Source organism: Paenibacillus sp. IHBB 10380, from assembly GCF_000949425.1.
GTDB lineage: Bacteria > Bacillota > Bacilli > Paenibacillales > Paenibacillaceae > Paenibacillus_AQ.
In genome coordinates, this window is sequence record NZ_CP010976.1 from 57,672 (window position 1) to 288,357 (window position 230,686).

At 39.4% G+C, this 230,686-nt stretch carries 181 protein-coding genes, 1 tRNA gene, 16 pseudogenes, 2 CRISPR repeat arrays, 2 riboswitches and 1 other annotated feature (2 of these 203 only partly in view); of the genes and pseudogenes, 159 read left to right on the forward strand and 39 right to left on the reverse strand.

Going from position 1 to position 230,686, the window contains the following annotated elements; all coding sequences use genetic code 11:
• The 17 genes and pseudogenes from UB51_RS28610 to UB51_RS00335 form a co-directional block, all read left to right on the forward strand.
• Positions 1–951, forward strand: a pseudogene (locus tag UB51_RS28610) (serine hydrolase domain-containing protein) (it extends 107 nt beyond the left edge of the window).
• Between the two features lie 182 nt (positions 952–1,133).
• Positions 1,134–2,420, forward strand: a pseudogene (locus UB51_RS00270) (IS110 family transposase).
• 494 nt (positions 2,421–2,914) lie between these two features.
• On the forward strand, positions 2,915–3,163 hold the full coding sequence (locus UB51_RS29360; RefSeq protein WP_324607734.1) for an NUDIX domain-containing protein: 249 nt from the start codon (positions 2,915–2,917) through the stop codon (positions 3,161–3,163).
• Positions 3,156–3,278, forward strand: a complete 123-nt coding sequence (locus UB51_RS29365; RefSeq protein WP_324607736.1) for a hypothetical protein — start codon at positions 3,156–3,158, stop codon at positions 3,276–3,278. Before UB51_RS29360 ends, UB51_RS29365 begins: the two co-directional genes overlap by 8 nt.
• Before the next feature lie 1,817 nt (positions 3,279–5,095).
• Positions 5,096–5,345, forward strand: a pseudogene (locus UB51_RS29515) (transposase); the annotation flags it as partial.
• A 133-nt stretch (positions 5,346–5,478) separates the two neighbouring features.
• Positions 5,479–7,233, forward strand: a complete 1,755-nt coding sequence (locus UB51_RS00280; RefSeq protein WP_044875566.1) for a hypothetical protein — start codon at positions 5,479–5,481, stop codon at positions 7,231–7,233.
• 39 nt (positions 7,234–7,272) lie between these two features.
• Positions 7,273–7,785 (forward strand): adenylyl-sulfate kinase, encoded by a 513-nt coding sequence (locus tag UB51_RS00285; RefSeq protein WP_044875567.1) that lies wholly within the window; start codon positions 7,273–7,275, stop codon positions 7,783–7,785.
• A 48-nt stretch (positions 7,786–7,833) separates the two neighbouring features.
• Complete coding sequence (locus tag UB51_RS00290; RefSeq protein WP_044879794.1) at positions 7,834–8,595, forward strand: class I SAM-dependent methyltransferase; 762 nt, start codon at positions 7,834–7,836, stop codon at positions 8,593–8,595.
• Between the two features lie 16 nt (positions 8,596–8,611).
• Complete coding sequence (locus UB51_RS00295; RefSeq protein ID WP_044875568.1) at positions 8,612–10,921, forward strand: PEP/pyruvate-binding domain-containing protein; 2,310 nt, start codon at positions 8,612–8,614, stop codon at positions 10,919–10,921.
• Positions 10,918–11,541, forward strand: a complete 624-nt coding sequence (locus tag UB51_RS00300; RefSeq protein WP_044875569.1) for a gamma-glutamyl-gamma-aminobutyrate hydrolase family protein — start codon at positions 10,918–10,920, stop codon at positions 11,539–11,541. The genes UB51_RS00295 and UB51_RS00300 overlap by 4 nt, the downstream gene beginning before the upstream one ends.
• 10 nt (positions 11,542–11,551) lie before the next feature.
• Positions 11,552–12,310, forward strand: coding sequence for a phosphocholine cytidylyltransferase family protein (locus UB51_RS00305; protein WP_044875570.1), 759 nt, complete (start codon positions 11,552–11,554; stop codon positions 12,308–12,310).
• 25 nt (positions 12,311–12,335) lie between these two features.
• Positions 12,336–13,592: a nucleotide disphospho-sugar-binding domain-containing protein gene (locus UB51_RS00310; protein WP_160297213.1), complete on the forward strand. Its 1,257-nt coding sequence runs from the start codon at positions 12,336–12,338 to the stop codon at positions 13,590–13,592.
• A gap of 135 nt (positions 13,593–13,727) precedes the next feature.
• Positions 13,728–13,976, forward strand: coding sequence for an acyl carrier protein (locus UB51_RS00315; RefSeq protein WP_044875572.1), 249 nt, complete (start codon positions 13,728–13,730; stop codon positions 13,974–13,976).
• Positions 13,977–14,005: 29 nt separating this feature from the next.
• The gene (locus tag UB51_RS00320; protein WP_044875573.1) at positions 14,006–15,565 is read left to right on the forward strand and encodes a serine hydrolase domain-containing protein; all 1,560 of its coding nucleotides are present in this window, start codon (positions 14,006–14,008) and stop codon (positions 15,563–15,565) included.
• A gap of 53 nt (positions 15,566–15,618) precedes the next feature.
• On the forward strand, positions 15,619–16,854 hold the full coding sequence (locus UB51_RS00325; protein WP_044875574.1) for a PLP-dependent aminotransferase family protein: 1,236 nt from the start codon (positions 15,619–15,621) through the stop codon (positions 16,852–16,854).
• Positions 16,855–16,866: 12 nt separating this feature from the next.
• A complete protein-coding gene (locus UB51_RS00330) occupies positions 16,867–17,952 on the forward strand; it encodes an aminotransferase class III-fold pyridoxal phosphate-dependent enzyme (RefSeq protein ID WP_044875575.1) in 1,086 nt (361 codons plus the stop codon).
• 71 nt (positions 17,953–18,023) lie between these two features.
• On the forward strand, positions 18,024–18,806 hold the full coding sequence (locus UB51_RS00335) for a radical SAM/SPASM domain-containing protein (RefSeq protein ID WP_044875576.1): 783 nt from the start codon (positions 18,024–18,026) through the stop codon (positions 18,804–18,806).
• 8 nt (positions 18,807–18,814) lie between these two features.
• On the opposite strand, the pseudogene UB51_RS00340 reads toward UB51_RS00335, so the two are convergent.
• Positions 18,815–20,006 (reverse strand): annotated as a pseudogene (locus tag UB51_RS00340) (IS256 family transposase).
• Between the two features lie 176 nt (positions 20,007–20,182).
• Between UB51_RS00340 and UB51_RS00345 the strand changes: the two are divergent.
• The 10 genes from UB51_RS00345 (at position 20,183) to UB51_RS00390 (ending at position 44,654) form a co-directional block, all read left to right on the forward strand.
• A complete protein-coding gene (locus UB51_RS00345) occupies positions 20,183–27,124 on the forward strand; it encodes an HAD-IIIC family phosphatase (protein ID WP_044875577.1) in 6,942 nt (2,313 codons plus the stop codon).
• A gap of 2 nt (positions 27,125–27,126) precedes the next feature.
• On the forward strand, positions 27,127–31,617 hold the full coding sequence (locus tag UB51_RS26115) for a beta-ketoacyl synthase N-terminal-like domain-containing protein (RefSeq protein ID WP_052675710.1): 4,491 nt from the start codon (positions 27,127–27,129) through the stop codon (positions 31,615–31,617).
• Positions 31,614–35,870: a non-ribosomal peptide synthetase gene (locus UB51_RS00355; RefSeq protein WP_044875578.1), complete on the forward strand. Its 4,257-nt coding sequence runs from the start codon at positions 31,614–31,616 to the stop codon at positions 35,868–35,870. The genes UB51_RS26115 and UB51_RS00355 overlap by 4 nt, the downstream gene beginning before the upstream one ends.
• Positions 35,871–35,927: 57 nt before the next feature.
• A complete protein-coding gene (locus UB51_RS00360) occupies positions 35,928–37,157 on the forward strand; it encodes a glycosyltransferase (protein ID WP_044875579.1) in 1,230 nt (409 codons plus the stop codon).
• Complete coding sequence (locus UB51_RS00365; protein WP_082062950.1) at positions 37,154–37,891, forward strand: radical SAM/SPASM domain-containing protein; 738 nt, start codon at positions 37,154–37,156, stop codon at positions 37,889–37,891. The genes UB51_RS00360 and UB51_RS00365 overlap by 4 nt, the downstream gene beginning before the upstream one ends.
• Positions 37,892–37,910: 19 nt before the next feature.
• Positions 37,911–39,107 (forward strand): ACP S-malonyltransferase, encoded by a 1,197-nt coding sequence (locus UB51_RS00370; protein ID WP_044875581.1) that lies wholly within the window; start codon positions 37,911–37,913, stop codon positions 39,105–39,107.
• 65 nt (positions 39,108–39,172) lie between these two features.
• Entirely contained in the window at positions 39,173–40,780 is a 1,608-nt protein-coding gene (locus tag UB51_RS00375; protein ID WP_044875582.1) for an ABC transporter ATP-binding protein, read from the forward strand.
• Positions 40,781–40,833: 53 nt separating this feature from the next.
• A complete protein-coding gene (locus tag UB51_RS00380; protein ID WP_160297214.1) occupies positions 40,834–42,420 on the forward strand; it encodes an ABC transporter ATP-binding protein in 1,587 nt (528 codons plus the stop codon).
• Positions 42,421–42,878: 458 nt separating this feature from the next.
• Positions 42,879–43,217, forward strand: a complete 339-nt coding sequence (locus tag UB51_RS26120) for a thioesterase II family protein (protein ID WP_324607770.1) — start codon at positions 42,879–42,881, stop codon at positions 43,215–43,217.
• Positions 43,218–43,658: 441 nt separating this feature from the next.
• Positions 43,659–44,654 carry a hypothetical protein gene (locus UB51_RS00390; RefSeq protein ID WP_044875584.1) on the forward strand — a complete coding sequence of 332 codons (996 nt, stop codon included), beginning with the start codon at positions 43,659–43,661 and terminating at the stop codon, positions 44,652–44,654.
• Between the two features lie 81 nt (positions 44,655–44,735).
• On the opposite strand, the pseudogene UB51_RS28615 reads toward UB51_RS00390, so the two are convergent.
• Positions 44,736–44,967, reverse strand: a pseudogene (locus UB51_RS28615) (transposase); the annotation flags it as partial.
• Positions 44,968–45,306: 339 nt separating this feature from the next.
• Here UB51_RS28615 and UB51_RS28120 point away from each other — a divergent pair.
• The 3 genes and pseudogenes from UB51_RS28120 (at position 45,307) to UB51_RS00400 (ending at position 46,806) form a co-directional block, all read left to right on the forward strand.
• Positions 45,307–45,480, forward strand: a complete 174-nt coding sequence (locus tag UB51_RS28120; protein WP_160297215.1) for a hypothetical protein — start codon at positions 45,307–45,309, stop codon at positions 45,478–45,480.
• Positions 45,481–45,635: 155 nt separating this feature from the next.
• Positions 45,636–45,961 (forward strand): annotated as a pseudogene (locus UB51_RS28620) (group II intron reverse transcriptase/maturase); the annotation flags it as partial.
• Between the two features lie 98 nt (positions 45,962–46,059).
• Positions 46,060–46,806 carry a hypothetical protein gene (locus UB51_RS00400; protein WP_044875586.1) on the forward strand — a complete coding sequence of 249 codons (747 nt, stop codon included), beginning with the start codon at positions 46,060–46,062 and terminating at the stop codon, positions 46,804–46,806.
• A gap of 629 nt (positions 46,807–47,435) precedes the next feature.
• Here UB51_RS00400 and UB51_RS26735 read toward each other — a convergent pair.
• Both UB51_RS26735 and UB51_RS00410 read right to left on the reverse strand, forming a co-directional pair.
• A complete protein-coding gene (locus tag UB51_RS26735; protein ID WP_144406926.1) occupies positions 47,436–47,642 on the reverse strand; it encodes a hypothetical protein in 207 nt (68 codons plus the stop codon).
• A gap of 238 nt (positions 47,643–47,880) precedes the next feature.
• Positions 47,881–48,885, reverse strand: coding sequence for a hypothetical protein (locus UB51_RS00410; RefSeq protein WP_044875587.1), 1,005 nt, complete (start codon positions 48,883–48,885; stop codon positions 47,881–47,883).
• Between the two features lie 96 nt (positions 48,886–48,981).
• On the opposite strand from UB51_RS00410, the gene UB51_RS28625 reads away from it, so the two are divergent.
• Together UB51_RS28625 and UB51_RS29520 are read left to right on the forward strand one after the other, a co-directional pair.
• Positions 48,982–49,299, forward strand: coding sequence for a hypothetical protein (locus UB51_RS28625; protein WP_234405512.1), 318 nt, complete (start codon positions 48,982–48,984; stop codon positions 49,297–49,299).
• Positions 49,181–49,531: an IS3 family transposase gene (locus UB51_RS29520; protein ID WP_052675712.1), complete on the forward strand. Its 351-nt coding sequence runs from the start codon at positions 49,181–49,183 to the stop codon at positions 49,529–49,531. Before UB51_RS28625 ends, UB51_RS29520 begins: the two co-directional genes overlap by 119 nt.
• 83 nt (positions 49,532–49,614) lie before the next feature.
• On the opposite strand, the pseudogene UB51_RS28630 reads toward UB51_RS29520, so the two are convergent.
• Positions 49,615–50,068: pseudogene (locus UB51_RS28630) on the reverse strand (transposase); the annotation flags it as partial.
• A gap of 132 nt (positions 50,069–50,200) precedes the next feature.
• Positions 50,201–50,950 (reverse strand): annotated as a pseudogene (locus UB51_RS00425) (class I SAM-dependent methyltransferase).
• Positions 50,951–51,363: 413 nt separating this feature from the next.
• Between UB51_RS00425 and UB51_RS00435 the strand changes: the two are divergent.
• The 39 genes and pseudogenes from UB51_RS00435 to UB51_RS00600 all read left to right on the forward strand — a co-directional run.
• Positions 51,364–51,681: pseudogene (locus UB51_RS00435) on the forward strand (ATP-binding cassette domain-containing protein); the annotation flags it as partial.
• A gap of 454 nt (positions 51,682–52,135) precedes the next feature.
• The gene (locus UB51_RS26125) at positions 52,136–52,345 is read left to right on the forward strand and encodes an MBL fold metallo-hydrolase (protein ID WP_052675715.1); all 210 of its coding nucleotides are present in this window, start codon (positions 52,136–52,138) and stop codon (positions 52,343–52,345) included.
• 12 nt (positions 52,346–52,357) lie between these two features.
• Positions 52,358–52,858, forward strand: a pseudogene (locus tag UB51_RS00440) (MBL fold metallo-hydrolase); the annotation flags it as partial.
• A 629-nt stretch (positions 52,859–53,487) separates the two neighbouring features.
• Positions 53,488–53,691: an S-layer homology domain-containing protein gene (locus tag UB51_RS00445; protein ID WP_044875589.1), complete on the forward strand. Its 204-nt coding sequence runs from the start codon at positions 53,488–53,490 to the stop codon at positions 53,689–53,691.
• Positions 53,692–54,183: 492 nt separating this feature from the next.
• Positions 54,184–54,501, forward strand: coding sequence for a response regulator (locus UB51_RS29370; protein WP_324607737.1), 318 nt, complete (start codon positions 54,184–54,186; stop codon positions 54,499–54,501).
• Positions 54,502–54,530: 29 nt separating this feature from the next.
• Positions 54,531–54,875, forward strand: a complete 345-nt coding sequence (locus tag UB51_RS29375; RefSeq protein ID WP_324607738.1) for a winged helix-turn-helix domain-containing protein — start codon at positions 54,531–54,533, stop codon at positions 54,873–54,875.
• 479 nt (positions 54,876–55,354) lie between these two features.
• Entirely contained in the window at positions 55,355–57,325 is a 1,971-nt protein-coding gene (locus UB51_RS00455; RefSeq protein WP_044875590.1) for a serine hydrolase domain-containing protein, read from the forward strand.
• A gap of 56 nt (positions 57,326–57,381) precedes the next feature.
• On the forward strand, positions 57,382–58,056 hold the full coding sequence (locus tag UB51_RS00460; protein ID WP_044875591.1) for a response regulator transcription factor: 675 nt from the start codon (positions 57,382–57,384) through the stop codon (positions 58,054–58,056).
• Positions 58,053–59,405, forward strand: a complete 1,353-nt coding sequence (locus tag UB51_RS00465; protein ID WP_044875592.1) for an ATP-binding protein — start codon at positions 58,053–58,055, stop codon at positions 59,403–59,405. Before UB51_RS00460 ends, UB51_RS00465 begins: the two co-directional genes overlap by 4 nt.
• Before the next feature lie 324 nt (positions 59,406–59,729).
• Entirely contained in the window at positions 59,730–61,490 is a 1,761-nt protein-coding gene (locus tag UB51_RS00470; protein WP_445322350.1) for a LytS/YhcK type 5TM receptor domain-containing protein, read from the forward strand.
• Positions 61,490–62,230: a LytR/AlgR family response regulator transcription factor gene (locus tag UB51_RS00475; protein ID WP_044875594.1), complete on the forward strand. Its 741-nt coding sequence runs from the start codon at positions 61,490–61,492 to the stop codon at positions 62,228–62,230. Before UB51_RS00470 ends, UB51_RS00475 begins: the two co-directional genes overlap by 1 nt.
• A 173-nt stretch (positions 62,231–62,403) precedes the next feature.
• Positions 62,404–64,209, forward strand: a complete 1,806-nt coding sequence (gene cstA, locus UB51_RS00480) for a carbon starvation protein CstA (protein ID WP_044875595.1) — start codon at positions 62,404–62,406, stop codon at positions 64,207–64,209.
• 168 nt (positions 64,210–64,377) lie between these two features.
• Positions 64,378–64,938: a MarR family winged helix-turn-helix transcriptional regulator gene (locus UB51_RS00485; protein ID WP_044879797.1), complete on the forward strand. Its 561-nt coding sequence runs from the start codon at positions 64,378–64,380 to the stop codon at positions 64,936–64,938.
• A 118-nt stretch (positions 64,939–65,056) separates the two neighbouring features.
• The gene (locus UB51_RS00490; RefSeq protein ID WP_199924975.1) at positions 65,057–65,560 is read left to right on the forward strand and encodes a hypothetical protein; all 504 of its coding nucleotides are present in this window, start codon (positions 65,057–65,059) and stop codon (positions 65,558–65,560) included.
• 2 nt (positions 65,561–65,562) lie between these two features.
• Complete coding sequence (locus UB51_RS00495) at positions 65,563–66,429, forward strand: SDR family oxidoreductase (RefSeq protein ID WP_044875596.1); 867 nt, start codon at positions 65,563–65,565, stop codon at positions 66,427–66,429.
• A gap of 302 nt (positions 66,430–66,731) precedes the next feature.
• Positions 66,732–67,769: a helix-turn-helix domain-containing protein gene (locus tag UB51_RS00500; RefSeq protein WP_044875597.1), complete on the forward strand. Its 1,038-nt coding sequence runs from the start codon at positions 66,732–66,734 to the stop codon at positions 67,767–67,769.
• Positions 67,770–67,775: 6 nt separating this feature from the next.
• On the forward strand, positions 67,776–69,035 hold the full coding sequence (locus tag UB51_RS00505; protein ID WP_044875598.1) for an FAD-dependent oxidoreductase: 1,260 nt from the start codon (positions 67,776–67,778) through the stop codon (positions 69,033–69,035).
• A 383-nt stretch (positions 69,036–69,418) separates the two neighbouring features.
• Positions 69,419–70,333, forward strand: coding sequence for a DUF5692 family protein (locus UB51_RS00510; protein ID WP_044875599.1), 915 nt, complete (start codon positions 69,419–69,421; stop codon positions 70,331–70,333).
• A gap of 433 nt (positions 70,334–70,766) precedes the next feature.
• Positions 70,767–71,369, forward strand: a complete 603-nt coding sequence (locus UB51_RS00515; protein WP_044875600.1) for a hypothetical protein — start codon at positions 70,767–70,769, stop codon at positions 71,367–71,369.
• Positions 71,370–71,498: 129 nt separating this feature from the next.
• On the forward strand, positions 71,499–72,254 hold the full coding sequence (locus UB51_RS00520) for a hypothetical protein (RefSeq protein WP_044875601.1): 756 nt from the start codon (positions 71,499–71,501) through the stop codon (positions 72,252–72,254).
• Positions 72,255–72,296: 42 nt separating this feature from the next.
• The gene (locus tag UB51_RS29230) at positions 72,297–72,431 is read left to right on the forward strand and encodes a hypothetical protein (protein ID WP_267884720.1); all 135 of its coding nucleotides are present in this window, start codon (positions 72,297–72,299) and stop codon (positions 72,429–72,431) included.
• 126 nt (positions 72,432–72,557) lie between these two features.
• Complete coding sequence (locus tag UB51_RS00525) at positions 72,558–73,388, forward strand: AraC family transcriptional regulator (RefSeq protein WP_044875602.1); 831 nt, start codon at positions 72,558–72,560, stop codon at positions 73,386–73,388.
• Positions 73,389–73,698: 310 nt separating this feature from the next.
• A complete protein-coding gene (locus UB51_RS00530; protein ID WP_044879799.1) occupies positions 73,699–75,006 on the forward strand; it encodes an NtaA/DmoA family FMN-dependent monooxygenase in 1,308 nt (435 codons plus the stop codon).
• A 56-nt stretch (positions 75,007–75,062) separates the two neighbouring features.
• A complete protein-coding gene (locus UB51_RS00535; protein ID WP_044875603.1) occupies positions 75,063–76,070 on the forward strand; it encodes an ABC transporter substrate-binding protein in 1,008 nt (335 codons plus the stop codon).
• Positions 76,071–76,074: 4 nt separating this feature from the next.
• On the forward strand, positions 76,075–77,094 hold the full coding sequence (locus UB51_RS00540; protein WP_234405513.1) for a FecCD family ABC transporter permease: 1,020 nt from the start codon (positions 76,075–76,077) through the stop codon (positions 77,092–77,094).
• A complete protein-coding gene (locus UB51_RS00545) occupies positions 77,091–78,116 on the forward strand; it encodes a FecCD family ABC transporter permease (RefSeq protein WP_044875604.1) in 1,026 nt (341 codons plus the stop codon). The genes UB51_RS00540 and UB51_RS00545 overlap by 4 nt, the downstream gene beginning before the upstream one ends.
• 20 nt (positions 78,117–78,136) lie before the next feature.
• Positions 78,137–79,186, forward strand: a complete 1,050-nt coding sequence (locus tag UB51_RS00550; RefSeq protein ID WP_044875605.1) for an NAD(P)/FAD-dependent oxidoreductase — start codon at positions 78,137–78,139, stop codon at positions 79,184–79,186.
• 290 nt (positions 79,187–79,476) lie between these two features.
• Positions 79,477–80,130: a M48 family metallopeptidase gene (locus tag UB51_RS00555; RefSeq protein WP_052676094.1), complete on the forward strand. Its 654-nt coding sequence runs from the start codon at positions 79,477–79,479 to the stop codon at positions 80,128–80,130.
• A 232-nt stretch (positions 80,131–80,362) separates the two neighbouring features.
• Positions 80,363–80,710, forward strand: coding sequence for a hypothetical protein (locus tag UB51_RS00560; RefSeq protein ID WP_044875607.1), 348 nt, complete (start codon positions 80,363–80,365; stop codon positions 80,708–80,710).
• A 182-nt stretch (positions 80,711–80,892) separates the two neighbouring features.
• Positions 80,893–82,287, forward strand: coding sequence for an MATE family efflux transporter (locus tag UB51_RS00565; RefSeq protein WP_044875608.1), 1,395 nt, complete (start codon positions 80,893–80,895; stop codon positions 82,285–82,287).
• 40 nt (positions 82,288–82,327) lie between these two features.
• Positions 82,328–82,498 (forward strand): dihydrofolate reductase family protein, encoded by a 171-nt coding sequence (locus UB51_RS26750; RefSeq protein ID WP_082062958.1) that lies wholly within the window; start codon positions 82,328–82,330, stop codon positions 82,496–82,498.
• A 325-nt stretch (positions 82,499–82,823) separates the two neighbouring features.
• The gene (locus tag UB51_RS00570; protein WP_044875609.1) at positions 82,824–83,516 is read left to right on the forward strand and encodes a response regulator transcription factor; all 693 of its coding nucleotides are present in this window, start codon (positions 82,824–82,826) and stop codon (positions 83,514–83,516) included.
• Between the two features lies 1 nt (position 83,517).
• Positions 83,518–85,050, forward strand: a complete 1,533-nt coding sequence (locus UB51_RS00575; RefSeq protein WP_044875610.1) for a sensor histidine kinase — start codon at positions 83,518–83,520, stop codon at positions 85,048–85,050.
• 215 nt (positions 85,051–85,265) lie between these two features.
• Positions 85,266–86,471, forward strand: a complete 1,206-nt coding sequence (locus UB51_RS00580) for a hypothetical protein (protein WP_044875611.1) — start codon at positions 85,266–85,268, stop codon at positions 86,469–86,471.
• A gap of 27 nt (positions 86,472–86,498) precedes the next feature.
• Positions 86,499–87,200, forward strand: coding sequence for a stalk domain-containing protein (locus UB51_RS00585; protein ID WP_044875612.1), 702 nt, complete (start codon positions 86,499–86,501; stop codon positions 87,198–87,200).
• A 104-nt stretch (positions 87,201–87,304) separates the two neighbouring features.
• Positions 87,305–87,397 (forward strand): annotated as a pseudogene (locus UB51_RS28635) (GNAT family N-acetyltransferase); the annotation flags it as partial.
• Between the two features lie 76 nt (positions 87,398–87,473).
• A complete protein-coding gene (locus UB51_RS00590; RefSeq protein ID WP_044875613.1) occupies positions 87,474–87,686 on the forward strand; it encodes a hypothetical protein in 213 nt (70 codons plus the stop codon).
• Positions 87,687–87,907: 221 nt separating this feature from the next.
• Positions 87,908–88,384: an N-acetyltransferase gene (locus UB51_RS00595; protein ID WP_044875614.1), complete on the forward strand. Its 477-nt coding sequence runs from the start codon at positions 87,908–87,910 to the stop codon at positions 88,382–88,384.
• Positions 88,385–88,843: 459 nt separating this feature from the next.
• Positions 88,844–92,821 (forward strand): glycosyl hydrolase family 18 protein, encoded by a 3,978-nt coding sequence (locus UB51_RS00600; protein ID WP_044879801.1) that lies wholly within the window; start codon positions 88,844–88,846, stop codon positions 92,819–92,821.
• Between the two features lie 202 nt (positions 92,822–93,023).
• On the opposite strand, the gene UB51_RS00605 is transcribed toward UB51_RS00600, so the two are convergent.
• The 3 genes from UB51_RS00605 to UB51_RS00615 all read right to left on the reverse strand — a co-directional run bounded on the left by UB51_RS00605 (position 93,024) and on the right by UB51_RS00615 (position 96,225).
• On the reverse strand, positions 93,024–93,899 hold the full coding sequence (locus UB51_RS00605) for a carbohydrate ABC transporter permease (protein ID WP_044875615.1): 876 nt from the start codon (positions 93,897–93,899) through the stop codon (positions 93,024–93,026).
• Between the two features lie 23 nt (positions 93,900–93,922).
• Positions 93,923–94,780 carry a carbohydrate ABC transporter permease gene (locus tag UB51_RS00610; protein WP_044875616.1) on the reverse strand — a complete coding sequence of 286 codons (858 nt, stop codon included), beginning with the start codon at positions 94,778–94,780 and terminating at the stop codon, positions 93,923–93,925.
• 110 nt (positions 94,781–94,890) lie between these two features.
• A complete protein-coding gene (locus UB51_RS00615; RefSeq protein ID WP_044875617.1) occupies positions 94,891–96,225 on the reverse strand; it encodes an ABC transporter substrate-binding protein in 1,335 nt (444 codons plus the stop codon).
• A gap of 449 nt (positions 96,226–96,674) precedes the next feature.
• Between UB51_RS00615 and UB51_RS00620 the strand changes: the two genes are divergently transcribed.
• From UB51_RS00620 to UB51_RS00640, 5 genes are all read left to right on the forward strand, one after another.
• Positions 96,675–97,772, forward strand: a complete 1,098-nt coding sequence (locus UB51_RS00620) for a PRK06851 family protein (protein WP_044879802.1) — start codon at positions 96,675–96,677, stop codon at positions 97,770–97,772.
• 319 nt (positions 97,773–98,091) lie between these two features.
• A complete protein-coding gene (locus UB51_RS00625; RefSeq protein WP_044875618.1) occupies positions 98,092–98,592 on the forward strand; it encodes a PTS sugar transporter subunit IIA in 501 nt (166 codons plus the stop codon).
• Between the two features lie 33 nt (positions 98,593–98,625).
• The gene (locus tag UB51_RS00630) at positions 98,626–100,077 is read left to right on the forward strand and encodes a PTS transporter subunit EIIC (protein WP_044875619.1); all 1,452 of its coding nucleotides are present in this window, start codon (positions 98,626–98,628) and stop codon (positions 100,075–100,077) included.
• Between the two features lie 619 nt (positions 100,078–100,696).
• Positions 100,697–102,244: a glycosyltransferase family 2 protein gene (locus UB51_RS00635; RefSeq protein WP_044875620.1), complete on the forward strand. Its 1,548-nt coding sequence runs from the start codon at positions 100,697–100,699 to the stop codon at positions 102,242–102,244.
• Positions 102,241–103,488, forward strand: coding sequence for a hypothetical protein (locus UB51_RS00640; RefSeq protein WP_044875621.1), 1,248 nt, complete (start codon positions 102,241–102,243; stop codon positions 103,486–103,488). Before UB51_RS00635 ends, UB51_RS00640 begins: the two co-directional genes overlap by 4 nt.
• A gap of 153 nt (positions 103,489–103,641) precedes the next feature.
• Here the strand turns inward: UB51_RS00640 and tlp are convergent, their stop codons facing one another.
• The gene (tlp, locus tag UB51_RS00645) at positions 103,642–103,857 is read right to left on the reverse strand and encodes a small acid-soluble spore protein Tlp (RefSeq protein ID WP_044875622.1); all 216 of its coding nucleotides are present in this window, start codon (positions 103,855–103,857) and stop codon (positions 103,642–103,644) included.
• A gap of 224 nt (positions 103,858–104,081) precedes the next feature.
• On the opposite strand from tlp, the gene UB51_RS00650 reads away from it, so the two are divergent.
• Genes UB51_RS00650 through UB51_RS00660 form a run of 3 tightly spaced genes read left to right on the forward strand, consistent with a single transcriptional unit; the run spans position 104,082 to position 107,228 of the window.
• Positions 104,082–104,903, forward strand: coding sequence for a sugar phosphate isomerase/epimerase family protein (locus UB51_RS00650; RefSeq protein ID WP_044875623.1), 822 nt, complete (start codon positions 104,082–104,084; stop codon positions 104,901–104,903).
• The gene (locus UB51_RS00655; RefSeq protein ID WP_044875624.1) at positions 104,903–106,030 is read left to right on the forward strand and encodes a Gfo/Idh/MocA family protein; all 1,128 of its coding nucleotides are present in this window, start codon (positions 104,903–104,905) and stop codon (positions 106,028–106,030) included. The genes UB51_RS00650 and UB51_RS00655 overlap by 1 nt, the downstream gene beginning before the upstream one ends.
• Before the next feature lie 19 nt (positions 106,031–106,049).
• The gene (locus UB51_RS00660; protein WP_044875625.1) at positions 106,050–107,228 is read left to right on the forward strand and encodes an MFS transporter; all 1,179 of its coding nucleotides are present in this window, start codon (positions 106,050–106,052) and stop codon (positions 107,226–107,228) included.
• A gap of 218 nt (positions 107,229–107,446) precedes the next feature.
• On the opposite strand, the pseudogene UB51_RS00665 reads toward UB51_RS00660, so the two are convergent.
• A pseudogene (locus tag UB51_RS00665) lies at positions 107,447–108,805 on the reverse strand (family 14 glycosylhydrolase); the annotation flags it as partial.
• Positions 108,806–109,161: 356 nt separating this feature from the next.
• On the opposite strand from UB51_RS00665, the gene UB51_RS00670 reads away from it, so the two are divergent.
• The 18 genes and pseudogenes from UB51_RS00670 to UB51_RS00755 form a co-directional block, all read left to right on the forward strand.
• On the forward strand, positions 109,162–109,755 hold the full coding sequence (locus UB51_RS00670) for a TetR/AcrR family transcriptional regulator (RefSeq protein ID WP_044875626.1): 594 nt from the start codon (positions 109,162–109,164) through the stop codon (positions 109,753–109,755).
• A 114-nt stretch (positions 109,756–109,869) separates the two neighbouring features.
• Positions 109,870–111,093: an MFS transporter gene (locus tag UB51_RS00675; protein WP_044875627.1), complete on the forward strand. Its 1,224-nt coding sequence runs from the start codon at positions 109,870–109,872 to the stop codon at positions 111,091–111,093.
• A 197-nt stretch (positions 111,094–111,290) separates the two neighbouring features.
• On the forward strand, positions 111,291–113,171 hold the full coding sequence (htpG, locus tag UB51_RS00680) for a molecular chaperone HtpG (protein WP_044875628.1): 1,881 nt from the start codon (positions 111,291–111,293) through the stop codon (positions 113,169–113,171).
• Between the two features lie 228 nt (positions 113,172–113,399).
• Entirely contained in the window at positions 113,400–113,870 is a 471-nt protein-coding gene (locus UB51_RS00685) for a HEAT repeat domain-containing protein (protein WP_082063269.1), read from the forward strand.
• Positions 113,871–114,021: 151 nt separating this feature from the next.
• Positions 114,022–114,735: a response regulator transcription factor gene (locus tag UB51_RS00690; protein WP_044875629.1), complete on the forward strand. Its 714-nt coding sequence runs from the start codon at positions 114,022–114,024 to the stop codon at positions 114,733–114,735.
• Positions 114,736–114,758: 23 nt separating this feature from the next.
• Positions 114,759–116,189, forward strand: a complete 1,431-nt coding sequence (locus tag UB51_RS00695) for a sensor histidine kinase (RefSeq protein ID WP_044875630.1) — start codon at positions 114,759–114,761, stop codon at positions 116,187–116,189.
• A 96-nt stretch (positions 116,190–116,285) separates the two neighbouring features.
• Positions 116,286–117,044, forward strand: a complete 759-nt coding sequence (locus UB51_RS00700) for an ABC transporter ATP-binding protein (protein ID WP_044875631.1) — start codon at positions 116,286–116,288, stop codon at positions 117,042–117,044.
• Positions 117,045–117,050: 6 nt separating this feature from the next.
• On the forward strand, positions 117,051–119,480 hold the full coding sequence (locus UB51_RS00705; protein WP_044875632.1) for an ABC transporter permease: 2,430 nt from the start codon (positions 117,051–117,053) through the stop codon (positions 119,478–119,480).
• A 219-nt stretch (positions 119,481–119,699) separates the two neighbouring features.
• Complete coding sequence (locus UB51_RS00710) at positions 119,700–119,912, forward strand: DUF3934 family protein (protein WP_044875633.1); 213 nt, start codon at positions 119,700–119,702, stop codon at positions 119,910–119,912.
• 486 nt (positions 119,913–120,398) lie between these two features.
• A complete protein-coding gene (locus UB51_RS00715) occupies positions 120,399–121,778 on the forward strand; it encodes an extracellular solute-binding protein (protein ID WP_044875634.1) in 1,380 nt (459 codons plus the stop codon).
• A 99-nt stretch (positions 121,779–121,877) separates the two neighbouring features.
• Complete coding sequence (locus UB51_RS00720; protein WP_044875635.1) at positions 121,878–122,762, forward strand: carbohydrate ABC transporter permease; 885 nt, start codon at positions 121,878–121,880, stop codon at positions 122,760–122,762.
• Positions 122,762–123,592: a carbohydrate ABC transporter permease gene (locus UB51_RS00725; protein ID WP_199924976.1), complete on the forward strand. Its 831-nt coding sequence runs from the start codon at positions 122,762–122,764 to the stop codon at positions 123,590–123,592. Before UB51_RS00720 ends, UB51_RS00725 begins: the two co-directional genes overlap by 1 nt.
• A gap of 27 nt (positions 123,593–123,619) precedes the next feature.
• Positions 123,620–125,479: a cache domain-containing sensor histidine kinase gene (locus UB51_RS00730; RefSeq protein ID WP_044875636.1), complete on the forward strand. Its 1,860-nt coding sequence runs from the start codon at positions 123,620–123,622 to the stop codon at positions 125,477–125,479.
• The gene (locus tag UB51_RS00735; RefSeq protein ID WP_082062959.1) at positions 125,457–126,320 is read left to right on the forward strand and encodes a response regulator transcription factor; all 864 of its coding nucleotides are present in this window, start codon (positions 125,457–125,459) and stop codon (positions 126,318–126,320) included. Before UB51_RS00730 ends, UB51_RS00735 begins: the two co-directional genes overlap by 23 nt.
• A 319-nt stretch (positions 126,321–126,639) precedes the next feature.
• Positions 126,640–127,695, forward strand: coding sequence for a Delta(5) desaturase DesA (locus tag UB51_RS00740; protein ID WP_044875637.1), 1,056 nt, complete (start codon positions 126,640–126,642; stop codon positions 127,693–127,695).
• Between the two features lie 71 nt (positions 127,696–127,766).
• The gene (locus tag UB51_RS00745) at positions 127,767–128,903 is read left to right on the forward strand and encodes a sensor histidine kinase (protein ID WP_044875638.1); all 1,137 of its coding nucleotides are present in this window, start codon (positions 127,767–127,769) and stop codon (positions 128,901–128,903) included.
• The gene (locus tag UB51_RS00750) at positions 128,900–129,499 is read left to right on the forward strand and encodes a response regulator transcription factor (protein WP_044875639.1); all 600 of its coding nucleotides are present in this window, start codon (positions 128,900–128,902) and stop codon (positions 129,497–129,499) included. Before UB51_RS00745 ends, UB51_RS00750 begins: the two co-directional genes overlap by 4 nt.
• Before the next feature lie 227 nt (positions 129,500–129,726).
• Positions 129,727–129,984, forward strand: a pseudogene (locus tag UB51_RS00755) (SDR family oxidoreductase); the annotation flags it as partial.
• Positions 129,985–130,136: 152 nt separating this feature from the next.
• Here the strand turns inward: UB51_RS00755 and UB51_RS00760 are convergent.
• Both UB51_RS00760 and mscL read right to left on the reverse strand, forming a co-directional pair.
• Positions 130,137–131,252, reverse strand: a complete 1,116-nt coding sequence (locus tag UB51_RS00760; protein ID WP_044875641.1) for a hypothetical protein — start codon at positions 131,250–131,252, stop codon at positions 130,137–130,139.
• A gap of 210 nt (positions 131,253–131,462) precedes the next feature.
• Positions 131,463–131,849 carry a large conductance mechanosensitive channel protein MscL gene (gene mscL / locus UB51_RS00765; RefSeq protein WP_044875642.1) on the reverse strand — a complete coding sequence of 129 codons (387 nt, stop codon included), beginning with the start codon at positions 131,847–131,849 and terminating at the stop codon, positions 131,463–131,465.
• A gap of 644 nt (positions 131,850–132,493) precedes the next feature.
• On the opposite strand from mscL, the gene UB51_RS00770 reads away from it, so the two are divergent.
• The 3 genes from UB51_RS00770 (at position 132,494) to UB51_RS00780 (ending at position 136,603) form a co-directional block, all read left to right on the forward strand.
• Positions 132,494–134,236: an ABC transporter ATP-binding protein gene (locus UB51_RS00770; protein WP_044875643.1), complete on the forward strand. Its 1,743-nt coding sequence runs from the start codon at positions 132,494–132,496 to the stop codon at positions 134,234–134,236.
• A complete protein-coding gene (locus UB51_RS00775; protein WP_044875644.1) occupies positions 134,233–135,978 on the forward strand; it encodes an ABC transporter ATP-binding protein in 1,746 nt (581 codons plus the stop codon). The genes UB51_RS00770 and UB51_RS00775 overlap by 4 nt, the downstream gene beginning before the upstream one ends.
• A 130-nt stretch (positions 135,979–136,108) precedes the next feature.
• Entirely contained in the window at positions 136,109–136,603 is a 495-nt protein-coding gene (locus tag UB51_RS00780) for a CYTH domain-containing protein (RefSeq protein ID WP_044875645.1), read from the forward strand.
• Positions 136,604–136,911: 308 nt separating this feature from the next.
• On the opposite strand, the gene UB51_RS00785 is transcribed toward UB51_RS00780, so the two are convergent.
• From UB51_RS00785 to UB51_RS00805, 5 genes are read right to left on the reverse strand one after another with little or no spacing between them, the layout of a single operon-like run.
• Positions 136,912–138,000 (reverse strand): ABC transporter ATP-binding protein, encoded by a 1,089-nt coding sequence (locus tag UB51_RS00785; RefSeq protein WP_044875646.1) that lies wholly within the window; start codon positions 137,998–138,000, stop codon positions 136,912–136,914.
• Complete coding sequence (locus UB51_RS00790; RefSeq protein WP_044875647.1) at positions 137,990–139,675, reverse strand: ABC transporter permease; 1,686 nt, start codon at positions 139,673–139,675, stop codon at positions 137,990–137,992. Before UB51_RS00790 ends, UB51_RS00785 begins: the two co-directional genes overlap by 11 nt.
• Before the next feature lie 18 nt (positions 139,676–139,693).
• On the reverse strand, positions 139,694–140,740 hold the full coding sequence (locus tag UB51_RS00795) for an ABC transporter substrate-binding protein (protein WP_044875648.1): 1,047 nt from the start codon (positions 140,738–140,740) through the stop codon (positions 139,694–139,696).
• 21 nt (positions 140,741–140,761) lie between these two features.
• Positions 140,762–141,625 (reverse strand): Cof-type HAD-IIB family hydrolase, encoded by an 864-nt coding sequence (locus UB51_RS00800; protein ID WP_044875649.1) that lies wholly within the window; start codon positions 141,623–141,625, stop codon positions 140,762–140,764.
• A gap of 26 nt (positions 141,626–141,651) precedes the next feature.
• A complete protein-coding gene (locus UB51_RS00805) occupies positions 141,652–142,386 on the reverse strand; it encodes an MBL fold metallo-hydrolase (RefSeq protein WP_044875650.1) in 735 nt (244 codons plus the stop codon).
• Positions 142,387–142,614: 228 nt separating this feature from the next.
• Between UB51_RS00805 and UB51_RS00810 the strand changes: the two genes are divergently transcribed.
• From UB51_RS00810 to UB51_RS28640, 8 genes and pseudogenes are all read left to right on the forward strand, one after another.
• Complete coding sequence (locus UB51_RS00810) at positions 142,615–143,577, forward strand: sugar-binding transcriptional regulator (RefSeq protein ID WP_044875651.1); 963 nt, start codon at positions 142,615–142,617, stop codon at positions 143,575–143,577.
• Between the two features lie 346 nt (positions 143,578–143,923).
• On the forward strand, positions 143,924–144,568 hold the full coding sequence (locus tag UB51_RS00815; RefSeq protein ID WP_044875652.1) for a spore coat protein: 645 nt from the start codon (positions 143,924–143,926) through the stop codon (positions 144,566–144,568).
• A 237-nt stretch (positions 144,569–144,805) separates the two neighbouring features.
• Complete coding sequence (locus UB51_RS00820) at positions 144,806–145,753, forward strand: radical SAM protein (RefSeq protein WP_044875653.1); 948 nt, start codon at positions 144,806–144,808, stop codon at positions 145,751–145,753.
• Between the two features lie 268 nt (positions 145,754–146,021).
• Positions 146,022–146,276, forward strand: coding sequence for a hypothetical protein (locus tag UB51_RS00825; RefSeq protein ID WP_044875654.1), 255 nt, complete (start codon positions 146,022–146,024; stop codon positions 146,274–146,276).
• 75 nt (positions 146,277–146,351) lie between these two features.
• Positions 146,352–147,329 carry a phosphotransferase family protein gene (locus UB51_RS00830; protein ID WP_044875655.1) on the forward strand — a complete coding sequence of 326 codons (978 nt, stop codon included), beginning with the start codon at positions 146,352–146,354 and terminating at the stop codon, positions 147,327–147,329.
• Between the two features lie 87 nt (positions 147,330–147,416).
• On the forward strand, positions 147,417–147,914 hold the full coding sequence (locus tag UB51_RS00835; RefSeq protein WP_044875656.1) for a hypothetical protein: 498 nt from the start codon (positions 147,417–147,419) through the stop codon (positions 147,912–147,914).
• A gap of 259 nt (positions 147,915–148,173) precedes the next feature.
• Positions 148,174–148,446, forward strand: coding sequence for a hypothetical protein (locus UB51_RS00840; RefSeq protein ID WP_234405515.1), 273 nt, complete (start codon positions 148,174–148,176; stop codon positions 148,444–148,446).
• Positions 148,443–148,547 (forward strand): annotated as a pseudogene (locus UB51_RS28640) (3-ketoacyl-ACP reductase); the annotation flags it as partial. The gene UB51_RS00840 and the pseudogene UB51_RS28640, both read left to right, overlap by 4 nt.
• Positions 148,548–148,691: 144 nt before the next feature.
• Here the strand turns inward: UB51_RS28640 and UB51_RS00845 are convergent.
• Positions 148,692–149,963 (reverse strand): MFS transporter, encoded by a 1,272-nt coding sequence (locus UB51_RS00845; protein WP_044875658.1) that lies wholly within the window; start codon positions 149,961–149,963, stop codon positions 148,692–148,694.
• Between the two features lie 316 nt (positions 149,964–150,279).
• Between UB51_RS00845 and UB51_RS00850 the strand changes: the two genes are divergently transcribed.
• Together UB51_RS00850 and pdaA are read left to right on the forward strand one after the other, a co-directional pair.
• Positions 150,280–151,026, forward strand: a complete 747-nt coding sequence (locus tag UB51_RS00850; RefSeq protein ID WP_234405516.1) for a polysaccharide deacetylase family protein — start codon at positions 150,280–150,282, stop codon at positions 151,024–151,026.
• A gap of 68 nt (positions 151,027–151,094) precedes the next feature.
• Positions 151,095–151,850, forward strand: a complete 756-nt coding sequence (gene pdaA / locus UB51_RS00855; RefSeq protein ID WP_144407078.1) for a delta-lactam-biosynthetic de-N-acetylase — start codon at positions 151,095–151,097, stop codon at positions 151,848–151,850.
• Between the two features lie 134 nt (positions 151,851–151,984).
• On the opposite strand, the gene UB51_RS00860 is transcribed toward pdaA, so the two are convergent.
• Positions 151,985–153,097 carry a TolB family protein gene (locus UB51_RS00860; protein ID WP_044875660.1) on the reverse strand — a complete coding sequence of 371 codons (1,113 nt, stop codon included), beginning with the start codon at positions 153,095–153,097 and terminating at the stop codon, positions 151,985–151,987.
• Positions 153,098–153,280: 183 nt separating this feature from the next.
• Here UB51_RS00860 and thrC point away from each other — a divergent pair, with 183 nt between their 5' ends.
• On the forward strand, positions 153,281–154,675 hold the full coding sequence (gene thrC, locus UB51_RS00865; protein WP_044875661.1) for a threonine synthase: 1,395 nt from the start codon (positions 153,281–153,283) through the stop codon (positions 154,673–154,675).
• A gap of 130 nt (positions 154,676–154,805) precedes the next feature.
• On the opposite strand, the gene UB51_RS00870 is transcribed toward thrC, so the two are convergent.
• The gene (locus UB51_RS00870; protein ID WP_044875662.1) at positions 154,806–155,624 is read right to left on the reverse strand and encodes a class I SAM-dependent methyltransferase; all 819 of its coding nucleotides are present in this window, start codon (positions 155,622–155,624) and stop codon (positions 154,806–154,808) included.
• A 267-nt stretch (positions 155,625–155,891) separates the two neighbouring features.
• Here UB51_RS00870 and UB51_RS00875 point away from each other — a divergent pair, with 267 nt between their 5' ends.
• From UB51_RS00875 to UB51_RS00895, 5 genes are all read left to right on the forward strand, one after another.
• A complete protein-coding gene (locus tag UB51_RS00875) occupies positions 155,892–156,776 on the forward strand; it encodes an ABC transporter ATP-binding protein (RefSeq protein WP_044875663.1) in 885 nt (294 codons plus the stop codon).
• A gap of 1 nt (position 156,777) precedes the next feature.
• The gene (locus UB51_RS00880) at positions 156,778–157,479 is read left to right on the forward strand and encodes a hypothetical protein (protein WP_044875664.1); all 702 of its coding nucleotides are present in this window, start codon (positions 156,778–156,780) and stop codon (positions 157,477–157,479) included.
• A gap of 144 nt (positions 157,480–157,623) precedes the next feature.
• Entirely contained in the window at positions 157,624–158,664 is a 1,041-nt protein-coding gene (locus tag UB51_RS00885; RefSeq protein WP_044875665.1) for an ABC transporter substrate-binding protein, read from the forward strand.
• A gap of 38 nt (positions 158,665–158,702) precedes the next feature.
• A complete protein-coding gene (fhuB, locus tag UB51_RS00890) occupies positions 158,703–160,766 on the forward strand; it encodes a Fe(3+)-hydroxamate ABC transporter permease FhuB (protein ID WP_144406928.1) in 2,064 nt (687 codons plus the stop codon).
• Positions 160,767–160,947: 181 nt separating this feature from the next.
• Positions 160,948–161,421 carry a DinB family protein gene (locus UB51_RS00895; protein WP_044875666.1) on the forward strand — a complete coding sequence of 158 codons (474 nt, stop codon included), beginning with the start codon at positions 160,948–160,950 and terminating at the stop codon, positions 161,419–161,421.
• Positions 161,422–161,625: 204 nt separating this feature from the next.
• On the opposite strand, the gene UB51_RS00900 is transcribed toward UB51_RS00895, so the two are convergent.
• The 5 genes from UB51_RS00900 to UB51_RS00920 form a co-directional block, all read right to left on the reverse strand.
• On the reverse strand, positions 161,626–164,604 hold the full coding sequence (locus UB51_RS00900; RefSeq protein WP_324607771.1) for a hybrid sensor histidine kinase/response regulator: 2,979 nt from the start codon (positions 164,602–164,604) through the stop codon (positions 161,626–161,628).
• A 300-nt stretch (positions 164,605–164,904) separates the two neighbouring features.
• Entirely contained in the window at positions 164,905–165,411 is a 507-nt protein-coding gene (nrdG, locus tag UB51_RS00905) for an anaerobic ribonucleoside-triphosphate reductase activating protein (RefSeq protein ID WP_044875668.1), read from the reverse strand.
• A gap of 3 nt (positions 165,412–165,414) precedes the next feature.
• Positions 165,415–167,604, reverse strand: a complete 2,190-nt coding sequence (gene nrdD, locus UB51_RS00910) for an anaerobic ribonucleoside-triphosphate reductase (RefSeq protein ID WP_234405518.1) — start codon at positions 167,602–167,604, stop codon at positions 165,415–165,417.
• Between the two features lie 383 nt (positions 167,605–167,987).
• Positions 167,988–168,470, reverse strand: coding sequence for a hypothetical protein (locus UB51_RS00915; RefSeq protein WP_044875669.1), 483 nt, complete (start codon positions 168,468–168,470; stop codon positions 167,988–167,990).
• Positions 168,471–168,589: 119 nt separating this feature from the next.
• Positions 168,590–169,354 carry a MerR family transcriptional regulator gene (locus UB51_RS00920; protein ID WP_044875670.1) on the reverse strand — a complete coding sequence of 255 codons (765 nt, stop codon included), beginning with the start codon at positions 169,352–169,354 and terminating at the stop codon, positions 168,590–168,592.
• Between the two features lie 207 nt (positions 169,355–169,561).
• Between UB51_RS00920 and UB51_RS00925 the strand changes: the two genes are divergently transcribed.
• The 3 genes from UB51_RS00925 to UB51_RS00935 all read left to right on the forward strand — a co-directional run bounded on the left by UB51_RS00925 (position 169,562) and on the right by UB51_RS00935 (position 172,303).
• Positions 169,562–170,518, forward strand: a complete 957-nt coding sequence (locus UB51_RS00925) for a 3'-5' exoribonuclease YhaM family protein (protein WP_044875671.1) — start codon at positions 169,562–169,564, stop codon at positions 170,516–170,518.
• A 134-nt stretch (positions 170,519–170,652) separates the two neighbouring features.
• Positions 170,653–170,887: a binding site (T-box leader), on the forward strand.
• A gap of 40 nt (positions 170,888–170,927) precedes the next feature.
• Positions 170,928–172,010, forward strand: coding sequence for a bifunctional 3-deoxy-7-phosphoheptulonate synthase/chorismate mutase (locus tag UB51_RS00930; protein ID WP_044875672.1), 1,083 nt, complete (start codon positions 170,928–170,930; stop codon positions 172,008–172,010).
• Between the two features lie 86 nt (positions 172,011–172,096).
• Positions 172,097–172,303: an FMN-binding protein gene (locus tag UB51_RS00935; RefSeq protein WP_234405519.1), complete on the forward strand. Its 207-nt coding sequence runs from the start codon at positions 172,097–172,099 to the stop codon at positions 172,301–172,303.
• Between the two features lie 136 nt (positions 172,304–172,439).
• Here the strand turns inward: UB51_RS00935 and UB51_RS00940 are convergent.
• Positions 172,440–172,516: transfer RNA gene (locus UB51_RS00940), tRNA-Met, on the reverse strand.
• Between the two features lie 210 nt (positions 172,517–172,726).
• Between UB51_RS00940 and UB51_RS00945 the strand changes: the two genes are divergently transcribed.
• The 9 genes from UB51_RS00945 (at position 172,727) to UB51_RS00985 (ending at position 182,237) form a co-directional block, all read left to right on the forward strand.
• Entirely contained in the window at positions 172,727–173,479 is a 753-nt protein-coding gene (locus UB51_RS00945) for an ABC transporter ATP-binding protein (protein ID WP_082062965.1), read from the forward strand.
• Positions 173,476–174,237, forward strand: a complete 762-nt coding sequence (locus tag UB51_RS00950) for an ABC transporter permease (protein ID WP_044875674.1) — start codon at positions 173,476–173,478, stop codon at positions 174,235–174,237. The genes UB51_RS00945 and UB51_RS00950 overlap by 4 nt, the downstream gene beginning before the upstream one ends.
• Before the next feature lie 82 nt (positions 174,238–174,319).
• Positions 174,320–175,183: an AraC family transcriptional regulator gene (locus tag UB51_RS00955; protein ID WP_044875675.1), complete on the forward strand. Its 864-nt coding sequence runs from the start codon at positions 174,320–174,322 to the stop codon at positions 175,181–175,183.
• A gap of 484 nt (positions 175,184–175,667) precedes the next feature.
• Positions 175,668–176,420, forward strand: a complete 753-nt coding sequence (locus UB51_RS00960; protein ID WP_082062966.1) for a C40 family peptidase — start codon at positions 175,668–175,670, stop codon at positions 176,418–176,420.
• A gap of 698 nt (positions 176,421–177,118) precedes the next feature.
• Positions 177,119–178,231, forward strand: a complete 1,113-nt coding sequence (locus tag UB51_RS00965) for a slipin family protein (protein ID WP_044875676.1) — start codon at positions 177,119–177,121, stop codon at positions 178,229–178,231.
• A gap of 361 nt (positions 178,232–178,592) precedes the next feature.
• Positions 178,593–180,011, forward strand: coding sequence for an RtcB family protein (locus tag UB51_RS00970; RefSeq protein WP_044875677.1), 1,419 nt, complete (start codon positions 178,593–178,595; stop codon positions 180,009–180,011).
• A 218-nt stretch (positions 180,012–180,229) separates the two neighbouring features.
• Positions 180,230–180,676, forward strand: coding sequence for a hypothetical protein (locus UB51_RS00975; protein WP_234405520.1), 447 nt, complete (start codon positions 180,230–180,232; stop codon positions 180,674–180,676).
• A 261-nt stretch (positions 180,677–180,937) separates the two neighbouring features.
• Positions 180,938–181,483, forward strand: a complete 546-nt coding sequence (locus UB51_RS00980) for a PadR family transcriptional regulator (RefSeq protein WP_044875678.1) — start codon at positions 180,938–180,940, stop codon at positions 181,481–181,483.
• A complete protein-coding gene (locus UB51_RS00985; RefSeq protein ID WP_044875679.1) occupies positions 181,464–182,237 on the forward strand; it encodes a CPBP family intramembrane glutamic endopeptidase in 774 nt (257 codons plus the stop codon). Before UB51_RS00980 ends, UB51_RS00985 begins: the two co-directional genes overlap by 20 nt.
• A 120-nt stretch (positions 182,238–182,357) precedes the next feature.
• On the opposite strand, the gene UB51_RS26760 is transcribed toward UB51_RS00985, so the two are convergent.
• From UB51_RS26760 to UB51_RS01010, 5 genes are all read right to left on the reverse strand, one after another.
• Positions 182,358–182,732: a hypothetical protein gene (locus UB51_RS26760; RefSeq protein WP_082062968.1), complete on the reverse strand. Its 375-nt coding sequence runs from the start codon at positions 182,730–182,732 to the stop codon at positions 182,358–182,360.
• 247 nt (positions 182,733–182,979) lie between these two features.
• The gene (locus UB51_RS00995) at positions 182,980–183,360 is read right to left on the reverse strand and encodes a hypothetical protein (RefSeq protein ID WP_044875681.1); all 381 of its coding nucleotides are present in this window, start codon (positions 183,358–183,360) and stop codon (positions 182,980–182,982) included.
• 488 nt (positions 183,361–183,848) lie between these two features.
• Positions 183,849–184,223 carry a hypothetical protein gene (locus tag UB51_RS01000; protein ID WP_044875682.1) on the reverse strand — a complete coding sequence of 125 codons (375 nt, stop codon included), beginning with the start codon at positions 184,221–184,223 and terminating at the stop codon, positions 183,849–183,851.
• Between the two features lie 525 nt (positions 184,224–184,748).
• Positions 184,749–185,882: direct repeats of the CRISPR family, unit length 29 nt; unit sequence GTTTTATCTGAACGTAGTGGGATATAAAG.
• Between the two features lie 1,093 nt (positions 185,883–186,975).
• Complete coding sequence (locus UB51_RS01005) at positions 186,976–187,440, reverse strand: hypothetical protein (protein WP_044875683.1); 465 nt, start codon at positions 187,438–187,440, stop codon at positions 186,976–186,978.
• Between the two features lie 130 nt (positions 187,441–187,570).
• A complete protein-coding gene (locus tag UB51_RS01010) occupies positions 187,571–188,683 on the reverse strand; it encodes a C39 family peptidase (RefSeq protein ID WP_044875684.1) in 1,113 nt (370 codons plus the stop codon).
• A gap of 1,156 nt (positions 188,684–189,839) precedes the next feature.
• Here UB51_RS01010 and cas6 point away from each other — a divergent pair.
• From cas6 to UB51_RS01105, 19 genes and pseudogenes are all read left to right on the forward strand, one after another.
• Positions 189,840–190,568 (forward strand): CRISPR-associated endoribonuclease Cas6, encoded by a 729-nt coding sequence (cas6, locus tag UB51_RS01015; protein WP_044875685.1) that lies wholly within the window; start codon positions 189,840–189,842, stop codon positions 190,566–190,568.
• A gap of 6 nt (positions 190,569–190,574) precedes the next feature.
• Positions 190,575–192,563, forward strand: a complete 1,989-nt coding sequence (gene cas8a1, locus UB51_RS01020) for a type I-B CRISPR-associated protein Cas8b1/Cst1 (protein WP_044875686.1) — start codon at positions 190,575–190,577, stop codon at positions 192,561–192,563.
• Positions 192,560–193,471, forward strand: a complete 912-nt coding sequence (gene cas7i, locus UB51_RS01025) for a type I-B CRISPR-associated protein Cas7/Cst2/DevR (RefSeq protein ID WP_044875687.1) — start codon at positions 192,560–192,562, stop codon at positions 193,469–193,471. The genes cas8a1 and cas7i overlap by 4 nt, the downstream gene beginning before the upstream one ends.
• On the forward strand, positions 193,468–194,181 hold the full coding sequence (gene cas5b / locus UB51_RS01030) for a type I-B CRISPR-associated protein Cas5b (RefSeq protein ID WP_044875688.1): 714 nt from the start codon (positions 193,468–193,470) through the stop codon (positions 194,179–194,181). Before cas7i ends, cas5b begins: the two co-directional genes overlap by 4 nt.
• A gap of 101 nt (positions 194,182–194,282) precedes the next feature.
• Complete coding sequence (locus UB51_RS01035) at positions 194,283–196,541, forward strand: CRISPR-associated helicase/endonuclease Cas3 (protein ID WP_044875689.1); 2,259 nt, start codon at positions 194,283–194,285, stop codon at positions 196,539–196,541.
• A 33-nt stretch (positions 196,542–196,574) separates the two neighbouring features.
• Positions 196,575–197,075 (forward strand): CRISPR-associated protein Cas4, encoded by a 501-nt coding sequence (cas4, locus tag UB51_RS01040; protein ID WP_044875690.1) that lies wholly within the window; start codon positions 196,575–196,577, stop codon positions 197,073–197,075.
• Positions 197,072–198,061, forward strand: coding sequence for a type I-B CRISPR-associated endonuclease Cas1b (gene cas1b, locus UB51_RS01045; RefSeq protein WP_044875691.1), 990 nt, complete (start codon positions 197,072–197,074; stop codon positions 198,059–198,061). The genes cas4 and cas1b overlap by 4 nt, the downstream gene beginning before the upstream one ends.
• Before the next feature lie 2 nt (positions 198,062–198,063).
• Positions 198,064–198,324, forward strand: a complete 261-nt coding sequence (gene cas2 / locus UB51_RS01050) for a CRISPR-associated endonuclease Cas2 (RefSeq protein ID WP_044875692.1) — start codon at positions 198,064–198,066, stop codon at positions 198,322–198,324.
• Positions 198,325–198,510: 186 nt separating this feature from the next.
• Positions 198,511–199,841: direct repeats of the CRISPR family, unit length 29 nt; unit sequence GTTTTATCTGAACGTAGTGGGATATAAAG.
• A gap of 274 nt (positions 199,842–200,115) precedes the next feature.
• Positions 200,116–200,796, forward strand: coding sequence for a cupin domain-containing protein (locus tag UB51_RS01055; protein WP_044875693.1), 681 nt, complete (start codon positions 200,116–200,118; stop codon positions 200,794–200,796).
• A gap of 199 nt (positions 200,797–200,995) precedes the next feature.
• A complete protein-coding gene (locus tag UB51_RS01060) occupies positions 200,996–202,192 on the forward strand; it encodes an FtsW/RodA/SpoVE family cell cycle protein (RefSeq protein ID WP_044875694.1) in 1,197 nt (398 codons plus the stop codon).
• Positions 202,193–202,240: 48 nt separating this feature from the next.
• Positions 202,241–203,227: a Gfo/Idh/MocA family protein gene (locus tag UB51_RS01065; RefSeq protein ID WP_044875695.1), complete on the forward strand. Its 987-nt coding sequence runs from the start codon at positions 202,241–202,243 to the stop codon at positions 203,225–203,227.
• Positions 203,228–203,291: 64 nt separating this feature from the next.
• The gene (locus UB51_RS01070; RefSeq protein WP_044875696.1) at positions 203,292–203,816 is read left to right on the forward strand and encodes a hypothetical protein; all 525 of its coding nucleotides are present in this window, start codon (positions 203,292–203,294) and stop codon (positions 203,814–203,816) included.
• Positions 203,817–203,837: 21 nt separating this feature from the next.
• A pseudogene (locus UB51_RS01075) lies at positions 203,838–204,392 on the forward strand (DUF1273 domain-containing protein); the annotation flags it as partial.
• A 148-nt stretch (positions 204,393–204,540) separates the two neighbouring features.
• The gene (locus UB51_RS01080) at positions 204,541–205,188 is read left to right on the forward strand and encodes a response regulator transcription factor (RefSeq protein ID WP_044875698.1); all 648 of its coding nucleotides are present in this window, start codon (positions 204,541–204,543) and stop codon (positions 205,186–205,188) included.
• Complete coding sequence (locus UB51_RS01085) at positions 205,181–206,566, forward strand: sensor histidine kinase (RefSeq protein WP_044875699.1); 1,386 nt, start codon at positions 205,181–205,183, stop codon at positions 206,564–206,566. The genes UB51_RS01080 and UB51_RS01085 overlap by 8 nt, the downstream gene beginning before the upstream one ends.
• Before the next feature lie 362 nt (positions 206,567–206,928).
• Entirely contained in the window at positions 206,929–208,074 is a 1,146-nt protein-coding gene (locus UB51_RS01090) for a glycoside hydrolase family 5 protein (RefSeq protein WP_044879811.1), read from the forward strand.
• A 29-nt stretch (positions 208,075–208,103) separates the two neighbouring features.
• Entirely contained in the window at positions 208,104–208,925 is an 822-nt protein-coding gene (locus tag UB51_RS01095; RefSeq protein WP_082062971.1) for a metallophosphoesterase, read from the forward strand.
• 251 nt (positions 208,926–209,176) lie between these two features.
• On the forward strand, positions 209,177–210,052 hold the full coding sequence (locus UB51_RS01100; RefSeq protein WP_044879812.1) for a GNAT family N-acetyltransferase: 876 nt from the start codon (positions 209,177–209,179) through the stop codon (positions 210,050–210,052).
• Between the two features lie 79 nt (positions 210,053–210,131).
• Positions 210,132–211,133, forward strand: coding sequence for a phosphotransferase enzyme family protein (locus UB51_RS01105; RefSeq protein WP_044875701.1), 1,002 nt, complete (start codon positions 210,132–210,134; stop codon positions 211,131–211,133).
• Positions 211,134–211,295: 162 nt separating this feature from the next.
• Here UB51_RS01105 and UB51_RS01110 read toward each other — a convergent pair whose 3' ends face one another.
• From UB51_RS01110 to thiM, 4 genes are all read right to left on the reverse strand, one after another.
• Positions 211,296–212,078 carry a hypothetical protein gene (locus UB51_RS01110; RefSeq protein ID WP_044875702.1) on the reverse strand — a complete coding sequence of 261 codons (783 nt, stop codon included), beginning with the start codon at positions 212,076–212,078 and terminating at the stop codon, positions 211,296–211,298.
• 143 nt (positions 212,079–212,221) lie between these two features.
• A complete protein-coding gene (gene thiE / locus UB51_RS01115; protein ID WP_044875703.1) occupies positions 212,222–212,911 on the reverse strand; it encodes a thiamine phosphate synthase in 690 nt (229 codons plus the stop codon).
• Complete coding sequence (gene thiD, locus UB51_RS01120; protein ID WP_044875704.1) at positions 212,901–213,722, reverse strand: bifunctional hydroxymethylpyrimidine kinase/phosphomethylpyrimidine kinase; 822 nt, start codon at positions 213,720–213,722, stop codon at positions 212,901–212,903. Before thiD ends, thiE begins: the two co-directional genes overlap by 11 nt.
• A 47-nt stretch (positions 213,723–213,769) precedes the next feature.
• Entirely contained in the window at positions 213,770–214,570 is an 801-nt protein-coding gene (gene thiM, locus UB51_RS01125) for a hydroxyethylthiazole kinase (RefSeq protein WP_082062974.1), read from the reverse strand.
• 153 nt (positions 214,571–214,723) lie between these two features.
• A riboswitch (TPP riboswitch) is annotated at positions 214,724–214,827 on the reverse strand.
• 172 nt (positions 214,828–214,999) lie between these two features.
• Here thiM and UB51_RS01130 point away from each other — a divergent pair.
• Genes UB51_RS01130 through UB51_RS01140 form a run of 3 tightly spaced genes read left to right on the forward strand, consistent with a single transcriptional unit; the run spans position 215,000 to position 217,203 of the window.
• Positions 215,000–215,692, forward strand: a complete 693-nt coding sequence (locus UB51_RS01130) for a methionine ABC transporter ATP-binding protein (protein WP_052675718.1) — start codon at positions 215,000–215,002, stop codon at positions 215,690–215,692.
• Positions 215,685–216,347: a methionine ABC transporter permease gene (locus UB51_RS01135; RefSeq protein ID WP_044875706.1), complete on the forward strand. Its 663-nt coding sequence runs from the start codon at positions 215,685–215,687 to the stop codon at positions 216,345–216,347. The genes UB51_RS01130 and UB51_RS01135 overlap by 8 nt, the downstream gene beginning before the upstream one ends.
• Positions 216,348–216,366: 19 nt before the next feature.
• Positions 216,367–217,203: a MetQ/NlpA family ABC transporter substrate-binding protein gene (locus UB51_RS01140; protein ID WP_044875707.1), complete on the forward strand. Its 837-nt coding sequence runs from the start codon at positions 216,367–216,369 to the stop codon at positions 217,201–217,203.
• A 73-nt stretch (positions 217,204–217,276) separates the two neighbouring features.
• Here the strand turns inward: UB51_RS01140 and UB51_RS01145 are convergent, their stop codons facing one another.
• Together UB51_RS01145 and UB51_RS01150 are read right to left on the reverse strand one after the other, a co-directional pair.
• The gene (locus tag UB51_RS01145) at positions 217,277–218,143 is read right to left on the reverse strand and encodes a WYL domain-containing protein (protein WP_044875708.1); all 867 of its coding nucleotides are present in this window, start codon (positions 218,141–218,143) and stop codon (positions 217,277–217,279) included.
• On the reverse strand, positions 218,130–219,446 hold the full coding sequence (locus tag UB51_RS01150; protein WP_044875709.1) for a helix-turn-helix transcriptional regulator: 1,317 nt from the start codon (positions 219,444–219,446) through the stop codon (positions 218,130–218,132). The genes UB51_RS01145 and UB51_RS01150 overlap by 14 nt, the downstream gene beginning before the upstream one ends.
• A gap of 196 nt (positions 219,447–219,642) precedes the next feature.
• Between UB51_RS01150 and UB51_RS01155 the strand changes: the two genes are divergently transcribed.
• Positions 219,643–220,425 (forward strand): nucleotidyltransferase domain-containing protein, encoded by a 783-nt coding sequence (locus UB51_RS01155; RefSeq protein ID WP_044875710.1) that lies wholly within the window; start codon positions 219,643–219,645, stop codon positions 220,423–220,425.
• A gap of 86 nt (positions 220,426–220,511) precedes the next feature.
• On the opposite strand, the gene UB51_RS01160 is transcribed toward UB51_RS01155, so the two are convergent.
• A complete protein-coding gene (locus UB51_RS01160) occupies positions 220,512–220,748 on the reverse strand; it encodes a DUF6953 family protein (protein ID WP_044875711.1) in 237 nt (78 codons plus the stop codon).
• 255 nt (positions 220,749–221,003) lie between these two features.
• Here UB51_RS01160 and UB51_RS01165 point away from each other — a divergent pair, with 255 nt between their 5' ends.
• The 8 genes and pseudogenes from UB51_RS01165 to UB51_RS01200 all read left to right on the forward strand — a co-directional run.
• A complete protein-coding gene (locus UB51_RS01165) occupies positions 221,004–222,059 on the forward strand; it encodes a FecCD family ABC transporter permease (RefSeq protein WP_044875712.1) in 1,056 nt (351 codons plus the stop codon).
• Positions 222,060–223,100, forward strand: a complete 1,041-nt coding sequence (locus UB51_RS01170; RefSeq protein WP_044875713.1) for a FecCD family ABC transporter permease — start codon at positions 222,060–222,062, stop codon at positions 223,098–223,100. It begins immediately after the preceding gene.
• Between the two features lie 45 nt (positions 223,101–223,145).
• Complete coding sequence (locus UB51_RS01175; protein ID WP_044875714.1) at positions 223,146–224,867, forward strand: ABC transporter ATP-binding protein; 1,722 nt, start codon at positions 223,146–223,148, stop codon at positions 224,865–224,867.
• Positions 224,868–224,924: 57 nt separating this feature from the next.
• Entirely contained in the window at positions 224,925–225,956 is a 1,032-nt protein-coding gene (locus tag UB51_RS01180; RefSeq protein ID WP_044875715.1) for an NAD(P)/FAD-dependent oxidoreductase, read from the forward strand.
• A gap of 122 nt (positions 225,957–226,078) precedes the next feature.
• Positions 226,079–226,630 (forward strand): glutathione peroxidase, encoded by a 552-nt coding sequence (locus UB51_RS01185; protein WP_044875716.1) that lies wholly within the window; start codon positions 226,079–226,081, stop codon positions 226,628–226,630.
• Positions 226,631–226,898: 268 nt separating this feature from the next.
• A riboswitch (FMN riboswitch) is annotated at positions 226,899–227,056 on the forward strand.
• Between the two features lie 130 nt (positions 227,057–227,186).
• A complete protein-coding gene (locus tag UB51_RS01190) occupies positions 227,187–228,152 on the forward strand; it encodes a DMT family transporter (RefSeq protein WP_044875717.1) in 966 nt (321 codons plus the stop codon).
• Between the two features lie 319 nt (positions 228,153–228,471).
• Positions 228,472–228,801, forward strand: a complete 330-nt coding sequence (locus UB51_RS01195; protein ID WP_044875718.1) for an ArsR/SmtB family transcription factor — start codon at positions 228,472–228,474, stop codon at positions 228,799–228,801.
• A 147-nt stretch (positions 228,802–228,948) separates the two neighbouring features.
• A pseudogene (locus UB51_RS01200) lies at positions 228,949–230,686 on the forward strand (SulP family inorganic anion transporter); it runs 31 nt beyond the window's last position.

The window sequence follows — 230,686 nt, forward strand, 5'->3', positions numbered from 1 at the left end:
TAATAGTAAAAAGAAAAGTATGGTCCCTCCTGAGAATATGTTGTTTGAAATCGGATCCATAACCAAAGTTTTTACATCAATTCTTTTATTAGAAATGGAACAGGAAAAACTGCTTTCCTCGGATGACATGGTTGGTAAGTTTGTGCAGAACGCTGAAAACGATTATTTGAATAAAATTACCTTGAGAAGCCTTGCTACTCATACCTCTGGATTACCTATATTGGCAACCAACCACATTTTGGCTAAAAAAAGATCGAATCCTTATTCAATGTATACCGAGCAAGATTTAACTGCTTTTTTATCTAATGCTGACTACACGGATAGCATTGGTTCGTTTGAATATTCCAATATCGGTATGGCCATACTGGGAAACATTCTATGTAAGGTGTCAGGAAGCAAGTATGACGAACTGTTACGAGTCCATTAAAGATGAATGAGACAGCCGTTATGCTTGATTCAGAACAGGATGGCAGGTTTTTGAATGGACATGCTTCAACTGGGAAAAGAGTCCCTCATTGGGATCTTTCTATACATGAAGGAGCTGGGGGTATTAAGTCATCTGTTAGCGATTTGAGTTTATTTGTCCAAGCCAATCTAAATGATGATAATCCGATAGCCTCTACACTACAAAAAAGTCATCTCCCTATATGGATCGGAAATTCAAACCGTTATTTTGGCTGGGGTGAGGATAAACTTCTAGATAAAGGTATCCTCTGGCATAACGGGGGTTCAGCTGGTTTTAATAGTTATCTAGCTTTCAACAAGGAACTCCGTGTAGGAGTTGTATTGCTATCAAATTATTCTTTTTTCTCGAATTCTCTTATGGATTATTATTTTGCTCAATTAATAAAATGGATTACTAAAAAAGAACCTTCTCAAGGAACTATGATAGACTCTACAGGCAAAAAAATATTTGAAGCAGTCATATGTAGAGAAAAATCATTAAGCTAACGGGGAACTATAGTGGAATAGCGGTTGCTTCGGCAGCCGTTTTTTATTTGTTCAACTAACGGGCAGCATTCCTGAAATGAGTAAGAATGACGTTTGAACAATAAAAGACCTCTTGATATCATAAGAATTGTCCTAAGCTGGCCAGCAAAAGGGACGAATTCGAATATCAGGAGGCAGTTAATATGAATTATAACCAAAATGAGAAGATAGCTCAAATCACTTCTCAAACGCTAATAGTTGGCGTAGATATCGCTAAGTACAAGTACGTTGCACGCGCACAGGATTTTAGAGGGCAGGAGTTCAAGAAGGCTTTCCATTTTGAAAATACGAACTCAGATTTCAATCACTTTCTAGGTTGGATTCAACAACTAATGAAAGATCAAGGGATGGAAAAAGTGATCGTAGGAATGGAACCAACAGGTCACTACTGACTCAATCTAGCTCACTTTCTTAAAGATCAACGTATTCAATTTGTCGTAGTAAACCCGATGCATGTAAAGAAGAGCAAGGAGCTAGACGACAATTCACCTAAAAAAAATGATGTGAAAGATGATAGGGTAATTGCACAGTTAGTCAAAGATGGGAGATATGCTGTACCCAATATTCGACAGGGAGTGTACGCAGAACTTCGAGTGGCGAAAAAGATACGGGATCTTCTATCTGTTGACCTACAAGCGGTTCAAGGACAAATCCACAACTGGCTAGATCGCTTCTTCCCTGAGTTTCTTACCGTATTTAAAGACTGGGAAGGAAAGTCGGCATTACAGCTTTTAAGGCTAAATGTATTACCACATGAATTAAGCAAGATTTCCGATCATGAGATCTTAACGCATCTCAGAAAAGCTGTTAGCCGTGCGATTGGACTCAGTAGAATATCTGAACTCAAAGAAGCAGCAAGTCATTCGATTGGCATGCTTGAGGGTTCGACAATGGCTAAATTAGAGCTACGCACGTTAATAGATAAGTATGAACTCATAAATAATAGATTCGAAGAACTGGATTCAAATATAGATGGTTTACTTGAACAGATTCCAGGTGTTGAACAAATGTTAGCGATTACGGGTATTGGTAGAGATACGGTTGCAGGCTTCTTTTCAGAGGTAGGAGACCTCAGTTATTACTCTCATCCTAAGCAGATCATAAAATTAGCTGGGCTGAGTCTGAGGGAGAATACATCTGGAAAGCATAAGGGACAAACAAAGATTACAAAGAGAGGGAGAAAAGCACTCAGGGCGCTTCTCTTTCGAGTAGCCATGCGTTTAGTCGCTAAGAATAGTGCATTCAAGGCTTTACATCAATATTTTACAACACGGTCAAATAATCCTTTGAAGAAAATGCAGTCCCTGATCGCAATATGTAATAAGCTTATACGGATTCTGTTTACGATTGGCAAGAAGCAGTGTGAATTCAGTGAAGAGCATATGTTAAGGGATATTCCCCATATGGCAGAACTAACGAGAGTAGCTTAGGTTTCCTTTGAATTCTTGAAGTAAAGTAGCAGGTAACCACATTTGAAGCACGGATTAACGGATTAGTCAGTAAAACAACTATAATACGGACAAAGATCCTGTCGGGCAGCATAACTGACATCCACATCATGGTAAGGTTGGACGAAGGAATTTTAGAGCGAAGACTCTGTGAGAATTGGGAGGGTAGACCTCCATGAAATATGTGGACATCCATCAGTGCGACCATAACTACAACTATTGCCATTTTTTTGGATATGAGTGGTTAAGTATATAAGGATCGTTTTTTCCCCACGTATCTAAAATTATCCTTTAATTCATCCCTTTTCCAGTATTCAAATGCTCAAATACCAATGATGCTATGAAAACTTAAGAAAACAGGAGGAAATGTGAGATAATGCTTTCTTCATAGAGGGAGGTTAGTTCAATCGTTTCGTGAGTACCACAGGAACCATGTGGAATAAATATACAACTTTACCGTATTGGGAGGTCGTGAAATGGCGTTTCCGACACATATTGTATCCGCAGGCGGAGTTGTAGAAGATGGAAATGGAAATATCCAATTAGTAAAAGCCCATGGCGATGGTTGGGTGTATCCTAGTGGGATAACTGAAGTTGGAGAAAACCTGATTGATGGCGTAATTCGTGAAATCAAAGAGGAAAGTGGAATAGACGCCACTGTTAGCCATTTAATTAGTGTTGTTTCGAATACAGCGATACATAAGTGGTATGACGGGTGTGACTGATGTTCCTACGAAGGTCATGTTTGATTTCGTGTGCAAAGCTGCGGGTGGAGAGTTAGCTACTTCTGATGAAACGAGCGAGTGTAGTGGGTTCCAAAGTGAAATGTTCTGGATTTGATTACTTTACCCATAATCCGCATGCGTTATGAAGCTTATTTGAACTTTAACGGCAATGTGAATTAAATGGAGTACGTCACTGCGACAACGTCAGAATGTAATGTCAAGATTCAAAGGCGTGTTTAGTTGTACGAGGGCTCGTGTTTTAAAAATCTTTGCACTAATGGAAACGATAGCTCAATGAACCGCCTTTTCACCAAGGCGGTTTTCTTATGGTCAAATATCATGATTAGAATTTAACATAGCCTTTTCTTAAAGAACAAATTGATAAAAATTATGGTATTTACCTATATGTGAATCATAAATATATCAATCAATCTAAACTTAGTGTAGTACACGATCTGTTTATTTACGGGATCAATACTTTTGAAAAGAAGTTTTATGCTGCCGATAATTGTATTGATGGTTATTATAGTAACATTGAAATCTCCTTTCAGGAAATAATAGCTTCCGTCATTAACGATGATCACTCCGAGTATTCTATAAGAGATTCAGTCGAGCTTTTATCAAAGATAGAGGGTATAGTTTTTGTTTGCCTCAGTTTAAAAATGAAATAATAGACAGTTTACATTCACAATGCTCTGATCCAAGAAATGATGTGAAAGACTCAATGATATTTGGCTTGGAGGTGTATGACCGAGTTAATGAGCATATTAATGTAATATCCTCGGAATGCCTCACCATAGATCTTAGAGCGTTTCATGTTTTATGGGAGCACAAAAAACTTATGCAAGAACGAATAGCTTTTTTTTTTGACAAACGATTATGTAAAAGATAAAGACGAAAAATTAGTAAAGTAAATCGAATCTTGTTATTACTGAAAATTATAAAGAGGTCCATAAGTTAATTAGTTTAATTGGTCAAAAAAAAATGAAGAAATTTTCCTGCGAAGTTTATTAGATTCAATAGTTGCTATATAAAAGATTAAGTATATATTATCTCAAAATCATGATATTTTATCATAGATTTTAAAAAAATGAAAAGATCAATCTAAAATCCATTTAAAGACATCAATTTGAAGTTACAAAACTAATGTATTACCTCCTAATCCCGAACGACTCCAGTACGTCTCAAATAGGCGTACTATTTTTTAGAGACATAAAATTGCTTTCAGAAGTTTCTAACACCATACTATTTTGTAGCGTTTGTAATAATGTCATAGTGACAACTGTCATATGTTGGATGATGAAATATGTTGTATTATACAAAAAAGAGGTAATATATATATTTTGTTATTATTTACAATTATTTTTCAATATTTTAATATTTATCTTGTAGAATTATCTATGTATGTTTATGCGATAGTAGAGAATTTATCGAAATAGACATCATTAAGTATTCGTTAAACAACAAGAAAAAGCGCTTTATTTTTTAAGTAAGGCGAATGGAGAAAACCTTAATTTAAGCTTTTATTGAAAGTAGTGATTTTTTAATAAATACTTACTGTCTTCCCGTATTAAGGAAATAGAGAATTGGACTAAACTTATTCCAATCTCTGCTTTCGATTTGTATACGGAAGAACTCTCAGTTAGTTTTAGTGTGTTTAATACTTAATTTTCCTACAAACATTGATAGGTCTGCTACACATCTCTTGAAATACCAAAATGATTATTAAATGAAAAACAATACAAACATTTTCATCTGATGGATATTTAGGATCTCAAAGTTCGGTGTATAGGCTCTAGAATTACTTACAATTTATAAAAGTAGTATCTCGACAAAAAATCTTCAAATAATTCCTTATAAGTTTTAAATATTCAATGTATGCGAATCAATTATCTATAAAGCTCGAAAATATCTAAAAAGTAACAAATTACAATAGCCATCGACGGCTTTCACCGTTGGCTTCAGCAAGGCGAGAATTTGGATCGTGAAGCTATTCAACGTACCTTGAAGACCATTCGTCATTGGCAGAATGAAATTATCAATTACCATATTGCCGGTGGACGAATGCCACCGTAGAAGGCCGCCATAATCGCATTAAAGCCTATCAGCGGAGACACTATTTAATCGCAATCGCGTTTGCTACACAGCCGGCATTTTAGTCGAATGCAATTGCCATCGCTTATCTGGCAGAAAATATCAACCACTGATTTTTTTGTTGAGCCTAAAATTGACGAAGAAATTTGAAAAAAAATTCATCGAGTGATCTACTTATTATCAAAATGTTGAATTTATTAATGGTTTGAGGAGTACGAAATATGGATGTATATACTAGATATAGAGCGGCGATCTTAGAAATTAAAAATGGAAATAGTGATATCGGATTTCAATTATTGTTGAAACTATGTAACGATGAAGACGCCGGGAACATAGTTGTCAACATGTTAATAAAAGATTTTTACGAACCAAGCCTGAAAATGATGAAGAACAGATATGAATTAAACCGAAACCTGTTTTTAGAATATCCTTATTTCTTTCCTAAGGATGTTCCAGTATATGAGGAGCTGAGTTTTTATGCTTTTAAAGTTGATGAAAAAAAATCGTGTTTATTTGATAAATCTACTTTCACGCACAGATGGATCGAAACCAATTCTGAACGTGAGACTGCATATTTTTTTTCTGAAATTAAGGAACCGTTGCTTGTTGAAAACGAAACAAATGAGTTTAATTTTAGATTTTTAATGGATAATGTACGGATGAGCGAAGATGTTGCTATAGATAACCATATATACATGTATTATGAAAACCCTGATCTATTCTATGCCCTAATGCAATTGATTGATTTTTCTGCCTTGGTTAAAAACCATCAGTTCGTTTTCTTGCTTGGGCAAGAGGAACGTCTGAAATATCCTATTGACTTTAAAGAAGTATTCGGAATTGATTATAGCAGTATGACTCCGGTACCCGTCAGACTAGAGGAGTTAAAGCGGTTGTGTATATGGGCAAATCGTCCATATTCAGGTACAGCTCTATCTCTCGATGCATTGGGGAATAATTCCCAAGTGGAATATGCTTTTGAAAGCGATTTCCATATTCTCTCTACAATAAATGACAGGTTGATTACACAGGACCCTACCTTTGTAAAAATCCTCTTTAAAGTACATAAAACGTATACACTTGATCAAATAAAATCATTTGTTAATCAACAAGAGGTTTCAATTAAATTAGCGGATCTAGAAGAATTATTTTCTCAGGCAGAATCACACTTTAAAGACAAGCAGCATTTTAATGTCATTGAAATCTTTAAGGCTATTTTTCTACTTCGTTATTTGAGAAAGAAAAAAAACCCTAGGATAGTCCCTTTGATCCTGTTTGAGCCTCATTTGCTCAATTTCCATAAAGCATACAGCCATATCATGGAACAATTTCAATACTTAACAGTCCTGACTTGCGTCCGTGATCCTATACGTGCATTTTTGAGTGGATATGAGAGAAAAAATTTAGTGACAGAAAGATTGCTAAAATTTGTACTGAATTCTGAATATGGATATTCAGATATGGTCGATTCCAAATATTGCAACCACTACTTCGCCTTTAGATTTGAAGATCTAAAATTGTATCCATCGCAAATGCTGATGGCTGCTTGTGAATTGCTGAATATCCCTTTTGAAAAGGAAATGTTATTGGTGGAAACTCCTACGGTTGATAGTGAAGGCAAACTTATTACTGGTTTCGATCTGACACCTTTGACAAGAGATTTTAGCGATATGATTTCTGAATTTGACAACATACGTTTGAAAATATTCTATGGACGCATTTATAAGCATTATGGTTATGAGTCTTTCGATTTGCAAGAATATGTGTTAAAAGATGAACTAGTTATGGAGCTATTTGAAATTCCATTTCGTTTTGAGAAGTACCATCAAAACTTATATGGTCATTTGCCTGATGTCCCCAATGCTGTAACTTTAAGAAGTTGGATTTTTGATACTTTAAGATCTGGTTACTTGAAAAGTAAATATGATGAAGTACTCTTTCCACGGTTACTCTCTCCAGCAGAAAAGAAACATTGAAATTGAAAACTTATTCAGTTGGATAGGGGGAGTGACAGTATGGTTTATTGGTTAACAGGCTTACCAGGAGCTGGTAAAACTACTATCGGTATGGAGTTGCACGAACATATAAAAGTTGAACATCCTGGTGTTGTTTTTCTTGACGGGGATCTTCTCCGCGATGTTTTCGGGGGAATTATGGGCTATGGAGTTTCAGATCGATTATCATGTTCAATGATATACTCCAGGTTGTGCAAAATGCTGTCTGAACAGGGTCTAATAGTAATTTGCTGTACAGTTTCTATGTTCGATAGCGTTAGAGCATGGAATATGGAAAATATTTCGGGATATTTTGAAATATACATCAAAGCCTCCTTTTCCACTCTTCGTCAGAGGGACCAAAAAAAACTATATAGCGGGTTTGATTCTGGAATTCACTCTCAAATAATTGGACTTGATCAAGACATAGAGGAACCTAAAAATCCGAACATAGTTATACAAAATGATGGCGTCTATTCTGTGGAGGAATGCGTTGGAAGAATTTTATCGCAGGTACAACTAGGCTCTAAATGAGATTTTCATGTGACTAATTCTTTGAAAAATGATAAAGGACGTGTGTTCATGAAGGTTAATTGGGATTATACAGATTTGGCAGATGCTTATTTGAAAAGACCAGAATATGTGTCATCAGCTATTGACAGTATGCTACAGAAAGTAAAACTGTCTGAACCAGGTACGATATGTGATGTAGGGGCTGGAACTGCTCATCTTACACATATGCTGGCAAGCAAAGGACATACGGTTTACGCCGTTGAGCCTAACTCGAAAATGAGAGCACATGGAATGAAAAGGACTTGTAAGCTTTCCAATGTCTTATGGTTTGATGGAGTAGGGGAAGAGACTGGAATGGAAACTGGGAAATTTGCTTTGGTCACATTTGGTTCTTCGTTTAATGTGTGTGATCAAATAGCCGCACTCAGGGAGAGCTATCGCATCCTAAGGCCTAATGGTTTTTTTGCCTGTATGTGGAATCATCGTGGTTTGGACAATCCTTTACAACAGGAAATAGAATCAATAATTCAAAAATATATTATAAATTATAGCTATGGAAGCCGCAGAGAAGATCAGTCTGCTTTAATTGAGAGTTCAGGTCTTTTTAAATGCTTAGATTATATTGAAGAATCAGCAATAATGAGTATTCCAACGGAAGACTTCATTGAAGGTTGGAAATCTCACGGGACTCTATATAGGCAAGCTCAAGACAAGTTCCAAAATATTATAGATGAGATCAGAAATAGTGTTTTAAAACATGATGAGAATGGTTTTGTAAAAGTCCCTTATACTACCCGAATATGGGTCGCTTTGAGAAATGAAGTAGTTTGAACTGAGGTGCGAATCAATGCTGAATTTTTCCACAAAGGCCGAAACCTTAAAACAGGTAGAGGGGAAAGTTGTTAAAAGTAAGGTTTTGTCACAATATTGTTTTACAGTTCGGATGTTGGAAACACAGCCAGACTTTATTATCGACTCTATTAATTCGCAGTTTGCTAATCATTTACTGATCGTCCGTTCCTCTGCACTCACTGAAGATTCTATCAACAGTTCTCAAGCAGGAAAGTTTATGTCCGTTTTCAATGTCTCAACAGAAAATGTCATTGAAGCAGCCACAGAAGTTGCAGAAACATTTGTCGATGGTTGTTTGGAGAATCAGATATTTGTTCAGCCTATGCTGACTAATATCATTATGTCTGGTGTAATTTTCACGATAGATCCTAATACAGGTGGTAATTACTATGTAATTAACTATGATAATACCGGTTCCACTGATTTAATCACATCAGGCAAGGGAGTAGATACTAACATAAGTTATATCTTCCACCATAAGAAAAGCGGAGAAAAACGATTGGATAGGCTCGTTGAAGCTGCAGAAGAAATGGTAGAATTATTTAATCATAAAAGTATTGATATCGAATTCGCATTCAATCAAGACGAGGAATTATTTCTCCTACAAGCTCGCCCACTTGTGCTTAAAATACCAATTGCTGATTATGAAGAACAGCGTAAGGCATTAGAAAGGGTCGAATCGTTTATACAACGTGATATGAAAATAAAACCATATGTGAGCGGAAAACGGACAATTTATGGAGTAATGCCCGACTGGAATCCTGCTGAAATTATTGGAATACGGCCTAAAATGTTGGCTCAGACTTTATACCGTAGATTGGTTACAAATGGAGTATGGGCATACCAGCGAAATAATTATGGCTACAAAAATTTAAGAAGTTTTCCATTAATGGTAGATCTATGCGGCCTCCCGTATATCGACACCAGAACGAGCTTTAACTCGTTTATCCCAAAAGACACCGATGAACTGTTAAGTGGAAAACTGGTGGATTATTATCTTGATAGGCTAGCTGCAACTCCCGATAAGCATGACAAGATTGAATTTGATATCGTTTTATCTTGTTATACCTTTGACCTGCCTGATAAAATCCAAGCGTTAGGCGCTCATGGATTTACAAAGCTAGAGCAGAAAGCTCTCCAACATTCGCTGCACAAAATGACTAATAACATTATCAATATGAAAAACGGACTTTGGATCGAGGATAGCCAAAAGATTAATACACTTAAGGCGCGCCACAAGATAGTTATGGATAGCGATCTAGATTTGATATCCAAGATCTATTGGTTGTTAGAAGACTGTGCAAGATATGGAACATTACCTTTTGCAGGCCTCGCTCGGGCAGGGTTTATTGCGGTTTCGCTTCTTAATTCCCTTGTTTCTATAGGTGTACTTTCAGACCAGGATTGCAGAAACTATATCGCATCACTGGAGACTGTGAGTTCAAACTTAGGTAGTGATTGGAATAATTTATCATTTAGTGAATTTATTAAAGAGTATGGTCACTTGCGACCAGGGACATATGATATCACCTCTGAGCGATATGATATGATACCAGATTTTTATTTTGGTTCCCATAGGCAATCAGCTAGGGTGAAAGAAAAGCAATCATTCACACTTGAAATTGACCAATACTCAGCCATCCAAAAAGAAATGAATAAGCATGGTATAGAAGGCGATGTTCTTTCATTTTTCGGATTTATAAAAGCAAGCATAGAAGGACGTGAATACGCAAAATTCATTTTCAGCCGTAGCCTTTCTGATTGTTTGGAGTTAATAGCTAAATTAGGAAGTGAATATGGATTCTCACGGGAGGAAATAGCACACATGGACTGTAATATCATTGACCAATTATATTCTTCTGCTGATGATATTCATGCGGTAATTGCTAAATCTATTGCAATAGGTAAAGAAAAGTATGCGGAGAAGTTAAGTCTTACGATGCCCCCGGTCATTTTGTCATATGAAGATATTTACTCATTCTCCCTGCCTTCAGGTACACCTAACTTTGTTACTTTAAATGAAGTTTCAGGAGATGTTTGTTCTGATGATTTCAGAAGAGAGGCAATAAGTAACAAAATCTTACTGATTCCAGCTGCAGACCCGGGTTATGATTGGATTTTTTCATGTAACATATTAGGGTTTATTACTGCTTATGGTGGCGTGAATTCCCATATGGCTATTCGTTCGGGAGAACTAGGAATTCCTGCGGTTATTGGAGTAGGTGAAAAAATGTTTTTAAAATATCAGCAATCCAAAACTTTACATATCAATTGTGCGAACAAAAAGATTGAAATATTACAATGAAAAAACTAATTTGCATCAGTCAACGTGAAGATTACATACTTGATTATCAAGAAAGAAGGGATGCACTGGATCAAAGATGGGCGTTATTTTTGAAAGAAGTTGGTGGAATCCCTCTACCTCTTCCTAATGTACCCAATGTAGTTCAAGATATACTCTCAGCTGTAAAACCTGATGGGATACTTCTTACTGGAGGTAACACTTCATTAGTCAATGGTGGTGACCCTTCAGAACGAGATATAGTAGATTCATTGTTAATATCTTATGCCATTAACAATTCTATACCGATCATCGGTGTTTGTCTTGGAATGCAATCCTTGGTGATTTACTTTGGGGGGACATTAAAACCTATTGATGAACATGTTTCAAGTCGTCATATGGTTAATGGGATCATTAACAGAGAGGTAAATAGTTATCATAAGCTTGCTGTAGACACAATGCCGTCAGAATTAATTGCGCTCGCTAAGACGGAAGGCGGTGTTGTCGAGTGCATCGGTCATCAGTATCTTCCTATACTGGGGATCATGTGGCACCCTGAGAGGGAAAATCAATTTAATCCAAAAGATTTACTTCTTTTTAAAAATTTTTGGCATGGTCAAATATATAAAAATACTCCATATTGAAGGGATTAGCATGAAGGCAATTATTTTGGCAGCAGGCCGAGGCAGCCGTATGGGTGCAGTGACAGATAGCCAACCTAAATGCACTGTAAAGATTTTTGGCAAGACTTTATTGGATCATTGTCTAGAAACATTAGAGAAATCGGGAATTGAACGGTCGAATATCGGTATAGTTACTGGATACAGAAAAGAAATGATCTGTGCTGAAGGCGTTCATTTTTTTTATAATAATCTATGGGACCAGACCCAGATGTTATTTTCATTGACAATGGCTCATGAATGGCTATGTAGCGAACCATGTATCGTCACCTATTCGGATATCATATTTCATGAGAATGTAGTGGACAAACTGATTAACAGCAAAAGTGAGATAGCAATCAGTTCTTATTCAGGATATTTGGATCTGTGGAAAATGCGGTTCCAGAACCCTTTTGAAGATCTGGAGACTTTTCAGTACGAAAATGGAGAACTGATAGACATCGGAAGAAAACCGTCTACACAAGAAGAAGTTCAGGGCCAGTATATGGGAATGCTTTATTTTGAACCATCAGGTTGGAGAAAAGTAGAACAGACGATAAAGCATTCCTTACATAAGTCTATAGATAAGCTGGAGATAACGACTTTACTACAGCATATGATTCTTTTAGACCACGTGATTAAGGTAGTCGATACGGATGAGATGTGGCTGGAGTGTGACTCTTTTTCGGACTTGTGTTTATATGAGAAGCATTTTAGCAAGGGAATTAGTAATGCAACTCATTCGAATGGGTAGAACACTACGGAATGGAGCGATCAATTTGTCAAATATCATATTCTTTTCTATACCGCTTTTCGGTCATGTCAATTACGGACTGAAAATAGCGAAGCAGTTGGCAGTGGAAGGTCATCAGGTTTACTATTTTTCAGGAGTGAGCTTTAAAGATTTTATACGGAAAAAAGGAGTGCAATTTTGTCATTATTCTGATGGAATCGAAGCCTTATTCAATTTGCAAGATAGTACGTATAATAAAAAAAAAATGAGTGAAGGGCTTGATCCTGATATTGATTATCTAGAAGAGCTCTGGAAGCTTTCCAATCATTTGTTTGATATTACACGCATCATTTCAAAAATTGATTTGGAATATATAAAGACTTTAAATCCAGATCTAATTCTATATGACAATATTGCTATCTGGGGGAAATTAATTGCAGAAAGCTTAGGGATAAGGTGTATCTCATCAGGGACGCCATATTGTTATAGTCAGGAAATGATCACGAACTATCCTGAAGAGTTTGCCCGTTGTATCTTGAAAAAACCGAATATTAATGGGAATTCGATAAAATCATTACTTCGCATTTATGATAAGATGCTTCATCAACATTATCCAGAGTTTAAAGACTTCCATTTCACGATGAATTATAGCGGCAGTGGGGACTTAAATTTTATTTATACCTCACGAAGTTTTCAGCTTCATCCAGAATTAATAGATGAGTCAATAAATGCTTTTGTAGGCGTTATCATTGATGATGACGATCAAAAGGCTGATATTACTTCTTATCTTTCACAGTGTAAAAAGACAATTTATGTAGCACTAGGTACTATTTATAATAATAAAAATTTGTATAAAGCCTGTATTAATGCACTACGTGGGTATGAAGCAAATATTATTATGAGCATTGGAGATTCAAATGTTTTGGAGGATTTTATTGATGTACCATCTGAATGGCATATAGGAAACCACCTGCCGCAGATAAAACTACTTGAACATGTTGATGTATTTGTAACACATGGCGGTGTGAACAGTGTAAGAGAAGCGGCTCACTTTGGTGTACCTGTAGTGGTTATTCCACAGACAGGTGATCATTTTCTAGTCGCTGAAGATGTAAAGCGTACACAGATTGGTCGTGTTATTGATGGTGAATTTGACCCTACACAATTACTGAGTGCGATTGAGGACTGTTTGTATAATCCCTCTATTCAAAGAGCATGTGCAAGCATTTCAAAGGAAATGCAACAGTGTGGGGGACTGGATGATGTAGTCAGTAAGATCCAAGCATTAATTCATAATAATTAAAACAAAGGGGGTATTAGTTCTTAATGAGGTAAGAATATTATGTAAAAAGGCGTCACTAAGACAATAAGAAAAGCAAATACAAATTACATGAAACAGATTTGTTTTGTAGTCTATAAAAAAAGGAGACTAAATTACATGGAAAAGAATGAGATAGTTATTTTGGTTGCTAATCAGGTAAAAGAACTTCTTCAAAGTGAAGAACAGCAAATCACTTTGGAAACATCAATTCAAGAATTGGGATTGAATTCTATTGCGTTTATAAAATTGCTAGTGTTCTTGGAAGATGAATTCAACATTGAATTTGAAGACGATGATTTGCTGATAGAACAATATTCGACCTTTGAGGATATGGTTAACAAAATATGTGAAAAACAGAACGTTTGAGATAATTTCAATTGAGAAAGGGTAGGTCTGTGGAACTGAGTAAATCGTACAATAAGTTTTATTGGATATGCGAAAATAATTTTCGATACTTTAGAGATAAATACCCATTTGTTCAAATCAGTGCTGGTTTGATACATCAACATGTTATTTGGACAAGCGGGGATCATGAGCTGGGGACCGACAAGCTTTTAGCTGAACCTTTCCCCGTATATTCTGTTTCCAAACTTTATACCATGCTTTGTTTTTTTGCTGCCGAAAAAGAAAATCGTGTAGCATTAGAAGATCCAATTACAAAATATTTACCTCAATTTGAATTAAAATACGAAGATGTCAACTGTGCCTCTTCTATCACTTTCGAACATTTATTGTCCCATACTTCGGGATTACAACATGAAGCATCGGTAGGAAACAATTTCTTTATGAGCAATTCTGTCAATGAGCATATCGACAGTATTAACGAAAGTCAGCTTTTATTCTTTCCTGGAAAGAACTACAACTACTCTAATCTAAATTATGATTTAATTGGCTATATTCTTAGCCAGATTTATGGTATCTGTTTCGAAACGCTAATCTGCGATTTAGTGTTGGACAAATTAGAAATGACTGATACCTATTATCAAAATATAAATATATGTCAAAATCCTTCGTGGGGAATGGTTAGTTCGATCCAGGATTTGCTTAAAAGCCTACGTGCTTTTACTGATCAGGAATATTCCAAGAACTTCTTTAGAGCAGGAATTTTGGATAGAGTACAAAGAATTTTTAATGTTAAAGTTGGACAGTATTCCGGATTTGGTTTAGGAATGAAAATAATTCGAGTAGGAAATACCTTCATTGGTATACTAACTGGTATGTACTCGGATAACTTTATCGAAATAATGTGGTCCCAGAAGTATAAACTGGGTTTTGTATTATATTTTAGTAGATTTGATAAAAGAGTACTGAAAGAATTAGATGATTATGATGTTTTCTACAATCTGATATCAGAACTCGAGAACATTAGTTTTACGGGGAATGAATTATTTAATACTTCATACTATTATCCGTATATTTGTTTAGATAAGATAGGAAGCTATCTCTCTTGTGACAATCATATACTCTACATCAAAGAAACTGATAGTTGTTTGTTTTTAAACTGCTTTGGTGAGGATTGGATACCACTCCAATGTCTAGAAGAGAATAAGTTTGTTACAGTCGGAATAAAGGATGTTTTAGAAGTCCAATTCGAAATGGTAAATAATGATATTTGTGCTGTATATGTGAATGGTTATTCGTATTTTAATTACTTTTACCGTAATGATCCCCCTAATACGAATGATCCGAAGTATCAGGGGACGAAATACCTGAGGTTTTTAGGTAGATATTGTCTTGATATCTCCCGAACAAGTAGTAGAGAGGAACGCCAGAGAATATCTCTGTATAACAGGATTAGTAAAATTGAAGTAACATGTGAGCAGGGCTGGCTGTATCTCAACAAGAAATATAGACTTATCCATATACGGGACCACTTATTTAAAAAAGTGAATGGTGAACCTGTTTGTTTTGGAGAAAACTACGTTATTGTCGGAAATATACGCTATGACAGATGAAAAATGTATCTGCTACTCGTAGAGTACATGATGACGAAAGGGAGAATATAGTAGTGAGTGAAATACTAGAATTGATAATGAAAAATGAGTTAAAAAGCTATGATACTTTAAGACTTGTGGCCAGTGAAAATATACCGGATGTTGAAGAACGGCTTCCTTTTATGCTAGATTTGTTCTCCAGATATTCATTTAACAATACTGAAACTTGGAAATATCCAAGCTATTATCTAGATGAAATTGAAAATAACGTAGAATCTATGCTCAAGGACTATCTAGATTGTAAGTTTGTTAGTGTAAAACCGATTTCCGGTTTAAATGGCATGTTGTCAACAATCGCGGCTTTCAATGAACTTGGTGATCTAGTGCTATCTCTTGATCCAAAAGATGGAGGTCATCTTGAGACAAGCGGTATAATCAAAAAAATTGGCCTTGAATCAGAGTATCTACCTTTTGATAAAAAAAAATGGAAGATTGATGTAGAGAAATTGAAATCCTTCAAGGATTTAGAACGTGTCCAAATGGTATATATCGATTTGTGTATGGTAGCTTTTCCTCAACCAATAAGGGAACTGAAGGAAGTTTTACCGAAAAAAACGATCCTTGTATATGATGCTTCTCATGTATTCGGTCTAATTTTGGGGAATCAGTTTCAACAACCATTGTTAGAAGGAGCGGATATTATGTTGGCGAATACACATAAAACGTTCCCAGGCCCTCACAAAGCGGTTTTTGCAACTAATCGTAAATTATTGAAATGGCAGTTTGAACAGTCTAGTGGACACTTTGTTTCACATCACCATATGGCAGATGTTTCATGTCTTGGACTTGTCCTTGAAAAGGGAAAGGAATATTTCGAGATGTATGCATCTGAAACTGTCCGCAATGCCGGAAAACTAGCGGAAATTATGAATAAAAATGGTATACACGTGCAATTGGAGCATTTAAATTATACAGCATGTCACCAACTCTGGATCGAATGCGGTGATAAAAGTAGCGTTGATGAGGTTATCGATCTTTTAAGCGGGATTGACATAATAGTTAATGGTGCATTGATCCCTTCTCTTAACGGTGGATGGGGTATTCGAATTGGTGTTCAAGAGATAACTAAGCATCAAATTACGGATGAGGGTATAGAAATCGTAGGAGATATTCTAACTAGCGCAATAATAGAGAGAAAAATTTCAGATGAGTTAAAAATAAAGAAAGATCATCTTATGAAATTCTGTTTCGGAAAGATGATTGACAAGAATAAAGTTCAGAATATCATTCGTATTCTTACTGAGCGTTAAAGGAGGCATAGTATGGATATTAAACAGAATATTTATTTGGATGATTGGAATTGTGTATTCCGCAAGATTCCTGAAGAAATCACAAAGCGTTCTACAGATATACTGGCCAAAGGTATTAATTATAATGACTCATACGGTTACGAACTTTTAAAGCAGAACATTAAGGATGAATTACAGGATATCGGGGAATATGAGCTTTTGTGTTACATCAGCGGAAGCCAGGCAGTTGATCAAGCAGTTTTGATAAGTCAGCACCAGTATAAATGCACTAAATTATTTAAGATGAAAGAAGTTTATCATGGATTAGAAATTATGCATGTAGATAATGCAGACCGTTCATTTAAAGAACTTGAATTATGTTACTTTTCTATTGACGAAAAGGGAGAATTGATAGCAGATGGCCTGATGGAGGCATCTAACTGCATTATTTTGACAGAACCATTATATTTATTTGCCCAGTATGGCAGTCAGGCGTTTAACATCATGAAGAATATTCAACGAATTGCTGATCAAAACCATCATATACTAATTGTGGATGAGGTTCGGTCGGGAGTATGGAAATCGGGGACATTCTTGTTATCTGAACAATTTAATCATGTGACTCCGCATGTCATCTGTTTTTCAAAAGGGTTAGGATTAAGTATTTCAATATCAGCTGCATGTTTTAATAAGCAATTTTATAATAATACTCTACTGAAAAAAATGGACGTAATAAAATCAAATTTATCTTTAAGTGAATTGGCCATTCAGAGGGCAAATGATTTACTGGGATATAGCCGCAAAAATGAGATGTTCATTAATAATAAGACTGAGACAATCAACAGTTGGATAAAAAATGGTTACAGTTCCATTGATGCAAATGATGTGATAAAGCAGTTCCATACTTCAGGACTCATTCTTGTTTTGGTTTTTAATGAGAATTTATCAAAAATGAGAGTAAAAATGTTTCGGCAGATACTTCTTTCAAAGAAGATTATTGTTAGACATTGTGAAGATAGGTTACTTTATATCAATTTCCCTATAGATACAGAGGAAGCAGAAGTCATTATTACGTTTGATATTATGAAAGAGACTATCAAAGCGGTTAGTGGAGAGTAACAATTTGTAACCGCTTAATATAACTTTATAAAATATTTTTGTATATAGGATTTTAGGGGAGGATATAAAGAATGCTAGATCTATCAAAGACAACAATTTTATCTTTCGAAATCGGTGATGATTGTAATTTACAGAAATGCCATAAAGAATGTCCGATTAACGCTAGAACTTATCTCAAACAAGAAAAACATCTTACCGTTGAAAAAATAGTCGAAAGTATCAATCAGGCAAAAGATATGAATTTTAACGGTTTTGTAGCGTTCCATAACTACAATGAGCCATTGCTTCACAAAGATAAATTATTAGAAATAATTGAAAAAGCTCAACCTTGCAAGTATTTATTGTGGACAAACGGGTTACTGTTGAATAGAAATGTAGAAAAAAATGAATTTCTAAAAAAATTTGATTTTATCTGTATTACTTGTTATTTCAAGAAGGATATTTCGTTTTTTGAACAGATAAAGGAATTTCACGGAAATGTACACATTTTTGACTGGGAACTTGATGATCGTCTCGACGCCTACTCGAGAGATTATTTTAACGAAATAGGATGTAAAAGACCATTATTTGAATTACCCATTGATTATTACGGAAATGTACATCTATGCTGTTTTGATTGGAACAATACTTATGAAATTGGGAATATTAACGACACCTCTTTAACAGAAATTGTTAATTCAGATACTTACCAAAACATATTAGCAAGCACGAAAAAAAAGCTTTTAGACAGAACAACCTGCCCTGAAATTTGCAAAAACTGCAATCACCCTTGGATCTCTTATACCAAATATTACGATATTTATTATGGGCAGCGTCAAGAATTATGTGTAAATGAGAATAAACTGGTCTTGTAGAACTAGGGTTAGTCTTTGGTGGAGAACATATCTAGCAGTTCTGAACGAGCTTTATCAAAACCAATGTGACAACGGGTAGCAAAGCGTTGGTTATAGCTTTCAAACTGTGCAACCAAGAATTTTTCTAGTGCTTCTTCATGGGGGAATTGCTCCTTACGATTCGTGTATTTCTTAATCTGTTTGTTAAACGACTCGATTAAATTCGTCGAATAAATGCTTCTCCATATCGGCTTAGGAAAACTGTAAAACGTAAAGATATAGGGGTTTTCTCGTAGGGATTTAATGACCTTAGGATAAGCGGTTTTCCACTTGTCACAGAAGGCTTTTAGCGCTTCTTTACCAGCTTGTTCATCGTTCATCGTCGGATCGATAGACGGATTTGAAGTCCTCACAGACTTCTGCTCGATCTGAGACTCGAACTTTATGGGCAATATTACGAACTAAGTGAACACAGCATGTTTGGTACTTCGCATGCGGATAGATCTCCTGAATCGCATTCACAATGCCTGTGAGTCCATCGGAGATAAACAGAAGGATTTGTTCGGTACCACGCTCTTTCACGTCCTGGAGCAGTTCTTTCCAGATGTAAGCTGATTCGGTCGGTGCAACGGCGTACGTGAGTACTTCCTTGGTGCCATCCTCACGAATTCCTACGGCAATATAGACCGCTTCCTTAGATACGGTTTTACGCTTAACCGCGATATAGGTAGCATCGATATAGACGCACACATAGCGCTTCTCAAGTGGTCGTTTCATAAAAGCATCGACATGTTCGACCATTACTTTGGTCATGTTCGATACGGTTTGCGGCGTGTAGTGGTGACCATACATTTTCTCGATTAGGTCGGCAATCTCCGTCATCGTGACACCCTTTTGAAACATGTGAATAACGAAAGATTCTAGCGTGTCATTTGAGCGTTTATACGGTGCTACGGTCTGTTGCTTAAACTCTCCATTACGATCTCGAGGAATGTTTAACTGCAGGTCCCCATACTCGGTATGAAGCGTTCGACAGTAGCCACCGTTTCGAGAATTACCTGAATTTACGCCTATACGGTCATATTTTTCATAGTCTAGAAATGCAGTAAGCTCCGTCTCTAGCAGATGATTCATGGCAGCTTCTAAGTGATTACGAAAAACCTCCGTCACATCTTTTTTTGTGACTAGAGCTTGAACTAAATCTGTTGTAAAATGATTCATAGGGAAGACCTCTCTCTGTGAATTTTGTGTGGTAACTCAATTCTACAAGAAAAGGTCTTCCTTTTTCTATTTACACAAAATATTTTACGCTCTCTTATTATGAGAAACCATTCAGTAAGGTGTAATATACCATTTTAGTTTATTTTTTAAACAAACTTTCAAGAAAGGATACATATATGGATCAGAATATTGAACAATTGATGTTGCTGTCTGATGTGCAAAAAGGCTTACTATTTCGAACTCTTTCCGAAGAAACAAATGTGTATACGGAAATGTTGTGTCTTAAAATGGCAAAACACTTCGATGCATCACGTATAAGAGAATGTTGGGATATTGTCCTGAGAAAAAACAAAATGCTAAGAAGTGCAATAAAATGTGAGAACCTAAAGCAACCTGTTTTGATTGTATTCAAAACAAAAGAGCTTGAAATAAAGGAATATGACCAAGTTCAGTCGATTGAGGATTTGATAACAAAGGAAAGAGCTGCAGGCATTGATATTTCAAAGGAATCTTTTCGTGTTGTTTTATGTAAGGATCTGAATAATGAGCATTTCATGATATTAATTAGCCATCACATTTTTGTAGATGGGTGGAGTACTAGCCTAATCGTTTCTGATTTCTATAAGAGCTATTACGGAAAGGTCATCAATAAAGAAAGGGAGTATAAAGATTACTTGCAGTACCTAAAAAATAAAGATACTCAAATGTCCGAAGAGTTTTGGGACAAACAACTGTACAACTACAGTGGGGACATGTTTTTACCCTATCAGTCCACCGATCCAAGTCATAAAGTGATCGAAAAAAAGTTGGATGTGAACACGGAAAATAAAATAAAAAAATTTATTTATCAAAACTCTATCACACTTTCAACACTTTTTTATACGGCATGGTCCCTTTTTTTATCTCAGTATAATAAAGATAACATTGATTTTGGAGTAGCTAGTTCGGGAAGATTATGTGGTAACCAAAACTTTAATGATGTGATTGGCTTATTTATGACTGTATACCCTTTTCATATGAATAACCATAAAAAATACAGTATCTCTGAATGGATTAAGCGAGTTAAAGAAGTACATATAACTTCCCTAGAACATTCGGAGATGCCTTTTGCCAAAATCAAAGAAAAACAAGGTGGAAAGTTAAAAGAGTTTAATACGCTTCTTGTAGTAGAGAACTATCCGGTAGTTACAGAAATGGAGAAAGATATACAAGTATACCAAGTATCAGAGGACACACATTATGATTTAGTAATTCAGGTCCATGTATATGATAGTCTTTCCATAAAATACTTAACAAGCGGTCAGAACTCACTTAATCTTGAGCACATCTCAAATGAATTAGTAAAAATCATATCAAAATTGGTCTCTTCAGATATCAACGAAAAGATTGAAAACCTTTTTCCGTCAAAATATATTAATGTGATCAGCTATTCTCCATTCGAGCAGGCTTATTTAAGCGACTATATACAAGAATTTGGAAGAACCTTTCATATGAACTGTCAGATTACATATAAAGATATACATTTATTAGGGACCTCTATCGATGAAGAGAGGGGGAAAGTTATTAAAAACCTTTTTATAGGTTTAGAGTATATGGTACAACAACTCCATGATGTGGATATGGCAAGGCGTACGCTTTTACAATTTGCTGATCAACTTCAATCCAATATAGAAAAAAACCCGCATGAACCAATTATAATTAACAGTATGCAGGGATTGTATATATATATGCTCGATCCTGAAATAGAAGCGTTATGTAGCGAGTTTTATGATTTAATCTTTACTACAGTAAGTAGAGCTAGGAATGTCAAGTATATTGCTGCAAATCAAGCCATTGAAGTTACGCGCACTACAGAACTGTATGACCCTGTTTCTTTTCATGAAGCCAACATACCGTACAGTAGAGAACTATATAATGCTTTGGCTGCGGTATGTTTCAGAAATATACGAGCGTTATTTGGTGATGTTTTTAAAATTATTATATTAGATTGTGACAATACCCTTTGGAAAGGAATATGTGCAGAGGACGGATGGGAAAATGTGGAATTATCAGAAGACTTTGCACAATTCCAGCGTTTTTTGCTTCAAAAAAAATCTGAAGGTTTTTTGCTCGCGCTTTGCAGTAAAAATAACGAAGAAACTGTGTTAGAGCTATTTAAAAATCATCCGGACATGATATTAACATATTCGGATTTCATTGTAAAAAAAATAAACTGGCAAAGCAAGGCACAGAATATCAAAGAGATTTGTCAGTCACTGGATCTCAGTGAATCAAACGCTATATTTGTGGACGACAATATTACAGAATGTGCATCGGTAATCAATGAACTCCCACATGTACTGACACTCATGCTGCCCTGTGGAGAGGGCGGAATAATGAATTTTATGAGGAATATCTGGGCATTTGATAAATATCAGGTGACGGAAGAAGACAGAATGCGACACACGTTGTATGAAAACAAAAAAGACCGAGATGAGCTTTGGAACACAGTTACTGATGAAAAGAAGGTAATAGAAAAGCTAAGTCTTAATGTCTCGTTTTCTACATTGAACTCAGAAAATGTTGAACGTGTATCGCAACTTAGTTATCGCACCAATCAATTTAATATGAACGGTAATCGCCTCGATATTACAGATCTGTTTAACAGCGCAAAGCAGGAAGAATCATTTGTGATATATGCTAGCGATTGCTACGGTTATTATGGAATTGTCGGTTTTGTTTCTGTCTGTGAAGATAATGATCGCGCTGTGCTTACACATTTTTTTCTTAGCTGCAGGGCTTTAGGGCGCTACATTGAGCATAAAATTTTAAATGTCCTTTTGGATTATTTTAAGAACAAAGGTATTAACCGACTTGAACTCTTTTATAAAATTACTGATAGAAATAAATACTTTGGAGATTTTTTACAAAATACAGATTGGGAAATACTCGACAAAGAATCGGATATTCATTTTTCACGTCCAATCTCTAATAAAATGAAAACTGAATTTACAGACTTGATATCGTCAGATTGTATTGGTGGAGATGTCCAACCTATTTTTAAAAACAATAACGAACAGCTTCAGTTGAGGGAGACTCACCAAGGAGGCGATTTTTCTAGCCAGAGAATATGGATTTCAGATATCTATTTAAATGCGGTCAAAAGTTCCTTAACAGCCCAGTATCTTAAACCAATTATACTTGCGAATGAATTAATGACTGAGAATGGCTTTAAGACGACGGAAAGCGTGGATGCTTCGATCCTACAGAAACTTTCCAACATATGGAATGATGTCCTTGGGAACGAAGTTAGAGGGATATCAGAAGATTTTTTCAATAGTGGCGGAAGTTCTCTCAAAGCCATGGCTCTTGTTTCAAGAATAAACCAAGAATTACATGTGAAAATGAGTATTGTCGAAGTTATGAAATATCCTGTACTTAAGGATATGATGGTACTGGTCAAACAAAAGGCTCACACTGAAAACATGGTTATTTCCAAAACTTCACTCGGAAAATATGCCATTTCACCATTTGCTGAAAGGATTTATACCATGCACACCCTTGATGGCGGCATGCTGTTTAATATACCTTTCGCATTCAGAATTCAAGGTGACTTTCAGGTGGCACAATTGGAAAATTATATGCAAGAAATGGTGCGGAACCACAGGATTTTTAGAACTTCATACCAATTGATTGATGATATCCCAACGGCTGTTATTGCCGAATCTATCAATTTTCAGATTTCAATTATTCAATCTGATAAATCACCGGATGAACTCTGTTTAAATGAGTTACTCGAGCCATTTGATCTAAATCAAGCTCCGTTGTTTAGGGTAAAGGTAGTTCGAACGAATTTAAATAATGTAAATGTTGTTTTTGCAGAATTTCACCATCTTATTATGGATGGACAATCGTTTTCTATGTTTATAGAAGAGCTAAATGCATTCTATCAAGAAGTTCCAAGTCCAATCCATGAGGTTGATATAGACTATTTTGATTACGCTCATTGGTTTGAACAATTCAGTGAAAAGGGAATTGAGTCAAAACGGAAAGAATACTGGGAGGTAGAACTAAATGGAAGTAGCGGAAAACTAGACCTTCCATATGAAATTATCACCAACCGATACAGTAAGTATGCTGGGGACCAAATTCGTTTTACTATATCGGAGATGCTTTTCAGCCAAATTCGATTAGCTGCTATGGAGCATAAGGTAACACCATATACATTTATGCTGGCCGTGTACTTCTTGTTTCTCAGCAAATTAACTAACAGCACTGACCTAAACATTGGAACGCCTGTAAGTTTAAGAGATAATAAGCAGTCATTAAGAGTAATGGGAATGATGGTTAACACTATTGTTATAAGAGGTCGGATGGATATTAATGATACTTTTGGAGTCTTTCTACAAAAATTGAATAACAAGGTACTTAGTGGTGTGGATCATAAAGAATGCATGTACCACAGTGTCTTAAATACTCTACGACAGAATGATGAAGATATGGATACTCTTTTTGATACGATGTTCGTTTTCCATGATTATAATATTCCTGACCTGCATATTCCGGAATGTACCGTCGAATATGAACCTATCAATCAACGCTTTTCTCAAAGTAGCCTGATTTTTGAGGGTATCTGCATGGAACAAACGATAAGCTGCAACTTTACCTACGACAGCAATAGATTGAATAGGGAGAGTATCCTAAAATACAAAGATATGTTTTTGAAGGTACTTGTGGATATTCTCGAAAATCAAGACAAATCGTTGCAACAGTATCAGCTTATAAGCCCACATGAAATGCAAAGAATTAGAAGTTTTGAATTAACTGAATGTTGCAATCGACCTTTTACACCTCTTCATCGACTGTTTGAATTCCAAGCAGAAATTCGCCCTCTTGATACTTGCTTGCTTTATAATGAAACTTCTTTTAGTTATGAAAAGGTAAATTCAATGGCTAATGCACTAGCGATGAGTATTCTCTCAAGGATTGAGCCGCAAGATGTTGTGATGGTGATATGCGATAAGGCACCAGAAGTTGTCGTCTCTATGTTAGCGGTTATGAAAAGTGGAGGAATTTACCTGCCTGTTTTAAAGGATACGCCATTAAAGCGGATTCGAGAAATTGCTGAAACCTGCAAAGTCCGTCTTATCATATCGAATGAACCAGTATGGTGCGGTAATATACCGGTTATCGAACCTTCTCTAGACATTGGATTTATCGTCGGGAATCCAGATGTATGTATTAATGACGATGGGGCAGCATATATCATCTTCACCTCAGGCACGACGGGAAAGAGCAAAGGAGTGATCGTTCAGCACAGATCAATTACTAACGCTGTAATGAGCAGAGCAGAAGAGTTCCAATTTAATGAATTCGACATAGGGATACTACTAATGGGATATGCGTTCGATGGGTTTATGACAAGTTTCTTTTGCCCAATTTTATCCGGATCTTCACTTGTACTGTTAGATAATATTTTTGATGTAGATGCGATTGTTGATATGATCTTGAAACACAGTGTTACCCATTTCATCGCCACCCCCACTATGTATCAGGCAATGCTTGAAAATTCAAAGATGCTAAAGGCTGACACTCTCAGAACTGTTTCGCTTGCCGGTGAACAGATCCCGACGGCCTTGGTTGAGAGTAGTAGACAAAAGCTACCTATGACAGAAGTAGCTAATGAGTATGGGCCTTCCGAAAACAGTGTTCTGTCTACCTTAAAGAGAAATATAGCTTCTGATTGCATCACTATAGGGAAACCAATTAAGAATTGCCGCGTCAGGATTATCAATAATAAGGGCGAGTTATGTCCAATAGGGGTCTTTGGGGAGCTTTGTCTATCGGGTGCTGGTCTTGCTAATGGATATGTTAATGATAATTTATTAACCCAGGATAAATTTGTTCAGGGAATTAATGGGGATAATTTTCGCTGGTATAAATCAGGTGATTTGGCAAAATGGCTCGACAACGGTGAAATTGTATTGGGTGGACGGATAAATGAACAAACAAAAGTAAACGGCTATAGAGTTGATTTGCTTGAAATCCGGAATGCTATACTACGCATGCCGTTAGTCAAAGAGTGCTGTGTGCTGAATATAGATGATTCTTTCTTGAAGTGTTACTATACGGCAGATCGCATAATATCTAACTATGAATTTATGGAATGTTTAGGTGATTATCTACCGATGTACATGATCCCTCGTGTCTATGTAAGAGTAGCTAAAATTCCAATTAATCCAAACGGAAAGACAGACACTTCGAAGCTGGAAAATTATATTATCCAGAAAGAAACTATACAGCTTTCGGACGGGATATTGGCAGGTCAATTGCTTTCGTTGTTTAAAAGAGTGCTAAACAACGAAGAAGTTACGGAGAATGATAACTTTTTTGCCTATGGAGGGACATCACTGAAAGCGACATCTTTACAACGTTTTATTGATCAAACATTGCAGATTCCCATAAGTATCGTCGATATATTCACATATCCGACCGTAGCCTTGCTCAGCGAATGGATAACAAGCAAAAAAAATGCTGGCGGTCAAAAAGCCGTGTCTATTGAGAAGTCGGCAGCAAACACAGGAAAACTGTCATTTATGCAACAAAGAACGAAATTGTTAAGCGAATCCATCATAGATAATATCCGTTACCTGTCCGATGTTACTCATCTAGAATTTAGGTTTGTTTTTTATGCGGCGTTAATGTATGCAATTCATTCCTCTATGCTTTCCAGGGCGCAGATCTTCTATATTTATAATGAAGAAAGCACTGATATAAGCCTTGTTGAGTATGATTATGATGAGGATATGGAATTGGATGAATATTTTGCATTTGTTAGTTCCTCTATTCTGAAAAATCGAAACAAATCAGATGTTAATCTTAACGAATGGATAAACGGGAAGAGTGACCGTATTGTCATGACATTCGATCCTGTATATCTAGAGAGTGGAGAGGTGTGTACGTTACTTCTTTACACCAAAAAAATTGGAATCACACAACGACAATTAGTTGTTGAATACAATTCAACTGTTATAGACGATAATATAGCTCAGTCAGTTCTTGATTCCTTTACCGACTTTATTGAGACAGCTTGGTTTGAAATGTATAAGAGTAAGCCGGTGATGCAGGAGGGGATTTAAATATGAAATTATCAGAATTAAAAAAAACAACAAATCTGAAAAAAGATACTGATAATATCGGCACAAACCAAGGTATTTCTATTATTGGAATTGACTGCTCTATTGGAAATGCTCAATCCACACACGATTTTTGGAATCATCTAAAGAATAAAGTTGACTTCATTGGAGCAATTGATAGCCGCAGAGAAAAGATAACAAATGATATTTTATCACTAATGCAAGAAGACGGGAGTAACTCACATAAGCTTCAAATGTGCTATTTGAGGGATATCGACCAGTTTGATTATTCCTTCTTCGGTATAGCACCAAAAGAGGCCTCTATGATTGACCCGGCTCAAAAGCTTTTGCTGCAATCTGTTTACCGTTGCCTAGAAGATTCTAACGTTATAGTTGACAAGTATAGAGGAATGGATATTGGCGTATTTATAGGATATGACGATACCGATTTGGTCCGTTATAAAGACGTCATCTATAAATCAAACCCTGAAATGTACAATATGGCGATACCAGGAAATCATACAGCGATTATTTCTGGTAGGATTTCAGATTATTTTGATTTTAACGGGCCGACATATGTTGTGAACACGGCATGTTCGTCTTCCATGTCAGCACTACATCTCGCTAGTACAGCGTTAAAAAATGGGGAATGTAGCCTCGCCATTGTATGCTCAATAAATTTTACGCTTACTCCGGTGGAAAACAAGAACTTTATTTTAGGGATAGAGGCTTCCGACGGACGTACTAAGACTTTCAACGACAATTCTAATGGAACTGGAAAAGGCGAGGGGATTATCAGTTTATTACTCAAACCCTATAAGAAAGCTATTGAGGAGAGGGATGCGATCTACGCTGTCATCAAAGGTTCAGCTGTGGGCCATGACGGTAAATCTAGTAGCTTGACCTCTCCGAATGTTAATGCACAAGCAGACGTACTTCGTAAGGCGTGGGACAATGCACAGATTAATCCGCGAGAATTAACTTATATTGAAGCACATGGAACAGGAACCAAAATAGGTGACCCTATTGAGGTTGAAGCGATAAACCAAGCCGTTAGCTCCTATACTGATGAAAAAATGTTTTGCGCTATTGGTTCTGTCAAAAGCAATATAGGTCATCTTAATGGAGCTGCAGGTCTCGCAGGTATTCTAAAAACTGCTTTGTGCTTGTATCATAAAGAGCTTGTCCCAACACTACACTTCCATTTTCCGAACAGCAATATTGATTTCTTTAACACTCCACTGTATGTCTGCTGCGAAAATAAAAAGATTATTGAAGATGTAATGTATGCAGGTGTGAGTTCGTTTGGTTTAAGCGGAACAAACTGTCATGTTGTCATGAAAAACCATCATGAGCAGAGGCAAGAAAATATAATTATTAAAAACTCCTATGAGGTTTTGGCATTATCGGCAAAAACAGAAAATTCCCTGAGGAGCCTTGTGCGGGAATACAGTAAGTTTCTTGTGAATGCAAGTGAAGAGGATTTGTTTTCTATCTGTTACACCGCTAATACTTGTCGTCAGCATTATCCATTTAGGAAAATCTTTGTTGTTTCATCCATCAGGGAATTACGATGTCAAATGTTTGCTTACATTTATTCCTTGAAAACTCATAATGAAGACATATTTTTTTCTAACGTTAGTTATGACATTACACATATGGATCTGAAAGGCCTTCTTGTTAATAATAAGCTAATTGACTTGAACCGTATTTTGGCTTTATGCGATTTGTATATGGGAGGAGCAGAGATCAACTGGAATAGTTGTTATGCACCATATTCTTTCTCTACTGTACATATCCCGACATACCAATTTGAAAAAACTTCATGTTTTTGGAATAGTGAAACTTTATTGCCTTCATCTCGGCGCATCGGGGGGAGTTATTGTTATAAAGCCACCTGGGTTCCTGTTCAACAAGACTCACTTTCACACAGAGATTTAGCGGATACAGTGGTGATAATTTATTCATCTACAAATCTTTCATTAAGCCTAAGCCAAAGATTGATAAAAAAATTACGTTGCGATAACCGTAAAGTCATTACAGTCAAACTGGAAGAAAACATTTCAGGTAAGACTAGCATGGATTCTTTTATTTATTCATCGCAAGAGGAAAAATATACCGAGTTATTAGCCGAAATTGGTAGTAGTACAGATGTTTCGGTAATATTTTTGGCGACATTACAAGAGAAATTTGATTATTCACTTTATGAGAAGTACTTATCTAGTAATATTTATACGCTGAATGACATTTACCGAGCGTTCAACACATTAAAACAAAGACTTAGAGATTTTATATGTATAGGTGACTATGGTGATAATGTAACTGGAGACGAGGGTTATGTTAATCCATACAATGGGGCTTTATACGAATATATAAAAGGAATACAGGCTGAAAATATGTTGTTTCCTGAAACTTTCCGTAGCATCGATGTGTGTAATGATGTAACATTTGAACTTTTGTGTGAAGCAGTTGAAATAAAGGGAAGTGGGAAATATGCGCTGCGTAATGGGCGGATATTTATAGAGACTGTCGCTCGTAATAAGGAATTGGAAGAGGTACAGATGCTCCATGATGGCGACGTTTATGTAATTACTGGAGGGTTCAGCGAAAACGTCCTGCATCTGTGCAGAACGATTGCTGAGCGTGTCCAGGTTACCTTTTATCTGCTTAGTAGAAGTGTTGAGCAACATCTGGAAAAGAAGAATGTTAACTTAATCATTTCAAACATCAAAGAACTAGGCAGTACGGTTTTTTATAAAAACTGTAATGTTTCCTCTGCTAAAGAAGTTAATACGGTATTGAATACGATCCGCGGTGAAACCGGTCAGAATATTTCCGGAATCATTCATTGCGCCGGAGTAGAGTCGGTTGGAGTTCTCAGTAGAAAATCACGTTCTCAAATTCAAGCAGTGCTTGGTCCAAAAGTTATGGGGTGCGTGAATCTTCATCAAAGCACAAAGGCAGACAATCTTTCATTCTTTTTAATGTTTTCATCAATGTCCTCCTTTGTACCCACTCCCGGTCAAGCGGATTATGCATATGCGAACAAATTTATGGATATTTATAGCCAAATCATTGCGGGTGATGCGCGAAAAGTGCTGAGCATCAATTGGCCAGCTTTCAAAGATGCAGGTATGGCTGTTAGAAATATGGTGAATTTCGAAAGAATGGTCGTGCCTGCTTTATCATTTAAAGCTTTAGCTGACCTGTGTCTATTTGCTCTTGAACATGCGGAAGGACAAGTAATCGTTTCTAATTCAGTAATTAGTTTTGAACTGGATGAGAATAACCGTTTTAATGATTATGAAGTGACTTCTTCTAACGAGCTATCGGATTTCCCAGGGATGACAGCGCTTCAAAAAAGCATTGCCACAATCTGGAGCAAAGTATTAGGAATTCGTCAAATAGGCTTAGATGACGAATTCACTTCATTAGGTGGAAATTCAATTAGTGCTATTCAACTGGCTTTAGAAATAGAAAAAAAGTACAAAATAGTACTCGATGAAAATTTTCAATACTCCGTCATGAATATACGTCAGACAGCTGAGTTGATTGAACAAATGAGCGGGGAGAATAAAGTTGTTCTAAATGCTATTGAACCGTTCAATCAATTTCTTTTTATCAATTGTTTCTACTCTTCCTTGTTTTCCGTACTTTCATATTATAAAGTACCCGTCAGTAGTTTTATCTGTAAATATAAAGCCTATGCTGATTGGAATGACGGACGATTTGACATTAAATACAATGCTCCTAACGATTTTGAAGAGATTATGTCTTCACTAGGCCTGGCGGTCAATGTACAGAGAAAATTGCAGGACTGCTTTGAACCAACTATCACAAGTTTGCAAAATGGTCATCCAGTGATTTTGTCTGTTGATTGCTTTTATCTTCCTATCAGATCCGATATGTATCAGCGTATTCACTGTGAACATAGTCTACTTGTTATTGGTTATGAGAAAAGCAAGGAAATATTTTATGTACTGGAGCAAAAAAATGCCGAGAGCCTTTCCTATCAAAAGCAAGAAATTAAATTTGAAGATATGAAAGCAGCCTATAACGGTTATCAGAACAACTTCGGGACAAAATCTACTATTGAGTTTATGGAAGTATTTCCTCTTGAAGAAGATGAAATACGAAGTGTCGGTGCTGCTAAAACTGTTTTTGACGAAAGCTTTACAAGAACAAAAGAGATAATTGATTTGTCTTTACAATATATCAATTCAATTGATTCATTCGATATTTCTGAGAAAGAGCGAGACAGTAGATTTCTGCATATGCTTAACCAGTGTATTTCTTATATCCAAGCACAGTCCTATATTAATAACGAGTTGTACCAATCTGATGACTACGGTCTTCTCTTAGCCCAAATGAATGATTTATATCTCAGGTCCCGTGTGAAATTGGTTAAGAATAATCTTATTGGTGAAAGTGGAGAAAAAGTTCGCAGGAACATGCTTACTACAGGACTACCGAATAAGATACGGAGGTTGTCATGAATCGATTAACTTATTCACAAAAAGGAGTTTATAATGCCGAATGTCTCTATAACAATTCTCCGCTTTTTAATATCGGCGGATATATTCTTTTGTCTGATATGGTTGAATATCGCATTTTAGAAAAGGCAATCAACTATTTAGTCCAAGGACAGTCAGCTTTCAGGACAATGATAACCAAGACTGACTCTGGACCTTTTCAATATGTTGTCGATCCGGGATGCATAAACATTCCACATAAGGAATTTAACCCCAGTGAGTATTTCGATTATGTATCCGAGTTGTTTAAAAAGCCCTTCAACTTATATGAGTCCCCTCTGTTCTACTTTGAAATATGTGGAATTTCGGATGGAACTTCTATTCTAATTGTTAAATTACATCATATTATTTCTGACGGCTGGTCTATGGCAGTGATAGCACGTCAGATAAGTGAATATTATGATAAATGTTCTCAGGAATTACATCCAAGTATTAATGTTTTTGATTTCCAAAATGTTCTTAAACGGGAACAAGCATATATTGAATCAAGTCATTCTCTAAAAAGCTACGAATATTTACTTCAAAAGAGGGAGGAAATATCATCAATAGAAAAAGTATGCAAATCGTCAGTAAATACGAGAGGAGAACGGAAAACATTCATTCTCTCTAAGGAATTAATTGAATCCATGCATAAGTTCGCAAATGAAAATGGATACAGTATTAATCATTTATTTACAGCTGCCTTTTCCTTACTAATTCGATATTTTGACCAGAATGACAACGTGAATATTGGAGTACCGATTTACAATCGGCAAAATGCTAACGAGAAAAATACTGTGGGTATGTTTACCAACATGCTACTTCTCATTTTAAATATCTGTGACGAGATGACCATATCCGAATATCTGAAATTGGTAAAAAGCCAATTGAGGGCCGAAAGTAAACACGTTAAGTATCCTTACGAAAAATTCCAAGAGGATATAGGAAATGATTCCGGATACACATACGAATATTCGATAAACTTTTATAATATGGAGTTTGCCGAAATGTTTTGTGGAATTAAATCAACATATCACAACGTCTACTCCGGATGCCAGCAGTATAAGCTTCAGATGATCGTATACGGGTGGGAATCAGATAGCCGAATTAATGTTGCGTTTGATTATAGGCTGGATAGTTATGATGAGGCGATGATTAATGAAGTATTTTCAGTTTTAGAAAAAATATGTTTGTGCATTACAAGAAATGATGGGGAAATTGGAGATATAAACTATATCTCAGAAAAAGAAAAACACAAATTGATAAAGGTTTATGATCATACAGAGAAAATTCATAAAAATGGGATATTTTCCATGTTTATGAACAATGTAACTTCTAATCCTTCCACTATTGCGATTATAGATCAAGAAACCACATATACTTATCAGCAGCTTTATGAACTAATTATGAAATATGCCGCCGGTTTAAACGAGTTACAGGTCCGGCAGGGTGATATAGTCGTGCTAAATGCGTCGCACTCTGTTGAACTAGTAGCTACAATCTATGCAATAACGTATATAGGCGCGGTATTTGTACCACTTGACAAAGAATGGCCTGATGAACGAAAAAGTTACATCATTAATGAAGTGACTCCTAAATTAATTCTTACCGATGTGGAATTGAAAATATCAAATTACACAGTTGTGGATCTTTATGGAGAATTTAGTTGCGGAAATTGTACCAGCCTACCGAAGTTCTCTGATAAACAACGGAAAACTTTGTATATGATTTACACTTCGGGAACTACAGGGTCACCAAAGGGTGTAGTCGTCTCAAACACAGCAGTACTTAATTATCTCTTGTGGGCCGGACATGCATATTCTGTATCAAACATGGATACTTTTCCTTTGTATTCTACTTTGGCTTTTGACTTTACACTGACCTCACTATTTCTACCACTTTGTTTCGGGGCTGCTATAAAAATATATCAGGAAAGTAAACTATTATCGCACCCTATCTTTAGTATTGTTCAAGATAATATTGCCACTATCGTTAAAGTGACACCATCACATCTTAATTTGTTGAATAGCAGATCCTATTCAAACAGCAGTATTAGGGCGTTTATTGTAGGAGGCGAGAAACTTCTAGGAGAAACGGTGGAAAAATCTATTGGCTGCTTTAATCATCAAATACAATATTTTAACGAATATGGTCCTACAGAAGCTACAATCGGTTGTATGTACTATTCATATGATGGTATTACAGCGGATGGGGCAGTCCCGATAGGTAAACCAATTGATAATGTAAGTATTTATATCCTGGATAGGAAATGTAGAGCAGTCGGGAAGTATGTTACAGGAGAAATATATATATCAGGCAGATGTCTAGCCGAGGGTTACTATAACAATTTTACACAAACAGAAGAAAAATTTTTACCTGATCCTTTTTCTCCGGGTCAAATGATGTATAAAACAGGTGATATTGCAAAATATATGTCTGATAATACGATGGTATATCTTGGACGCATGGATAGTCAGGTGAAAATAAGAGGATACAGGGTCGAACTTGCTGAAATTTCCACAATTACTATGAGAAATGAAGCGATAATTGATTGTGTTGTCGATGTTGAAGAAGAGAATGGATCTATTATTCTAGTTTTATATACGGTTTGGAAAAATGGATATACTTACTCGGAATATAGTCTACGGGACTATCTCTCAAAATATCTTGCGAGTTATCTGACTCCAAGTGAAATTTATCAAGTAGATGAGTTACCTTTGACGACGAATGGTAAATTAGACTATCGGCGGTTGTGGGAAATACGGATAGAAAGGAATTACCAGAGCAAGCTAAATAAAGATTATTTTGAAGATTTATCACCAGACGAAGCAGTTCTACTAAAAGTAGTTTCTCAAGTGCTTAACACTACAGATTTATCTGTTTACGACAATTTTACCAGGCTTGGGGGAGACTCGATTAAAGCAATTATTACTGTTCAAAATCTGCAGAACTACCACTACACTGTCCAAGTGAATGACATACTTACTAGTACAGATTTGCGCGAATTGGCTGGAAAAATGCAGAAAGAGCAGTCCAAAATAAGGGGGAAGGATGCTTATTATGGACAGGTTCGACTATCTTCTGTTATTCGTAGATTTGTTGAGACGCAGAGTCTTATGAATAATACCAGCAGTCATTCGATAGTGATCGAACTAAACAACCAAATAAGTGTGGAGAAACTTCAAGATGTTTTTAATCGGATGCTAGCTATGCACCCAACCTTGACTATGAATCTCAGTGAGGACAAACAACATTTATACTACAACCCAAAACATCGTATGAATGAAATCTCCATTCTTAACCATGGCGGTTTATGCAACGAGGATAGGGAGTTTAACTTATACAATGATCTTCTGATACGTGTAGACAGGTTGAGTTTACAAACCTTCAGAATAATTATTCATCACCTTGTCATTGATTACGTTTCATGGAATATCCTTTTGCAAGATTTGCAGTACTTACTGAACTATGTAGATAAACTTGATCAAGCGATAGTTCTACCAGAAGCTGCAAGTTATGCAGATTACATTCTTCAGGAAAATGAGGAGTGTCAAGGGAAATTGTTCTCTAAATTATGTAATCAGAGTAGTAAAGAAAAATATATGTATTCCATTGAACAAAAAGGTTTGCGTGATAAATTGACACATTCCAGTGAAAACCATCATATATCGGTTGAGTCTCTCCTATACACTTTGTTTGCTAAACAATGTATGGAATCTTATGGGCTCGAGCGTATTTCGATTGAATTGGAAGGGCATGGTAGAGAACATGTTGGGGAAGGCTTGGAGCATGTTGTTGGATGGATGACACATTTTAACTATGTAAGCTTTACAAATAATATTGCCATTAACTTTCACGAGTCTTTACCTCCAGCTTTGGAATATTATGAGGATCTAAATCAAGTAGTTCGATTCAATTATCTCGGACAAATGAGGTCTCAGTACGATGCTTTTAAAATAAAGCAGCTTAAAGAGGAACTGCAAAGCTTTAAATATGATGATTTACTTGATTATTTTATGGAAGTGGACATGTTCTTCGAAAGTGATGACCAACTGTCAATTTGGATCACGACCAACACAGCAAAGTATAAAGAACCCTTGAACTTTATAAACGAGTATATGGAGGGCCTGAAATACTTACTTGACAACTCCTCCCAGGATATTAAAACAAATATTACGTATATTGATGAAGATATTGAGTTAGAGGATTTGGAGACCCTACTAGGGAAAAACATATGATGCATCAGCGAGAAAGGAAATTGTGAAAAGAATGTGTGTAATACAAGGTGAATTAGAATGTTCAATATTATGATTTTTTCATTTCCGTATTATGGACACACGAAGTGTTTGCTACATATTGCGGAATATCTTGTAAAACAGAGCCACAACGTTTTCTTTGACATCAGTGATGAATATAAAGTACAGGATTTTGTTGGTCTCCAATTTCTTGACTGCAGATTTACCTCTTTTAAACAAGCAAGTAAGAAAGTGGAATTAGAGGATTTGTACGCAATTTATTATTTTGCTGATGGAATTTTGACCTGTAACAATGAATACCTTGACCACATCGAGGATTATCGAAAATTGCAATTGGATCTAATTATATATGATTCTTTTGCTTTTTGGGGAAAACAAATAGCTCTTCAACTTGATATTCCTTATATATCCTCAGTCACTACACAGCCATTGCTGAAAGAATCTTTCCTTAAAGACAGTAACACTATTTTTGAAGGATATACTTCTGATAAGAGTGAGATTCAACAGTTAAACTTAAACACACTTCGCATGTGTGAAAAGGCAATACGGAAAAAATACAGTTTGGATTCCAGTTTTACACTTGTAGATCTACTCTGTTCTAAAGGAATGCGCAATATCGTTTATATTAATAGGGAATTCTGTAGCTATGAAGAAAATTTAGATGAATCCTACCATTTTATAGGCCCATTAATTAAGAAGGTAGGTGGAGCCTTGGAGAAGAAACAAGTGAATCAGAAAATAATTTACATCTCGTTTGGCACCATTATGGTTAAAAAGGAATTATTGTCTATATGTATAGATGCTTTAAAAGATAGGGATTTTCAAATTTATGTAAGCGCAGGGTCTGCCGCCGAATTATTAAGTGAAAAATATAAACAATTTGGGCATATACATGTTGCCGAAACTGTATGTCAGTTGGATATTTTAGAAAAAGCCGACCTCTTTATTACTCATGCTGGTCAAAACAGTATTATGGAATCTCTTTACTTTTCTGTGCCAATGCTGATGATCCCTCTTGCAAATGACGCATTTATTAATGCTCGGTGGGTTGAAAAAGAAAAATTGGGTTTTTTCTTAAAAGAGCGGGAGGCAAGCATAAAAACCGTTGGAGAAGCTGTGACTTCCCTTTACAGCAATGAAGTGATATTGAATCGAGTGCAAGCTGTCTCAATGAAAATGAAGGCAGCAATGCCGTACAATACTATCCATAAGTTGGTAGAAGAACTGTTGCATAAAAAAAAGTCTGAAAGTACTAAGGAGAGTGTATGAGTATGGTGTTTGATTTGTCTTTACTTCAATTATTATCGTTTGAAATTGGTACGGATTGCAACTTGAAATCGGCACATGATAACTGCCCTATTAACTATATCAAACGTCCAAAGAATAAACCGACGCTTACCGTTGAAAAAATATGTGAGGCGGTACATCATGCCAACGATTTAAAATTTGATGGATATGTAGCGTTTCACCATTATAATGAGCCGTTAATGTACATCAAACAAATCTCGCAAGTAATACAAAAATTGCCAAACAATCGTTTTCTGCTTTGGAGTAATGGACTTTTGATACCTCATATTGAAAGATTGGGGTATTCACTTGATATGTTCGATAAGATCATTTTGACATGCTATGACGAAAAGAATCGCGACCTTCTGAATAGAGTGAAAGACAGGCACCGAGATGTTGTAATCAATTCAGCCAAAATGGATGAACGTGTTGAGATATACGAAAGTAAATATGAGAATTTAGTTGCATGTAAAAAAGTTTTTTTAGAAATACCAATTGACCATTATGGAGAAGTGGCGTTGTGTACCCATGATTGGAAAAATACATACCGCTTAGGTAATATCATCGAGACATCACTATATGATGTAATAAGTAGCGAAAGATATCAAAATATGTTGGCTATGGCTAAAAAAATCAAATTGCAACCTGGAGCACCAGATATTTGCAGAAATTGCCAATTCTCTTATTTGACTTATAATCCTAAAGCAGAAGAGTAGAAGAAACAGAGGTGAAGATATGAATGTAGCGTATTGTTTTGATGGACAGGGAAAACAAAGTGAAAATATGTTTAAGGAACTAGTCAATTTATACCCTAGAGCGAATAAATGGTTAGCACGTGCAAATGAGGTTGTCGGTTACGATTTGAAAAACATACTTAGCAGTAAGGAGCATATAAATAGTTTTCGATATATGCCAATTGTTGTGTTTGTACTTAATCATCTCATCTATCAATATTATCAGGAATATTTAGAGTTTAAACCTTCTTATTTATTCGGTCATAGTTTAGGACATTATAATGCGTTAGTAAGTGCTGAAATTCTTTCTTTTGAGCAGGCTCTTTCATTGGTGGCGTTTCGTACTCAATTAGTTCAAAAAGCTGTTGAAGGTCATTCCTGTGGTATGTTACATGTGAAGTGTCCTTATTCCAACCTCAGCAGCCTTGAGGCACTATGTGAGACTTTAAGCGGTAGCAATCGGTATGTGGGAGTTTCCATTATAAACTCCCAAGAGGATATTATCATTTCATATGATAACTATACCCGTGAAGAGATATGCTCCTATCTTAAAGATTATAAAGCTGTTCCTATTGCTGTAGCAGCGCCTTATCATTCTCCAGCTTTAAATCCAGTATGTTCGGAATTCTACAGCTATGTTGATCGAGTTACATTCTTACCATCAAAAGTACCAATTATCTCAAATGTTACCGCACTGCCATTAGGACAGGAGAATATGAAGTATGATCTAGTTAGGCATTTGACAGAAAAGATTGATATGCGTAGATGTATGAATTATCCCTATAGTCAAGGTGTTAGGATGTATTTTCAGTTCAGCTCTACAAGGGTGCTTCCAGAACAGCTAAGCAAAAACTGTCCTAATTCAAGGTGTTACCAGATAATTAACTCTGATGACTTCGAAAAGTTTCGCAGTTACAATATAGAGTCATTGCAGCACAGAAGGCTGCTTCTATGTAAAGAAATGCTAGGCAGAACGGTGACGATGGCTGAAATCCCCACATTCGGAACTGAATTAAGCAATGAATTGCAGTTTTATATAAAGGAATTTCAGAACCTCCATGATGACAGTTTGATAGATATGCAAAAACTAAAACAAGTCACGTCCCTTTTCCAAATGGCGTTGTCCCATTTGAAAGGGAACACAGATAGTGTTATTAAAGAAATTTATCATAAATTTGGAATTCCTTTCCATAATTAGATGTAAGACATGCGAAAATCATTCAATCAAATCGTTAATATATGTTGGAAAGGTTAGGTGTAAGTGTGAGAAAGAATGAAAATAGATACAAATCAGCCCTACAGTTTTTGTGGAAGGTCATAAAACCTCATCAAAAATGGTTTATATTAGCGGCAGGTATCACATTGATTACAGTTGGATCAGGTCTTATGCTAGCAAAAACAACTCAGCTGTTAATAGATTATACAAGCTCAGGAAATAAGTGGATGATCCTGATTTCACTTCTAAAGTTTATTCTATTAATTATCGCCAATCTTGTGCTCTCATATATAAGCGGAATATGTGTATCAAGACTTGCGGCATTCGCTGGGAAAGATTTAAAGCAACACGCTTCTCATTTGTTACTTAACGCTGAGTATGGCGAGATGATCCAGTTAGAAACAGGTGATACGTTAAAAACTGTAAATTCAGACATTGGAACGGTTTGTTCCTTTATAGGTGGAGACCTTATCAGTATATTTTCGCAGTTTTCAATGGCTATAGGCGCTTTTATATACCTGCTTTTTATTAACCCGATACTGGCTCTGGTCACATTCATATACACGCCTATTGGAATATTCTTTACGCTATCATTAAATAAAAAAATGAATAAATTGTATCCTATTTGTGCCGATAGCGAAGGTCGAGCTTTATCCGTAGCAGAACAAATATTGTCCTCTATCCCAATAGTCAAGTCATTTTCCGCAGAAAAACTTATAAAAGAAAAGGTTAGACACGAATATGAAAAAGTCTATCAAGCGGATGTAAAGGTATCCATTTGGAATTCACTTATGCAAACAGCATGCTCTTCCACATCAATGATACCTAGGATTACATATTTGTTCTTCGCCGGATATATGGTGGTTGAAGGCAATCTCTCTATTGGTACCTTCATATCTGTTTTTGATCTATTGACCTTTATCATTGGCCCAACCGTATATTTTCCATTTCTTTTAAATGGATTGAATTACAGTATCGCCTCGATTAATCGAATAGTGAAAATGGAAAAGTTACACCAACAAAAGCCTGTAAAACAGATTTCGGATTACACTAATACCTTGCCTAGTGTAAGGCTTAATAATGTATCTTTTTCATACATGGACAATGCGCCTATCATTTCTAACATATCATTTGAGCATACAGGTCCAGGAATTGTAGCGGTTTGTGGTAAATCAGGAAGTGGTAAAACAACGCTATTGGATCTGCTTTCAGGATTATATGAGCCACAAACAGGAGAAATAGTTGTCAGTGGTGCAATTTCGGTCGTTTCACAGGATAGCTATTTATTTGCAGATACACTTTTAAACAATGTACGCCTCTCTAATCCTTTAGCATCGGACAAGGAAGTAGAAAATGCTATGAAGTTAGCAGGAGCAGATGTTTTTGTGTCTGAGCTATCGGCTGGTTTTGACACACTAGTAGGTGACGGAAATGCAGACTTTTCGGGCGGCCAAAAACAAAGAATTTCACTTGCACGGACAATTTTGTCAGATAGTAAGATCTGGTTATTGGATGAGCCTACAAGTGCACTTGATATTGAAACCGAATCAGTTATCCTTGAAACGATCAAAAAAGTGTCAAAAGATAAGTTGATTATCATAGCTGCCCACCGCCAGACGCTGATTGATATTGCTGAAAGGAAGATCGAATTATGAGGAACTTATTCAAAAACTTTAATATAATGACAATTGTACGTGTGGTATCACTTATGGATAATAAGAAACACAGATTTATGAATTTCATCTATTTATTTTGTTTAGTTGAGTTTTTTTGTACAGTATTGTATACGGTTGGCATTAAGGGTGTTTTTAATTCAACTGTAAATGGAGATATTAGAGCATTTTGGACTTCAATGGCGTTTATTATTGTTAATTATTTAATTTGGTGGATTTATGCTCCCATATCTACATATATAACTGAAAAAATAGCTAAAGCTACGTTGCGCGATTTTAAGACAGATTTGTGCGAACATAGTGTGCGTCTTCCAATGAAATATCATGATAGTAAATCCTCAGGTGATATATTATCGGCGCTTACAAATGATGTCCGTTGTCTTTCTGATATATACCATGGAACTATTTTTCAATTATTGCGCAGCGCATCTGGAGGAATTGGCGGTATCATCATTATGGTAGTCATTGACTGGCGGTTTGCCATTATAGTATTTGCGCTAGGTTCTTGTTCTGTACTGATCTCTTCCTATTTTTCAAAACGACTTGAAACGATTGGTACAGAGCAACAACAACGTTTGGCTAAAACAACTACGGACATGTACGAGCTTATAAGAGCAGCAAAAACCATAAGGATTTTTAATTTACAAAAAAGTAAAGAAACTGCTTTTGAGGAATCGGCAAAAGCAGAATCAGACATAAAGCTAAAAAGTGGAAAAATTAATGCAATAATGAAATCTGCACTAACCACAGTAGACATGGTATCCTATGTGGCGATAATTTTTGTAGGTGCGTTGTTTGTATATTATGATTTATCTGATTGGGGTACAGTTATTGCACTGATGGCACTTAAAGGAACAGCTGATATGTTATTTGTGGAATGTGTACAGTTTATTGCCGGTATGCAAGGAAACATTGCCGGAGTAAAACGTCTCTTTGAGATCATTGATACTCCAAAAGAAAGTATGAATGATTTAATTTATGAACAATCAGATACACAGTATCCACTTGTAATAAATCATTTATCATTTGGGTATGACGAAAAATCTACAGTCTTGTCAGACTTTAACCTCGTTTTAAAAAGAAATGGCCTTACCGCACTTCTGGGAGAAAGTGGGTCAGGAAAAAGTACAATAATGAAGTTAATTTTAGGTCTCTATACTCCTGATGCAGGGCAGATTTCCTTTAGTAGTAATGAAGAGACTTATACAAATATTAGGGATTATACGGCCTATGTTCCACAAGAACCATTCTTGTTTAGGGGGACGATTTTGGAAAATATACAGTTTGGAAACCTTCATGCAACTAAAGATAAAATTATCATGGCAGCCAAAATGGCGGGTGCAGATGAGTTTATTACTAACCTAAAGGATGGATATGACACTATTTTAGTTGATAATGGGAAAAGCTTATCTGGTGGGCAAAAGCAACGCATTGCAATTGCTCGTGCACTAGTAAAAGAAGCGCCTATACTATTATTGGATGAAATTACTTCAGCCCTTGATAAGGATACGGAAGAGCATATATTTAAGACAGTGAAACTTACAAGTCAAACAAGAGCAGTATTATTTATCACACATCGGCCGGATGTGGTAAATTGGGCAGATGATGTTATTTATTTGTAAGACAATAGTATTAGAATGAAATGAGTCAGTTAGAGAGAGCCCATGAGTGTACTGTTAGATTTACCTACCTCACCATTCACATAAGCTTAAACCATTTAATAGTTTACACTCAACTCTTATACTGATAGAGGCATAATTTATAGTTGTCATGCTCTAGCGTATTAATAAATCCAATGTTTGTTATATTGATAATTTTAAAATTAATGATCTAAAACTTAAATTTATGATTTTTTAATTGCTATATTTACACACTTAGGACTGGGAGGATATATATATGATAAATAGCACTTTAACAAGCATGTTTCATGAAATAAAAACGATTGAAGATAAAGGCATAACTTTCATTTACAGTGATACAAAAGAAGAATATATTCCATACCATTTTTTTATAGAAGGACGCTACAAGTCCTAAATCATATTCAAGAATTAGGATTAAAGCCGGGCGATGAACTATATTTATATCAGGATGCTCCTGCCCTACAGAAAGAGAAAATAATCAAATTCATTTACTACCAGATAAATTTTTTTATGAAAAAATAATTGATCTTGGAGGGACAAATGCGTTGGTTTTTGATAATGATGAACTCACAGCTCTCTTTGGACCTATTCTAAGAGCAGATTATAAAATAACAGAAGAGTATATCGCAAGTAATCATAGAAAATTAAAAAACGATTTGTTTATTTTATTCGGTAATAAAGATACAAGTAGTGAAGGGGCAAAACTAATAAATTGGAAAAAGGAAACTAATGGTCGTGTCATTTCGAAGAGTTTGAAGAAGGACATTTTTTTATTTTAGATCAAGAGTCTGAAGTGATGAATTAGTTAAATTCAACCTTAATGGCTTCAAAAAACACTATTTTGTGAAAGTTAGTATCTCTCTATCCTTCCCTTCTTAAGAATTATATTTTATAAATTGAAAAGGACGGAGACCAATTTAAGTAGATGAAATTTGGATAAATTCCCCCCCCTGTGTTTGGATTTATTGTCATAGGATCCTAGAATAAGTATATTAGATTAATAAGCTCCAGAGGATCTTCCGACCAGAAAGAGCACTCCACACATGATGACCAGAATGTCCCTAGGCTGTCAGGCTTAGGTCGCTGGAGATAATCGCAATCCACTCGATTTTTTAGAGTAATGACGGTTAAAGACGACCTTCATCGTCAGTTCCTATGGAATTGGGTTACAGAAGCAAAGTAGAAATTAAGCATAAAACATTTTTCGAGGAGAAGATATTATGAAAAAGCTGCTACCCTTTTTAGTGCCTCCTATTAGGACATTCAACTATCTAGCTTGTGATTTAGGAATAACGTCAACCATTGAAGAGGCAATACCATGGTATCATATGAATTATTTTCAATTATGTTGCCCTAAAACAGATTTAAACTTAGAAGACCATAAGCTAGTTTTTTCAGTATTAAGAAACCCTTTTTTAAGCAAAACTTATCTTTCAAAATCCTTTGTTGAAGATATTACTGATCCAATTCAGTTTATTATCGTTTCATTGAATCATGGATATTATGTGAATACATATATCAACGAATACTTCTTACCAAACCGGCATGCCTATTATTCAAAAAGCTTTTTACATGATATTCTAATAATAGGTTATGATGATGATGAAAAGATACTAAATGTAGTAGGTTATAACAGAGAAGGTCAATTTGTTCCCGAAAAGGTGTCTTATGATGATTTTCGCGATGCTTTTATATTTTGCTCTTCTATGAATAATACAGAGCAAAGAACATTCGGCTTAATAATTCCGGAAAAGGAAGATTTCCATTTTAATGTTTCATTTATATTAAATCAAATGGAAGACTTTTTAAATGGTAAGAATGATGCACAGTTTAAATACTTTGATATTCCAATTAACGAACAAGATGCCTATGGAAAAGATGTGTATGAATATATAATATCCTACATTAAGGCGAATACTACTTTTTGGGACATAAGAGTTTTTCGTTTGTTACTTGAACACAAAGTGGCTTTATTAGAACGAATAAATTTTTTGGAAAAAATGGGATATATAAAGAATATAGATGAACTTATTATTAGTAGCGAGAAACTGGTAAAGACAGCTAATATATTATTTAATAATACTCTAAAATTTAATATTACTAACGCTTTTGGAACTTATGAAAAGGATAAGTTGAGTGTACTCATTAAACAAATAGAACAACAAGAAGAGGACATTCTAAAAAACTTGATATTAAAGATCAAACAAATAATATAAGAGGCTGTTCAGGGGTTTGTCTAGGATCTGTCAAATCTTTTGTGTAACTATTTTAATAGTTCCTCCCCGAGGGGAGAAAAGTTATCTAAGATACTGCCAGATATGATCCGGAAAAAATACGAATAGTTGTAGGAGCATTTGTCCCCAATTATGTACACGCCCTTTCCATTTACGGGTAACATCATCGTAGCCAAGAAAAGCATTTTCAGTAAGGAATCGTCTGTAGGGAAGATGTTTTCCCTTTCGTTTCCTTGTGTAACTGACGGTGATAACTCTCAATGATGTTGGTCGTATAAATAATTTTACGGATCTCTGGATCTCTGCTGGGTATTTAAAAAAGTTTGCGAGTAGAGTAGTAGAGAGCCTTGCAAAACGAATACAGTTTTTGTGAAATTCGACCCAATGCCACGTAGGCGTTGGGTTTGTTGTAGTGCGCCCAGCATGGGCACTATTTCTAGGGTTAAAGTCCCGAGTGGTGAAGGCAGTAGTAGCCATTAGCTTAAGGCAAGCGTGTCCACCGTGAGGTGGAATCTGAAGGAAGCCGGCGGCAAATCTCTGGTCTGAGGAACACGAACTTCATATAAGGCTAACGTACGTTGGATGAGTTTGCTATACAAACCAAAGTCCATACTGTCGAGATGTACGAGAGTAAATGAAGCAGATAGATGGAGAGGAAGATAGCGTTCTTACCTGGGGAGATCTGTATGGCAAGCGAAGTGAACTTCGTAACCCTACTTGTGAGAGTAGGCTGAACTTACAGAAGTCAGCAGACGCCATAGTACGCAGGTTGTTGCAACGATCTGCGGAAGGGCTGAACATGAAATAGGAATTGAATAATTCAGCGTTCAAGGGTGAGCAATGCAGACAATCCGAAAGGACTTACTCGAAGGAAGAAGCGGTGAATCCGTGGGGGACTTGGCGAGGGTAGAGCTTACCGATGGCACAAAGAAAGAAAAAATTCACGCAAGGAGGAGTAAATGGATGATTCAGGAGTTACTATCACGGGGAAGCCTACTGTCAGCTTTAAAGCGTGTCTAAGCAAATAAATGAAGCCACGGCGTAGATGGCATGTCCGTAAAATCCTTACGAGAACACATTCTACAAAACTGGTTTCAAATTCGGCAAGCGATAGAGGTTGGAACCTATGAACCTAGCCCAGTCCGAAGGGTCGAAATCCCGAAACCCCGAAACCCGATGGCAAAGGTGTGAGGTTACTAGGAATTCCTACCGTATAAGACCGCCTCATCCAACAAGCGATTGCCCAAGTGTTGAATTCAGTGTTTGATCCACAATTACATTTGAATTCAAATGAATGTAATGTTTGTGTTTACTAGAACACAATTTTTCTGTCCAGAAGAGTGTAAAAGACCATAGAGTCAAAAAATTGAATATAGGGAGTCGTAGTATGTCTAATGTAAAGTTAAGCTGGCATTATCCTCTCATCGCATCTTATCCGAGACATGCATATCCTTTATCTATAATCACAGGTTTACCAAATTCCAAGCCGTGGATCTATACTTATTACGTTCCATTAGTATGTAAAAAAAATGTGGAAAATTACACTGGTATTTTTTTAGACTTTGGTTCCTTCAATTGGTTAGTAGAATATAATCCTTGGATTAATTCTCAGAATATTAAGAGAGAAATTTTAATGAAATGTCATTCAGATATCATAGGGTTCACAAAGAAATGTATTGATATGAATTACTATTTATTCATCCATCTCGATGAATTTTTCATCCCTAATACTGAACCTTTTCAAAAATGGAAAAGCCCACATGCTGTGATGATTTTAGGGTATAATCCTTTAAAAAGGACATTTAACATATCGAATTTTACTAAAAATAGAAAGTATGAACAAGATGAGATTTCATTTGAACATTATGTTGAATCTTTTCAAAAAATGGAAACTACTGAAGACTATATGGAAAATAATTATCTACTGCAAATCAATAATAATGTCTCCTACAATTATGATATCAATATTGTGATGGATATCATAAACGATTACATATCTTCAAAACGTACATCATATTCATATTATCGTTTGTCTGAAGCATTTAGCGATGATTATGTTTATGGGCTTGATATATACGATTATTTGAAAAATATTTCGATTTGTTATTATCTGACGTGGTCAAAATCGACATAAGAATTTTACATACTTTATGGGAACATAAAACATGTATGTTACAACATATTCAATATATGGGTAAGTAAAACTATATAAGACAGGTGGATAAATTTTATATGAATTATAGTGAAATTGAAAAAAATGTTTAATCCTTCTCAACTTATTATTAAAATTTGCATTAACAAAAAATACGGCTATTATTAAAAAAATAATCTCTTCCCTCGGAGATATTCGAACAAATGAAGAAAACGTGTTGAGATCTTTATTAAATGAACTTTATCGAGTTAAAAGTTTAAAGTGATCAGGCGGAGTTAGGATTAGTCTTACATAGCAGGGGACACGACTCTCACTATCCAATAGGAAGAAAATTTCATTGTTAAGATAACGCTGATTTTATAGATAATCTCGGTAAATCTAAATACCTGCCACAATCTTATCGATATCGGGATTTTCAGAATCAATTCCAATTTGATGGCGACAGGATCACAGCCTCTTGAATAAATGCGATGGTTAACTGACGATTTGAGACTTGGATCATTCGTCCTCGGGGTCCCCCCAGATCGCTCGGGCCTTTTTTCGCAACACCGGTAAGGCTGCCGCTTCAGCTAATGTGGCATCTTTTCTTTTTAATTCACGAGTTAGTGACTTCATCTCGCGTTCTTTGTCACGTAGTTCCTTTTGTGGTTTTGTAGCTTGTTCTGCAACGCCTCCGTTACTTGCACAAAAGCATCACGCCAGGCTTCCACTTGCTCTACAAACAGACCTTTCGTTCTACAGTACTCAGACAATTCGATCTCATTTAACGTGGCTGTCTCTACTAGAATGGAAAACTTATCTCGTGTGCTCCACCTCATTCTCTATTTTAACTACTGTACATTCTATTGAGAGGTACTACAACTATTGTGACAGAGGGGGGCTAGCCCGGAACTTAATTCATGATGAGATGAATAACGTATTTTCGTAAGTTCTATCAGATTCCCACTAACGCCTGTGCCCTCAAGTAACGTAAACAATCGTCGGTTGAATCTTTGATCGTTTAATTATGAAAATATAAATATCTTCATTTAATTTATATAGATCAAGACTTGGGAATTATGAAATTGATTCAATTATTTTTTCAATCGATTCCCTATCTGATATTCTTAATTGTTCTAATAAAATCGATACTTTATCATTATGTTTGTTATTGTGCATAGATTTTAAAAGCACATTTCTAATAATAAGTGCATCATGTTCTACCTTTTCAAAACAATCTATTAAATCAGAATGCGATTTAATGAAATTATTTTCAATTAAAAATTTCACACGCATCTTCATAAGTTTTTTGTGCTCATATAGAGCATGAATAGACCTTAAAGTTACACTCGGGATTATTTCTTCTTTGAGAACTTTTAAAAGGGTGTTGTATACACCCAATCCCCAAGTTCTATTATCATCCTTACTAAATGGACCTTCAAACTCTTTGTATCTATAAGAAGTGTCTTTCTCATATAAATAATCATGTAAATTATTCTTAAGATGCTCAACATCTAATGAGTATAGAGGATTAATAGGCTTCTCATTTATCTTTAACAGTTGTACATCTTTAAAGTCATTCAAGCCTGTACCTAAACTCTCTACAGCTAATTTCATAGAGTCAAAACCTATATCTTCATGAGTATAGTGGCTGTTAAAAAAATCTGCTGCATGAAACACTTTTCGATCAGAATCATATCCAAAAAGAAAGAGATCATGAGTTGAATGCTCTTTACTAGAGTAAGTAGGTATATAATAAGTATCTACACTTAAATAAATATAGTACCCCGAATTAATGCAATTAACAATAAAATCACAAGTGTCTATATTATTTGCTTTTAATAGATCTTTACTCATCGATTGCATCTCTAATAAAGGATAATAAACTCTATGCAAAGGTTCATAAGTATCTAAATAAGTATCATGATTTGTCTCACCGTTATAAGTTAAACAGAATATTTGTATATGATTATTGAAAAGCCACTCATTAAAATTATTATGTTTAGCAAGTATAGATGTAATATGCGCATGTTTAGGATAAGTTTGAATTGTAGGGTTAAACATCGGTAATTTATTTATCATTATATAACTCCCTTGGCATCTTTTTAATTGTACTTCGTTGGTAAATTATCTTCTATCCTTCGCTTCTGTTAATATGTTGGGAATTCGGCAGGCATATTGACGCCCTCAAGCAATGTTGATGTACAACTAACTATTTTCAAAGCACCCAAGATTCATGCGGTTGTCGATATCTCCGACGGGACACGCTTTTATTACCTGTCGGCAATTCAGGACTTGTTTAACAATGAGATCGTAGCTTGGCAAATATCCTCCTATCGTAACGGGTTGATAAGTGTACAAGAAAAAGAGACGTATATTGGAAGCCGTACTCCATTCGGATCAGGGCTTCCAATATACGTCTCAAGCGTACAACAAACGATTAGAAGCATTCAGCGTCAAAGGCAGCCACTCTCGCAAAGCAACCTGCCTGGATAACGCATGTATCGAATCCTTCTTTTCGCATCTCAAAACAGAGAAGTTGTATCTTCATCAGTGTAAGTCAGAAGCCGAGATACATCAAGCCGTTGAAGATTATATCTACTTTTATAACTATCAACGGTTTCAGGCTAAACTTGGCTGCATAGCTTTTTTCATCTGTCTACTTGACAGGGGTATGATCAATGAGCAAAATCAATTGTCGGCTTCTGTATTGGATAACCAAGTGTAAAAAAATACTTTTGTCTCAGCGACCATTCTGTCCCTCCCATTCTTGAACGTTGCTGTGGACTTGATGTTCATCGCGAAACCGGTGCTAGCATTGGCCTTAATGTGCCAACCGTCAATAAAGACGTTTTCTTCATCAATAAAACCATGCTTTATGATTTCAGCTACTACTCTTGTAAATATCTGCTCGAATAAGTCTGTACCCTCAAAACGCCGTGAATAGTTCTTACTGAATGTAGAAAAGTGCGGTATCTTTTCGGATAATCCATAACCTATATACCAACGATAGGCAGCATTTACTTCAACTTCTTTGATTGTCTGCCGCATGGAGCGAATACTGAATAATGTTAAGCTTTATCAATACTATGGGGTCTATACTCTCCTTGCCGAATGGTGAATAAAGGTCTATGACTAATTCATGAATAAAACCTAAATCTATCGCTTTTTCAATCTTTCTCACCAAATGTTTTTCCGGCACAAGGTTATCAAGACAAAGCATTTCTACTTGAAATTGATCTATCGAATTTTTTATCCCCATCATTGTATATCACCCATACCATTATAGTATAAATTAGGGTAATTTGGGGTTTTTACACGAAAACAGCGCATACAATTATTTCGTATGCGCTGTATATTTATGGTATAATGCGTGGAAAATGCTTATACTGTACTCTTATAGCTTTCTTGCCTTGATTACAAAAGTTAAAGGAAGCATCTTTGCTTTTTTTGCAAAATCGCTGTTATCGTCCCACGATTGCATAATTTCATCATCAGATTGCTCAATCATTTGCTCAATGACAAATCCCGCTTTTGCCAACGCATTCACATAGGTTGATAGTTTACGGTCCGATAATGCTAGCACACCTTCTCCGGCTAAATCAAGAGATACCGAATACCAAGATTCATCGAAATAACACTTGTTAAAAGCAAGCATATTATTTTCTGCAACAACACATTTGTGTATAGGATGAGACCAACTGAAAATAAATACGCCGTCTTTTTTTAGGTAAGAAGCGATCCGGCAAAAAGTACCCTCAAGGTCGGTGGTCCAGCCTATGGCATAAATCGAATAAACAAAGTCAAAATAATCCTCTGGTATGCCACATTCTTCTTCTATGGGAGAGCAGATCAATTTTGCTGAAAGACCGCACGACGTCAAATGTTGCGTTGCCTTTTCGATTTGTTTTTCTGATATATCCATACCCCATAGTTCAGATGCTTTGCGGTCCCCCTGATACTGCAAGGATTGACCGTTTCCACAGCCTATCTCCAGCATCTTTTTTCCTTAGACATCACCAAAAAGTTGGCATTTTTCTTCTGAGACAAATGCTCCATAAAAAGGAAGCACGATTGCTCCTAAAAAGTCATTACCTTTTGTATCCCAATAGAAGCTGTTTGTTTTATAAACTGCATTCTTGTCCATGCCGGCGCCCTCCCCCAATATAAATTTTCCGTACTTCATTATCCGACTACAGTTCATTATAACATGATTCATTCTTGATTAAAGGCATAAAAGAGCCATCAGCATATAGAATGTCGACGGTCTGAGGCCCCTACACTACTTGAAGTAGGGGCCTTTATTTATTTTAATCCATACTTTACGTTCTCCTTTTCCAAATGCTCTTTCCCCACCCTCAAGGATGTCACACACATGTTCTCGTATACCTTGTTTTAATAGAGAGTCAGTTAATGATCTATTTTTAAAGGTGTTTTCCAATGATCCGCTAACATATGATAGAAGTTCACCATTGTTACCTGCAACAATAACTTGTTCAGCATCAGCGTTTACGACAAGATTGGCATTATGAGTCGCTATAATGATTAGGCAAAACAACGACCATTCGAATGATTACCAACCTTGTATTTCCGACAACAGGTGATGTCTGGATTAATGGATTATCGATAAAGCAAAACCTTAAGACAGCCATCTCCAATGTCGGAAGCATTGTCGAGACTCTAACATTTTACCCACATTTGAGTGCTGTTCAAAGTTTGAAGCTCAGCGCTGCTTTCTTAAAAAAAGTCGGAATAGATCGAATTGAGGAAACGCTGGAGATTGTCGGTCTGTCGGATGTGAAGACACAGAAGGTTGGAACCTATTCGCTCGGAATGAAGCAGCGGTTGGGATTTGCCAATGCCATCTGTTCGCCTTAGGATTCCATCATGGTATAATAAATGATAAATTTTTGAGACGTGAACGTAAAGGCAGGTGTGTAAGCGTGGCAAGGAATATCTAAAGAAACTGATTAATACCATCCATGATCAGGACGCGGAGGAAGTGTATGATTTGTATCGGATTTTTTAAAAATGACTAACTTCAAAACGTTACGGAAGGAGATTATCTGGTTCTGACCACAACAGGAGATTTAGATGAGGGGCTGCTAAAAAATGAACGATATTTTGCCAAACTCTCGTTATTATAGACCTGTTTTCTATGTTTTCTATGTTTTCTATGTTTTCTATGTTTTCTATGTTTTTTATGTTTTTTAGATCGAAAATCCGTGATTTCAGAATGGATTTATGGGAAGGATTTTTGCAACAAAAATTATAATAATTTGGCAGAGAAACAAAACGAAAAAACATTGGATTAAGGAGAGAAAACTATATTATGGAACTGAAAAAAATAAATAAATGTATTTATTATTTGGAAAGTGTTAGAGAAACAGACCGGCCTGTTCTGGGGTATGTTTTAGGTGAGAACTTTTCAATTATGATTGATTGTGGAAATTCAGAGTCGCATATTGATGCATTTATAAAGCATTTGGATGATAACCATCTACCACATCTCAAATATGCGTTTATAACGCACTGGCATTAGGATCATACATTTGGTATGCATGCATTTGATGGAGAAACGATAGTATCTTCATTAACGAATGAAATGCTAAAGCGAATGAAACGGTGGAGGTGGGATGAAGAATCTGTTTTAAAGCGCTTAGAGACAAAAGAAGAAATAGAATTTTCCTATAACTGTATGAAAGAAGAATATGATAGCTTTGATAATATTACGGTTAGTACAGGAACCATTATCTTTGAAAATTCCTTAGCGTTGGACTTAGGGGGTACCACTTGCCAAATTATTAAGGTAGGTGGACCGCATGAAGAAGATTCATGCGTTGTTTATTTAAAAGAAGCGGGAATTTTATTTGCAGGTGATGCACACAGTGGTGATTATTACCATGAAGAAGGTAAGATTGATCCAATAAAAATGAAGGAATATATTGCATTTTTAGAAAACATTTCATTTACTACTTATATTCCGGGGCATGGCGCTCCTATGAACAAGGAGCAAGTAATTCAAGTATTGAGTCAATTTTGCGCTGAGGAGTAGGTGTAGCCTCGGGCGAACACAATTATAGTATGGCTATAGCGGAACTCAACATGACAAATCAATCGGTGCAAAGCTAAATCCGTCCGACCACCCAAGCGTCAGCATATTGTAGCCACGAGCGAATCTACCTGTCGTATGATCGAATACACGTGCAAGCAACTCGGCCTTCTTGCTGCGATCTTTATGAATGCCAGCACTCTTGTTTCTGAATTGAACGATTCAAACTGCTGGATGATCTTGAAGCTTAGCAGATGCAAGAATTTACGCCAAGCAAAACGAGAATGATTTAAGAAGCGATACACGACATCCTTGCCAGGTAACTATTCTCCACGATTACTCTCAAGCAAGCGAAACCCAAGTTCGACCTTGAAAAACTAAGGAGAACACAAGCTGAAAGACAGCTAAACTAAATGATTTAGATATGCCAGTTTTACGCAACATGTATCCGATTTTTAAAGATGACAGTGCAGCAGAAATTCGATCTTCGACCTTTTCAGACGGTATATTGTGGTGGGGAAGTTCTATTTCCCTCATGGCTGCAGAAGCTGGAGGGAGTGCCCTAAATGTGGGAAACTTACCATGTACTTGGGTAGTGACTGGCGGATTAATGAAGGGAGCTAGGGCCTTCGGTGTCTTTGGAGCCTGCAATCACGCGCGGAATTTGTTGTGATGCTGATGAATGCGTTGAAGTCGCAAGAAGCAGGAGCGGATCAATAAAGAAGCTTGGCATTATTGAAGGTACAGGCACAAACAAATTCAATCCTGATGCCCAAGCAACAAGAGCAGAGGCCGTAACGGTACTGCTGAAAGTGCTGGCATACAAGAGCCAGTAAAGTAAAGAACGTCAGTCCAAACTGACTTTAGATTTAAATAACAAGGGTTATCCTTTAAGCGGTAGAATAAACTGCTTAAGGGATAACCCTTGTCTAATTTCAAATATGAAGTCTCCAAACATGTGGAGTGTCATTAGTGAATGAAAAATTCAAGTTGCTACCACTTGAGTTTTTTTGTTTAAGTCAATGAGAATTTCAATCTAAGATTGTTTTTGAAAGAGGATTCCGGGAAATTTCGCAGAAAATTGTAGTATGGTAAATACATAAAGTGTTTTCTTTTAGCTAAAAAGTAAGGTCTAGTACAGAAAGTACAGCAATGGTCATTATTCTCCTTGCATCATATCCGTTAATCATAAGGGGAGAGCGGGTGAGATTTTGCCGGTGTGTGTCCTATATGCTTTGGCAGATGGACATTCAGTTGTTTTGGAAAAATAAAATGTTATTTTAATGAAATGCTAGTGACTACAAATAGTCTCTTCGAGGAGCAATCATATGAACACAACATTACTTGTAGTAGAGGACGATATTAGTCTGAATAAGGGAATTGCGCTCACGCTTGCTCAGGATGGCATTAGGATTAAACAAGCTCATGATTTGGTTACGGCTGAGACATTATTTGCTGCGGGCGGGATCGATTTGATTATACTTGATGTGAATCTTCCTGATGGGAGCGGCTTGGATTTCTGTGAGAAGCTACGGAGAGAATCGAAGGTTCCCATATTATTTTTGACCGCTAATGATATGGAATTTGATATTGTGACAGGCTTTGAGCTTGGGGGGACGATTACATTACCAAGCCGTTTAGCTTAATGGTACTGCGCGCCCGGGTAATGGCAGTATTGAGAAGGTCGGATCAACATAGTGGGGACAAACTGACCATCGATCATATGACATTTGATTTTGGAAAGATGGATTTTCGCAGTCATAACCAAGCTGTGATCCTGAGCAAGATGGAGCAGAAGCTATTGAAGATACTTGTGATGAATAAGGGTAACATTTTGACGCGGGAGCAGTTAATGGATAAGATTTGGACCCAAGATGCGGAGTTCGTAGATGAGAATGCCTTGACTGTGACCATTAGAAGACTACGGAGTAAACTTGAAGATGAACCTTCTTCACCTAAGTACATCAAAACTGTCTATGGTCTAGGTTACATATGGGTAGGTGGCAGTGCGCATGAATAAGGTTGGAGAACAACAAATTAACAGAGTCTACATCGTTTTCTCAATAGTTCCATACCAAAGACGGCTAATGCTAGAACTAAACCGAGTGCTACGAGCAGGGAGCCCACCAAGGTAGTGATGAGATTCCCGTATGTGTAATGATCCAGCCACCCAAAAAGGCTCCAGCGGCATTTCCCTTCAAATAAATGGTTTACTTAGACGGTGAAGTTGTAAATAATTTTTACATCACCGTCTTTTTTTATGTCGACACGTTCTACCAGCCTGAGCAGAAGTTTGCGATTGAGCTTTTCAAATGAGGTTAATCCTCAGCATTATACTTTTGTAGTTCCACCTGTTCAATTTTTATCTTGAAGTTCAATCTGACGAGTCTCCGCTTTTGTGAATGCCAGGTTCACGCTCCGTTCATATTTTTTTGATATGCTTTCCAATGAAAGTCGAGAGTTAGTTATCACAAATATTCTGAATATTGGAGGCTTATCATGTTATCATCTATGAGGAACAGATCCTGCGTAATATTGTTACTGGTGTTGCTGGTTGTTGGGCTGGGAGCAAATTTGTTTGGGGCTCAGGCGTCCGCATCGGAAGCGCTTCCTGCTTCAACATTGCCATCCGACAAACCAGAGGGAATGGCGACCGATTTGAACGACGCCACTGAGCTAACAGCATTCATTGATCGTGTCATGAAATCGCAAATGGACGATTTCAAAATTCCAGGCGGGGTCATCTCTATTGTTAAGGATGGAAAGAACCTGTTCGCTAAGGGCTACGGTCACTCCAACCTCGAAGAAGGCAAGTTAGTCGACCCTGAGGCCAGCCTATTTCGGATCGCTTCGACAACGAAGCTGTTTACATGGACGGCAGTGATGCAATTGGTCGAGCAGGGTAAGCTTGATCTCGATACTGACGTCAACACCTATTTAAAAACGGTGAAAATACCGAAAACCTATCCGCAGTCGATTACTTTGCGTCATCTCTTGACCCATACCGCCGGGTTTGAGGAGGGGGGCGTCGGCTATCAAATCACCACGGATCCTGAGAAACTGCCAGTGTCGATTTCAAAAACGCTTGCCAAGCATATGCCGGCGCGGGTTCGGCCTCCGGGCGAGATGTTGTCTTATTCTAATTATGGCGCCTCGTTAGCGGGACTAATCGTTGAGGAAGTTAGCGGCATTGCGTATAACGACTATATACAGAAAAACATCTTCGACCCGCTCGGAATGAAATACGCAACGGTCCAGGAGCCTATTCCCGCGTCTTTAGAGCCCTATGCCATGCTAGGCTATGCCCAAGAGAACGACCGATTCGTAACCAAGCCCCCTACGTTCGAGGGAGGTTTCCGCCCCGCGGGATCGGGCTCGGTCTCGGCTCTCGATATGGCCCGGTTCATGATCGCCCATCTACAGGACGGACGTTATGGAGATCAACAAATTCTCAAACCGGAAACCGCCAGATTGATGCATTCACCGGCTTTTCAGTTTGACAAGCGTTTACCAGCAATGGACCTTGGCTTTTATGAGATGAAGATGAACGGACTGCGCATTATTTCCCATGGGGGCGCCGACACGCTGTTCAATACTGGGCTTTATCTTGTACCCGATAAGCAAATCGGCATTTTCGTATCCTATAGCGGGGGGGATGGTGGAGCAGCAGCAGCAGGGGTGGCGAAAGCCTTTTTCGATCGTTACTTTCCGATGCAGGAAGTCATACTGCCTCCTACATCCGCCAATCTTGAGGATTCCGTGCAGAAATACGCCGGTTCCTATCAATTCACGCGCCGTAACCACACGGATATAGATAAGTTTTTCAGTTTTCTGTCCCAGATCAGCATTACGGTTTCCAATAACCAACTATCCATTGGAAGCGGAGCAGAACAGCAAGTATACGCTCCGATCGGACGGGATTTATTCCAAGAAGTCGGAGGCACACATCAGATGGGATTCCGCACCGATGCATCCGGAAAGGTCACTTATCTGTTTCTTGATGAACTTAATCCCATGCCACTCGAACGCACGCCGCTGTTCGATCAATCTAAGTTCTGGTTGCTCTTGCTTGGGATCTCAGCAGTTCTATTCATCAGCATTTTGATTGGGTTCGCTTTTCGCAGGCGTGAAATCAAAGCGATGCCGAAACCGCAGAAGTGGGCAGTTCGGCTGTCGGCAGCTACCGCCGCTTGGGCGCTAGCGACCTGCGTCGCAACGTTCTTCGTACTGTTTAACATGGATCTGCTGGATCGGCTTAGCCGCATTCCGTTATCGTTAGCTCTCTATCTGTTCATGCCTATTATACTTGTCGGATTGACCGTGACGATAATGGCTTTAAGCGTAATGGCATGGAAAAATAAGTATTGGACGGTACCGAAGCGCGTGCATTACACACTCGTGGCGCTAGCGGCAGTGGTGATGAGTTTGTTCTTTTATCATTGGAATCTATTGGGGTGGCAGTTTGGATGAAGAAACAATCCTCCCTTCGGGGAGGAACACGGTAGAGATCGGAGGAGTACACTCTTATGGCCAAAATCCTGATCGCGGATGATGATGAGTACATTCGCGAGTTGATTACCTTATTTTTGCGGAATGAAGGATTCGAGATATTAGAGGCAAGAGACGGTGCGGAAGCGCTAGCGATTGTCGAAAATTCTCAAATAGATTTGGTTATCCTCGACATTATGATGCCCCAATTAGACGGTTGGGAATTGTGCAAGGAGATCAGGCGCATAGATTTGAATATCCCTATATTGATGGTTACGGCCAAGGGGGAATCGGCGCAAAAGGTGAAGGGCTTTCAGCTTGGAACAGACGATTACGTAACGAAGCCGTTCGATCCACTGGAGCTTGTGATGAGAGTAAAAGCGTTGCTGAAACGTTATATGATTGTCTCTTCACAGACCGTACAATTGGGCGGCATTATGCTGAATCGCCGTAACTTTCAAGTTATTCGCGGAGATGAGACGTTTAATCTGCCGTTAAAAGAATTCGAGCTGCTGTTCAAGCTGGCTAACCATCCCGGGCAAATTTTTACCCGGGAACAATTGATCGCGCATATCTGGGGGATGAATTACGAAGGGGATGACCGGACCGTCGATGTTCACATTAAGCGACTAAGGGAAAAATTTGCTGGCGATTCGCAACATTTTCAAATTGAAACGGCCCGCAGTCTCGGGTACCGGTTGGTGATCACATGATCAAAACCTTATACGTCCGTATCATTTGCACGTTTCTGGCCGTTATCATCTTCAGCCTGCTATCCTCTTTCTTTATTGGGCGCTTTCTATTCCAGAAAGAAATAAACCAGACAGGACAGAACGACATGATTGCAGTAGGAGAGGAGATTATACGTCTCTATGAACAATCAAAACCCGATGATCGGGATGTGTTCATAAAGCGCATGGTGAAGGTATCCGCTTATCCGATTCATATGTATGATGCTTCTGGTAACGTAACGTTCTATGACTTAGACGATACGAACAACGTCGAAATTGCGCCGGAAGCGGTTGAACAGGTGCTGCGGGGACAAGTTTATCGTTCTCCCGGTGAGGTAGAACAAACGTTCATCGGTCTTCCCTTTCCATTCGAGGGGCAGCCGCATGCTATGTTTATGCAGTTTTCCTCACAGAACGAAAATATTATGAATCGGATGATGCTACTTGTATTTCTGCTCGGCCTATTGATTGGAAGCCTATGCATTCTCATTGCGGCTAGGTATTTGGTGAAACCTCTTCAAGCATTGACGCAAGCGACCAAACGACTTGCGAAGGGCGATTTCGATGTGGCAATACAAACGAAACGTGTCGATGAAATGGGAGCCTTGACACAAAGTTTCAATGAGATGGCGAGTGAGCTTAAACAGCTGGAGCAGATGAGGCAGGATTTCGTGTCGAACGTCTCTCACGAAATTCAGACCCCGCTAACGTCTATTTCCGGTTTTGCTGTGGCTATGAAGAACAGCAACTTGGTAGCAGACAGTGATCGGAATTATTACCTAGATATTATTATCGCAGAGAGCGGGCGACTATCCAGACTTAGTGATAATTTGCTGGAGCTCGCTTCCCTAGATTCGGAGCATCATCCATTCGAGGCGACCACATATAACCTCGACGAGCAAATTAGACAAATCGTCGTCACTTGTGAGCCCCAATGGTCAGCCAAGGGTATTCGAATTGATTTAGAATTGCCTGATGCGGTCAAAATAACGGCAGATCGGGACCAGCTTAACCAAGTATGGATGAATTTACTCGGCAATGGCATCAAGTTTACCCCCGTAGGCGGGCATATCGAAATACGCATTACCCATTCGGTGAATGAAATCTTCTTCGCGATAACCGATTCGGGAATCGGAATTGCGCCGGAGCAGCTCGATTATGTTTTCGAGCGGTTTTACAAAACGGACCCGTCGCGGAACCGCAACATCGGCGGTAATGGCCTAGGGCTTGCCATCGCTAAGAAAATTGTGACTCTTCATCATGGAAGCATCGAAATGAAAAGTCAGGTAGGCCAAGGTACGACAGTGGTTGTTCATTTGCCTATCCGATAACGGTAAGTGTTTTTAAGTTTATCATCAAGCTTATATAAATCCCCCTGTACCCTCTTCAAATTCCTGTTGTAAAAAAGTTTCCTCTATCGCCTCGACACCTAAATAGAGTCCCCATTCTTGACTATTAATCTGACGTACATATAGGAATAGGAGGGGGCACCCCCATGGTTTCCATTGAATACACATCAATCCCAAATTAAACGACATACTATGGGAGAAGTTAGCTTGTTTTTTATTTAATATAAACAGACAAAATTCGACAAATCTTTATTTTTTGTTATAAGATAAACCAGATTGATGTAAAGGAATAAATAGAACGGATGGATGAATGTGTTACATCTACTGCCTTTCATGATAGAAAAAATAGGAATCATTGTGATCGTAGCTTTTTTACTTTCTCAAATGAAATCTTTTCGTCAAATTGTACAAGGGGAACACAAAACAAGTGGGAAAATTCAACTCACCATCCTGTTCGGAGCCTTTGGAATTATAAGTAACTATACGGGGATCGAAATCCATCATAATGCAATCGCCAACCATAGTTGGTTAGTTACTATTGGTTCGGATAATGCAATTGCTAACACGAGAATCATGGGTGTTTTCATTGGAGGCTTGATAGGAGGACCCGTAGTTGGATTGGGAAGTGGGCTGATTGCTGGTATACACCGTTATTCACTTGGAGGTTTTACTGCTGCAGCCTGTGCCATATCAACCATTTTGGCAGGCGTTACTGCGGGATATATAGGAAAATGGCGCAGGAAGTCTAGGAAAATTACTCCGTTTTTTACCGTAACAGTAGGGATGACACTAGAAGCTGTCCAAATGATTATTATTTTGATAATGGCAGAACCATTCGCAAATGCTTGGGAGCTTGTTAAGTTAATTGGACTGCCAATGATTATTGGGAACGGCTTTGGGGCGTTGTTATTTGTCGTTATTATTCAGTCGGTGCTGGGTGAAGAAGAGAGGACCCGCGCATTCCAAACGAATCGCACTTTTCAAATTGCTGATCAAACGCTGCCTTTTTTTAGACAAGGGTTAAATCCAGTTTCGTGTAAAGAAATTTCCGAAATTCTGCTCTTAGGAACGGATGCAGATGCTGTTGCTATTACTGACGACCACAGGGTACTGTCACATGTTGGTGCTGCTTCTGATCATCATACGCCTCTTGAGGGACTGGCAACAGGATTAACTAAAAAAGTGCTTGAACAAGGCGTAATTCATGTAGCGAGAGCAAAGAAAGATATTTATTGTTTTCAAGATGACTGCCCCTTGCAGGCCGCTATTGTGATCCCATTGAAAGTCCATAGTACAACGGTTGGCGCACTTAAAATGTATTTCACACATCCTGAAAAATTAAATGAAGTTCAGCAAGAATTAGCTGAAGGATTAGCCAATTTATTTTCCACCCAGCTAGAATTAGCTCAAGCTGAGCAACAAACGAAGCTACTGAAGGATGCGGAAATCAGAGCCTTACAAGCCCAAATACACCCACATTTCTTATTTAATGCGATGAATACAATTTCTGTATTATGCCGTACTGACGCCGAAAGAGCGCGAGAACTACTCATTGATCTGAGCGCTTTTTTTCGCAGTAATTTGCAGGGTGCACGTCAATTACTCATTCCCCTAGAAAAAGAATTAGAACATGTTAAGGCCTATTTATCACTAGAGCAAGCTCGCTTTCCGAATAAGTATCACATTGTTTGGGAAATGGAATCAGGTCTTGAGAAAGTCCTTCTGCCTCCATTTTCCTTGCAGCCATTAGTGGAGAACGCCATTCACCATGCTTTTTCAAATATAAAGAAGAACGGAAAAATAATCATCAGCATTTATGCCGAAAATGAATTCATGAATATTGTAGTTGAAGATAATGGGATAGGCATCAAGAGTGAGAGGATGCGTGTACTTGGTGGGCAAACTGTAGATTCGAAAAAAGGTACTGGAACGGCAATTTATAATATTACTGAACGCTTGGAAGGCATTTATAATGGGAGAGCTTCATTAATGATCCAAAGTGAAGTTGGAAAAGGAACCCTAATTACAATGGCTATCCCCCTTGATCATAAAGGAGAGAATGAGTAATGCTGAGGGCATTTATCGTAGATGATGAACCACTTGCAAGGGACGAGTTGAAGTATCTTTTGCTTCGGAGTAAACAGGTAGAAATCGTCGGTGAAGCAGATTGTATAGAAGACACACTTGAACAAATTTCATCCGTGAAGCCAGATGTTGTATTTTTGGACATAGAGCTTGCAGAAGATAGCGGGCTTGAGTTAGCCAAACAATTGCTTACCTTTAATCCGACTCCTGCAATTGTATTTGCTACGGCCTATGATGAATATGCCCTTAAGTCATTTGAAGTAAATGTTGTTGATTATATCTTAAAACCATTTAATGAGAAGCGAATCCAGCAAACTTTAGAAAAAGTTCATAGTCTGCAAAGAGTTCCCGAGAAGGATAGTCAAGCTACGCCATTCGTCATACCCGTTGAACAATTCGGGAGAATAGCGGTCCTAGTTGAGGAACGAATTGTCTTAATCGATTGTCAAATCATCGCATATTTAGGTTCGAGTGAAGGCAAATGTGCAATTAAGACATTGGAATGTGAATACAAGGTGGGCGATTCGCTCATTATGTTAGAAAAAAAACTCAATCCCCATCGATTTATCAGAGTTCATCGTGGATTCATCGTAAATATTGATCACATATCTGAAATTCAGCCTTGGTTTAATTCAACCTATAATCTGATAATGAAAGAAGGATCCAAAATACCTGTAAGTCGTACTTATGTGAAAGATTTAAAAAAAATATTAGGTTTCTAGCTTAAGAAGCTATTTAGTTCTCACTATTTTGTAAAATGAAAGCGCTTTTGTATTTCACCGTTCTATATTTGTAATCCACCTTCTCTTTTCTGTGTTTTAGTATGAAAATCATAAAAATCAGTTTTCATTGAGTATGATTATCTTATATTTTAAACGGATGGAGGGATTCTAATATGAACGCAGTTACAATAGTAGTGGCGTCTATATGTATTTTATTAATCGCTTATCGTTTATACGGTACGTTCATGGCAGCTAAAATATTAAAACTTGAGGCAATGGATGCCGCAATGAAAACGCCTGCACATGAGCTAGAGGATGGCAAAGATTATGTGCCAACCAATAAATGGGTCACATTCGGTCACCACTTTGCAGCAATTGCTGCCGCGGGTCCATTGGTAGGTCCAATCTTGGCCGCACAATTCGGTTATTTACCTGGACTCATATGGCTGCTTGTTGGAGCCGTTATCGGCGGAGCGGTACATGATGCCGTTGTCTTATTTGCTTCTATGCGAAAAAATGGACAATCTTTATCTGAAGTAGCTAAAGCGGAACTGGGTCCTGTTGCGGGCTTTTGTACAGGGCTCGCAATGTTATTTATCATTACGATAACAATGGCAGGACTTTCTATGGTCGTACTTCATGCCTTAGAAAACAATCCATGGGGTGTTTTTGCAGTGGGTATCACGATTCCAATTGCAATGGGTGTGGGAATCTACCACCGGATTACAGGTCACTTAAAAGGAGCCACCATAGTCGGTTTTATCTTAATTATGGTCGGAATTCTGCTTGGGCCGAGCATCCAAGGTACAGCGCTTGGAGATTTCTTAACACTTGAATCAAGCACGCTTGCACTTATTTTACCCATATATGCATTCTTTGCTGCGGCATTACCTGTTTGGATATTACTTGCACCTCGTGATTATTTAAGTACCTTCATGAAAATCGGAGTTTTCGGAGCATTAATTGTTGGGGTGTTTTATGTAAATCCCACGATTCAATTTCCAGCTTTTACTGAATTCATTAATGGCGGCGGTCCAGTCGTAGCAGGTCCAGTTTGGCCATTTATCTCCATTACGATCGCTTGTGGTGCCATTTCAGGATTCCACGCATTCGTGGGATCAGGAACAACACCCAAAATGTTAAATCGGTGGAAAGATATTAAACCTGTAGCCTTCGGCGCTATGCTTGTTGAATGTCTTGTAGCCATTATGGCTTTGATTGCTGCTGTTTCTCTTCAGCCAGGAGATTACTTTGCAATTAACTCCTCACCTGAAGTATTCGCAACACTCGGGATGGATACCGTTCATCTGAAAGAATTAGCTGCAGAGATTGGAATGGATCTAGAAGGACGTACGGGTGGAGCGGTCACCTTAGCTGTTGGTATGACTTATATTTTCACTAAACTTCCTTGGTTTGAAAGCTTAGCCTCTTTCTTCTACCAATTTGTCATTCTCTTTGAAGCAGTTTTTATTTTAACTGCAATCGACTCTGGTACTCGTGTAGCACGATATTTGATTCAAGATTTCTTCGGAGATATCTATAAACCATTAAAGAGAACGAGTTGGTTACCTGGTAACATTTTTGCAAGTGCGTTAGCGTGTTTTGTTTGGGGCTATCTTCTCTATTCAGGGGATATCGGCTCGATCTGGGCACTGTTCGGAGTTTCCAACCAGTTAATGGCATCCATTGGATTAATTATCGGTGCAACAATTGTCCTGAAAATTGCAGATAAACGTTGGTATATGCTCACATGCTTGATTCCACTAGCTTACTTATACGTAACAGTCAACGTAGCAGGATACTGGATGGTTAAGAATGTGTATCTGAATACAGCTTCCAAAAGTTATAGTATGTTAAATGGCGTTCTTTCCATCATTATGTTGGTCTTAGGGTTAATCATTATTATTGCCGCTATCAAAAAGTGGATAGAGCTTTGGAAAATACCTCAGAAAGAATTAGCAAGAAAATATGGAATATAAATAAAAAGGAGCTTAATTCATTGAGGTTTCATCCCTATGAATTAAGCTCTAACAGTAACCACACATGTGGAGTGTTTAATATTGATGGTGTTAAAAGAAATACCTAGAATTGAAGATGTGGTAAAAACATGTGTTGACACAAAAGTGATTAGGAGCCATACTATATATATGAACAACAATAATAAAGTAACAAATGACATTAATGCTATTCCCTCGCTTGTACAATCCAAGCGTCAGATTGATCGCTATAACCTAGACATAGACGCACAGGCTATACTCGTCGCGTCTAGGCTAATGGCAGCGGGAGCCAAGCTTGGACATGCCTCGGAGATTCATTTCTCTAGATTCGGTTTATCAACAGGGCGATATCGTTTATTGGCAGATCTTGAAGATAACGAAGGAGAAGAGTTGCCTTCGCAATTAGCGGAGCATCTAGGCGTTACACGTGCTACAGTGACTGGTCTTATCGACATTCTTGAGCGAGATGGCCTAGTATCTCGGCGATCAAGCTCAGACGATGGACGTCAGAGATCGGTTATTTTGACGGAGGAAGGCGCGAAGAAGCTCCGTGAAATGGCTCCTGAGCATTTTGCTCGGCTGGAAGCAATGGTGGGCTTACTCAATATCGAGGAGCGCAGCGTATTTCTCGACCTGCTAGGCCGAGTTACACAAGGCATCTCAGCACTTACGGGCGAACTAGGTTCGGAAACCAAAGGAAAACATCAGTAATGAGTAGAACGGGCTAGTGAAGCTAGCCTATTTTTACTCTTATATAGTTAGGTTCCTAATTATTATATTGCTGAAATGAATCGCAGAACTATTTAAAAAAGTAAGGAGGAGTAACTAGATGAACAAAATGAACTACCCGAATCAGACAGATGGTGTTTACGGCATCAAGGCCGCTGGTTCCAAGGGAAAGACTTTTGTACTGTGGCGTGAAGTTGTAATGGCCTATGCTGGTCCTGCCATTATGGCAGGTATCGGGGGCTTGATCTCTGCCGACAAGGGGCTCCAAATAGGGGCCTTAACCACAATCGGTGGAACATCGGCCTTGGTGGCTTTGATTCTTGGCCTTTGGTTGCGCAGCCGAGGAGGCCGTAAACGATGGATCATCGGCGCACCTCACTTGGTTGTGGTAGGGATGTTCGCGTTGGCCGGGGCTTTGTTGGGGCTATTCGCCGCATGGGTGACATCAGATTTACTGGGAATTTTTATTCCCATCGATCACTTGGCCTGGGTCGGTCGTGTCTGGATCGATTTCCCGTTATCTGGATTTATAGCAAGCACGATAGTGACATGGCGGTGGCGTCTTGCCGTCACAACTAATTTTTCATCCAAAAGGAGAAGATAAAAATGATAGTTATTATGGGAGCAACAGGTACGATAGGCAGTGCGCTTTTGAAACGTTTGGTTGATCTTGGCGTGCCCGCCCGGGCGCTTAGCAGAGAGCCTGAGAAGTTGCGTGTTCAGATCGAGGATAAAGGCTGGTCGACTATCGAGGTTGCATCGGCTGATGCTTCCGACCCCGAATCGCTGCGTGGCGCGTTTGCAGGAGGTAGCCAGCTCTTCCTTGCAATGTCCAACAGTCCAAGACAAATCGAATTGGAGACTTCGATCATTCAGATTGCCGTCGAAGCTGGCATCAAGCATATCGTAAAGATTTCCAGTCCTGCCTTTGAGAAGAGCTCTCCAGTAGCAGTGGCTGGCTGGCATCACGAAATCGAGAAAACCCTGAACGAATCGGGTATCACTCACACTGTGTTGCGCCCCTATGCGTTCATGCAAAATTTACTTCGCCTTGTACCAACAGTCACAGCGCAAGATACTTTCTTCGGATCCATGGGCGATTCACCATGTAACTTCATTGACTGTCGCGATATCGCGGATGTTGCCGCAGAGGTTCTGACCAACCGAGAGGTATCAGGCCAAATATATACGCTTACGGGTCCGGAGATTTTCAGCTATCCCCAGATCGCGAGTAAACTATCCGCGCTGCTTGCTCGGCCGATACGCTATATCAACATGGACCCCCAAGTACTACTCAGCAATCTAATCGAGCACGGACACATGCCTCCTTGGCTCGCGAACCACGTTGTGGAAATTCAAACCATGTCTACGGTTGTGCCAGAAAAGCCTAATGACACTGTGAAGCGCTTGCTCGGCAGAGAGCCCCGCACGATAGACGCCTTTTTACATGAGTGTATAGAAAATTTCCGGTAGATAAGTCATTGAGTAACGAGTCACGATAGTTCAATTAACCGCTCACTTCAATCATAGGCGGTTTTTCTTTTGTTTAAAATCAAAGAGAAGTCATAATCAGGTCCAGCCATGAATTAAATGTGATAAAATAGAAGGAAACAAATGTATCTTACTTATGCTTTTCAGAATGGAATGGCTAAGTAAAAGAGATAAATTTTGGGTAGAGGGTATCCATTTTTGAATAAAATAGCAGATGTCGCGGTCCGTTCTCTATTCACTAGTCTACATAAACTTAGTAGGATTTGTACAAGGGGTTGAATGGGTTGAATGAGAAAATTAAATATCAAATCATCATGCAAGGAACCACCAGCAAAAATGTGACCAAAACCTGTAAGGAGTTTGGGATTTCCAGAACAATTTATTACCAGTGGTATAATGCATATAACAAACATGGCATGGAAGGACTTGCAGAGAAAGAAAGAAAGCCCGTAATGCCAAATAAGGTAGATAAACGAACAGAGAATCTGATTTTAAAGTACGTTGCAAAGTTCCCTGAGGATGGGCCTAAGCGAATTTATTATGAATTGCAGGATGAGGGAGTAAAGGTCGGGGAGTCAGGTATTTATAATGTGCTAAGGAGAAACGGGCTAAGCAAGAGGGAGCAGCGAGAGAGTTACGCCAAAGAGATGAAAGAAAAGAAGGGGCAAAACAGAGAAATTCGTAAAACTCATGGGGGTAAGGAGAGGCAGAAGCTCCTAGACTATAAGATGAAAAATCCGAAAAATGCCTACCCCGGCTATATGTGTCAACAGAGTATTCATTATATGGGGGTTTTCCCTAAAATCGGAAGGGTATATCAATATGTGATATATGATGTCTACTCCAGATTAGGACTAGTCAAGCTGTATAATCGTAAGTCCACCATTCACTTCATCGACTTTATGAATTTTAAAATCATACCCTTGATGAAGACATTGCACTTTGAAATCGATAATCTTGTGACCAATAAAAGTCGGGAATTTACTACAAACTGGGATAGGGGAAACCATAAATACACTGAATTTTTACATAAAAATAATATTAATCAAGTGGCCTTTACAGCAAAAAACAAAGAGATATTTCAGCCTTTGGAAGCATTTGTGGCCGTGTTGACGAAGGAATTTTATCAGCCGGCTTGGGCAGATGATACCATAGATTCCTTTGAGTTACTAGAAAAGCGGTTACATGAGTTTTTAAGACACTACAACTTCAGCAGGGTAATTACAGACGGGCCTAATCAAGGGCAAATACCATCGGATGTCGTACTTGGCTATACGGGTCAACAAGAGACCTTGCCGCTCTGGTTGTTTACGAGGAGATAATGAAAGATGGCAAATGTGAAGTGTGAAGAGAAGATTGGTATCATCGGTGCCGGAATTTCTGGTGTTACTACTGCCTATCAGTTAGCGAAAAAGGGATATACTAACATCACCATCCTAGAGAAAGATGATCGAGTAGGTGGAAAGTGTCATTCGATCGAGTACAAAGGAAAAACATATGAAATGGGTACTCTTATCGGTCTACCATCCTATAAAAATACGATGAAACTCATGGAGGAATTTGACCTCATGGACGAGGGGCCTCTATTGGAACGAGGATTTTTCGATATTCATGGGAGGAAAACTTCGCAGATTCCAATGGATCAGATGCAGGTTTTTATTGAGGAATTCAAACGGCTGCCGGATATTTTGAGCCAATATGAGACTCTAAAAGAGCCGGGTTTTCTGCATTTACCAAAGGAATTGTGTCAGCCTTTTTCATCATGGTGCGAAGAAAATGAATTGTCTGTCATTAATCAGGTATATATGCACTACTTTAGTACTTTTGGATTTGGTAGTATTCATGATGTGCCTGCCGCGTACGTTTTGAAATTTCTGAGTTACGATAATCTAATGTCCTTTATCGAAATTACCCACATGATTACATGGCCCAAGGGAGTCAGTGAACTGATAAAACGCATGGCAGACCAAGTAGAGGATCTACGACTGACTTGTGAAGTGCTCCATATGGAGCAAGAAGAAAACGGTAAGATAAGGGTGGAAACAAGCCAAGATATCCTATATTTTGATAAAGTTATTTATACGGCTTCCTTGCACCATATCAGTCACATGGTTCATTTGTCTCCGACGGACAAGACATTATTCGAGAGGATTATCTATGAGCGATTTAGGGTATACGCCTACAGGGTGGAAGGTATTCCAGAGCTTTCTGGATATATTCCCGACAACATGTATCCTGACCGAAAGGGACATATGATGGCTTGGTATTATCGGTGGGCAGATCTGGGAGCTACAGATTTGGTTACCGTTTATGTGGTGGAGAATGAAGCGATGACAGATCAGCAGATGCGAGAGACGGTAGAGAAAAAACTTCGGGAGCTTGGAGGAGAGAACATTCGTCTGTACATGATGAAGACGTGGAAACAATTTCCCCATGTAGATTCTGTTGCCCTGCGTGAAGGTTTTTATGAGCAACTTGATCAGATGCAGGGAAGAAACAATATCTACTATGCTGGAGAAATTATGAATTTTCCCACCCTTGAGAATTGTATCGTTTATGCGAAATACTTGGTAGAACGATTTTTTTGATAGATTTACAATAGTAAAAAATGATAAAAATTCAATGAATAGATGTGTTGACAAAGAAGTTTTGTCGATACATCTGTTTTTTTTACTTTCAAGTCATATTTACAACTGGATATCTTAAAAGCACCATTAACTAAACCCTCGCATAACAAATTCACCTTCTTTGGTTTAGATCCTTTGATTTTATCCAATATATCGATGTTTTGTCGGCCTTCAAAAATGTCGGCAAATAAAAAAAGAGTGAATTCATATGTAAATGTAACTCGAAAGGAAACTTATAAATCATTGATAAATCAACGTTCTTAACGATTTGATTGAGGAATAACCAATAGGTTATATTCAAGTTAAGTCAAATGATTTCAACATAAATTAAGGAGGGGTTAGTAATGTTTTTATTTGAATCCATACCTTGGTACTCTGCTCTAATGTGGTTAGCAGTACTTGCTGGCTTAATGTTTGTAAATGAAATAGCTCGTAGGAGTAAATGGATTTCGATTTTTTTGTTTTTAGTATTACCGATTATTCTTACCTTGGCGGTTTGGCCAAATACAGCAGGTGAAGGCTCCAGCGTTGGAACGTGGTTTCACTGGGTAAAAGTTTATTCTGCATTGGCAGGATGTCTAGGTTTCTTAGCCATCAGATTTGTTAAAGGTTGGAGTACTAACAAGTATCTTTTGATGTTCCCAGCAATTATATTGGCAGTCAACATTCTGGAAGCTGTTATTCGTGATTTCCAAGTGTATAGTTTGAATGGTATGGTAGATGGCGTTATGATGGTTGGAGGACCTTGGAACATCATGAATGGGGTCGCAGGTATTCTGAACATTATTACGATTTCTGGTTGGATGGGTATTATCATTAGTAAAGACAAGTATAAAGATATGTTGTGGCCTGACCAACTTTGGTTCTGGATTATTGCCTATGATATTTGGAACTTTGCCTATGTGTATAATGCTGTATCCGATCACGCCTTCTATGCAGGCGCAGCATTGTTAATTTCATGTACAATTCCTGCATTTTTCTTCAGAAAAGGTGCTTGGTTACAACATCGTGCACAGACTTTGGCTATTTGGATGATGTTTACCATGTCTTTCCCAATGTTTGTCGGGGAGTCCAAGTTTGCCGTGCAATCATCTCACAGCGAAACAGCCTTATGGGTTGTGGGTAGTTTATCCTTAGCTGCTAATATTGCTGTGTTTGTATATCACTTCTACAAAATATCTAAGCATAAACGTAATCCGCTTCAAGTGGAAGTATATACAGATTTAGCTGCTTACAAAGCCATTGCAGAAAACAACTGATAATCGCAGGGCAATCTGTTATCGATCAAGGCTATATCTTACCTCATGGCATAAACTTGAAAAATTTGACGATGACATATTTAATGCGCCGGTGAAGAAGTCACCGGCGTATTTTGTTATAATATTTGAAAAACGGGGTGGAGATTGAGCTAAACTCAAGCCTAGCCTGATTCATAGGATATCGACAGATGGCATGGAGCGAATCCAACTTTAGATGCAAATGTTTGTGTAATAAGATTGTAAGTGGCAGTAAAACCCCGCAATAAATGGAACAGGATATCTTTTATAAGCAACAAACGGGAATTAGGCGTCCCCTAATTGTACATAAAATACGTGTTTTCTCTTGTTGAAACGGTCACGCTCCAAATCTTGTTCTTTGGAAATGTTGTAAAATGATTACGTAGAACAATTTTATTATGGAGGAATACATCAAATGCCAGACGTAGTTGAAGAGCTCAAGAAAATGTCTCAAAAAAAGGGATTTGAAAATAAAATTTATTTTCAACAGTTGCTGGAAAAATGCAAGACCATAGCTTTGTCAAGTGCAGATGTTGAATTTTTAACAGAATTATATTCTTTAGCAAAAAAATTGTACATTCGTAACACAATAATGATGTCACTTGTGTTTTGTGAGGATATTGATTTAAAGGATTTTTTCTTCAAAGCCTTTAAAAAAGAACGCTATCTAGATATGAGATTGACTGCAATCCGAGGATACGCGAATTATGCCACTGAAAAAGAAGTAGAGAAACTGATGTCTAAGTTCATAGAAATTCTGATGAAGCGTCCTGAAAATACACCATATAACTATCAAGAATATGAGTTGATTCGTTCTGCTTTTGGGTTACCGTATTTAGTAAATAGATTTAGATACGCTTGTTTTATTCAGGCATATGCACAAGAAGAAAAACAATACAATGTAATGCCAGATGCTTTCAAAGGACATTTTACGATCGATGAAAAAGGAAATTCTGTCCAACTTCGGTCACCAGAAGAAACCACGAAAATGCTTGATGAATTTTGGGGAAGCAAGTAATGTATTTATGAAAGGCACGGATTTGTTCCTCCGTGTCTTTTTTTACACCTATATAAGTCCCACTGTTCCTTTTCCCTCTATATAAATGAAAGGTCATCCCTCTACCACAATCAGAAGGGAGTTCTATTATTGCGTTATGACATTAAAATTGCTTGCACATCGTATTTGACACTTCACGAACAAAAGCTACGGATCAAGTCATTTTTGATTGATTATTTTGGCACAACTCACTTCTTTCTTGTTGAAACGGGCTTTTCTATAACAGCCGTACAAGAGGAAGCAGCTTTTTTTGAGTGGATAAATACAGGTAGACCGGATCGAACGACTAAAGAATTGTTTCTTTTTGAATGGGCGGAGCAAGAGAGATGGAGAGGGCATTTCCTATTGAAATGCAGCTATTTTAATCGTCTGGAAGATAACAGCAGACGGAAGCAATTCGAGAAAATAGTTGTGCAAATGAATGAACATATGGCACGGCCCGTCGTAACACTTCATATCAAGCAAACGGGAAAATCCATCGATGTACAGCAATTTCATCATCGTGCGGATGGGAAAATTGGCTATCATTTGCTTCCTTATGCAGAAGATGAGCAGGGACATTGGCGTGAAAATTTGGGTATTGGCTTATGGATATATCGTGAGGATTTTTATCTTTTATATGAAGGAATTAAGGCGGTATATCCGCGTAAGGGGGCAGATTTTGAGAATTTTGATGACACGGGCATGAATTTTATTCGTAGGCCGGAATGGAAAATAATCCTGAAGCATTGGACGCAACTTGCAATCAATAACCCATCTAGCGCTGAATTTATAGCTTATGTAAGTCGGTGGGTGATAGCAACGCTAGAGCATGTGGATGAAATTGCGATTGAAGGGAATTTGTAATTTACCGATCCCGTGTATGAAATTTATAAGGAGGAAAGAGAATTGAATCTGAAGAGAATATTGCTTACAAAACCGAGCAAGACTTATAAAAATTATATCCATTTAATGATCACGGAGACTTCGTCAATTCAAGATATTTTAAATATCGTGAAAGTGACGGACTTCGATATGCCGTAACGTATTTTCATAACCCCTTTTTAGTTACATCATTAGAAACGCTATTAAAAAACACTTTTATTAAATACATTATACTCAAAGTTTCCATTTAAAAACGACTTGATGCCAGGGAGCAGGTGCAAAACAATGATAAATTTGGATAAATTAGCAGAGATATTTGCTAGTGGTACCTATGAAATAGAAGATGTCTACCGTTTAGTCATCCAGCCGAAAAGTATATTACGTGAATTTACGACCGTAAAGCATGGATTTCTTTTTATAATTCGTGGAGGAGCTAGAATATGTGTGAATGGAACGGTCTACGAGTTACATCCAGGATCAGTATTTCATGCGGCTCCAGGCATGCAACTGGACTCGCAAGTTATAGGACAATCAGAGTTCGAGTATTATTCACTTTTTTATAGATTGGATAAGTTAGGCGATGTAAATTGTACTCATGAATGCGACTCTCATTTTAAGCTGGAACCGGGAGCAAATCCGAGAGTGATAGAATTACTGATCATGCTCCATCAGAATGCCCATACATCTGGAGGAATTGGAAAGCTTCGTATCAAGGAATTATTCTTAAGCATCATGCATCAAGTTCTGATTGGTTGCAGGTATCGAGAGAGTGGCAGTTCTCCAAGTAAAAGGGTGATAGAGGAAGCCATTGCATACATTAACGGGCATTATATGAATCCGATCACACTCGACGAGTTAGCTGAACTGCATGCAATGAGTACCAAACGCTTCTCATACTTCTTTCACAAATATACGGGGTTCCGTCCAATCGACTATGTTGTTAATTATCGTATGGAAAGAGCCAGTGATTTACTCAAAGCAGGCAATTTCCCCATCCGCGATATTGCTGTCAGTGTCGGTTATGCCAATCCGCTATATTTCAGCAGATTATTTAAAAAGAAATTCGGTGTGTCCCCCTCCGCATACACACATAAATTAGATAATCATATATATTGAGTTTCTGATTTATGAATTACGCCTGCAACTGCTGGTGATGAACCTGAAGTGCAGTCTTCTTGCCTTTTGTCCAACTTTTTCCTTCCTGTTCCCGTCGCAGATCTGTCCTCCACATCAGCTAAATCATCAAGCCTGGATTAGATAATTATGCATATAGGATTTGTGATTTGTGTATTTGCATTTGATTGAGTCCTTGCTAAACTATATTTTGATAATGAGAATCATTATTATTTCATAGCCTACTAGAGCCTACGTTTGATCGGAGTGTTTTCTAGGAGTAAATCTATTTATATAAGAAAGGTTGGTAGAATTGACTGCAAATAGACAATTATGTATTGGCTTGTCCTTAAATGCAACTTGGATGAAAGGAGACGGCTGGCGGCGCCCAGATAGCGGAGTAGAAAAAATGGGTTCAATTGACTATTACATTGATGTGGCAAAGATGGCGGAGAAGTCAAAGCTCGATTTTCTTTTCAGGGCGGATTATCTTTATGTTAGCCCGCAGATGCTGGGCGATTCCTCTAATTTAGGCAGCCCTGACCCTACTATGATGTTTGCTGCAATTGCCCGTGAAACCGAGCGTATCGGGCTGGTTACGACAATTTCTACGACTTTTAATCCGCCGTATGTTGTTGCAAGGCAGCTTCAGTCTTTGCATTGGCTGAGCAATGGACGCGCAGGCTGGAATATTGTCACTTCTATTGAAGGCGCTGAAAATTTTGGCGATTCTCCGATGCCTTCACCGCAAGAAAGATATGCGAAGGCAATGGAATTTACTGATGTTGTACGCAAGCTATGGGAAAGTTTTCCGAAAGAAGCCATTGTTACTGATCGCGAGTCAGGCATATTTTCTGATAAGGATAAAGTGACTGCTATTAATCATTCCGGTGAATTTTTCAGTGTAAAGGGGCCGCTTTCTTTACCTTCTCATAAATCGGGAACCATTCCTTTGTTTCAAGCCGGCGCTTCGGATATTGGACGAAATTTTGCCTCTTCAGTAGCGGATGCTATTTTTGCTGCAATGCCGGATATTGAATCGGGAGTGGAATTGCGAAATGATCTGAGAAGAAGAGCCACAGAACATGGGCGTGATCCGAACACCATCAGAGTTTTGCCGGGTTTATATTTTTTCCTGGCCGATACGCGCGAAGAAGCGCGTGAATTGCATAAGGCTGCGCATGCACATTTAAGTATTGAGCGCAGACATGCCTCTCTCAAATCGGTGCTGGGTCTTGATTTAAGTGGTTTTCCTTCGGATCAACGCGTAACTGCCGATATGCTTCCCGATCCTAATCAGCCCGTCCGCAGCCGGACACATGCCGAGCTGTTGCACCGGTATATTACAAAGTATCAGCCTACAGTGGAAGAGGTGCTGGCGAGGCCGGAGGTTGTCGGATCTGCCCATTGGGTATCTGTTGGAACGGTCGAGGACGTGCTGAACGATATTATTGAGCGGTTTGAGGCCGGAGCTATTGATGGATTTATAGCCCTTCCAGGTGGTTCAGAAAAATCTATGGAAATATTTTTTGAAAAGCTGATGCCGGAGTTGGTTGAAAGAGGCTTGTTCAGAAGCGAATATATGGGGGGCACTTTGCGTGAACATTTAGGGATTACGTAAGCTATTACTGATCATTATTATAGGGATACCATTTTTGGAAGGGGTTCAGGAGAAAAATGCATAAAAAGTTTATGTTAGTTGGTTTGGTAGCATTATTGCTGCTTGTTTTGACTGCATGTGGAGGAGATAAAAAGAGTGAACAGGAATCACTTCCTCCTTCCAATAACGAAGAAACCGCACAGCCCAATGAGGAAAATAAGGTGGATAATACGGGCACAAGCGAAACTAGAACGATTGAGTATCTCGGTGAAAAATATACTGTTCCACAAAATGTAGAAAGAATTGTGATTACTGGCGCGATGGAAGCGATGGAAGATGCGGTAGTGCTTGACGTGCATCCTGTAGGGGCTAGCTCGATCGGCGGGAAGTTCCCGGAGATGTTTGCTTCGGTAACTAGCAAATCGGAATCCATAGGCGAAAAAATACAGCCGAATTTTGAAAAAATATTGCAATTGAAGCCAGACGTTATTTTAGGTTCAACCAAGTTTCAGGAAGAAGTGCTGGTAAAATTGAAAAAAATCGCTCCAACTATTTTAGTCTCGCACATTTCGACCAACTGGGATTCCAATCTTAAGCTAATGGCAGAACTGACTGGAAAGCAAGCAGAGGCAGAAGCGGTTCTGTCTAAATACAAAACAGATACGCAAGCAATCAAAGCATCGCTGAAAGACAAGCTTCAAGGTAAAAAAGTAGCCGCTCTTCGTATTCGCGGGGCACAAGTTTTCGTTTACCCGAAAGATGTATTCTTTAATCCTGTCTTGTACGATGAAATTGGTTTGGAGGTTCCGCAGCAGGTGAGCCTAGCGAAAACGCAAGAAGCAATCTCTGTCGAGCAGCTGGCGGAAATGAACCCGGATTATTTATTTATGCAATTTTCTACGAGTGAAAACCAAGATGCGCAAAATGCTTTCGAAGATCTGAAAAACAATTCCATTATCCAAAATATCAATGCCTTTAAAAACAATCATGTATATGTCAACGTGGTGGATCCGCTTATGGAAGGAGGACCTGCTTACAGCCGCATCAAGTTCCTAGAAAGTGTGCAAGAGCATCTGGATAAGTAATGGAATGGAGCAGAACGGAATGCGCTCGTTATTAAGGCGAAGAGTTGTTCAGATTGTCCTAATTCTCATTTTTTTAAGTGTGACCATCGTAGTATCTGTTTCTTATGGTTCGAAATCTATCAGTTATGCAACAGTGTGGAACGCCCTCGTTCATTTTGATTCCGAAAATATGGATCACTTAATCATTCAAACGTCGCGTTTCCCGCGTGTGATCGGAGCGCTATTGATTGGCGCATTCATGGCGGTTTCAGGGGCTTTAATGCAGGGGATGACAAGAAATTATCTTGCTTCTCCTTCGATTATGGGCGTGGCCGATGGCTCGGTATTTGTCATTACATTATGTATGATTTTCTTGCCGGCGGCTTCTTCTATGACCCTTATTATGTTCTCGTTACTCGGTTCAGCGCTGGGCGCTGCTCTGGTATTTTCAATAGCCAGAATGTTGCCCAGCGGGATGACGCCTTTAACTTTGGCTATATTAGGGACGATTATTGGGACTTTTCTGAGTGGAATTTCACAAGCGTTATCAACGTACTATCAAGTCTCGCAAAATATTAGCTTTTGGTATAACGCAAGATTGCACCAAATGGATCCAACGCTCATGAAATGGTCGATTCCATTTGCGATTGTTGGATTGTTGCTTGCTTTTGTTGTCACTCGCTCCATTACGGCGATTTCTCTTGGGGATGAAGTTGCTCAAGGGTTGGGAGTTAATCTTATCGTTATGAAAGCTTTGACGATGCTGAGCGTGGTGATTTTAACAGGAGTCTCGGTCGCCATGGCTGGGAATATAGCTTTTATCGGTTTGATCATCCCTCATATCACGAGAATTATTGTCGGGCAAAACTATAGTAAGATTATTCCTTTTACAGCCGTGTTCGGTGCGTTGTTTTTAGCCTGGTCCGATGTCATCAGTCGCTTTTTGAATCATCCCTTCGAGACGCCGATTGGTGTAGTCACTGCCTTGTTTGGTGTTCCTTACTTTCTTTATTTAGTTAAGACGAAAGGGGGAAGGGGCACTTGAGTAAGTTCGGCCAGCAAGCTCGATTTTTATTGGTATTAATATTGACTTTGGCACTTTCCATCGTAGTGATGTACGTTAACATAACGAATGGAACGTTTGATATTTCGGTGATGGATGTTCTTAGGACGATATTTCGTGTGCAGACTGTCAGAGATTATGACCTGGTTATTTTTGATTTTCGGTTACCGCGGATTGTGATTGGAGCATTAGTTGGATTTGCGTTAGGAATTGCTGGTGCTGTCCTTCAAGGGATTACAAGAAACGAACTGGCAGATCCGGGCATTCTTGGCATTCATTCAGCTGCCGGAATGGCGATTGTTCTGTACATGTTTTTTATCCAAGACATGGTGAAGGGCGCAAGCTGGTTATCCATTATGACGATGCCGATTTTTGGCTGGCTTGGCGGTATGGCTGCGGCATTACTGTTATTGCTTTTTGCTCGGCATCGAGGTGTGCTTGATCCGCAAAGATTAATTTTAGTGGGGATTGCCTTAAGCTCAGGATTCGGAGCGATGACGCTGTATATTTCATTAAAGATGGACCCCCAAGATTTTGAAATGGCAACGGTTTGGTTAGCTGGCAGCATTTATAATGCGACTTGGATTCAGATATTAGCGTTATTGCCATGGATCATCATTTTAATTCCGATCATTTGGTGGAGATCGCACACACTCAATTTATTGCATTTGGATGAGGCATCTGTCTCCGGATTAGGTTTAAATAAAAATCGGGAAAGAATGATATTTCTTCTATGCTGTGTCGGGTTAGTGAGCGCATGTGTATCTGTATCAGGGAGCATTGGCTTTGTTGGTTTAATTGCTCCTCATATCGCTAGAAAGTTAGTTGGTCTTCGGTATAAATATATCGTACCTGTCTGTGGGGCAATCGGTATGCTGATGGTATTAGTTGGAGATTTTATCGGAAAGACGATTTTTTCTCCAGCTGAACTGCCTGCAGGCATTGTGATCTCTATTGTCGGTGTACCTTATTTCGTTTATCTGCTATTTAAAAAAAAGAATTAAATAAGTGAGGCGATTGGACGATGTATAACGAGGAATTGTTTGATGTAACGATTATTGGCGGCGGTCCTGCCGGATTGTTTGCTGCATTTTATAGCGGCTTGCGTGAAATGAAAACAAAAATTATTGAATTTCAGCCCATTCTTGGCGGGAAGGTGCATGTCTATCCGGAAAAGATGATCTGGGACGTGGGAGGTCTGACGCCTGTTCCCGGCTCACAACTGATCGAACAAATGGTTGCTCAAGGACTAACGTTCCAGCCGGAGGTAGTACTTGGGGAAAAGGTCACGTCCATTTCCAAAGATGACGGAGGCCACTTCGTTATCCACACGCTCTCCAACCAGACGCATTGCTCCAAGACAGTGATTTTGGCTATTGGGGGGGGAATCCTGAAGCCGATTAAATTGGAAATCGAGGGCGCAGAACGATTCGAGGTCACAAATTTGCATTACACCGTAAAATCGCTTGCACGCTTTAAAGAAAAGACTGTTCTGATCTCAGGTGGAGGAAATGCTGCCATTGACTGGGCGAACGAGCTGGCGCCGATTGCCAAGCAGGTGTATTTGACATATCGGAAAGATACGCTAAAAGGGCATGAAGCCGAAATATCGCGCCTTGAGAACAGCTCCGTCGAGTGTTTGCTAAACACATCGGTCGAAAAGCTTATCGCCGCCGCAGATCATGAAAGGATCGAGACCGTCGTGCTGAAAAGGAATGAGGATGGTGAGTTGCTCGAGCTGGCAGTAGACGAGGTAATTATCAATTACGGTTATGAGCGGGATAAAGAATTGCTTGCGAACAGCGATGTTAAGATTGAGCTCCAAGATTACTGGATCGCAGGATCTCCGATGAGCGAAACATCGATGCCAGGCATTTATGCAGCAGGCGATATTTTACACCATGATGGAAAGCTGCATCTGATTGCGGGGGCGTTCCAGGACGCTGCGAATGCTGTGAACAAAGCGAATCAATACGTGACTCCGGATGCAAACGCGAATGGAATGGTTTCCTCGCACAATGACCTGTTCAGGAAAAAAAACCGCGAGCTGATGAAAAGTTTGTATACGAAATAAAAGTCTGGCTTTGTGGAGTGTATTTGTTCCAGATTGACCCGCATACTGGGCATGTGGAGTGCGTGGCACAGTTAGAAAGTGTAACCAATAAATACACCTCTGCTAGAACAAATAAAGACCTGCTAAAATATGAATAAAGACGTGATATAATAGGGGAAGAGATTCAAGGAGAAAGAGGCAAACTCTTCTGCCTTAATCCTTTCCCTATTTTCGTATCAAAACATTATTTATTAATAACAATAAATTAAGATATGAGGGTCAGAAATAACCTTACAGAAACGATGGGTGCTATGAAAATTGAAATTGAAAATAATATAATAGAATTTAATGTTCAATATGGAAATAGAAAGAAAATTTCAATTCATATAGATTCATTAGGTCTCATAACTGTTAAAGTTCCCAAAAATACAAGTAAAGAGATCATCATAAGCGCTATGGAACATCAAGGGAAATGGATACTTGAGAAATCACATAACATTGCAGCTGTTCGTGAAACCCCGAAGACAAAAGAGTACCATGATAAGGGCAAGTTCCTTTATCTTGGAAAAGAGTACTCTCTTCAAGAATTAATAGAGACAAATGAGTTAGAGGAAGAGGAACTCAAAAGAAATCTCAAGAAGTTCTATTTCTCTAGCTGTAAGAGGATTATAGGAGAACGAATAAAAAGTTATCAAATACAACTGAGAGTAAAACCCAAAACCATTGAGGTAGTAGAGTCTAGAACCAAGTGGGGAAGTTGTAGTTCGGATAAAAAGCTAACCTTTAATTATCGCCTAGCCATGGCCCCAATTGAGGTTATAGATTATGTGATCATCCATGAACTATGTCATCTGATTCATATAAATCATGATAGATCATTTTGGAGACGTGTAGGAAGTATTATGCCGGATTATAAACAAAAGGAAAAATTTTTAGCACGGTATGGGCATTCTATGACGCTTTAAAAATAAGGCTAAATTTGAGAATACTGCGAGAGGTTTCATTGTACGCAAGCCAGAGCCGATGCAGAATTGTAATAGCAAGTGGGGCTACTGTGATAAATAAATTCCAATCTCACAAGCCTTGAGTAACTTGGAGTGGTAAGATACCGTTCTTTTTTTGCAGATCTGTCCACGATATCTTGTCCTAAACTAGCTTCCTCAGCATAGATATATTGTAAAGAGGAGCGTGAACACAGTGGACAAGAAAGTAAAACGTTACTATCAACTGAAGCAAAAGCAGAAAGAGACAGAGCAAGAACTGACGGAATTGCGTAGTGAGATTTTGAACCATTGTGCAGAGCAGGACGTGACCGATCTTGAGGTTGGAAGTTATAAGGTGAAGATTATCCGCCAAGAGCGGAAGGAATATGATGATCATAAGCTTTATGAATCACTGCCTGACCCCGAAGTGTGGCGTATGCTCTCAAAGCCGGATTCCTCCAAGATCGCAAGCTTAATTAAATTAAATGTCATCTCGGAAGATAGAATTAGAGATACATTTTCGGTTAAGAACATCACACTGCTTCAAGTGGATAAAATATGATAGTTATTTGTTCGACATAGGCTAAAAGGAAATTAATTAATCTTTGAGAGAGACGAACTTCAGAAACATTGGGGTTCGTTTTTTTTGGTCTTCACTGCAGACTCTTTTTATGAGTGGTATAATGCGAAGTAGTTCGACAAACGATGTCTTTTGACAAAATTCAACCGAAGAAGTGATATAAGGTGAATAGAATAAGTCCGAGTATTAAACATAAAACAGTTTTTTTGCTAAATAAGTATTTTACAGGGGACTCGATTGATTACAAACAAATTATCGCTATCATTATTCCGATTTTTGTGGACCAAGCTTTTATTATTCTGATGAGTTTGCTGAATACTGCGATGATAAGCTCCTCAGGGGTTGCTGCCGTAAGTGCGGTGAGTATGGTAGATTCGCTGAATATTTTCTTGGTTAATGTGTTTGTCGCTGTGGCGACAGGTGGTACAGTCATTGTTGCGCAATATAAAGGTAGTGGGAATCAAGAGATGGTATCAAAGGCTGCTTCGCAAGCGATATCCGCCGTTGCGTTATTATCTGTACTGATCAGTACGTTCGTTATCATTTTTCATACGCCTACCTTAAACTTGTTATTTGGTAATGCTGATGCTGAGGTATTCCACAATGCCAAGATTTTTCTCATCGGCAGTTGTATCTCTTATCCATTCATTGCGATATTTCAAGCTGTGAGTGGCGTACTCCGAGGTGTTGCGGAGACAAAGGCATGCTTGGGTTTATCTTTAATTATGAATATAACGTACTTGTGTTTAAATATCGTGTTAATCACGGTTTTCGATATGGGTGTCATGGGGTTAGTGATCTCTATGATTCTAGCCAGAATATTGGGAATGGCTACTTCCTTAATCTATTTGTTGAAATATAATCATACGTTACGCTTCAAAATAAAAAATGCGCTGAGACTTGATTTTTCGATTCTAAAGAAAATTATGTTCATCGGGATTCCGTTTGCTGCTGAACAAATGTTCTTCAATGGGGGTAAGCTATTAACGCAGACGTTTATTGTACAATTGGGGACGATAGCGATGACGGTGAATGCGATTAGTGGCTCCATATCGCTGTTATTTCAAATTGGAGGGAATGCACTGAGCATTTCCATTGTAACGGTTGTTGGTCAGTGTATCGGGCGAAGGAACATTCAGGATGCAAGGAAGTTTATTAAATCTTTTATCGGACTTTCTACGGTGTTCTTCGTGATCGCAACGGTAATAATACTGCCATTCTTCCCGCTGATTGTGAAATTGTTCTCTCCGCCGGAAGAAATTATTCCCACGATATTCGCACTTATTTTATTAATAGCGATTGCACAACCTATTTTGTGGTCATTGAGCTTTATTATGCCATCGGCATTACGTGCAGCTGGGGATTCGAAATTTACGTCGATCTCTTCCTTGCTTACTATGTGGTTGTTCCGTGTGATACTAGGCTATATTTTGGGAATTACACTCCATTTTGGTATTATGGGTGTATGGGTAGCCATGGTCGCCGAATGGGGCGTTCGTGGATTGATCTTTGCATGGCGATTCAAAGGGGAGAAATGGTATGCCCACAAGCTGATTTAACAATAGAAGCTTTACAACGAATAGGTAGAATCCAATAATAATGGGAGAACTTGATCTCATCGACGAGTATCGACTCATGGTCTTTCCCGTTGTGTTGGGTAGCGGAAAACGTTTGTTCGGAGACGGGATAGGTAAGGTCTTGAGACTGGCTGATACAAAGATATTCAGTTCAGGCGTTGTTGTTCATACCTACCATCCTGCAAAAGATTAATTAACCTCATCGGTTGAAAGTGTAGAATGAAGTGCACCCCATAGAATAGACATTGGAGAACCCTCTGGGGTTCAACTGATGAAATTCATGGGGTGCATTTTTTGAAAAGTTCTTCTTTTCCAAATATCTGAATCCCGCAGTTGTGGCAAGATAACCGCCTTTGCTAACTGCCTGTTGAAATATAAGGTTGGATACGTTAACATCGTTGACAAAGTCTGCGAGAGCTATAAAATGAACTGTTCCTCTTTGGTACGGCAAGAACGGAACGGGCTTAAGGTATGATCCAAAATATAAAAACAAAGGCAAGTGAAGGGGGCATAAATCCATGACGAAAGTACTCGTAGTAGATGACGAAGTTAGCATTGCGAGCGCCATAGTTTATGCGCTTCGAAGAGAAGGTTATACGGTGGAAATGGTTGGAGATGGGCAAGAAGCACTTGACCGTGTGCAGACGTTCAAGCCCGATGTGATGGTACTTGATGTCATGATGCCGCGGCTAAGCGGATATGACGTCTGCCGCAAATTGGAAGACCAGCAACAACGACCGGCAATTCTTCTGTTGACCGTTAAGAACGATATTGTTGATAAATTGCTAGGGTTAGAGCTTGGTGCTGATGATTATATGACTAAACCTTTTGATATGCGGGAAATCATCGCCAGAGTGAAGGCATTATCACGTAGGCGCGTAAGTGATTCTTCGGGGCACCTTTCTCAGGATCAGGTGCTGATTAGACTTGCGGGACTCACCATAGAATTGTTTAGCCGCATGGTTCGTTTGGATGGGCAGCAGCTAGACTTAACGCCAAAGGAATTTGATCTGCTTGTGCTTTTGGCGCGTAATCCTGAGCGAGTATACTCCAGAGAAGCGCTGCTTGAGCAGGTATGGGATATGGGTTTTGCGGGTGGAACGCGTACGGTGGATATCCATGTGCAGAGACTGCGCAAGAAGCTGGGTGAGATGCAAGGAGTGATTCAGACGGTATACGGCATTGGATACAAAAGCACGGAGACCCCATAGTATGAAGAGGAAAATACGAATTGGCTTGAAGGGGAAAGTAGCTGTGCTGCTTGCCTTACTGCTCGCGTCCGTTCTGGTTGTACTCAGCACTTTGGTGCTTACGGGGATACGGGAGGATCAGCGTAATCGTCTGGAACAGTCATTTGCTCATGAAGCAGCAGCTGCGAATTTGAGAGTAAGGCAGGAATTTCTGACCGGAACACGAATAACGCCAGATATGTTCATGCAACAGAGCGGTCAGCGGCTTGCGGTTGATCTCGGTGCACAGAGTGGCCTGGCGGTCACCTTATATAAAGCCGATGGTTTATTCGCAGGCACCTCACTCCCGATTCAGCCTAGAACAGATGTTAAGGACGCTTTGGCTTATACAGCCAAAGGACAGTCTGTCTATATAACAGAAGGCGATCAGCTGTTGTATCTAGCCCCACTCTATCATGCGGATGAATTACTTGGAACGGTGCAGTTTCATGATTCGCTTGCAGAACAGTATGCCTTTTATTCGTGGATTCAGAATTTATTTCTCGTAACTGGGGCTGCGGTTCTGGTGGCGGGCTTCCTGATCGGATACTTATATGTCTGGCGTCAGGTGAATGTAATTGCGAGATTGAACCAAGCCGCTAAGGAGATCGGGGAAGGGAAGTATCTCGTTGCTCCTCAGGTCCATAGGAAGGACGAGCTTGGAGAGCTTGCACAAGGGATTTATGAGATGAGCGAAAGTATCTCCTCCTCCGTCAGCCAGCTTACGGAAGAGAAGCTGAAGCTGCTGGGTGCTATCGCACGGTTACAGGAACTGGAACAGCAGCAGAAGCAGTTCATCGGTAACATTAGCCATGAGCTGAAGACGCCGCTCACATCGATTCTTGCTTATGTAGATTTGCTGGAAATGTATCGTGATGATCCGTCTCTATTGGAAGAAGCCAGAGCGCAGATTGGCAAGGAAGCGGAACGCCTGTATAGACTTGTAGAGAAGGCATTGCAGTTGTCCTCAATGGATATCTATGAATTCGAGACAAAGGCGGAAGCTGTTCAGGTGTTGCCGCTACTTCAGGAAGCGGTGAATCGCTTGCAGGCGAAGGCGGGGAGATATGCAGTAACGATGGAAGCCCATTTAACAGAAGGGACCGTATGGGCTGACCCTGAGAATATGATGCATATGGTGCTTAATTTACTAGATAACGCTGTAAAATATAACAAACCTGGAGGAGCCGTGACCCTCTCAAACCATTCGTTGAAGAATCCAAACGGTGATGACTGTATGATTATAGAGGTAGTGGATACCGGCATCGGTATTCCAGCTGATGCGCAGAGCCAGATATTTGATCCCTTCTATACGGTTAACGGAGATCGGTCTAGGGCGCATGGTGGCACGGGACTCGGATTGTCGCTCGTACGCAGTCTGGCTGAGAAGCAGCACGGCTCGATCCGACTCGCCGATTCCGGTCCGAACGGTTCACGGTTTGAAATCATCCTGCCGATATATGATCTAAATACGGAGGGGACTCTAACTATACATGAAAGCCCAGACTCTAATTAAGTCTGGGTTTCGTTTTATTGTTATCTAATTTGCTTAAGTTATTTTGATTAGGGGGTACATTGTTTACAAGTTGTTTACAAGCCAGATATGTTTTTGAAATAACCTGAATCTATACTGTAGTCAACAGGGATGCTTGAAGAAGGGGTAGCATTACAAGGCTGATTGAGCTCGCAGTGTATGCTCCCTGATCGAAATGATAACTCAGGAGGACCTGTATGAAACAGATAAACGGAAAGAATAGTGTAAAGTTTTTGCTAGTTATGGCCCTTTTGGTTACCTTAATGGCCTGTCAGTCATCCCCTGAGAGGGTTACCCCAGTGACGCCGGGCAGCAACCAACCTGGGGCAGGCACGCAGACCAGTTCAGGAAGCACAGCGGGCGGACGTGATCGCAAGCTTACTGTCGTGGAAGGATCTGCACAGAAAGATAATCAGGAAGTGGCCGTAGATCGGATTCATCGTCTCGAAGGCTCCAATATCGAAGCTTGGCTTTCAGACGATGAGGTTAGAATTAATACGACGAAACTGTTGAAATCTGGGACGGATACAGAAGAACCGAAATATTCGTACACCACGTCAATCGTTGACCTAAGTACCGAGGAACAGCGAGAAGTAATGGACAATCAGCAGCAGCTCCAAGAGATCGTAAAGGAGGCTGTATCACCGGACGGTAAATTTAGCTTCATTCAGAAGTGGAAGAACAAGTATACAGCAGATAATTTTATTAAGAACCTGAGTACAGGTAAAAGTATCGCCGTGAAGGGTGATAACTATATGGAAACGGGCGGTTGGTTGGATAACGATTCGTATATTCTCGCGGCAGGTTCTATGAAAGGACGCGGAGATATACGCCAGATTGCCACAGATGGCACCTTCACGAAGCTGGCACTTGAGGATAAGGACGTCGAATATTTTAATCGATTTGGTGTGAGTAAGGGCCGTATTTACTATACGGATTTGAAGAATAACTTAAAAGGTTTTGAGCCGGGGAAGGCACAACTGACCATTCTTGCCAAGGGAGTCTGGGATTTCGAGATCTCACCTGACAGTAAGCATATCGCAGTATCAACGGTAAGTGATCAGGGTAAGCTTGGTACCGAGTTGCTTATTTACGATTCCGTAGGCAGTCTGCAAGGTTCCTTGATTGCAAAAGGCGATATGATGTCTTATCTAGCCTGGTCACCGGATTCATCTAAGCTAGCTTTTGACGTGTACACCACGGATAAGAGCGGGATGAACGGAGTATTTATTTTTGACTCCGCTACGGGTAAGGTATCTCCAATCGGTCCGTCCTACTCGCCTGTTGGTCAGTCCTACAATCCACAGTATCCGCTAAGCTGGAGCCCTTCCGGCAAACGGCTCGGCATCACTATTGAAGACAAGGCATCGTTAATTGTCACACAAGTCATTGATTTTAAATAACGGTTTAATGAAAAGGGGAAGAAGAATATGAAAAAATCAATCATGTCTCTGGTCGTAATAGGAATGACTGTATCGGGTGCTGCGGGTGTATATGCAGGAAGTAATATGCAGAAGATCACGGCATATCTTAACCATAGCATTGGGTTTAAAGTGAATGGAGCTGCTTACATTCCAGCAGATAGTAACGGCAAAAAACTAGCTCCAATCACATATCAAAATACGACCTATCTACCTGTGCGAGCGATAGCGGATGCGCTGAAAGTTCCTGTTGCGTATGACAGCAAGAGTGATCAGGTGCTGATTGGAAGCAGTCAGTCAACAGGAAACACTACTTCGCAAGTGAATTTAACAGAGGTGAAGTATAGCAAGGAACAGGTTAAAGAGATCAATAAGGCGTTTGCTAATTTTGAACACTTTCAGGCCGCATATGCTCCACAACAAATGATTAAAGGAGATACCTATCAGATGACTGGTGCTTCGGATGATAGTGTGACTCTGAGATTTAGCCATATGACCGTAAGGATTTCACCGAGAGATTACTCTGACGGTTATGAGAGCAAGACTGTTAAACTATCTAATGGAAGTGTTGCAAAGTGGTATACGCCTAGTGATACGCCAATGTTAGGCTTCAAGCTTGACGATCGGATCGTGACAATCAGCTCGGAAGATCATTCCTTGAGCAAGGTCCAAATCGAGAAGGTAGCGGTAAGCGTAGCTAAGTTGAAGTAAATAACAAATATATAGATTAGAAATTAAGATATGAAAAGGTTAAAAGCGGCAACAACGTAGATTCGTTGGATGCCGCTTTTTGGTTGAATAAGAGAGAATAGTTAGAAGGAACGCTGAGACAAGCCACTTTATGGTCAGGAAAAGGAGTTGTTGATTTAGAAATGTACAGCGTTTTAAAAGAAGACTATGTAAAATGATCGAGAAAGTGATGAAGTAGGAATCAGACAACCTAACAGAAGCATATTGGTTACATAAACGCTATTGAGGTGAACCATGAAACCAATGATTCATAATCATGAGTTTAAAATGTATGTTATAACGGTTTCGGATATAAAACGGATCTTTATTATGGAAATAGTAATTGGAGCGTTGACTTATTCAATAGCTATGAAAATTTTTCATAATGTTATCTTAGCAAGCGCGGGAGGATGGGCTGGCACAGAAGGAATAAAGAGATTGGGTATTGTTAAAAAATTATCTTTTTAACATATGATGGTATAGGTCATCCTCCATTAAATTTATTCACACTATATATTCTTTTGCCTAATATAGTGAGATTGACGACAGGTAACGAATACGTTAGTCTTAAAGACGATTGAAGAACATAGCCATGCACAATAAAATATAAGAAGTAGGGAACGATATAACACCCTGCTTCTTTTTCTTTGGAGACTATACATGCTATAAATAGCAAAAGGAGATAGAAAATGCCCACGATTACCGCAAAACCATTTGATAAAGAAATGCAAACCATATTAAGCGAATTACAATCTGGTTATCACGCAGGGGAATTGAGTAAGAAGGAAATTTCGGAATTACCTGAAGAAATATATGTAATTGAAGATGAAGATCATATGGTCGGGTATGGTGTGATTTGGGAATACCAAAGTGGGAAACAGTTAGTTCATAAGGCTGAACAAGATTATTTCAGCAGTGATGAGAGATATCTAGAAAAGGATTTCTATATTGATATTAACAACAAAAAAGATATTGTATTTATAGAAGTACTGGATGTTTTAAAAGATTTCGAACGCAAGGGTTATGCAGCTTTCTTTATAGACTGGCTTAAAGTGAAATACCCTAATAAAAAAATGTATGTATATACGATGGATAAATCACGAAATTTTTGGTACAAGCAGGATTTTGAGGTTGTAGGCGATTCGTTATGGATGTCATATAATTAAGTAATAGTAAGAAGAGACTCCCTCCTAAATTGGATGGAGTCTCTTCTCATTTGTGAACCGAAGATCGAACAGCCCGATGATCCATATTCGACAAAATAACCTGAATTGTGTGTAGAAATATTATACAGAACTACTATATAACAGTAAAATAGTCCCTTGTTTTATAGTAGTTATCACATCATTATTATTACAACCGCATTTATCTTACATAAAAACGATTATCTCATAAGAAAGGGTGGAATCTGTAAATAAGAAATGGATCTAAATAAGGATGGTGAGGTTGAACGGTAGTACATTTTAGCAGAGTTATGTAATCGCTTACAAAAGACCTTCTTAGAGCGCTTCTTTCTTGGATATTGCATTCCTCGATCACATTATTATTCTAAGTAAGATGTACTTTCTGTTTCTTGTAGAACTTGCTTTTCGAAATCAAGTTTAATAGGAGTGATAAAAGTGCGTATGTTTATTCAAAAGAGATTTTTTAAAGTAATGGTATTGTTTATGACTTTTATTTTAGCTGTTGGCACATTACTACCTGCACCAACATCGTATGCGGCAGAAACAGAAATACAAACAGAAACAGAAACAGAAATACAACAAACAGAAATAGATCCACTTGCTCCACAAAATTTAAGAGTTGTAGCGGACTCCATAACGGCTACTAGTGCAACGATAGCATGGGATCTTCATGAGGATGCTACTATCCTTGATATTGATGTTTGGAACGCTGATGATAATGCTTATTATGATTATGGAAATAATGGAACCAGAACACTGAATAAGTTGACTCCAGAAACCACGTATAAATTTTATGTTACATGGTTTGAGAGACCAGCTACGGGTGCGCATAAAAGTAATATCGTTGAGTTTACTACGCTTGCAGGAGAGGTAGAACCCGAGCCTCCGACGAACATAGGTCCAAGAGACTTAAAAGTCGTGGAAGTGACGCATAATACCGTTTCGTTAGAATGGACTCCTGTACCAGGAATAAATAGTTATTGGGTTTGGGACCAAAATAATAAATACATTACTTGGGCAAACGATGGTGCTAAAGTAGTTGGGGGTCTAGAACCAGAGACAACATATTCTTTCTTCATTGGACCTGATGGAATTCAAGCACCTGTCCTCACACCAGAACAAAAGACCAACGTAGTAACGTTTACTACACTACCTGATAAGAGCGAATACCCAGATGCACCTTTAACGGCACCAAGCTATTTAAAAGTGACGGATGTAACGGATGCCTCTGTTAAACTAAGTTGGGGCGCAAGTCCTCAAGCAACTGGTTATGATATTTATGTGAATGGGGGTTGGAGTGGAGGTACATGGGATAATTTATCAACCACTTATGAATACGCTCCCACTGAGGGGCTGATAAAAGGTCAGACGTATACCTTTGAAGTCGGGGCACAAAATCCCCCGAATAAGGCCTCGGCTAATAGTAATAAAGTAAGCATGACTTGGGGAGAACTAGAAGCACCTAAGGATGTAAAGGTCATAACGGCAACAAGAACAACAGTTTCATTGGGATGGGCCCCTACCTCGGGTGCCACAAGCTATGATATTTACCAAGATGATGTTCGAATAGGCTCAAGTGATTCTAATCGCTATGTAGTTAACACACTTACTGAAGGTCAATCTTACTCCTTCAAAGTCGTGGCCAAAAACAGCCTTTGGGAGTCCTCAGGAAGTAACGAAACAAAGGCCGTACCCGGAAGCAATTATAATATCGTTTCTTACTATACATCTTGGTCTGTCGGCGATAGAGATTATCAGCCAACCGATGTAGACGTATCCCAAGTCACTCATATTAATTATGCTTTTTCAGATCTATGTTGGAAAGCATTCGGAACAGGTGCTATTGCTTGCCAGAACGAAGATATCCCTTTACAAAAGGACTACGTGTTTGATGGTGAAATGATCATTGGAGATCCTGAAGTAGATTTGAAAAATTTCGACACTCTTGCAACAATTAAAGATCAACATCCTAACTTGAATTTAATGGTCTCTGTTGGTGGATGGTCTTGGTCAAAAAACTTCTCAAACATGGCATTGACCGAAGAAACCCGTCGAGCTTTCGCTAACTCCGTTGTTAAATTCCTACGTGAGTATCGTTTAGACGGAATTGATATTGACTGGGAATACCCGGTTGAGGGCGGAGAAACTAGTAATATCAGAAGACCTGAAGATAAAGAAAATTTTACACTCTTGGTAAAAACAGTTCGTGAAGCTTTAGATGCTGCGGGTTCTGAGGACGGCAAGTATTATCTTCAGACGATCGCATCCGGACAGGGAGATAATTTCACCGTCAATGCAGACTTTGTGAATTCCGCAAGCTATCTGGATTTTATCAATATCATGACTTATGATTACAGCGGAAGCTATGAACCACTGGCTAATCATAATGCACCGTTATATTATGATAAAAACCTTCCTAAATCCTCAGCACCTAGAAATAATGTGCAAGGAGGAGCCTTAGGCCATCTCAATGGAGGTGTACCTAAACATAAATTAGTGTTAGGAATTCCGTTTTATGGTAAAGGTTGGAGAGATTGTCCTGCTAATGGAGAATACCAGACTTGTGCCGGTGGCACTACAGAGGGATCGTATGAAAGTAGTATTTTTGATTTTTCAGATATCGAAGACAACTATGTGAACAAAAATGGATTTGTCCGTTATTGGAATGAAGCTGCAAAAGTAGCCTATGTATATAGCCCTGATAAGAAGGTCTTTATTACCTATAATGACAAAGAATCCATGATGTATAATACCTCGTTCTTGAAGTCATTGGACATTGCTGGCGTCATGAGCTGGGATATCAGTGGAGATCGTAATAAAACGCTAAGCACACAGTTAGTTCAAGACCTGCCAATCGATGGCTCTGTGAATAAGTCAGCACTAGCTGCTCCTCAAAACCTCATAGTTCATTCAAATAGCCAGAATTCTATTCAAGTGAAATGGAATGCAACGGCAGAAGCAACGGGATACGAAATTTTTGTGAATAAACAATGGGTAGCTAATACAACAGAAACACAATATACGTTAAGTTCTCTTACGGCCAACACCAATTATAAGATTCATGTTATTGCTATCGTAAAAAACGATAATCAAATTCAAAAAGTATCAGTCAATAGTAATGAGTTGAGTGTGACTACACTATCACCACCAACACCAATAGACCCTTCTACACCAACAGGACCATCCACGCCATCACAACCATCAACACCTACACCTACAACATCAACACAACCGACAAAAGGAAAAGATCAACTGGATACTCGTATTACTAAAGAAGGTGATAAAGTCATTGTAAAATTACAAACGGATGCTTCATTAGTAACGATTAATCAGTCAACATCAACAACATTCAAAGTCATGGTTAGCGATAAAGCGAAGCAGATAGAAGTTAATGTTCCTAAAGAGATCATTGCGACTATTGCGAAAAAAGGGAAACAAGCGCTGCTGTCCATTGTTACGAATGAAGTGGAGTACATCATTCCGATTGGTGCTGTTAATCTATCAGCAGATCTTAGAATCACTATCCAAACTCCTGCACAGAACATCATCGATCAACTGACGAAGTTGTCACAGTCTAATGATGGGAAGGTACTGGTTAACCCGCTTGAATTTAAGATTGAACAACTAAATCCAGACAAGACATACGTTGAGATTCAGGATTTTGAGAACTACCTTCTGAGCCGCAAGTTTACATTAAATGCTAAAGATATCGATGTGAACCGAGCTACTGGGGTTGTCTATATCCCAGGTACAAATGAGATTCGTTCCGTGCCTACCTTATTCACTGTGAACTCAGATGGGACTGTAACCGTTGAATTGAAGAGACAAGGGAATAGTATTTACACCATTGTTTCAACCAACTTTAACTTCAAGGATGTTAGCATGGGTTGGGCGCAAAAGGATCTAGCGCTGGCTACCTCAAAGCTAATTGCAACTGGAGTGAGTTCGGATCAATTCGGATCGAATAGCCATATTACACGCGCTGAGGTCACTTCGATGATCGTAAAATCTCTAGGCATTATCCCTACTGAGCACAATGAAAATTTCACAGATGTAGATCCTCAATCGAAGTATGCAAGAGAAATTGCAGCAGCGAAACAAGCTGGATTCATTAAAGGAAAGACAGAAGATACATTTGGTCCAAATGATACGGTGACACGACAAGAAATGGCGGTTATGCTTGCTAGTGCAATGAAATATGCAGGTATGAAGCACGATGCAAATCTTACACAGCTGAATCAGTTTAGTGATCAAAGTACTATTTCTTCGTATGCGAAAGCTTCATTAGCACTGATGGTTGAGCACAAAATCATTCAAGGGGTTTCTCAAATTAAATTAGATCCCCAGTCGAATGTAACAAAAGCTCAGGCTACAGTTACTGTCATGAGAACTCTTAGAACACTGGGATTATCTAATTAATATAGAAAGGCATGGAATTCATATTCCGTGCCTTTTTACTGTCTACATACATGATAACATTGGTGGAGAAATAATCATTGTTGAAAGTGTATATCTAAGGGAATTACAATACCGATAGCGACGTATACTACTGCAAAAAACAGGCAAGACAAAAGGGGCAAACAACCGCCCCTTTTGTCTTGCCTGTTTTAAACCTTAGTTCTTAGCCTTTTACTGCACCTTCAGTCAGACCTTTTTCGATAAATTTGGATATAAACAGATATATAATCAATACAGGTATAACGGTAAGAGACACAGCCGTTGCCATAAGTCCGAAGTCGGTTCCGTATTGCGAACTGATTTCATTCAACAATGCAACAATTGGACGAACGGTCTCTTTATTAACAAAAATCAATGCAGAGAACAAGTCATTATACGACCACAAGAACACGAAGATACTTACCGATGCAAATACGGGTCTGGATACTGGGAAAAAGATCTTAACGAACATCTGCCATCTATTGCACCCGTCAATAAACGCTGCTTCTTCCAGTTCCTTAGCGATGGTTGTCATATAACCGGCAATAACTAATGTCGCAAATGTCAAGTTACCTGCAGTTTGTGGTAAAATCAATCCCCAATACGTATTAACTAAACTCGATTTGATGAGAATTTCGTATACAGGAACGACAGTCGCGAAAGCAGGTATAAGTAAGGTTGCATAAAGAATGGAGTAGATTGCCCTTCTCCCTTTAAAGGTAAATCTAGACAACACATATGCGGCTAATCCACCAAATAGTAGCACGAATAATACCGTGCTTCCTGACATGATCAAGCTATTGATATAACTTTTTCCTATGTTTATTCGATCAAATGCAGTCGTATAGTTAACAAGCACAGGTTCCAAGGCTAATGAGAACGACTTATTCATAACATCTCTGGATACTTTAAATGAGTTATTAACAATCCAGAATAGTGGATATATTGTCGTTAAGGACCATGCTACTAATACAACATACATGAGGGTGGTACTTAAACTAAATCGGCTTGTTGTTTTAACTCGCCGAGTTTTATGTTCATTGTTAATGGCTGGTTGCATAAAATTACACCCCTAATAACAGCTTAGTATGTGATTTCTTCGCTTTTTAACAAACGGTTGGCAAGCAAAGCTAATATAACACCGAGAACAACCATATAAATAGCAATCGTTGAGCCGTAACCGAAGTTTTGATCGACCATCGCTTTTTTATACATATAAGTTCCCAACACTTCCGTGCCGTTCTGACCCCTTGAAATTACCCAAACGAACTCGAATATTTTCATGGTACCAGTAATGGCTAACGTAATAACAACCTTAACGTCATTCATAATCAAAGGAATCGTGAGCCTCATTGTTTTCTTGAAGCCAGTAATTCCCTCAAGCTTGGCCGCTTCATAATAATCGGCAGGGATCTTCGCCATTGCTGTCAAGAATAATACAAAATAAAAACCAACATAGTGCCATACTGTAGGAACTGCAACAGCTTTTAATGCATTACTCTCACTCAACCAAAGAATTTTCTCTAATCCTAAGTTAGCCAAAACACTGTTTAATAGACCGAAATTATAGTTATAGAATAGAACGAACAGCAACGAAATCGCTGTACCAGAAATGACGACTGGAAAGAAAAATACAGTACGGAAAAATCCCTGGAACTTACTAATATTATCAACCAGTACTGCAAGTAATAAGGCAATACCGACCTGAAAAACAATGACATATAGCATAATTTCTAATGTGTGCAATGTTGCTGCACCCAGCAGGTTATCTGATATCAAACGTTCATAGTTATCCCAACCAACAAATTTTTTGTCGAAGAATCCCCTTGTACGAAAAAAACTGAGATATAAACTCTTAAAGAACGGATAATATAAAAAGATCGACATTAACGCTGCCATTGGGAACAAGAACATCACAATATATTTTCTATCGCCCTTCATATTTATCACCTTTGATGTTTATTTTTTCGAATGCTGTTTAAAAGATTACGCCGCCTTGAAAAGAGGGGCGGCGCAGATCATATAATCAGACTTTATTTAAAATAGGATTATTACTTCTTGTTAGCATCCTCAATTTCCTTGGCCTCTTTAATCACGTCAGCTGGCGATTTCTTTCCGGTTACAACTTGTTGAACGCCTGCACGAAGAGTAGAGAATGTTTCTGGAGCAATTCTGCTGTCCACTGGATTGCTGAGCGAATCCGATTTTGCAGCCATTGCAAAGCCATCAGATACAGCTTGTGCCATACCTTCGATTTCAACAGTAGCAGCAGGAGTACCACCGTTAGCAGTAGCAACTTTTTTAATGATTTCTTTGGAAGTCATGTGTTTCAGCAATTCGATTGTAGCATCCTTCTTATCTGCATTGTCGTAAGTAGATTTAGGAAGATAGAAGCCAGTACCAAAACCACCTACAACATTGTTACCGTTACCAATACCACCAGGAATTGCAGGGAAAGGAAGTACAGTTGTATTATCTTTAACTCCAGCGTCAGTGAAACCACCAAATGCCCATGAACCTTCGAGAATCATAGCAGCCTTACCTTCACCATAATAGTTAGAAGCCATACCAAGATCGATAGTTGCAGCATCTTTAGGGAATGCGCCAAGGTCATAAAGTTCTTTCATAGCGGCATAACCTTTTTCCCAGTTAGGATCGATTCCATCTTTCAAGCCTTTAGCTTGACTTTCTGGACCAGCAGCTGCCAGGATGAAATGCTCAACTAAATAATGGGATTGGTCGAACGGAGCAGCCAATGGAATGATGCCTTTAGCAGCAAAAGTTTCAACAGCTTTCTTTAGTTTGTCCCAATCTGTAGGAAGCTCAAGATTGTTATCTGCGAACAACTTTTTGTTTACGAACAGACCTTCATAGAAACCAGTTTGTGGAGCAGCATAAATGTTTCCATCTGCTTGTCTTGTGTTCTCAAGAGCACTTGGAGAGAAGCCAGCTTTCCACTCAGGATTCGCATCAAGGATGTCGTTCAAAGGAACTACTTTACCTGCATCTACAAAGCCCTGAGCGTCAGCACCGACGAAGTAGAACAGCAAATCAGGCTCATTTCCAGTCGTCATATCTGTGTTGACTTTTGTTCTGTAACCGTCATCATTTGCAGACATAGTGTCATTATCAATCTTTACGTTAGGATTCTTTTCCGTGAACTCATCCAAAGCAGCTTGGAAAGCATCACGAGCTGCGTCAGTACCACCGAATGTTGAGAATACGCGTAATGTTACGTCCTTTTTAGGTTCCTCTGCCTTAGGTTCCTCCGCTTTAGGGTTTTCACTTGGAGCATTCTTAACCTCGTTCTTACCATTTCCACAAGCTGCCAAGAACATTGTGAACACTAACAACATACTTAGTAGAACTAACGACGATCTTTTCACTTTGTAAATCCCCCTTAAAAATGGTTTTTTAGATACACGTGTACTTGCTCTTGCTGTCTACACAGATTCTATGCCATGCATCTAATAATTGTCAATGAATTCAAAGGGATACATTTCTCTAAAAATTTAGGGAACTAATATACGAGTAATGGTGTGTAATTAATGCGAAAGTAGCTTATTTCATAGAGCGAGATTATAGATATGTCAGGAAATGTAATAGTTAGTCTTAAGATTTCTTGGAGTGATACAGGAAGTAAATAGAGCAGAGAGATATGAGGTTGAGAGGCTAAGTTGTGGGTTGTAGGTGTCATATAATGAGATGAAAATAACGATGTTGTAGTGATAGATCTAAAAGATGAGTTCCTAAATTTTAGTTGCACCTTATGAGTAGGCGAATAATACGATGGAGTAAATGCACTGTGATATTAGCGGAGAAGGGTGTGGCATTTATGAATGGAAATATTAAAAATTTTTATGCGGGTGGTAATACCGCCCATGGTTTTGCAAGTCTGATGGACTCGTCCTTACAAGAACTGGAGCGTCTTTTTATTGTAAAAGGGGAATCACGTACAGGAAAGTCAGAATTTATTCGGACAATCGGAGACCATATGGTTTCTAATGGCTATGATACCTGGTTTATTCACTGTGCCGCAGACAATGGATCTCTCGATGGAATAGTTGTTCCATTCTTAAAAGTAGGAATAATCGTGGGAAGAGCGCCATATGTCATGGAGTCAACATTGCCAGATATCGCTATCCAATACGTTAATTTAAGCGAGGCTTGTGATACGACTCAACTGATCATCCATGAGTTAGAAATTGAGCATTTAAATGAACAAATCTCTCAAGCCTACCAACAGGCGTATTCTGGCTTTGCAGAAGCGCTCCGCATTCATGATGAATGGGAAGCGCTGTACATTGCAAACATGGATTTTCAGGAAGCTGATGTGCTGACTAAAGAATATATTGATGCTCTCTACGGTGACCGAAAACTCGAGAAACAGAGTCGGGTGGATCACCGATTTTTGGGTGCCGCAACGCCTAAAGGTGCAGTAGATTTTGTCCCCAATTTAACTGAAGGCTTGAAAAGGTATCTTATTAAAGGTCGGCCGGGATCTGGTAAATCTACGATGCTCAAAAAATTAGCCGCTGCAGGAATTGAACGAGGCTTCGACGTTGAGATCTACCATTGTGGCTTCGATCCCAACAGTCTGGATATGATCATCGTACGGGATTTGCAATTTGCTATATTTGACAGCACCGCACCGCATGAGTATTTCCCCGACCGTGAAACCGATGAGATTGTAGATATGTATACTCGCTGTATAATACCTGGAACAGATGAAGAACATGCGGAAGCTGTTATCCACATCAGGGAACGATACGCTGCTCAAATGAAACAATCTATGCAATACCTAGCACAAGTTAAATCCCTTCAAGATGAGCTGGAGGCAATCTATGGCCAATCCATGGATTTCTCTCTTGTAGATCGAATGAGGGATGAAGTGCAACAAGAGTTTACCCACATAGCTGCTATCGCAGACTGAGCGAAGATTTAAGTCATTTATAATAAAGACGCTTACATTTTGCTATTGACGGATCTAGTAAGTATGAACTATTATAGTCTCATAATAAAAAACGAATTCACTTGGTGTGTTACCGTTATATTAATGGGCATGAGCCAAGGAAGCGGTCCTTATAATTATAGGTCCCTTTCCTTGGCTCTTTTTGTTGTTATTTTATTGAAACTCCTAGCGTATAGTCAGTTAGGTATACGGGGATAGTTATTATAACACGAGTCAAGATGTAATCGCTTTTTTATTGCCAAATAGAGTGATAATTCAACCAGATTGGGAGGTTATAATCGTGTTTTCTAAATGGAAGAAGAAAACAAATGAGAGTAAAATTATTGAAATTTTCTCTCCTGTAACAGGTGAATCGCTTTCACTTACTCAGGTACCTGATGAGGCGTTTGCCGGAGGCCATATGGGCCGGGGGGTAGCTATTGAGCCCACAATTGGAAAGCTCATCGCTCCGTTTAACGGAACGGTTGCTCATATTATCAAATCCAATCATGCCATCATGTTGGAACATCCATCTGGGCTGCAATTCCTGTTCCATATTGGAGTGAACACAGTATCCCTGAAAGGGGAAGGCTTTATCTCACACGTTACTATCGGAGATAAGGTTGAAGCAGGGCAAGTGTTAATTGAATTCGACATCGAGAGAATCAAGAGCGAAGGTTATCCCGTAATTACCCCCATCATTGTAACGAACGCCGATGATGTGACAACTAACTTGGAGTTATTCAGCGGACCTGTTCAAGCGGGCAGTACGGTCATTTTGAAGGCGGTTTTAAAGTCATAGTTAGTATTCCAAAATGGAAAGGATGATTAAGACATGTTAGCTTTTCTTCAAAAAATCGGTAAGTCGCTGATGCTTCCAGTAGCAACATTACCAGCAGCAGGTATCCTGAAAGGCTTTGGTTTAATTGACTATGAAAAGGATTTTCATCTTGGTGCGTTCGGATCCTTTTTAAATCAATATTTCGCCCCGTTCTTGAATGCTGGTTCGGATGCTATCCTAGGCAACTTGGCAATTTTGTTCGCTGTCGGTGTCGCTATTGGACTTGCTGGTGATGCGGTTGCAGCTTTGTCAGCAGTGGTGGCCCATTTAGTATTGGGTAAAGTCCTCGTTCAAATTCCTCTATCTTTCACCTTCCTAGGAGAAGGTACCAAGTTGGACATGGGTGTCGTTGGCGGTATCATTTGTGGTATGGTTGCAGCTTATATGTATAATAGATTTCATAAAATTAAAATGCCGGATTGGCTTGGGTTCTTTGCTGGTAAACGCTTCGTTCCGATGGTTACGGCATTCTCTATCCTTATATTGGGTATCATTCTCGGTTTGATTTGGGGACCTATCCAAAGTGCTCTTGATAGCACTGGTGAATGGCTGGTTGGTCTGGGCGGCTTAGGAAGCTTCTTGTTCATGATAGGTAACCGTTTGTTAGTACCATTCGGTCTGCATCATGTGCTGAATAACTTCCCGTGGTTCCAAATTGGAAGCTTTACCAACGCTGCTGGTGAGGTAGTACATGGTGACATAGCTCGCTTCTTAGCAGGAGATAAAACAGCAGGTCAGTTTATGGCGGGTTTCTTCCCGATCATGATGTTCGCTCTTCCAGGTGCGGCATTGGCTATCATTCATTCAGCTAAGCCTACGAAACGTAAGTTAGTTGCTTCAATCTTTATTGGTTCGGCTGTTGCTTCAATTCTTACGGGTATCACTGAACCGTTGGAATTCTCTTTTATGTTTGTTGCTCCATTGCTCTATGTTGTTCATGCAATACTAACAGGTGTTTCTGGTTGGATCATGTACGCACTTGATATTAAACTCGGATTCAGTTTCTCCGCAGGTTTAATTGACTACTTACTTAACTGGAAATTGGAAACGAATCAGCTGTGGTTAATTCCTATTGGTCTTGTATTCTTTGTAGTTTACTACTTCCTGTTTAGATTCTTGATCAAAGTTCTTAAACTCAAAACACCAGGCCGTGAAGATGACGACTTGGAAGAAGACGCTATTGTAGGCAATTCGGCTGCCGCTGGTGCTTCCGACAGTAGAGCCGCTAACATTCTAGCTCAACTAGGTGGACCTAGCAACATTAATTCAGTTGATGCTTGTATCACACGTCTTCGTCTTATCGTTAAAGATGAGAACGTTGTTAATGATGCTGGTCTGAAGAAACTTGGTGCTTCTGGCGTTATGAGACTCGGAAAAGGCGCTGTACAGGTCGTTTTCGGCCCGCGATCCGAAGAGATTAAGGACGAAATTAAGGAATTACTGTAGGCTAACACTAGCCTATTAAATTCACTTGATCTGTAGTCGGAAAAATTAAAAAACGTGGTGATCACTCCAATTGAGTTGGGAGTAGTCACCACGTTTTTTATTATTTCATGGACTACTTAAATATGTACCAACTATTTCACCTCTGAACATGTATCGTTGTTCTCTACAACACGATGATATGGGCTATACAAGCGCCAACTTTGGCAGCTGTTTATGCCGTAGAGTGTATCCTAAAGTTGGATTTAATTGAAAATTAATAACATAAATTTAACATTTTGTTAATTTAGTGGTATAGTAAGTGATTAGCACTCCTCAGTAAAGAGTGCTAAATAATGTAAATAAATAGAAATATTAAGGCTTTAAATCATAATTAGTGGTTACAGAAAATAGAGAACTATGCAGATGGTAGCTTTGCCCCTGAATTTTCACCGTAATGAACAGGTTAATCAAAAAAAATTTGGGGGCAACAGCGATCGGAAGGACAATCCATCCGCGTAGCGGTCAACTATCAACTCGATATATTGGTCAACCACTGATTTCTGTTTTGGAGTCATAAATATATCTATGATTACTAAATGATCAGATTTCTACTATCAGATTGATAAAGGAGATAACGTCATTGAATGCAAAAAAAGTATTAGTTGGCAGTCCAGTGTATCAAAAACCAGAAATATTGGAAGCGTTTTTAAATTCCTTGAAAAAGCTCAACAGGGATACTATTTCTATCGATTATATGTTTGTTGATGATAATATTGATGAAAAATCGAGTCAACTGTTAGCTGAGTTTGAAAGAGAAGAATCAACAGTTCATATCGTTCGTGGTAACGAGCAGGGGGTATATCTGTGCAATGATAAATCCCACTACTGGGACGATAGCTTAATGTTAAAGGTAGCCAATTACAAAAATTCTATCATTAATTACGCAATAGAAAATAATTATGATTATCTGTTTTTTGTAGACTCTGATTTGGTATTGCATCCTAATTTGATAGAGCATCTAAAGAAGGCTAATAAACATATAATCTCTGAAATATTTTGGAGTCAGTGGCATAATGATAGACCTTTTGAACCCAATGTTTGGCTGTTTGACGAATATGATTTGGTTCCTAAGAGATTAGGTGAAGAACTGAGCGAACAAGAGATGGATATACGACAAATGAAGTTTTTGAACCAACTTAGAATTCCTGGGTTGTATGAAGTAGGTGGATTAGGAGCGTGTACATTAATTAGTAGAGCTGCATTAGTAGATGGCGTTAGTTTTGAGCCTATTAAAAATTTAACCATACATGGCGAAGATAGATTTTTCTGCATACGGGCGGCTGTGCTTGGTATTGACCTTTTCGTTGATACTCATTATCCTGCGTACCATATTTACAGAGAGAGAGACTTAGAAGGTGTGCAAGATTATGTGAAAGGCAATGAAGCAGACATTGCATTTGTACGCCGATCTAAAGAACAGGGGAATAAAATCACCCTTTCCATGATAGTAAAAAATGAAGAAGGACGTTATCTAAATCAGGTGCTAAATAGTTTGAAGGGGCATATTGATGAAGCTGTTATTATTGATGACGGAAGTAGTGATAACACAATAAATATGTGTAGAGAAATACTTAGAGATATTCCTTTGCATATTATACAAAATGAGAAATCTATGTTTGCAACCGAGGCTGAGCTTAGGAAAAAACAGTGGAGTGAGACTATAAAAACAAATCCCGACTGGATTTTAAACCTTGATGCAGACGAATTATTAGAGGATGGTTTTTGGGATGATGCACAAAAACTTATTAATGAGCAGGAGTATGATTTTTATTGTTTTAGGCTATATGATATGTGGGATGAAACTCACTATCGCGAGGACGAATTCTGGAATGCGCAGAGTATTTATAGACCATTTCTAATGAGATACCAGCCTGATTTTAATTATATATGGAATGAAGCACCTCAGCATTGTGGAAGATTTCCTATGAATACTTTCTCTCTTCCAAAGGCTAAATCTGAATTTCGGGTGAAGCATTTAGGTTGGGCAGCACAAGAGGATAGAGCAGAAAAGTATAAAAGATATCAGCTTTTGGACCCCAATGCGATATATGGAGTTAGAGAGCAATATGATTCCATTATGGATACCCATCCCAATTTAATAAAATGGGAAGCGGTCGAAGTCATATGAAAATCGAAAAAAATAAGGTGAATGTGGGTGTTGGTTTTGTAACAGGACGTAGAAACTTTAAAAATGTGGTGAAAACATATGTCGACAACTGGAATGAATCTGGACTTGTCGATAATAAGAAAAATGCACTCCACCTGTTTGTTGCTTACGATTTGAAGTATAAAAGGACAAAAGTGAGTGATTACAAAATTACGGACGAAGAAATATTGGATATGGTGGATTCGGCATATTATTTAGGAAATTCCTCAATAACAACCGAGGCACAATATCTAGTTGAAAAGAAAGTAATTACTTTAAAAGAGGCTAACTTGGTATTTGGTGAAGGTTATGCAATGAAAAGAAATGCGGTTTTGTATTTTGCATTAAAAAATAAAATGGACTATCTCATTTTCCTGGATGATGACGAATACCCGATAGCAAATATAAAAATTAATGATAGCATCGTTTGGAAAGGTCAAGAGGTCTTATCAACACATATTAACAATATTAAATATGCTGATATGACACATGGGCATCATTGCGGTTATATTTCTCCAATACCACAATTTGATTTCAACAATAAGCTCTCTGAAGATGAGTTTAGAATTTTTGTGGAATCTATAAGCAATGATATTATTAACTGGGATTCAATAAAAGAAAAAATGAATGATGGCGGAGTTACATATGCTGAACTTGATATCATTAATAGTGAAACTATTGAAGTCGTTGAAGAAGTAAATGGAATGAAATTTATTTCCGGTGCTAATTTGGGCTTTAACCTCAAGAATCTCGATAAATTATTTCCGTTTTATAATCCACCGGGAGCAAGAGGAGAAGACACTTTCTTAAGCACCTGTATTGGTGAATGTAATATAAGGAAAGTTCCTTGTTATACCTTCCATGATGGTTTTTCTAAATATGAGAATTTGCTTACTGGAGTGCTTCCCAACAAATTAAAAGGAATGAGGGCTGACTCAAGTGTAATTACTAAAAGGTTCTTAAGAGCTTCGATCGGCTGGATTAGGTACAAGCCCCTCTTGCTTTATATTACTCAAAGAGATCATTACGAAACCGAAATTATGAAAATGAAAGAAAATTTATCAAAGGTAATTCCAAAGATTTGTGATTATTTTGGGAATGATGAATTCAAAGATATATTAGACGAACTTGATTTTTATCATGCGCATGTAGAAGAACATTATAAGGACTTCGAAAATACCAAGTCAGCGTGGGCAAAAATAATACTTTTTTTAAAAGGTCAATGAAATCGTACCTTATTTTGAAAGTTTCTTGATTTAGTAATCGGACAAATCCTCCTCAACATATTCAATTTGATGAGGGTTTGTCTTATTTGTCATCAAGGGAATTAAACTGCATATATTCCTGAAATGGAATGATATGCAGTTTAATGGAGGCCTTTACTGTTGTGCTTCGTCTTTTTTTTCTGCTACGAAACTATTAATACTGTCTTTACGTCGATCATTCTTAGCTTCAATCGCTTGCTTCTCATCAGTTGAAATCTCATCTTCGTGCACATTCAGGTAGTTCTCTGCTTCTTGTAAATTAGCTATAGTGTGGTCGATATGTTCTTGCAGATGTGCCTCATTATCAGCACGATTATCCGGTTTGGCCAAAGTTATCCCTCCTATTCAATTATAATTTTTTTAGGATGACCTAAATCGCTTGATGTTATGCGAATAAATAGGGTTTGGGTCGTTTTTTGATAACTTTAGGAATGTATTTAATTAAAAAAATAATAGGAATTTATCCCTTTATAATGTAAAAATCTCCCCTAATGATATGGATCCAAGGATATAATGAAAATGGCTAAACACATTACAGGAGAGGTGATATCATAATGAACATTTCAATTGGAGGCTATTCGTTTAACAACACGTATTTAGAAGGTAAAATGGATGTATTCGGATATTTGGAAGCGGTTAAATATCGATATAGAATGGACGTCGTTGACTTATGGAACGGCTTCTTTATTGACCGTTCGAGAAAGCCTGTTATGAAGTTAGCTGAAGAGAGCTATATTCGTAAAATTAGAGAAGCGCTTGATGAAAAAGAAATGCGGGTCGTTAATTTTGCCATTGACGGTGCACATCTATGGGACCCAGATCCCGATTTACGTAAGCAATTGTACGAGAATGCGCTTGTTCATTTGAAAGCATCCGTTATTCTAGGTGCGGAAACCGTACGTATAGATACTGGTGGTAGCTATACTGAATGGGAAACGATGAGCGAGGAGCAATTTGAATATACAGTGAGTCGATATCGTGAATTCTCTACATTCGCAGCAGACCATGGATTCCACATCGGTCCAGAAAACCATATGGGAGCTTCGCTTCTACCGCGTGAGATGAAGCGTCTTGCGGAAGCGGTAGATCATCCAGCATTCGGATTTCTTGTCCATCTTAGCCGATGGAAGGTGGATCAAGAGGAGGGGGACAGATTGGTTGCACCTTGGGCCTATCATACTCATGTTGACGCTAATACGGTAGTTGCAGACCACGCGATCGATACCATTCGTCATTTTAACGAGGCTGGATACAAAGGCTATTGGGGAATTGAGCATGATGCACCAAACAATCAATATATTGAGACGGAGAGATTAATCGGAATGGTGAAAAAATTGCTGTTGGATGCAGCTGCTGAGCGGAGGAATGAAGCCTAATGGAAACAATCAAAATTGGTATTATCGGGATTGGACAAATCGGTAAGATGCATATTCAGCAATACCAGAGTATTACTGGTGTGGAAATAGTCGCAGTTTGTGACTTGAACGAGGCCGAGGCACGACTGGTTGCTGAGCAATATAAAATTCCTCATGTGTATACCGATTTTAGAAGCTTATTAGAAAGAGATGATCTAGTCGCGGTAGACGTTTGCTTGCATAATAACTTTCATGCTCCAGTAACCATTGCGGCGCTACAAGCTGGTAAGAACGTCTATTGTGAGAAGCCGATTGCAGGTACATACTTTGATGGGCAACAAATGGTTGCTACAGCAGAAGCTAGTGGGAAGCATCTTCACATTCAGTTAGATACCCTATTCCAAAAAGAAACGAAAGCTGCGAAGGCCCTCATCGATGGTGGGATGCTAGGTAAGCTTTACCACGCTAGATCGACCGGATTCCGCCGAAGAAACCGTCCTTTCGTAGATGGTTATGGGACGCCATATTTTACTCGGAAGGAAACGGCTGGAGGAGGAGCTCTGCTCGATATGGGCGTCTATCATATTTCGCAGCTGCTCTATCTATTAGGAAATCCTACTATTGAACGCATTTCGGGTAAGTTATATCAGGAATTGGATATGTTGCAGGAAAGAAGAGAACAGAGTAGATTTGACGTGGAGGAACTGGCATCGGGACTCATTCGTCTCGCAGACGGGATGACGCTTGATATCATCGAAGCATGGGCCGTTCATCTAGGCGGCTTTGAAGGTAGCAGCATTGCAGGGTCGAAAGGTGGCATTCGGCTACCTAATGGTCTTGAAGGTGCAGAGTCACAGCCGTTCAGCTTCCACAGCACCATATGCGACATGGATATGGACAGCACGCTCAATCTCGATTTGATGGATACTCGCTGGCATCGAATTAGAGACAACGAAGACGCATATGACTCCTCGCAGCAGCATTGGATTGCAGCATTGCAAGGGCGAGTCTCACTGCTTCCGACTTCTCAAATCGCGCTTAGCACGATGTTGATCAGCGAAGGCATGTATTTGTCCGACGAGCTGGGACGTGAAGTGGCGGCTGAGGAAGTCATTGCCCATTCTCATACCACCGCGGTTTCACTGTAAGCAACGGAGGTTAATCAAAATGGACAGCAGGATGTTTTCATATATTAAAGCGTTTAATTTCTTCCTATATGGAGCTATCGCGATTTACAGTACTTTTTTTGCGCTTTACCTTCAATCCATCGGCATGTCTACATTAGAAATCGGGGCGTTGATGGCTGGCGGACCCATTGTTTCCATTATTGCTAATCCGCTTTGGGGCTACTTAAGCGATCGTCTCGGTAATATTAAGCGTATTCTTATTATCATGTTAATCGGTAATTTACTCATGATGCAGCTTGTATTTCTGGTACAGTCCTATACCCTTATTTACACGTGCATGCTTGTGTTTTTCTTTTTTCAGATGCCTTTATTCTCACAGTCCAACAGCTTGATCCTGAATAGTATCGAAGGGACCCGTCATAAATTCGGTGCTTTTCGACTATGGGGATCAATGGGCTATGCTGTACTTGCAGTAGTAGCGGGCCCAGTCATCGGTCAAATCGGTATTCAACAGCTATGGATTGTATATAGCGTAATGATGCTGATTGCGATCGGTCTTGCTTTTACGCTTCCACGCGGTGCTATGGGGACTGCATCAGGATCTGGGGGGGGCAATTATCGTTCGATGTTTAGGAATCGAACGTTTCTGTTATTTTTGCTAATTACTTTAGTGGTATCTATCCCCAATTCAATGAATTCGACGTTTGTTGGATTGTATATAGCTGAGCTGGGAGGCAATACGAGATTGATCGGTTGGTCGGCATTTTTAGCGTCGATTTTTGAAATTCCGGTATTTCTATTACTTGACCGATATTTGAAAAAAAATGTTCGTACGATGGTGTTGTGCCTTACAGTCGTAAGTCTGCTATACGCACTTCGGTGGCTACTTATGTCTGGTGCAGACAATGCGACACAAATTATATTCATTCAAACGATCCATTGTTTGACGTTTGGAGCCTTTTATTATATTGGTACACAGCTAACGGCGCTAATCATACCCATTGAATTTAGAGCCTCAGGCCAAGCGGTATATGCGCTAACGTGGGGCGGATTATCGGGTATAGCAGCTGGCTTCATCGGCGGATGGATGTTTGAGCATACAGGCCCCCAGTCGATGTATGTACTGGGCGGGGGAATGGCAACCGTGGGAGTCATTGGCTTTGCACTGTTGTATTTGTACTTGCGTGTACCCACGGTAAGAACAACGATGGAGAATTGAAGTATGAAGCTACCCTTTGTGAACGAGTCTGTGAACGAAAAGAGAAGAAGAAAAGAGAGGGAGATTGTTCTCCCTCTCTTTTTGTAACCATTGATAACGTTAAACTTCTAGTTGGTCACCCTTGACATAATCCGTATCCAAGTGATACCTCCTGAATGGATGTAATCTGTAGTGAATTACTTTTCGTAATAAAGAGTTAGTATATTTACTAAAATCTACTTCGTATGTCTGATCACGTAATGCTTGAAGCCGGCCATATTGTCGCTAACTGAGCCATCCCCATTTATGAGATTTTCAAGACGTAGAAGAGTAAAACCACTATAGTTCCATTGCATAATTTTTTCTTCTACTTTCTGGAAGTTATTTGTAGGCAGAGCATTTTCGCCGTTCAGGTGAACGCCTTTGCTATGAGCAATAGAAGATACGGTATCCACCAGCGTAGAAGGTTTTGAATAAGCAGGTGCGCTTCCGTCATCATACATTTCCAAAGCAGTAAATGTCAGATCCAGATTGTTGTCTTTGAATTTCTGAATAAGAGAGTTGTAATCGTAGTAGCCCGCTGCATTTTCTGCACTGTGTGGAGCTGTTGGATTATTGTACTGCCAGTGAAGACCAGAGATCTTCGCTCCGATAGGGACGCCGAAAGCACAATCGAATTTGTTGTGAGCTATTGAAGCAATCAAGTCAAGATGATTCTCAAGGACGCCTTGGTACCATCTAAGAAAGTCTTTACCGTAAGCCGTATTGTAACCGCCATTAGAATAGAACGCATCACCATCGCTTGGAGGGTTGATTTGGCTCACACTAGACAAGGAAAGACCCCAGGCTTGGTTTACGCCGCTCAATGAACCATACTTAGTAAGCATGGTTGTTCTAAATTTATTCTTTGCTGTGTCTGTATACACTTGAAATTTGCCACGGGAAGGATAACTCCAGCCTGCTGAATTGTAATAGGAAGGGTAGCGGAGTTCTCCAGAAGGACCGGCGCTCAGATAGATTTTGGGGATAATAGCTTTGTAACCAGTAAAGTTAGAGGCAAAAGAGGCATATAATTCATTGTATTGCTGCCCAATGCCGCGCCAGAATGGCGAAAGTGCTTCATTATTCAGATAACCGGTTTCGCTCTTGTATTTCATTTCGTCGGCGGTGCCTTTGCTCCACAACCAAGAAGGGATGGGAATATTACAATCATCCCCTGGATTTCCGCCGCAGGTATGCGTTGAAAGAATTGGAATCCATTTCAATCCAGATCTACTGACCGTGTCTGCATAGGTTTGGTAGTAACTCCAATCGAATTGATTGTCTCCTACAGCTTCTACATCGCCCCACCATACATCGGTCGTAATCCCATAGACACCGTTATCTTTCAATGTCTTCAGTTGTTTCTCAAACGCGTTCCAATCCGTGATTTTGGTCAAAGGTGCCATTACAGATACCTTGAAATCGTTAGCTACATCTGCATTGGCTGTGTCTGAACCACTAAATAAGCTCGTGATGTTGGTGAAGAGTAAGAACAGCCCCAAAGCAAGAATACATACTTTCCTCGACAATGTTTTACTTAAATTCAAAGCTATCATCCTCCTTTTTAATGAAATCAATTCCCATACTACTTTAGAAAGACTGTTTATTTAGCTAAAGGAAGCAAACTTCTGTGGGCCGATGTATGAGGTGAAACTGTAGGTTTAAGCCAATCACTATGAATTATAAGTTATTTTACATAATTTAACAATAATTATCATGATGAATTTATTAACAAATATTTCGGCGAGCGTAGCGATCTCTATACACTGGGTATGGTTTTCTACGAACAAACAAATTTAGGTCATTTGGAACTGTATATCAAAATATTAGCATGAAGTATAGTTGCATAGGTCTTCAGATTTTGTTATTATACAGAACGAACGTTCAGTATGTAATGATCGGAGTGAAGCGAGTGAATAAAAAGAAACTACAAAGTGAACAGACCAAAAAGAAAGTAGCTGATGCGTCGAGGGCACTTTTTGTTCAAAAAGGATACAAGGCGACTTCCATTGAAGATATTGTAACGGCGACAGGAAGTAGTAAAGGGAATATTTATTATCATTTTAAAAGTAAAGAAGGGTTATTTCTCTATTTGATTGGTGAATGGGAACGGGAATGGGAGCAGAAGTGGCAAGAAAAAGAGTCACTCTATAAAACATCCACAGAAAAACTGTATGGGTTTGCTGAGCAAATGATTCTTGACGATCTGAATCATCCGTTGACCAAAGCGGCTGATGAATTTTTTCGAAATGAAGAGAAGGAAAATGATATCGAAGAACGTATTTCTGAAATGGTCGCGGGACATCTTAGATTTAATCAGCAGCTGATTCAACAAGGGATTGAAAATGGTGAATTCAAACATAATAATGTGGAGAACCTCGCTATTATTCTTGAAAGTTTAATTATTGGCCTCAGTCAGATGTCCCGGAAATCGAACCAAGAGGATGTACTTGTATTGTACAACCAAGCGATAAAAGTATTCTTGCATGGGATTACAGATAACTGATCTGTACGGTTCGTAGCCATCATTCAAATCTAATAATACAGAATGAACATTCAGTATTATTCTGAGATATATAGAAACTTATTTAGATTCAAACTTAAATTGGAGGACTTCATCATGTCTTTGCTCACTAGAAACAGAGGAGCGATATTGCTCCTGATGCTCAACATATTTCTGGTCTTTACAGGAATTGGACTCGTTATTCCTATTATGCCCGCGTATATGAATGAACTTCAGATTAGCGGAGGGACTGTCGGGCTGCTTGTGGCTGCTTTTTCACTGACACAGTTCTTATTCTCACCTGTAGCGGGTAGGTTATCTGATTCTTGGGGACGGAAAAAGATTATTGTCGCAGGCATGATCATTTTTGCGCTATCCGAGTTGCTATTCGGGGTCGCGAACACGCCATTTTTTCTCTTTACAGCGAGATTCCTAGGGGGGATCGGTGCTGCTCTCATTATGCCTGCCGTTATGGCATATACAGCAGATACCACTTCCACGGAAGAAAGAGGTAAAGGAATGGGGTACATTAATGCTGCGATCACGACAGGTTTTATCATCGGTCCTGGGATCGGAGGATTCATCGCTGAATTCGGCATACGTGTACCCTTTTATGGGGCGGCTGCTGCCGGAATGATCGCTGCAATTATTACTTTATTTGTTTTGCCTGAATCTTCACCCTCAGTGCAGCGCGAGAAATCGACAACGACAGCGACAACGACAGCGACAACGACAAAAAAACAGGGTTTCTTTACACAGTTGATGCAGTCATACCGAGAGCCTTATTTTTTCAGTCTGATTATCGTGTTCGTCATGGCTTTTGGTTTGGCCAATTATGAGACGGTCTTTGGATTGTTTGTAGACCATAAATTTAGTTTTACGCCTAAAGACATTGCATTTATTATTACGTTCGGGTCCATAGCCGGTGCCGTTGTGCAAGTCACTGTATTCGGTTGGATATTAGACCAATTTGGCGAGAAAAAAGTGATCTCTATTTGCTTGCTACTTGCGGCTCTGTTCATCCTGTTGACACTGTTTGTGAACAGCTATTGGATGATTATCGTGGTAACTTTTATTGTGTTCTTATCGATTGATATTTTGCGTCCAGCCATTAGTACACAGATGTCTAAAATGGCCGAAGATCAGCAAGGGTTTGTCGCAGGTCTAAACTCGGCTTATACCAGCTTGGGAAATATCGCAGGACCTATAGTTGCAGGATATTTATTTGATCTAGACATTAATTTCCCCTATGTATCGGCGTTCTTGGTTCTGGGTTTATGTTTCTTTCTATCACTCAAGGCTGGAAAATCCAGCAGAAACACGAGACTTATGAAATCTTAATGGAGAAGATTTTCTGAAGATTTATAGCAGTTTATGTAACCCACATATTGACATTCTATACTAATACATGATATATAAAAACAAGGATTAGCACTCTGATATCCAGAGTGCTAATCTTGTTCCAACATTTCAGCTAGATTCAAACATATCCAAATAAACCATCCTATTATTTTCTTATATTGAAGGGAGAACTATTCATGGCAAAGAAAAAGTTTAAAGCAGAATCGAAAAGATTGCTAGAAATGATGATTAACTCGATTTATACGCAAAAAGAAATATTTTTGAGAGAGCTTGTGTCTAATGCTAGTGACGCTATTGATAAAATATATTACAAAGCATTATCTGATGATCAATTGGTATTTAATCAAGAGGACTATTACATTAAAGTAACGGCCGATAAGGGAAGTCGTACTTTGACAATTACCGATACAGGTATTGGGATGACGAAAGAGGATCTTGAGAATAACTTGGGAATTATCGCCAAGAGTGGCTCATTATCATTCAAGAAAGAGAATGAATCCCAAGATGGACACAATATTATTGGTCAATTCGGGGTTGGATTCTATGCAGCTTTCATGGTGGCGGATGTGGTTACTGTAAATAGTAAAGCATTGGGTAGCGATGAAGCATTTAAATGGGAATCTGAGGGTGCAGACGGATATACGATTGAGCCATGTGAGAAGGAATCGGTAGGTACTGAAATTATTTTGCAAATTAAAGAGAGTACTGAAGATGATCAATATGACGAGTATTTAGATGAATATCGGTTAAAATCGATTATTAAGAAATACTCCGACTTCATTAGATTCCCGATTAAGATGGATGTTAAGGGACAACGCCCTAAAGAAGATAGCGAGAATGAATTCGAGGAATTTGAAGAAGAACAAACCGTAAACAGTATGGTACCAATTTGGCGGAAAAATAAGAATGAGCTGACAGAAGAAGATTATAACAACTTTTATGCTGAAAAACGTTATGGTTTCGATAAGCCCATTAAACATATTCATATTAGCGCAGATGGTGCTGTAGTATATAATGCTATTCTATATATCCCAGAGAATACGCCGTTTGATTATTATACGAAGGAATATGAGAAGGGACTAGAGCTTTATTCGAATGGTGTGTTGATCATGGATAAGTGCTCAGACCTTCTTCCTGATTATTTCAGCTTTGTTAAAGGGATGGTTGACTCAGAGGATTTGTCACTTAATATCTCAAGAGAGCTATTACAGCATGATAGACAACTTAAACTCATTGCCAAGAACATTAAGAATAAAATCAAAAGTCAATTGCAAAGCTTGTTGAAGGATGAGCGTGAGCAATATGAGCAATTCTATAAATCCTTTGGCAGACAGCTGAAATTCGGGGTATATAACGATTACGGCATGGAAAAAGAAGTGCTACAGGACTTGTTGATGTTCTACTCTTCTAAAGAGAAGAAGCTTGTCTCCTTGGATGAATATGTATTGAGAATGCCAGAGGATCAAAAGTATATCTATTATGCTTCTGGTGAATCAATGGATAGAATCGATAAGCTTCCACAGACCGAAATGGTATCAGATAAGGGATATGAAATTCTGTACTTTACGGATGATATCGATGAGTTCGCGATCAAGATGATCCAGAACTACAAAGAGAAAGAGTTCAAATCGGTATCGAGTGGCGACCTAGGGATTGAATCTGAAGCTAATGAAGAGAAGTCTGAAGCGGAAGAGAACGATAACAAGGAACTTTTTGAATATATGACCAGCCTACTGACCAATAAAGTGAAGAATGTCAAAGCATCCAAAAGACTGAGAACTCATCCCGTATGCCTATCTACAGATGGTGAAGTTACAATTGAGATGGAAAAAATATTGAAAGCTATGCCTAATGGTCAAGATGTACAAGCAGACAAAGTTCTGGAAATTAACATCAACCACGAGGTATTTAAATCCTTAAAGGATGCGTATACGCAAGATAAAGAGAAACTGAATCTATATACCAACCTGTTATACACTCAAGCACTCTTAATAGAAGGATTGCCAATTCAAGATCCTGTTGAATTCACTAATGACATTTGTAAAATAATGGTTTGATAAATCGGTATTAATGAGTAACGATAAATAACCCGACACTGGTGCAAACTAGGCGGGTTATTTATCTTCTATGGGGAAAGACTAGTGGATATGGAGATTTATATGGACATTATTGAGGTTAACGCTCACAATGTAGAGATGAATATATTGCTGTACTTGGATATTTGTCATTTTGCTAACAAGATTTGAATTAGAAGGGGATTGAATGGTTTGAATAATGAAGAAGTAATGAATGAAGAAGTAATCAACGAACTAGAAATAAATGAAGAAGAAAATATTGAGGTAGGTCCAACATACGAGGATTTGAAAAAAGCTGCTAATCGCTCATCCGATTGGAGAGTACGATTAAATGCCGTTGAAGAGTTGGCTCAGTTGGACAATAAACAAGTGATCGATGTACTAACGCGCATGGCGACTAGTGATCCTGTGTATCAAGTACAAGAGGCTGCTTACCTCAAGCTCAAAGAACTGGGCGAAGATGTTCCAGCACCAGCTAAGAACAAAGGCGAGTTGTTTAAAGGATTAACTAAAATCTTGGTAAGAATTAAGAAGAGTCTGCCAGCAGATCATACGTATGAAGATTTCAAAGAGAAGTTGAAAAAGATGAGAGTTGATATTTATGATACGTACGAAGGTGACAAGGGCGATGACTTTGATAAGTGGCTCGAAGGTGTTTGGGCGTCCTTATCTAAAAAATAGTATATCTAAAGTAAAGCATCTGATGGTGAGAATCCAATCAGATGCTTTTTTGTGATTCCATCGCAAAAAAAGCAGGGAATATGTCGATTATGAGCGAATTAAACGATGTGACACTCTAATCAACTATTTATATAAGTTCAGGAGAATGGATATGAATCGACTTAGGAAAATCCTTATTATAGAAGACGAACAAGATATTGCTCGAATTATAAAGGACTATATTAGCAAGAATGGATACGAGGTTGCCATTGCTAACAATGGTAAAGAGGCCTTACATTTCATTGAGTTATTGAATCCGGAGTTCATTATTCTGGATATTATGCTTCCCGATGTGGACGGTATTGAGCTATGTCGTCAAATACGCGAGAAGAATAATGTTCCCATCCTTATCTTAAGTGCTCGAGGCAGTGATACCGATAAGGTGCTTGGACTTGGATTTGGTGCGGATGATTATATGACGAAGCCCTTCTCATTAACCGAATTATTAGCAAGAATCAAATCCAATTTACGTAGAGTTGAGAGCATGATAAGTATACCGGCGAACCTACCGGACAATGAAGATATTCTACACTTTGGAAAGATCACCATTGATAAAAAGGGATATAAAGTAACGAAGGACGGCATCGAAATTTCATTATCCGCGAAAGAACTAGAGCTACTATTTTTTCTATCCAAACATAGAAACCAAGTATTCTCTAAAAGCCAGCTATTGGATGCTATCTGGGGCTACACTTCGTATGGTGATGAAAGTACAATAACTGTGTACATTCGAAGAATACGAGAGAAACTGGAAGTTGATCCGTCAAACCCCATGTATATTAAGACAGTCTGGGGGATTGGATACAAATTTAGCTTCGATGAATGACAAGTAAGATTGGAGATACATAAATGTATTTGAATGATTGGATTAGAAAATGGTTTATAGTTGTTCTTATTTGTCTATTCATAATCATTGGATGTGGGGCAGGCTTGCTCTGGGACAACTACAGAAGTGAGAGCGAGGCTGATTCTAAGCATGTAATTAATCAGGTACGGCTCCAAGTGAGCGAGATGATGCTGTACCTAGAGCAATATAGTCAGAAGATTCATGATGATCCCAAGGTACAAGAAGCCCTCCAAGGCATGTCTCAAGATCACCATGTGAGCTTAATATATGCGCAACTGGATGGCCGTGTTATATTCAATTCTTCTCCCAACAACACCATTCAACAAATAGATTTAAAAACGGCACTTCATTATGATTTATATCATGCAAGAGTGGATATGGATACGTATAACATCGCTTTTCCTGTGGTTGATGAGGCAACCCAAGTTCAAATTGGGAATGCTCTCTTTACAATACCTGCAAGATTTGTCTTGATTGAGAAGTCCCACGCTACGCCTCTCTCTCTATTTATTATCATGACTTCGTTACTACTCATTCTATGCTTATTGATGTCTCTTATTAGAAATAAAATTAAAGTGGATATTATCCAGCCTATTCATCACTTAAAGGATTACTCAGAAGCTATTCTGAAAGGAAACTATGAGCAAAAAGCCACATACAAAGTCATGGACGAGATCGGTGAGGTCTATGCGGTGTTTGACCAAATGAGAATGGAAATTATGCATCATAGCCTTCGAAGAGATGAACAAGAGCAAGCACAGAAGGAACTGATCTCCAATATTTCACACGAAATAAAGACACCTCTAACAACGCTGAAAGCTTACATTGAAGCCATACGTGAGGGGGTCTGTCCTGATATGTCATCAGTTATGGAATATGTTGAGGTCATGCATAATAATACGGATAAAATGACGAGATTGACGGAGGATCTTTTGGTGCATGCATTAAAAGAATTAGGGCAGATCTCAGTGACGCTTACTGAGCAGTACAGTAGGGACATGTTGCTTACCATTCTACAACCGATCGGTCATTATGTTCGTACAACAGGAGTTACTTTCATTGAGCCGCCGGATATTCCCAATGTACTGATTCATGTGGATGCCAATCGATTGGAACAGGTCATATCTAACCTCACCGCCAACGCTTTGAAACATACATCTGCGGGTGATTCTATTACTGTGAATATAGAGCTTGCCCTGGGACAGTTGAAAATAACGATAGCGGACACAGGAAAAGGAATTCTTCCACAGGATATGCCTTTTGTTTTTGACCGCTATTTCAAAGGGAAGTTGAATTCCAATCCTAGGAATGAGGGGACGGGATTAGGACTCTCCATTTGTAAACATATTATCGAAGCGCACCATGGCTCTATTTCTTTCAAAAGTGTGCAAGGTCAAGGAACGGTATTTCATTGTTGGATTCCGTTATGTTAGGTTGTGTTTGTAATATTTCATTAATATTTAGATAAGAGTCTATACATAAGTGCCCTTTACAATGAGAATATAACATTATTTCAGGAGGGCTTATACTTGGTAAAGAAAGCGATCATTCAAGCTACGAATCTTTGCAAAACCTATTCCACGGGAACCGAACAATTTCATGCCATCAGAAATCTGGATTTAGAAGTTTATGAAGGGGATTTCACAGTTATTATGGGGAATTCAGGTTCAGGTAAGTCCACACTACTGTATCTTCTAAGTGGGCTTGATTCCGTAACGGTAGGTGAGGTTTACTTTAAAGAACAACGTATCGACAGCTACAAAGAGAAGCAATTAGCAGATTTCAGGGCAACTAGAATCGGATATATTTATCAAAGTATTAATCTGGTACCTGACCTAACCTTACGTGAGAATATCGCATTGCCTGGGTACATTGCCGGGCACTCTAAGAAGGAAGTGAAGCGCATGGCGCTCTCACTAATGAAAGCTATGGAAATCGAGGGACAGCAGCATCGCCTACCCTCTCAGACCTCTGGTGGACAACAACAAAGAGCGGCGATTGCCAGAGCATTGATCAATGCGCCAGATGTTATATTTGCGGACGAGCCGACAGGAAGCCTGAATTATGATCAAGGCGTGGCTGTCCTAGATATTTTAACGGATATGAATCGTAAAGGGCAGTCGGTGGTCATGGTAACCCATGATATCAAAGCGGCTTGCAGAGCTGATCGTCTTATATTGATAAAAGATGGAAAAATAGCGGATGTGTTGGAATTTGATAAGTTTGATAATACCCATATCCAAGACAGAGAATCGATTATATTCTCTTGCGTCTCAGGAAAGGGGTAAGAGCTTATGTATGCAGTTTACTCTCTTTGTTTAGCTAATTTAAGAAAAAAGAAGATACATAATGGATTGATAGGCTTACTCATCCTCTTATCGACATTACTCCTTGCTACATCGGTTACGGTTATATTGAATACAAATAATTTATTTACGGATATGCACAATAAAACACATGGCTCTCATGAGATGTTGACGTTAGGAGATGAGCTACATGACCCGCAAAAGGTACATCAATGGTGGAATGAACAAGAAGGGGTTACATCGTCAGAATTGATCCCGTTTAGAACCTTATCCGGAATGACCAATCAGGGGAAAGAGCCTTCTACAGGACTTTCAAGCCTATATTTAGATATGTTGGATACGCCTACGCGCCCTTATGCAGTAGATGAGCTTATATTTGCACAAGGGAATGAGAGTTTAAAGCCTGAGAAAGGGACGATATGGGTCCCCACTGCCATGGCCTATTTATATGATATTTCAGTAGGAGATACACTTGGATTTACAACAGGTGAGAAGAATTTTGAATTGCAAGTATCCGCCGTCATTGTGGATATTCCCCGAGGAGGACCCTTTTCCACAGGTGCACGCATATGGATGAATCATCAGGACTATAATGAACAATTTCATGCCATGCAGGGTAAAGATCAGTATATGATGGGGCTTAGATTCGATGATTATAGTCAGAGTCCAAGCTACTGGGAACAATTTGAGCAAGACATGGGTACTCCTTATCTTGACACAAAAATGAATTTTGTAGAAATGTCTTCTTTTTATCTGATTATGAATAAAGCGATTGGATTTATTATGGTTTTTCTAGGTGTCGTGATGATGCTTGTGGCTTTATTTACGATTGGATTTACGATTTCAGATGATATCTTATCCAAATATAAAACGATTGGGGTAATCAAGGCATTAGGGTTATCCTCAAGGAGAATGATTGGGGTCTATTTAACGCAATATGCACTGATTGCTATTCTTTCAATTATTCCCGGATTAATAGCTAGTCAATGGATATCGAGCGTTATAGTAGAAAGTGCACTTTCGTCCCTAAAGACGGGGACCACGGAGGCCAGTCTGGAAGGGAATCTTATAACCTTTGCTATCGGAATCTTTGTATTTATACTCGTCATACTATCTGTGTTGGTTTATTCCAACAAAGCTCGGCTCGTACAGCCTATGCAAGCCATTCGATATGGCATGTCGGAAAGTGACAATAGCACAATGACCAAACGATTCGCTGCTAAAGAAAATCATAGAATTTCCTTTGGAAGATCGCCGATCCTTGTCGTTATTGGGCTAAGAAATTTATTGAAGAATAAGAAGGCCTCCGTACTTATGCTGTTTCTAGCCACTATGATGTCAGCTGTGCTCGTGCTGGGGTTTGTTCTATTAAACAGTTTGAGTTCAAGTTCTATGAAGCAGACATCCCCATTATGGGGGTATGATGCATCGGACATTGTACTGCTGATTAAAAACAAGTCAGCATTTTCCCGTGTGGAATTTGATAAAGCGATATTATCTGATCCGAGGATTAAAAACATCGGATGGAGGAGCGAAATCAATGGTGTTGTTTCCCCAGAAAGGAATCTGAACACTGAACATTCAACTGCCCAGTCCATGAGTTTTAATATATCTGTTATGGATGGAAGTTATGATGAGATAGGATACACCACATTAAGAGGGGAGAACCCTCAAAATAAAAATGAAATTGCGATTGGAATTAATGTAGCTAAACAACTGGATAAAGATATAGGAGATGTAATAGAGGTTTATATCGAAGGATACAAACATATGCTTACGATTACCGGTATCTACCAGTCCATCGCTTCTCAGTCAATTTCAGGAAGAATTACAGTGGATGCAGTCAAAGTGAATCATCCCGATTATAACGGTTTTGATGCAGCTTACATTACTTTGAATGATATTCGAGATGCGGATTTTATAATAAATGAAATGAATGTGAAGTATAAGGACTCCTTATTAGCAGTAACGATGCAAACGTTATTAGATAACAATTTTAAACAAGCTGTTGCATCTTTAATTCTACCCATGAGTATCATGGGATTGTTATTCACTGGAGTTACAATCATCATCGTATACAGTACTAGTCGTATTAACATCAGAAAAGAAAGTAAAACATACGGCATATATAAATCCATAGGACTGACTTCAACTAAAATTAGATGGTCTGTAACGCTAGGGATTGTAGCTCTTTCTGCTATCGGTGCGGTTATAGGCATGTTTGTGGGAGTTTATCTTCTGCCCATGCTTCTTGGAAGTATTCTCTCTGATTACGGCCTTGCTGAATTACCTTTAATAATGAATTGGGCAGGGATCATTGCTATTGCCTGTGTGACTATGATTTCAGCAGGACTTGGCTCTTGGGCTTCTTCAAGAGTGGTGGCTACAACATCTCCACAAATACTTGCGATTGAGTAATGGGATGGAGGCTACCAGGTGAGTTGGTCTGAAATGTAAATATTTACGTACAAAAGCCCCAGCCTACGGTATAGCTGGGGCTTTTTGACGATCAACTTCTTCAATCATGACATGATAAGGATAAGGGTATGGTATACTAATGAGATGAATTTACTTTTCTTAGAAGAGTATTAAGGGATATCGGTTATCTCAACATACAAAGATTATTGGAGTGATGATATGAGTAAAGCTAAGGGTAAAGGCGGAACGGGTAGAGGAACAGGGAGTAAAGGTTGGACGCGGTGGAACAAAACGGATAAAGGGAAGAAGGCTATCAAACCCTATCCTGTAAAGTATGTTAAAGGATCGGAAAAAGATAAAAGCGACGGCGATAGTAAAGATGAGACCGCATTGAAAAAAGAAATTATAATCAAGAGTACAAAAAGGCACTAATTGAAAGGTCTTTGAAGAAAGAAACTTCTTCAAGAAAGACCTGCAAAAGCTCGATAAAAAATGACTTCTGACTTTTATCAGGAGCCATTTTTCTTATATTTCTACGAGAAACGGTTACGGTCCCTTTAAGGACAGTAACCGTTTCTTCTTGTGTCTATTTTTATCAGTATTTGTGGAATTATAGAACTCTATGTAATTGTACCTATTGTATATTTCGATCCTATGTCCCATAACGTAAGTAACGTAACGTAGATTTTATTTCTTTTTCATAAAAGCATAATTTATTACATTTAAATACATTAAATAACATATTTATTGAATATTATGTGAGGTAATGTGACATTTGTAGTTAAAAATACCCAATGATTTCGCTTACATTAGAGTATTTTATCCCTATTTTAGATGAATCTCAACCTTACAATAACAAACTTGGTTTCCTATAATAGGGAGTGTAGAAGAAATTATTTATAGGGAGGGTCATAGAAAATGAAAAAAAGCTTAACCATGCTTTTGTCCCTGATGTTCGTAACATCAGCTTTACTGACTGGTTGCGGAGGTAACAATAAAGCTACTACCAAAGAAGAGGGAACCAATGCCCCAGCCAAGACGGAAACTACTGCCAATAGTGAGCCGTTCGAAATGACACTGCGCCATACTCAAGTGGGAGCAGACAAGCAGAAACGTCTTGCTATTTTGCAAGATGTTGTAGGAAAAATTGAATCAGAAATTCCTGGTTTAACGTTCGAGTTGGACGGAGTGGAATCTGATGTGAACCGTAAAGAAAAGCTACGCGGTGAAATGGCAGCAGGTCAACCACCAGATATCTTTGATCTTTTTGGTAGTCCTGACTCCAAGATATATGCAAAAGAAGGGAAATTGCTAGATTTGACACCAATCCTAGATGAGTTAGGTATTAAAGACAAGTTCTCAAGTCTTGATCCTTACACTTATGAAGGAAAAGTTTACGGCTTGCCGATCGGTGGTTCTGGTGAAGGTTTCTTCTACAATAAAGAATACTATAAGAGTAAAGGTTGGAAAGCGCCAACTACATTTGCTGAGTTGGAGCAACAACTAGCAGACATCAAGGCTGATGGTAAAGTAGCACTAGCTGGAGCTTCCAAAGCAGGTTGGGTTCCTCTAATGCTAGCTAACCACCTCTGGTCTCGCTATGCAGGTCCAGATGTTACTTCGAAGTTCGTTACTGGTGAAGCTAAATGGACAGATGCTAACGTAGTTCAGGCCTTTGCGAAGTATAAAGAATGGGTAGACAAAGGTTATTTCAAAAAAGGCGAGCTAGGCTTTGAGTATGCAGAATATACAACGCAATTCACGAGCGGTGAAGCGATCCTATTGTATGACGGTACTTGGAAGTCTTCCGTATTCAAAGCGGGTCAATCCGGTGAAGGCATGATTGGTAAGGTCGGATTCTTTAACATCCCTGCAGTTGAGGGTGGAGCTGGTGATCAAACGGCATTGATGCGCGATGTAAATAATGGTTACGGTTTCTCGGCTACTGCTGCAGATGACAAACGCCAATATGCTGCTGTTAAATCGTTCATTAAGAACCTTTTCAATGAAGAAATGCAATTGCGTGGACTTGTAGAAGATGGTGTTCTACCTGCTATCAAAATTGATGAAGCTGTTCTTAACAAAAATATTACAGATGACCTAATGAGTGAAATTGTGGCTGTTCTTAACAACTCCAAATCTTCATTCCCAGCGTTTGACTCCCTTGTTCAGGCGGATGTTACAACTGAAATTAGTAACATTCAGATTCAAAGTCTGATCGGTGGTCAGACTACTCCTGAGAAAATGGGCGAAGCCTTGCAAAAGATCCAAGAAGAAGCTAACGCAGCAGTGGAATAAGGAGCAGTAAGATGACTGTACCCTGGCGATTGACCAGGGTGCATTTTTTAAAATCTCCTCACAAACACATCCACTGATGTCCAACAATCGGAGGTAGACATGAACAAAGTAATGAGAAATCCCTTGGTTTTTATCCTTTTTGTTGTGCCGGCTCTATTTCTATTTTTAATGTTTTTTATTTATCCTATTTTCAGCTCCATTTATTATAGCTTCACTAGTTGGAATGGCGTATCAGAGACGGTTAAGTTTACAGGACTGAGTAACTTCACAAAAGCGCTAGGAGACGAGCGTTTCTGGATTTCAGCTAGAAATAACGGATTTTTTATTTTATTCTCCGTTTTTATACAAGTTCCCTTAATTGTATTATTCTCGCTATTAATTTCTAATGTGAAAAGATTGAAGGGTTTGTATAAGACAGCTGTATTTATGCCTTCAATTATGTCCACGGCAGTAATAGGTATTCTATGGGGTTTTATTTATGAGCCTAACATTGGTCTACTCAATAAAATAATCGCTCTGTTCGGTGTTGAACCAATCTACTGGTTATCCGATGAGAGATTTGCAATGTTGTCCATTCTAATGACGAATGGCTGGCAGTGGACTGGATTCTATATTGTAATGGTATTGGCAGCTATTCTGTCGATTTCCGGTGAACTGAATGAAGCAGCGATGATTGACGGCGCTAACGGATTTCAGCGGGCTATGCGTATTACGCTTCCACTCATTATGCCGATTATATCCGTGGTTATCATGCTATCTATTGCAGGAGCAATGAAAGCAGCTGATATTGTGCTTGTTATGACAAAAGGCGGACCAGCAGGTTCCACCGAAGTCATGGCTACCTACATGATTAAATATGCTATCACCAACTTTAAATATGGCTACGGCAATGCGATCGCTGTTCTGATCTTTATCTTTACGCTGGTGGTTACTGTTCTTTATCAGCAGCTAGTTGCCAAGCGCACAGAAAGGATTGAATACTGATGATTCGCAACCTGAAGAAGTGTGTCCCACATATAATACTTTTGTCGTATCTGCTCGTTATTCTATTTCCTTTTCTGTTTGTGTTATTCTCATCAGTTAAGAAAGATAATAATGAAATTGCCTTAAATCCTTTTGGTATTCCGAGTGAGTTTGTCTTCAACAATTACGTTGAGGCCTGGGTAAATGCTAAAATAAGCACGTACTTTTTCAACAGTTTGTACATATCCATCCTTGCGTCTGTTGTGACTATTCTACTCGGTTCTATGTTTGCATTTGCAATAACCCGCATGCGTCAAGGAAAATGGAACGGTATCCTCTTTTCCATGGTGCTGGTAGGGATGCTTATTCCTAATAACGCGCTTATGCTACCTATTTATACTATAGTCCGTAAGCTAGGAATATTGGATACTCACATGGCTCTAATTATTCCTTATATTGCTAATTCAATTCCGTTTACGGTTATTATTTTGGCTGCGTTTATGCGCAATCTTCCTCGAGAAATTGAAGAAGCGGCAGTTGTAGATGGCTTGAAGGCTCAGGGAATATTTGCTAGAATTATAGTACCTCTGACGGTACCCGCAATGGTAACAGTCTTCATTGTTAATTTCCTGGGTAATTGGAATGAATTTCTACTAGCCAACTACTTCCTTTCTAGCGATGCACTGCGTACACTTCCAGTGGGAATGGTCCAGTTCCGTGATCAGTATCAAATGAACTATGCGCAAATGTCTGCCGGTATCGTTTACAGTGTGGTACCTGTCGTCGTTCTTTATGCAGTTCTTCAGGAAAAAATTATCGAAGGTGTAACAGCGGGTAGCGTAAAAGGATAATGTTTTTACAGTCAGGAGCAATAGCCCATGAATTTACGTTATAAATTGTTTGCGGCATTTTGGGGCCTGATTATCATCCCGTTGTTTACTCTTGGAATGATTATGTTTTTTGTTACTTATAATTCTATTGAGAAGAAATACAGCCAACAGTCGGAGTATTCGCTCAAAGCAATCAGCTACAGCATTGCGAGTGTGTTTGAAGATATGAACAATGTGACAGACAACGGGATTGCGACCTCTGTATTTCATATGGCACTTAATGCAGAGGATCCTTCAAAGCAGGATCTCACCGATGCTGAGCAACTGAATTTGAATGCCAGTCAACGCAATTTCCGCAGTCTGCTCTACAATCATCCTTCGATCAGTTACGCCTTTCTGTACAACTTTAATGGAAAAGGAAACTCGGAAATTGTATCCCTTTTCAATAAGGAGAATTTCCAACCTCTCACCTATGATAAGTTTAAAGAAAGCAGTCTGTATCATGAAGTCATGGCTCTTAACGGTTTGCCAAAGTGGGTGGCTCCTCATGAATATCCAGGGCTGACAGGTAGTGACCCTGTTTTCACACAAATCCGGCTCGTAAAGGAGTTAAGCTTCTTTCAGAATATTGGTATTCTCGTTGTGCAAATCAAGAATTGGGAGTTCGAATCGATATTTCGCAACTTGAAAATTGGTGATGATAGCCAAAAGATTTCATTTATGCTCGTGAATGATCAGGGAATGATTTTGTTCGATTCAGACAAAAAGCTAGATGGTAAAGTCTTCCAGACATTAACAACAAATGAAATATCCTTCAAAAAAGGCTTTCAGAGTTTCAAAACAGAGTTTGAAGGAGAAAAAAGCATTGTCTCTATGTACCATCTAAAGGACTATCCATGGAGTCTTGTATCTGTAACGTCGTGGGAATCATTGTCCCGGGAAGTTGCGATTTTTGCCAGATGGTTCGTTATTGTTATTTTAATCTGTTTTTTGGCAGCACTGATTTTTAATATCTTCTTTATGAACCGGATTACAGGCGGGATAGCCGTTATTGTTCGTTTTATGCGCCGCGTGGAGGATGGGGATTTAAGTAGCCGAATGGAAGAGAAGGGTAACGATGAACTCACATTGTTGGCCAAGGGTTTCAATGATCTTATGGATAAAATCAATACTCTGTTTAATCGGATTCAATTGGAACAGCGGCATAAAAATCAGGCGGAAATGCGTGTTCTACAGGCCCAGATTAAGCCACACTTTTTATTCAATACTTTGGAATCAATCAACGTATTGGCTGTGCAGAACGAGGGACGTAAGGTGAGCCAAATGGTATATAGACTCGCCAGTATTTTACGGATTAGCATTCAAGATAGAGATGAAATCACGCTGGAGGAAGAAATTAAACACCTTCACGATTATCTCGACATTCAGAAGTTTCGTTTTGAGGATTTGTTCGACTACACAATTGATATTCCAGAGGAACTTAATGGCTGCGGAATTCTGAAGCTTACACTTCAGCCGCTTGTGGAGAACAGTATTCAGCATGGCTTTGAGGGCATTGATTACAAAGGTCAGTTGACTATTAGTGGCTGGGAGGAGCAGGGAAACCTAATCCTGAGGATTGAAGATAACGGCATTGGAATGAGCTCGTCTCAGCTGTCCATGTTTCAATATATGATTAGTGATAATACAGAACAGTATCACGTAGATGAAGGTCAAAGCGAAAGCTCGGTTCATCTGGAGCGCAGAGGCCTTGGAGTCCGAAGTGTAGCTGATCGTATTCGTATTGAGTATGGCTTCAGATATGGAATATTTATTTGCTCCAGCCAGGATAACGGAACAATTATTCAATGCGTCATACCTAAATACGTGCAGGGGGAAGATCATAATGCTAAAAGTATTATTGGTTGACGATGAGGCACCTATTCTTAACAATTTGAAGAAAGTACTTCCGTGGAAAGAAATGGGAATGAGTGTTACCGGTATGGCACGAAGCGGTATGGAGGCTCTTCGTATTGCAGAAGAAGAACGTCCTGATCTCGTGCTCTGTGATATTCGTATGCCTGTGATGAACGGATTAACTTTCGTTAAGAAACTACGTGAGATGGGCCTTAATAGCGAGGTATTACTTATTACCGGTTATCAGGATTTTGATTACGCACGAGAGGCTATACGTCTTGGTGTTAAGGATTACATATGTAAGCCGATTCATTACGAGGAACTGGGAAACAAGATTCGTGATATTGGCGTCCAGATTCGAAGTAAGCAATTTAAAGATAAATTGTATACCAGTATTCCATTATTTCAAGAAGTACCTACCTTAGAGAGTGACAATATCAAGAAAACAACTGAACAGCTGATGAACACAGCTGTTCAGTATATAACAGAACGTCTAAATTTGGATATTGGTATTGAAGAGGTAGCCCATATGCTGGGTATCAGTTGTAGCTACTTCTGTCTCCTGTTCAAGAATCGTTTTAACATGACATTTGTTGAATATGTAACACTTCAACGGATGGAAATAGCTAGATTCATGCTGGCCAACAGCGATAAGAGCATTACGACAATCGGCTTCGGTGTAGGTTATCAGGAACGGCGTTATTTTACAAAGGTGTTCCAAAAGCAGAACGGCATGTCGCCAAAAGAATATAGAGAAAAATGTGGAAGAATTGTTACAAATGAAGATGCAAACGCTATCAATGTATTAGGATTGACAGAATCAAATGAAGAGGATAAACAAGTAGTAGAGTAAGCCTTAAAGTAGAGTATTGGATGCAATAAAATAGAAGGTTATGTCCAATAAAATAGAAGGTTATGTCCAATAAAATAGGCAAATTAAGACTGGCTCCTCAAAGAGCTAGTTTTTTGTTGTCTTCGTTCGTTTCCTTATATTTGTGTAGTATGAAAATAGAAAGCGTGGCCAATCATTTTAATATATGACGTTTGTCATACTCTGGACTAGACGTTTATGACTACAACAATTGGTCTGTAGCTAATATAATGGAATAAAAAGTACGAGTGACAAACAGAAGAAGTTTCTGGTGCGTCATATCGAGGAGGAAAACATACTTATGGCTCAGCCCACCGTATCCAATATGAAAAAAAATATTGCCCCTTTTGAACAAATCGATACAAAGGCAAGTATCAGACAGCTTATAAACACTGTGGTGCCTTTAGTGGTGCTATGGTATCTTGCGTATTTGAGTCTATCTGTATCGTATTGGCTTACACTTCCTATTACTATTATCGCTTCCGGGTTTGTGATCCGGACATTTATTATATTTCATGATTGTTGTCACCAGGCTTTCTTCAAGAGCCGTCTCGCGAATGAAATTATAGGCACGATTACTGGTGTCGTTGCCCTTGTTCCGTATCAGCAGTGGAAGAATACTCATTCCATTCATCATGCAACGAGCAGTAACCTTGATAAAAGAGGAACAGGAGATATGTGGGTTCTAACCGTAGATGAATATGCAGAGTCTTCCAAATGGCGTCGACTTGCTTATCGGATATATCGGAATCCATTGGTATTGTTCGGTGCGGGACCGATCTTCATTTTCTTATTTTCTTATCGTTTTAATCGTAAGGCTGCAAAACGCAAGGAGAGAATGGGTACATACATTACGAATGTATCTCTTGTGACTCTCTATGCGGTATTATGCTGGGCCATCGGATGGCAGGCATTTGTGATGATCCAAATACCCATCTTTTTCGTTTCGGCGATGCTAGGAATTTGGTTGTTCTATGTACAACATCAGTTTGAGCACTCTTACTTTGAACACGATGAAGAGTGGAGTTACGTCAATGCTGCGGTTGAGGGAAGCTCTTATTATAAGTTACCTAAGCTATTACAATGGATAACTGGAAATATCGGTTTCCATCATGTTCATCACTTAAGCCCGAAAGTGCCTAACTATAACTTGGAGAAAGCACATAATGCCTCACCTCCTCTACAGAAAGCGACGACGATTACCCTCAGCTCTAGTCTGAAGTCATTGAACTTCCGTCTATGGGATGAGAATAGCAAGACATTTGTTTCTTTTAAAAGTATTAAGCACCTACTCAAAAAGCGTGATTCAGTTGCAGAAACGATCAAAGTTCCTCGGCCAACCGTTGAAGGTGAATAAAGAATGTGTGTTAAGGATGATATGAATATATAATGAATAGTAATACGAGTGGGAAAAGGGGAGACAAGACCATGCAGAAGTGGTATCAGATTTTGCATAAGAATACGGGGCTTAGCCCGTATATATGGGTCGTATTTTATATCCTCCCTTTTTACTTCATATTTCATTCTTCTGCTACGTACCAAGTGGTTCTAGGTAGCGTTATGATCATTGTATTCTTTATTTGCTACGTACTTTCCTTTGTATCTAAGGGGTGGCCAGTATACTTTTGGACGAGTATACAGATGTTGATATCAATTACAATGAGCTTACTGTTCGGTTATGTATACTTCTCACTCTTTTTAGCGTTTTTTATTGGTAACATTAAGAATCGGGCAGGATTTCTTACATTGTATATCGTTCATCTTGTAACTACGATTGTGACGATTAATTTTGGTTTTGTAACTCGAAATACGGTAGTGATTACACAGCTTCCATTTGTTCTTGTAAGTTTGTTTGGTGTTATTCTTCTTCCAGTCACTAATTATAATCGGAACAAGAGCGATAAACTACAGGAACAGCTAGAGGATGCTAATAAGAGAATTTCTGAACTAGTGAAGCTAGAGGAGCGACAAAGAATTGCCCGTGATCTGCACGATACTCTGGGACAGAAGCTTTCACTCATTGGTTTGAAGAGCGACTTGGCCGGCAAACTAATAACGAAGAATCCAGGCCAAGCTCAGATTGAGATCAATGATGTTCGTCAGACTGCGAGGACGGCGCTCAAGGAAGTCCGGGAAATGGTTACTCAGATGCGTGGGACAAGACTCCCAGACGAGTTGTTTCGAATTAGACAGATACTAAAGGCTGCAGAAATCGACTTCACTTTCGAGGGAGACACGAATTTGACCAATACCTCCTTGATGAATGAGAACGTGATTAGCATGTGCCTAAAGGAAGCTGTAACCAATATAGTGAAACATAGCAGTGCATCGACTTGTTCGATCGTCATTGAGCCCACACGAAGTGAGCTAGTTGTGAAATTGAAAGATGATGGTGTCGGTTTAGCCGATGAATCCATATATTCTAGAGGAAATGGATTACGTGGAATGAGAGAGCGGCTTGAGTTCGTGAATGGAAGTATGGAAATCACTTCAGATATGGGAACAATGATTATAATTAGAGTGCCGAATGTTCTCAAACCAGTGGAAATGGAGGCGGGGATATGATTCGTATTGTGATTGCAGAGGACCAACGGATGCTCCTTGGCGCTCTTGCTTCCCTGCTTGATTTGGAAGAGGATATGATGGTTGTGGGAAGAGCAAGCAACGGCGAGGAAGCAGTGAAGCTGGTTCATTTGCATAAACCAGATATTTGTATTATGGACATTGAGATGCCGATCAAGAGTGGGTTGGATGTAGCTGAGGAATTAAAGGGATTTGGCTGTAGAGTGATGATACTTACTACTTTTGCTAGAACGGGATATTTTGAGCGAGCGCTTAAGGCTGGAGCTAACGGTTATTTATTAAAAGATAGCCCTAGTGAAGAGCTGGCTACCTCGATTCGTAGTATTATGGCGGGGAGAAGAATCTTCGCATCGGAACTGGTGGATGAGGCATATGGTGAAGAGAATCCTCTGACAGTGCGGGAGAAGGAAGTACTTGCACTGATTGCCGATGGTATGAATACGAAGGAAATTGCTAGTAAGTTATTTATAACAACAGGTACCGTCCGCAATTATATTTCCGTCATTCTTGATAAACTGGGCGTCAGTAACCGAATTGAAGCCATTACTCGTTTCAAGGAGAAGGGCTGGTTCAGGTAAATAAGATATGTATCAAGATAATAAAATAATACCGATGAGTAGAATAGGGCAACACGGCTCTTATTCTATTTATCGGTATTTCATGTTTCTAGGAGTGGATTGTCAACACAAAAATAGAATAATACGGGGGAACATATGAATAATGAGTCATTAACAGTGAATCGACTGCTACAGATGCCGTTATTTCAGGGCGCGAAGGTGATTGGCGGAGCGGCAGGCTTGTCTAGAGTCTAGGTAAAGCTTTAGCTGTGGAATTGGCACCTATTCGCGTAAATGTGGTCTCCCCAGGTACAATAAAGACTTCATCTCAATGGGAAGGTGTACCACAGGAAAAACGTGAATTAGCCTATGATGCGTATAAGAAATGTTTATTAGAACGAGTGGGAGAAGCTGAGGAAGTTGCAGGATCGGTCATTTATTTGATGAATAATCGATATACAACAGGAAGTACCTTATTCCCTGATGGGGGTTATATTCTAAGATAAATGAATGGACGTGTTTCATTAGTTGCTCATGAATGAGCAGTGCGGCCACCTTCCTAGACAATAGTTGGGAAGCGGCCGTTTATTGTTATCTCGGAATTTTGCACACTATTTTTTATATCCCCGTATATGAAAATAATTTTTCGAATTAACAATCAATAGTGTTGTACATAACTCTGGGTAAGCTTCAGATATAAAGCAATTTTGTCATCGAAAAGACTTTCGGTTATCCAAAATTTAATTTGTGTGAAGTGTTCGGAAGATTCTAGGAGGGTGACTGAATTAGCGATCTTAAGCTTATTTATTTCACTATGAATTTCAAATTGAAGAGCTGATAACCCATTGATTTCAACTTGTCTAGGCTTGGTGATCGTTATGTTCTTGACTTCTTTTTTATTATAATATTGATCAATTATGAGATCGTAGTAATCATAGATGCTAGTATCGGTATCAAAATTGCCCTTAGGCTCATGAAATATTGAAAGGGTCTCGTCACCATCGGCGTGAACAGCTTGGATGTCTGCTCCTGGAATAGATACGTTCTTGGTCCTCCAATCGCGTGGTAAGTTGATTTGTATTCGACCATCTTCACTTTTCACTGTTTTCACAAAGTTAGAGGAGTCGCCATTAGATAAACTTATTTTAGAATCATCTAATATCTTCAGAGATTGGGCAATTTCTCTGAAAGTTTCACCAGTGGAGAGGTCTAAGTCATTTGTAGCATTAAGGACAACTTGATAGAATGAGTTCTCTGTTTCGAATACAGCGATCCAATAAATAATTTCATATTGATCAACCATTCCGGAGTAGAACATTAGTCTGGTCTCTCTGGAATCGATCTGAAAAGGTTTGGACCGAACGGATTTAAACTGTTCGAGCTGCTTTTCCATCTGTTGATCATTAGCTTGTTCGAAATCGACTAGTGTCGCATTGCTCGCTAAGTCAGTCTTAGGTACAGCCACAATTGTTAAATATTTAGTTCTTGTTTGGTCAGTAGCCGTGAGGAGGGATGTTCCTAGCTCTGATTTTTTGAGCCAACCTGTGGGAATCGTTACTTCGACACGCTTATCATCAGAAGTAATAACTTTACCCTCTGTTGTGTCAGCTGTAGTAATCACAGGATCGAGTATACTTTCTGTAGGTAGTTTTTGTGTGGTCTTCTCCATTTCAGGATCTGTATTCAGGGATTTATTCTGACCACAGCCTGTAATAACGAGTATAAAGATTAAAATAAAAAGTAATAGATAGTTGGCAGTAGTTGCTATTTTCAAAATGCTTCACTCCATATCTAAGTGTCATTAACTGGGTTAATTTTACAAGATGGTTTATGAACAAGGGGAGGGCATAATTTCGCTGGATACATGAATTAAAAAATCACAAGATGCATCTGCACCTCGTGACAGCATGTAATAATATAGGGAAGCCGTTGCTATGAACGGCTTCTTAGGTGTGATCAAGTAACACTTACAACAATTTCAGAATCAAGCTTGACCTTGTTGTTGTTTAAGCAAGTCTCGTATTTCGGTAAGCAACTGCTCTTCTTTAGAAGGTGCAGGAGGCTCAGTCGGTTTAACTTCTTCTTTGCGCTTGAATCTGCTCAGTACTTTAATAAACAGGAAGATGGAGAAAGCAACAATGAAGAAATCAAGAACCGTTTGTAGGAACGCACCGTATTTGAACACGGCACTGCCGAATGGTTGTTCTAATCCAGACAAATCCGTATCATTTAGAAGCAAGCCAATTAGCGGCATCAGAAGGTCATTAACCAGAGAGGTTACAATTTTGCCGAAGGCTGCTCCGATGATGACTGCAATCGCAAGATCCATCACATTTCCTTTTAGCGCGAATGCTTTAAATTCTTTCCACATATTAGGGCCAACTCCTATTAGCTATTAATTATACTCCATGCATTATATCTAAATTAAGCTAGGTGGACAAGAAAAGATTATCAGCAATGAAACATTAGATACTGAAGCTCTCAATAAATTTGGTTGCCAAAGAGGACATACATTTATCCTTAATCCAGATGGCAGCGACTCTGGTTCGCAGTGCCTCGTTATGAATCTCTTTGTAGATTAGATTCTCGTTGTTGCTGAGATTAAATGCAGATTTAGAAACAATATCGATGCCGAGTCCTTCGTTAGCCCATAGTATCGTTGTACACCCTAGAATAAATTCTATGAAATTCGGAAAGCCTTTCTTTCATAAGCGTTGCACCGGAAGAAGAAACAGTACCGATGGACAACGTCCCCTTTAAACCTTTTATGAAATCACTAAGCTCTCTTTACCGTTGAATTCGTTAGTTCTATAATTTGTTGTGCTCGGTTTCTTAATATGATTCCGGCATCCATAGAAACACTCCCAAACTGAGATATAATTAAACATATGACAATGATACGAAACGAATATTTTTAATATGGAATAGGGTATGCCATAATCATAACCGGAACTAATACATAGTCAATCGATTGACATAGTATTTAAATATTATTTATGTTGGGTGCTGATGCGTGTGTTCAAGATGGCTGTATTTCTCAAGCCGTATAAAAAAGAAGTCATTATCGGTCCTTTCTTTAAGCTACTTGAGGCGATATTTGAGTTACTATTACCAACCATAGTTGCTCTGATCATCAATAATGGGATAGGGATGCGGGACACTTCGTATGTATTCAAGATGGGTGGGTTGATGCTGTTCTTATCCATTCTAGGATTCGGTTGTTCTATGATCTGTCAATATTATGCAGCACGTGCCTCACAAGGCTTCGGGACTACGCTAAGAAATAAGATATTCAGCCATGTCTCCTCACTGTCGTATGCAGAGATGGATAAGTATGGTACACCTTCGCTTATTAATCGAATTACGAATGACGTTAATCACCTTCAAGTGGCTGTTGCGATGTTAATTCGTCTTGTGATTCGTGCACCGTTCATCTGTATTGGTGCAATTATTATGTCTATGATATTGGATTTTCAGTTGTCGCTGATTTTATTGGCAGCTACACCGATCTTTGGAATCATTCTATATTTTATTATTACACGGACATCGCCACTATATCGAAGCTATCAGAAGAAACTCGATAAAATGGCACTGCTCTTGAGTGAGAATTTCTCAGGTGTACGGGTTATTCGTGCCTTTGCAAAGCGTAGACAGGAGAAGCAACGTTTCAATGAATCCTCTGAGGATTTAACGGGGATGGCGATTCATGTAGGTCGGATCTCGGCACTATTGAACCCAATGACCACGCTGGTAGTGAATGCTGCGATTATTGCAATTCTATGGGTTGGTGGTATTCATATTAATGACGGTAGGCTCTCACAGGGTGAGATCATCGCTTTTATTAACTATATTACTCAAATTTTACTAGCACTGATTGTCGTTTCCAATCTAGTCATTGTTTTTACTAAAGCCTCGTCCTCGGCCGCTCGGATTAACGAAGTACTAGCGACGACAACGTCTATTTCCGATACTGGGAATGCTGTAATTCCAATGATAGAAACACTGGGCTCGGTTCCTGCCATTCAATTTAATAACGTTTCCTTTGGGTATAACGTGACGGGGGAGGTAGCACTTGCTGATATTTCCGTTGAGATTTATCGTGGCGAGACGGTTGGGGTTATCGGCAGCACAGGGTCGGGGAAATCAACGTTTGTGAATCTGATTCCTAGATTCTATGACGCCACGGAAGGTCACATATTAATCGCTGGAGTGAATGTTAGAGATTACTCGTTGAGCCAGTTACGCAAGAAGATTGGGATCGTTCCGCAGAGAGCTTTGTTGTTTACCGGTACGATTGCGGATAATATCCGCTGGGGTAATGAATATGCAACGGATGAAGATATTCTACAGGCGGCTACAATTGCGCAAGCAGATGAATTTATTACAAAACTTCCAGAAGGTATTCATACATTAGTGTCCAGAGGTGGTCGTAATTTATCAGGTGGGCAGAAGCAACGATTGACGATTGCTCGTGCCGTCGCAGCGAAGTCAGAAATTCTTATTCTAGATGATTCTTCTAGCGCTTTGGACTTCGCGACGGACGCCGCTTTAAGACGTGCTCTGAAGGAGAACCGTGGTGAGATGACTGTGATCATGGTATCTCAGCGGGTCAGTACAGTTCAACAAGCAGATAAAATTATTGTATTTGAAGAAGGTCGGATAGCGGGTATTGGTACGCATGATGAGTTGATGGAGAGCTCAGAGGTATATAAGGAAGTCTACCTATCCCAGCTTTCAAGTGAGGAGTCGGGCAAATGAACAACAAGGACACATGGAAGAGACTCTTGCGGTATGCTAGTCGATATCACAGCACAACCCTTTGGGCAGTGCTGTCTGCGATTCTTAGTGTGATCGCAAGCTTAATCGGGCCACTTCTTATTGGTAGGGCAGTCGATCATATGGTGGGAGCAGGCGCTGTGAATTTCAGCGCGTTAGGGTTGCTTTTGATTGGGCTTGCGATTGTATACGCGCTGGGTAGCCTTTTTGGTTGGTTACTGATCTATTTAACGAATCGTATCGCCTATCAGACAGTGTATGAGATGCGCCGTCAGCTGTTCGATCAAATGAACATTTTACCACTGCAATATCACGATTCTCATCCCCAGGGCGATAGCATCAGCCGATTCGTTAATGATATGGATGCTGTCTCTGATGGGATGATTCAAGGATTTTCTACGCTAATTACGGGTATAGTCACGATTGTTGGAGCTATCGTATTTATGTTATACATCAGTCCGATGATGACATTGGTTACGCTCATTTCAGCCCCAATTTCGTTCTATGTGGCACGGTTTATTACTACACGGTCACAGTCATTGTTTCGTGAGCAGGCTGAAATTGTTGGCGGATTGAATGGTTATGTGGAAGAAATGATTGGTGGGCAGAAGGTCGTGCAAGCTTTTCAATATGAAGAGCGTTCGTTCACACACTTTGCTGAACGTAATGAGGCACTGTATCATGCGGGTGTGAAGTCTCAGTTCTTAGGTTCATTATCCAATCCAGCAACACGTCTAGTTAATAATATGACATTCTCTGTTATCGCTATGATTGGTAGTGTAGCTGTTATTCTTGGTACCATAACGGTGGGTGAACTTTCGAGCTTTCTGATATTCTCTAACTTATTCGCTAAGCCATTTACTGAAATTACAGGTGTATTAACGCAGCTTCAAGCAGCAACAGCATCTGCACAACGTATTTTCTCTGTTCTAGACTTGACGCCTGAACAACCGGACACTGAGCAAGCGTTACAGTTGAAGCAAAGTAAAGGAACTATTACCTTTGATAAGGTGAGGTTCGCATACGATCCTGAGCGTCCACTAATCACTAATTTCAGCTTAGAAGTGAAGCCTGGAACACGGATTGCTATCGTAGGTCAGACGGGGGCAGGTAAAACAACATTGGTTAATCTACTTATGCGATTCTATGATGTTGATGGAGGTAGCATTTCCATTGATGGAGTCAATATCAACGATATGACACGTGATAGCTTAAGACAGAATTTCGGTATGGTATTACAGGAAACTTGGTTATATGGGGCTAGTATCCGGGATAATATTGCATACGGTAAATCGGGTGCTACCGATGAAGAGGTGATTGCAGCAGCCAAAGCAGCTAATGCACATAGTTTCATTAAACGATTGCCTGAAGGTTATGATACGCTTATTACTGGCGCTGGAGGCGGAGGAAACTTATCGCAGGGACAGGAGCAGCTTCTTACGATTGCACGTGTCATGCTAGTGGATCCACCTATGCTAATTCTTGATGAGGCAACGAGCAGCATTGACACTCGGACAGAAATTCGGATTCAGAAAGCTTTCCAGAAAATGATTGTGGGTAGAACGAGTTTTGTTATTGCCCATAGGTTATCTACGATCCGGGAAGCTGATTTAATTCTATATATGAAGAATGGTGACATCGTCGAGAGTGGTAGTCATGAACAGCTGTTAGAGAGCGGCGGGCATTATGCAGGACTTTATAATAGCCAGTTCACTACGGCGTAGTATAGAAGAAGATAGGGTTAATATACAATGGACTGTGGTTGAGGAAGAACGATTTAAGAACAATCCATCACCGTAGTGGTCAGCCTACACTACTCTTTTTTGAAAATGAAATGCAGAGGAGATTTACAACATGTCTTTGGAAATTGAACGGAAATTTTTACTGCCGGAAGTACCTCATGATCTCATTAAGCAGGAGATATTGAGTATACGTTCTGAACAACGAATCGAACAGACGTACCTTGCGCTAGATGATAATCAAGAATTGAGAGTACGGAAAATTGTAGATATTCCTTCAGGTCATGTGGAGTTCACACATACATTTAAAGTGGGAAATGGGCTTAGCCGTGAAGAAATTGAATATAATATTTCGGAAAGTATCTATAAGCAAATTGTTCAAGCCTTTCGGGCGATTCCATTAACCAAAACTAGAATAACAGCAACGTGGGGAGATACCGTTATTGAAATAGATTGTTATGATCAGATCGAGATGACAGTAGTGGAAGTTGAATTTAATTCACTAGAGGACGCCAAGGCCTTCGTAGCACCAGAGTGGTTCGGTCAAGATATTAGTGCGGATAAGCAATATAGTAATAAGAAGGTATGGAGAGAGCTTCAAAGTAACTAGTAGAGTGTCTGTTTATAGTTTAATCCATGTATAAACTTATGGTCTGATTCCAGGGGAGCCAAAAAAGCCAATTCAATGACTAAATGATGTCAAGGGTGCTGTAATTGTGGGCATAAGCACATGCTTACTATCAAGTGCCTCAATTGGGGACATCCGATGTACAAATAATGTTGAACACCTACGTTCAATCCCCAGGACAGCTGCAAATACCTGACAATAGTAGCGGTGGAGCTAGTATTGACCTTCAATAATAAGAACCTGAAATCGGTTATAAAAGTTTGGAATGTACGTTAAATAGGTTCTAGTATTTACCTAACCCAAGCCATGGCTTGGGTTTTTTTATGTTGCGTATATTGCTGCTCAACTATTGGTATATTGATGGAAACCTTATCATTTAACTTAAAAGGTAAAGGGGAGATGACTTCCCACTGCTGTCCGGTGGATTGGATATCATAATAGAATTCCTTGCCCTGAAACTGGACATTCACGATTTCACCTGATAGACCGTCAACTTGTTTGGGTCCCAGTTGGAATTGGTCTGGTCTAACAGGGTAAAGTCCATTTGTTTTGAAATAACGGGCAACTTCATTTCCCGACCACTGTAAGGTAGATTCTGCACCATCGGGGATGAAATGTTCGTTATCCCAGCGCCCACGAATAAGATTAGCCTTAGACACAAACTTTGCAACAAATTCCGTTTGAGGGTTTAAGTAAATTTCTTGAGGCGTACCTACTTGTTCGATTTGACCGTCGTTCATCACTACAATTCGATCTGCCATAGCTAAGGCCTCACCTTGATCATGCGTTACATATACGATTGCAGAACCCGTTTCCCGGTGAACGGATTGGATTTCACGCCGCATGTCCATGCGAAGCATAGCATCGAGACTACTTAGGGGTTCATCCATAAGTAGAAGGGAAGGCTCCGAAGCAACAGCACGTGCGATAGCAACACGCTGCTTTTGACCCCCTGATAATTCGTGAGGCATGCGTTTGGATAGATGGGACAAGCCTACTAATTTAAGAACGTCTGAGATGCGTTTTTCTTCGTTCTCACGGATTTCTTGAGGCGTCTCCTTGTGACTTCGGATTGGAAAGCGAACATGCTCTACGATATTCATATGGGGCCAGAGTGCGAAGCTTTGAAATACCATCCCAATCCGTCTTTTCTCAGGAGGGACACTTGAACGGGACGTAGCTACAATGGAGCCATCCATAACAATTTCTCCAGTGGAGGGTTGCTCGAATCCTGCGAGCATACGAAGTAAGGTGGTTTTTCCACAGCCAGAGGGACCCAAGATGGCAACAAATTCTCCATCCGCGATGCTTAAGCTAATGGATTTCAGGGCGGTATAATTCCCAAAGGTTTTACTAACTTCTTTCAGTTCAATACTCATGATTAACTCCTCTACGTAAAAATATTTTTTGCATTAGGTGGAATAGACCAGCCCCAATAAAAATCAGAAAGACGATCAAACTAGATAACGCAGTCGAATAGAGTGTATCGCCAGCTTGTTCAAAGCTGAAAATAGTAACTCCAATTGTCTGTGATCTTGAAGAGTATAGAAGCGCCGATACTGTCAGTTCAGTCAGCGCCGTCAGAAAGACGAGAATTGCTCCGCTAAGGAGTCCTGGTAGCAGTAGCGGTAGCAGAATGAACACCCATTTCCGCCATGGACTGGCTCCAGATACTCTGGCTGCTTCTTCCATGGAAGCGTCGACCTGCATGAATGCTGTGACACCCGCTCTAATCTGTAAGATAAGGAAGCGGCAGACGTAAGCAATGAACAATAGGGTAGTCGTTCCATAGATCCCAGGGTTCCATCCAGGAATAGGTTGCATCCAGACCAGAATCATCGATAATGCAAATACGATTCCAGGAATCGTATAAGGAATGGAGATGGCCAGCTCGGCAGCTTTTATAAGTTTGGAAGGTTTGCGTACACGAACATAAGCGAACAATGAACCGACAACTAAACAGACGATGAGTGTGGTCAGAGCTAGTATCAGGCTATTTTGAATCGATTGCCAGATCTTTGGATTGTTGAATAGAATATATTTGTAGTTCTCAAAAGTCACATTTGTCATGCTTAAAGGACGGCCATAGGCTCTTTTTAAAGAGAGTGCAATCATCGAGAATAACGGAACGATGGTAATGAAGATTAAGCTAATCCAGAGGAGTGGACTCAACCATACCCGATGTTTTCCTAAATCATAACGAGGTTGGTCATCCATTCGAGCTGTATCATCTGACTTACTCTTGCGGACGGAGAGCCACTGTAGCAGTGTTCCAACGACGGCGATGATTCCTAATATGATAGAGAGAGAAGCTCCTCGTGCAAAGGCAGAAGGACCGAAGCCGATGATTTCTTCATAAATCAATGTACTAAGCACACTGATGTTAACGGGTGTCCCCAAAAAAGCGGGAATGCCAAAATTGTCAAGCGAGGCCAAGAATACAAGTAGCCCACCTGCCGTAATCCCTGGTAAAGCAAGCGGAAGAGTGATGTGGGTGAATTTTTTGATCCAACTTGCACCACTAGCCTTGGCTGCCCATTCTAAATCCCGCGGAATCTTTTTGAATACATTTACGGTAAACATATAGACAAGCGGGAAATGGTGAATACCCATGACGAAAATGATCCCTCCCATACTATACATACTCCATGGCTTGGTATCCGGATGTAAGAGGTGTAGAAATCCAGCCATGAATCCCTGAGAACCCATAAAGGAAGACCAGGATAATGTAAGTACATAGGATGGAAGAACAAAAGATAATAGAATCAGTAGATGTAGTAGTTTTTTGTATCTTATATTCGTATAGGCCATTACCCAAGCAGTCACAATACCGAGCACTAAAGATAATAGCGTAGACGTTATCACGATAATAAATGTATTCTGTAACGTGATCCAAAAGCGAACCTGCTTAAATAATTCCGCATAGTAACTGAGACTGAATCCTGTTTCTACCCGAATGCTTAAATAGAAAAGTTTGGCGATGGGGAGAACAAAAAAAAATAGTGTGGCTACGATTCCTAGAATGATTGCTGTTTTTTTGGTTAAGTTACCCATAAGTAATCGCTCCGCTCGTTAGTTTCCGAATAACTCCGTAAAGTGTTTTTTGTCCGCTTCACGTTCGCTTGTCAATGTAGCGATATCTCCAGACAGTAGAGTGAGATCTGAAATACCCTTCAGCCCTTCGGGTGGAGCTACACCTTTACGAATCGGAGTGTACCCGATTTCAGCGGCAATTTTCTGTCCATCTTCTGATAAGACGAAATCGACAAATGCTTTAGCTGCTTCGGTGCTGTCTGTATTATTGATAATACCGATCGGTTCCGTAATGATTGGTACGCCCTCTTTTGGATAACTTAGGGCGATGGGTGATCCTTTTACTTTCTCACGAGCAACCATATAATCGACAACGATACCATAGTTCTTCTCGCCACTGGCTACGGCTTTGAGAACAGCACCATTTCCTTTAATGACTGCCATGTTGTTTGTTTTCAATTTCTCAATAAACTCCCATCCGAAGCTGTCGGCACGTGAGAATACACCAATGTTATAAGCCGCTGCACCAGAATACAACGGGCTTGGCATAATCGCAGCATCTTTAGCTTCCTCAGAGGTGAGAATTTGCCAAGAAGTTGGTAGTGAGGATACTTTATCTGTATTCGTAGCTAGAATTGTGGCAATGATCTTTGTTCCTGTATACATCCCTTCTGGGTCCATTAGATCGGCTGCAATTTGATCTCTCTCAGGGGATTTATAGGACATCAGTAGACTTTGGCTTTTTAAATGTTCAAAAGTAACTGAATCGGCAAGTAGAAGAACATCCGCCTGAACCTGACCCGCTTGTTTCTCTGCTTGGATTTTCGCAGTCACTTCTTCAGTACCCGATCGAAAAGTTTCGACATTGATATCTGGATATTTAACATTGAAGGCTTGGACTAATTTGGTCGCGTCTTCTTCAGGCTGAGAAGTATAGAAGGAGAGCTGACCGGAGATTGAAGTAGACGGCGTATTCGATGAACCTTCTGCTGTTTCCGTGTTCGTAGATGTTTGTGTCTGAGAGCTACAGCCAGTAAAAATCAATATAGAAGCCATCATGGCAAAAACTGAACTTTTCTTTAACATGTTAGTTTGCTCCTCTTATACTCAATTTGGTCTTATTAGATACTTAAGAACGGCTTGTGCCACGCCATCTTCTTGATTACTACTAGTAACGATTGATGAAATCTGCTTCACCTGTTCTTCAGCGTTACCCATCGCAATTCCCAACCCAGCCCATTTCAACATTTCAATATCATTATCGTAATCGCCAACAGCCGCCACCCTAACACTTGGAATTTGATGCTCACGGCATAAATACTCTAGTGCAGACTGCTTGCTCACACCATAGGGATTCACGTCAAAACGCCTTGTCCCCGTTCTTGTGATTACAAAAACGTTCCACGTCTGAAGTTCATTCATCAGCTTGTCAAGTAGATCGGAATCATCACTAATGATCGTTGCTTTATAAATGGGTTCTGTACGAACGCTTAGAAATTCCCTAAGGTCATCAACAGGTTCTACTTGGATGAAGCCAATCTGATCTCGGTAATTCTCTTCTGTCAGAGGCTTATCGGTAGTTACTACGACATTAGCCAGCGGCCATTGAGCATTTATGGAGTTTAGTTCATTGACATAAAGGACGTTATATCCATACAGGTGAATATAAGCGCCTTGGCTTTCAATAAGCTTAATTAACTGATTAGCATGTTTTGGTGATAGAGGTTTTCCTGATATCAGCTGACCGGTACCTTCATTTACAATAACTGATCCGTTAAGCGCAATCAGTGGGAAATTCATTTCTGTCGCTTTAGCATGAAGCCATACAGAGGCAGGGAAACGACCGGATGCTATGGTTAGGCGTCCCCCATTGTGCAACCACGTTGCTAAAGCATCGTGGACAGCGGGTGTAATTTGTTTGTCCGGATTAAGTAATGTACCATCCATATCCAGAGCCAATAATTCATACATTCGTTGTTCTTCCCCCTTGGTTGGATTTATAAGGTATACATCAGAGATGTGTTAGGAAGATCGACGGGACCACCAAAGGCAACACTTGCTGCTTTCCGCATGAATTCGAAATCACCATCCCCCGGTAGATGGACTAGAACGAGCTTTTTAACATTAGCTTTACAAGCAATGATCCCTGCTTGACTGGCGTTCATATGCCCGATACCAGTGGTATGTATGCTCCCTTCACAAATCGTTGCTTCACAGAGAAAGATATCTGCATCTTTAGCCAAATCCACTAGAGATTCGCAATAGGAAGTGTCTCCTGAATAGACAAGCACCTTTCCGTTATACGTAATTCTTATCGCATAACATGGGATCGTGTGGAATACAGAGACAAACTCAACTTGGGCGCCGGCAATTGAGATGGTTAGGGTGGGATCGATAATCGTAATTGTTGAATGTTCTCCGTACAGCGTGTCTAACATATTAGCAGGCTCTGCGGGTGCATATAGGGAGAGTTTTTTCTTCATTTTCCCATTACGGATCGCGCCTGCAGCGGCATACTGGAGAATTCCCATATCTGCAATATGATCATGATGTAGATGAGATAGAATCACTCCGTCGAGCTTTTCTACATCTGTTTGATTGACTAGCTTACTCATTACACCGCTACCACAATCGAGGAGAATCTGCCCTTCGCCAGTGTCGACTAAATAGCCCGCGGTCGCTCCGCCTGCTGAAGGATAACCTCCCCAGAAACCTAAAATTTTGACATCCATGCTTTCACCTCAAATGATCGTGGCTGATTTCGTTTACAATTGTTCCGGTACAAAACAATTGTAAACAGTTTTTATTTTCCACGGATTAAGAGATCGTCAAGTTTGTGTAAATTACAGAATTTAAGACTGATAACCTTGACGCTTGTACTTCTAAATATTTATAGTGAGTTAGATGTTATAGTTATTGAGTTAAGATTTTCTAAATAATGAATAAAAAGGCGGACATATATGTTAAATGCCGATAACAAAAAGTTGATAGTGAAAATAAGTAAACTCTACTACTATGAATCTTGGACGCAGGAGAAAATTGCTGAGAAATTTAATGTGTCACGTCCTTTCATTTCTAAAATGCTCCAGAAGGCGCGAGAGGTAGGTATTGTAGAGATCCTTGTTCACGATGATCCGCAACAGATGTCCGAGCTTGAGAAGGATATGGAATTGATGTTTAACCTAAAAGAAGTATTAGTCGTACCCACTAGAGATATAAATAAGGAATTGGTGACTAGTGCCGTAGGTAAAGCCGCCGCTCAGTTTGTCCAGAAGTTGATCAAGAATGGTGATCGGATCGGTGTGTCATGGGGAAATACACTATATCATATGGTTAGAGAGTTCCCGTTGGAGAAAAAGGAAAATGTAAAAATTGTTCCGCTTGTTGGTGGAACAGGAAACGAACGGACAGAAATGCATTCCAACCAAATTGCCTATGAGCTGTCCAAAAAATTGGGGGGGAAATGTGAATCACTTTATGCCCCTTCCTTTGTAGAAACGGAACAACTGAAAGAGCAAATCGTACGTCTTCCTAATATTGCATCTGTTCTGGAAGAAGGAGAGAAAGTTGATATAGCACTTGTGGGGATTGGAAATCCATATTCCATGTCAACGATGGAGCGATTTGGATATTTGAGCGAAGCTATATTGGATGAACTGCGAGCGTTGGATGTAGTAGCTGACATTAATTCCCGATTCATCAATAGGGAGGGTCAGGTCGTTAACCATTCCATTAACAATAAAGTGATCGGTATTGGACTGGAAAGTCTAAAACAAAGTAATAACGTTATCGGGCTTGCTTTTGGATTGCACAAAATTGAAAGTATTAGGGCAACCTTAAAAGGGGGCTATATTCAGATGCTTGTGACAGATGAGGCAACGGCTTACAGAATTCTGAAACCTGAGACTGAACATCATCAATGAACAAAGTATAGTGCGATATGTTAGATGATGAGATAGAATCATTCACTTCTTAAGTGAAATAGTGGAGAATATCACCGTAACAGAAGAAATGTCGGATTCTTTCTTGAAGAAACAATTTGATAAGCTTGTTACTTGAATAATGCCATTCCATTAACTAAAACAAGAATCACTGCAGCTTGGGAGACACCATAATTGAAATAGATTGTTATGATCAGATCAAGCTGACTGTAGTGGAAAATTGAATTTAATACTACTTCCATTTTGCTCCATGTATAAATAAGCCCCGAAACACTCAAGATATGGAAGTTGAATTACCATTCTTAAATTCACTGAAGGAGGCTAAACAATGCAGGAGCAGAGCCAGAACCAATTGAATAATCAACCACCAGCGATGTTGAATAGGAATCACGGGGGCCATGAACTTTTTGATATGCATGAAGTGTTGTCTGGTATGATCAGTGTTCTTGATCAATTCATGATCTTCAGACCCCTCGTACAGGATAAGGAGCTTCTATCCATCTTAGATCGTCAATACAATTTCATACTCTCCCAGTACAACCTGACGGCAGAATGCTTTACTTCAGGTCAAAAACCAAGTCAAGAAACATCCACGTATATGATGCAAGAAGTGGCACAGGTGAATTATGGTCTTAGTCCAAGTCAGCCTAAAAAGCCGTATCAATCGTTAAACGATGTCAAGGATGCTGGAATTAGTGGATATATGCTTGGTTTGATAAAAACGAATGCTTCGCTTCTGACCATGGCGGCAGTTGAGGTGGTTAATCCCGTTGTGCGTCGTGTACTTGCTTCTCAAGTAGAGAACTACATCGAAATGGCCTATGAAATATTCTTGTACCAAAACAAGCATGCCTACTACCAGGTCCCTCAGCTGGCAACTTCAGATATACAAACCATGCTGAACACCTACGTTCAATCCCCAGGACAACCGCAATTGCCTAACAATAATAGTAATGGTATCGGCCTTCAATAAAACCAACATCGGTGATAGTGGTTGTTCCATGTGATCATGCTCTCCGAAATCTCTCTTGTATTTGTTACCTAACCCAAGCTATTGCTTGGGTTTCTTTATGTTACATAGCGTGAAGAACTAATATAATAGTAGTCATTGTTAGATACATCATACAAACACTGAGGATAAATCTATATAATCACTAGGTTGAGCGTATTTTGACCCATGATCTTAATCTTCAGGAGGTAAATAATAACCATGATGTATAAATCATTAGAGCTAGAAAAACCGACTACTTACGAATTGGAAGGGTTAGAGATCGGTGTTACCTCTAATTGTAATTTTCGCTGTGATTACTGCTGTGCTTACCATAGAAATGATGGACAAAGTATCGACGCCAAAGAGATTATCCGCGTGCTGGAAGAACTCCCTAAGTTAAAAAGAGTTAGACTATCCGGTGGTGAGGTCACCTTGAAGTTTCAGGACTGTGTCGAGGTCGTTGCTTATTGTGCATCCAGAGGTATTCAAACACAGTTAAATTCTAACGGAAGTCTATTGAATGCTGAACGTATTCAGCAATTGGTTGAGGCAGGTCTAACGACAATTCATATTTCATTTAACTTTACATCAGCTGAGGAATTTTCTCGATATTACAATATCCATCCCCGTATATATGAGAAAATAAGAGAGAATATTGCTATGTTTGCAGCAACTTCTGTAGATACGGTGCTTGAAACGTTGCTCTTCAGTGAAACCGAGCATCATATGAAGGAGATTAGTGATCACGTATATCAATTAGGTGTGCGAACCCATGAGATACAGAATAGTATTATTATGGACCATACAGGTTGGAAATCCATAGCTGCTCGTGAAGCTTTAAAGAACGCAGTAAATGACCTTATCAAGCACAAGAAAGAGGATACTGTGCTGTATTTTACGTGTATGGATCGTTTCGCAGAGAAACTAGGCTTTCACGAGCAACCGGGTGTATTCTTTCCTCACTGTATCGAAGGAAAGACACAGCTTCATCTTCATGGCAACGGGGATGTGCTTATATCAGAGTTGTGTCATCCAGTCATTATTGGGAACATATATAAAGGAACTGAATTAAACAAAATTTTTAGTAATATGCCGGCACCATTGAGTGAGTTTCTGGATCGGCAACCTTGTCCTGCTCTGGATGCCCTGTTTCCATCATGTGAATAAGGGTTAAGGTAAATCGAAGGTCTTACGCATCCACTGAGTTTGAAATAATTCTTGAAAAGAAGTACCTCCGATGTTTTTAATGGAGGTACTTCTTTTTTTCTCGCTGAAGGTATCTCAATATAGTCATATCGTGGAGGTAAAGAAAGCTATGTGAGAAAGCAATCATTGTAGAGGATCGAGTAGAATGATTCACTTCTCCAGTGAAATAGTGTAATGTTGTAATATTGAGCAGCAAAGGAATAGCGATAAAAGATAAGAGGGGAATATCATGGTGACAGAAGAGATGGCTCTAAATGCAGTTGTAGTAGTAACAGGAATCCCAAGTGATGTGTTGGTAGAAAACCCGGGCTATGAGGGTAGGTTTGTGTTTGTGTCCAACCTATCTAAGAAGACCTATTATGTTGAATCTGTCCAAAAGGTGAATAGCATTACACCCGAGGAGCGTGAGGATATGGAGATCTTCGGCGAGCATGATGGGCTATGTGTATATGAGGTACACCCTTGGTGGGATAAGTTAGTATAAATACACATGGATTAACTTAATCAAAAAACGCCTCCATAATGGGTAAGTTATGCAACACAAGGAGGAGATGAGATCGTGAAAGAAGGATGGGAAAGAACAGAACTTCCTACTTCTCTTGACCTAAAGCAAATAAATCAAATCATTGAACCTGTCCTTTCAGGTAAAGTGGTAGTTGCAGCTGAACGATTAGGTGGTGGTTTCAGTAATTCCAACTACAAAGTACATCTGGAAGGAAGCGTCAATCCCTACGTGCTTCGTCTGTTTAGAGGAGAGGGAGAGATTGCAGACAAAGAGCTTGCCATCTCGAAGCTCGTGATTGAAACCGTGCCTGTCGCTGATTACATATATATCGATACAAGCTGTGATACATTCGATAAATCATGGGCCATCTTGGAATGGAAAGAGGGAATCCTTTTACGTGATGTGTTTAAAATTGGAATTATCGAGGATATCGGCTCAGCTGCAGCATCTGTAGGTAAAACGCTTGCCAATATACATAGCTATACTTTTCCACAATCCGGGTTCTTCGATAAAAATCTGAATATTTCACAGCCTTTCAGCATGGACAGTGAGCAATTTCTTTCCCTTATGGAACAAAGTCTTTTTCATAGTCCATCCGGTAAATGGTTGGGGGAGGAACTCGCAAAAGAGTTATGGTTTTTTTGCCAAACCCATGGCTCATTATTATCGGAATACGAAGAAACACCCGTACTTGTTCATTCAGACTTCAACGGTTTAAATATACTGATGCAACAAAGCCCAACAGGATATGCTGTATCAGCAGTACTGGATTGGGAGTTTGCATTTTCCTGGAGGAGATATGCCGATATCGCTAATATGTTGCGGTATGAAGAGGATGGTTCAATATTTGAACAGCATTTTATTCAGGCTTACCAGGATCATGGAGGGATTCTTGAAGGAAACTGGAAGCTCCTATCCAAACTTGAGGATCTTGTTTCTCTTTGTGATATCCTGAACCATTCTACTATGGATACCCCCAACCGAATTCGTGATGTTCGGCGCTTGATAGCTAAGACTGTCAAGAACTACTGATTTTGAGCTCGATAGGAGCTACAAATGGTCTGTATGCCAAGGATATGGTATAATCCATACACTATAAAATCGTACGCCGGAGGTCCTATGTTATCCTTTGAACAAAAACTTCAGATTCTAGAATCTTTCCCTAAATTACAACGAAAGAATGTATCTCTCGGTCGAGTGAATTTCCACTTTGAAGAGAGCCAGCAGGATAAAAAGACGATTGCGCTTCACCTTCATCCGAATGGGAATGGATTCGTCTATGCGGGCCTTCTACAAGGGTATGACTCTGACGAGAAAGGGTTTGTAAATATCCGAGAATTCACTGCGGACGAATTGAAGACGCTCGTAGAGGCTTCCATTCATTCACTTTCTTCTAGTCGAGAAGAGATCCATTCCGTAGGTGACCGCATTATAGCGGAAAGTAACTTTCACGAGGCAGAAGTGTGGACCAATGATGATGAGCAACTGCTTTCTCTCGTACATGATGACGATTTATGGTACATCTACACGGGGCAGAACGTTGAAATGGTATTTGAAACATTGAAAGAAGCGAAGGAATATTTGCGAGAAGAAGGATTTACTCTTTCGAAGAAATAGTAAAAATGTGGCTTCATTAGTATTGTTGAATGAAATAGGATTAATTGTTATAGAGATACTCAAACAGGCAGTCGACTAATTAGTCGACTGCCTGTTTGAGTAGTTATTCTAGGGATAATCAGAGGAAAAAGCAATCTCTTATGAACATGAAGGATTGGATAAGAGGTGTAGCAGTTTAATCTCTATCTGATACGCATATCAGTACCACCAATAGCTCTTTAATATGTTATTGTCATTTCTATATAAGGGAGGAGATCCATTGAAATTCCAACAGAATCTAAACGACTTATCCAACCAATACGAAGACATGGTAGAACAAGAAGACCAATACATAGTTAAACTTCAGACCTGCGGGGAGTTGATGATGGATACGTTAGCGGTAATCTCAATGAAAGCCGGGATGTTGCATCTAGAAACAGTCAAGAAGGTAACACGCAGTATTCATGCGATAGAGCAAGAATTATATAATGAACTGTTTTACATTAGACTGGAGAAAAGTTTACTTTCCAACAAGATGAGACAGATGGAGTAGGTGAACCCGAAGATATTGCTAATGGGATTGAGTTCTTAGTGAGGGGACAGGGGCAATGGAGTACGAGACAGACGATTAGAGTGAATGGTGGATTTATTTAAGGATAGGAAATAATAGGCATTGAATAGCAAAAAAAGTTTCTCCACTTTTGCGGAAAAACTTTTTTTGCTTATTAAACAGTTTTAAGTTCGTGATCCTGTCATTCCTTTATTGATTGCTTAGAATTCTAAGAATTCTTATCATTCTTAGCTTGTCTCGGTGGAGGATACCGTGGCTAAAGAAGGTTCAGGTTTATATTTGAAGATGGGAATCAGGATCATAGCACCCACCAACAAGACAATACCGGATACACAATAAATCTCCACGAGTGGAAAGTGCTTCTTGAGGACTCCTGCTAAGGACATCATGATGACCATCATTCCCATAAACATAGGACTAAGTACGCCGTTTACACGCCCAACGTAGGATTGTTCGGTCCATTGTAAGATTAGGGTGTTGATGCCGATTTGAATACAAGGCATAGTGAGTCCATTTATAAATTGTAACGCTAACGTTAGAGGAATGCTTGTGGACAATCCCATACCTACGATACATAAGGCACTAACGCTCATACCAAATGCAAGCAGAATTTGTGGAGACACCTTTTTGGCAAGGGTCATGATAATAGCCCCACCAACTAACATAGCAGCACCATTAACCATTAAGAGAAACTGTAGGAACTCTTTCGGTTGACCCAGTCGCTCTGTGACCACGAATAGGCCTAGAGTCTGAATGATCCCAACGGAGAACCCAGCAATAGCAAATGCACCAGCGAGTACCTTCAACACGGGACTTTGCCATACATAGCGAAACCCATCAGCCAGTTCTTTACGTAAATTCAGGGCCTTGGGTTCACCAGTTTCTTCCTGTACTTCATCGGGTGGAAGACGGAAGAGCACGACGGCGGACAATAAGAAGGCAACACCCATCACGGCTATGGAGATATGAATACCAAATTGATTATATGAGAAAATACCGAGAGCAGGTCCCATGATCATAAAGATAGCGACAAGCGATTGGAACAATGCCATACCTTGTTGCAGCTGGTCGGGATGTACATGTTGCTTGAATAACTTCATGACAGATGGCTGAGAAAACTGCGATAAAATGGCGGAGACGAAAGTAGCGAGGTAGATCATCTCCCACGAACCGTACAGTAACGTCAAGAGGACGATAAGCACGGAAGCAGAGGAGAGAAAGTCACACCAGATCATGGTTCGTTTAGGTCTCCAACGATCGGCGAACGCACCTCCGATGAAGGAGAAGACAAAGATAGGTGCGAATTCAACTACCGAAATGAGAGAAATCGCCATAGGATCGTTGTTCGTTTTATCAGTGACAAACATGAGGATGGCAAAGTTTCTAACCCAGATTCCGATTTGCAGGAATAAATTTGATATGAGTATGGTTTGGTAAAATCGGTTCCTGAATAAATTACCACTCATGGGCGACGCGTGTGTCGCAGATACATTGGACATGATATACACCTCTATTTTAGTCTATATGGTTATTTTTCCTATATAACCATAAGGCATTATGGGCTACTTGGGAAGAGGGAATGAGAATAATAATACGAAAAGAAGCAATTTATACATAAGATATAGCTATTTAGAAGAGAAAGACCGATAGTATTCGGGGCATTGTCCTTTATGAGAGGGATGAGGCTTCTTTGGTGCGTGCATAAATAATGGACGGTATACACATCTTAATAAGATAAGGGGTTGAACCGAAACATTTAGATCACCCTCAAAAGGCGTGGCGCACTGTAACTATATATATATGTAGGAGGAAATATTGAATATTTGGAGTTTATTATTCTTACCTTTTGTTTGTGGTCTCCCATTTCACCATGAGGTAACATCTATTCCTGTTGAGAAACAATTACATCAATATACAGAACAACAAGGTATTATCAAAAAAGTTCAGACAGATCACCGATGGATCGCCTTCACTTTTGATGATGGACCTGATCCTCAGGAAACCAATGAAATTCTAGATGTTCTAAAACAATATCATGCTAAGGCAACTTTTTTCGTAGTTGGAGAACAAGCAACTAAATATCCGGATATTGTGCGCAGAGAAGTTTCGGAAGGGCACGAATTAGCGAACCATACGTATAGTCATACGGATTTCAAACATTTATCCAAAGAGGAAGTAAAAGAGGAAATTGTAAAGTCTGAGAATGAAATCTTGTCAATTACAGGTCAGCAGACAATCTTATTTCGTCCACCAGGAGGGTACTGTAATGATCTAATCATGAAGACAGCAGAGCAACTGGGATATACCGTGATTTTGTGGACATGGTATCAGGATTCCAAGGATTGGAGTAAACCGGGAGTGCATCAGATTGTGAATCGGGTGGTCTCCAATGCCCATTCAGGCGATATCGTATTATTTCATGATCGAATATCTGGTAAATCTCAAACCGTTAAAGCCTTAAAGGTGATTTTACCTGAGTTACAAGAACAAGGGTACAGCTTCGTAACGATATCTAAATTATTGGGTTCCAATCAAATTAGATACCATATAGGACAAAATTAAGGCAAGAGTATAATAAAAATTTCTATATAAGGAGTGTTACATTAGTGAAACGATTGTTCCTATTGTGGATGGTGTTAGGATTATTTGTTACATTATTTCCTTCGAATACGGTAGTAGCTACAGATGTCCCACATCACTATGGTTTCATAAAGAGTAAGAATGGTGCGCTACCTTCTATTGATAATGAAGCCTTTAAGGGGATATTGAAGGAAAATGGTGCTATATTTTTAGGCGATACAACGAAGAAAGAAATTTACCTCACTTTTGACAATGGGTATGAGAATGGATATACAGTAAAGGTTCTAGATATTTTGAAGGAGAAAAAAATACCGGCCGCCTTTTTTGTAACAGGACATTATGCGAAAGATCAACCCGAGCTATTAAAGCGAATGGCGAATGAGGGTCATATTGTAGGAAATCATTCTTGGGGGCACCCAGATATGAGCCAAATTTCTAATAGCCGTGTGACAGACGAGCTTGAAAAATTGAAGAATCAAGTCCTAGAAACAACAGGACAGAAAGAAATGCGTTTTATGCGCCCACCCCAAGGTATCTTTAGTAAACGAATGCTTGAAGTAAGTAAGGAACTTGGGTATACGAATGTATTCTGGTCGATTGCCTATAAAGACTGGGATACTAAGGACCAAAAAGGATCAAAATATGCTTATGATCATGTCATGAAGCAACTTCATCCAGGCGCTGTAATATTACTTCACTCTGTTTCTAAGGATAACGCAGACGCTTTGAGGCAAATTATCGATGACACGCTTAAACAGGGATATGAGTTCAAAAGCTTGGATCAACTGACAACTAAGAATTATTAATGAGAATTGTAGATAAATAATGAGTTGGAAAAAGAGCCGAGAAGTACGATATCATCGTACTTCTTGGCTCTTTTATTTGACATAACCTTGATCTTATTTAATTGTAATTTTCATTTCATGGGTTAGGCAGAACATTAGAAGAGCATCTTAAAGAAAACTTCTAGTGCTGAACGGTTGTTTTTACTGTTGACTGAATCTTTCACGGCTGGTACTTGAATGGGCAGTTCAATTTGTTTAGGTTCACTGTTAGGAGAATCAATCATATACAATGAATAATCAGATGTAGACGTGGCAAATGCCTTATCTACCATAAAATATAGTGTATTTCCTATGGAGACGGGATGATTTGTAAATTCACCAAGCGATGTCAGTTGCTTCTCTTTAGTAGTTGACGGTTCATAGGAATACAACTCATACTCGAATGTGCCTTTGTCATCCGTTTTAGCAACGGATTGGTAGTAGAGAAGATCTGACTTTTCGTTCCAAGTGAAATCGTAAATATCTCTCTCGCGTGTAGGTGAGATGACTGTGCCTTCAGATTTTGTATCGTTAAGTGGGAATTGAAAAATCTTTTGCTTCGCGTTGAATATATCGTCAGCAGTTTTAGCATGAGCGTCATCCATCATTGCGACGTAGATGTATTGCCCATCTTTGGATATTTGTAAGGAGTCTAATTCATATTTCTCGAGATATGTATGCCTGATAGGTTCTTCTTTAGTTAAATTTTGCTCATACACATCGAAATCATGGGCACGTTTGGACGCGATGGGAGAGTAGTTTTTGAAACTACCCGCTTGTAGGAAAAAGACGGAATCTCCATCAGGGGCCCATTCAATCTCTGTGATATTACTGTCTTTTTCAAGCAGTACGGTGGTCACGCCCGTGCGAAGATTGACGATCTTAATCGAGCTTCTAGGCTCAGAGGAGCCGTACGCGTTAGCTTCGATGAATGCAAGACTTGAGCCGTCTGGAGAAAAGTCTGGATCAAGCAGTCGTTCATTTGAGTTAACGAGTGTTTCTTGTTGGTTTTGCTTTGGATCATAGAGATTCAGGGTGTTTATTTCACTTGTAGAGGTCACATATACGATTTGACTTGCAGAGACATCATAAGCACCTGTTAATGGAGATTTAAGGTCCTCCGCTGCAACAGTCTGTTGTAGTGGTATTACCGTGCTCGCTCCAATGAATAACAGGGTAGATAGTATCGATATACGTATAGCATGAATATGGGGAGTGAATAATCTCATTAGATTCCTCCTATTGGTAATATTTATTTAAATTATACTGCAAAACATGTTTATTTACTTGATTAGATCATTTTGCTAAAAAATAATTGTTGGGTTAAAGCTCCTAGTAAAGGTATTATAGATATAATTAAACTAAAGATATAGGAATCATATATTCTAAATACGTATTATTGGAGGCAGGGTATGAAATTTATAAGCACAAGAGGTCATGTAGAGTCCCAAGGGTTTATTGATACGGTGCTCATGGGTTTGGCTGATGACGGCGGACTGATGATCCCGGCTGAGATCCCGGTCATTTCACCAGCTACTCTGAAAGAGTGGAGTAAATTAAGCTACAATGAGCTATTTCTGCAAATCTTCTCGCACTACACGAATGAAGAGATTCCTTATGAAGATCTGAAGGAAATGGTGAATAAGAGCTACGCTAATTTCCGTGACTCTGAGGTCACACCTGTGAAGAAAATGAATGATTCGCTCTTTATTCTAGAATTATTCCATGGCCCTACGTTTGCATTTAAGGATGTAGCTTTGCAATTTATGGGTGAATTCTATTCTTACGTATCCAAAAAGCAAGGTAAAATCATTCATATTCTTGGAGCTACTTCGGGAGATACGGGAGCGGCAGCCATCCAAGGGGTACGAGGTAAGGAAGGCATTCGCATCTGTATCTTGCATCCTTACCAGAAAGTAAGCAAGGTGCAAGAGCTACAAATGACAACAGTCGATGATGATAATGTATTGAACCTTTCTGTAAAAGGGAATTTCGATGATTGCCAGAAGATTATTAAAGAGTTGTTTGCAGACTTAGATTTCAAAAGTAAACATCATCTCCGAGCGATTAATTCGATTAATTTTGTCCGTATTTTGGCGCAAACCGTCTATTATTTCTACGCATACTTTCAAATCGAGCAAGGAGAGAAGTCGAAGAAAGTTAACTTTAGCGTCCCATCAGGGAACTTTGGTAATATCTTCTCAGGTTTCTTGGCGAAAAAGATGGGCTTACCTATTCATAAACTGATTATTGCGACAAATGAGAATAATATTCTTGAACGGTTTGTTCAGACAGGCGAATATAAGCCAGGTGACTTCAAGAGTACGTATAGTCCTTCGATGGATATTCAGGTGGCAAGTAATTTTGAGAGATATCTCTATTATTTCTTGGATCAAGATGCTGAGAAAGTATCTGATTACATGAAGAAGTTCCAAGAAGAAGGGGAAATTGTGATCAGTCCAGAGGATCTAGATCGTGTGAAATCCGACTTCGAGGCTTATGGTGCTAACAACGAGCAATGCTTAGAATTGATTAGTAAGTATAAAGCTGATTATGGCTACTTGCTAGATCCACACACAGCTTGCGGTATTGCCGCTTATGAAGAATATAATGGTGAAGATGAGATTTGTATCTCATTCGCTACTGCGCACCCTGCTAAATTCGATGAAGCGATCGCACAATGTGACATCAAGCAAGAGTTCCCTGCAGAAATTGAACAATTGTTCTCCATGTCACAACACCAGTCCGTTATCGATCATAACAAGGAAGAAATCGTAAGACAGCTTGAAGCATTTTACGAGAGATAGAGATATATAACATAGCGACAGAAGTAATGTCGAGAAATAAACGAAATAGCCTACTGACAGGATCACATGTCAGCAGGCTATTTCTTTTTGTGAAGGAATCGAGGACAGCATAGGAGATTGAATAAATGGATTATACGATTCCGAGTCGCATCCGGTAGCTGAATAAAATATCACGGGATTCCCCAGCAAATACCTGTGATACATATTCACGAAACCGCTGTACTTCGGTATGGAGCTCTTCCGCGCCCCATTTGAGGGCTGTTTGCAGCCCACCTTGGCTAAAAGCAATGTTCACGTATCGGTCTGCATCGCAGAGTTCCCAATGGTGAAAGACGATTTCTCTGGCGAAGCGGAACAATCCAGACTCCTGAATGTGCTGTAAATGCTCATCCTTGTTCCATTTATGCGAATGCTGTTCCTGCGGAGCCAATTGTGCTACGCGGGCATCGGCTTGGGCAATAAGTTTCTTATACCGTTCTTCAACTGTCCAGTCGAAGATGGGAGGCCAGTCGCAGTCATAAGCGGCGAAAATACCTCCAGGACGAAGAATACGGGCGAATTCGCGCAATGTGCTGTACGGCTCCATCCAGTGGAAGGATTGGGAACAGGTCACGATGTCTACACTCTCGGATGGTAGTCCTAATTCATGAGATAATCTTTGCTCGAATTTAAGATTTGGCGGCTTCCCGATGGCTTCCCACTTGGATAATGCAACCTCACGCATATCATCACTGGGCTCAAAACCTATAATGTGTTCTGCATTATTCAGCCATATAAATAAGGATAGACCTGTGCCACAACCGACATCCACAACCGTTTGGGGATTGCTACGCAAATAGGTTGTGAGGATATCAACAACCTCCTGAGGTGCGCTTGGACGATTCTGATCATACAGTGCACCAAAACCGGCAAAACGTTCAACATTGTTTTTTCGTACCTCTTCAATCATTGGGTACCACTCTCCTAAATTAATTTCTGTGTCTCTATAACTTCATAATTTCGATAATGAGGTGTTCTAATCCTGTACAGTAGGATGGATTGACATAAAGTTACTGACAATATAATCTAAAATTATGGCTACCCGTAATCATTACTTGCCGAAACAGAGTTCTATGCTGATCGTAGCGTAGCGGTCAGTTATCAACACTATACATTTTTCAAGTACTGATTTTGGTGTTGAGCCGAAATTATCTCGTTCAATATGGAGGAGCATAGCATGGAGGACTTGATTAAGTTAGAACATATCTCGAAAGATTACGATCAAAGGCCGGTCCTGCGAGATGTAACTTTTTCCATAGGCAAAAAGGAAACAATAGCGCTGATCGGTGCAAACGGATCTGGGAAAAGCACCCTATTACGCATCATTTGTGGTCTAATTAGACCTTCAAGCGGTAAGGTTCACAGTAACTTTTCCAAAGAGACGAGAATCAGTTATGTACCGGAGCGATTCCCTAAATTAAGGCTAACCCCTCAGGAATATTTGTTGTCTATGGGCAAAATCCAAGGATTGAATAAGGATTTTTTAAACCGTCGAATAGAGGAATTGATTGAACAGTTCGGGTTAACGGAAGCTAGGGGCAACCGAATGAATTTTTTTTCAAAAGGGATGCTTCAGAAAGTTAACATTATGCAGTCGCTTCTGGCTCGACCCGACCTGCTAGTATTGGATGAACCTCTGTCTGGTTTAGATGCTACATCGCAACAAGATTTACGACGCTTATTACAAGAGTTGAAACGACAGAATATCTCGATGGTTCTGACGTGCCATGAGTCTGTTCTATTGGACGAGTTGGCAGATCGTGTCATCTCCTTACAGCAGGGAAGAGTTGTATTAAGTACGATGCAGGTTCAGAAATCTTATACCATGATTCATTTCAAGCGCCTCTCACATACTTCTATCTCTGATCTGGAGCAATTAAGGGGAGTGGTGAAATTGGAGAAGGTTGAAGGAGACTACCATTTATATGTTGAAAGTGAAGCTTCAGATCAGGTCTTACTAACGATACTAAATAGCAGTGGTTCGGTATTATCGGTTACTCCAACAGAACACAAAGAATGGATAGCCAGTGATTCACTATCTATGGATAGGAGGGAGAAGTAGATTGTATATGAACTTATTGTTTTATTTGCTCCGCAATTACAACCGATCTTATAGATTCATCCCACCGTTATTCACGTATTTAATTTTTGTCGGGCTGTTCTACACCTATAAACCTAACCCGGTGATGGGAAGTTTCGCGGTTACTGCTGTGTTATCTTTCATTGTCACGGCGTGGATTTGCTACAGCTTTATGCAGTCTGAAAGTCCGATCCAAGAAGAAATAACGCTATTACACTTGAAAAGTCCAGCGAAATATTACATAGGTTTAATTTCGTCGATACTTCTAATGAGTCTCTTGCTGCTAATTGTTGCAATGGCGTATCCGATTATTGGCGATAGATTTGACAGGCCCATTGGAAGTGAGGACATCATTGTCGGATTTCTTTCCCATTTGGGATTATCGTTTCTTGGAGCGGCGATAGCGGTCTTTTTTAATAACAAATTTGTCAGTCGGTCCAGTGTCGCCATAGGAGGTATTTTATTCGTTATTATTCTGTCTTTTTGCCAAGGGAGCATCACGAGCCAATGGGGTCCTTCTTTGGAATGGATCACTTGGATTCTCCCACCTACATTTCATTCGATGAATCTGTTAATGAACTATGAAACGTATTCTGGTGGAGAAATGATCTGGTTGCTAGCTGTACCCTTTATATATTCGCTTATCCTATTTACGATCTTTGTCCAATGGATGAAACGGAAATAATCGCAAAAAAAGAATTGACACTATGAAAAGAAGATATTATGATAAGCACCGAGTGATAATGATAATTGTTATCGATAACGGTATGAGAGCTGTTATAAATCACCTATTGGAAACAGATAGATATAATAGAGGGGGAAGGTTTCATTGCGTACTGTTAAATCTTCAGCATTCATATTGTTATTATTATTGGTCTTAGTGGTTTCTGCTTGTGGAAATCAAGGAACAAACACGAAAGGTAACGCTTCGACTACAGAGACAACCACCAAGGATGGTGATAACTCTTCAAATGGAGAGAAAGCCAGTGGTTCTACAGAGACGCGAACCATAACACATGCATTGGGTGATTCAATAGTTACAGGTGTCCCGAAGCGTGTTGTCGTATTGGAATGGTCCTATGCAGAGGATGTTCTTGCACTTGGTGTTCAACCTGTTGGTATTGCGGATATCGAGGGTATGAATCAATGGGTTAATATTCCCGTTAAGATTGCTCCTGATGTGACAGATGTGGGTGATCGTGGGGCGCCGAATATGGAGATTATTGCTTCACTTAAGCCAGACTTGATTATTGGGCTCAAGACAAGTGTTGAGAGCACATATAAAGAACTAAGTAACATTGCACCGACGCTTACTTTCGAACCTTATCCTGCTGAAGGACAAGATGATCAGTATGTAGAGATGGAAAGAACCTTTAACACGATAGCCGATGTACTGGGCAAAAAGACGGAGGCTGAGACAGTTCTTAAGGATCTAGATAAAACTTATGAAGATGCTAAGGCTAAAATTGTTGCTGCTGGAAAAGATAAAGTTCCATTTGCTCTCGTTATGGCTTATAGCAATCAGAATGCAGTGACATTCCGGATATCTACAGATAATTCTATGGCTGTTAAAATTCTGGAGCATATCGGCCTGACGAATGCTCACAAATCTAATAAATTTGAAATATACGGATTTACAACAGCAGATGTTGAAGCATTACCGGCTCTACAAGATGCGAATCTCTTACACATGATTCAGGATAATGACAATGTTATTGAGAATCAGTTGAAGGATAATCCTGTGTGGAAGGGTCTAAATTTTGTGAAAGAAAATAGAGTTTATGCTCTTGGAGGTGACATGTGGCCATACGGCGGTCCACTGTCTGCACAAATTATGGCACAGAAAACGGCTGAGCTACTGACACAATGAGTTCGCTCAAGAGGAAGCCTGCCTTAGGTTCAGCCCCAATGAATATCCATCCAGCCCAGCACGCTAATTCAGGTGCGGGCTGGAAGCCGTTATGGATGTTGATAGGCGGTATTGTGGCTTTATTAATCATTATGTTCGTCAGTCTTACTCAAGGGTTAGCGAACATATCCCTAAATACGGTTGTGCAATCCATCTTCTCACCACAGGATATCGCAGACCACCATCTGATACGTAGTGTTCGGATGCCTCGTACAGTGATGGGACTTCTATCCGGAGCGGCATTAGCCGTATCTGGTGCCTTGATGCAGACGGTTACACGTAATCCGTTAGCTTCAGAGACCACACTCGGGGTAAATGCAGGGGCTTATCTTGCCGTTGTGGCAGGTATGATTTTCTGGCCGGCTATGCACCATCAATATGCGCTCCCACTAGCCGTCATCGGTGGAGCCATGGCTGCTATGGCTGTCTATGCCTTGGCTGGATGGGGGAAGAGCACGCCTATTCGTATCGCACTTTCTGGAATGATTGTCTCACTAGTCATTTCATCGGTGACGAGTGCTTTGATATTGCTAAATCAACAGACCACGCAAGGCATTTTTCTGTGGGGATCAGGATCGCTTATTCAGAACGATTGGGATGGTGTACTCTTCTCTTGGCCTTGGATTGTTGCTGGATTGACTGTGATGTTCTTAGCATCTCGAAATCTGGATATCCTTACACTTAGCGAGGATGCAGCACGTTCTTTAGGACAAAAGGTTGTCTTTACAAGGTTCTATACGATGGGTGCGGCTATTCTGATAGCCTGTGTGAGTGTGAGTATCGTTGGACCGATAGGTTTTATTGGTTTAATAGCACCACACTTAGTGCGTTTATCTGGTGTGACTAAGCATAGATGGCTGATTCCGATTACAGCTATATGGGGAGCTGTTATTCTTGTAGGCGCAGACACGGTGGCCCGAATTTTCGTGGATGCTTATGGGGAACTACCCGTTGGAGCAGTAACTGCTGCTATTGGCGCTCCTTGGCTCATTTGGCTTGCCATGCGGGTATCACGTAATATAGGCAGCGGAGAAAACTCGGGTACATCTATGAATATCGGTCATAATCTGAGATTCGGATCATACAGATTATGGGTGATGGTATTGAGTATTCTCTTAATTGTAGTTTGGATGTTCAGTCTCACTAGTGGGAGTTTACCCATTCCTTTATCACAAGTACTAGCTGTATTAACAGGTCATGGTGAGGATATGTATCGGCAAATTTTAATAGATTTCCGTTTGCCACGTTTATTAACAGCGGGTCTGTCCGGAATGGCACTAGCAGTAAGCGGAAGCTTGTTACAGAATGCAGTACGGAACCCGCTGGGTGACCCGCAGATTATAGGTGTTACGAGTGGTGCTGGAGCGGGAGCATTGTTGATCATCGTTGCGCTCCCTCAATTATCTATTGTCTGGCTACCTGTAGGTGCAGTACTTGGAGGTATGGTAGCTGCGACCATTGTATATGCAGTATCTTGGAGAAGAGGACTGAATCCTACGATTCTGACCCTCGTAGGCATCGCCGTAGCAGCTGTAGGTTCTGCCGTAATCAATCTTATGGTTGTCCATGCCCAATTAGCTGTTGCACCTGCTCTAGCTTGGATGGCAGGAAGTACCTATGGACGAGGTTGGACAGAAGTGTCTATCATTTTACCTACCATTCTAATTCTATTGCCACTAGCCTGGTTGTTGGGACGTAAGGTAGATCTTCTATCTTTCGGAGATCAGAGTTCAGGTGGACTTGGCCTAAATGTTCGCAATACAAGGTTACATGTAGCCATCATTGCTGTATTGCTGGCTTCAATCGCTGCTGCGAATGTGGGAGCAGTTGGTTTTATAGGATTGTTGGCACCTCATGCAGCAAGAATGCTAGTTGGATCGAATCATCGTAAGGCTATGGTTATTTCTGCACTACTTGGTGGCGTACTACTTGCAGGAGCGGATTGGATAGGTAGGATTGTCTTGACTCCCAAAGAGCTGCCTGCGGGTATTGTTACTGCGCTGATTGGTGCGCCCTACTTGTTGTTTCTTATGTGGAGCTCCACTCGGATGAAATCTAAATAAGTTATAGAATATAAGAAGTTCCGGAAGAGACAGATCCGGAACTTCTTTGGCACGAGTTCATCCTCTGAGGGATAACGAGAAAAAGAGGAATAGGGAATGTGCAGGGAAAGAGTACAATGGAGTAGAAGTAGTAAGTCATACCATGACTTAACTGAAGGTATATAAAGAGGAGGAGAATGGAATGAGTGAAGCATTTTTGTTCGGTCTAATTGAAAAAGTGAGAGAAAGAACAATGGAGCAAGTAGAAAATGTCCCAGATTCTCAAAGAGATCTTGTACCTACGGGGTTTAACAACAGTCTTCGTTGGCAGCTTGGACATATTATTACGACTGCTGATAGAATCATACTTGGTTTTGCGGGGATGGAATCTAAGATTCCAGACTCATATGTCAAGTTATTTGGGTATGGAACTAAACCAGCAGATTGGCAGGACGAACCACCCCATTGGGATACTCTTATTCTTCAGCTGCGGGAGCAATTTCATGCTCTACAAGAAACGCTTCATGACAAACTAGGTGAACCCGTAGCCGTAAAGGATAACTTTGCAAAGGCAGAAACGATTGGTGAACTAGTACAGTTAAATATGTCTCATGAGAATTTACATTTGGGTATGATCACAGCTATGGTGAAAGTGTTAAACCTGAATATCCAGTAATGCGATGAAGGTATCCTTGCTTTTTAAATTCATGTCAGCACTATAAAGAAGAAGCGCGAATGAATAGAGCGGTATAGGTAAAAGAGATTGATAAAATGACTTATCCAAGCCGTTTTATCAACCTCTTTTTGTTTGTTTTTAAGCTGCTTATTACACTCCAATGAAATAAGATGTGGCCGACAGCAAAACGATACAGGTCCAAATTCACGATACAACTTCATTTTCCTGATTGGGAATGACGAATGACACGGTAGTCCCCTCCCCAGGCTTGCTCTGGATAACTAATCCTTTACCATACAACTGTTCCAGCCTTCGATTTGTGTTGATAAGTCCAATTCCTCTATTTTCCTTGCTCGAATGATCTAAAAGCATATTTACTTTTTCTTCATTCATTCCCTTGCCGTTGTCCTTTACCTCGAAGAAGGTCCCTCCGTTTTGGCGATGAATTCGGATTTGAAGCGTTCCACCCTTGGATTGGCTTAGCAGGCCGTGCCGGACCGCATTCTCAACCAGCGGCTGAATAGTGAGTGGTGGCAGGCGCAGATCTATGTCTGGCTCAATCTCCCATACAATATCCAGTCTGTCTTTAAACCGTTCTTTCTCAATAAAGAGGTAGGCTTCAATGAGCTCTAACTCGTTGGAAAGCGGGACAAGCCGTTCTAGATTGATGAAATTAAAGCTGATCCGTAAATAAGACGAAAAAGCGTCACCCAGTTCACGCATTCTCTCCGTATCAATATAGCTCAAGGCCATAAGCGAGTTCAGGGTGTTGAACAAGAAATGGGGTTGAATTTGTGCCTGAAGATAGGCGGCTTCCATGCTCAGTCTTTCATTGAAAGATTGCTTTAACGTCGTCAACGACCAGACACGGTATTTCAGTTCCAGAGCGTCAACCGGTTTGGTCACATAATCGTTGGCACCAGACAGAAAACCACTATAGATGTCTTCAGGTTGACTGCGGGCTGTGAGTAAAAGAATCGGAAGCTCCGAAATCGTGAATCGTTCCCGGATCATTCGGGTTAATTCATAACCGGACATATGGGGCATCATCACATCGGAGATGACTAGATCCCATTGCCCAGTATTGAGCAAGTTCAGGGCCTCCTTGCCAGATAAAGCCGAAACAATATGATAGGGCTCGGCTGACAAAATGCTTCTCAGTACCTCTAGATTTACTGGATCATCATCGACTGCCAATATGTTCATGGTTTCCTCCGTTGGAGGCGGCGTTAACTTCGTATCCTGAATATCGGCCCAATTAATGACCATAGTGGCGACATTGTTGGCGCTAACCTCATTAGAAATCTCGTCATTCTGAGGATGAACCGAGATAGCTTCGTGGAAATCTCGGGCTTGGGCATAAAGTGGAAGCGTAAAGGTGAACACAGAGCCAGCCCCCGGTTCCGATTGTAGCGTCAGTTGCCCTCCATGCAACTCCACAAGCTCCTTGCAAATACTTAACCCAAGTCCAATGCCTCCGGCGTTGTTGATACCGCTCGCACCTTGCTCATACCGCTGCAGCACACGGGCTTGGATTTCCCTTTCTATTCCTGAACCTGTATCCGTCACATGAATGACAGCCTCTTTGCCTTTGGATTCAGCAGTAATAGAGATCATGCCCTCATGGGTGTATTTAATGGCATTGTGAAGCAGGTTGATTAAAATTTGCACCAGTCTCTTCTCATCCGCAAAAACTGGAGGAAACGACTTGGGGATGTCCATACGTAACTCTAGTGGTTTTCCTGCCGTCATGAAATCAAGCATGTCGATAACACCGGAAGCAGCAGACTGGAGATGTAGTTGTTCCTTGTGCAAGGTGATTTTTTTGTCTTGGAGTCTTGTAATATCAAGCAAATCGTTTAGAAGATGAGACATGCGGCGACTGACCGTAATGAGTAAGTTCATATCCTTGAAGCTCTTCTCGTTCAGGAAGGCTTTCTCATTAATCATGACCTTTTGGGCGATATTGATAATACCATGTAGTGGCGTCCTCAGCTCATGCGAGGTATTGGCCAAAAACTCATCTTTCAGTTTGTCTGTCCGTTTGAGCTGCTCAGTAAGCTTGGTATTCTCTTCAGCATTGTTGAAATACTGTTTAAACCAATAGGAAGAGAACGTGACGATGGCTGCGATCATATCAAACGGATAAAAGGTGACTGTGACGAGCCCTATATTTTGAAGAATCCCCCAGGCTACGCTGCAGGCGATGCTGGTAACTGCCAGAAGCAGGAATAGGGCATTACGATGCTTTTGGATAAACACTTTAACGATTAAATAAATCACCTGTATTAGAGGTAGTACATACATCAAGACGAAAATAGGGAGTGAATAATATATGTTCTGTACAGGGGACAGAAGAATGAATGCAGAGTACAGGCCGAGCGCGACAGACAACAGTTGGAACAGCCTTCCCCCCTTACCATTCCTAGAAAAGCCTTGAGTCAGTATGAGCATGAGAAAAGTGGCAAGCATATAAGAAAGCAACTTGATTTTTAATGCCCAAGTGTAATTGATCGGCAGCCAGATCAACAGCAGAGAGTCATTATCGATCGCAATCGCGATGCTGACGAATAGCAGCATTAGTGCAAAAATAACCAATTCCTTGCGCCGCTGGTTAAACAAGTACAAGATGACAGCATATAAGGTATGCAGCAGCATAATGACAAAGGTAAACAGCTGAAATCCGATGGAATACCATCGTTCGGTGTCGATAGTTGCCTGGGACCCGAATTTAATCGACTGGACAATGCCTCCAGACTTAGGATTGTCAAAGTTGGATGCTTGAATGAGCAGCTCAATTACCGATTGGTCGCCAGCGATATAGGAGGCGGTGTAGGAGATAACTTTGGGCTTGTAGCCCTCTGACTGTTCGGCAAGCACCCCAAACCCTCCTAATTTCTCTCCATTGATGATGATTATGGAAGTGGCCTGAATATTCTGAATCCAGAAGCCATAGGGTTGTTCGAGGGGCTTGTCGATCAGTATACGGAGCCTATAGGTTCCGTAGCCATAAGAAGAATTTTTTTCGGTTGATAAAGCACTGCGCCAATCGCCAGGAACCTGAACATAGCGCTGTGAAACAGAAGACTGCGATTTGGCATGGGTAAGAAACTGCTCAGGGTAAAATTGCCATTCGCCATCCAATGTAACGGAACGAGAGTTCTCGAAATCCCATCCCCGCATGTCCAGCACACCTTGAACCACCTGAGGGTGTTCAGGCGAAGAATGCGTGGCATTCCAGGACAACCTCAGGCTGAGAAGGAGGGCAACGAAGAAAAGGAAGACTATAATATTTTTTCGATTAGATGAAGTTGTTTTTGTTTTCATAGCTCAAGTAAATTCGACATACTTCGGCATTTTCCTTTTTCTCGGATCGTTTTTCAATGAATGAACCCGTAAAAAACCTTGTTTTTACAAGGTCTTTTACGGGTCCAATGCTTCCTTTTCTTGTGATACCACTAAAAAGGTGTAACTTATAATATATTAGTCCAACGCTAACCAAACAGCCTGCATTTGACTCAAACTTTGTTTCACATCGATTACGCGTTGATTCTCAGAACCTCGCCATTGTAGCTTCAGATTCCTTTGTTCTAATATGAATTTACCATCAATGAGGACGTCGCAATATGTGAGTAATTCTAACTGGGATTCATCTGCGATAATCTCCTCGAATGTGTATCCTGACCAGATCCAGATATTCTTATCGATACATTCGTTCTTGACTCTTTTGACTAGGCCCAGTAATCCTTCTACATTTTGAAAGGGTTCTCCACCGAGAATGGAGAGTCCTGATATGAATACATAATTAATATTTAAGTCACGAATGACCTGATCCTCAAACTCTTGTGTATAGGGCGTCCCATAATCGAAATTCCAGGTAGCTGCATTGAAGCAACCTTTACAGTGATGCTCACAGCCTGATGTGAAGATCGCATGACGCAATCCTGTTCCATTGATGACATCGAATTTCTTATAATCTGCTATATTCATGTATCACATATGCTTTACGCGAGAGAGGACTTCTTTTTGTTTGCCCGCATTAAATGGTCTTTGACTGGGCTCAGATAAATATCCACAACAGCGTCTAATAACGGATGACGTTTTGGGATTGCGATTACCGCAGTTGGGGCACTCGAATCCGGTGTTGGTAGCTTCAAATTCACCTTCAAATCCACATACTAGGCACTTATCAGTTGGAGTATTCGTCCCAAAGTAAGGTACATTCTCATAAGCGTAATCCCATACCGCTTCTAGTGCTTCAGGATTCTTAACCAGAGAGTCAAATTCACAGTAGGTAATAAATCCACCGCTGGCATAATAGGGATACTCTTTCTCGAACGCGATTTTCTCAAAGGGTGTCACTTTCTTATTGACATCTAGATGGAAAGAATTCGTGTAGTATCCTTTGTCCGTTACTCCATCGATAACGCCGAATTGCTCCTCATCTAATTTACAGAAGCGATAGCATAGAGATTCTGCTGGGGTCGAATACAGACTGAATCCGTATCCTGTTTCATTCTTCCATTGTTCAGTCTTTGCACTCATATATTTCACAATGTCTAGGCCCTTCTGACGAAGGATGTGATCGTCGAACATATGTCTACCATATAACGCAAGAATGGTTTCATGAATGCCTATGTAACCAAGAGAGATACTAGCTCTACCGTTTACTAATAGATGGTCAATGCTATCTTCCGGTTGAAGTCGACTCCCAGCGGCACCTTCCATATACAGAATAGGGGCTACCTTAGCTTTGACACCTTTCAAGCGTTGAATACGGTACATTAGGCCTTCCTTGCACGTATCTAATAATTTATCTAGCAGTAGGTAAAATTGTTGCTCTGATCCTTCAGCCTGTATGGCGATACGAGGCAGGTTGGCGGTTACGACACCCATATTGAATCTACCATCGTGAAGTTCTTGTCCATTCTCTTCATATACACCAAGAAAGGATCTGCATCCCATAGGGAATTTGAATGACCCTGTAATCTCTTTCACTTTGGGTACAGAGATGATATCCGGATACATACGTAGTGTGCTACATTTTAGCGCTAGTTTTTTAATATCATAGTTAGGGTCGGTTGGCTTTACATTCACGCCTGCTTCCATCCCGAAGATCAGTTTAGGAAATACTGGAGTTTTACCGTCCTTACCCAAACCTCTAATTCTATTCTTCAGAATAGCAATTTGAATCTGGCGTTCTTCCCATGATAGACCTCGACCAAATCCGAAGGTGCTGAAGGGGGTCTGGCCGTTGGCACTTACGAGTGTATTGATTTCATATTCCAAGGATTGAAAGGCATCAAAAGTCTCTTTTTCAGTGAGTTTCTTGGCATACTCAAAGCATCTTGGATATTCACTGTTCAGCGTACTATTGGTATAAGAAATATCTAATCCATCGATTACACTAGCATCGACCATATAGAGCCATTCTAGGCCATTCTTGTAATGCTTCTTGAAAGATTGCGCAACATAGGGAGCTAATATGACATCGATCTCGTTTATCGTATTCCCACCATAAATATGGCTGGCGACTTGGGCAATAATCTGTGCAGTAATGGCCGTTGCTGTTGTAATGGATTTGGGTGTCTCAATCTGAGCATTACCAAGCTTGAAGCCATTTTCTAGCATCCCCTTAAGATCAATCAACATACAATTATAAATAGGAAAATAGGGGCTATAATCTTGATCGTGAAAATGAAGATCGCCATTGTTATGCGCTTCGACAACTCTTTTGGGAATCATGTAGGTCTGAGCAAAGTCTTTAGCCATAATTCCTGCGAGCAAATCTCTTTGTGTCGGAATCGTTGCTCCATCTTTATTCGAATTCTCTTTCAACACTTCTTCATTGGTCAGGTCAAGAAGACCTTGTACTTTTTTGTCGAGACTGCCTCGTTCACGCCTTTTCAGCGTTCTTATCTCACGGTATCCAATATACTCCTCGGCAGCATCTTTTCTTGAGCTATTCATAAGGGAGGACTGGACTTCATCTTGAATATGTTCAATATCAATCTTTTCATATTTAGAAATTTTAGCTGTTACTTTATCTGCAACACGTTGTGCGACATCAATATCTATTTGTTTGTCCGTTCTATCCATAGCCTTACATATAGCATCGATAATTTTCTGTTGATTAAAGGGGACTTCAGATCCATCCCGTTTGATAACTAACGTAATAATCACCCTTTCTCCAGTTCTTATTTCGTGAGTAGTATATCATATCAAATAGACTTTGTTATTTATGTCACATAGTTTTCATTGTTTTTTAGAGATTAAAATTCAAGAAGAATACGCTTGACATAAATCAACATGTAGTGGTTACTATCCACAGCTAGACATAAGATATAGTATATACTTAAATAATGACCAGAATTTCTGGCTTGATATGATGGGTAAGGTTATTTCTGTAATGATAAAAGATGTGCTAATGAACTGGCTGTATTAGTGAATGACGGAGTGAAAATAGGAACTAAATCGAAGTAGGGTGGCAATACAAATAAGCTGTCAAGGAAACCTTGACAGCTTATCTAATGTTTTTGAACAACGAAGGGTATGGACATGGGGATTCAATGGTTAGAAGGGGGCATCTCCGATGATTGCCGTATGAGACGATCTTGTGCCGCAACGGTATGGGGTACAGGTCGATTGGACTGAACAGGGTCAGGACTATCAAAGTCTATACCATACTCATCTTCAAGCTGACGCTTTAGATTATAATCTTCTTTTTGAGAGAGTAAATCACGAGCTTCTAGACGTAATAGAAATTCCTTTCTAACGATGATTGAGTGAAGCAAACAAACCATCCAGCTAATAAGGAACAGCGACATTCCCGAGTTCGTCTGCCAGCTAGGATGGGGAAATGAGGCAGCCATACTGATGCCCACAAAGCATGAAAGGGTATAAATAACCGCCCAAACCGCCCAACGTTTACTTTTTACTCTTATAGCAATATAGACGAAGGCTGACCAGTTCATGAAAAAAACAAAATTTAATAAAATCCACCAGGATTGTACGATGTTCCACGCTAATTTTTTGTTTTTCGGCTCCACGCTATGTATTTCCTCCCCGATAAATATTCTATGGTATAGTTTATTACTGCTGATTATTCATCCACAGTTTACCATATACATTGTAAAATTCGTAGGAGGAAATTTGCTATGCACAAGAGTTATATGTTCGACCCCGTGTAAATCAGAATAGCATCTCGGAGGAACTCCGCTTGTCCTTGCTGCTTCTTATCATAGTATGAAGTGAACCTCTCATCATCTACATACATCTGCGCAACGCTTGCGTGAGCCTCTTTGCTGTAAGTGCTCCAGTAGTAACTCAACCATTGTCGATGTAAGTCTGCTACTTGTTGAGCTAACTCGCTTGAAGGATCGCCTGTGGCAAAAGCTTGAGCAAGGACTTCATGAATAGAGATATCCAACTGCTCAATCTCAGCAAATTGGGACTTTGTCATTGCTTTTATTTTTTGATTGGATGCATTGATTAGTTCATCCGAATACTTCGTTCTAATCTCCTGCCCGTATTTCGCTTCATTCTCATCAATCATCGTTTGTTTGAAGCCTTCGAATTTCTCTTCATTGGTCATCGTAATACGCCCTTTCGTTAAGGCCAATGTTTTATCCACATTAGCGATTAATTGGTCTAACTGTTCTCTTTTCTCAAGAAGTTTCTCACGATGTTCTCTTAGTGCATACTCCCCGTCAAAAGTTGGAGAAGTTATGATCTCCTTAATCTTATCTAAGTTAACGCCAAGTTCTCTGTAGAATAAGATTTGCTGTAATCGATCAATCTCAGATTGACCATAAATACGATACCCTGAAGAATTCGTTCTTGCGGGTCTAAGAATATCAATCTGATCATAATAACGTAAGGTTCTTGTACTTACTCCTGCCATATGAGCTAACTTCTGTATGGTATATTCCATGTTTAATCCTCCTAACAAGATAAGCGTATATCTTTACGTAGCGTTAATGTCAATAGATAAGATATGGAGAAGATCTTTGATGCATAAGATAATAGGTATTAGCTCATTCATAGAGTGATTTCACTTCTTTTTCTATTTTAGCTCAGGTGAAGGCCCTTGGAACGATGGTATTATTGTATAATGTACTTATCAATGGGAGGGAATGACATGACACTAATTACACAATTAACTCATCAAGATGAGTTTGTTGGATTTTATTTATTGAAGGAACTCGAAGTTAAACAAACAAATGGAACACCACCTAAAGATTATTTTGACCTCACTCTGTGCGATTCTAGTGGACAGCTATCCGCGAAGTTCTGGGATGTGTCGATAACAGATAAAGAAACATTTTTTCCAATGGATCTAGTGAAAGTGCAGGGAATCGCTCATCTATATCGTGAGAGACTTCAAATCAAAGTAACGAAGATGCGCAAAGCAATTCCAGACGATGGGGTATCCGTGACGGATTTCATTCGTTCAGCTCCGATGACACCTATTGATCTTGTTCATACTATCAAGCGGGCTCATGAAAGCATTGTTGATGAAGAGATTAAAGCGATCGTATCTTACTGTATTACGAAAGTAGAAGATAAATTGATACATTCTCCAGCAGCAAAGATGCATCACCATGCGTATTTTGCAGGACTTGCTTATCACATGGTTAGGATGCTCGAGATCGGGGAGTTTCTATGTAAACAGCGACCATTCCTGAATGCAGATTTCATTAAAGCTGGTATTATTCTGCATGATATTGCTAAGCCTGAGGAGATGGTATCACAGTTAGGTATTGTCTCGGAATATAGTGTGCAGGGTAAGTTGATCGGACATATTTCGATGGCCTCTAACTGGATTACCGAAGCGGCTATTCGATTGAATATAGATCTTAATAGCAATAAGGTTCTTGGGTTACAGCATTTAGTATTGTCTCATCACAATTTAGGTGAATGGGGGAGTCCTGTTCAACCTCAGACGCCTGAAGCTGTAGCATTACATCATATTGATACCATGGATGCGAAGCTTCAAATGGTAGAGGATGCGCTAGATACGACACCTGAAACGGATGAATGGACAACATATATTAGAGGACTCGAGAATAAGGCCATTTATCGGTTGAAAATATAACAACCTGAAGGGTTCGAATGATCCAGGAGAATGATGAGAATGGTTCAGTTACTATCTGGAGCTAACGCTTTAACGTAAATACTTGCATCATCCAAGACTTTATGCTTATAATAAGCTCAATTCAATTGAATGCAATATCTACCATGATGGAGACAAGTAATCTGATGCACCCTAACAGGGACGGTACGCCACCGATTGAGAGCGCACCGCGGGAGTTGCACTGATGAAATTCACTCCGGAGTTGATTTCCTGAACCGCACCCGGGTGCAGTAAGGAAGTCCGGCACACGCCGTTAATTGTGTTAAGTGAGAAAACCAAAACATTTGGCTGTCTAACAAGGGTGGTACCGCGGATATATCCGTCCCTTGCGAGACAGCTTTTTATTATTTTATATGGAGGATGATGAGGGATGAATAAAGATTTAGATCAATTAAGAGTTGAGCTTAATGAAGTGAATAGCAAACTATTAGGGTTGTTGAATGAACGCGCGCGTCTCAGTTATGAGATTGGTGTCATCAAGGAGAAGCAAGGTGTACCTAAATTTGATCCCATTCGTGAGAAAGAAATGTTAGAGCAAATTATAGCTAGCAATCAGGGTCCTTTCGAGGATAGTACGATTAAGCACTTGTTCAAAGAAATATTCAAAGCCTCGCTAGGTATACAAGAAGAAGATCATAAGCGCCAGTTGCTTGTTAGTCGTACACAACATGCGAAGGACACCGTTATTCCTCTAAAAGAACAGACTTGGGTCGGTGGTGGTTCACCTGTGATGGTGGCTGGCCCATGTTCCGTTGAATCGATGGAGCAATTACGTACTGTGGCTGCTGCTCTTAAGAAGGCAGGGGTTCAGGTCATGCGAGGTGGAGCGTTTAAACCCCGCACCTCTCCGTATGATTTCCAAGGACTTGGAATCGAAGGCTTGAGAATGCTCAAGGAAGTAGGCGATGAATTTGGACTTTCCATCATCAGTGAAATTGTGCATCCTGCACATATGGAGATTGCAGCTGAAACGATTGATGTCATCCAAATTGGCGCACGTAATATGCAGAACTATGAGCTATTGAAAGCGGCGGGCGAAGCGAAAATTCCTGTGCTGCTCAAACGAGGTATTGCGGCAACACTTGAGGAATTCATTCATGCCGCTGAATATATTCTATACCACGGTAACTCTCAAGTGATGTTAATTGAACGCGGAATTCGTACGTATGAGAAATGGACACGTAACACGCTGGATATTTCAGCAGTACCACTATTGAAGCAAGAGACTCATTTGCCAGTACTAGTCGATGTGACTCATTCTACAGGACGTAAAGATATTCTACTTCCTTGCGCAAAAGCGGCTCTAGCTGCTGGAGCTGATGGGATTATGGTCGAGGTGCATCCAGATCCGCAAACGGCTCTATCTGATGCTAACCAACAGCTGGATATTCCGCAATTCAATGATCTATGGAGTGGGCTTCAGGCATCTGGATTATTTATTCCTACGAAATAAGTCTATTTAGTAAATATATCCTGAGTTAAGTAAATAAAAAAAGGTTATTCGAACAATATGGGCTAGTCTCTAAAGGTCACATGGAAGTGAAGGGGGAAAAGATCGAAAAGATAGCGATTGTAGAGCATGGAGAAACACAAAATATGATAGATGCCGCCATCGATACGACTATTCCGGAGATTATTGAGAAGCAATCTACTGCAGAAGTTGATGCGGTATCAGGAGCATCGAAATCCAGTGAGGCTGTTATCCAAGCTGTAGAAAGTGCGCTACAGAATGCGAAGAAGAACTAAGTAACTTTTTATTAAAGGGGAGTGTCTGAAGACCTGTAGAAGGCTTCGGACACTCCTTTTCTTTAGTTATGGAACACAAAAAAATACTCAGCGTCTCCGCCGAGTATTATATATTATCGTACTTTAAATTTTAAATTGGTTGCGGGGGCAGGATTTGAACCTGCGGCCTTCGGGTTATGAGCCCGACGAGCTACCGGGCTGCTCCACCCCGCGTCATTAAAAGCAATGTTATTCTCAACCAGAAACTAAGTATATACTACAATGTACTGATAATGCAAGTGTTTTGTTGAAAAATGAATAAATATGTTGAAATTTCAGAAAAAAACATCTATAAATTTTGAATAGTGTCATGTCAGTAAAGCAAGGGAATGTTATAATTTGTGGACAATGATTACTAGCTTTTGATTAGACGGGGGAGAGGCATTGAGCGCTACATTTGAAATACACAATATCACGAAGAATGATTGGAATGAAGAGGCCCCGACTTTCAAATACTTATTTTCTAATATCTCAGCAGAAATATTGCAACCCGATCGAATTGCGATCATAGGTACCTCTGGACAGGGGAAGAGTACGTTATTACGAATGCTGGCCTTGCTGGAGGCTTCAGATCAAGGGGATATCCTCTTAAATAAAACTTCGTTTACGCAAATGGACTCTCGTATTTGGAGAATGCAAGTATGTTATGTGGCCCAACAAGCCGTTATGCTTCCCGCAACTATAGAAGATAATTTAAAGACAGTGAGTAGGTTACATGGTATTCCATATGACCAAGACCTCGCAACTCGACTATTAAACGAGATGGGTCTCGATTATTTGGATATGAGTAAGAATGCTACTGATTTATCAGGTGGTGAAAAACAACGTATCTCATTAATTCGATCATTGCTGCTTCGACCCAGCGTCCTTTTATTGGATGAAATTACGGCTTCTCTCGATAATAATATGACCCGGAAAGTAGAAGATGTACTACTTCAGTGGCATTTAGAAGAAGGGACAACCTTGTTATGGGTTACGCACGATCTTGAGCAAGCCAGCAGAATAAGTAGAAGAACATGGTTCATGGGAGAGGGCACTTTGCTGGAAGATAGTTTGAGTGCTTCTTTTTACGTTGAACCAGCAACAGAATTAGCGCGGAAATTCATTCAGGTTCCTGAAGGTAAGGTGTTGGTATGACACTAACGGCTTTGAGTTTTACGCTTCTGTTCATCATGCTAACGATGTTTATTTCAGTTTGGAAGAAGCTTGATCTTGAGAAGGATATCGCCATTGGAACCATTAGATCTGCGGTACAATTACTTCTGGTGGGTTACGTATTGCAGTTTATTTTTCAATCCGATCAGATGATTTATTCGATATTAATTATTATTTTTATGATCTGTATTGCATCATGGAATGCAGGCAAACGGGGGAGAGGAATTCCCGGTATTGTATGGCGAATTGCGCTAGCCATAACGACCATGGAACTTTTAATGATGGGGATTTTGCTAGGTCTGCATGTGATTCAAGCGACGCCACAATATATTATTTCAATCAGTGGGATGACCATCGGAAGCGCCATGATTGTGTCAGGATTGTTCATTAATCATATCAAACAGGAGTTCCGAGCATCCAAAGGAGAAATCGAGACCTTATTATCTCTTGGTGCGACAGCACAACAGGCTATTCATGATGTTAGGAAGCGAGCTGTGAAATTCAGTATGATTCCAACCATCGATGGGATGAAGACCGTGGGTCTTGTACAATTACCTGGTATGATGACAGGCATGATCATAGCAGGGGCAGACCCCGTTGAAGCTGTGCGTTATCAGATTCTTATTGTGTTCTCTTTCACGGGTTCAGCTGCAATGACTAGCATGCTTCTGAGTGCGTTAATCTATCGGCGCTTATTCACACCGGATTTGCGTGTTATGCAAATCAACAACGAAAGGTAAACCGGAAAGGTCCAAACAAAGCACACAATGACAGGATTTAAATCAATCTAGCTATTATTATTCAATTAAGGGAGTGAGCAATATGGGCTGGGTTGAATCTTTACAGAGGGCAATCGACTATATGGAGGAGCATTTACTGGATCATATTACGATTGAAAGTATCGCCGAACAAGCGAATGCATCGGTATTTCATTTCCAAAGAACATTTGCGATATTAACCGATATTTCTGTTGGTGAATACCTTCGACGGAGACGTTTAACTATTGTTGCACAGGAGTTATCCGATACCAATATCAAAATAATTGACCTTGCCTACAAATATGGCTACGACACTCCCGAGGCTTTTTCCAAAGCATTTCGTAAGCAACATGGCGTAACACCTAGTGAAGCACGAAACAATATGGGGAAGCTGAAATCTTATAACCGCTTGGTTATCCAGGTGAGTCTGAAAGGGGCAGAACCCATGAAGTACAGAATTGTTGAAAGAGAAAGTTTCGAAGTAGTAGGGGTTAAGCGGGAATTTTCATTAGTTAACGATGAGAATCTTAAAGATATTCCTGAATTTTGGAATGATGTTAATCTTGATGGTACAAGCGATTTATTATTTAAGTTGAACAAGGGGGATATAAAAGGCGTACTTGGTGTATGTATCGATAATCGGGATACGCAATCTAAGCAAACCATGGATTATTGGGTAGCTACAGAATACGAAGGTGAATTACCGGAAGGATTATTGAAGCTTGAAGTACCAGCATCCAAATGGGGGGTATTTGAAGTTCACGGACCTATGCCGGGTGCCATGCAAAAGGCATGGAAACAGATATTCTCAGAATGGTTTCCTTCAAATCATTATGAGCATGCGTCTACCCTTGAATTAGAGGTGTATTCAGACGAAGATCCTTTCAGCCCCAATTTATATTCTGAGATCTGGATACCCTTGAAATAAAATTCATTCATTTTCTAATAGAAACAATAAAATAAGAGGATAGTATCTTTTATTCTATAGCTCAAATAAGAAAAGCCGATTCCTTAACGTATAGGAATCGGCTTTTCTTGAGTACACAAGAAATAATATACCTAATATATGGAATGAAATGTCCATTTAATAGTAGAATTAGTACATAGTAATTATTGGTAAGTAAAAACAAGAGAATATTTTAATGGGTCTAAAGAACTATCATGTTTGAGATAACATTTTTATTTGTAATTAATCGTTAGGGTGGCTAAATATACAGTGGTTACAATATTTTAATTAAATAGTTACAAAAAATTAATAATATAATTTTGTATTTATTTTCCTGAAAATGAGAGAAATAGACGATTTACGTTCCTGAAAGGCATAAATAAATTAAGACCTAAGACTGATTATCCTATAGTATAGTGCGATTTACAATGGGACAAGCACAAGCATCTTAGGAGGTAATAACAACATGAAGATTAGAAACAAAGTGATCACTGCTTCACTTACAGCGATAATGTTGTGCGGAAGTCTATCTGCTACGACCCTAGTAAATCAAGTGAATGCTGCTACATCTACATCACAAGTAACTTGGGGGGTAAATTTACGTTCAGCGCCGTCCACTTCATCAACTGTACTGAGAGAAATTCCTAAAGGGGAAAAAGTATCCGTACTTGGTACATCTGGAGCCTCTTGGTTGAAGGTTCGAGATTCTAGAGGGAAAGTCGGCTATATCTCCTCCTCATCTAAATATACGAAGGCCATTGGTAATGTCAATAATAACAGTAGTTCCGTTGAGAAAATGATAGCAGCGGGCAAGAAGTATTTAGGAACCCCCTATGAGTACGGTTCAAGTCGTTCGAGTACATCGACGTTTGACTGCTCAGCCTTTGTCCGTCAGGCCTTCATTGATGGTCTAGGGATTAAGCTTCCCGCTGATTCAAGGGGCCAAGGTTCTTATGTGAAGAATAAAGGGAAGACAGTTAGCGATTGGAAGAAGCTGAAACGTGGTGATCTTATGTATTTCATGTCTTATAAAGGATCGAGCGCTTCCGCTTATTCTAATGTGAATAAATCTACAGCTACCATTACGCATACGGGTATTTATTTGGGAGATGGACAAATTCTTCATACGTATTCTAAGGAATCGGGTGGCGTTACGACCAGTAAGATTGCGGGTACGCACTGGGAGAAACGTTTTCTGTATGGGGGAAGCGCACTATAAATAAATGGGTTAGTGATAACCATGAGTTAACTATTTTATATATATCATGATAAAGCTGGTTCCGATCTCTCTAAAGAGAAGGACCAGCTTTATTTGTGTTTTTTATGGGGGAGTAGCGTTAAATTGTAGAATTTATTTCTGTCGTAATACTTACGCCATGTTCGTCTGCGTCTAAATAAGCGATGATACATACAGATCTTATGAAGATCTCAAGTTAATGAAGTGATGGCATACCTTGGCTGGGATTTCATCGGTCCCGCAGTGCTCGCATATTCTATATGCCTGTATGCTGTAATGCTCATGCTGTCATTAACTCCTTATTAGGGTTCGATTCCCTACTCGCCTTCCACGCGAATTTTCTGGTAGAACAAAAAAAGCGAAATAGTGTAGACCTTTTACAGGAATTCTCAGGCAAGCATTCGTGCGGAGCACTGTAGGTTAGGACTATGCAATCGGTGGATACCGACGAGAGACAATGAGGTAGTGTGTACGATGAACGACATGGAGCGTCCCCGGGCTGAAGTGGAGTTCGGGTTCGACTATTGGTTTCTAAGTACAACAACTCATGATCTTGATTCTTAAACCTGATTCCGTTCTGACGTATAGGAGAATTCCTGATTAGAGGGTCACAATTTTACTACTTATGAATGTTAGCAACTTTTACATATTTATTTATATTATTTATTGGGGGTATAGCCATGTTTACTAAAGTGATTGTAAAGAACGATGAACGAGGTCTACTTTTTAAAAAGGGTAGCTACGTGAAACATCTACAACCAGGAACATACCGTAACTTGTCATTCTCTGATGAGACCATTATCGTGCAAAATGTGACGAAGCCGTTTGCTGTACCGAATAAAGAGTTACACCTATTTGTGCAAGACACGCAGCTTATTGAAGAGCTAACCATTGTAGATGTGCAGGATTATGAGTATGTGCTGCATTATGAAGATGGTAAATTTGTCTCGATGCTAACCGCAGGAATGTACGCTTTCTGGAACGTAATGAAGAAACATACTTTTGTGAGGGTAGATATAAGGAATCCTGAAATGGGAGCAGAAGTGGATCTTGCGGTGGTTCCGAGGTTGCATGGCTATTATCAGACATTCGAAGTGGCGAGCTATGAGTCAGCGCTATTGTTCTATAATCATGTATTGCAGCGAGAGTTACGCCCAGGAAAGTATTACTTCTGGAAAGGACCTGTATCTGTACTTGTGAAAACAACGGATTTACGTCAGCAGCAATTGGACATGACAGGCCAGGAGATTATGACAGAAGATAAGGTAACACTGCGGCTGAACTTTGTGTGTCAGTATAAGGTTGTGAATCCGATTAAGGCTTTGGAGATTAAGTCATTTGAGGAGCAGGTCTACATTGTCCTTCAGCTTATTTTACGTGAATATGTGGGGACATTGAAGCTGGATGATCTGTTAAAAATGAAACAGGAAATTGCAAATTTTGTTCTCTCTCGCTTGAACGAGCAAAGTGATCATTACGGAGTTCAGTTTCTATCTGCAGGGCTGAAGGACATCGTATTACCTGGGGATATCAAGGATATTCTGAACACGGTATTACTGGCAGAGAAGAAAGCACAAGCCAACATTATTACACGTCGTGAGGAGACAGCTTCTACCCGTAGCTTGCTAAATACAGCGAAGCTTATGGATGAGAATGTGACGCTCTATCGTCTTAAGGAGCTGGAATTCTTGGAGAAAATTTGTGAGAAGATCGGCACGATTTCACTCACGGGTGGCGGAAACTTACTAGAACAGCTAAATTCGTTGTTAAGTGTAAAGGGAGTGGACAAATAATCATGAACGGTTGACAAATGTTGGAATGCCTATTAAAATGATTGAAATAACTGAAAGGAGGCCGATGAATATGTTGCAATTCAAGCTAACGATCCATACTCACAATTACAAAGGAAAGTCCATATCATCGGTCTCAAACGGGATTGCTTGATCAATAATTAAGTTTATGTACCGTTTTTCTAAAGTTTACTTAGATTATTGAAGGTGTATTAAAGAAGCCATGGACGCTGTATGCTGTCCATGGCTTTTTTTGTATTCACACATATAACCAAGATAAGGATCTTGTTAGAGAGGGACAGTGATTACGATGTAAGATTTACGGATTTATACAAGATTTTTAAATGAGAGGAATTAAACCGATATGAAAGAAACTTATTATCAGCAGATCCAGTTGCCTTCAGGGCAAGTGCATGTCTATGCAGGACCCTCGCTGTTTGCAGCCTTAGATTATAAAGTGTTCGAAATGGCGAACAACAATTTACAAATACCGAATCAGGTCTACATGGGGTATACGCCAGATGTGCACGTGGGTGTGGGTACCTGTATTGGAACTACGGCGGTATGGAATACTCACGACGGTTATGTCTCACCTTCCATTGTGGGGAGTGACATTGGCTGTGGAATGAGGGTTCATTTAACGAATCTGCATAAGGATGAATTGAAGGATGTTAAATTGCGCCGCAAGTTGGTAAAGACGATTGAGAAATATTTGCCTGTCGAGGAGCATGCTCGGGGACATTTCTCTGACATCCGATTAGAACATATTGTACAAAAGGGACTACATGGCCTTCCTAAGAAGTATATCCCAGATGGGTATACGCCGCGTAAAGCATCTTCCTTGACGCATGTGGAGAGTAGTAAATTTAATTTCGACGAGGAAGCGTTGAATTTATTTCCTGAACGGGTCTGGCATCGCTCACATCGGCAACTGGGAACCCTTGGTGGGGGGAATCATTTTGCAGAAATTCAGGCTATTGAGATCCCAGAAGAGAACCGTGAGATAGCAGAGGCTTGGGGATTATTCGATGGGCAAGTCGTTGTGATGATTCATTCAGGTTCCCGTGCTTGGGGCGGTTCAGTGAGTCAATATTGTAGCAGCAACATGGCCAAAATGATGAAAGCAGAAGGAATGGGGACGGCAGATCCTAAGCTACTATTCGCTCCGTTATCCCACCCTTTGGCTCAATCGTATGTAGATTTGATGTATTCAGCACTGAATTACGCCGTTGTGAACCGTCATCTCATTGCCTATGCGATTAGAGAAGCGGGGAAGGATGTCTTTGGATCGAAATTTGAGATGAGAACGTTATATGATCTGATGCACAATTATGCTTGGGAGGAGGAGCATGATGGGAAGTCTTATTTTGTTCATCGTAAAGGAGCAACCCGAGCGCTCCCTCCTAACCATCCAGATAATCCAGAACCCTACCGGGTAAGTGGTCATCCAGCACTTATTCCTGGATCTATGGGAACAGCTTCGTACATTATGGTCGGCAGTGAAGGTGGGAAGTCTAATTTTCATTCCATCTGTCATGGGGCGGGGCGCATTCGGTCACGTAGTGCTACCAAGAGACTCATTACAGTTGACGAATTCTCTTCTTCGATGCGTGTAGGGATGGAGGATGAGATTGTTGTGAACCAGCGATCGTTAGAATCTATGATTGATGAATCCCCACAGGCGTATAAAGATGTGGATCAGATTATTGAGAGTGTTGTGGGAGCAGGATTAGCTCAAGTCGTGGCAAAATGTAAGCCTCTGGCTACAGTTAAAGGAACTTAGTTGTTTAGGGGTTATTTGTAAAATTATAAATTGGAAATAAGTTTAAACTTGATATTACATGATCATCTGCCTGCTGATTATTGTAATTTTCAAGTTTAATCACCTAATCAAAAATATTTAAGTAGAATTTTGTTGAAAAAAGTCATATTTTGTGGCATCTTAGATAAGTTGGTAATAAGAGTAATTTGAGATTATGGTCAGAGGGGAGGGAATGGAAATTGGAAACAGATAATAATAAAATGTTATTACCTGTATTGGGAGCATTGTTAGCTGCGATCATTGGAGGCGCTATATGGGCGATAATCGCAGTCGTAACAGAGTACGAACTTGGTCTTGTAGCATGGGCAATCGGAGGATTGACCGGTTACACAGTTGCTATATTGGCTAGTAGGAACACAAGCTCATTTCATCAGATTATAGCGGTCATCGCTAGCTTGATTGGGATCGTATTAGGTAAGTTTTTTATGTCCAGTTACATATCGAATGACGGTTTTGAGGGTATGTTTAGTAACTATTATATTCAGCAATTCCAAGAGAACTTCACTGATTTTTTCGCCGGTAAGGATATCATCTTTATCGTACTTGCGGTTGTAACATCATGGCAGTTGCCAAGTAAAATGTCTAATCGTAAGGCTGGATCTGAACAACCTGTTGCAGCAGAGTAAATGAAATAATGTGCCCTTATCTTTATGGATAAAACCAACAAAGATAAGGGTTTTTTTTATTTTTTTGTGAATATAAGAAAGGTTAAGTTTTTACTATACCTTGCTTATATTTTTACTAGAAAACGGTTATCGTCCCTTTAAGGGAGGGTAACCGTTTCTTTCTGATGAAAGCAAAAAAAACCTTGACGTATCTCTAAAATAGATTATGATAAATGTATCGAAACGATATATCGAGTAGATATAAATGAAAGTTGGGATTGAATGTTAGAATACATCATTCTAGGGTTATTGATGGAAGGAAAGATGAGCGGATATGATCTGAAGAAAACGATCGATAGCTCTGTAGGTTTCTTTTATAAAGCAAGCTTTGGAAGTATCTACCCTGCATTAAAAAGGTTAACGGACAAAGCCCTTGTATCTGTAGAAGAGATCGAAGATAGCAAGAACAAAAAGCTATATTCACTTGTACCGGCGGGCAAAGAATCCTTCTTAATCTGGTTATCCGGGCCGATAGAGCTATCCCGTAATGATCATTTGATTAGAATATTTTTCTATGACCATTTAGATGAAGATATTCGCCAGCAACGTTTAACGGAGTATGAAGTCAAATTGGACCATGAGATTCATCATCTTCAAGCCGTTCAGCAGATTGTTGCCGGAGAACTCAAAGAAATTGAAGAGCCTGAGAATTACTACTATCGTGTGTCAGTCTTAGCGAATGGATTGCAATTTTACAGTATGGAAAAGCAATGGATTAAGGATATCAAAGGGAGGAAGGAATTAGATCATGTCAATCCAAATCAGTAACCCATCTTTCTCAAAGAGACGCCCTGTCTTAGCGGTTATCATTATTGAGGTCCTATTATTGTTGGCAGTCTTCGCTGCGGGAGCTTACGCTACGATTAAGGAGCTGGATTACACGGCACCCGTGTTAATATCATTCATACCCATCGCACTTGTGTTAATTATATATTTAACTTGGAAGCGTAAATGGAGCCAAATGGGGTTTCAATCCCTTCGTGAAATTCCCAAGAATAACTGGCTATATTATCTGCCCCTTGTTGTGATTCTAGTTGTCCTTAGTTTTAATGGCTTTAGGAATGTTACGGTGTCCGAAGTATTGTTCTTTATCTTCTTCACGTTGTTAGTTGGCTTTGTGGAGGAGACGCTTTATCGCGGCTTAATCCTAAGAACGTTGCTGGCTAAAAGCGTTACAGCAGCAGTGGTTACATCTAGTATTCTATTCTCTGTGACTCATCTTCTAAATTTGTTGTCAGGACAGAACACCAATCAGACGATTCTGCAAATCATCTATGCGCTGGTTATGGGTGTTGCATTAGCCTTACTTATAGTAAAAAATAATAATATTATTCCACTCATTCTATTTCACTTTTTACATAATTTAATTCAGTTTTTAAGTATTAAGAATGAAAAAAATTCAGTGTTAGGCTATGATATTCTCATCATTGTGATATTGGTTATGTACTGCGTATGGTTACTAATGAGCTTGAAGAACAGGAATGTACAGCCACAGATCAATAAGGAATCATCTCTGGTGTAGGTGTTTGGGATGTTACATGATAGATGTGTTGGATTGTGAAGCCCTGTTGCACTTACCTTCACAATCCAGTATGTAAAAGGCTACCCAGGTTGGGTAGCCTTGTGATGCAGGTAGTTGTAATTATTGATTGATGACTAGAACGCCACAAGGGGGATTTCCACTAATCTGAATTTCTCTGATTTGGGAATCTGTCAGAATGCTGCTTACTAGAATGAATGAGGAAGTTACATTGTTAAAACTCAGATTTCTTAGATTGGATACGTTGGTATTACTACGAAATACGCGGAAAGACCCTTGGAAGTTATTGCGAGAGAATAATACCAATGTGAGACTACAATTATTTACTACACTTCTGACTCTGAAGCTAGAAAGGAGATTGTTGAAACGAAATGCGCCTAAATTCCGAACAGCGACACCGCCACGTCTAAAGTTGATACGTCTTCCTGTGAAGTTAAAGCCTGAGAAAAAGGAGAGTCTAAGATCTCTATTTGCCATTTTTACTATCACTCCTTGTGTGAGATGATAACAATATATGAGAACCTTCCAACAATTGCGTAGACTTATATGCACAAGTAAAATGTCTGTTTTGTGTGGAGGGGCATAAAGCTAGGGTGGAGGTCGGGATGAATCTCCCCTCTTACTAAAGTTGTTGCATAGAAAAAGGACATGACTAGATTGATCGTTCATAACGATCATTCCAGTCATGTCCTGCGTGTATCACAATTCATATCATTACATTTCTTTATTTATTGTTATTTTTGCTCACAATACCAGCTTGGTAATTAAGGAGACTTATCATCTGTTCTGTGTTTTGGTGAACTCTATCATTTTGTAGTCGAGCAAAAGATAAGGTGTCCATATATTTCTCTGTAGGAGCAGTTTCATCATTTTCCTGTTTAATCTCACTTACTAAGATTTTTGTGCCATCTGATCTGACAATATATTGTCTTACATAGCCACCTTCTCGACTGGTAATCAACTGACCCGTTTTTTCTTCCCTCTTCTCTTCGTTTATTTTCTGTTGTTGTTCTTCTAAATTAAACTTAAATACCAACGATGAGGGATTACTTTTAGTATGATGGACTGAAAATCCAAAATTACTATTTCCTGATTCAATACGCATATCATGACCTCCAATAATAACTTCAATAAACTTTATATCGGTATGAATTTGGAATTGCTTTAGTATAGTAGGTGACTTGAGCAGAGAAATGATTTAAGACGTAGTGAGCGAATATTTTTCGAATCGACTGCAAGCCTTGTGTAGTAAGGGCTAAGGTGGATTTTGGAAGGTGGCCAATTTACGGATTGGAGGTTCAATGCAGAATCAAGAAATACCTCGGTCAAAAACGTTGATGCAGTAAGGGTTTACGGCTATGGAAAAACGGGGTTTTATCTGAACGTAGTGGGATATGAAGGTAGGATTACATCATTGTGGTATTGGTTATTATGTACTGTGTATGGTTACTTATGAGCTTGAAGAACAAGAATGTACAGCCACGGATCAATAAAGGATCATCTCTGGTGTAGGTGTCTGGTATGTTGCATGATAGATGTGTTGGAATATGAAAGGCTACCCAGTTGGGCAGCCTTGTGATGCGTGTAGTGTCATTATTGTCTGATGACCAGAACGTCACTAGGGGCATTTCTGCTTGTCTGAATTTCTCTGATTTGGGAGTTGGTTAGATTACGGCTTACTAGAATGAATGAGGAAGTGACATTGTCGAAGCGCTCATTTCTTAGATCGGCTACATTGGTATTACCACGAAATACGCGGAAAGACCCTTGGAAGTTAATACGAGAGAACAACACGAGTGTGACCTCAGAGCGGTTCACAACATTTCTGACTCTGAAGCTAGAGAGAAGATTGTCGAAACGAAATGCGCCTAAATCCCGCACAGCAACACCGCCGCGTCTAAAGATGATACGTCTTCCGGTGAAGTTAAGCCCTGAGAAAAGGGAAAGTCTAAGATCTCTATCTGCCATTATTACTATCACTCCTTTTGTAAGATGATAACAATATATGAGAGCCTTCCAACAATTGCGTAGACTTTTATGCAAAGTAAAATGTCTGTTTTGTGTGGAGGAACAGTTTCATCGTTTTCTAAGTTCACTGACTAAGATTTTTGTGTCTGTATTTAAGTCATATGATAGGGATGAAACATACAATCTATTTTAGTAGTAACAGTAGACATGTTCGTCATAATTACGTACGATATTGGAAGAGACGCATGTTGGAGAATTATCTCAAAAAATGAGCGTAAGGTTATTATATTATGAAGTAATTGTAGAGAATGATCCTTTGATCTCCATTATTTGAAGTAGGGTTTCAAGTGGAAATGCAGCGATCGAATATTTTGTCGAATCGACTGCAAGTTCTTGTCTAGTAAGGGTTGAGGAGGATTATTGCGAGGTCGTGATTTTACGCATTGGAGGTTCAATGCAAAAGTGAGAAATGACCTCGATCGAAAACGTTGATACAGCAAGGGTTTGGGGTTGTGGGAAAACGGGGTTTTATCTGAACGTAGTGGGATATAAAGATATTCGCCCTTAACTTCTTCCAGACGTGATTTTACGTTTTATCTGAACGTAGTGGGATATAAAGGACTATAAGCAAGAGGTAATACCTGAAACAAAACCGTTTTATCTGAACGTAGTGGGATATAAAGTATATATTAACAAGAATAAATTGTATGTTCGTAATTTGTTTTATCTGAACGTAGTGGGATATAAAGTTATTAAGCTGCGCAATTTAGTTAGAGCTTTTAAGCGTTTTATCTGAACGTAGTGGGATATAAAGAGAGAAGATGAACGTAAAGGTTTCTCGAACGGTATCGTTTTATCTGAACGTAGTGGGATATAAAGTACAATGTAGGGTGCATAAGCGATAGGTCAATCGTCGTTTTATCTGAACGTAGTGGGATATAAAGTCAGTTGCGTTAGTTCTTTAGCGGTCACTTTTGTTGGTTTTATCTGAACGTAGTGGGATATAAAGCTTGATTAAATCCTTAAACCACAAGAGTACACCGCTGTTTTATCTGAACGTAGTGGGATATAAAGTGATCTGGCACATAGCTTCTTGATGATCTTCTCTCGTTTTATCTGAACGTAGTGGGATATAAAGAGAGAAGAAGGATTCGACTGGGATTATTGGGCAAAGGTTTTATCTGAACGTAGTGGGATATAAAGTAATAACAACGCGCTCGCCCACCGCAGCTTTACGTTGTTTTATCTGAACGTAGTGGGATATAAAGTAGAGAAGGCTGTGGTGGATTACAATTGGAACAAAGTTTTATCTGAACGTAGTGGGATATAAAGCATAAATATCAAGATGTTTTCGATCACATTACGCCTGTTTTATCTGAACGTAGTGGGATATAAAGTTATACAGACTTGTTTGACTTATCACAACTGTTCAACGTTTTATCTGAACGTAGTGGGATATAAAGTATTCTATTGATGAAATGTTCGCTGACGTCACAGGCAGTTTTATCTGAACGTAGTGGGATATAAAGAGATGTTCCAAATTACATAGAGATGAGAGGTGTTAGCGTTTTATCTGAACGTAGTGGGATATAAGAGTCTTTTCGTTAGGAGTGATCGTGATTTCTGGATCGTTTTATCTGAACGTAGTGGGATATAAAGATTGGTGAGGCCACCATAAGAGACGCGTATATCTCGAATTGTGCGATGCGCTATTACGTCAATAGTGATAGTGAAACTATTTTCAGTATTTAGACAAAAAAAGAACCGCTTTTCAGCGTTTCTCGTTCCCTGCTATTCCATCCGACGATTTCCGAATAACTCAATAAAGTAATAATCTCATAATACTGCTATTAAGAAAACGAGTGATATCGAAATAACTACGTGTACACCGAAAAAGGATCATACCCAATCGTATACCACGAGCTAACCTACGGAGGGCACTCGCCATCTTATTTTTGATATCGATGAGTACGCCGCATTTGTGATATGACATGCCGATATTATTTATTAATATCTGACCTTGGATAAAATCGGGGATCCTATCACCACCAGACAAAATACAGAATACTTGGAGCGGGTTACCGGGCGTAAGCCAATTCCGATTTACCATATTCAAAATTCACTGGATGTGTTGCAAGAAATTATTGATGAAGATCATGACGTCATTGCAATTGGAGTAGTGTACTGAAATCCGTAAGTCCTGGGAAACGGCACTTGATACCATTTTGAAACGATTCGGGGATAGCGTTAATTTTCATGCACTGGGTCTCGGATCTATTCATATGCTGCTTCGCTACAACTGGTTTTTAGCAGACGCGAGCTCATGGCTAAATGGCCGTATCTTTGGGACACGTACCACCATGTCAGGGATTTTAAGAGTTCCTAAATGGATGTCTTCACAAATGGTCCTCGGATTCAATGTACGTAATCTAGGTGGCCATAGAAGATTTACATTTCAGATATGCAAATTGAATTAGATGTATTCCTTCCATTAGTGATACTTCAGCACACATCAAGCTCGTAGGCTTGATGTGTGATTTTTTTGTTTTGGGAGATAGAAGTACCAAAAATCATGATTTAGAGGATGGATTAGATGAGCATTCAGTCAGTAATTAAGTAAATTTTACAGACCCTGTCATGAAGATGAGGGCCTCTATACGCTGAATTTCGATTTAAACACATTGGGCTTTGTTATTATTAGTTTTATATTATAGTAATCGTGGGTATTTAGGTTCGGTTTTTTATGAATCATTCATTCTATTTCGATACCTGGTAACAAATTAGGAATACTCTCCCTTCCAATTCGTATGACCGTTTTATCAAGTTGTTCATTCTTACTCTCAACAGGTTTATAAAAATTTCCATTGATTTCAAACGTATTAAGAATATTGATCATTTTTTCTTGATCATAAATATTCAATGAATATAGATATCCAGCTCCTTGGCTTACACTTAGTTTTTGTAATTGAACAGATTTTAAAGCTGATACAATATTCTTAATATGACCTGAATCTGTTACTATCATTTTATTTCCATCACTAAATTTCACTTCTATTTTTTTTACATGTAGTAAGTCGCTTTCAATAACTTGTGTTAAAGGAATAACTTCTTCACTAATCAATTTCTCATTCCCCTCACTTTCTTTGTTGATTGCACATCCGGAAATACATACTATTACAATAAAAATAGCTAAATATCCTCTTATCTTACTTCTCATTTGATTACCCTCCTCACGCTCTTTCTATAATAGACGTTTTTTCAAAACAATATGTTCCTGAAGTTGGTGATTTTTAAAAAAAGGCATTCCCTCATTATTAATTAGGGAACACCTTTTTCAACAGTATTGTTTATTGAGGCACAACTTTAACTGTCTCATTCCAAGATAGTTGTGGCATATAAAGGTATACGTCTGTAGGAGTATTTGACCAAGTATCATGTACAATAACATATCTAAACCATTTCAAGTTCTGATCTGTATCTTGATATTCTTCATAGCCAACACCAGTCATGTCGTGATCTGAATAAGTAGCGTCGTTTACAACGTTAATAATATCAGGCCTATTCGCATTCATTTCTGTTTTATGTGTATTAAAATTTGCACTACCACGGGATACGGATACAGTGTATCCGCGGTCGCTCCAAAACTTTTTCATTCCGTTAACACGGTCATCCCAGCCGGTTCCACCAGCAGAATTCGTGTTCATATAAGAAGAAGAAGCAAGAACATCAACCAATGTATCATCTGTTGTAGAACTAGCTAACAAACTTGAATACCCATTATTTTTCCAATACCTAATTATATTTCCAAACGAAGTTGGGCTACATCCCTTGCGCCAAGTAATGTCAGGAACACTTGAAATTTTCTTGGACGAGTAACTAATAATAGTAGCTGGTGCTATTTCTGACATCAAAGAGGGATTTTCCACAACAAGAGTGTTCTTTTCTGGTATAACATTCAAATCGAATGACTCTCCCTGTAAAAAGCCGTTACTTAGGAATTCATCCCGATTCATAATTTTTTCTTGACGAACGTCATAATAAGTAGATTCATCTTTTTTGATATAATACTGTGTAGCTCCAATATATACTGCTTGTTCCTCACTACCAACTAAATCCCTGTAAGGATCTTCGCCCTCTCTGGTAGATTCTAAAACGGTCGGATTATCAGCACTAACAATTATATAACCTGCTGCATAATCTTCAGAATTTACGGCAAATAAAAATGAGGTGAGTTGGCCATTAAAATCAACAAGTGGATATTTAAAGGTTAAGGATGAATTTTGCCAATCAGGAGTATTTAGTGAAATAGTGTCAATATACTTGGAAGCTACATCGGCTGCTTGTTCATAAACTGATGAGGTTTCTGTTGTCGAATCAGTCTGTGAATCGTCCGCAAAAGCAGATAATGGGGTAATCACCATCATAGCGGACAAAACTAGAGTTAATATAAACTTCTTCATAAAAAAGTACCTCCCTAATTAATCGATTTTTTCAACTAACTTACTATAGCTTACTAACAAGGACACCCCTTCTCTTTTAAAAGCTACTCTTTACTTTATTACGCAAGAGCATTAAAAGTAAGAATTCAATTAGCGTAATAAAGTAAAGAGCGCAAAAATTGGTTTCCTTAATTGTATTGAGAAAGAAAGAGATGAGTAATGTCTCTTTCAAACTCGTATACAATCATAAAATATACTAATATTAAGTTAAATACTAATATTATCTAATAATACCTTATTTTAACTTTATTAGTAAATAAATAAATTTAATTCGCATTTAAAATAGAGTTTCCGGTGGCTTGACTCCTCTAAATCAATCCAAAATGTGAGTATTCTTTTTCCTAAATTTTTAATAATTGGGGAAAAATTTTATTTGCTTGATTCGGGAGAAGCAGTATCGGTATATGCAGAAATTGATAGTGCAATAAATAGGGCCATTAATAATAGCTTGAGAACATTTTTTCATAATAATTACCTCAAAATAAATTTAGCTAGGGTGATTTAATGTCTTTATCTGCGGACTCTAAATGTGTTCTAAGGTTGTTGATAAGTAAGTTTTCTAGTCTATATAATTCGTCTTCTAAGAATGTAGTGGGATATAAAGCTTTTCTTTTGATGGATTATATTGACGAGATAACAATATAAGCTAATTAGAACTTTGAAGTTTTTTGTGCTAGGATTATACAAGAGTAAATTTTATTTGAACAAAGAGGGATATAAAAAACGTTTTGTATTTAATATTTATAAAATTTATCTGAACACAGTGGGAATTAAATAGTTAAAAAGAAAGAGTTGAATTGCTATCAAAGCATTCAACTCTTTCTTTTATGGAGAATCTACAATATAGTGAATAAAATCACATTATCAAAAAAAATGGAAAATTTATCTTGAAATTTAGAGTGAATTAAGTATAAGATATGAGTGAAATAAATATCCTAACGTATTGTAATTTAAAAATGGAGGTATGAGTATGAAGGTTCTTTAACGATCTATAATGAAGCTGTGTGATAATTACTTACAAAAATTATATATTAATGATAATATACAACTATATTCCTAATCGTGAATTTATATAGTTCTATAGTCATCGAAAAAGCTAAAGTTAGGAAGTGAGAAGATGAGACTATCTATAACTTATCAAGTTTCACGTATTCCCATTGGTTACAGGTTCACAATACTTTCTTTATTGAAAGAAGCTTTACAGCTAGCAGACAAAGGGTATTATGCTAGTTTGTATGAGCAGAATCAAGATCGAATGAAGCCTTTCTCCACTGCTGTTTATTTAAGAGATTTCACTTATAAAGAACAAGAAATTTATCTAAAAAGTCTAACTATAACCATATCTAGCTTCGATATGGCGTTTATGCTACATATTTTTAACGGGTTGCAACGTCTAGGCACATATGAAACTTTTGGTGAAGAGTGGGTGCGAACGGATATTATAATGTTAAAAGAAGCTGAGATTCACGGTGAGCATGCCTACTTCTCAACCTTATCTCCTATTCTAATAGAGAATAAAGAGGGCAAGCCTGTTCATCCTTTCGAAGCTTCATATAGAGACGAGTTTAGTTACTATGCTGCATTGCGTATTCGAGAATTAACTGGACGTGAACCCTATCGTAAGGTGAATATTGAACCTCTAGCAATGAAAAAAACGGTTATTCGCGAAACTAACTCAACATTCCGTAAACAAGGGAATGACCATACTTATCTCTACTTCACTGCTTATCGTGGACAATTGAAGTTAAGTGGTCATCCTCATGATCTGCAACTGTTGTATCAGGCAGGTGTGGGTAAACGAGCTTCTCAATCTTTTGGGCTACTTGAGTATTTACGGGAGGAGTGACAATATATGAGCGCTTCAATCGAGATTATTGCTGAAGATTGGATGATGACAGCAGGATTGATTGGTTTAACACGTTTGTTCGATAAAGAAGAATATCCTTCTTTTCAGACGAATAGGGGTATTATTTTAACAGAAGAACAAATTCAACAATTTCCCGAGAAATATATACGCTGGTTGATACAGAATCATAGTATTGTGAAACGGGATGTAGGACGTATGGAATGGTCTATTGATCAAGTCGGACGTGCAAAACTTGTATCTGATCATAATACCGATGCTGAACAACAAGAGAAATTGACGGTAAAAGTAATTGAAGCTGCAAAACATCTTCGTAAGTCCATAGGAGATCAGGCTAAGAAAGTTGAAAAATACTTTTCGGATGCGCCAGAATACCAAGAACTATTGACACTCATTGAAAGATTAGAGATTCTTTCCAAGAATAAAGAGGCTTATATTGAAGCCGATCAGATCAAGCAAGCTAGAGATGATTATGAGAGAATCATGTCAGTTCCGTTTATTAATGAAAGACTTACGCTTAATTACGTAAGATCGGTCATGTTAGAGCCTTTTTTCGGACAGACCTCCATATTGCAAAAGACATTTGCCTCTAAATCTACGCAACAATTTATTGAACAACTGGACAAGGACTTTGCACGTCCGGCTTTACAAGATTTGCAGTTATATGCAGAAAGACAGAAGGAAATAACAGAATCGGATATTTCAGCATTACTTCAAGAACATAGTGAGACGAATAAATACTATAGAAAATGGTTGAAATTAACCAAAAAATTAAAGACACCACAGGAAGTGTATGATTTTTTGGAAAATGAAGTGTTACGATGTTCCTTAATAGATGGATTGCTTGCTACACAATCTTTCGAAGAAAAAAGCTTTGTACCTTTAGGTGTGTCTAAGAATAATTCGTATAACTTTAGTTGGGACTTTGATCGAGATATCTCCATTCCAATGAGTGCTATTGCTCGCTTAGTTTTATTCGCGGTGCCTATTGGACTAGCCATGTATAATCGCCGTATGGGTACAGAGGAATTTAATGAGAATAAGCGTTTTTTCGGTATGGTAATGACCCAGAACTCCTTCATAGAGAATGTTAATAATAACAATACGTATTATACACTTCGAAGCGGTGGTAATACGATGGGAGAAGCCATCACAGGGTTACTTGATGAATCACGAGATAAAGCGCGAAAGATACATCAGCAGTCTTATTTTTTTATCGAATTACACTCTGATTATTCAGCTAAAAAAACACTGTTGGAATATTATCATATGCCTCCATATCTCGCTACTTTCCTGAGCAGTTATGGGAAAACCCTTCACTTAATTCATCATACTCATGCTAAAGATACTTTTCTTAGAGCTGTACTTAAAGGGCAAGATCCTAAAGAAACAATTTATGAACTTCTCAGGGTGTCTATCAAACCCACACTAAATTCAAGCAATCCAACAGAGATAGCCAAAGTTGCTGAAAGCAAGCGATTGGCCGATAGCGCTTATCATGCAGTTATAGCCCGAAAACGAATTTTGCAAGCGAAGAAAGGGGAACAAGAAATGGCCAACTATGATGAAAAGATTTCTCGTATTAATAAACAAGGTAAAATTTTGGGTATTTGTTTAACTTCGGGTCGTTCAGCAGACTATGGAGAAGGTAAAGTATATCAAGCAAGTGGACGCAAAAAATTAGACGGTATTGTCTATCGATTGCTTAATGCAGCAAAATCCGGAAATAAGGCAGAGTTTATGGATACTGTGTTCCGTATGTATATGTCCGCTAACACATCAATTGCAAGGAAAAATAGTAGCTCAGACAAATATATGGAAGTCTCTAGTGATTTTCTTGAAGGTTTCAAGGAGAATGGTTTGGATTTTGATACGATAGCTAGTTCCTTTATCGCCGGCTTACTCGGACAAAATTCAGAAGAAAATAAAAATGAATCTAATCCATCCATAACTGCCAAGGAGGCTACCCAATCATGAGTAAAGCACTGACATTGACCACTATATTCCGCGCGAATTCCCTGAATTATGGAGAGGGGATTGCTAATATATCTGAGCTCAAAAAAATCCATCGTGGTAATGGTGATGTACTCACTTTTGCTTCACGTCAAAGTATCCGTTACGATATTGTGCGATTAGGTAATGAATGGTTCAATTGGAATCTACAAACAGTAGATAAAACTAAGGGAACACTTCAATTTCGGGAAGATATCAGCATTGCTGATTCTGTTGAAATGGATCTATTCGGTTATCTCAAAACAGGCAAAAAGTCACAAAAACGTCCAGCTGTTGCTCGTCTCTCACATGCAGTATCACTTGAGCCTTACCGTAGTGATATGGAGTTTCTTAACAATATGGGCTTTGCTGAACGAATCGATGAGACACCGAACCTTGCAAATATTGAACAACATGAGAGTTTCTATACATATACAGTAACTATTGATTTGGACAAGATTGGTATAGATAAACCAACTGGAGCTCAGTCTGTGGAATTACCTACAGAGGAAAAGGTAACTCGTCTGCATCAATTGCTTGATATATTGAAATTACTAAATCGTAATATTCGTGGTCGTCAGGAAACACTAGCTCCACTGTTTGTGATAGGAGGTATCTATCCGGTGGCCAATCCATTCTTCCTTGGCCGAGTGATGCTAGAAACGCAGACTAAAGCATGGAATCTAAATGTAGATGCTCTTAAAAATGTAGGCAAGACAACGTTCGGTGGGCAAGAGATGGCTGATTTCACTCGTATAGGATATGTACCAGGTGTCTTCCATAACGAGGCTCAATTTGAGCAATTAGGATTTGATCATACAGGCACGGTTGAGGAGTTTTTTGTGGCAATGAAGAATGAAATTGAAGACTACTTTGGAGCTTCTGTACAATGAAGGTGCTTCGACTAGAGTTATATCAACAGACGGCATGTTATAAAAAACCGTTGGCATTCAAAGTAGCTGAGACCTATCCATTACCACCGCATTCAACAGTAAAAGGGATGTTGCATGCCATTTTGGAAGCTAAAGAATTAATTCCAATGAAAATTAGTATTCAGGGCAACTACGATACATTAGTCACGGACTACCAGACACATTACTTTTTCAAAAGTAATAAGACAGAAGAGTTTGCTCTAACAACGGCTGGATTAGGTATTGAACGTGAATTTAAAGATATTACAACGATGCCGATTTATAGTCATATGTTATATGACGTCAATCTAATTATCCATGTAGATGCTGCTGATGACGTTCTGGAGAAGTTGGAAAAGCGAATTCAAGAAGGTAATATACATCTAAGTCTTGGGCGTTGGGAAGATCTAGTGCGTATAGATGCTTGTGAGTGTGTAGAGTTAGTCGAAGCGATGGAAGACTTGATCTTAGAGAATAGTGCTTTTATTCCTCAGGATATGCTTGCAGCCAATAGGCTGGCTCATTTTCCATATAGTCTGAATTGGACTTATCGTATTATACAAGGTGTACGTGTATGGGATAAGTTGCAAGTAGGATATGTACAAGCGGGGGTGGATACGTCTATTTCTTGTGAAGAGTTGTGGTTAGATCCACATGGTGATGGAGTGTTCTTTGCACAACCTTCTGAATAGAAATTTAATGAAATGTAGAGAGAACCGGATTCCGCGTTCTCTTTTTCTTACACTCGTATGTATAAATTAAACAATATAGTAAATAAAGGGAGTCTGTTACTATGATTTTTTATGCGAAATCTTCACCTCCATTACCTTATACAGAAACCATTCAGCAACATACGGAAGCATTAATAACATGCTATCATCAATTAAAAAATGGCTATGAATCTTCTTTGAAGCTAATGACTGAAAGAGATTGGCAGCTTCTCTACTGGGCAGTGAAATATCATGATGTAGGTAAATATGATGCTGTGTTCCAGAATAAAATTTTACGAGCAATTAAACAACCATCGGTTACAACTAATTGTAATTACGATGTAAGGCATAACCATGTATCTGTTCTGGCCATTCCATTCGGAAAATTAGGCTTGGATCAAGAAGAAGAACTGATTTTGGTACAAGCTGTAGCTTTTCATCATGAAAAATCAGTTACACCTAATCATAAACAAATTGGTGAAATATATAAGCAACATATTTTACCTCATTGTGAGCAGATTGAGTTAGAGCTAGACATCAAGTTAAATCTTAAGTGTATGACTGCGAAGCTCAATTTGATCTCGCACAATGAGCGAATCCGTGAAAGTAGTGGTGAATTATTTCAGCGATATGTTCTTATCAAAGGATTGCTCCATCGTCTGGACCATGCAGCTTCTGCGCATGTACCTGTAGAGCTTGCTACAGATATGAATGTAGGTGAGTATGCCAAACAATTCATAACGAATACCTTTGATGATGGTCCGAATGCATTACAACTATTCGCGACACAACATCAATATGAGCATGTTGTTGTTGTGGCACAGACAGGCATGGGGAAGACTGAAGCGGGGTTGTTATGGTTAGGGGCAGACAAAGGATTCTTAACCTTGCCATTACGTGTCAGTATTAATGCGATGTATGAACGAATTATTAACAAAAAGAAAATTGGATTTACGCGCACCTCTGGAAAGGATGCAACGATTGAGGAAGCAACAGGTTTACTTCATTCTACCAGCATGGATTATCTGCATGATGTCATGGAAGCGGATGATGAGTCTATGGAAAAAATATATTCGCAGTCTAGGCAATTTGGTAATAAACTAATCATTTCTACGATTGATCAGATTCTGAAATTCCCTTTCTACTATCTTGGATTTGAGAAAGAGTATGCGACAGTAGCTTCCTCCAAAGTTATTATTGATGAGCTACAAGCATATGATCCACGTATTGCCGCCTTGATCGTAAGAGCGATGGTACTTATTGATCGTATTGGTGGATCATTCATGATTATGACAGCGACACTACCGGACTTTTACTATAAAGCCTTGAATCGTAAACTGATAAATTCTCAGCTCCCAGTAGCCTATGGTGAATTTATTGATGATACGGTGATACGGCACCACGTGCAGCAAGAAGATGCATCTATTCTAAATGAGAATGTACTGGCTCAAATCATAGAGGATGGTGAGAAATATAAAGTATTGGTTATATGTAATACGGTTAAGCGTGCTAGAGAATTATACAATTTGTTGAAACAAAGAAAGCGCTCAAATCCCATACATCTGCTTCACTCTCGTTTTATTAAGAAGGATCGTGTTTTATTAGAGAAAGATATCCTTGATTTTGCTAAAAGCTTGGATCATGGAATATGGGTGACCACGCAATTGGTGGAAGCGAGCTTGGATATTGATTTTGATCGGATGTATACAGAAATGTCTTCACTGGATAGTCAATTCCAAAGGTATGGCCGGTGTAATCGTAGAGGGGAGAAATCTACAGATGAAGTGAATATAAGGGTATACACCCAAGGTGCTTCAGGTACTCAGATAGGAAAGAACTCGGTATATCATGATGATATTTATAATCGGAGTATAGAATTATTTAGCAAGTATCCCTCTGGAATTCTACTTGAATCACAAAAACAACAAATGATCCAACAACTATATGATGAGAAGGAATTAGAAGGTTCATCATTTAAACAGTTATTTGATGATACTTTAACACAGTTGGAAGAACGTCCGATGTATGAAATTGATAATAAAGAAGCTCAGGATTTACTGAGAGATATACATGAAGTTCAGGCCATTCCTATGGCGTATCTTGGAACAGAAGAAATTGAGGAGGCTTTGGATTTATGGAAATCTACCAAGGACAGGAACATGAAACGTAGAGCCAGACAAAGCATTGAACAGTTTACGGTAGGGGTTAATCAAAGATTAGCTAAGAACAAAGGCGTACTAACAGAATTCCCATTAATTCGAGACTTATATTATGTGGACATGGTTTATGACGAAGAGACTGGATTAGATGCGAATGCGGTAACAGCGCCGATAACATGGTAAATCTTAAGCTTATTGAAAGGTGAGGAGTCTAATATGTCGATTCGTGGAATTGAAATGCACTATTATGCAGTCTGTAAGCGTAAATTGTGGCTATTCAACCGGGGGATCGGATTCGAGCAGCAGCATGATCGTGTAGAGGAAGGTAAAGTTCTGCATGAGCACGCTTATGGTAGATTAGATAAAGAAATTAATATTGATGATATGGCAGTCATGGATGCAGTAGATGGAGAATACGTCCGGGAAGTTAAGATTAGTAGCAAGATGGAGCATGCAGACCGTCTACAGTTGTTATATTACTTGTATTTGCTTAAAGAGCGCGGTGTGGAGAAGAAGGGACTTCTCAGCTATCCTAAGGAAAAAAAGACGACGGAAATTGTACTTGGACTGGATGAGAACATGGAAGTATTGAAAGCATTAGATGGCGTACAAAAGATACTAGAGGGAAATTTACCACGTTATAGGAAACTTAAGGTTTGCGCAAAATGTGCATATCGAGACTTCTGTGAATCTGGCGAGGGCGGTGATGATGTATGAGTAGTGGAAGAGATGTATTTATTTTCTCAGCAGGTAAATTGCATCGAAAGCACAATACGTTATATTTTACAGATGAAGAAGGTAAGTCACGGCCATTACCTGTTGAGCAAACAGAGAATCTGCATTTATTCGGTAATGTTGATTTTAATACTTCACTTTTACATATTCTAACTCAACATGATGTAAGACTGCATGTGTACAATCATTATGGATATTATGATGGTACTTACTATCCTCGTAATTCACGGGTATCTGGTTATACTGTTGTTCGGCAAAGTGAGCACTATCTAGATCTAAGTAAGCGATTAGTTTTGGCTAAGGCTTTTGTCCAAGGTGGTGTCCATCATATGATAAGGAATCTCCGGAAGGCAGGAGAAGATACGAAAGCCCATATCGATACGATCAATGCTCGAGTTGTACTATTGGATAATGCGAACAGTATTCCGGCAGTTATGGGCGTGGAAGGACAATGCCGTCAGGTATATTATGATGCATTTACGTTATTAGTAAAGAGTAACTTTACTTGGGTGAGTCGCAGTAGACGCCCTCCACAGGACCCTTTAAATGCTCTGATCTCTTTTGGAAATGGGATGATGTATACCACTGTCATATCAGAGTTGTATAAAACAATGCTTGATCCAGCGATCAGCTATTTGCATGAACCCTCAAGCAAGCGTTTCTCACTTAGTTTAGATATTGCAGAAATTTTCAAACCTTTAGTCATTGATCCTCTTATCTTTAGTCTTGTAAATAATCGTCGCATCCAGAGTAAACATTTTGAGGATACGGACGGAATGGTCTATCTGAATGAGGAAGGTCGTAAAATATTTTTGGCTGCATTTGATGAAAAAATGAAAAGCACTTTCAAACACCGAAAGTTGAATCGAAATGTAACTTACCGATATTTAATTCGACTTGAGGCATATAAGCTAATAAAACATGTCATTGGTGATGAGACTTATAAACCTTTTAAGGCTTGGTGGTAGACATGTTCGTTATAATTACGTACGATATTGGAGAGAAGCGTGTAGGTAAAGTCTGCAAAAAGCTACGTGAATATCTGGATTGGACGCAAAACTCGGTATTTGAGGGTGAAATCACTAAGGGGAAACTAACAAGGTGCCTTGCAGAATTAAGAGATATCACAGATGAAATGGATTCAATATATTTGTATAAAGTAGCTAATCCCAAGGCTATTGTAAAAGAAGTGATCGGAGAGGATCGTTCCTTTGATCGATTATTTTTGTGAGAGTTGTTAAGTAGAAGTGCAGTGAACGATTATTTTGTCGAATCGGCTGCGAGCCTTGTGTAGTAAGGGCTAAGAGGGTTATTTTGAAGTCCATGATTTTACGCATTGGAGGTTCAATGCAAAATAAGAAATGACCTCGGCCAAAAACGTTGATGTAGCAGGGGTTTAAGGACGTGAAAAATCGGGGTTTTATCTGAACGTAGTGGGATATAAAGTCGTATAGCCATCATTATCAAGCTCTTGTGAAAAGTGAGTTTTATCTGAACGTAGTGGGATATAAAGTATTGTGTGCCCTAACCACCATGTCGGGGAACTTAGTTTTATCTGAACGTAGTGGGATATAAAGTAGTACCAAGACATCCTTATTCCTCCCTGCACACTTGTTTTATCTGAACGTAGTGGGATATAAAGTACCAAGGTATGGACGGGGAGAAATTATACATTGAGGTTTTATCTGAACGTAGTGGGATATAAAGTCTGTTGCTACTATCAATCACATACAGCAACGAAGCAGTTTTATCTGAACGTAGTGGGATATAAAGATAAATAGTGATTATACGATATGTGTTGGTGATGTAAGTTTTATCTGAACGTAGTGGGATATAAAGGAGAAATCAGCATTAACAACAGCAGTCGGATTCATAGTTTTATCTGAACGTAGTGGGATATAAAGGTCGAGTACTGGAAGCGATCCGCGGGAACTGTACGAGTTTTATCTGAACGTAGTGGGATATAAAGCCCTAAACTGTTGCAGCATGGCATCAATCTGTTCTTCGTTTTATCTGAACGTAGTGGGATATAAAGACCTGTACGCCAGTACAAAAAATCGTGTCCCTGGGGTTTTATCTGAACGTAGTGGGATATAAAGAACGTATCTATCGTCTCGGTCTTTCGCATAAAAAGGAGTTTTATCTGAACGTAGTGGGATATAAAGATCTCTTCCCAGTCACCATTCTCACTACAATTCATGTTTTATCTGAACGTAGTGGGATATAAAGAGTATGGAAATAGATGAAGTATGCGAAGAAATAATGTTTTATCTGAACGTAGTGGGATATAAAGTTTACTACAGCACTACGGCAAGATGATGTTGCATTGTTTTATCTGAACGTAGTGGGATATAAAGCATTATGAGGGTCATAAGCGATACCTTTAAGCTTGAGTTTTATCTGAACGTAGTGGGATATAAAGGATGATTCCAAGTGTTTTCCTAATTTACTGAGAAATGTTTTATCTGAACGTAGTGGGATATAAAGCAATATATTGTTGCATGTGAGGGCGTACAATTACTAGTTTTATCTGAACGTAGTGGGATATAAAGAATGATCTTTACCCCGTCCGTAGTTAGAAAGAACAAGTTTTATCTGAACGTAGTGGGATATAAAGTCTACTGGGAGGGATGCCGTTTTAAGTAACTCTTTTGGTTTTATCTGAACGTAGTGGGATATAAAGAGTGAATCTATTTATTGTGAAAAGAAAATAAAGTATGTTTTATCTGAACGTAGTGGGATATAAAGTTTATACGTGCAGCAAAGAGCGGGCATGGGATGCCGAAGCGGAGGGGCTGACCTCATTGCGCGATATGGCGAAACATTTGATAGACAGATAACATTAGTGATGGAGCTGCCTTGGCGCGCGGCTCTCTTTTTTATTGGAGTAACGAATCGGCAATACTAGAGCTTTTATCGGCTGAAGGACTACAAGTCGGAACTAGACTCCTGTCACGATTCAATTTCTGTCGCATATCATGAATTCGTATCTATCACGTAACGAGTGGAGTGGGAATAAACAATGGCAACATCCTATATGGATTACACGAAACCAGATGTTCAATATTTTTTTGATGTCAATAAAAATCGATTGAAAACTAGGAACGCTGAAAACTTCATTAATCGGTTGGGACGGGAAAATTTAAATACGCTTGGTGACGTTTCATTGCTTGATATTTATTTAAGCAGAGGACGTGTCGTTGAACCGCATTATCATCAAAATGCAGCAGAACTTGTTTATTGCATTTCAGGATCTGCGATGGTTTCTCTCATTAATCCTTTCAATAATATAATCACCAACGTTACGATCACCCCAGGACAAGTGGCCAATATTCCGCAAGGTTGGTGGCATTGGGAAGTAGCTCTAGAGGATAAAACCCACTTGCTCGCCATATTTGATGCTCCATATCCGGAGTATATTTTCGGGTCTGATATTCTTACGAAAACGCCGATAGAAGTCCTCTCCCATACGTATTGTTTAGATCCCGAATTATTGAAGAAAGTACTTAAGCCACTAAATAACGAAACCATCGTAATTGGGCCTACGGATGAATGTGTGATGCAAGCTCAACAACAGCAGCAACAGCACCAACAGCACCATGCTAATGCTTCTTTTTGTAATGGGAGCAGTCATCCCAACGCAGCACCTCAATATCATTATCATCCACAAAGCCATTGTCATAATGGGTATCCGAATCGTTGATTGTTCTGAGAAAAGGTATTGGAGAAGTAATCTATCTGCTTGCAAAGAAGAGGAGTGTGTTTACTTCTCTTCTTTTTTTGCATTCTACTCGACGTTTCAGTGATTCCACCATTTTGTAAGTGTTATACTTAGTATACTGTCGCTCTCGAGTACATCTTTTTTTTGAAATTTCAAGCATTAGAAACGGGAGGACGCATTGATGCTACAAAGCAAGTGGAAAAAAATAGATTGGATGATTGTAGTCATATTGTTGATATTCATGGTCATTAGTGTAGCTCTAGTACATAGTGGCATCTCTGCTTGGCCCAAATTCGAAGGCTCCGATAAACGAATGGTGTTTTATTACCTTGTGGGCTTTATTTGTTTTTTTGGAATGTTTCTATTGGATTTTCGACTTCTCCTTAAATATCACTGGTTTGTCCTTGCTGTGGGTCTATTCTTACTTGTTATTGTCCTGTTTATAGGAGATACAGTGAATGGGGCGAAGGGATGGATTGAAATCCCAGGGGTTGGCCTGAATATTCAGCCAGCTGAATTTTTTAAACTTGTGCTTATTATTTCCCTTACTGCCTTACTTGGGCAGCGAAATAAAATGGAACTTGCCTTTTGGCGAGATATTGTACCGCTTTCTTTGTTTGCATTGATACCCTTTGGCATTGTTATGAAACAGAATGATATAGGGAATGCGCTTAGCTATCTTGTCATTTTGTTAGGAGTTTTGTGGATCGGCAAATTGAAATACTCACATTCCATCATTATATTACTTATTCTCACAGTATCTCTCTTGGTAGGAATTAAATCATATATTGCTTTTCATGATCAGATCGTAACGTATTTGGAGAGTACTGATAGACAACATTGGCTGAATAGAATAGATCCTTGGTTACTTCCTGATGAGGCTAGCAGTGATGCGTCTTATCATACTAGAAATGCCCTTGTGGCTATCGCTTCTGGGGGGATGTTTGGAGAAGGGTATATGAAGGGATCCTATGTTCAATTTGGATTTGTACCGTATACGTATTCTGACTCCATCATTGTTGTAGTAGCTGAGGAATTCGGGTTTATCGGTGTGTCGGTACTTGTGCTGCTCTATTTTATTCTGATTTATCGGTTAATTATCATTGCATTAGAGTGCAAAAGGCGAGAAGGACCTATTCTTATCGTTGGGATTATAGCTATGTTATTGTATCAAATTTTTGAGAATATTGGCATGTTCATAGGTTTAATGCCCTTAACTGGAATTACACTGCCTTTTATCAGTTTTGGAGGAAGTTCTTTATTGATTAACATGCTTAGCATAGGTCTAGTAATTAGTATTCAGTTGTATGGGCAGGATGAAGATGAGCTGGTAGCTACACATTTATATAAGAAAGTGGACATGGAGAATGTAGAGTGAGAGAATACATATTATATAATTTGATGAGAGAAAGGAATTGAGAACACGATGATACGATTTGGTGTGATTGGAACGAACTGGATTACGGAGCGCTTCATTCAAGCGGCAGTAGAAACAGAACAATTTGTCCTGACTGCGGTCTATTCACGCAAAGAAGAGAAGGGCAGAGTGTTTGCCGCTAATTATAACGATCCTAAGGTCTATACGGATTTGGAGCAAATGGTATCGAGTGATGAATTGGATGCGGTATATATTGCAAGTCCTAATTCTTTTCATGCAGAGCAAGCAATTCTATGTATGAATCACGGAAAGCATGTTTTGTGTGAGAAACCAATGGCTTCGAATTCGGCTGAATTACAGAAGATGATCGATGTGGCACGAAGTAATAATGTCGTATTAATGGAAGCTTTGAAATCTACACTCATGCCTAATTTTAGAATTATGAAGGATAATCTGTATAAAATAGGTCGGGTGCGGCGCTATTTTGCAAGCTACTGTCAGTATTCATCACGTTATGATGCTTTTTTACAGGGAAAGGTTCTGAATGCTTTCAATCCTACTTATTCTAATGGTTCATTGATGGATTTGGGAATTTACTGTATATATCCTATGGTGACACTGTTCGGTAAGCCTGATACGGTTCATGCCGTGGGTATCATGTTGTCTTCGGGAGTGGATGGTGAAGGTAGTATGGTCATGCGTTATAAAGATATGGATGCGATTATCATGCATTCCAAGATTGCTGATTCTTATTTGCCTACAGAAATTCAGGGAGAGAATGGGACGATGGTCATTGATAAGATCAATCAGCCTTATGATGTCAAAATCCATTATAGAGATGGTACGGTTGAAGATCTGTCCCGTCCGCAGGTACATGAATCTATGTTCTATGAAATTCAGGAGTTTATAGGGTTGTTACAGAGTAATCAACGGGATAGCTCAATCAATTCACTGGCGAATTCACTTATGGTGGCAGAGGTGATGGAGGACGCAAGAAAACAGATCGGTCTTCGGTATGAGACTGATTTATTTTAGTGTGCAGAATCAGCTAAACATTCAAGCTGGATAGAATATAGCTTCATAAAGTAAGGAGAAGAGCATGTTTGATCCTACCGTTTATGAGAATTTAAAAGTGGCCTTCGAGAACCATGTGTACGATTTGGACAATCTAGATAAGCAAATTATGATTACGAATCGGATCGACCGCATGGAGTTGTCTGTCATGTCTAGATTGTTTGCGCTCCAGTTCTCTCGGCTGGATCATGAGGATATCGTTGCCGAGATTCGGCTGGAATCCTCTGTACAAGATCTGGCGAATGAAATATTGGAGCTACCAGATGAAGTTCCGGGGTGTGTGCTACGAATATTCTTTTATATGCCGATTGCGAACGTTACTGTACAGTGCAGACAGATTGAAGAGATCATCCAGAATATTTGGAAGCCTGAGTTGAAGCCTATACAGTCATTAAGTTACGTGTACGGGGAAGAGCATGCGATCCATACAAATACGATAGAGCTGAGATTCAATCGTAAAATTAATGAGGATCAGATGGATGATATTCCAGAGTTGATCGGTCATGTGCTCCAAACGCTTGATGAATTGCAACACATGGGTATGGCATAAACGAAAGGGTGTTAGGAGACGAAGAATCTTCTCGTTACAGGGTATCGTGCACATGAGCTCAATATTTTTAATCAGAAACATGTGGGCATCGAATATATCAAAAAAGCGATCACAGGTAAATTGATTCCCCTCATAGAAGATGGGTTAGAATGGGTGATTACGCCTGGACAGTATGGTGTTGATCTATGGGCCTGTGAAGCCGTCATCGCTCTGAAAGAACAATATCCCAGCTTGAAATTGTCTATTATGTCAGCTTACCTCAATCCAGAAGAGAAATGGAAAGAAGATAAGAAAGATTATTTCAATGATATTTTAAAGGGTGTAGATTATTATGGTATCGTCAGTAAGCAACCGTATCAGGGAACATGGCAATTCACTGCAAGGGATGACTTATTATTCAGAAAAACAGACGGAATCTTACTGATCTATGATGAGGATGCAGGTGAGGGCAGCCCTAAATTCATGAAGGATAAAGCCTTAAAGAAGAACATTCAGGATGGATATGTGTATTTAAACATTACATCAGAAGATATTCAAAGCATAGCGGATGAAGAGAATGATCGTTCATTTGATTAAAGGTGAGTGTAAGTACTTAAGACAGTAAGCCATCGGTAGAAATACAATTCCACCGATGACTTGCTGTCTTATTTGTGTGTTTTCACTTTCTGATATGTAGATGCTATAATGATGTCCCATAATACATTGTTAAGTTAAGGAGTACAAAATGAACATACTGATTGCAGATGATGATCTCGACATGCTCAGAATAATAGTCGCGTATTTTAGAAAAGAAGGTTTTCAAATATTCCCCGCTCAAGATGGAGAAGAAGCTCTGGATATTTGTATGAATCACAAAATAGATTTGGCAATACTCGATTGGATGATGCCCAAAGTAAGCGGTATAGAAGTATGCAAGAGATTAAAAAAGCAACAATTTGCTAAGGTATTGATGTTAACTGCAAAAGGTGAACAGGAAGAAGAATTGATGGCGTTACAAACAGGTGCTGACGATTACGTGCGTAAACCTTTCGAACCTCGTATCTTGATTTTGCGGGCCAAGAAACTACTTCATATGGAGGAAGATATCACACTCGGGCGTTTGCGAGTAAATATGCGAGGCGGAAAGATCTATAAGGACGGAGTCGACCTGGAAGTTACGAATAAGGAATTCCAGTTAATGAAGTGCCTACTTGAACACAAAGGGCATATTCTAAGTAGAAAAGTATTGTTAGATCAGGTGTGGGGATTTGATTATTTCGGGGAAGAAAGAACAGTCGATACTCATATTCGGAGACTTAGGGAGAAAGTGGGAGAAGGATTAATTAAGACGTATCGAGGCAGTGGATACAGTCTGGAAATTCCCTATGAGTAAGCTGAGTCGAAAGTTATTTTGGCGTATTGCGTGTATGATTTGTTTGGTATTCGCTGTTTCATTCTTGGTAACTACGTTTTTTCTGCCTAAATATATTCTGTATCAGCAAAAGATGAATTTAGCGCAACTGACCAACCACATGAGCAATGAAACAGTTGAATCTCTAATCCAAACGAAGAGGGAACTGGAACAGCAATACAACGTAACGATTGTAAGCACCGATTTCGTAACTAATCCGAATGATTTGAATGATGCTATTCGAACCAAGTTAAATAGCGAAGGCATTACGTTAGCGAAATTCTGGCTAACGGAAGATAGTATTCAGGATCTTAAATATGGGAATCCGGTCTACAAGTTGTATAGTCAGACGAAGCTTAACACCAGTTTCCTTGTCACGATCCTCCGAATGGACGATACACTCTTCGTCATCGGTGATACGATTGCGCATTCGGATCAGTCGATTCGAGCCGTTAATAAATTCAATTTGTATATTGCCATCAGCGCACTGTTCTTTACCCTTGGATTAGCGTGGGTTATCGCAAGACAAATCATTCGTCCTCTGAAGGAATTGGCAAAAAACGCCGAAGATATCTCCAATCTTCAATTCCGTACAACGAACATAAAGACGGGTGATGAAATTGAATTGTTGGCGGCGAGCATTAATCAGATGAGCGATAAATTGAAGGAAGCGCACCTAGCTCTAGAAGAAAAAAATCAAAATTTACGGAACTTTATTTCTGATATTTCACACGAGTTAAAAACACCCATTGCTTTGATAAAGGCTTATTCCTTGGGCATCAGAGATGAATTGGACGACGGCACATTCTTACATGTTATTGATAGAAAAACAGATGAAATGTCCCAGTTAGTGGACAAGTTGCTTCACTTAGCCAAGCTTCAGAATGAGCCCTATTCGATGGTGGATTTTGATTTCCAAGCGTTACTTGAGAGTGTTCTGGATAATTTCCAGGTCGCAATACAGAAAGAGCAGAAGATTGTTGAGGTGGATGGTAGTCAACTTCTACATCCTATGGTTCGAGGTGATCAACAGAAAATCGGGATCGTTCTGGATAATTTTATAAGCAACGCGCTTAAATATTCGAGTGAACCCAAGATAGGTATATCACTAGTGAATGAAGGAGATCGGTTGGTATTTACAATTCGAAACGGCATTCGGGCCTGGGATGAACAGGATGTGAATCAAATATGGCAGCCTTTCTTTGTATTAGATAGATCACGGAATAAACAGCTTAGCGGGTCGGGTCTGGGGCTGTCCATCGTGCAAGCCATCTTAGAAAAACATGAGGCGCCTTATGGAATTCATGCAAAGGATAAAGAGATCGAATTTTATTTCTCCTTGCCGATACGTTCAGATTAATGAAGATACATGGTGGCGATTTCGCTGCGATATTTTCTTGAAATAGTACGCCTAGCCAAGCGGATGTAGCTCATACCCATGCCTTCCCACCCAACATAGTAACTCTTTCACCAAGGACGCCGAGAGGCGTTCTTCTTGTTTTGTCATATTGGCGTAACAAAGATAGAATATGCTTATTTTCGAGGTGATTCATAATGAACAATGTAAGAAAGAAAGATGGATGGTCAAGGGTAAGAAACGGTTTGCTTATCTCGACCATTCTAGCTACTGTAGCTGGATGCAGTCTTAACTCCACGGTGCCTTTAGAAACGAAAGGCCAGAACAGCAGCCAAGTGGAGAACATAGAGGCCCCTTCAGAGAAAATGAACTATTGGAATGAACAGCGAAGAGGGTCCAATTTCATGAATTCCACTTCGTTGCTGGGCAATTACCAAGCAGCTAAGGAACAGGGAATTGAGTTCATCCGGCTCGCGCCTGACAAATGGGGCAAAGAACGAGATCACTTGTTCAGCGATAAACCGGATAGCAAACCTAATGAAGATTTTCTGATAGGTAGTTCGGATCGATATGAGGGGATTGTGGAAGAAGATTTTGCAAGACTCAGAGCAGATCTGGATGCGGCTGAAGCCAAAGGGATGAAAGTCATATTGACGGTACTTAGCCTACCCGGAGATCGATGGCGGCAGTTTAACGGGGCTAAGAATGATGATCGTATATGGCAAGAGCCTGATTATCATAGTCAATCGGCCCTCTTCTGGAAGGATCTTGCCACCCGACTGAAAGATCATCCTGCTATTATTGGTTATAACCTTATTAATGAGCCACACCCGGAAACAGCAACAGGTTTTAATGACTTCTGGACTCAGGATTACACGGAGTGGTACGCCAAAGTACAGAATACAGCAGCAGATTTGAACTCGCTCTATGACGTGATGATCAAAGCGATTAGGACCGTTGATACGGAGACGCCCATTATTGTTGATTCTGGACTTTATGCAACGCCTTGGGCATTCAATTATTTGAAACCTGTGGATGATCCTAACGTTCTATACGCTTTTCATATGTATGAGCCTTATGAATTGACTAGTCAAAATAAGAAAAAAGGATTCACTTATTCTTATCCGGGTACTGTCAAGGTCGGAAATGACGAGAAGGAAATGAAGTTTGATCGCCAAGCCCTTAAACAATTCTTGGAGCCGGTCGCCAAGTGGGCAACTGTTAATCATGTACCCGCCAATCAGATTATTGCATCAGAATTCGGAACCAACCGAATGATCAAGGGAGCAGATCAGTATATGGAGGATCTGATTTCTATTTTCAATGAATACGGCTGGCACTGGTCTTTCTATGCATTTCGTGAAGATACTTGGGATGGGATGGACTATGAATTTGGTAGTGAAAAGCCGGGTTGGGAATATTGGGATGCGAGAGATAAAGGGGAACTCTTCATTCATGCCCCATCGAACAATCCAATTTGGAATGCCATCAAGAAGGGCCTTACGCAGTGATTTACAGAAGGATACGGATTACATTGTGTATGAGCGTTCTTTTAGTTTTAGGAATCGGGTTCTATGCTGTTGAGATTGAACCCAAATCTCTGTCAGTGACTCGAATCGATATTGCAAACAAGTACGTACAGAAGTCATTCGATGGCATTGAAATCGTTCAATTCTCAGATACGCACTTAGGCCCCGATTATACAGTTGATCAGCTTCAATCTTTAGTCGATCGTATGAATCTTATGAATCCGGACATGGTGGTATTTACAGGTGATCTAATGGATCATTACACACAATACGGTTCTAATAATAGAGAGTTGGCCCAAAAGGTATTAGCAAAGATAGAAGCTCCCCTCGGTAAATATGCCGTATATGGTAATCACGACAGGGGAGGGGGAGGAAGTCGGGTATACAAACGATATATGGAGGAAGCTGGGTTCATCGTACTAGTGAATGAGGTCCACTCCATTATATCGGCTACCGGTGAAAGGATGAACATAGCAGGGCTTGATGACTTCTTGTTGGGAAAACCTCAGATTCAAAGTACACTTCAATCACTGCGTCCTCAGGATTTCAATCTGCTCCTCGTCCATGAACCGGATGTGGTGGATCGATTCATGGATTATCCGGTTGACCTACAGCTCTCTGGGCATAGTCATGGCGGGCAAGTTCGTGTTCCCTTTCTAAAACCACTTATTACAACTTCGTTAGCCAATAAATATATGGAAGGGCTACACTCACTTCAAGGAAAGAGTAGGCCACTGATGCTTTATGTAAATCGAGGGATCGGAACCACCCGATTGCCTATACGTCTATTTGAAAAACCGGAGTTGACCGTTATTCGATTGTTGAAAGGATAGTAGAGTCAGGAATGCCCACTTTATGAGAAGTATTGCATAAGGTGGGCATTTTGAAATAGGAACGATCCGTAAAGATTAAGTATAATTTTATTTTACTTATGAGATTTAATCTATACGTGATACCCTTATGGGTAGTAATAATAAAAGGTGAAATTATTTTGATAGATAACGGTATCGGGAGGGGTATTTTATTGGGAAAATCAGTTCAGTTGTTGGATGGGATTGAAATTCGTCATTTTCAGCAGGATGACATGCCATTACTTGGTGAATTGTACAGCTCGGTAAACTCAAGGGAGAATGCTAGTTTTTGGTGGGTGGGCGACCCTGATAACTGGGTTAATGTGTTTTGTGCTTTTGAAAAAGGAAAAATGGTGGCTAAGGGGCAAGTGAGTATTATCAATATTGTTCCGTCTGGTCGTTCCGCTGAAAGCAAACATTCGATCTATCTTAATTTAAAGACCATCCCAGAAAGAGAATCTGATCTTAATTTATTAGAACAACTCTATCCATATCTTTTCTCGCGTGCCATGGAGTTAAAAGAGTCCTTGTCTAAGGAATACGCTACATTACTGTGTGTGGGTAACGATTCGTCGGAGATTGCCAATAGTCAATTTTTCATTCAGCGGAAGGGCTTCCGTCATAGGGAAAGTTTATTTACAATGAAACGCGATCTTACAGAGTCAATTCCAGAGTTGCAATTAAGTGAGAATCTTCAATTTACGCATTGGAAAATGGAGTCCTCTCATGAAGAAAGCGAATATTTAGAGTTGGAAGCAGAGATTTGGCCTGATACACCGCTAGGAATGGAAAGACTATCTCAATACAAACAAAATCCACTGTGGACAGCGATGGTTGTTCGCGAAGCAGATACGATTGTAGGCAGCTTAATGGCATGGCAGGAAGAAGATAAAGGGGTTATAGAAGGTGTTCTTGTACGTGACCCATGGAGAAATCGTGGCATTGCGAAATATATGCTGTCACAAGCGCTAAACTATTTAAAGGCTAATGAGCTAGATTCTGCTGAATTGATGGTATTAACTACGAATATGTCTGCGTTGTCACTGTACGGATCTGTTGAATTTAAAATGATCAAAGAGGAAATAAGATATTGTATAGAGCTTAATTAGATAAAAAGATGGATTACAAAGAAACGGTCATCTCTGAATGGTCAATTTCGATCAGACCAATCGAAAGGAAATAATTATAATGATGAAATTAAGTTTAATGCAGAAGGTCATGAATACAGTTGATGAACAATGGAGAAGTAAATTTGCTGAGGAGTTATTAAATGCTTGGGGTTATGATGAAGGTACAGTATTTTTCTATCGTTCAAGTGCAAATTCATTATTTATCTTCAAGCAAGATGGTAAGGATTATTTCCTAAGGTGTATTGATTCAACTGAAAAGGATGTACACGCTATAGAATCTGAAATCAATATTCTTGAATACCTCTGTGAAAAAGGGTTGAATGTAGTTAAACCTATAAAATCAAAAAATAATAAAATCATTGAAGTCATTGAAACGGATTTGGGAGTATACCATGCAGTGGTATTTGAAAAATTACCAGGTGAACATCTTGAAATGGATGAACTTACGGATGAGCAGTTTATGACATGGGGTGCTTCATTAGGAAAATTACATAATGCTACTAAACAATTAACGAAAGATCAGATAAACAAACGAAGTAGCTGGGAAGAGCATTTTACTTGGATCAAAGAACACTTGCCCACACATGAATTATCCGCAACCCAAGAGTTGGGGGAATTAGAAAAATGGGTGAAGGACTTACAGTTTTCTGAAGACGATATCGGTTTAATACATTATGATTTCGAACTAGATAATTTGCGGTGGAGTGATAGTTCATTTAGTATATTGGATTTCGATGATGCTGCGGTATATTGGTATGTTGCTGATATTGCCTATGCGTTAAGAGACTTATTTGATGAAGATGTGGATTTTAATAATAGTAAGTTCCAAGCATTCATAAAAGGGTATAAGCAAGAAAACACAATGAATGGATCGCTATTGGTTGAATTATCTGGATTTTTGAGAATCCATAATCTATTGTTATTTACTAAATTACTCAAAGTAGTTGATGTTCCAGAATCAGACAGCAATCCACATTGGTTGCAGGGTTTAAGACAGAAACTGATTAACATCTTAAATACATACAGAGATCGTTTTGATAGATTAGCCGAGGAAGGTTAGCAGCTCCCTGAATTCTATGATCGGACCACATGAACTGCATAGAATCAAATACAACATGATGTAAATTATCAAAAAATAGAGATCCTTGTTGCATATCTGCGATGAGGATCTCTATTTTTGGTGAGCACTCTATTGGTTTACCATTAAAGTCAACCTTCATCGTTACTTCGGTATCTTGGACTCTGCCATCATGATGACTTGCGAAATTTGCTTCTCCCAGTCGTATACCTTTTGTTGAGAGGTGTGAATGATTTGCATTTGATCATACATTAGCGTGATATCTTCAGCGGCGGTAACTGCATTTCCTTGTTTTACACTAGTTTTATAACGTTTCTCTGATGCCGAATAGATGTGTCTTGCTGCAGCAACCGTTTTATTCTCTTCTGTAATCTGTTTTTTAAATTTTTGAACAGGAGCGAGTACATCCTTAACCAACTTCACCTTGCTTGCACGCTGTCTTCTGGCGGCAGAGAGCGCTTCTTTTTTAGACTTTATATCGGTACGAGCAGCCAATACGGAAGTTAGTATCTTATTGCGCTTTAGATCGAGCAGGTCAGCTAGCTTCTTATCCTTATTCTGCTTAGCGGCAGTAGCCTGTTTGCTTAATGCCGTGAATTGCTCTAATAGAGGGGAATGCTTCCGTAGAGTCTGATCTACTTCTATTTGCATACTGTTTATCCATTTCAGGTCTATGACCTTGATCTTGGCATTTACCCATTTTAATGCATCATTATTCTTTGTACGTTGATCTTTAATATGCTGAGTTTCCGATAGTACGACTACTTTCAGTGCTGCAACATCATCGTGAACAAGATTGATGTGTTCCAATGCAGTATCCCAATGATCCGCTGCACTTACATGTGGTGCATTCACTTGTAACACAATCAATACACAGAGAATCACAATCATTCTACTCCAAGCACTTCTTCTACTTGCATCGTTCATTAATTACCTCAACCCCCATCTACAAGAATGATAGTGCATAAAAAAACACCTCTCAAGAAAGGCCATTACGCCTGTTCTTGCGAGGTGCTTCGCTCGCTAAGCTTGTATAATTTTCATTAATATACCCTATATTATGGAAGGTGTCAACTATATAGAGAACGTATGTTTTTGTTGGAGGGATTGTTTAACGAAGAAACGAAAACAGCGGCGGCTTCTTTAATAGAATTTGAACTTGCTATAGCTGATATAACGGATACGCCGTCTGCGCCAGCAGCAATGACCGAAGCAGCATTGTCTATCGAGATTCCACCAATGCCTACAAGTGGAATAGAAATCCCTTGTTGTCGTAATTCATGGAGTAATGTTGTACCCAGCACTTCTCTAGCATCGTCTTTGGAACGTGTTGGGAAGATCGGGCCGACTCCCAAATAATGTGCCCCATCTTTTATTGCTTGCTGTGCTTCCTCTAGGGTATGCGCAGAGACACCGATAATTTTGTGGGAACCAATTCTCTCACGGATGGAGCTTGCAGGTTCATCCTCTTGCCCAACATGGACACCATCTGCGTTAACGGCGATTGCGAGGTCGATATCATCATTGACGATGAAGGGGATATGATATTTTTGACATATTTGTTGAAGCTCTCTGGCGAGTGTCAACTTGGCTTTACCGACTAAGGATCCTACGCCTTTTTCACGAAACTGAAATAGAGTAATACCGCCTGCAATCGCCTCAGTTAATACCTCACGAGGATCTTTCCTACAATTGACACTACCCATAATGAAATAGACTTTCAGCAATGAACGAACAGATTCATTATGATTAGTAGACATACTCTGTACCTCTCTTTCTCCGCTGATAAGCAAAATGGTTCGTTGGACCATGCCCTGCACCGATTCCTAATGGGTCCTCTATAGCAGCTTGGATAAATTGTTTCGCTGTTTGAACAGCGTCCAGTACCGATTTCCCTTTAGCTAACTCTGCTGTAACCGCAGCTGAATAAGTACAACCTGTACCATGTGTATGTCTTGTTTCAATCCGTTGATTCTCCATATAGATGTAACTATGCCCATCATACACAAGGTCTACGACTTGATCGGTAGAAGCATCATGTCCGCCCTTCATGACGACATAATGAGAACCCATCTGAAGAATACGTTTGGCAGCCTCTTCTCGGTCACTTAAGCTGACGATGGACATCTCTGTAAGGATCTCTGCTTCTGGAATGTTGGGAGTAGTGACCAAGGCAAGTGGGAGAAGTACTTGGATGACAGATTTAATCGCTTCTTGTTGCAGTAGTGTAGATCCGCCCTTGGCCACCATCACTGGATCAACGACTAAGTTGCGCCAATGATACTGCTCAATCTTGGCTGCTACAATCCGAATAATCTCGCCACTGAATAGCATCCCTGTCTTTAATGCATCGGGTTCTAGATCTTCACCTATCGAGTCTAGTTGCATAGCAATCGTCTCGGCGGTCATGGGGAAAACACCTTGAACGCCTAACGTATTCTGTGCAGTGAGTGCAGTAATGGTTGACATGCCATATACACCTAATTCTTGAAAGGTTTTGATATCGGCTTGAATGCCTGCTCCACCACCGCTATCTGATCCTGCAATCGTCAATGCTTTATAGATATGCATCTCTTAATTCCTCCAATTGTCTTAGTGGTGAGTAGACGTACAACTTTTTAGACTTGGTGAATATGGGCTCTTTGTTGTAGAATTTTCGGTGATACGCTAGCCAATTGGTTCAATAATTCAATCTGAAAGCTTCCAGGTCCTTGATGCTCTGTCATTTCAGCAGCTATTTCAGCGGCTACGCCATAGAAAGCAAGTGCTTCGGTAACCGATTCCAACCAAGATTGTTCGCTAACTTCGCTTACAGCTAAGAATGCCCCGATAATAGAACTAAGCAAGCATCCAGCCCCTGTAACTTTAGTGAGAAGAGGATGACCATTACTTGTGATGTAAGTCGTGTGTCCATTCGTAATCACATCTTCTTTCCCCGTAATGACAACAATACATCCTAACTTTAGGGCAGCCTTTTGTGCTAGGAGTACCCTATTGCCTTCGCCAGCACCCGCATCTACCCCTTTAATGGACCATTCTTCACCCACGACATGCGCTACTTCTGCAACATTGCCCCTGAGCACAGCAAGCTTAATCTCCTGAGTGATTCTCTGAGCAATCGTTGTTCGGTAAGTTGTAGCGCCAGCTCCAACCGGATCAATAACGACTGGAACATGATTCTCATTTGCAGATTTCCCTGCGATAAGGATTGATTTCACAACACTTTCATCGAGCGTTCCAATATTAAGAACGACTGCATTCGCTAATTTAGCTACATCGGCTACTTCTTCATGAGCGTGAGCCATGAAAGGTGAGGCACCTAAAGCGAGAAGCCCATTGGCTGTGAAGTTGGTAACGACTATATTCGTAATATTGTGTATAAGCGGATTGCACTGACGAACTTTTGTTAGATATGTCATGTTTAACATCCTCCTGAATTTAAGTGGGTTATATAGGCTATGATAGCCAAATAGCAACACAATCCTTGTAAAACAATAAAGACCCAGCCATTTCCACAAGGAAATGAGTGGGCCAAAAAGTTCAGTCAAGCAATTCTATGCATTGCATGATGTGAAGATTTCGTTCCACTTCCCTCCGCTGGTATAATCCAGATCAGGTTCCAAGGGTCCGAAGCTTAAAAGCTCGTCTCAGTCGTTAGACTCCCCTAGTGAAAAAACAGGCTGTATTCAATTAGTTCTGTTAAGAATATAACACGAAATTCCCATATGTAAAGCGACATGTGGGAATAAATATCGATTCTGTATCACAATTATGCCTAAACCTGTGGTATGATTATTTTTGTCCTGACACCACATAAGTACCAGCAGTAGATAAAGGAGGAACTCTCCGTGATTTCGTTGCATCAGGTAAGTAAAACTTTCGTGAGTTCAACTAGCCACTTCCAAGCTGTCAATTCTGTGTCTCTTCAAGTAAAGGAAGGCGAGATTCATGGAATTATTGGAACAAGTGGTGCGGGTAAATCGACTCTGTTACGGATGATTAATTTATTGGAGAAGCCGGACACGGGTAGTGTTGTAGTAGGTAATGAGGATTTGACTAATATGACTGAGAAGGAGCTTCGTGAAGCTCGCAGGAATATCGGGATGATCTTTCAGGGATTTAATTTGGTGAGCAATAAGACGGTTAGCGGAAATGTCTCCATACCACTTGAATTAACTGGATTACCGAAGCGTGAACGTGTGGAACGTGTGAGTGAGTTCTTAGAATTTGTGGGCCTACAGCATAAGGCGAAGCAATATCCTTCACAATTAAGTGGAGGAGAGAAGCAGCGAGTGGCGATTGCCAGAGCACTTGCGAATCGTCCTAAAGTATTGTTATGTGATGAACCTACATCCTCTTTGGACCCAAGTACGACAGAGGGGATTTTGGATGTGCTGAAACAGCTCAACCAGAATTTCGGACTCACTATTGTTATCGTAACACATGAAATGGAGGTCGTCCGCAACATGTGTCACAACGTATCGGTTATGGAATTAGGACGTCTAGTCGAGACTAGAGTGGTGGATCAATCCCATGGTTGAATATATCATGCAGTATCAGTCTGAAATATGGAAGGCTATAGGAGAGACTTTTGCTATGGTGGGGATATCCATTGTTGCAGCTATTTTAATAGGACTTCCATTAGGTACTTTTCTATATTTGTTGCGAAAAGGTCAGCTGTACGAGAATGGGTTGCTCTATGGTATTTTGAATATCATAGTCAACGTTGTTAGGTCATTCCCATTTCTTTTACTCGTCGTTTTTTTAATTCCATTTACGCGAATTGTCGTTGGAACAGCGCTAGGTACGCTTGCGGCTTCGGTGCCGTTATCCATAATGGCGATTGCCTATTATTCGAGGTTAGTGGAGCAGTCACTTCTAGAGGTTCCAAGAGGTGTGATCGAATCAGCTTCATCAATGGGAGCATCAACCTTTCAGATTATCGTTAAATTTATGTATGTTGAGGCTCGCTCGGGACTCATGTTAGGTTTAACGACTTCTATTATCAGTTTCATCTCTTACTCAACGGTGATGGGGATAGTTGGTGGTGGTGGAATTGGCGATTTCGCTATTCGTTATGGGTACCAACGGTTTGAAACGAAGATTATGGTATTTACTATCATCATTATGATTATATTGGTGCAGGTCATTCAGTTTGCAGGTAGTTATATTGCGAGACGGCTCGATAAGAGATAATTTATGGGGGAATATAAAGATGAATAGAAAAATAATGATGATGTTAGTTGTTGTACTTATGCTAGTTGCAGCGGGTTGTGGAAATAATGAGAAGCAAGCGGAGGAAAGTAAGAATACTCCGACAACCAGTGAAGAGACTACATTGAAAGTAGCTAGCCTCATTCCGCCAATGACAGAGGTATTGGAGCTTGTTAAGCCTCTATTGAAGGAAGATGGTATTAACCTAGAGATCGTTGTTCTATCCGATAATGTACAGCCTAACAACGCTTTGGCTAATAAAGAAGTGGATGCTAACTTTTTTCAACACGTTCCTTATATGAACCAATATAACGAGGCTAATAAATCAGAATTGGTTGGGGTGCAACCTATTTACAATGCGGTGTATGGTGCTTATTCTAAAACGTATAAGAACATTGAAGATTTACCAGAAGGTGCAACGATTGCTATCGCTAACGATCCATCCAATATCGGACGTTCACTTGTTATGTTCGAGAAGAATGGACTTATTAAGTTAAAAGAAGGCGTGGGAATTAACGCGACACAAGCGGACATCACAGAGAATGTGAAAAAGTTCAAATTCAAGGAAGTCGATTTGTTGATGCTGGCACGTACACTAGATGATGTGGATCTAGTGGCTATGACTCCAGCTTATGCTAAGCCTCTTAATTTAACACCTAAGAAAGATGCGTTAATCACAGAAGGCGACGATTCTGATTTCGTAATTACTCTGGTAGCGCGTAAGGACAATGTAGACTCCGAACCTATTCAGAAGCTTGCGAAGCGTATGACAAGTCCGGAAGTGAAAAAGTTCTTCGAGGATAATTACGGGGAAATAGCAGTACCTGCTTTTAAATAACATAAATATGTAAGGGGTATAGCCACAAGGTGGCTATACCCCTTTTTTATAAATATTAGAACATAGAAAATCTCTAGTATTTCATGGGTAAACGATTACCGTCCATTGGGGATGACACATGCTGATCCTTGATGGGAGGTGAGGTGATGCGATACCTTTCAAGTGCCTTTCTCGAAGATTCTAGCATGCGTTTCTTCAAATAATCGCCTTCGATGATACGTACTCTTTTACCGAGGAAACGAATTTTGGATAGAACATACTCACGCTCATTCGCTATAAAGCTTAAGCAGATTGTATATATTTGTTCAGTTGCATCATAGATGACTTCCTTCTCGAAGCAGGAGAAGGCATACAAGATACGGGATAATTCTTGATTGTAGGTGTTGACGACCTCAAGTATGACTTGATCTTTAAGCTTATCCAAAATCTGTTGAATGTTCGTGAAGGCTTGGACAAGTACCTCAGGTGAAGTAGATTGTTCTGACACCGATACGATGTGGTCAAGTCTCGTGTTCATCAGCGAACGATGTCTAAGATGGTACCACAGTAGGTACCATTCTTTTTTGACCATGGAATATTCTAATTTATAGGGAACTCCGTTCTGCGCTGAAGTGGTGCTTCCGCCCTTCAAACGATAAGTGATGACGATACTACTCTTGTTCAGAATGAATCGGCGACAAGAACGTAGAAGGGGATGGTAGACATGCTTCTCTATACTGCGACCTTTTTCTATGAAATGTTCTTTGAAATCAAGGGTAGAGTCTTGTTCTAGAACGTTCTTCAATTTATGTAACGTACTCTCAGGAAAAGCTGCCGTTGCCGCTGGATGTTCAAGCATGGTCTTAAGCCATGCTCTCTCCTGTGAGGTGATCATGAAGGTACCGGAATCATCTAGACGAGAGATAATCTGATAGTTAAATATTTTCTCAAATAGATTCATAATACGATTGAAGCTCCTTCCATTCGGCGATCATTTCACTTCGTAGCAAAGGTGGCTCTAATATTTCACAGCTAGACCCGAAACTACGGAGCCAAGGTTTGATCTCGTTGGAGCCATTGACAACAATTTCATAGATGAAGGATTGTTCATCTTCTTCTACAATTTGTCCCCATTGCCCCTGCAACAACACACGTTCTTTAATAAAGTTTGGTTGTGATAATCCAGGATTAAAGAAGCGAACGCGAACCGTGATTGAGTGGCCTGTATCAATTAACCAACTGTATTGAATCTTCTCCTCTAATTTCTTGTACACAGCATCAAATAATTGTTCAGAGACCTGTATGTCTTCTCCAATCTGAGTCATGCCCTCTAAGCGATATTTCCTAATCCCCTGACGTGAGTCATGAGAGAGTAAGTACCACCTTCCATATTGATGGTCGTATACTACCTTCAGGGGGAGCGTTAACTCTTCACGTCCCTTTGTCTCGCGTTCGAAGATCGGGTTGGTATTTTTGGAAGCATAACTTTTCTCAGACTTAGGGGAGAAGTATAGAAACTTTATTTTACGATGGTTGTGGATCGCATCCAAAAGTATAAATAGATGAGCCTCATCCAAAATACGTGAATAGTAGTGGTACTTATATAAAAAAGGTTGTATAGCCTGCTTCTCGGTATGGAGTTGTGCCACGTTCTTCTTCAAGCTATCACGGAGTAAATAACCTTGTACGGAGGGAACCTGTGTATTAGCCATCACATCGACAAAATCGAATAGATCGATCAGTTCATCCTCAGACAGTGCCTGAATCAGATCATTCTGAATTCGATATCTATGGGGGCGTATGCCAGATTCTCTTACAATCACGCCAACCTCTTCTAAATATTTGAGGTCTTTACGTATTGTTTTCTCATCCGGTTGAGCAGAGTCGGCGGATAAGCTACCACAACATAGATCTAAAAGTTCCATAGCCGTTAATGCGTTGTGATTGTGTAAGGCAGCTAAGAGCATAGAGATTCTTTGGCTCTCAGACTCCTTGAGGGACTTCGCACGAAATAGAAATAAGAGCATAGGATCGGCAGAATCATAGTAATCTAAACGAATGGCTTCCGCTAGTTCTAAGCTTTGTTCATTAGGGAGCTGTTGAGACATACTATGGTTGATTTCTTTTAATTTACGGATTGTTTTATCAAAAGTATGGACAGAAATACCGAGACGATCCGCGAATTGTTGGCGACTATAAGCCCCACTTGTTAGGACAAGCATACGTAGAAATTGAATCTCTTTATCAAAGCTTTCCTTAGCCATGTCAACCTCCGATTGTAATGCAGATGAATAATATCTTCTCATTGTAACAGGGCTGCCGTCGTAAGTACCCAAAATTATTATTTATCGCCATACTTTTGCCATGTTCGTTTACGCTTGAATAAGCGATGATAAGTGCAGAAGAAGATAAGGTACTAGAAAAGTATAGATGCGATGAAGTTAAATGGAGGAGATGAATATGCCGATTATGAAGCAACATATTATGCAACAATTGAGAAAGATAGAAGAGGAAGAATCCGTTAAGATCATATATGCTTGTGAGTCTGGGAGCCGGGCATGGGGATTTCCATCAAAGGATAGCGATTACGATGTTCGTTTCATATATGTGCGCCCCGTAGAATGGTACTTATCTATTTTTGATAAAAGAGATGTTATTGAACAGCCCATTAGCAATATGCTGGATATTAATGGTTGGGATCTCAAGAAGGCACTTTATCTGCTTAAAAAATCGAACCCGCCCTTGCTGGAGTGGCTACAGTCTCCGATTCTGTACTTGGAAACGACTTCGATCGCTGAGCAGATTCGCGAGATGTGTTACTTTATTTATTCCTCACGAACCAGTATGCAACATTATCTCCATATGGCGAAAGGGAATTATAGAGATTATCTTCAAGGGGAACAGGTCAAAATCAAAAAATACTTTTACGTGCTGCGTCCGATTCTAGGATGTCAATGGATCGAACATCATCATACCATGCCACCGATGGAATTTGATCGATTAGTTGATGAATGTATTCCCAAGAATAGTGAACTGAGTGCAGCCATTGAGAATCTCCTTGTGCGCAAAAAGGCAGGAGATGAAATGGATTATGAACCAAGAATAGAAGTTCTTAATGAATTTCTGGAAGAACGTATAGCCTACTATGAAGCATTGGCACCTAGAATGCTTACCGCAAAAAGTGAACATAAAGAACAATTGGATGCCTTATTCCGGTCTGCACTACAAGAGGTCTGGATGTAAATAGAATGACGATATACTAATAAAGCCGATCCGTAGGAATGAACCCCACAGATCGGCTTTAATATGGTTATCTCATGAAGGTCATGTTAAGTCCAATACCAGAAGAAACCTTCCCGATCCCATGCTGCTTTACCTCCATGTAACTTTTTAAATGCCTTTTTGGCATCTTTAGAAATGGATGGGTTCCCATTCTCGTTAACATAAATAAATGCTTCACCGAAGTTAGCTAGAATATGAGAAACGGCTTCAGTCTGATCTAACCTCCCAGAAGACTTTACTTCATTAAGCATCCATTCAGCCACTTGATCTGCTGAGTATTCCATGTGTATCTCTCCTTATATCTAAATATAGAAAATAATGCTTTGATGTAAGGAACATTATACATCTCGATTTGAACAATAACAAAGCATCTTCTTTATATCTCCAATAGACCAATGGATTAGAGGCATTGTTGTCATCCAACATTTTGTACAAGAAAAAAGTGACATTTGTCCATTGCCAAATCTTGATATTATATATAATATAGATAAGTATGCGAATGATAATCAATATCATTGGATTTAGAAAGGGAGAAATAAATGCAATACTCAATAAAAGCAGGCGAAGAAGTAGAGAAACCATCAGCTGTAAAATATCCATCTCGTCCATGGGCGGCAACGTTAATATTAGTTGGTGGAATGATTGCGCTAGTATTTGGGATAGGTCTGTGTATCTCGTTAGGAGCAGCGGATATTAAATTGTCAGTCGTGTGGGATGCTATTTTCCACTTTAATCCTGAATTAACGCAGCATCAAATTATACAGGATTTACGTTTTCCACGTGTTCTTGGCGGAGCCATGGTAGGTGCCTGTTTTGCAGTAGCAGGTGCAATTATGCAAGGAATGACACGAAATCCATTAGCTGATTCCGGGCTTCTTGGATTAAACTCAGGAGCAGGATTTGCGCTTGCGCTCTGTTTTGCTTTTGCGCCAGGTCTACCCTTTTTGTATTTAATTATGTTTTCATTTCTCGGGGCAGCACTTGGAGCAGGGCTTGTCTATGGCGTAGGATCATTCTCTAGAACAGGTTTGAGTCCAATTCGTCTTGTTCTTGCAGGAGCAGCGGTTAGTGCTTTATTGTCTGCGTTAAGTGAAGGTATTCAGTTATATTTCCGTATTGGACAAGATTTGGCTTTTTGGTATGCCGGCGGAGTAGCTGGAACGACTTGGTTACAGCTCAAAATTATGTTTCCTTGGGTTGGAGGGGCAATTATAGGTGCGATTATGCTATCTCCCTCCATTACACTCCTTAGCCTCGGGGACGATATTGCAGCAGGACTTGGTCAACGAACCAAATTAGTCAAATTACTTGGAGCGATAATCGTTCTAATATTAGCAGGTTCGGCTGTATCGGTTGTCGGTGTGGTTGGTTTTGTAGGACTGATTATCCCTCACTTGACACGTATGCTTGTAGGTGTTGATTATCGCTGGATTATACCTTGTTCAGCTGTGTTGGGGAGTCTGCTTGTAATGTTAGCAGATTTAACAGCACGTATTATTAATCCACCCTATGAGACACCTATTGGAGCGTTAATTGCTCTGATTGGCGTACCGTTCTTCCTTTATCTTGCACGTAAAGAAAGGAGAGCATTATAAATGTCATCTATTGAATCGCAAACATTATCAGCAGATCGCCGAAAGAAAGTTCGTGATATAACAGTCATCTCGATATTTAGTGCACTCATTATTATTGCGTTTATGATCAGTATGAATACAGGGTTCATCAGGCTTTCACCGATGGAATTGTTACGTACTTTATTTGGATATGGTACAGATAAACAAGAACTTATTCTATTTGAATTTAGACTTCCACGGATTGTTATTTCTGTCCTTGTCGGAGCAGGACTTGCTGTCTCAGGTTGTATTTTACAAGGAATTTCACGTAATGCACTGGCTGATCCTGGTATTCTGGGGATTAACGCAGGAGCAGGGCTAGTAGTCATGCTGTTTATTTCCTTTTATCCAACAACGACTGCTGCACCCACTTTCTTATTGCCAGTTCTAGCTTTGCTTGGTGCAGGGTTGACAGCCATGTTAATATACACACTTTCCTATAAGCGTCATGAAGGAATATCTCCTTCACGGTTGTTATTAACTGGAATAGCAGTGGCTGCTGGAATTAGTGCAGTTACCATTGTACTTACTCTAAATCTAAGACCTGATCAATATCAGACCGTGGCTACTTGGATGGCAGGTAGTATCTGGGGATCGACTTGGAAGTTTGTTCTGGCTTTGCTACCGTGGATCGTCATATTAATCCCTTACGTTATGTCAAAAGCTCGCGTACTTAATGTCTTGAGTCTGGGGGATCAAATGGCTCAGGGCCTTGGAACGAGAGTCGAAAAAGAACGTTTATTGCTACTAGCCGCTGCAGTGGGTCTTGCCGGTTCTTGTGTATCCGTTAGTGGGGGTATAGGTTTTGTCGGTCTGATTGCTCCTCATTTAGGGAGAAGACTTGTTGGACCTCGGCATCAGGCACTACTTCCTGCATCAGCTTTAATTGGTGGTTTTCTTGTTATTGTAGCCGATACTCTGGGTCGTTGGGTTATACGTCCGTCTGAGGTTCCAGCGGGGATTGTCGTTGCAGTCATTGGTGCACCTTACTTTCTCTACTTACTCTCACGGACAAAGGGCTAGCCTATTTCAACCTTTTTTTTAAAATATATAGAAAGTAGGTGCAACGTGCTACGTCGGTTTTTTTCATACTATCGGCCTTATAGAGGGCTTTTCATATTAGATTTCGGTTGTGCAATTTTTGCAGCTATTCTTGAATTAGTCTTCCCCCTTGCTGTAAATAGGGTATTAGATGATTATCTTCCGGGCGGGGACTGGAGCGTCATTATATGGGCGTGTGTCGTCTTGTTAGCTATTTATGTAGTGAGTTCTGTACTGCATTATGTGGTTTCCTATTGGGGCCATATGTTAGGCATAAACATTGAAACAGATATGAGAAAAAAGTTGTTTGATCATGTTCAGAAGCTTTCTTTTCGATTTTTTGATAATACGAAGACAGGGCATCTTGTATCCAGAATGACGAATGATTTGATGGATATTGGAGAGATTGCTCACCATGGTCCTGAGGATTTATTCATTGCTGTAATGACGTTGGTGGGTGCGTTCTCTTTAATGTTATCTATCAATTGGCAGCTGGCAGTGCTTACTTTCGTGATTGTTCCCTTACTTATTTATTTATCTATTTATTTCAGTAAAAAAATGACACGTGCCTTTAACCGTATGTTTGCGGATATTGCTGACTTTAATGCTCGTGTTGAGAACAACGTAAGTGGTATTCGTGTCGTTCAAGCATTCTCGAATGAGACTCATGAGAAAAGTCGCTTTGCTGTCAATAACGAGCGTTTCCGTCAGACGAAGTCGATTGCTTATCGCATTATGGCTTTGAATTCATCACTAAGTTACATACTTATGCGCTCCGTTTCTTTATTTGTTCTCGGTTGTGGTACTTGGTTTGTCATAGAAGGACATATGACACATGGTGAATTTATTGCTTTTGTATTGTTATCCAATGTGTTCTTAGATCCTATTCGAATGATTAACCAAGTTATTGAGATGTATCCCAAAGGAATTGCAGGCTTCAGACGATACAACGATTTACTTGAAACAGAGCCGGATGTGGCTGATCGTTCCGATGCAGTCTATGTTGATCATCTGAAAGGTGACATTCAATTTAAAAATGTGACCTTTGGTTATGAGAACAAAGAAGATGTATTGAGAGATATTAGCTTAAACATTCAAGCTGGGGAAACCGTAGCATTTGTTGGACCCTCGGGAGCGGGTAAGACCACGATATGTAGTTTGTTACCGCGCTTTTACGATGTCAAATCTGGAAGTATCATAGTGGATGGTATGGATATAAGGCAGATGAAGCTCGAATCATTGCGTAAGCAAATTGGGATTGTGCAGCAAGATGTGTTCTTATTCGATGGAACCATTCGAGAGAACATTGCTTATGGTAAGCTCGACGCAACGGAGGCAGAGATTTGGACTGCAGCGAAACGTGCACAATTGGAGGAAATTATTCTGTCACAGAATGAAGGGCTGGATACGCTAATTGGTGAGCGCGGCGTGAAATTATCCGGTGGACAGAAGCAGCGGCTTTCGATTGCACGAATGTTCCTTAAGAATCCTCCTATTCTTATTCTCGATGAAGCCACTTCAGCGCTGGATACGGAGACAGAAGCAGCTATTCAAGAATCCCTTGCTGAACTATCAGAGGGTCGCACTACATTAGTCATCGCACATCGCCTAGCAACGATCAAGAATGCCAATCGCATTGTTGTCGTTACAGAAGAGGGCATTACCGAACAAGGAAATCATACAGAATTGCTAGCGGCTGGTGGTATGTATAGTAGATTACATCGTGCTCAATTCAATTTTGATATATGACGGAAAGGTTCATGAAAATACGTTTGTAAATCGATAAATCATATTGGAGGAATTGTCATGACTGAAGGATTAGAACTGTTTGATGTTACTATTATCGGTGGAGGCCCCGCAGGAATGTACACTGCCTTCTATAGCGGTATGCGTGATCTAAAGACAAAATTGATTGAGTACGGACCTGAGCTGGGAGGACGTATTCTTATATATCCTGAGAAAATCATCTGGGACGTTGGGGGGGTTACTCCCATTATGGGAGAGAAGCTAATCTCACAGCTGGATGAGCAAGCAAGAACGTTTGATCCAACCGTATGCTTAAACCAGCAGATTACGAAACTCGATAAGTTAGCTGATGGAAATTTTCTATTGACTGCCGCAACGGGGGAGAAGCACTTGACTCGAACGGTTATTCTGACCGTTGGATATGGTATCTTGACCATGCAAAAGTTAGATATCGAGGGTGCGGATCGTTATGAAGTAACCAATCTACACTACACCGTACAAGAGCTAGAAGGTTTCCGTGGGAAGCATGTCCTTATCTCAGGAGGCGGTAATTCAGCAGTTGACTGGGCGAATGAATTGGAACCGATTGCTGCAAGTGTCACCGTTGTACATCGTCGGGATCGATTCGGGGGGCATGAATTTAACGTGCTTAAGATGAAGCAGTCCTCTGTAGACGTACGGACACCCTACGCATTGACTCAGTTACATGGAAATGGAACATCAATTGATCAGGTGTCAGTCACGCACATGGAGACTGAGGAAGTTATCCGATTTGATGTTGATCATGTCATCATCAATCATGGTATGAGGTGTGATTATGGTCCGATACTCGATTGGGGACTAAATATTCAAGATGATTTACTTGTGGTAAACGACAAGATGGAGACAAACATACCTGGGATATTTGCTGCAGGTGATTTTGTAAGTCATCCTAGCAAAGTACGGCTGATTGCAGGGACTTTCGTCGATGGAGCACTAGCTTTGAACAGTGCTAAATTATATATGGATCCCGAAGCCTCTAAGGTGGCGTATGTATCTTCTCATAATGAGCGCTTTGTTGAGAAGAATAAGAAGATTGAAGCAACTCTGTAGTCGATTCATCTCATGGTTTGAGGTTTAATTTATCTAATCGAAATCATGACTTTAATCATGATTTCGATTAGAATAAACATAGTAACAATAAACTATTACATATGAATAAGAGGAAAACTAAGATGAGTATTTATGATTTTAATTTTCAAGCTGTGGGAATGAATGGTCAAGTTAGTTCATTAGAAGCCTTTAAAGGAAAGGTTGTATTGATTGTAAATACGGCCAGTAAATGTGGATTTACTTATCAGTATGAAGATTTACAAAAATTATATGATCGCTATAAAGACAAAGGATTTGTGGTATTAGGGTTTCCTTCCAACCATTTTGATGATCAAGAACCTGGTAACAATGAAGAAATTAAAACTTTTTGTAAGTTGAATTACGGGGTAACGTTTCCTATGTTTGAAAAGTTGAATGTGAGAGATGAGCATGCTCATCCATTGTTTAACTATTTGACAGCGGTTAAGCCGTTTAAAGGATTTAATCCTTTTCATCCTGTATCTAAGCTATTAACTTCAGTCATCAATGAGAAAGTGCCAGAGTATATGCATGGCGATTCTATTAAATGGAATTTCACTAAATTCTTATTAGATAGAAATGGTAACGTGATTCATCGTTTTGAAGCCATGACAGATACCATTGATATGGAGCAGGATATTGAGAGCTTATTATAAGAATGAATGAGACTTAGTACAAGTATTAAGTCTTTTTATTGTTATAACTGGAAGATATGAAGTTAAGGTTTTGATAAAACAAAGATTTCTTCATTGGATTTAATCTTCGACAAGTTTTGTAGTTTTATTGTATAATGAATGCAAATCAATGAATTTGCTTAAAATACGTCATTTTATAAAGTGAATGTGACTATTGTAACAGAGTAAGATAAGATAACGTAGTATTATTAGCTTAGAATTGAAACATCACATTTTAAACATTATGAATATGGATCTTCGGGGTAGGTGAAATTCCTAACCGGCGGTGAAAGTCCTTCTATCTTTGAATGAACTTAAGCCCGCGACTCGCCATTTTGAATAAGAAATGGTGACTGACTTGGTGAGATTCCAAGGCCGACGGTAAAGTCCGGATGGGAGAAGATCAAGAGATTGGCATGTTGTGGAATTTAAATTCCCTACAAGCTTATTTGATCAGCCCCCGCTTCTATCGATTAGTGTCGATGAAACGGGGGCTTTCCGCATAAGAACCCCATATTCAGGCTAAGGGGATAGGGATATGGATAACGAAAGTGTAAATGTACAAAAGAAGCTATCATTACCAAAAGAAAAGGGGAGCAGTAGTGGCTTCTGGTTAGTTGTATTGGGGGCTGCGCTCTGGGGTGTTGATCCTTTATTTAGGATTATATTGTTGAAGTCACTTACTTCAACGCAAATTGTATTACTTGAGCATATTATTATTGTGCTATTTGTTGCTCCAATATTGTGGAGACAGCGCAGTGAACTCCGGGGACTTGGAATGAAGCATGTTGCTGCATTACTCTTTTTATCATGGGGTGGTTCAGCGTTTGCAACGATATTGTTCACGAAGGGATTGGTTGATGGTAATATCAATGCTGTATTGTTACTTCAGAAATTACAGCCATTGTTTGCCATTATCTTGGCTAGAATGTTATTGAAAGAGAGATTGCCACGACACTTTTCCGTTTTGTTCATTTTAGCTCTTGTGGGAACGTATTTACTGACGTTTGGTTTTAAAGTGCCATTTGGTCATTGGAATGAATTTGTTCAAGTGGGTAGTTTATTCTCACTTGGTGCAGCAGCTCTATGGGGTGGTTCAACGGTTATGGGACGTTTAATGGTTGGACAAATGAAATACGAGACGGTGACTTCATTACGCTTCATATTGGCTTTACCTCTGTTATTTGCTATTACATGGAGTGAAGGAGCAGCTTGGAATTTACCTACGGGAACCTTAGCTATTGCGGGAGTATCGCTCAATTTATTGGGTCAAGCCTTGTTGCCCGGATTACTTAGTTTACTCGTATATTATAAGGGACTAACAACGACCAAGGCTTCGGTAGCTACATTTGCGGAATTAAGCTTCCCTATGGTCGGTGTCCTGATTAACTGGATTGTATTTCAAGAGATTATTACGAGTGCTCAAATTTTAGGATTCGTTCTTATATGGGGCGCATTATTCGTTATCTCTAGACAGAGCCAATCGGTAAAAGCGGGATTGTAGACGCTCTGTTAAAGAGAATAGACTTAGAAAGTTAAGTTACGTTAGGTTCTAATTGAATAAGTGAACGGCAATTGAACAATAGTTCAATTGCCGTTTTTTTGTCTTGTACATGTCGTGTTTAATCAAAATCTATTGAGACGACGTCTAAGTGTAGGCGCCGTATTTTTTTGAAAATAGTTATAGAGGTGGGTCTGGTTCGTGTATCGAAGTACTGGAAGGGTGTATTATTATGTTCATGGCAAAATCATATATGCTATGATAATGTAGTGTTTACATCATGAATAATATAAGTTACTAAGGCGACTAAGGAGCAATGAATATGAATCAAGATATACAACAATTTAAAGCTGATTTCTTCAAAGCCTTAGCGCATCCCATGAGAATTCGAATCCTTGAAGTCCTATGTGAAGGGGATAAGAATGTTAATGAGCTACAAATTATTTTAGGGTCTGAAGGTTCTGCTGTATCTCAGCAATTGGCTGTATTAAGAAATAGAAATGTCGTATACGGATTGAAGGATGGCACCTCTGTTATTTATTCTTTACGAGATCCACTAATTAAAGATTTGTTGACGGTTGCTAAGCAAATTTTTGATAATCACCTTGTTGATGCTATCTCACTACTAGAAGGTATACGGAAAGAGACATAAATCTTCGGACGGGGAGATCCTTAAGTAACGCTAGGGGTCGCCTTTTTTGGTGATTTTTGTGTTTGACATGATCAACTGATAGGCGTATTGTTTTCTATATATTCAAATAATCAAATATTCAAATATTAGAAAAAGAAGGTACATGGGATGAAGTGGACAGGAAGGTTCGAGGGTTATAATAAATCAATGTTACGGAAAGACCTTATCTCTGGACTGATCGTGGGGATTATCGCCATTCCACTAGGGATGGCATTTGCTATTGCTGCTGGAGTGAATTCGGAATATGGGATTTATACAACGATCATTGCTGGAATTATCATTTCTCTGTTGGGTGGATCCAAATTTCAAATTGGGGGACCAACGGGTGCATTTATTCCTATTATTTTCGCTATAGTTATCCAATATGGATATGAAAATTTATTGGTTGCTGGTTTCATGGCAGGGATGATTCTAGTACTCATGGGTGTATTTAAACTAGGGGTGCTCATTAAGTTTATACCTAAGCCGGTTACGGTCGGGTTTACTGCAGGTATTGCTGTAATTATCTTCAGTGGTCAGATAGCCAAATTGTTAGGACTACAGGGATTAAAGAGCCATGAGAATTTCCTGCCTAATATGAAGGAAATCGTTATGCATATCACGACTATTAACTCATACAGTGTCATTACTGCAGCCCTTTGCTTCGCAGTTATCTTACTAACTTCTAAATTTCTACCAAAGATTCCAGGTTCGTTGGTTGGTCTTGTGATATCGAGTGTAGTTGCAGCTATATTTTTTGAAGGACATGTAGCTACCATTGAATCTTCCTTCGGTGCTATTCCGAGTTCACTTCCTCAATTTCATATACCAAATATAACATGGGGTACTGTACAGAACCTCATAGGTCCAGCCTTTCTTATTGCTATGCTGGGTAGTATTGAATCTTTGTTATCAGCTGTCGTTGCGGATAGCATGTCGGGAAGTCGTCATAATAGTAACCGTGAACTTATTGGGCAAGGGATCGCTAATATGGTGACGCCATTGTTTGGGGGGATTCCAGCGACGGGGCTATTGCCCGAACGGCAACGAATATTAAAAGTGGGGCAGTATCTCCATTATCCGGCATTATACACGGAGTAGTTGTTTTCTTAGTTCTTATATTATTTGCTCCTTACGCATCTCATATTCCATTAGCCAGTATGGCACCTATCTTAATGTTGGTGGCGTGGAATATGAGTGAACGCAAAGAGTTTATGCATGTATTAAGAACAAGAACAAGTGACTCACTTATTTTACTGATTACCTTTTTATTGACGGTATTTACAGACTTAACAACAGCAGTAGAAATAGGCCTAGTGTTAGCTATCATTATATTCGTGAAGCGAATGAGTGAAATTCTGACAGTTACGAAGGTACTACCTGATCTCGATGCAGTCGACGAGCATTTGAAGGGACATATGGTAACCGAAAATCACGATTGTCCACAAATCAATATCTATACGATTAAAGGTCCATTATTTTTCGGCGCAGCAAGTTTATTTGCTAAATCTATCATGGACACGATTCATAGGAACCCTAAAATTGTGTTACTGAGAATGGGTAAAGTACCTTTCATGGATACGACGGGTGACTCACAATTAGCTAGCATTGTGAAATATTCTAAGGCTAATGAGGGACAGGTGCTCCTATCAGGTATTCAGTCCCAACCTATGGAAGTATTGAGAAAGACGGGATTGTGTGAGCTGATAGGAGAAGAACATTTCTTCGAACACACGGGAGAAGCTATTAATCACGCTCTGCACCAATTAGATCGTAATAAATGCGTGAATTGTAAGCACTTTGCATTTCGTGAATGTTCGGCGTTATCGAATGTTACTCCCAATGTAGCAACACTGGTAAAGCAAGA

Coding starts and splice junctions, on each gene's coding strand:
- UB51_RS29360 (WP_324607734.1), top strand. CDS start 2,915: ATGGCGTTTCCGACACATATTGTATCCGCAGGCGGAGTTGTAGAAGAT.
- UB51_RS00280 (WP_044875566.1), top strand. CDS start 5,479: ATGGATGTATATACTAGATATAGAGCGGCGATCTTAGAAATTAAAAAT.
- UB51_RS00285 (WP_044875567.1), top strand. CDS start 7,273: ATGGTTTATTGGTTAACAGGCTTACCAGGAGCTGGTAAAACTACTATC.
- UB51_RS00290 (WP_044879794.1), top strand. CDS start 7,834: ATGAAGGTTAATTGGGATTATACAGATTTGGCAGATGCTTATTTGAAA.
- UB51_RS00295 (WP_044875568.1), top strand. CDS start 8,612: ATGCTGAATTTTTCCACAAAGGCCGAAACCTTAAAACAGGTAGAGGGG.
- UB51_RS00300 (WP_044875569.1), top strand. CDS start 10,918: ATGAAAAAACTAATTTGCATCAGTCAACGTGAAGATTACATACTTGAT.
- UB51_RS00305 (WP_044875570.1), top strand. CDS start 11,552: ATGAAGGCAATTATTTTGGCAGCAGGCCGAGGCAGCCGTATGGGTGCA.
- UB51_RS00315 (WP_044875572.1), top strand. CDS start 13,728: ATGGAAAAGAATGAGATAGTTATTTTGGTTGCTAATCAGGTAAAAGAA.
- UB51_RS00330 (WP_044875575.1), top strand. CDS start 16,867: ATGGATATTAAACAGAATATTTATTTGGATGATTGGAATTGTGTATTC.
- UB51_RS00335 (WP_044875576.1), top strand. CDS start 18,024: ATGCTAGATCTATCAAAGACAACAATTTTATCTTTCGAAATCGGTGAT.
- UB51_RS00345 (WP_044875577.1), top strand. CDS start 20,183: ATGGATCAGAATATTGAACAATTGATGTTGCTGTCTGATGTGCAAAAA.
- UB51_RS26115 (WP_052675710.1), top strand. CDS start 27,127: ATGAAATTATCAGAATTAAAAAAAACAACAAATCTGAAAAAAGATACT.
- UB51_RS00355 (WP_044875578.1), top strand. CDS start 31,614: ATGAATCGATTAACTTATTCACAAAAAGGAGTTTATAATGCCGAATGT.
- UB51_RS00360 (WP_044875579.1), top strand. CDS start 35,928: ATGTTCAATATTATGATTTTTTCATTTCCGTATTATGGACACACGAAG.
- UB51_RS00365 (WP_082062950.1), top strand. CDS start 37,154: ATGAGTATGGTGTTTGATTTGTCTTTACTTCAATTATTATCGTTTGAA.
- UB51_RS00370 (WP_044875581.1), top strand. CDS start 37,911: ATGAATGTAGCGTATTGTTTTGATGGACAGGGAAAACAAAGTGAAAAT.
- UB51_RS00380 (WP_160297214.1), top strand. CDS start 40,834: ATGGATAATAAGAAACACAGATTTATGAATTTCATCTATTTATTTTGT.
- UB51_RS00390 (WP_044875584.1), top strand. CDS start 43,659: ATGAAAAAGCTGCTACCCTTTTTAGTGCCTCCTATTAGGACATTCAAC.
- UB51_RS28120 (WP_160297215.1), top strand. CDS start 45,307: ATGAAGCAGATAGATGGAGAGGAAGATAGCGTTCTTACCTGGGGAGAT.
- UB51_RS00400 (WP_044875586.1), top strand. CDS start 46,060: ATGTCTAATGTAAAGTTAAGCTGGCATTATCCTCTCATCGCATCTTAT.
- UB51_RS26735 (WP_144406926.1), bottom strand. CDS start 47,642: ATGAGGTGGAGCACACGAGATAAGTTTTCCATTCTAGTAGAGACAGCC.
- UB51_RS00410 (WP_044875587.1), bottom strand. CDS start 48,885: ATGATAAATAAATTACCGATGTTTAACCCTACAATTCAAACTTATCCT.
- UB51_RS26125 (WP_052675715.1), top strand. CDS start 52,136: ATGGAACTGAAAAAAATAAATAAATGTATTTATTATTTGGAAAGTGTT.
- UB51_RS29370 (WP_324607737.1), top strand. CDS start 54,184: ATGAACACAACATTACTTGTAGTAGAGGACGATATTAGTCTGAATAAG.
- UB51_RS00455 (WP_044875590.1), top strand. CDS start 55,355: ATGTTATCATCTATGAGGAACAGATCCTGCGTAATATTGTTACTGGTG.
- UB51_RS00460 (WP_044875591.1), top strand. CDS start 57,382: ATGGCCAAAATCCTGATCGCGGATGATGATGAGTACATTCGCGAGTTG.
- UB51_RS00465 (WP_044875592.1), top strand. CDS start 58,053: ATGATCAAAACCTTATACGTCCGTATCATTTGCACGTTTCTGGCCGTT.
- UB51_RS00470 (WP_445322350.1), top strand. CDS start 59,730: ATGAATGTGTTACATCTACTGCCTTTCATGATAGAAAAAATAGGAATC.
- UB51_RS00475 (WP_044875594.1), top strand. CDS start 61,490: ATGCTGAGGGCATTTATCGTAGATGATGAACCACTTGCAAGGGACGAG.
- cstA (WP_044875595.1), top strand. CDS start 62,404: ATGAACGCAGTTACAATAGTAGTGGCGTCTATATGTATTTTATTAATC.
- UB51_RS00485 (WP_044879797.1), top strand. CDS start 64,378: ATGAACAACAATAATAAAGTAACAAATGACATTAATGCTATTCCCTCG.
- UB51_RS00490 (WP_199924975.1), top strand. CDS start 65,057: ATGAACAAAATGAACTACCCGAATCAGACAGATGGTGTTTACGGCATC.
- UB51_RS00495 (WP_044875596.1), top strand. CDS start 65,563: ATGATAGTTATTATGGGAGCAACAGGTACGATAGGCAGTGCGCTTTTG.
- UB51_RS00505 (WP_044875598.1), top strand. CDS start 67,776: ATGGCAAATGTGAAGTGTGAAGAGAAGATTGGTATCATCGGTGCCGGA.
- UB51_RS00510 (WP_044875599.1), top strand. CDS start 69,419: ATGTTTTTATTTGAATCCATACCTTGGTACTCTGCTCTAATGTGGTTA.
- UB51_RS00515 (WP_044875600.1), top strand. CDS start 70,767: ATGCCAGACGTAGTTGAAGAGCTCAAGAAAATGTCTCAAAAAAAGGGA.
- UB51_RS00525 (WP_044875602.1), top strand. CDS start 72,558: ATGATAAATTTGGATAAATTAGCAGAGATATTTGCTAGTGGTACCTAT.
- UB51_RS00535 (WP_044875603.1), top strand. CDS start 75,063: ATGCATAAAAAGTTTATGTTAGTTGGTTTGGTAGCATTATTGCTGCTT.
- UB51_RS00540 (WP_234405513.1), top strand. CDS start 76,075: ATGGAGCAGAACGGAATGCGCTCGTTATTAAGGCGAAGAGTTGTTCAG.
- UB51_RS00550 (WP_044875605.1), top strand. CDS start 78,137: ATGTATAACGAGGAATTGTTTGATGTAACGATTATTGGCGGCGGTCCT.
- UB51_RS00555 (WP_052676094.1), top strand. CDS start 79,477: ATGAAAATTGAAATTGAAAATAATATAATAGAATTTAATGTTCAATAT.
- UB51_RS26750 (WP_082062958.1), top strand. CDS start 82,328: ATGGGAGAACTTGATCTCATCGACGAGTATCGACTCATGGTCTTTCCC.
- UB51_RS00570 (WP_044875609.1), top strand. CDS start 82,824: ATGACGAAAGTACTCGTAGTAGATGACGAAGTTAGCATTGCGAGCGCC.
- UB51_RS00575 (WP_044875610.1), top strand. CDS start 83,518: ATGAAGAGGAAAATACGAATTGGCTTGAAGGGGAAAGTAGCTGTGCTG.
- UB51_RS00580 (WP_044875611.1), top strand. CDS start 85,266: ATGAAACAGATAAACGGAAAGAATAGTGTAAAGTTTTTGCTAGTTATG.
- UB51_RS00585 (WP_044875612.1), top strand. CDS start 86,499: ATGAAAAAATCAATCATGTCTCTGGTCGTAATAGGAATGACTGTATCG.
- UB51_RS00590 (WP_044875613.1), top strand. CDS start 87,474: ATGAAACCAATGATTCATAATCATGAGTTTAAAATGTATGTTATAACG.
- UB51_RS00595 (WP_044875614.1), top strand. CDS start 87,908: ATGCCCACGATTACCGCAAAACCATTTGATAAAGAAATGCAAACCATA.
- UB51_RS00600 (WP_044879801.1), top strand. CDS start 88,844: ATGTTTATTCAAAAGAGATTTTTTAAAGTAATGGTATTGTTTATGACT.
- UB51_RS00605 (WP_044875615.1), bottom strand. CDS start 93,899: ATGCAACCAGCCATTAACAATGAACATAAAACTCGGCGAGTTAAAACA.
- UB51_RS00610 (WP_044875616.1), bottom strand. CDS start 94,780: ATGAAGGGCGATAGAAAATATATTGTGATGTTCTTGTTCCCAATGGCA.
- UB51_RS00620 (WP_044879802.1), top strand. CDS start 96,675: ATGAATGGAAATATTAAAAATTTTTATGCGGGTGGTAATACCGCCCAT.
- UB51_RS00630 (WP_044875619.1), top strand. CDS start 98,626: ATGTTAGCTTTTCTTCAAAAAATCGGTAAGTCGCTGATGCTTCCAGTA.
- UB51_RS00640 (WP_044875621.1), top strand. CDS start 102,241: ATGAAAATCGAAAAAAATAAGGTGAATGTGGGTGTTGGTTTTGTAACA.
- UB51_RS00650 (WP_044875623.1), top strand. CDS start 104,082: ATGAACATTTCAATTGGAGGCTATTCGTTTAACAACACGTATTTAGAA.
- UB51_RS00655 (WP_044875624.1), top strand. CDS start 104,903: ATGGAAACAATCAAAATTGGTATTATCGGGATTGGACAAATCGGTAAG.
- UB51_RS00660 (WP_044875625.1), top strand. CDS start 106,050: ATGGACAGCAGGATGTTTTCATATATTAAAGCGTTTAATTTCTTCCTA.
- UB51_RS00675 (WP_044875627.1), top strand. CDS start 109,870: ATGTCTTTGCTCACTAGAAACAGAGGAGCGATATTGCTCCTGATGCTC.
- htpG (WP_044875628.1), top strand. CDS start 111,291: ATGGCAAAGAAAAAGTTTAAAGCAGAATCGAAAAGATTGCTAGAAATG.
- UB51_RS00685 (WP_082063269.1), top strand. CDS start 113,400: ATGAATGAAGAAGTAATCAACGAACTAGAAATAAATGAAGAAGAAAAT.
- UB51_RS00690 (WP_044875629.1), top strand. CDS start 114,022: ATGAATCGACTTAGGAAAATCCTTATTATAGAAGACGAACAAGATATT.
- UB51_RS00695 (WP_044875630.1), top strand. CDS start 114,759: ATGTATTTGAATGATTGGATTAGAAAATGGTTTATAGTTGTTCTTATT.
- UB51_RS00705 (WP_044875632.1), top strand. CDS start 117,051: ATGTATGCAGTTTACTCTCTTTGTTTAGCTAATTTAAGAAAAAAGAAG.
- UB51_RS00710 (WP_044875633.1), top strand. CDS start 119,700: ATGAGTAAAGCTAAGGGTAAAGGCGGAACGGGTAGAGGAACAGGGAGT.
- UB51_RS00715 (WP_044875634.1), top strand. CDS start 120,399: ATGAAAAAAAGCTTAACCATGCTTTTGTCCCTGATGTTCGTAACATCA.
- UB51_RS00720 (WP_044875635.1), top strand. CDS start 121,878: ATGAACAAAGTAATGAGAAATCCCTTGGTTTTTATCCTTTTTGTTGTG.
- UB51_RS00725 (WP_199924976.1), top strand. CDS start 122,762: ATGATTCGCAACCTGAAGAAGTGTGTCCCACATATAATACTTTTGTCG.
- UB51_RS00730 (WP_044875636.1), top strand. CDS start 123,620: ATGAATTTACGTTATAAATTGTTTGCGGCATTTTGGGGCCTGATTATC.
- UB51_RS00735 (WP_082062959.1), top strand. CDS start 125,457: ATGCTAAAAGTATTATTGGTTGACGATGAGGCACCTATTCTTAACAAT.
- UB51_RS00740 (WP_044875637.1), top strand. CDS start 126,640: ATGGCTCAGCCCACCGTATCCAATATGAAAAAAAATATTGCCCCTTTT.
- UB51_RS00745 (WP_044875638.1), top strand. CDS start 127,767: ATGCAGAAGTGGTATCAGATTTTGCATAAGAATACGGGGCTTAGCCCG.
- UB51_RS00750 (WP_044875639.1), top strand. CDS start 128,900: ATGATTCGTATTGTGATTGCAGAGGACCAACGGATGCTCCTTGGCGCT.
- mscL (WP_044875642.1), bottom strand. CDS start 131,849: ATGTGGAAAGAATTTAAAGCATTCGCGCTAAAAGGAAATGTGATGGAT.
- UB51_RS00775 (WP_044875644.1), top strand. CDS start 134,233: ATGAACAACAAGGACACATGGAAGAGACTCTTGCGGTATGCTAGTCGA.
- UB51_RS00780 (WP_044875645.1), top strand. CDS start 136,109: ATGTCTTTGGAAATTGAACGGAAATTTTTACTGCCGGAAGTACCTCAT.
- UB51_RS00785 (WP_044875646.1), bottom strand. CDS start 138,000: ATGAGTATTGAACTGAAAGAAGTTAGTAAAACCTTTGGGAATTATACC.
- UB51_RS00790 (WP_044875647.1), bottom strand. CDS start 139,675: ATGGGTAACTTAACCAAAAAAACAGCAATCATTCTAGGAATCGTAGCC.
- UB51_RS00795 (WP_044875648.1), bottom strand. CDS start 140,740: ATGTTAAAGAAAAGTTCAGTTTTTGCCATGATGGCTTCTATATTGATT.
- UB51_RS00800 (WP_044875649.1), bottom strand. CDS start 141,625: ATGTATGAATTATTGGCTCTGGATATGGATGGTACATTACTTAATCCG.
- UB51_RS00805 (WP_044875650.1), bottom strand. CDS start 142,386: ATGGATGTCAAAATTTTAGGTTTCTGGGGAGGTTATCCTTCAGCAGGC.
- UB51_RS00810 (WP_044875651.1), top strand. CDS start 142,615: ATGTTAAATGCCGATAACAAAAAGTTGATAGTGAAAATAAGTAAACTC.
- UB51_RS00815 (WP_044875652.1), top strand. CDS start 143,924: ATGCAGGAGCAGAGCCAGAACCAATTGAATAATCAACCACCAGCGATG.
- UB51_RS00820 (WP_044875653.1), top strand. CDS start 144,806: ATGATGTATAAATCATTAGAGCTAGAAAAACCGACTACTTACGAATTG.
- UB51_RS00825 (WP_044875654.1), top strand. CDS start 146,022: ATGGTGACAGAAGAGATGGCTCTAAATGCAGTTGTAGTAGTAACAGGA.
- UB51_RS00835 (WP_044875656.1), top strand. CDS start 147,417: ATGTTATCCTTTGAACAAAAACTTCAGATTCTAGAATCTTTCCCTAAA.
- UB51_RS00845 (WP_044875658.1), bottom strand. CDS start 149,963: ATGTCCAATGTATCTGCGACACACGCGTCGCCCATGAGTGGTAATTTA.
- pdaA (WP_144407078.1), top strand. CDS start 151,095: ATGGTGTTAGGATTATTTGTTACATTATTTCCTTCGAATACGGTAGTA.
- UB51_RS00860 (WP_044875660.1), bottom strand. CDS start 153,097: ATGAGATTATTCACTCCCCATATTCATGCTATACGTATATCGATACTA.
- thrC (WP_044875661.1), top strand. CDS start 153,281: ATGAAATTTATAAGCACAAGAGGTCATGTAGAGTCCCAAGGGTTTATT.
- UB51_RS00870 (WP_044875662.1), bottom strand. CDS start 155,624: ATGATTGAAGAGGTACGAAAAAACAATGTTGAACGTTTTGCCGGTTTT.
- UB51_RS00875 (WP_044875663.1), top strand. CDS start 155,892: ATGGAGGACTTGATTAAGTTAGAACATATCTCGAAAGATTACGATCAA.
- fhuB (WP_144406928.1), top strand. CDS start 158,703: ATGAATATCCATCCAGCCCAGCACGCTAATTCAGGTGCGGGCTGGAAG.
- UB51_RS00895 (WP_044875666.1), top strand. CDS start 160,948: ATGAGTGAAGCATTTTTGTTCGGTCTAATTGAAAAAGTGAGAGAAAGA.
- UB51_RS00900 (WP_324607771.1), bottom strand. CDS start 164,604: ATGCGGGGATGGGATTTCGAGAACTCTCGTTCCGTTACATTGGATGGC.
- nrdG (WP_044875668.1), bottom strand. CDS start 165,411: ATGAATATAGCAGATTATAAGAAATTCGATGTCATCAATGGAACAGGA.
- UB51_RS00920 (WP_044875670.1), bottom strand. CDS start 169,354: ATGGAATATACCATACAGAAGTTAGCTCATATGGCAGGAGTAAGTACA.
- UB51_RS00925 (WP_044875671.1), top strand. CDS start 169,562: ATGACACTAATTACACAATTAACTCATCAAGATGAGTTTGTTGGATTT.
- UB51_RS00930 (WP_044875672.1), top strand. CDS start 170,928: ATGAATAAAGATTTAGATCAATTAAGAGTTGAGCTTAATGAAGTGAAT.
- UB51_RS00950 (WP_044875674.1), top strand. CDS start 173,476: ATGACACTAACGGCTTTGAGTTTTACGCTTCTGTTCATCATGCTAACG.
- UB51_RS00955 (WP_044875675.1), top strand. CDS start 174,320: ATGGGCTGGGTTGAATCTTTACAGAGGGCAATCGACTATATGGAGGAG.
- UB51_RS00960 (WP_082062966.1), top strand. CDS start 175,668: ATGAAGATTAGAAACAAAGTGATCACTGCTTCACTTACAGCGATAATG.
- UB51_RS00965 (WP_044875676.1), top strand. CDS start 177,119: ATGTTTACTAAAGTGATTGTAAAGAACGATGAACGAGGTCTACTTTTT.
- UB51_RS00970 (WP_044875677.1), top strand. CDS start 178,593: ATGAAAGAAACTTATTATCAGCAGATCCAGTTGCCTTCAGGGCAAGTG.
- UB51_RS00980 (WP_044875678.1), top strand. CDS start 180,938: ATGTTAGAATACATCATTCTAGGGTTATTGATGGAAGGAAAGATGAGC.
- UB51_RS00985 (WP_044875679.1), top strand. CDS start 181,464: ATGTCAATCCAAATCAGTAACCCATCTTTCTCAAAGAGACGCCCTGTC.
- UB51_RS26760 (WP_082062968.1), bottom strand. CDS start 182,732: ATGGCAAATAGAGATCTTAGACTCTCCTTTTTCTCAGGCTTTAACTTC.
- UB51_RS00995 (WP_044875681.1), bottom strand. CDS start 183,360: ATGCGTATTGAATCAGGAAATAGTAATTTTGGATTTTCAGTCCATCAT.
- UB51_RS01000 (WP_044875682.1), bottom strand. CDS start 184,223: ATGGCAGATAGAGATCTTAGACTTTCCCTTTTCTCAGGGCTTAACTTC.
- UB51_RS01005 (WP_044875683.1), bottom strand. CDS start 187,440: ATGAGAAGTAAGATAAGAGGATATTTAGCTATTTTTATTGTAATAGTA.
- UB51_RS01010 (WP_044875684.1), bottom strand. CDS start 188,683: ATGAAGAAGTTTATATTAACTCTAGTTTTGTCCGCTATGATGGTGATT.
- cas6 (WP_044875685.1), top strand. CDS start 189,840: ATGAGACTATCTATAACTTATCAAGTTTCACGTATTCCCATTGGTTAC.
- cas8a1 (WP_044875686.1), top strand. CDS start 190,575: ATGAGCGCTTCAATCGAGATTATTGCTGAAGATTGGATGATGACAGCA.
- cas7i (WP_044875687.1), top strand. CDS start 192,560: ATGAGTAAAGCACTGACATTGACCACTATATTCCGCGCGAATTCCCTG.
- cas5b (WP_044875688.1), top strand. CDS start 193,468: ATGAAGGTGCTTCGACTAGAGTTATATCAACAGACGGCATGTTATAAA.
- UB51_RS01035 (WP_044875689.1), top strand. CDS start 194,283: ATGATTTTTTATGCGAAATCTTCACCTCCATTACCTTATACAGAAACC.
- cas4 (WP_044875690.1), top strand. CDS start 196,575: ATGTCGATTCGTGGAATTGAAATGCACTATTATGCAGTCTGTAAGCGT.
- cas1b (WP_044875691.1), top strand. CDS start 197,072: ATGAGTAGTGGAAGAGATGTATTTATTTTCTCAGCAGGTAAATTGCAT.
- cas2 (WP_044875692.1), top strand. CDS start 198,064: ATGTTCGTTATAATTACGTACGATATTGGAGAGAAGCGTGTAGGTAAA.
- UB51_RS01055 (WP_044875693.1), top strand. CDS start 200,116: ATGGCAACATCCTATATGGATTACACGAAACCAGATGTTCAATATTTT.
- UB51_RS01060 (WP_044875694.1), top strand. CDS start 200,996: ATGCTACAAAGCAAGTGGAAAAAAATAGATTGGATGATTGTAGTCATA.
- UB51_RS01065 (WP_044875695.1), top strand. CDS start 202,241: ATGATACGATTTGGTGTGATTGGAACGAACTGGATTACGGAGCGCTTC.
- UB51_RS01070 (WP_044875696.1), top strand. CDS start 203,292: ATGTTTGATCCTACCGTTTATGAGAATTTAAAAGTGGCCTTCGAGAAC.
- UB51_RS01080 (WP_044875698.1), top strand. CDS start 204,541: ATGAACATACTGATTGCAGATGATGATCTCGACATGCTCAGAATAATA.
- UB51_RS01085 (WP_044875699.1), top strand. CDS start 205,181: ATGAGTAAGCTGAGTCGAAAGTTATTTTGGCGTATTGCGTGTATGATT.
- UB51_RS01090 (WP_044879811.1), top strand. CDS start 206,929: ATGAACTATTGGAATGAACAGCGAAGAGGGTCCAATTTCATGAATTCC.
- UB51_RS01095 (WP_082062971.1), top strand. CDS start 208,104: ATGAGCGTTCTTTTAGTTTTAGGAATCGGGTTCTATGCTGTTGAGATT.
- UB51_RS01100 (WP_044879812.1), top strand. CDS start 209,177: ATGCCATTACTTGGTGAATTGTACAGCTCGGTAAACTCAAGGGAGAAT.
- UB51_RS01105 (WP_044875701.1), top strand. CDS start 210,132: ATGATGAAATTAAGTTTAATGCAGAAGGTCATGAATACAGTTGATGAA.
- UB51_RS01110 (WP_044875702.1), bottom strand. CDS start 212,078: ATGAACGATGCAAGTAGAAGAAGTGCTTGGAGTAGAATGATTGTGATT.
- thiE (WP_044875703.1), bottom strand. CDS start 212,911: ATGTCTACTAATCATAATGAATCTGTTCGTTCATTGCTGAAAGTCTAT.
- thiD (WP_044875704.1), bottom strand. CDS start 213,722: ATGCATATCTATAAAGCATTGACGATTGCAGGATCAGATAGCGGTGGT.
- thiM (WP_082062974.1), bottom strand. CDS start 214,570: ATGACATATCTAACAAAAGTTCGTCAGTGCAATCCGCTTATACACAAT.
- UB51_RS01135 (WP_044875706.1), top strand. CDS start 215,685: ATGGTTGAATATATCATGCAGTATCAGTCTGAAATATGGAAGGCTATA.
- UB51_RS01140 (WP_044875707.1), top strand. CDS start 216,367: ATGAATAGAAAAATAATGATGATGTTAGTTGTTGTACTTATGCTAGTT.
- UB51_RS01145 (WP_044875708.1), bottom strand. CDS start 218,143: ATGAATCTATTTGAGAAAATATTTAACTATCAGATTATCTCTCGTCTA.
- UB51_RS01150 (WP_044875709.1), bottom strand. CDS start 219,446: ATGGCTAAGGAAAGCTTTGATAAAGAGATTCAATTTCTACGTATGCTT.
- UB51_RS01155 (WP_044875710.1), top strand. CDS start 219,643: ATGCCGATTATGAAGCAACATATTATGCAACAATTGAGAAAGATAGAA.
- UB51_RS01160 (WP_044875711.1), bottom strand. CDS start 220,748: ATGGAATACTCAGCAGATCAAGTGGCTGAATGGATGCTTAATGAAGTA.
- UB51_RS01165 (WP_044875712.1), top strand. CDS start 221,004: ATGCAATACTCAATAAAAGCAGGCGAAGAAGTAGAGAAACCATCAGCT.
- UB51_RS01170 (WP_044875713.1), top strand. CDS start 222,060: ATGTCATCTATTGAATCGCAAACATTATCAGCAGATCGCCGAAAGAAA.
- UB51_RS01180 (WP_044875715.1), top strand. CDS start 224,925: ATGACTGAAGGATTAGAACTGTTTGATGTTACTATTATCGGTGGAGGC.
- UB51_RS01185 (WP_044875716.1), top strand. CDS start 226,079: ATGAGTATTTATGATTTTAATTTTCAAGCTGTGGGAATGAATGGTCAA.
- UB51_RS01190 (WP_044875717.1), top strand. CDS start 227,187: ATGGATAACGAAAGTGTAAATGTACAAAAGAAGCTATCATTACCAAAA.
- UB51_RS01195 (WP_044875718.1), top strand. CDS start 228,472: ATGAATCAAGATATACAACAATTTAAAGCTGATTTCTTCAAAGCCTTA.